The sequence below is a fragment of the Planktothrix sp. PLAVEN19ND genome (assembly GCF_057220675.1).
The window spans coordinates 1,519,096-1,737,500 of sequence record NZ_CM170132.1 but is presented as its reverse complement, the minus strand read 5'-3'; the positions used below and the strand labels follow the sequence as shown (position 1 = coordinate 1,737,500).

181 protein-coding genes, 2 tRNA genes, 2 rRNA genes and 3 pseudogenes (2 of these 188 only partly in view) are annotated in these 218,405 nt (G+C 39.6%); 89 read left to right on the top strand and 99 right to left on the bottom strand.

The window, feature by feature from the left end; all coding sequences use genetic code 11:
* The 7 genes from AC2D3N_RS07410 to AC2D3N_RS07380 all read right to left on the bottom strand — a co-directional run.
* Nucleotides 1–934, bottom strand: a 23S ribosomal RNA gene (locus tag AC2D3N_RS07410) (it extends 1,953 nt beyond the left edge of the window).
* A gap of 210 nt (nucleotides 935–1,144) precedes the next feature.
* A tRNA-Ala gene (locus AC2D3N_RS07405) sits at nucleotides 1,145–1,217 on the bottom strand.
* A gap of 13 nt (nucleotides 1,218–1,230) precedes the next feature.
* Nucleotides 1,231–1,304, bottom strand: a tRNA-Ile gene (locus tag AC2D3N_RS07400).
* A gap of 118 nt (nucleotides 1,305–1,422) precedes the next feature.
* Nucleotides 1,423–2,913: ribosomal RNA gene (locus tag AC2D3N_RS07395) — 16S ribosomal RNA — on the bottom strand.
* Together the 16S and 23S rRNA genes with 2 tRNA genes alongside form the textbook arrangement of a ribosomal RNA operon.
* Before the next feature lie 341 nt (nucleotides 2,914–3,254).
* Complete coding sequence (locus AC2D3N_RS07390; protein ID WP_484693229.1) at nucleotides 3,255–3,941, bottom strand: GvpL/GvpF family gas vesicle protein; 687 nt, start codon at nucleotides 3,939–3,941, stop codon at nucleotides 3,255–3,257.
* Nucleotides 3,942–4,033: 92 nt separating this feature from the next.
* A complete protein-coding gene (locus tag AC2D3N_RS07385; RefSeq protein WP_484693228.1) occupies nucleotides 4,034–5,764 on the bottom strand; it encodes a hypothetical protein in 1,731 nt (576 codons plus the stop codon).
* On the bottom strand, nucleotides 5,761–7,698 hold the full coding sequence (locus AC2D3N_RS07380) for a serine/threonine-protein kinase (RefSeq protein ID WP_079679033.1): 1,938 nt from the start codon (nucleotides 7,696–7,698) through the stop codon (nucleotides 5,761–5,763). The genes AC2D3N_RS07385 and AC2D3N_RS07380 overlap by 4 nt, the downstream gene beginning before the upstream one ends.
* Nucleotides 7,699–7,805: 107 nt before the next feature.
* On the opposite strand from AC2D3N_RS07380, the gene AC2D3N_RS07375 reads away from it, so the two are divergent.
* The 3 genes from AC2D3N_RS07375 to AC2D3N_RS07365 all read left to right on the top strand — a co-directional run bounded on the left by AC2D3N_RS07375 (nucleotide 7,806) and on the right by AC2D3N_RS07365 (nucleotide 9,430).
* Nucleotides 7,806–8,111, top strand: coding sequence for a hypothetical protein (locus AC2D3N_RS07375; RefSeq protein ID WP_079679035.1), 306 nt, complete (start codon nucleotides 7,806–7,808; stop codon nucleotides 8,109–8,111).
* Nucleotides 8,112–8,294: 183 nt separating this feature from the next.
* Complete coding sequence (locus AC2D3N_RS07370; RefSeq protein ID WP_079679037.1) at nucleotides 8,295–8,786, top strand: 2Fe-2S iron-sulfur cluster-binding protein; 492 nt, start codon at nucleotides 8,295–8,297, stop codon at nucleotides 8,784–8,786.
* 161 nt (nucleotides 8,787–8,947) lie between these two features.
* A complete protein-coding gene (locus AC2D3N_RS07365; protein WP_079679038.1) occupies nucleotides 8,948–9,430 on the top strand; it encodes a globin family protein in 483 nt (160 codons plus the stop codon).
* 15 nt (nucleotides 9,431–9,445) lie between these two features.
* Here the strand turns inward: AC2D3N_RS07365 and AC2D3N_RS07360 are convergent, their stop codons facing one another.
* From AC2D3N_RS07360 to tyrS, 8 genes are all read right to left on the bottom strand, one after another.
* A complete protein-coding gene (locus tag AC2D3N_RS07360) occupies nucleotides 9,446–10,606 on the bottom strand; it encodes a pentapeptide repeat-containing protein (RefSeq protein ID WP_484693227.1) in 1,161 nt (386 codons plus the stop codon).
* Between the two features lie 183 nt (nucleotides 10,607–10,789).
* A complete protein-coding gene (locus AC2D3N_RS07355; protein WP_079679040.1) occupies nucleotides 10,790–11,443 on the bottom strand; it encodes a V4R domain-containing protein in 654 nt (217 codons plus the stop codon).
* Nucleotides 11,444–11,562: 119 nt separating this feature from the next.
* Nucleotides 11,563–12,024, bottom strand: a complete 462-nt coding sequence (locus AC2D3N_RS07350; protein ID WP_484693226.1) for a globin family protein — start codon at nucleotides 12,022–12,024, stop codon at nucleotides 11,563–11,565.
* Nucleotides 12,025–12,157: 133 nt separating this feature from the next.
* Nucleotides 12,158–12,334: a hypothetical protein gene (locus AC2D3N_RS07345; protein WP_484693225.1), complete on the bottom strand. Its 177-nt coding sequence runs from the start codon at nucleotides 12,332–12,334 to the stop codon at nucleotides 12,158–12,160.
* A gap of 104 nt (nucleotides 12,335–12,438) precedes the next feature.
* The gene (locus tag AC2D3N_RS07340) at nucleotides 12,439–13,452 is read right to left on the bottom strand and encodes an IS701 family transposase (RefSeq protein WP_484691139.1); all 1,014 of its coding nucleotides are present in this window, start codon (nucleotides 13,450–13,452) and stop codon (nucleotides 12,439–12,441) included.
* Between the two features lie 279 nt (nucleotides 13,453–13,731).
* On the bottom strand, nucleotides 13,732–14,433 hold the full coding sequence (locus tag AC2D3N_RS07335) for a V4R domain-containing protein (protein WP_079679044.1): 702 nt from the start codon (nucleotides 14,431–14,433) through the stop codon (nucleotides 13,732–13,734).
* A 415-nt stretch (nucleotides 14,434–14,848) separates the two neighbouring features.
* Nucleotides 14,849–15,136 (bottom strand): hypothetical protein, encoded by a 288-nt coding sequence (locus AC2D3N_RS07330; RefSeq protein ID WP_484693224.1) that lies wholly within the window; start codon nucleotides 15,134–15,136, stop codon nucleotides 14,849–14,851.
* A gap of 376 nt (nucleotides 15,137–15,512) precedes the next feature.
* Nucleotides 15,513–16,763: a tyrosine--tRNA ligase gene (gene tyrS / locus AC2D3N_RS07325; RefSeq protein WP_484693223.1), complete on the bottom strand. Its 1,251-nt coding sequence runs from the start codon at nucleotides 16,761–16,763 to the stop codon at nucleotides 15,513–15,515.
* Nucleotides 16,764–17,034: 271 nt separating this feature from the next.
* On the opposite strand from tyrS, the gene AC2D3N_RS07320 reads away from it, so the two are divergent.
* The 6 genes and pseudogenes from AC2D3N_RS07320 to AC2D3N_RS07295 all read left to right on the top strand — a co-directional run bounded on the left by AC2D3N_RS07320 (nucleotide 17,035) and on the right by AC2D3N_RS07295 (nucleotide 24,193).
* Nucleotides 17,035–18,963, top strand: coding sequence for a transglycosylase domain-containing protein (locus AC2D3N_RS07320; RefSeq protein ID WP_079679048.1), 1,929 nt, complete (start codon nucleotides 17,035–17,037; stop codon nucleotides 18,961–18,963).
* A 344-nt stretch (nucleotides 18,964–19,307) separates the two neighbouring features.
* A complete protein-coding gene (locus AC2D3N_RS07315) occupies nucleotides 19,308–19,535 on the top strand; it encodes a type II toxin-antitoxin system CcdA family antitoxin (RefSeq protein ID WP_026788050.1) in 228 nt (75 codons plus the stop codon).
* Nucleotides 19,536–19,758: 223 nt separating this feature from the next.
* Nucleotides 19,759–20,931, top strand: coding sequence for an RNA-guided endonuclease InsQ/TnpB family protein (locus tag AC2D3N_RS07310; protein WP_079679049.1), 1,173 nt, complete (start codon nucleotides 19,759–19,761; stop codon nucleotides 20,929–20,931).
* Between the two features lie 76 nt (nucleotides 20,932–21,007).
* The gene (locus AC2D3N_RS07305) at nucleotides 21,008–22,771 is read left to right on the top strand and encodes a sensor histidine kinase (RefSeq protein WP_079679051.1); all 1,764 of its coding nucleotides are present in this window, start codon (nucleotides 21,008–21,010) and stop codon (nucleotides 22,769–22,771) included.
* 330 nt (nucleotides 22,772–23,101) lie between these two features.
* Nucleotides 23,102–23,606: pseudogene (locus AC2D3N_RS07300) on the top strand (DNA recombination-mediator protein A).
* Nucleotides 23,607–23,701: 95 nt separating this feature from the next.
* A complete protein-coding gene (locus AC2D3N_RS07295; protein WP_484693222.1) occupies nucleotides 23,702–24,193 on the top strand; it encodes a YajQ family cyclic di-GMP-binding protein in 492 nt (163 codons plus the stop codon).
* Nucleotides 24,194–24,269: 76 nt separating this feature from the next.
* On the opposite strand, the gene AC2D3N_RS07290 is transcribed toward AC2D3N_RS07295, so the two are convergent.
* Entirely contained in the window at nucleotides 24,270–24,671 is a 402-nt protein-coding gene (locus tag AC2D3N_RS07290) for a DUF4915 domain-containing protein (RefSeq protein ID WP_484693221.1), read from the bottom strand.
* Here AC2D3N_RS07290 and AC2D3N_RS07285 point away from each other — a divergent pair.
* Nucleotides 24,642–24,725 carry a hypothetical protein gene (locus tag AC2D3N_RS07285; protein WP_144017763.1) on the top strand — a complete coding sequence of 28 codons (84 nt, stop codon included), beginning with the start codon at nucleotides 24,642–24,644 and terminating at the stop codon, nucleotides 24,723–24,725. The two genes, AC2D3N_RS07290 and AC2D3N_RS07285, sit on opposite strands and share 30 nt — an antisense overlap.
* A gap of 145 nt (nucleotides 24,726–24,870) precedes the next feature.
* Here the strand turns inward: AC2D3N_RS07285 and AC2D3N_RS07280 are convergent, their stop codons facing one another.
* Together AC2D3N_RS07280 and dapF are read right to left on the bottom strand one after the other, a co-directional pair.
* Nucleotides 24,871–26,037, bottom strand: coding sequence for a hypothetical protein (locus AC2D3N_RS07280; protein ID WP_079679056.1), 1,167 nt, complete (start codon nucleotides 26,035–26,037; stop codon nucleotides 24,871–24,873).
* A 43-nt stretch (nucleotides 26,038–26,080) separates the two neighbouring features.
* Nucleotides 26,081–26,929, bottom strand: a complete 849-nt coding sequence (gene dapF, locus AC2D3N_RS07275) for a diaminopimelate epimerase (RefSeq protein ID WP_079679057.1) — start codon at nucleotides 26,927–26,929, stop codon at nucleotides 26,081–26,083.
* 122 nt (nucleotides 26,930–27,051) lie between these two features.
* Here dapF and AC2D3N_RS07270 point away from each other — a divergent pair, with 122 nt between their 5' ends.
* From AC2D3N_RS07270 to AC2D3N_RS07245, 6 genes are all read left to right on the top strand, one after another.
* A complete protein-coding gene (locus tag AC2D3N_RS07270) occupies nucleotides 27,052–27,261 on the top strand; it encodes an Hfq-related RNA-binding protein (protein WP_484693220.1) in 210 nt (69 codons plus the stop codon).
* A gap of 443 nt (nucleotides 27,262–27,704) precedes the next feature.
* A complete protein-coding gene (locus AC2D3N_RS07265) occupies nucleotides 27,705–28,478 on the top strand; it encodes an exosortase-dependent surface protein XDP2 (RefSeq protein WP_484693219.1) in 774 nt (257 codons plus the stop codon).
* A gap of 487 nt (nucleotides 28,479–28,965) precedes the next feature.
* Nucleotides 28,966–29,739 carry an exosortase-dependent surface protein XDP2 gene (locus AC2D3N_RS07260; RefSeq protein ID WP_484693218.1) on the top strand — a complete coding sequence of 258 codons (774 nt, stop codon included), beginning with the start codon at nucleotides 28,966–28,968 and terminating at the stop codon, nucleotides 29,737–29,739.
* A 271-nt stretch (nucleotides 29,740–30,010) separates the two neighbouring features.
* Nucleotides 30,011–31,444 (top strand): circularly permuted type 2 ATP-grasp protein, encoded by a 1,434-nt coding sequence (locus tag AC2D3N_RS07255; protein WP_484693217.1) that lies wholly within the window; start codon nucleotides 30,011–30,013, stop codon nucleotides 31,442–31,444.
* A gap of 258 nt (nucleotides 31,445–31,702) precedes the next feature.
* Nucleotides 31,703–32,710, top strand: coding sequence for an alpha-E domain-containing protein (locus AC2D3N_RS07250; RefSeq protein ID WP_079679067.1), 1,008 nt, complete (start codon nucleotides 31,703–31,705; stop codon nucleotides 32,708–32,710).
* A 208-nt stretch (nucleotides 32,711–32,918) separates the two neighbouring features.
* The gene (locus AC2D3N_RS07245; protein ID WP_079679068.1) at nucleotides 32,919–33,056 is read left to right on the top strand and encodes a photosystem II reaction center protein K; all 138 of its coding nucleotides are present in this window, start codon (nucleotides 32,919–32,921) and stop codon (nucleotides 33,054–33,056) included.
* Between the two features lie 118 nt (nucleotides 33,057–33,174).
* On the opposite strand, the gene AC2D3N_RS07240 is transcribed toward AC2D3N_RS07245, so the two are convergent.
* On the bottom strand, nucleotides 33,175–33,732 hold the full coding sequence (locus tag AC2D3N_RS07240; protein ID WP_484693216.1) for a glutathione S-transferase family protein: 558 nt from the start codon (nucleotides 33,730–33,732) through the stop codon (nucleotides 33,175–33,177).
* A 100-nt stretch (nucleotides 33,733–33,832) separates the two neighbouring features.
* Here AC2D3N_RS07240 and AC2D3N_RS07235 point away from each other — a divergent pair, with 100 nt between their 5' ends.
* Nucleotides 33,833–34,630 (top strand): Rpn family recombination-promoting nuclease/putative transposase, encoded by a 798-nt coding sequence (locus AC2D3N_RS07235; RefSeq protein ID WP_484693215.1) that lies wholly within the window; start codon nucleotides 33,833–33,835, stop codon nucleotides 34,628–34,630.
* Nucleotides 34,631–34,708: 78 nt separating this feature from the next.
* On the opposite strand, the gene AC2D3N_RS07230 is transcribed toward AC2D3N_RS07235, so the two are convergent.
* The gene (locus AC2D3N_RS07230) at nucleotides 34,709–35,173 is read right to left on the bottom strand and encodes a hypothetical protein (RefSeq protein ID WP_484693214.1); all 465 of its coding nucleotides are present in this window, start codon (nucleotides 35,171–35,173) and stop codon (nucleotides 34,709–34,711) included.
* 183 nt (nucleotides 35,174–35,356) lie between these two features.
* Nucleotides 35,357–35,788 carry a cobalamin biosynthesis protein gene (locus AC2D3N_RS07225; RefSeq protein WP_484693213.1) on the bottom strand — a complete coding sequence of 144 codons (432 nt, stop codon included), beginning with the start codon at nucleotides 35,786–35,788 and terminating at the stop codon, nucleotides 35,357–35,359.
* A 190-nt stretch (nucleotides 35,789–35,978) separates the two neighbouring features.
* Here AC2D3N_RS07225 and AC2D3N_RS07220 point away from each other — a divergent pair, with 190 nt between their 5' ends.
* Nucleotides 35,979–36,767: a hypothetical protein gene (locus AC2D3N_RS07220; protein ID WP_079679074.1), complete on the top strand. Its 789-nt coding sequence runs from the start codon at nucleotides 35,979–35,981 to the stop codon at nucleotides 36,765–36,767.
* Nucleotides 36,768–36,794: 27 nt separating this feature from the next.
* A complete protein-coding gene (locus tag AC2D3N_RS07215; protein WP_484693212.1) occupies nucleotides 36,795–37,886 on the top strand; it encodes a saccharopine dehydrogenase family protein in 1,092 nt (363 codons plus the stop codon).
* Nucleotides 37,887–37,898: 12 nt separating this feature from the next.
* Here the strand turns inward: AC2D3N_RS07215 and AC2D3N_RS07210 are convergent, their stop codons facing one another.
* Nucleotides 37,899–38,165, bottom strand: a complete 267-nt coding sequence (locus AC2D3N_RS07210; RefSeq protein WP_079679077.1) for a hypothetical protein — start codon at nucleotides 38,163–38,165, stop codon at nucleotides 37,899–37,901.
* A gap of 74 nt (nucleotides 38,166–38,239) precedes the next feature.
* On the opposite strand from AC2D3N_RS07210, the gene AC2D3N_RS07205 reads away from it, so the two are divergent.
* A complete protein-coding gene (locus AC2D3N_RS07205; protein ID WP_079679079.1) occupies nucleotides 38,240–38,788 on the top strand; it encodes a DUF2854 domain-containing protein in 549 nt (182 codons plus the stop codon).
* Between the two features lie 317 nt (nucleotides 38,789–39,105).
* A complete protein-coding gene (locus tag AC2D3N_RS07200; protein WP_484693211.1) occupies nucleotides 39,106–40,014 on the top strand; it encodes a diguanylate cyclase domain-containing protein in 909 nt (302 codons plus the stop codon).
* Between the two features lie 168 nt (nucleotides 40,015–40,182).
* On the opposite strand, the gene AC2D3N_RS07195 is transcribed toward AC2D3N_RS07200, so the two are convergent.
* Nucleotides 40,183–40,779, bottom strand: a complete 597-nt coding sequence (locus AC2D3N_RS07195) for a VOC family protein (RefSeq protein WP_484693739.1) — start codon at nucleotides 40,777–40,779, stop codon at nucleotides 40,183–40,185.
* Between the two features lie 138 nt (nucleotides 40,780–40,917).
* On the opposite strand from AC2D3N_RS07195, the gene AC2D3N_RS07190 reads away from it, so the two are divergent.
* Nucleotides 40,918–41,325, top strand: a complete 408-nt coding sequence (locus tag AC2D3N_RS07190) for a gamma-glutamylcyclotransferase family protein (protein ID WP_484693210.1) — start codon at nucleotides 40,918–40,920, stop codon at nucleotides 41,323–41,325.
* Between the two features lie 55 nt (nucleotides 41,326–41,380).
* On the opposite strand, the gene AC2D3N_RS07185 is transcribed toward AC2D3N_RS07190, so the two are convergent.
* The 3 genes from AC2D3N_RS07185 to AC2D3N_RS07175 form a co-directional block, all read right to left on the bottom strand.
* Nucleotides 41,381–41,932, bottom strand: a complete 552-nt coding sequence (locus tag AC2D3N_RS07185; protein WP_484693209.1) for an anti-sigma factor family protein — start codon at nucleotides 41,930–41,932, stop codon at nucleotides 41,381–41,383.
* A gap of 113 nt (nucleotides 41,933–42,045) precedes the next feature.
* Nucleotides 42,046–42,702 carry a sigma-70 family RNA polymerase sigma factor gene (locus tag AC2D3N_RS07180; RefSeq protein ID WP_079679083.1) on the bottom strand — a complete coding sequence of 219 codons (657 nt, stop codon included), beginning with the start codon at nucleotides 42,700–42,702 and terminating at the stop codon, nucleotides 42,046–42,048.
* A 461-nt stretch (nucleotides 42,703–43,163) separates the two neighbouring features.
* A complete protein-coding gene (locus AC2D3N_RS07175) occupies nucleotides 43,164–44,534 on the bottom strand; it encodes a helix-turn-helix domain-containing protein (protein ID WP_484693208.1) in 1,371 nt (456 codons plus the stop codon).
* Between the two features lie 240 nt (nucleotides 44,535–44,774).
* Here AC2D3N_RS07175 and AC2D3N_RS07170 point away from each other — a divergent pair, with 240 nt between their 5' ends.
* The 7 genes from AC2D3N_RS07170 (at nucleotide 44,775) to AC2D3N_RS07140 (ending at nucleotide 51,357) form a co-directional block, all read left to right on the top strand.
* Entirely contained in the window at nucleotides 44,775–45,506 is a 732-nt protein-coding gene (locus AC2D3N_RS07170) for a hypothetical protein (RefSeq protein WP_484693207.1), read from the top strand.
* 45 nt (nucleotides 45,507–45,551) lie between these two features.
* Complete coding sequence (locus AC2D3N_RS07165; protein ID WP_484693206.1) at nucleotides 45,552–46,961, top strand: hypothetical protein; 1,410 nt, start codon at nucleotides 45,552–45,554, stop codon at nucleotides 46,959–46,961.
* A 3-nt stretch (nucleotides 46,962–46,964) separates the two neighbouring features.
* Entirely contained in the window at nucleotides 46,965–48,089 is a 1,125-nt protein-coding gene (locus tag AC2D3N_RS07160) for a hypothetical protein (RefSeq protein ID WP_484693205.1), read from the top strand.
* Nucleotides 48,090–48,131: 42 nt separating this feature from the next.
* Complete coding sequence (locus AC2D3N_RS07155) at nucleotides 48,132–49,250, top strand: hypothetical protein (protein WP_484693204.1); 1,119 nt, start codon at nucleotides 48,132–48,134, stop codon at nucleotides 49,248–49,250.
* 28 nt (nucleotides 49,251–49,278) lie between these two features.
* A complete protein-coding gene (locus tag AC2D3N_RS07150) occupies nucleotides 49,279–49,674 on the top strand; it encodes a hypothetical protein (protein ID WP_484693203.1) in 396 nt (131 codons plus the stop codon).
* Nucleotides 49,646–50,995, top strand: coding sequence for a hypothetical protein (locus AC2D3N_RS07145; RefSeq protein ID WP_484693202.1), 1,350 nt, complete (start codon nucleotides 49,646–49,648; stop codon nucleotides 50,993–50,995). The genes AC2D3N_RS07150 and AC2D3N_RS07145 overlap by 29 nt, the downstream gene beginning before the upstream one ends.
* A gap of 101 nt (nucleotides 50,996–51,096) precedes the next feature.
* On the top strand, nucleotides 51,097–51,357 hold the full coding sequence (locus AC2D3N_RS07140) for a hypothetical protein (RefSeq protein ID WP_042155248.1): 261 nt from the start codon (nucleotides 51,097–51,099) through the stop codon (nucleotides 51,355–51,357).
* A gap of 162 nt (nucleotides 51,358–51,519) precedes the next feature.
* Here the strand turns inward: AC2D3N_RS07140 and AC2D3N_RS07135 are convergent, their stop codons facing one another.
* Entirely contained in the window at nucleotides 51,520–55,830 is a 4,311-nt protein-coding gene (locus AC2D3N_RS07135) for an ATP-binding protein (protein WP_484693201.1), read from the bottom strand.
* Between the two features lie 183 nt (nucleotides 55,831–56,013).
* Between AC2D3N_RS07135 and miaA the strand changes: the two genes are divergently transcribed.
* Nucleotides 56,014–56,931 (top strand): tRNA (adenosine(37)-N6)-dimethylallyltransferase MiaA, encoded by a 918-nt coding sequence (gene miaA / locus AC2D3N_RS07130; RefSeq protein WP_234996677.1) that lies wholly within the window; start codon nucleotides 56,014–56,016, stop codon nucleotides 56,929–56,931.
* 254 nt (nucleotides 56,932–57,185) lie between these two features.
* Nucleotides 57,186–57,464 (top strand): hypothetical protein, encoded by a 279-nt coding sequence (locus AC2D3N_RS07125; protein ID WP_484693200.1) that lies wholly within the window; start codon nucleotides 57,186–57,188, stop codon nucleotides 57,462–57,464.
* Here the strand turns inward: AC2D3N_RS07125 and AC2D3N_RS07120 are convergent.
* Together AC2D3N_RS07120 and AC2D3N_RS07115 are read right to left on the bottom strand one after the other, a co-directional pair.
* The gene (locus AC2D3N_RS07120; protein WP_079679100.1) at nucleotides 57,423–58,904 is read right to left on the bottom strand and encodes a M16 family metallopeptidase; all 1,482 of its coding nucleotides are present in this window, start codon (nucleotides 58,902–58,904) and stop codon (nucleotides 57,423–57,425) included. The two genes, AC2D3N_RS07125 and AC2D3N_RS07120, sit on opposite strands and share 42 nt — an antisense overlap.
* Nucleotides 58,905–58,965: 61 nt before the next feature.
* Nucleotides 58,966–60,441 (bottom strand): M16 family metallopeptidase, encoded by a 1,476-nt coding sequence (locus AC2D3N_RS07115; protein ID WP_484693738.1) that lies wholly within the window; start codon nucleotides 60,439–60,441, stop codon nucleotides 58,966–58,968.
* A 290-nt stretch (nucleotides 60,442–60,731) separates the two neighbouring features.
* Here AC2D3N_RS07115 and AC2D3N_RS07110 point away from each other — a divergent pair, with 290 nt between their 5' ends.
* Nucleotides 60,732–61,340: a TetR/AcrR family transcriptional regulator gene (locus AC2D3N_RS07110; protein ID WP_079679103.1), complete on the top strand. Its 609-nt coding sequence runs from the start codon at nucleotides 60,732–60,734 to the stop codon at nucleotides 61,338–61,340.
* Between the two features lie 7 nt (nucleotides 61,341–61,347).
* On the opposite strand, the gene AC2D3N_RS07105 is transcribed toward AC2D3N_RS07110, so the two are convergent.
* Complete coding sequence (locus AC2D3N_RS07105) at nucleotides 61,348–61,782, bottom strand: DUF4332 domain-containing protein (RefSeq protein ID WP_079679105.1); 435 nt, start codon at nucleotides 61,780–61,782, stop codon at nucleotides 61,348–61,350.
* Nucleotides 61,783–61,968: 186 nt separating this feature from the next.
* Between AC2D3N_RS07105 and AC2D3N_RS07100 the strand changes: the two genes are divergently transcribed.
* Both AC2D3N_RS07100 and AC2D3N_RS07095 read left to right on the top strand, forming a co-directional pair.
* Nucleotides 61,969–63,348 (top strand): aminopeptidase P family protein, encoded by a 1,380-nt coding sequence (locus AC2D3N_RS07100; RefSeq protein ID WP_484693199.1) that lies wholly within the window; start codon nucleotides 61,969–61,971, stop codon nucleotides 63,346–63,348.
* A gap of 12 nt (nucleotides 63,349–63,360) precedes the next feature.
* Nucleotides 63,361–65,028, top strand: coding sequence for a glycosyl hydrolase family 28-related protein (locus tag AC2D3N_RS07095; protein WP_484693198.1), 1,668 nt, complete (start codon nucleotides 63,361–63,363; stop codon nucleotides 65,026–65,028).
* Nucleotide 65,029: 1 nt separating this feature from the next.
* Here the strand turns inward: AC2D3N_RS07095 and AC2D3N_RS07090 are convergent, their stop codons facing one another.
* The 4 genes from AC2D3N_RS07090 to AC2D3N_RS07075 form a co-directional block, all read right to left on the bottom strand.
* Nucleotides 65,030–65,887 carry a DUF72 domain-containing protein gene (locus AC2D3N_RS07090; protein WP_484693197.1) on the bottom strand — a complete coding sequence of 286 codons (858 nt, stop codon included), beginning with the start codon at nucleotides 65,885–65,887 and terminating at the stop codon, nucleotides 65,030–65,032.
* A 7-nt stretch (nucleotides 65,888–65,894) separates the two neighbouring features.
* A complete protein-coding gene (locus AC2D3N_RS07085) occupies nucleotides 65,895–67,130 on the bottom strand; it encodes an ABC transporter substrate-binding protein (protein ID WP_484693196.1) in 1,236 nt (411 codons plus the stop codon).
* Between the two features lie 139 nt (nucleotides 67,131–67,269).
* On the bottom strand, nucleotides 67,270–67,719 hold the full coding sequence (locus AC2D3N_RS07080; protein WP_079679585.1) for a DUF29 domain-containing protein: 450 nt from the start codon (nucleotides 67,717–67,719) through the stop codon (nucleotides 67,270–67,272).
* A 117-nt stretch (nucleotides 67,720–67,836) separates the two neighbouring features.
* Nucleotides 67,837–68,283, bottom strand: a complete 447-nt coding sequence (locus AC2D3N_RS07075; protein WP_079679113.1) for a DUF29 domain-containing protein — start codon at nucleotides 68,281–68,283, stop codon at nucleotides 67,837–67,839.
* Nucleotides 68,284–68,557: 274 nt separating this feature from the next.
* On the opposite strand from AC2D3N_RS07075, the pseudogene bchB reads away from it, so the two are divergent.
* Both bchB and AC2D3N_RS07065 read left to right on the top strand, forming a co-directional pair.
* Nucleotides 68,558–70,085, top strand: a pseudogene (gene bchB / locus AC2D3N_RS07070) (ferredoxin:protochlorophyllide reductase (ATP-dependent) subunit B).
* Nucleotides 70,086–70,208: 123 nt separating this feature from the next.
* Complete coding sequence (locus AC2D3N_RS07065; RefSeq protein ID WP_484693195.1) at nucleotides 70,209–70,448, top strand: hypothetical protein; 240 nt, start codon at nucleotides 70,209–70,211, stop codon at nucleotides 70,446–70,448.
* A gap of 268 nt (nucleotides 70,449–70,716) precedes the next feature.
* On the opposite strand, the gene AC2D3N_RS07060 is transcribed toward AC2D3N_RS07065, so the two are convergent.
* From AC2D3N_RS07060 to AC2D3N_RS07045, 4 genes are all read right to left on the bottom strand, one after another.
* The gene (locus AC2D3N_RS07060) at nucleotides 70,717–71,043 is read right to left on the bottom strand and encodes a type II toxin-antitoxin system RelE/ParE family toxin (protein WP_484693194.1); all 327 of its coding nucleotides are present in this window, start codon (nucleotides 71,041–71,043) and stop codon (nucleotides 70,717–70,719) included.
* Complete coding sequence (locus AC2D3N_RS07055) at nucleotides 71,027–71,317, bottom strand: type II toxin-antitoxin system Phd/YefM family antitoxin (protein WP_079679120.1); 291 nt, start codon at nucleotides 71,315–71,317, stop codon at nucleotides 71,027–71,029. The genes AC2D3N_RS07060 and AC2D3N_RS07055 overlap by 17 nt, the downstream gene beginning before the upstream one ends.
* A 102-nt stretch (nucleotides 71,318–71,419) precedes the next feature.
* Nucleotides 71,420–71,857 (bottom strand): type II toxin-antitoxin system VapC family toxin, encoded by a 438-nt coding sequence (locus tag AC2D3N_RS07050; protein WP_484693193.1) that lies wholly within the window; start codon nucleotides 71,855–71,857, stop codon nucleotides 71,420–71,422.
* Nucleotides 71,851–72,108 (bottom strand): AbrB/MazE/SpoVT family DNA-binding domain-containing protein, encoded by a 258-nt coding sequence (locus AC2D3N_RS07045; protein ID WP_484693192.1) that lies wholly within the window; start codon nucleotides 72,106–72,108, stop codon nucleotides 71,851–71,853. The genes AC2D3N_RS07050 and AC2D3N_RS07045 overlap by 7 nt, the downstream gene beginning before the upstream one ends.
* A gap of 150 nt (nucleotides 72,109–72,258) precedes the next feature.
* On the opposite strand from AC2D3N_RS07045, the gene AC2D3N_RS07040 reads away from it, so the two are divergent.
* Together AC2D3N_RS07040 and AC2D3N_RS07035 are read left to right on the top strand one after the other, a co-directional pair.
* Entirely contained in the window at nucleotides 72,259–72,483 is a 225-nt protein-coding gene (locus AC2D3N_RS07040; RefSeq protein ID WP_484693191.1) for an antitoxin family protein, read from the top strand.
* Complete coding sequence (locus AC2D3N_RS07035) at nucleotides 72,470–72,913, top strand: PIN domain-containing protein (protein WP_484693190.1); 444 nt, start codon at nucleotides 72,470–72,472, stop codon at nucleotides 72,911–72,913. The genes AC2D3N_RS07040 and AC2D3N_RS07035 overlap by 14 nt, the downstream gene beginning before the upstream one ends.
* Before the next feature lie 94 nt (nucleotides 72,914–73,007).
* On the opposite strand, the gene AC2D3N_RS07030 is transcribed toward AC2D3N_RS07035, so the two are convergent.
* The gene (locus AC2D3N_RS07030; RefSeq protein WP_484693189.1) at nucleotides 73,008–74,591 is read right to left on the bottom strand and encodes a DNA methyltransferase; all 1,584 of its coding nucleotides are present in this window, start codon (nucleotides 74,589–74,591) and stop codon (nucleotides 73,008–73,010) included.
* A gap of 197 nt (nucleotides 74,592–74,788) precedes the next feature.
* Here AC2D3N_RS07030 and AC2D3N_RS07025 point away from each other — a divergent pair, with 197 nt between their 5' ends.
* The 4 genes from AC2D3N_RS07025 to AC2D3N_RS07010 all read left to right on the top strand — a co-directional run bounded on the left by AC2D3N_RS07025 (nucleotide 74,789) and on the right by AC2D3N_RS07010 (nucleotide 81,045).
* A complete protein-coding gene (locus tag AC2D3N_RS07025; protein WP_484693188.1) occupies nucleotides 74,789–76,171 on the top strand; it encodes a helix-turn-helix domain-containing protein in 1,383 nt (460 codons plus the stop codon).
* Nucleotides 76,172–76,770: 599 nt separating this feature from the next.
* On the top strand, nucleotides 76,771–77,691 hold the full coding sequence (locus tag AC2D3N_RS07020; RefSeq protein WP_484693187.1) for a ribbon-helix-helix domain-containing protein: 921 nt from the start codon (nucleotides 76,771–76,773) through the stop codon (nucleotides 77,689–77,691).
* 291 nt (nucleotides 77,692–77,982) lie between these two features.
* Entirely contained in the window at nucleotides 77,983–80,385 is a 2,403-nt protein-coding gene (locus AC2D3N_RS07015) for a DUF1565 domain-containing protein (RefSeq protein WP_484693186.1), read from the top strand.
* Nucleotides 80,386–80,469: 84 nt separating this feature from the next.
* Nucleotides 80,470–81,045 carry a Uma2 family endonuclease gene (locus tag AC2D3N_RS07010; RefSeq protein ID WP_079679133.1) on the top strand — a complete coding sequence of 192 codons (576 nt, stop codon included), beginning with the start codon at nucleotides 80,470–80,472 and terminating at the stop codon, nucleotides 81,043–81,045.
* Between the two features lie 28 nt (nucleotides 81,046–81,073).
* On the opposite strand, the gene AC2D3N_RS07005 is transcribed toward AC2D3N_RS07010, so the two are convergent.
* Nucleotides 81,074–81,619: a helix-turn-helix transcriptional regulator gene (locus AC2D3N_RS07005; protein ID WP_484693185.1), complete on the bottom strand. Its 546-nt coding sequence runs from the start codon at nucleotides 81,617–81,619 to the stop codon at nucleotides 81,074–81,076.
* Between the two features lie 4 nt (nucleotides 81,620–81,623).
* Entirely contained in the window at nucleotides 81,624–81,890 is a 267-nt protein-coding gene (locus tag AC2D3N_RS07000; RefSeq protein WP_227350647.1) for a hypothetical protein, read from the bottom strand.
* Nucleotides 81,891–82,144: 254 nt separating this feature from the next.
* Between AC2D3N_RS07000 and AC2D3N_RS06995 the strand changes: the two genes are divergently transcribed.
* The 4 genes from AC2D3N_RS06995 to AC2D3N_RS06980 all read left to right on the top strand — a co-directional run bounded on the left by AC2D3N_RS06995 (nucleotide 82,145) and on the right by AC2D3N_RS06980 (nucleotide 84,526).
* On the top strand, nucleotides 82,145–82,720 hold the full coding sequence (locus tag AC2D3N_RS06995; RefSeq protein WP_484693184.1) for a Uma2 family endonuclease: 576 nt from the start codon (nucleotides 82,145–82,147) through the stop codon (nucleotides 82,718–82,720).
* An 82-nt stretch (nucleotides 82,721–82,802) separates the two neighbouring features.
* A complete protein-coding gene (locus tag AC2D3N_RS06990) occupies nucleotides 82,803–83,081 on the top strand; it encodes a hypothetical protein (protein WP_484693183.1) in 279 nt (92 codons plus the stop codon).
* A gap of 21 nt (nucleotides 83,082–83,102) precedes the next feature.
* A complete protein-coding gene (locus AC2D3N_RS06985) occupies nucleotides 83,103–83,498 on the top strand; it encodes a type II toxin-antitoxin system VapC family toxin (protein ID WP_484693182.1) in 396 nt (131 codons plus the stop codon).
* Between the two features lie 44 nt (nucleotides 83,499–83,542).
* Nucleotides 83,543–84,526 (top strand): carbohydrate kinase family protein, encoded by a 984-nt coding sequence (locus tag AC2D3N_RS06980; protein WP_484693181.1) that lies wholly within the window; start codon nucleotides 83,543–83,545, stop codon nucleotides 84,524–84,526.
* Between the two features lie 254 nt (nucleotides 84,527–84,780).
* Here the strand turns inward: AC2D3N_RS06980 and AC2D3N_RS06975 are convergent, their stop codons facing one another.
* The 6 genes from AC2D3N_RS06975 to AC2D3N_RS06950 form a co-directional block, all read right to left on the bottom strand.
* A complete protein-coding gene (locus AC2D3N_RS06975; protein ID WP_079679145.1) occupies nucleotides 84,781–86,253 on the bottom strand; it encodes a GAF domain-containing SpoIIE family protein phosphatase in 1,473 nt (490 codons plus the stop codon).
* A gap of 420 nt (nucleotides 86,254–86,673) precedes the next feature.
* The gene (gene ftsY / locus AC2D3N_RS06970) at nucleotides 86,674–88,365 is read right to left on the bottom strand and encodes a signal recognition particle-docking protein FtsY (RefSeq protein ID WP_484693180.1); all 1,692 of its coding nucleotides are present in this window, start codon (nucleotides 88,363–88,365) and stop codon (nucleotides 86,674–86,676) included.
* Nucleotides 88,366–88,455: 90 nt separating this feature from the next.
* Nucleotides 88,456–89,115 carry a transcription antitermination factor NusB gene (gene nusB / locus AC2D3N_RS06965; RefSeq protein WP_079679147.1) on the bottom strand — a complete coding sequence of 220 codons (660 nt, stop codon included), beginning with the start codon at nucleotides 89,113–89,115 and terminating at the stop codon, nucleotides 88,456–88,458.
* A gap of 33 nt (nucleotides 89,116–89,148) precedes the next feature.
* Nucleotides 89,149–89,898 carry a DUF502 domain-containing protein gene (locus AC2D3N_RS06960; RefSeq protein ID WP_079679149.1) on the bottom strand — a complete coding sequence of 250 codons (750 nt, stop codon included), beginning with the start codon at nucleotides 89,896–89,898 and terminating at the stop codon, nucleotides 89,149–89,151.
* 100 nt (nucleotides 89,899–89,998) lie between these two features.
* Nucleotides 89,999–95,215 (bottom strand): PAS domain S-box protein, encoded by a 5,217-nt coding sequence (locus AC2D3N_RS06955; RefSeq protein ID WP_484693179.1) that lies wholly within the window; start codon nucleotides 95,213–95,215, stop codon nucleotides 89,999–90,001.
* Between the two features lie 63 nt (nucleotides 95,216–95,278).
* Nucleotides 95,279–96,790 carry a GGDEF domain-containing response regulator gene (locus AC2D3N_RS06950; RefSeq protein ID WP_079679153.1) on the bottom strand — a complete coding sequence of 504 codons (1,512 nt, stop codon included), beginning with the start codon at nucleotides 96,788–96,790 and terminating at the stop codon, nucleotides 95,279–95,281.
* A 660-nt stretch (nucleotides 96,791–97,450) separates the two neighbouring features.
* Between AC2D3N_RS06950 and AC2D3N_RS06945 the strand changes: the two genes are divergently transcribed.
* Both AC2D3N_RS06945 and AC2D3N_RS06940 read left to right on the top strand, forming a co-directional pair.
* Entirely contained in the window at nucleotides 97,451–99,721 is a 2,271-nt protein-coding gene (locus tag AC2D3N_RS06945) for a pentapeptide repeat-containing protein (RefSeq protein ID WP_484693178.1), read from the top strand.
* Between the two features lie 184 nt (nucleotides 99,722–99,905).
* Nucleotides 99,906–100,769: an ISAs1 family transposase gene (locus AC2D3N_RS06940; protein ID WP_484693177.1), complete on the top strand. Its 864-nt coding sequence runs from the start codon at nucleotides 99,906–99,908 to the stop codon at nucleotides 100,767–100,769.
* A 354-nt stretch (nucleotides 100,770–101,123) separates the two neighbouring features.
* Here AC2D3N_RS06940 and argF read toward each other — a convergent pair whose 3' ends face one another.
* Nucleotides 101,124–102,047 (bottom strand): ornithine carbamoyltransferase, encoded by a 924-nt coding sequence (gene argF / locus AC2D3N_RS06935; RefSeq protein WP_079679352.1) that lies wholly within the window; start codon nucleotides 102,045–102,047, stop codon nucleotides 101,124–101,126.
* A gap of 197 nt (nucleotides 102,048–102,244) precedes the next feature.
* Nucleotides 102,245–103,270 carry a tRNA dihydrouridine synthase DusB gene (gene dusB, locus AC2D3N_RS06930; protein ID WP_079679353.1) on the bottom strand — a complete coding sequence of 342 codons (1,026 nt, stop codon included), beginning with the start codon at nucleotides 103,268–103,270 and terminating at the stop codon, nucleotides 102,245–102,247.
* An 82-nt stretch (nucleotides 103,271–103,352) separates the two neighbouring features.
* Here dusB and AC2D3N_RS06925 point away from each other — a divergent pair, with 82 nt between their 5' ends.
* A complete protein-coding gene (locus AC2D3N_RS06925) occupies nucleotides 103,353–103,637 on the top strand; it encodes a hypothetical protein (protein WP_484693176.1) in 285 nt (94 codons plus the stop codon).
* A 56-nt stretch (nucleotides 103,638–103,693) separates the two neighbouring features.
* On the opposite strand, the gene AC2D3N_RS06920 is transcribed toward AC2D3N_RS06925, so the two are convergent.
* Nucleotides 103,694–105,064, bottom strand: a complete 1,371-nt coding sequence (locus AC2D3N_RS06920; RefSeq protein ID WP_079679355.1) for an ion transporter — start codon at nucleotides 105,062–105,064, stop codon at nucleotides 103,694–103,696.
* 95 nt (nucleotides 105,065–105,159) lie between these two features.
* On the opposite strand from AC2D3N_RS06920, the gene arsS reads away from it, so the two are divergent.
* Nucleotides 105,160–106,146, top strand: a complete 987-nt coding sequence (gene arsS / locus AC2D3N_RS06915; RefSeq protein WP_079679356.1) for an arsenosugar biosynthesis radical SAM (seleno)protein ArsS — start codon at nucleotides 105,160–105,162, stop codon at nucleotides 106,144–106,146.
* Nucleotides 106,147–106,257: 111 nt separating this feature from the next.
* On the top strand, nucleotides 106,258–106,875 hold the full coding sequence (locus tag AC2D3N_RS06910) for a TVP38/TMEM64 family protein (RefSeq protein WP_079679357.1): 618 nt from the start codon (nucleotides 106,258–106,260) through the stop codon (nucleotides 106,873–106,875).
* 33 nt (nucleotides 106,876–106,908) lie between these two features.
* On the opposite strand, the gene AC2D3N_RS06905 is transcribed toward AC2D3N_RS06910, so the two are convergent.
* Nucleotides 106,909–107,460 (bottom strand): DUF1269 domain-containing protein, encoded by a 552-nt coding sequence (locus tag AC2D3N_RS06905; RefSeq protein ID WP_079679358.1) that lies wholly within the window; start codon nucleotides 107,458–107,460, stop codon nucleotides 106,909–106,911.
* A gap of 185 nt (nucleotides 107,461–107,645) precedes the next feature.
* On the opposite strand from AC2D3N_RS06905, the gene AC2D3N_RS06900 reads away from it, so the two are divergent.
* From AC2D3N_RS06900 to AC2D3N_RS06875, 6 genes are all read left to right on the top strand, one after another.
* A complete protein-coding gene (locus AC2D3N_RS06900) occupies nucleotides 107,646–108,740 on the top strand; it encodes a calcium/sodium antiporter (RefSeq protein ID WP_484693175.1) in 1,095 nt (364 codons plus the stop codon).
* Nucleotides 108,741–108,829: 89 nt separating this feature from the next.
* Nucleotides 108,830–110,086 carry a competence/damage-inducible protein A gene (locus tag AC2D3N_RS06895; RefSeq protein WP_484693174.1) on the top strand — a complete coding sequence of 419 codons (1,257 nt, stop codon included), beginning with the start codon at nucleotides 108,830–108,832 and terminating at the stop codon, nucleotides 110,084–110,086.
* 508 nt (nucleotides 110,087–110,594) lie between these two features.
* Nucleotides 110,595–110,732, top strand: coding sequence for a hypothetical protein (locus tag AC2D3N_RS06890; RefSeq protein ID WP_197046423.1), 138 nt, complete (start codon nucleotides 110,595–110,597; stop codon nucleotides 110,730–110,732).
* 30 nt (nucleotides 110,733–110,762) lie between these two features.
* Complete coding sequence (gene aroQ / locus AC2D3N_RS06885; protein WP_079679362.1) at nucleotides 110,763–111,224, top strand: type II 3-dehydroquinate dehydratase; 462 nt, start codon at nucleotides 110,763–110,765, stop codon at nucleotides 111,222–111,224.
* Nucleotides 111,221–112,204 carry an ADP-ribosylglycohydrolase family protein gene (locus AC2D3N_RS06880; RefSeq protein ID WP_484693173.1) on the top strand — a complete coding sequence of 328 codons (984 nt, stop codon included), beginning with the start codon at nucleotides 111,221–111,223 and terminating at the stop codon, nucleotides 112,202–112,204. The genes aroQ and AC2D3N_RS06880 overlap by 4 nt, the downstream gene beginning before the upstream one ends.
* A gap of 69 nt (nucleotides 112,205–112,273) precedes the next feature.
* Entirely contained in the window at nucleotides 112,274–114,748 is a 2,475-nt protein-coding gene (locus tag AC2D3N_RS06875) for an HD family phosphohydrolase (protein ID WP_484693172.1), read from the top strand.
* A gap of 38 nt (nucleotides 114,749–114,786) precedes the next feature.
* Here AC2D3N_RS06875 and AC2D3N_RS06870 read toward each other — a convergent pair whose 3' ends face one another.
* The 3 genes from AC2D3N_RS06870 to rsmA form a co-directional block, all read right to left on the bottom strand.
* Entirely contained in the window at nucleotides 114,787–115,122 is a 336-nt protein-coding gene (locus AC2D3N_RS06870; RefSeq protein WP_079679368.1) for a DUF3082 domain-containing protein, read from the bottom strand.
* 3 nt (nucleotides 115,123–115,125) lie between these two features.
* Entirely contained in the window at nucleotides 115,126–116,073 is a 948-nt protein-coding gene (gene ispE, locus AC2D3N_RS06865) for a 4-(cytidine 5'-diphospho)-2-C-methyl-D-erythritol kinase (protein ID WP_484693171.1), read from the bottom strand.
* Between the two features lie 75 nt (nucleotides 116,074–116,148).
* Entirely contained in the window at nucleotides 116,149–116,985 is an 837-nt protein-coding gene (gene rsmA, locus AC2D3N_RS06860) for a 16S rRNA (adenine(1518)-N(6)/adenine(1519)-N(6))-dimethyltransferase RsmA (protein ID WP_079679372.1), read from the bottom strand.
* A 161-nt stretch (nucleotides 116,986–117,146) separates the two neighbouring features.
* Here rsmA and AC2D3N_RS06855 point away from each other — a divergent pair, with 161 nt between their 5' ends.
* From AC2D3N_RS06855 to AC2D3N_RS06845, 3 genes are all read left to right on the top strand, one after another.
* Nucleotides 117,147–118,253 carry a tetratricopeptide repeat protein gene (locus tag AC2D3N_RS06855; protein ID WP_144017751.1) on the top strand — a complete coding sequence of 369 codons (1,107 nt, stop codon included), beginning with the start codon at nucleotides 117,147–117,149 and terminating at the stop codon, nucleotides 118,251–118,253.
* A 125-nt stretch (nucleotides 118,254–118,378) separates the two neighbouring features.
* The gene (locus tag AC2D3N_RS06850) at nucleotides 118,379–118,999 is read left to right on the top strand and encodes a L,D-transpeptidase (RefSeq protein WP_079679375.1); all 621 of its coding nucleotides are present in this window, start codon (nucleotides 118,379–118,381) and stop codon (nucleotides 118,997–118,999) included.
* Nucleotides 119,000–119,130: 131 nt separating this feature from the next.
* Complete coding sequence (locus AC2D3N_RS06845) at nucleotides 119,131–119,688, top strand: hypothetical protein (RefSeq protein ID WP_484693170.1); 558 nt, start codon at nucleotides 119,131–119,133, stop codon at nucleotides 119,686–119,688.
* Nucleotides 119,689–119,776: 88 nt separating this feature from the next.
* On the opposite strand, the gene AC2D3N_RS06840 is transcribed toward AC2D3N_RS06845, so the two are convergent.
* Both AC2D3N_RS06840 and AC2D3N_RS06835 read right to left on the bottom strand, forming a co-directional pair.
* Nucleotides 119,777–120,898, bottom strand: a complete 1,122-nt coding sequence (locus tag AC2D3N_RS06840) for a site-2 protease family protein (protein ID WP_484693169.1) — start codon at nucleotides 120,896–120,898, stop codon at nucleotides 119,777–119,779.
* A gap of 196 nt (nucleotides 120,899–121,094) precedes the next feature.
* Nucleotides 121,095–122,081 carry an NAD-dependent epimerase gene (locus tag AC2D3N_RS06835; protein WP_484693168.1) on the bottom strand — a complete coding sequence of 329 codons (987 nt, stop codon included), beginning with the start codon at nucleotides 122,079–122,081 and terminating at the stop codon, nucleotides 121,095–121,097.
* Nucleotides 122,082–122,192: 111 nt separating this feature from the next.
* Between AC2D3N_RS06835 and AC2D3N_RS06830 the strand changes: the two genes are divergently transcribed.
* The 3 genes from AC2D3N_RS06830 to AC2D3N_RS06820 all read left to right on the top strand — a co-directional run bounded on the left by AC2D3N_RS06830 (nucleotide 122,193) and on the right by AC2D3N_RS06820 (nucleotide 127,687).
* Nucleotides 122,193–124,739: a CHAT domain-containing protein gene (locus AC2D3N_RS06830; protein WP_484693167.1), complete on the top strand. Its 2,547-nt coding sequence runs from the start codon at nucleotides 122,193–122,195 to the stop codon at nucleotides 124,737–124,739.
* A 142-nt stretch (nucleotides 124,740–124,881) separates the two neighbouring features.
* Nucleotides 124,882–125,712 (top strand): DUF928 domain-containing protein, encoded by an 831-nt coding sequence (locus AC2D3N_RS06825; RefSeq protein WP_234996691.1) that lies wholly within the window; start codon nucleotides 124,882–124,884, stop codon nucleotides 125,710–125,712.
* Nucleotides 125,713–125,728: 16 nt separating this feature from the next.
* The gene (locus AC2D3N_RS06820; RefSeq protein WP_484693166.1) at nucleotides 125,729–127,687 is read left to right on the top strand and encodes a CHASE2 domain-containing protein; all 1,959 of its coding nucleotides are present in this window, start codon (nucleotides 125,729–125,731) and stop codon (nucleotides 127,685–127,687) included.
* A 133-nt stretch (nucleotides 127,688–127,820) separates the two neighbouring features.
* On the opposite strand, the gene AC2D3N_RS06815 is transcribed toward AC2D3N_RS06820, so the two are convergent.
* On the bottom strand, nucleotides 127,821–128,789 hold the full coding sequence (locus AC2D3N_RS06815) for a metal ABC transporter solute-binding protein, Zn/Mn family (RefSeq protein ID WP_079679607.1): 969 nt from the start codon (nucleotides 128,787–128,789) through the stop codon (nucleotides 127,821–127,823).
* A gap of 91 nt (nucleotides 128,790–128,880) precedes the next feature.
* Between AC2D3N_RS06815 and AC2D3N_RS06810 the strand changes: the two genes are divergently transcribed.
* Nucleotides 128,881–129,642 carry a metal ABC transporter ATP-binding protein gene (locus tag AC2D3N_RS06810; RefSeq protein ID WP_079679392.1) on the top strand — a complete coding sequence of 254 codons (762 nt, stop codon included), beginning with the start codon at nucleotides 128,881–128,883 and terminating at the stop codon, nucleotides 129,640–129,642.
* Between the two features lie 74 nt (nucleotides 129,643–129,716).
* Here the strand turns inward: AC2D3N_RS06810 and sds are convergent, their stop codons facing one another.
* Both sds and murI read right to left on the bottom strand, forming a co-directional pair.
* On the bottom strand, nucleotides 129,717–130,688 hold the full coding sequence (sds, locus tag AC2D3N_RS06805) for a solanesyl diphosphate synthase (RefSeq protein ID WP_079679393.1): 972 nt from the start codon (nucleotides 130,686–130,688) through the stop codon (nucleotides 129,717–129,719).
* Between the two features lie 913 nt (nucleotides 130,689–131,601).
* Entirely contained in the window at nucleotides 131,602–132,432 is an 831-nt protein-coding gene (gene murI / locus AC2D3N_RS06800; RefSeq protein ID WP_079679395.1) for a glutamate racemase, read from the bottom strand.
* Between the two features lie 234 nt (nucleotides 132,433–132,666).
* On the opposite strand from murI, the gene AC2D3N_RS06795 reads away from it, so the two are divergent.
* The 4 genes from AC2D3N_RS06795 to AC2D3N_RS06780 all read left to right on the top strand — a co-directional run bounded on the left by AC2D3N_RS06795 (nucleotide 132,667) and on the right by AC2D3N_RS06780 (nucleotide 134,641).
* A complete protein-coding gene (locus AC2D3N_RS06795; protein ID WP_079679397.1) occupies nucleotides 132,667–132,927 on the top strand; it encodes a ParB N-terminal domain-containing protein in 261 nt (86 codons plus the stop codon).
* Between the two features lie 105 nt (nucleotides 132,928–133,032).
* Complete coding sequence (dps, locus tag AC2D3N_RS06790; RefSeq protein ID WP_079679399.1) at nucleotides 133,033–133,539, top strand: DNA starvation/stationary phase protection protein Dps; 507 nt, start codon at nucleotides 133,033–133,035, stop codon at nucleotides 133,537–133,539.
* A gap of 41 nt (nucleotides 133,540–133,580) precedes the next feature.
* Complete coding sequence (locus tag AC2D3N_RS06785) at nucleotides 133,581–134,219, top strand: helix-turn-helix domain-containing protein (protein WP_079679400.1); 639 nt, start codon at nucleotides 133,581–133,583, stop codon at nucleotides 134,217–134,219.
* Nucleotides 134,220–134,320: 101 nt separating this feature from the next.
* Complete coding sequence (locus AC2D3N_RS06780; RefSeq protein ID WP_079679402.1) at nucleotides 134,321–134,641, top strand: STAS domain-containing protein; 321 nt, start codon at nucleotides 134,321–134,323, stop codon at nucleotides 134,639–134,641.
* Between the two features lie 106 nt (nucleotides 134,642–134,747).
* Here the strand turns inward: AC2D3N_RS06780 and AC2D3N_RS06775 are convergent, their stop codons facing one another.
* The gene (locus AC2D3N_RS06775) at nucleotides 134,748–135,887 is read right to left on the bottom strand and encodes a PP2C family protein-serine/threonine phosphatase (protein ID WP_079679404.1); all 1,140 of its coding nucleotides are present in this window, start codon (nucleotides 135,885–135,887) and stop codon (nucleotides 134,748–134,750) included.
* Nucleotides 135,888–136,449: 562 nt separating this feature from the next.
* Here AC2D3N_RS06775 and AC2D3N_RS06770 point away from each other — a divergent pair.
* The gene (locus AC2D3N_RS06770) at nucleotides 136,450–136,896 is read left to right on the top strand and encodes an ATP-binding protein (protein ID WP_144017753.1); all 447 of its coding nucleotides are present in this window, start codon (nucleotides 136,450–136,452) and stop codon (nucleotides 136,894–136,896) included.
* 19 nt (nucleotides 136,897–136,915) lie between these two features.
* Here the strand turns inward: AC2D3N_RS06770 and AC2D3N_RS06765 are convergent, their stop codons facing one another.
* Nucleotides 136,916–137,950, bottom strand: a complete 1,035-nt coding sequence (locus tag AC2D3N_RS06765; protein ID WP_079679608.1) for an amidohydrolase family protein — start codon at nucleotides 137,948–137,950, stop codon at nucleotides 136,916–136,918.
* Between the two features lie 127 nt (nucleotides 137,951–138,077).
* On the opposite strand from AC2D3N_RS06765, the gene AC2D3N_RS06760 reads away from it, so the two are divergent.
* From AC2D3N_RS06760 to hypD, 3 genes are all read left to right on the top strand, one after another.
* Nucleotides 138,078–139,418, top strand: coding sequence for an adenylosuccinate synthase (locus tag AC2D3N_RS06760; protein ID WP_079679609.1), 1,341 nt, complete (start codon nucleotides 138,078–138,080; stop codon nucleotides 139,416–139,418).
* Nucleotides 139,419–139,864: 446 nt separating this feature from the next.
* Nucleotides 139,865–140,221, top strand: a complete 357-nt coding sequence (locus tag AC2D3N_RS06755) for a hypothetical protein (protein ID WP_484693165.1) — start codon at nucleotides 139,865–139,867, stop codon at nucleotides 140,219–140,221.
* Nucleotides 140,222–140,295: 74 nt separating this feature from the next.
* Complete coding sequence (gene hypD / locus AC2D3N_RS06750) at nucleotides 140,296–141,411, top strand: hydrogenase formation protein HypD (protein WP_484693164.1); 1,116 nt, start codon at nucleotides 140,296–140,298, stop codon at nucleotides 141,409–141,411.
* 36 nt (nucleotides 141,412–141,447) lie between these two features.
* Here the strand turns inward: hypD and AC2D3N_RS06745 are convergent, their stop codons facing one another.
* From AC2D3N_RS06745 to AC2D3N_RS06705, 9 genes are all read right to left on the bottom strand, one after another.
* A complete protein-coding gene (locus tag AC2D3N_RS06745) occupies nucleotides 141,448–142,293 on the bottom strand; it encodes a M56 family metallopeptidase (protein ID WP_484693163.1) in 846 nt (281 codons plus the stop codon).
* Nucleotides 142,293–142,715, bottom strand: a complete 423-nt coding sequence (locus tag AC2D3N_RS06740) for a BlaI/MecI/CopY family transcriptional regulator (protein ID WP_079679410.1) — start codon at nucleotides 142,713–142,715, stop codon at nucleotides 142,293–142,295. Before AC2D3N_RS06740 ends, AC2D3N_RS06745 begins: the two co-directional genes overlap by 1 nt.
* Before the next feature lie 170 nt (nucleotides 142,716–142,885).
* The gene (gene petJ / locus AC2D3N_RS06735; protein ID WP_079679412.1) at nucleotides 142,886–143,221 is read right to left on the bottom strand and encodes a cytochrome c6 PetJ; all 336 of its coding nucleotides are present in this window, start codon (nucleotides 143,219–143,221) and stop codon (nucleotides 142,886–142,888) included.
* A gap of 202 nt (nucleotides 143,222–143,423) precedes the next feature.
* Complete coding sequence (locus AC2D3N_RS06730) at nucleotides 143,424–145,325, bottom strand: hypothetical protein (protein ID WP_079679414.1); 1,902 nt, start codon at nucleotides 145,323–145,325, stop codon at nucleotides 143,424–143,426.
* A gap of 31 nt (nucleotides 145,326–145,356) precedes the next feature.
* Entirely contained in the window at nucleotides 145,357–146,310 is a 954-nt protein-coding gene (locus AC2D3N_RS06725) for a lysylphosphatidylglycerol synthase domain-containing protein (protein WP_200816767.1), read from the bottom strand.
* Nucleotides 146,310–146,720, bottom strand: coding sequence for a lysozyme inhibitor LprI family protein (locus AC2D3N_RS06720; RefSeq protein ID WP_484693162.1), 411 nt, complete (start codon nucleotides 146,718–146,720; stop codon nucleotides 146,310–146,312). The genes AC2D3N_RS06725 and AC2D3N_RS06720 overlap by 1 nt, the downstream gene beginning before the upstream one ends.
* Before the next feature lie 80 nt (nucleotides 146,721–146,800).
* Nucleotides 146,801–148,054 carry a rod shape-determining protein RodA gene (gene rodA / locus AC2D3N_RS06715; protein ID WP_079679418.1) on the bottom strand — a complete coding sequence of 418 codons (1,254 nt, stop codon included), beginning with the start codon at nucleotides 148,052–148,054 and terminating at the stop codon, nucleotides 146,801–146,803.
* Between the two features lie 24 nt (nucleotides 148,055–148,078).
* Nucleotides 148,079–148,429, bottom strand: a complete 351-nt coding sequence (locus tag AC2D3N_RS06710) for a VOC family protein (RefSeq protein WP_484693161.1) — start codon at nucleotides 148,427–148,429, stop codon at nucleotides 148,079–148,081.
* An 80-nt stretch (nucleotides 148,430–148,509) separates the two neighbouring features.
* Nucleotides 148,510–149,418 carry a tetratricopeptide repeat protein gene (locus tag AC2D3N_RS06705; protein WP_079679422.1) on the bottom strand — a complete coding sequence of 303 codons (909 nt, stop codon included), beginning with the start codon at nucleotides 149,416–149,418 and terminating at the stop codon, nucleotides 148,510–148,512.
* A 311-nt stretch (nucleotides 149,419–149,729) separates the two neighbouring features.
* On the opposite strand from AC2D3N_RS06705, the gene AC2D3N_RS06700 reads away from it, so the two are divergent.
* Nucleotides 149,730–150,782 carry a hypothetical protein gene (locus tag AC2D3N_RS06700; protein ID WP_484693160.1) on the top strand — a complete coding sequence of 351 codons (1,053 nt, stop codon included), beginning with the start codon at nucleotides 149,730–149,732 and terminating at the stop codon, nucleotides 150,780–150,782.
* A 119-nt stretch (nucleotides 150,783–150,901) separates the two neighbouring features.
* On the opposite strand, the gene AC2D3N_RS06695 is transcribed toward AC2D3N_RS06700, so the two are convergent.
* The 3 genes from AC2D3N_RS06695 to pds form a co-directional block, all read right to left on the bottom strand.
* Nucleotides 150,902–152,077 carry a homocysteine biosynthesis protein gene (locus AC2D3N_RS06695; protein ID WP_484693159.1) on the bottom strand — a complete coding sequence of 392 codons (1,176 nt, stop codon included), beginning with the start codon at nucleotides 152,075–152,077 and terminating at the stop codon, nucleotides 150,902–150,904.
* A gap of 273 nt (nucleotides 152,078–152,350) precedes the next feature.
* Nucleotides 152,351–153,277 (bottom strand): 15-cis-phytoene synthase CrtB, encoded by a 927-nt coding sequence (gene crtB, locus AC2D3N_RS06690; RefSeq protein ID WP_079679427.1) that lies wholly within the window; start codon nucleotides 153,275–153,277, stop codon nucleotides 152,351–152,353.
* A gap of 30 nt (nucleotides 153,278–153,307) precedes the next feature.
* A complete protein-coding gene (gene pds / locus AC2D3N_RS06685; protein WP_484693158.1) occupies nucleotides 153,308–154,744 on the bottom strand; it encodes a 15-cis-phytoene desaturase in 1,437 nt (478 codons plus the stop codon).
* Nucleotides 154,745–155,016: 272 nt separating this feature from the next.
* On the opposite strand from pds, the gene AC2D3N_RS06680 reads away from it, so the two are divergent.
* Nucleotides 155,017–157,650 (top strand): cation-translocating P-type ATPase, encoded by a 2,634-nt coding sequence (locus tag AC2D3N_RS06680; protein ID WP_484693157.1) that lies wholly within the window; start codon nucleotides 155,017–155,019, stop codon nucleotides 157,648–157,650.
* Nucleotides 157,651–157,726: 76 nt separating this feature from the next.
* Complete coding sequence (mgtA, locus tag AC2D3N_RS06675; RefSeq protein ID WP_484693156.1) at nucleotides 157,727–160,273, top strand: magnesium-translocating P-type ATPase; 2,547 nt, start codon at nucleotides 157,727–157,729, stop codon at nucleotides 160,271–160,273.
* Nucleotides 160,274–160,459: 186 nt separating this feature from the next.
* Here the strand turns inward: mgtA and AC2D3N_RS06670 are convergent, their stop codons facing one another.
* Nucleotides 160,460–162,433, bottom strand: a complete 1,974-nt coding sequence (locus tag AC2D3N_RS06670) for a serine/threonine-protein kinase (protein WP_079679436.1) — start codon at nucleotides 162,431–162,433, stop codon at nucleotides 160,460–160,462.
* 125 nt (nucleotides 162,434–162,558) lie between these two features.
* Here AC2D3N_RS06670 and msrP point away from each other — a divergent pair, with 125 nt between their 5' ends.
* Nucleotides 162,559–163,530 carry a protein-methionine-sulfoxide reductase catalytic subunit MsrP gene (msrP, locus tag AC2D3N_RS06665; protein ID WP_079679438.1) on the top strand — a complete coding sequence of 324 codons (972 nt, stop codon included), beginning with the start codon at nucleotides 162,559–162,561 and terminating at the stop codon, nucleotides 163,528–163,530.
* Between the two features lie 2 nt (nucleotides 163,531–163,532).
* Here the strand turns inward: msrP and AC2D3N_RS06660 are convergent, their stop codons facing one another.
* The 4 genes from AC2D3N_RS06660 to AC2D3N_RS06645 form a co-directional block, all read right to left on the bottom strand.
* Entirely contained in the window at nucleotides 163,533–164,315 is a 783-nt protein-coding gene (locus AC2D3N_RS06660) for an ABC transporter permease (RefSeq protein ID WP_484693155.1), read from the bottom strand.
* Between the two features lie 97 nt (nucleotides 164,316–164,412).
* Nucleotides 164,413–165,543: a histidinol-phosphate transaminase gene (locus tag AC2D3N_RS06655; protein WP_484693154.1), complete on the bottom strand. Its 1,131-nt coding sequence runs from the start codon at nucleotides 165,541–165,543 to the stop codon at nucleotides 164,413–164,415.
* A gap of 320 nt (nucleotides 165,544–165,863) precedes the next feature.
* A complete protein-coding gene (locus AC2D3N_RS06650; RefSeq protein ID WP_079679444.1) occupies nucleotides 165,864–166,700 on the bottom strand; it encodes an Rpn family recombination-promoting nuclease/putative transposase in 837 nt (278 codons plus the stop codon).
* A gap of 700 nt (nucleotides 166,701–167,400) precedes the next feature.
* The gene (locus AC2D3N_RS06645; protein ID WP_484693153.1) at nucleotides 167,401–168,243 is read right to left on the bottom strand and encodes a Tab2 family RNA-binding protein; all 843 of its coding nucleotides are present in this window, start codon (nucleotides 168,241–168,243) and stop codon (nucleotides 167,401–167,403) included.
* A 202-nt stretch (nucleotides 168,244–168,445) separates the two neighbouring features.
* Here AC2D3N_RS06645 and AC2D3N_RS06640 point away from each other — a divergent pair.
* From AC2D3N_RS06640 to AC2D3N_RS06630, 3 genes and pseudogenes are all read left to right on the top strand, one after another.
* A pseudogene (locus AC2D3N_RS06640) lies at nucleotides 168,446–169,730 on the top strand (valine--pyruvate transaminase).
* Nucleotides 169,731–169,820: 90 nt separating this feature from the next.
* Complete coding sequence (locus AC2D3N_RS06635) at nucleotides 169,821–170,288, top strand: hypothetical protein (protein ID WP_484693152.1); 468 nt, start codon at nucleotides 169,821–169,823, stop codon at nucleotides 170,286–170,288.
* Entirely contained in the window at nucleotides 170,285–173,047 is a 2,763-nt protein-coding gene (locus AC2D3N_RS06630) for a ParA family protein (RefSeq protein WP_484693151.1), read from the top strand. The genes AC2D3N_RS06635 and AC2D3N_RS06630 overlap by 4 nt, the downstream gene beginning before the upstream one ends.
* A 44-nt stretch (nucleotides 173,048–173,091) precedes the next feature.
* Here the strand turns inward: AC2D3N_RS06630 and AC2D3N_RS06625 are convergent, their stop codons facing one another.
* Both AC2D3N_RS06625 and sat read right to left on the bottom strand, forming a co-directional pair.
* The gene (locus AC2D3N_RS06625) at nucleotides 173,092–175,377 is read right to left on the bottom strand and encodes a caspase family protein (RefSeq protein ID WP_484693150.1); all 2,286 of its coding nucleotides are present in this window, start codon (nucleotides 175,375–175,377) and stop codon (nucleotides 173,092–173,094) included.
* A 165-nt stretch (nucleotides 175,378–175,542) separates the two neighbouring features.
* Complete coding sequence (gene sat / locus AC2D3N_RS06620; protein WP_484693149.1) at nucleotides 175,543–176,718, bottom strand: sulfate adenylyltransferase; 1,176 nt, start codon at nucleotides 176,716–176,718, stop codon at nucleotides 175,543–175,545.
* A 565-nt stretch (nucleotides 176,719–177,283) separates the two neighbouring features.
* Here sat and AC2D3N_RS06615 point away from each other — a divergent pair.
* Together AC2D3N_RS06615 and AC2D3N_RS06610 are read left to right on the top strand one after the other, a co-directional pair.
* On the top strand, nucleotides 177,284–180,451 hold the full coding sequence (locus tag AC2D3N_RS06615; RefSeq protein ID WP_484693148.1) for a DEAD/DEAH box helicase: 3,168 nt from the start codon (nucleotides 177,284–177,286) through the stop codon (nucleotides 180,449–180,451).
* A gap of 36 nt (nucleotides 180,452–180,487) precedes the next feature.
* Complete coding sequence (locus AC2D3N_RS06610; protein ID WP_484693147.1) at nucleotides 180,488–181,327, top strand: SWIM zinc finger family protein; 840 nt, start codon at nucleotides 180,488–180,490, stop codon at nucleotides 181,325–181,327.
* A gap of 18 nt (nucleotides 181,328–181,345) precedes the next feature.
* Here AC2D3N_RS06610 and AC2D3N_RS06605 read toward each other — a convergent pair whose 3' ends face one another.
* Together AC2D3N_RS06605 and AC2D3N_RS06600 are read right to left on the bottom strand one after the other, a co-directional pair.
* Nucleotides 181,346–181,474 (bottom strand): element excision factor XisI family protein, encoded by a 129-nt coding sequence (locus AC2D3N_RS06605; protein ID WP_484693737.1) that lies wholly within the window; start codon nucleotides 181,472–181,474, stop codon nucleotides 181,346–181,348.
* Nucleotides 181,475–181,506: 32 nt separating this feature from the next.
* Nucleotides 181,507–181,689 (bottom strand): element excision factor XisI family protein, encoded by a 183-nt coding sequence (locus AC2D3N_RS06600; RefSeq protein WP_484693146.1) that lies wholly within the window; start codon nucleotides 181,687–181,689, stop codon nucleotides 181,507–181,509.
* Nucleotides 181,690–182,238: 549 nt separating this feature from the next.
* Between AC2D3N_RS06600 and AC2D3N_RS06595 the strand changes: the two genes are divergently transcribed.
* Both AC2D3N_RS06595 and AC2D3N_RS06590 read left to right on the top strand, forming a co-directional pair.
* A complete protein-coding gene (locus AC2D3N_RS06595; protein WP_484693145.1) occupies nucleotides 182,239–182,439 on the top strand; it encodes a hypothetical protein in 201 nt (66 codons plus the stop codon).
* Entirely contained in the window at nucleotides 182,439–182,699 is a 261-nt protein-coding gene (locus tag AC2D3N_RS06590; protein ID WP_484693144.1) for a ParE family toxin-like protein, read from the top strand. Before AC2D3N_RS06595 ends, AC2D3N_RS06590 begins: the two co-directional genes overlap by 1 nt.
* A 95-nt stretch (nucleotides 182,700–182,794) precedes the next feature.
* On the opposite strand, the gene AC2D3N_RS06585 is transcribed toward AC2D3N_RS06590, so the two are convergent.
* The 3 genes from AC2D3N_RS06585 to AC2D3N_RS06575 form a co-directional block, all read right to left on the bottom strand.
* Nucleotides 182,795–184,768 (bottom strand): protein kinase domain-containing protein, encoded by a 1,974-nt coding sequence (locus AC2D3N_RS06585; protein WP_484693143.1) that lies wholly within the window; start codon nucleotides 184,766–184,768, stop codon nucleotides 182,795–182,797.
* Nucleotides 184,759–186,000: an RNA-guided endonuclease InsQ/TnpB family protein gene (locus AC2D3N_RS06580; RefSeq protein ID WP_079679464.1), complete on the bottom strand. Its 1,242-nt coding sequence runs from the start codon at nucleotides 185,998–186,000 to the stop codon at nucleotides 184,759–184,761. The genes AC2D3N_RS06585 and AC2D3N_RS06580 overlap by 10 nt, the downstream gene beginning before the upstream one ends.
* A 375-nt stretch (nucleotides 186,001–186,375) precedes the next feature.
* Nucleotides 186,376–186,777, bottom strand: coding sequence for an AbrB family transcriptional regulator (locus tag AC2D3N_RS06575; protein ID WP_079679465.1), 402 nt, complete (start codon nucleotides 186,775–186,777; stop codon nucleotides 186,376–186,378).
* Nucleotides 186,778–187,245: 468 nt separating this feature from the next.
* Here AC2D3N_RS06575 and AC2D3N_RS06570 point away from each other — a divergent pair, with 468 nt between their 5' ends.
* The 3 genes from AC2D3N_RS06570 (at nucleotide 187,246) to pyrR (ending at nucleotide 189,338) form a co-directional block, all read left to right on the top strand.
* Nucleotides 187,246–187,689, top strand: coding sequence for an Rrf2 family transcriptional regulator (locus tag AC2D3N_RS06570; RefSeq protein WP_079679466.1), 444 nt, complete (start codon nucleotides 187,246–187,248; stop codon nucleotides 187,687–187,689).
* Between the two features lie 63 nt (nucleotides 187,690–187,752).
* Entirely contained in the window at nucleotides 187,753–188,751 is a 999-nt protein-coding gene (gene cbiB, locus AC2D3N_RS06565) for an adenosylcobinamide-phosphate synthase CbiB (protein ID WP_079679468.1), read from the top strand.
* A 47-nt stretch (nucleotides 188,752–188,798) separates the two neighbouring features.
* Nucleotides 188,799–189,338: a bifunctional pyr operon transcriptional regulator/uracil phosphoribosyltransferase PyrR gene (gene pyrR, locus AC2D3N_RS06560; RefSeq protein ID WP_079679470.1), complete on the top strand. Its 540-nt coding sequence runs from the start codon at nucleotides 188,799–188,801 to the stop codon at nucleotides 189,336–189,338.
* A gap of 84 nt (nucleotides 189,339–189,422) precedes the next feature.
* On the opposite strand, the gene AC2D3N_RS06555 is transcribed toward pyrR, so the two are convergent.
* Complete coding sequence (locus AC2D3N_RS06555) at nucleotides 189,423–190,751, bottom strand: adenylate/guanylate cyclase domain-containing protein (RefSeq protein WP_079679472.1); 1,329 nt, start codon at nucleotides 190,749–190,751, stop codon at nucleotides 189,423–189,425.
* 89 nt (nucleotides 190,752–190,840) lie between these two features.
* Here AC2D3N_RS06555 and AC2D3N_RS06550 point away from each other — a divergent pair, with 89 nt between their 5' ends.
* Complete coding sequence (locus AC2D3N_RS06550; protein WP_079679474.1) at nucleotides 190,841–192,217, top strand: 16S rRNA (cytosine(967)-C(5))-methyltransferase; 1,377 nt, start codon at nucleotides 190,841–190,843, stop codon at nucleotides 192,215–192,217.
* A 14-nt stretch (nucleotides 192,218–192,231) separates the two neighbouring features.
* The gene (locus AC2D3N_RS06545; protein WP_484693142.1) at nucleotides 192,232–194,982 is read left to right on the top strand and encodes a CBS domain-containing protein; all 2,751 of its coding nucleotides are present in this window, start codon (nucleotides 192,232–192,234) and stop codon (nucleotides 194,980–194,982) included.
* A gap of 134 nt (nucleotides 194,983–195,116) precedes the next feature.
* Here AC2D3N_RS06545 and AC2D3N_RS06540 read toward each other — a convergent pair whose 3' ends face one another.
* From AC2D3N_RS06540 to smpB, 4 genes are all read right to left on the bottom strand, one after another.
* Complete coding sequence (locus AC2D3N_RS06540; RefSeq protein ID WP_079679478.1) at nucleotides 195,117–197,141, bottom strand: SpoIIE family protein phosphatase; 2,025 nt, start codon at nucleotides 197,139–197,141, stop codon at nucleotides 195,117–195,119.
* Nucleotides 197,142–197,156: 15 nt separating this feature from the next.
* Nucleotides 197,157–198,806 carry an AAA-like domain-containing protein gene (locus AC2D3N_RS06535; protein WP_144017754.1) on the bottom strand — a complete coding sequence of 550 codons (1,650 nt, stop codon included), beginning with the start codon at nucleotides 198,804–198,806 and terminating at the stop codon, nucleotides 197,157–197,159.
* Nucleotides 198,807–199,084: 278 nt separating this feature from the next.
* Nucleotides 199,085–200,488, bottom strand: coding sequence for a class II fumarate hydratase (gene fumC, locus AC2D3N_RS06530; RefSeq protein WP_484693141.1), 1,404 nt, complete (start codon nucleotides 200,486–200,488; stop codon nucleotides 199,085–199,087).
* 189 nt (nucleotides 200,489–200,677) lie between these two features.
* Entirely contained in the window at nucleotides 200,678–201,145 is a 468-nt protein-coding gene (gene smpB / locus AC2D3N_RS06525) for an SsrA-binding protein SmpB (RefSeq protein WP_079679482.1), read from the bottom strand.
* A gap of 216 nt (nucleotides 201,146–201,361) precedes the next feature.
* Here smpB and AC2D3N_RS06520 point away from each other — a divergent pair, with 216 nt between their 5' ends.
* Complete coding sequence (locus AC2D3N_RS06520; protein WP_484693140.1) at nucleotides 201,362–201,841, top strand: DUF6658 family protein; 480 nt, start codon at nucleotides 201,362–201,364, stop codon at nucleotides 201,839–201,841.
* Nucleotides 201,842–202,044: 203 nt separating this feature from the next.
* On the opposite strand, the gene AC2D3N_RS06515 is transcribed toward AC2D3N_RS06520, so the two are convergent.
* The 9 genes from AC2D3N_RS06515 to AC2D3N_RS06475 all read right to left on the bottom strand — a co-directional run.
* Nucleotides 202,045–204,324, bottom strand: coding sequence for a GAF domain-containing sensor histidine kinase (locus AC2D3N_RS06515; protein ID WP_484693139.1), 2,280 nt, complete (start codon nucleotides 204,322–204,324; stop codon nucleotides 202,045–202,047).
* A 100-nt stretch (nucleotides 204,325–204,424) separates the two neighbouring features.
* Nucleotides 204,425–207,445: an ATP-binding protein gene (locus AC2D3N_RS06510; protein ID WP_484693138.1), complete on the bottom strand. Its 3,021-nt coding sequence runs from the start codon at nucleotides 207,443–207,445 to the stop codon at nucleotides 204,425–204,427.
* 288 nt (nucleotides 207,446–207,733) lie between these two features.
* Nucleotides 207,734–208,519: a COG4705 family protein gene (locus AC2D3N_RS06505; RefSeq protein WP_234996695.1), complete on the bottom strand. Its 786-nt coding sequence runs from the start codon at nucleotides 208,517–208,519 to the stop codon at nucleotides 207,734–207,736.
* A 314-nt stretch (nucleotides 208,520–208,833) separates the two neighbouring features.
* Nucleotides 208,834–211,617 carry a preprotein translocase subunit SecA gene (secA, locus tag AC2D3N_RS06500; RefSeq protein ID WP_079679486.1) on the bottom strand — a complete coding sequence of 928 codons (2,784 nt, stop codon included), beginning with the start codon at nucleotides 211,615–211,617 and terminating at the stop codon, nucleotides 208,834–208,836.
* Nucleotides 211,618–211,718: 101 nt separating this feature from the next.
* A complete protein-coding gene (locus AC2D3N_RS06495) occupies nucleotides 211,719–213,479 on the bottom strand; it encodes an ABC transporter ATP-binding protein (RefSeq protein WP_234996701.1) in 1,761 nt (586 codons plus the stop codon).
* Nucleotides 213,480–213,575: 96 nt separating this feature from the next.
* Entirely contained in the window at nucleotides 213,576–215,015 is a 1,440-nt protein-coding gene (locus AC2D3N_RS06490; protein WP_079679490.1) for a diguanylate cyclase domain-containing protein, read from the bottom strand.
* Nucleotides 215,005–216,942 carry a response regulator gene (locus AC2D3N_RS06485; RefSeq protein ID WP_484693137.1) on the bottom strand — a complete coding sequence of 646 codons (1,938 nt, stop codon included), beginning with the start codon at nucleotides 216,940–216,942 and terminating at the stop codon, nucleotides 215,005–215,007. The genes AC2D3N_RS06490 and AC2D3N_RS06485 overlap by 11 nt, the downstream gene beginning before the upstream one ends.
* A 47-nt stretch (nucleotides 216,943–216,989) precedes the next feature.
* Nucleotides 216,990–217,379: a response regulator gene (locus AC2D3N_RS06480; protein ID WP_484693136.1), complete on the bottom strand. Its 390-nt coding sequence runs from the start codon at nucleotides 217,377–217,379 to the stop codon at nucleotides 216,990–216,992.
* Between the two features lie 75 nt (nucleotides 217,380–217,454).
* On the bottom strand, nucleotides 217,455–218,405 hold the 3' end of the coding sequence (locus AC2D3N_RS06475) for an ATP-binding protein (protein ID WP_484693135.1). It continues 1,800 nt past the right edge of the window; 951 of the gene's 2,751 nt are visible here — the last part of the coding sequence; its start codon lies off the right edge, out of view; it ends in the stop codon at nucleotides 217,455–217,457.

Genomic DNA, 218,405 nt, shown 5'->3' with positions numbered 1-218,405 from the left:
TTTGTCTCGATTTGGTACCGCTCTCGCAGCCCGCACCGAAACAGTGCTTTACCCCCCAGATTTTTCCACAACCGCTGTGCCTCAACACATTTCGGGGAGAACCAGCTAGCTCCGGGTTCGATTGGCATTTCACCCCTAACCACACCTCATCCGCCGATTTTTCAACATCGGTCGGTTCGGACCTTCAATTGGTTTTACCCAAGCTTCATCCTGGACATGGTTAGATCACCCGGGTTCGGGTCTAAAAACAATGACTTCTTCGCCCTCTTCAGACTCGCTTTCGCTTGGGCTGCGACATTTTCTGTCTTAACCTGCCATTGCCTTTAACTCGCCGGCTCATGCTTCAACAGGCACGCGGTCATCCGTTGAATCGGACTCCCACTGCTTGTAAGCTGACGGTTTCAGGTTCTATTTCACTCCCCTTCCGGGGTTCTTTTCACCTTTCCCTCACGGTACTGTTTCTCTATCGGTCACACAGGAGTATTTAGCCTTACCTCGTGGTCGAGGCGGATTCACACGGACTTTCACGGGCTCCGTGCTACTCGGGATTCAGCTAGGCTCTTTGAGTTTTCGACTACGGGACTTTCACCCTCTCTGGTGCAGGTTTCATCTGCTTTGTCTAACTCTCTAAGTCCAGTGTCGCTGTCCCACTACCCCAACAGGTAAACCTGTTGGTTTAGGCTGTTTCCCTTTCGCTCACCACTACTCGGGAAATCGCTTTTGCTTTCTTTTCCTCGGGCTACTAAGATGTTTCAGTTCGCCCGGTTCGCTCATGCCCACTTATTTGATTCGGTGGGCTGTTTTTGGGTTGCCCCATTCGGACACCTCCGGCTCATTGCTCGCTTCCAGCTCCCCGGAGTTTATCGTCGGTCGCCACGTCCTTCTTCGCCTCTGTGTGCCAAGGTTTCCACCGTCAGCCCTTTCTATCTTGACCACTTTCTCTTTTTCAGAGATTTTCTGTTCGTTTCCGAACTCCTGAACACCAGAACTTTTCCGGGTTTCTTATTCCCGGTTCTGGTTTCATTAATTTGATCCCTTTTGATTCTTCTATGCAGTTTTCAAGGTTCTGGCTGGAACTTTTCCCAGCATTTACTCTTTCTTGTCGGAAAGCTGTAGTGCTGATTTGTTCTAGGAATATTTTCAGTGGAGGTAAGCGGACTCGAACCGCTGACATCTGCCTTGCAAAGGCAGCGCTCTACCAACTGAGCTATACCCCCACATTGGTTTAGGTGGGCCATCCTGGACTTGAACCAGGGACCTCACCCTTATCAGGGGTGCGCTCTAACCACCTGAGCTAATAGCCCTTTTTCCGAACTTTAAAATACGTTTGAAAGTCTCTTTTTTCCTAGTACGACCTGGGATGACTTTTGAGGGTGCTATATTTGTTGGATTCAACACTCAACTCAAAAGTAGGTCTCCCTAAAAGGAGGTGATCCAGCCACACCTTCCGGTACGGCTACCTTGTTACGACTTCACCCCAGTCATCAACCCCGCCTTCGGCACCCTCCCCCCTTACGGGTTAGAGTAATGACTTCGGGCGTGGCTCACTTCCATGGTGTGACGGGCGGTGTGTACAAGGCCCGGGAACGGATTCACCGCAGTATGCTGACCTGCGATTACTAGCGATTCCTCCTTCATGCAGGCGAGTTGCAGCCTGCAATCTGAACTGTGCCAGGGTTTAAGAGGTTCGCTCTCCCTCGCGGGTTGGCTGCTCTCTGTCCCTCGCATTGTAGTACGTGTGTCGCCCAGGACGTAAGGGCCATGCTGACTTGACGTCATCCTCACCTTCCTCCGGTTTGTCACCGGCAGTCTCGCTAGAGTTCCCAACTTAATGATGGCAACTAACGACGAGGGTTGCGCTCGTTGCGGGACTTAACCCAACATCTCACGACACGAGCTGACGACAGCCATGCAGCACCTGTCTTCTGGTTCCTTTCGGCACTCCCACCTTTCAGCAGGATTCCAGAGATGTCAAGTCCTGGTAAGGTTCTTCGCGTTGCATCGAATTAAACCACATACTCCACCGCTTGTGCGGGCCCCCGTCAATTCCTTTGAGTTTCACACTTGCGTGCGTACTCCCCAGGCGGGAAACTTAACGCGTTAGCTTCGGCACGGCCCGGGTCGATACAGGCCACACCTAGTTTCCATCGTTTACCGCTAGGACTACTGGGGTATCTAATCCCATTCGCTCCCCTAGCTTTCGTCCCTCAGTGTCAGTTATAGCCCAGCAGAGCGCCTTCGCCACCGGTGTTCTTCCTGATCTCTACGCATTTCACCGCTACACCAGGAATTCCCTCTGCCCCTACTACACTCTAGTCTTACAGTTTCCACTGCCTTTACGAAGTTAAGCCTCGCTCTTTAACAGCAGACTTGATTGACTACCTACGGACTCTTTACGCCCAATCATTCCGGATAACGCTTGCATCCCCCGTATTACCGCGGCTGCTGGCACGGAGTTAGCCGATGCTTTTTCCTCAGGTACCGTCATTGAGTTCTTCCCTGAGAAAAGGGGTTGACAATCCAAGAACCTTCCTCCCCCACGCGGTCTTGCTCCGTCAGGCTTTCGCCCATTGCGGAAAATTCCCCACTGCTGCCTCCCGTAGGAGTCTGGGCCGTGTCTCAGTCCCAGTGTGGCTGATCATCCTCTCAGACCAGCTACTGATCGTCGCCTTGGTAAGCCTTTACCTTACCAACTAGCTAATCAGACGCAAGCCCCTCTCTAGGCGATAAATCTTTTACCTTTCGGCTCATCCGGGTTTAGCAGTCGTTTCCAACTGTTGTCCCCGTCCTAGAGGCAGGTTCTTACGTGTTACTCACCCGTCCGCCACTAAATCCCGAGGGATTCCGTTCGACTTGCATGTGTTAAGCAGACCGCCAGCGTTCATCCTGAGCCAGGATCAAACTCTCCATTTTGAAGAATCTGTTAGCTCTTATCTTGACTAATTTAATTAGTCATGTTATTTTTGATTCACCAACTTTACAGTTGACTCCTCTGTTAGTTTTTTTGACTAGGAGTTTGTAAATTCGACTTTCAAACGTATTCTTTTTTCTAGGTTCGGTGCGCCCTCGTCGCTTTCGTTTCTCGAGCGCATTTACCAATATATCTAACCTCCTAGGGTTTGTCAACCCTTTTTTCCATCTTTTTTTCCTTGTGTGGGAATCCCTTCTATAATCAGCCTTTTAGACGACTCACCCTTTAACAATGTAGATGGCAGGGACGAATATTGTTCCAGGTAAGCCATTCAAAGTTGTGTTTATAGAAAATGATAGGGGGGTATGGCATCCCCAAGGGTTAATTGCCAATGGGGGGATTGATTTTGCCATTGTTCGAGTTTCTCTTGAAGTTGGGGCGATTGGGTTCGGTGAGTCAATATATATATGCGTTCTCGGTTGGGTTGACTCTGGGCGAAATGGATTTCTGTGTAGGTTTGGCTAATGGTGTTAACTAGCTGTTGCCATTCCTGGGCTTGCTGCTGCTGATGGTCGATTTGAAGCTGATGGAGTTGTTTTTTGGCTAAAAAGTATTCTCGTCCTCCCTGGGAGAATGAGTTTATGGGGTTGGGGGGAGTACGAACTGGAGTGGGTTCGAGGGGAATGCCTTGTAAACAATACTCGGTCTTCCCTTGGAATTGCTCTAGTTTTTGTAAATAGTCCTGTTGATGCCGGGCTAAATGCTCGGAAAGTGCGATGGTAGAACGAAAACAAATTCCGAAGCGTAGCGGTAAGAGGGTGATTTGTTCAAAAACAGAACGGATAATTTGATCATGAATTAAAACGGCTTGTATTAATTGTTCATCGGTATCTGGAAGGTCTTGAGCTTTTAATTCAGGTTCTACTAAGGCGGATAATCCTTGAAAACTGATAATTTCTAAACAACCCCTAATCCCAGAAGGTAGTTTAAGGGGTGATGTGGGTGTTTTGAAAAAAGCATAGGTATACATTTAGGTTATCAGTGTGTAAGAGTTTAATTTGAAAGTTAATGATTATAAATTAAGTCTTAATTGTTTCAGAATCATTGTTGATCAGAAACGACTTAAAACTGATTTTTTACTGATAACTGATCGGGAATCCATTCAAAATCAAAGCTAAGTTGAGCAAATCCAGATTTCCAAGGAATAGATAGTTTTAAATTTTCAGGGGAATTATCCCAATCTATTTTGACTCCTTTGATCCAACTTTTAAGTTCAGGGGTAGTTTCTAATAAATTAATGATTTGCAGTTTTAAAAATTCTATTAATTGAGGAAATCGACACCATTCATGGCTATCTGACTGGATAATCGAGTTAGGGATAAGGAGATTTACGTCAAATTTGAGCGGTTGGCTACTGGCAATATCTACTTCCCAAGAATCGTTGGGAAATTCTGCATTTAAAACTGCTAATAATCTCAGGTGTCCGGTTTGCCAAACTAATCCAGGTTGTAGGACTTTGACTTTAATTCCACTAATAAGTTGCATAATATTATAATTGCTTTTAACCATCTGCCATAGTAATCTTAGGGATAATTCTATTAGTGGCATTTCAGGTTGAAGACGCATCAAACTGGAAGGAGATTGGGGACTATAAATAATATCAACTAATTCATCTGCAATTTGAATTAAGTCGATTAAAGAGGACTGTTTGGCTTGAAGATCGGGGGTTGAGATGGTTTCGGCGGAAAGGTTCAGATTATGGGATTGTTTTTGTTGTTTAAGCCAGTGTAAACCATAATTTTGAATTTGGTTCTGAATATAAGGTTGAATGATGCCTGGGTCAGTGAGTCGAATTTGTGTTTTTAATAAAGACGCTTGAGAAACGGAAGCTAAGATCGAATATTCAACATCTTGAATCGGTGTAGGGATAAAAAATTCTTCGTCTTTTTGGTCATTTTTTTGGTCATTTTCTAACGAATAACAAAAGGGACTAACTTCTGATGTTTCAGGATCAGAAATGAATTGAAATCCCATTTTTATATGGATTTGACTTGGTTCCCATTGACTTTTAGGATAAATAATTTCAGTATTTACGGGATCAGTCAAAAAATCAATCTGATTAAAATTATCTTGAATATGATGGGTAATTTGTGTTAACAAAGATTGAACTTCTAAAGGATGCTGACATAGGGAACATTCATTAGATTGAACATAGGCTTCAGTCGGAATAAAAGGAGGAGGGAAAAAACTGGTTGCCAGATCGATTGAATTCTGTAGATCCTCTGTTTTAATGATTAAACTGGCAACTAATCTTAATTTTCCGGGTGTCCAATCTTGATTAGGTAATAAAATTTCAGCATTAATTCCAGTCAATAGTCGCATAAATTGATAGGAAGTCTGTGATAAATTCCATAATAATTGAGGAACTAATGTACTAAGAAATAAAATAACTGGGGGTTGAATATTTGAGTCTTTCTGATCTGATGAATTAGGAAAAATCTCCGATGTAGAAACAGAGTGAGCTTGATAAGCTGTTAAAACTTCAGAAACTTCTTCTATAACATAAGGAATTAGGTTTTCAGGGGTTGGGGGTAAATTGCTTGGCCAGGCTCCATTAGGCGATCGCAAATGGGCAATAATTTGAATCAATTCTTGCATGGCTTGGACTAAATTAGCGGGAATTTCAGGAGAGTGAGAGATAGAATTAAAGGAAACTGAATCAATAAATTTAATTAGGGTTTGATCGAGAAAATCATCTAAGTTTTGAGGTTGAGTTGTCGATGATTTTTCGATAGTATTTATTGTCGTAACTTCTATGGAATCAATTGATCCTATTAATGGATTGTTATTCATAGGTCTTGCTCAAGATTAATAGATTTTACAAAATGTAGGTAACTCTGGGGTTCGGAAGCGGTAAGAATTGCTAAACCTGTTTTTCCCCAGGAAGTTATGGCTTGAGAATTAACTGGGCCAAGGTAATCTCCTAAAAATTTTCCTTCTAAATTCAAGAAGGTGTATTTTCCCTGTTGATCCGCTATAACATATCCCCAAGAGGTAGCGCAAGCGATTATGGGTGGAGAGCTTAAAGAGATGCGAATAATACTTAAGGGCTTTAAGTGTAAAAGAATAAGCTGAGGTTGATCATCGCATCCAATACCCAATACAGTATAGGGTTGAGGAGTGGGAATAATTTGTTTTAAAGGAATGAATAATTTAAGGTTGCCAATAGGGGTTCCGCGGCGGGTATAAACCCTGAGCATATTGCAGTTTTTTTGTTTGAAGTTTAGCCAAACTCCGAGTAAATATCTCCGGTCTAAAAATATAAGTTCTGGAATTTGAGGAACAGAAAGAGATAATTTTTTAATCAGTTTTAAAGCGGGAGAACCCTGTTTATCGGTGAGGGAATAAAATCGCAATTGTCCCGAAAAGGCTAAAGCCATATAACCACCCTTTGGTTCAATGGCAACTCTGTATAACAAATCTTTATATGAGGCTAGATTTAAAGGAGTTAAAGGATTGTTTTTTTCCGCTTTAACTTGATCAGAGTTTTGTGATTCCTGATGATTAGATGTACGAGATTGAATCCCACTTAAATTCAATAAAGATTGAGGATTGTCTTGAAAATTAGTTGCATAATAAATTTTATTTTTGGTCATTACACAACACCCATTTCCCATCATTTGCATTGCTAAAATCGGTTCGGGAAAATGAATTGGAGCTTGAGCAATAACCTGAGTTTCTTCAAGCGACGGAGAAGAATTATTGGGGGGAGACCAAATTTTTAATGTTTGACCAAACCCTGTGTAAAGATAGGGAAAATTAGTAATACAATTTAAGGGGAATTTGGAATTTCCCACCGCAGGTAACGGAATAGAATGATCAACTGATAGAGTCAAATTAGAAACCCGAACTTTGGAGAATTGTTCGTCTTCGGGGACATCGGGAAGTTTTCCCAAAATAATAGAGTCAGCCAGACTTTGAATTTGAGGATTAACTATGGCTTTTCGCAATGCTTCTACCATCTCTGCTGCGGTTTTGTAGCGACGGGCTGGGAGTTTTTCTAGGGCTTTTTGAATGATTGTTTTTAGGGCTTCAGGAATTTCTGTCGGGATCTGCAACCGTTGATTTAAGTGGGCTGACATCAACTCACCGGGTAAGCCATGAAAGGGGCGATCCCCTACTAATAGTTCAAATAAGACAACCCCCACCGCATAAATATCTGATCTAGGGGAATAAATGCCATAAAATCGTTCTGGAGCCATGTAAGCAGGAGATCCTCCGGTAAAAGTGGAGGGCCTTTCTGAAGGGGACAGTTTTCCAGCCAGGGGAAGACGGCGAGCAATGCCAAAGTCTGATAATTTTGGCTGCCACCCTTGGGATTTGAGGGTGAGTAGGATATTTTCAGGTTTAATATCACAGTGAATAATACCCCGTTGATGGGCGTAGTCTAAACCCTCTAAAACGCCGATGATCAGGTCTAATGCTTCTTGTAGACGTAGGGAGTTTTGTTGTTCGACAAGATGACGTAGTGTTCCTCCTTCACAATACTCCATGACTAAATAGCGTCCGGTCTGGATATGTTCAAGACCTAAACAAGCAGCGATATTAGGATGTTGTAAACTGATAATAAACCATAGTTCTTGCAAAAATTGGTGAGTAGGGGCGTTTTGATGACTAAGTTCTTTGAGCGCGACCAGTTGTCCCGTACGGCGATCGCTAGCACAGTAAACTTTACCAAACTGGCCTTGTCCTACTAACCCTAAAATTCGGTATCGAGAAGCCTGCATGGTGTATTTTAGACCACCTCGTTAATGCTATTGCCGATAGTATTGAAGTATACCTAAAATATGGGCATTACTGACAAATTAACCTTATCCAGCGACCAGGGGTGTTTATGTTTTCGACCGTTGAATCAGACTCTACAACACCAGTTACAGGGCCAGCCCCAACTAAAATCATTCAATCTCAAAACCAATATCGCACTTGTCGGATCAAGGTGCCGGATTTGGATCAACCTATTGCTGCGGTTTGTGTTGATCAGGAATACTACAGTTTTTTTAAGGCGGTAGAGGATGCTGAGAAAACGTTAGAAATCGTTGCTAAACTGGGAAAGGTCGGAGACAGCACCGTCATTACCAAAACTCCAAAAGGTTATGCAATTTGGGTGCAAGAGCCTAATGCTCAACTTCATCGTTCTTGAGGCCTAAATTTGTTATGAAAATAACAGGGGAGATAGAAAATAGGCGTGTCTAAGGATACTGAAAGTGTCAATGTGCCGCAATAATGGGATGTTAATGTCCCTGAAATCTTGAATCTAACTGCTAACTTGTGCAATCTACATTGTTTGCGATCTATTGATTATCTAATCTAATTTTTACTACAAATGGCTAAAATACTTCGACTAGAACCGATTGCGGAAGAAATGGCAGTTAAGACTAATTCTAACTTGCTTTCGGCATTAATGACTAAGGAACTTCACGTCCTAAAAGAATGCGGGGGGCGGGGAATGTGTGCCACCTGCCATGTTTTTATTAAGGATGGCATGGATGGTTTATCTAAAGTCAGCCGTCGTGAACAAAGAACTTTGGAAGTGATCACAACGGCTAAACCCAATTCCCGTTTGGCGTGTCAAGCTCATGTTCTTGGGGAGGGTATTGTTGTCGAATTACCCTCTGGGATGTATATTGATGCCATCGAAGATATAGAATCATTAGTCGGGCGACGAGCCGAACAAGAACTTCTGCATCCGATTACTGGGCAAGTTGTGGTTGAAACTGGAAAACTAATCACTCGATCAATTCTGAATCAATTGAAAGAAACTCGTTTACAAGTGGGCGAATATTTAGCTCGAACTCGGAATGCTAAAGATGAATAATAAACAGTTATCAGTTATCAGTTATCAGTTATCAGTCAACCGTTATCAGTATAAGAGTTGAAAGTTAATAGCTTGTTTCAATCCTTAGCTGTTCACTGACATAGACAGTGATGTCTTTTTCTCCCTGTTGCCTATTGCTTATTCCCTACTATAACTGATTTATGTTTACTAATTTAGAACGTTTGAGTGTGGAAGTTGATGGTCGTTATGCAACATCAGAAGAACTGGATTTTTTAAAATCCTATTTTGGCACGTTTAAATATCGGATCAGTGCCTATCAAAAAATCAAAAATAATGAATCGGCGATCATGAATCAAATTCAAGAGAATTTGGAAAAAATGAACCCGGATATCTTTATACAAGGTTCAGTTAATTTAAAATCAAAATGGCATTTAGATACACTCAGAGTTTTAAGATATTCAGCCATGGCGTTATTAATCGATGATCCCGAATATTTGCAACAACGCCTATTAATTTGGTTTTCAACAATTTTACAAGCCTTTAAAGTTCAAGCTCTAACTCAATTAACTTATAAAACCATGACCGATGTGATTATAAGCTATTTAACCCCAGAAGAAAACCATCTATTTTTACCTCTGATTGAACTGACTTCCAATACTTTATGTAAAAAAAGACCTTTATAAAATCCCTTTTTTTAATTAATTATAAATTTTTCCATTCGGTAATGTAGCTCCATGTAACTTTGCACCCTTAATTTCGGCATTGGCTAGAATTGCCCCTTTTAAAGTTGCCCCTCTTAAATCAGCCCCACTCAAATTAGCCCCCATTAAATTTGCATCGGCTAAGTTAGCATTGCCCAGATGAGTATTTCTTAAATCGGCATTAATTAAACAAGATTTACTCAAGTTAGCAGAACTTAAATTACTGGCATTTAAGTTAGCATCCATTAATAAAGCTCCCTCCAAGTTGGCTTCACTTAAATATGCCCCTGCTAAATTAATTCCCGTTAATAATTTTTGTCTTAAATCAATGCCACCCAAATCAGCCCCACTTAAATTAATTCCACTTAAATGGGCACCATTTAAACAGACATTTCTCAGATAGGTTTTGCTCAAATTGGCTTTACTCAGATTAGCACGAGTTAAGTTAGCTTCATTCAGATCGGCTTCTAATAAAGTTGCAGAATTAAGAAAAGCATCGGTTAAATCAGCGTGTCTTAAATTAGTTTTTAACATTTGGGCTTTGGTTAAATCAGCCCCGGTGCAATTAGCTCCACTTAAATTAGCTCGGACAATAGTAGCTTGAGTTAAATTTGCACCGGATAGGTCTACATCTTTCAAATTAGCCTGGGTTAAATCCGTATTTTTCAAGATAGCTTGGCGAAGATTTGCCTTAATTAAATAGGCCTTAACTAAGGAAGCTTGAGTCAAAATCGCCTCTATGAGAATTGCAGAACTAAAATCAGCACTTTTGAGATTGCAATGATTCAGATCCGCCTCTTGTAAATTTGCCCAATTCAGGTGGGCACCTTCAAGGTTAACCCGACTCAGGTTAGCTCCGGTTAAAATCGTGCCACTGAGACTAGCTCCACTGAGATTAGCCCCGGTTAAATTGGCTCCAGTCAAATTAGCCTTACTGAGATTAACTAAACTGAGATGGGCCTCGCTTAAGTCAGCATGACTTAAATCGACACCAATTAAATGCGGTCGATTTTGGGGTTCTCGAATATTAGCTAAACCCATAGTTGGTATGGTATTGGGTCGATAAGAGTTGGTACTCAGAATCATACCTCGCAGACTCACGCCCTTAAAATCCCGTTCTCCATCTCCATATCGACTCAATAGTTCAATCGCATCCATGGGTTAAACCTAAGTTGAGAGTCTCCAATGAGCCCAAACAATCTCCTTTGAATATTTTTATAACTGGCTTTAATCAGTAATCAGTTATCAGTGTGGAGACTTACCAAAGGCGCAAGGGATATTATGATCAGGCGATTGGTGAGTCTATGTGAGTTATTAGTTTACCGATAACTAATTAACATTTCATACCAGTGCTTTCAGAATAGTGTCATGATCTTTCCCTTGATCTACTAAAGCTTCGACTGATTGTAAACGATTACTCAAACCTAGAATAAATTGGTTAGAATCTGCACCCATTGACTCACAGGTTGTTTGAATACAATGGAGATCTCGTCCGGTTAATTGACTAAAAAAGGAGCTAAAAATTCCAGCTTCCAAAAAACAAACGGGTCGGTTCCAGTCTTTAGCAATACTAGCAAAAGGTGAATTTTTGGTAATCAGGATCAAAAATCCCGTGTTAGTATATTGAGCATCTAAATCAAATGTTCCCCAACCATGGGTTTTCCAACATTGTTGTAAACATTGAATGAATTCGATCATTTCCATTTGCGCCACAGTTTTGTCATAATATTCGCTGATTTCTTCACAAAAACGGACATAAAAATTTTTTCCCCACCAGCGACCACAATTGAATAAGACTAAGCGGGCAGCTTGACCTGTTTCTTGTTCCAATCCGGTATAAATTGCTTCAAGGAAGGTTAAGGGAAGACCCAGTAGACGACCTCCGAGGCGATTTTCTAGTAACCCTAATTCCAGATCCCCTTTCACATAGGCATCATAAGCAAAATAGTTGCCTGGAAGTTGAGGTTTAATGAGTAAATTGTTGATTTCAATCATGATTTAAACAGGTGATATTGACGGTTGATGGTTAACCGAATCGCGGTTGTGATGAACAGATATTTTTTTACAAGGGTTTCTATAAAAGTGCTAATCAGAATTGATTAACTCTTTTTGATTCAAGGTTTTAGCAAGTAACTTTTAACTTGTTCCAGGAAGGGTTGGATAAAAACCATTGCCTTTGCTGAGAGTAATTCATTTAAACGGGTATTAAGCAACTGGTAGACTTGAGTATCAATAGCTTGACTATTATGGGCTTGAACTATACCTGATAACCAATCAATCACTCGTCGCTGAAGGTATTCTGAATCATTTAATAACATCGCCATCGCACTATGGCGCAAAATCAGAATCCATTGTTGTAAAATCTGTTCTAAACGTTCTTGTTTTTCCTGGGGAAATATAACTGAAATTTGATCGGCAATGGGCTGAAAAATAACCACTTCTCGATCGCGAAGAAATTCGTAAATTTTTAATCGTTGGGCTAAAGTTTCTGAATAGCTCTTAAAACCCAACAATTCTTCGGTTTGAAGATAGCGATTTTCCGCTTTGACTAATAATTCATTTAATTCAGCTTGCATGGTAATTAGTAATCAGTAATCAGTTATTAGTCATCAGTCATCAGTTACTAGTCATCAGTCATCAGTTGAGGAGTTAATAAATTAACTGTAAACTTCTTAACTGATAACTGTTGACTGTTAACTGATGACTGATTTAAAATAAACCCATTAAATCGTCGATGGTGACATCAAGTTGATCCGGGGTATTAGAAGCCGAAGCAGGTACAATCGGCATAACTCCGACCTGGGGAACTCCTTCCCAATCAATCCGTTGAAAAAAATCAGCGACGGATAGGGTTAAATTGGACTGTGATGAACAGGACTTACGCAAGCACGCTATATATAGAGTGTCAAAAGTAGGCGATCGCATACCAATGATAATAGCAATCGTCCCAAAAAGTCCTGATTATTTATTTAAAAATAAACCCAAAACAATCAAACAAGTTCCATTTTTATCGAAGGAAAATTCAATTCTTTGATTAAATAACTTGACAAAGATTCAGCTTTTAACTGATAGACTGTTTTCTGAGTCAGATGAGCTAATCTTTTCAATTGATTCCAAACTAAAATGGCACAAGCAATATGATTTCTTTGAATACTAGCTTTACGACACTGGCAAGATTCAATCCCTGTTAACTGCTTAATTTCTCGATGAAATTCCTCTATTTTCCAGCGAATAGCACAGGTTTTTTTCGTATCCAATGTGGATGCTTGAGTTAAGTCATTAGTTGCTACATATTCCGTTCTGTTGGTAGAAACAATAACCCGAAATAGCTTGACTTTATGAGATTTAGGGAAATTTTTGATTTTGATTAACTTCCCTGATTTTTCTTCAGTATTAGACCAGTTTAACTTTTCAATTGATTGGTATTTTTCTTTTCCTCCTGTGTCATCTACTAAACGATTCTTTTTCAATGGGCAATAATAAATTTTTCCTAATTCGTCAATCATTGCCATTAGTTTTTGTGACCCATACCAACTATCCATCAGGACTTTTGCGAAGGGGAGTTGTTTTTCTGTCACCAGATTATTCAACATATCAGCTACATGATCTAGTTTGGTTTTATCATCATACTCTGGCTGATATATGCGATAATCAATTACCCAAAATAAACCTAGTTCTGGATTAACATAAACACAGTTAACCAGCCCAATACCTGACAGTACACGATGTTCTGTTCCGCTATATTGACGACGGACTAATTCAATCTTTTCCCCAAACCTTTTATCCAGCACTGTATCATCAAAAATGATCGCACTATTTTCACTTATTTGGATATCTTTTTTGACATTTTGCCACAAAGATTCCGAGGTAAAATTTTCTTTGGTTAAGTAACGGTTTATGGTATCATGGCTAACGTTTTCTAAGTGGTTGGCTAAGTTATTTAAAGTATAATTGTTTGGACTGCTTAATAGATACTGGCAGTAATCTAATTGGCTAAACGACATATTTTTCACCCCAAGTTAACTTAATCAGTTTAGCATAAATATTGACTGTTAAATATCTGTCAATCAGTATGATTTTTGTGTCTAAATTTTATATTGCTGGCGCAAATACTTGAATAATTGGCAGCGTTCGCTGGCTTACCGCACACCATATATAGTGTGCTTGCGTAAGTCCTGATGAAGCAGTTGCATGACTCTTTTCCTCCCTGATGGGTGTGCCTAACCAGTTTAAGTTACTGAAAAAGTCTTGAACAGAATTACTGAGCCAACCCGGGGGATTGTTCATCGCAACACCACTCCATCCTGTAATTTTCGCTGAATATCTCTGGCCGTGGCTCCTTCATTCAGCCAAAAACCCGCAGCATCTATCCGGTCTGGGTTTCCCAAAAGAAACTTACAATAGGTTTCTCCCATGGAATAACATTGCAGTTCGATACAACTTAGGCTTTTCTTAACCAAATTGCTAAAAAATCCGGCAAATAATCCGGCGTAAATATGACAAACGGGTTTTCCCACATCCCCTAACGTCCGGGCAACAGCTGAGTCAAATAGGTTAATAAAGATACAGCCATGTTTGCGATCGCTCATATCTACTTCCCAGCGTCCCCAACCTTGGGCAGTGAAAGGCCACCACCAAGTTTCCAGGAGAAACATCAGGTTAGACTGTCGAATACTTTGACCAAATTCGGCTTCATACCACTGCTGGAAAAAGGCAGCATCCTTAACGCCCCATTCCTTGCCAATGGTATACATGATCACCGAGGAGGCACTACCGACTTCTTCCTCTAATCCTTCGACCAAACCGATGATAAAATCTTCACTGGTAAAGATATTTCGCATTTGATTCCAGTCCGTGACCGTACCCATAGACGGATCAAAGCTGAAGAAATCTTGAAATCGATAATGATTATGGGCTTTAGGATTACTTATTTTGAGTTTGGACTGATGCTCAACAGGATGTTGAGGGGCGGCGCTTGAAGCCATTAGCTGCATACTCCTTTTTAATCTACAGGGTTCAAAATTGGGGTCAAATTTCTCAACCTAGGACTGACAAACAGTAGGGAACACCGGAATAGGGAACAGGGGTATACCTCTTGCCTCTTGCCCCTTTCTTTGGTGGATTCAAGTTATAGGGGATTAATTCTCCTGGCGGATGTTCTGAGTCAGTTTGATTAATGCACCTGTTGTATCTAATTTAACTCGATTCTTTGCCATGAAGCACTACATTTTTTAGGAGTCACTGACAGATGGGGAAATCAACACCGCTGTTGAGGGGAGTGGGTATCAGATTTTGGAATTAATTTTTGTTTAAGTCGCCATAGGTTCAAAAATTAAATCAAGAGGAAGTTGGCGATCGCTCACCCACTTCCTCTGATCAATTAAACAAGAAATCCGATATCTACTGTCGTGCCATCATCATCCGCATCTCGGCTTCGCTATCCTGAATTAGATCTCCACTCACATCCACGATCACGCTGTGAAGTTTGCCCGTAAACTTGAAAGGCGGTTGATAGTCCGGTGTCACAGGCGCACCAGGAGCAATCCCACAGGTCACGCCACTGGTTAAACCGAGGGCTAAGGGAGTCGTCACTGGGACATCAACTTGCCCGACCAATTTGCCATCAATATAAAGCTGGGCGCGACCCGGTGTTCCTTTTCCCTTGGCTAAATCGGGTTGACCTGTCACTTCAAACTCAAAGCGTAACTGGTTACACCAGGGAAAGTAGTTCCGGGTTTGTATTCACGCAGAGACATAGATTTAACCTTTGATCGGGATTTTATAAGCTTGTTGTTAATTTTTTGTTGAAACTGAAAAAATCTGCTTCTATTCTCGCCTCATACTAACAAAAATCCAGCCTCTTTTTTCCTCTACGCCCATGAGTTCGGGGTGTATCTTCTCCCGCGTCGAGACTTGTATATCTTAACATATAAGGCTTACAGATTTTCGTAAAGATTGATGACATCGACTGAATCTAAGGGCGGGTTCGCCGGAATTTTCGTTAATTATCATTAACAAAAATCAACCCGCCCTCTCTTGCACTACAACAAATAATATTGATATCCTACTGAACTAAACGGATAAATTTCTTTTTGCCAACTTGCAGAACTTTACCCTTTAATTCATCACTAGAATTAAATATTAAATCAATTTCAGAAATGCGATCGCCATCTAATTTAACCGCCCCGCCTTGAATTTCTCGCCGCGCTTCACTGCTGGTTTTACACAACTTACTCGCACTAAGAATATAGAATAACTTAGCGGGAAATTGAATCTCAGCCAGGGAAAACTCCGGGACTGCTTCTGCGGTTTTAGCATCCCCTTGAACTAAGGTTAAAGACGCTTTTTGAGCCTCTAATGCGGCTTCTTTTCCATGAAATTGAGACGCGATTTCCAACCCTAATAACTTTTGTTTTTCCCGAGGATTCTCCGGTAATTCATCCAAAGGAAGATTAGTGAGCAGTTCAAAATATTGGTTTAATAGATTATCCTGAACCTTCTCTAATTTAGAATACATGGCTAAGGGATCTTCCGATAACGCCACATAATTTCCTAGGGACTTCGACATTTTTTGTACCCCATCTGTCCCAATCAAAATTGGCATTAATAAACCAAATTGAGGTTTTTGTCCGAAATGCCTTTGTAAATCTCGTCCCACGGCTAAATTAAACTTTTGATCCGTGCCGCCGATTTCAATATCCGCCTCCACCGCCACGGAATCATAACCCTGCATTAACGGATAGAGAAATTCATGCAAATAGATCGGATTTTCCTGTTCAAACCGCAAGGAAAAACCCTCTTTTGCTAACATTTGTCCGACGGTCATGGTTGCCAATAATTCTAATATTTTAGGCAAATCTAATTTTGATAACCATTCCGAATTGTAGCGAATTTCCAAGCGTCCAGGGGTATCAAAATCTAAAATCGGACGCAGTTGTTCTAAATAAGTTTGAGCATTTTTCTGTACATCTTCCGAGGTTAATTGGCGGCGGACTTCGGATTTTCCCGTGGGGTCACCAATTCTAGCGGTAAAATCCCCAATAATTAATACGGCGATATGACCCGCATCTTGAAAAGCGCGTAACTTGCGAATCGGAATGCTATGTCCCAAATGAATATCCGATGCCGTGGGGTCAATGCCAAATTTAACTCTGAGGGGTCGATTGGTGGTTAATAATCGTTGACCTAAATTTTCATCTGGGTTCCCAGAGTTGATAATTTCAGGGAAAATTTCAGTCACGCCGCGGCGAAGGGAGGGAGAATCCTGTAGAGATAGCGCCGATTCCAGGGGTACAGAAGGTTGACTCAATGCCATGATCTTAAAAATTTTTTGCCAATTAGGGTAAAATCCGTTAACCTTGATCCCGGACTAGAAATTTTGATCTTCCGGCTAGGATTCTTATGATTTCCTACGGTCGTAGAGACCAAATCCGATCCATCCACAACTTGCACAAAATGTGCATTTAGGGTTTAACCGCATAATGTTAATGTTATATGCTATCACTGTCAGCTAAAAAAAGTTATATTTCTGTCTGCAAGCCCTAAATGTTGTGTAGCCCTGTTTTCATTGAGGGAGTAAATTAAACGTGTCATCAACTAATGCAATCCCACGCGATGTTAGGGTCAACAACCCTTCAACGTTGTTTGACTTTGTGCAGTCGGTCAGCAAAGTAACGGCCGGAACCTTGCTCGGCGTTACGATGTTAACCAGTTCGGTCGTGGCTGGAGGGTTAGTCGGTTTAGCGGTCAGTTTCCGTAACCTTCCCGATGTGCGGGTATTACAGAACTATGTGCCTACGGAAACCACCCATATCTACGATATTAAGGGGGTTCCTTTGGCCAGCCTCCATGATGAGGCCAATCGTGAAGTAGTCTCCCTCAACGAGATATCTCCCCATCTGAAACGGGCTGTAATCGCGATTGAAGATAGCAATTTCTTCTATCACAAGGGAATTAACCCGACGGGGATTGTACGGGCGTTTATCGCTAACTTTGAACGGGGTTCCACCGTGGAGGGGGGTTCTACCCTGACCATGCAGTTGGTGAAAAACCTATTTTTATCCCCGAATCGTACCATGAGCCGGAAAGCCGCGGAAGCGGTGATGGCGATTCGTTTAGAGCAGATTTTATCAAAAGACGAAATTTTAGAACTGTATCTAAATCAGGTCTATTGGGGTCATAACCTTTATGGGGTGGAAACCGCAGCCCGTAGTTATTTTAATAAATCGGCGAAGGACTTAACCCTGGCGGAATCAGCAATGATGGCGGGTCTGATTCCAGCGCCGGAGGATTATAGTCCCTTTGTGGATTACAAGAAAGCCAAACAGAGACAGTTAACGGTTTTGAAGCGGATGCGAGAACTTCAATGGATTACCCCCCAAGAAGAAGCCGAAGCCAAAAAACAAACCCTACTGGTGGGCAAAATTACCTCCTTTAGCAGCAGCCGTCTTCCCTATGTGACGGAGGCAGTTGTCCAGGAGCTTTCCGAACGCTTTGGTCGGGAGGCCGTTCTCAAGGGCGGAATGCGGATTCAAACCACCATTGATATGAATTTTCAACGGATGGCAGAGAAAACCGTCAGTGAGTGGCATGAGAACTTGTACTATCAAGGGGTTTATAACAGTTTACAAAATGGTCAAATTGCCCTGGTAGCCATTGACCCCCGCACCCATTTTGTCAAGGCAATGGTGGGGGGGGCCGATTATAAAACCAGTCAGTATAATCGGGCGATTCAAGCCCTCCGTCAACCCGGCTCTGCCTTCAAACCCTTTGTTTATTATGCAGCCTTTGCCACTGGCAAATATGGGCCAGATTCCACAGTTTATGATAGCCCGGTGAGTTATCCCGATGGCTATGGCTATTATTCTCCGCAAAACTACGGAGGCGGTTTCTCCGGGGCGGTGAGTATTCGCACGGCTTTGGAACATTCCTTAAATGTTCCGGCGGTCAAACTGGGTCAGGAGGTGGGACTAAATCAGGTGATTGAGGTTTGTCGAGTCCTGGGGATTAAGAGTCCAATTGAACCGGTTATCTCCCTACCTTTGGGGTCGGTGGATTTAACCCCGATGGAAATGGCCGGAGCCTATGCCACCTTTGCCAATGATGGCTGGCACTCTGAACCCACGTTTATTGTCCAGGTTACCGATAGTCAGGGCAACATTCTACTGGATAATACCCCGAAACCTCGATTAGTCTTGGATCAATGGGCTGTGGCATCCCTAAATAGTGTGTTACAAGGAGTGATTAGTCGGGGGACAGCAACCCGAGCCCAAATTGGACGTCCGGCGGCGGGAAAAACCGGAACCACTTCTTCTGAACGGGATATCTGGTTTGCCGGATATACTCCCGATTTAGCCACGGCCGTTTGGGTGGGAAATGATGATTATACTCCCCTAACCTATGGAGCAACCGGAGGAACCATTGTGGCTCCCATCTGGCGTGACTTTATGTCACAAGCCTTAGATGGAAAACCGGTAACTTCTTTTAAACCGCCTTCGGCCTATACCAAACCTTAATTCTGAATGGGGTTTTGACCCAGGTCAATAATTTTTCCCTGGAGGAGAGTAGAATGAAGGCAGCACTACTCGCTAAGTATGCCTGTGTCTGGCTCTGTGGGAATGGGCTGAAAAGTTATTCCTTTAATTTTTGATATAGCAGTCGCGCCCAACGGTTAGGACAAAGATTGACCCAGCAAATCTGACGGCGAAGTCTTTCCCCCCTGTTGTCGTTCGACTAACGCTCACGGCGCTGCCTGTTGCGGTGTTCCCTATTGCCTGCTATATAAGTGTCTGGGAATTGGCTTTAGTCACTATTCCCTACTTGTTGGAAATTTTTTTTATACGTTAGGATCTAATTTGTTATGGAAAAGAATACATTTTCTTCGCCAAATGTGACTCAGAAAGTGGAAGTTTCAATTCACATTGATTCTGAGTTACTCGATCAAATCAAACATCTCACCAATGACCCTAGCAAGGTGATTGAAACAGCCCTGCGCCAATGGCTTAGAGGAGAGCGTCCAGAGGATGAACTAGCTTTGACACTCCAACGAAACCCTCCGGTTCCGCCTCGAGGGGAATGGAACGATTAAATCAGTTATCAATGTAGAGACGTGCCATGGCGCGTCTCTAGCAGTTATCAGTCAAGAAGTGAATAGTTGATTAACTATTTATCGGAAGCATCTGAGAGATTGAAAACTCAGTGTCTTCAGACTTGAGAGGAAAAGCGATTCAAGGGGTTAAAACCCCCGTGAATATTTCATTAATTCATGTTAGTATATCAGTGGGTCGAAAAATAAACAGAAGGAAATCCGAATGATAGTTCTGGAATACAAAATTAAAGGTAAAATAGATCAATACAAAGCGATTGATCAAGCCATTTGCACCACCCAATTTATTCGCAACAAAGCGATTAGATATTGGATGGATGCACCCAGAGAGGAAAAAATTGATAAATTTGCCTTAAATAAATATTCTACGACTCTCAGAAAAGAATTTCCCTTTGTTGCCGACCTAAATTCAATGGCAGTCCAATCCGCCGCCGAGCGAGGATGGTCTGCCATTAGTCGTTTTTACGATAACTGCAAGAAACAAATTTCTGGCAAAAAAGGATATCCCCGATTCCAGAAAGATTGTCGTTCCGTTGAATATAAAACATCGGGATGGAAACTACACTCAACTAAAAGACAGATTACCTTTACCGACAAAAACGGAATTGGCAAACTCAAGTTATTGGGGAAGTGGGATATCCAAACTTATAATGTTAAAGACATAAAACGGCTGCGTTTAATTCGTCGTGCCGATGGATATTACGCACAGTTTTGTCTGAATATTAATGTCACTGATATTCAACCGAAAACTGGAAGGGAAATTGGTCTTGATGTTGGTATTGAGTCGTTTTACACAGACTCTAACGGCTATCAAGAACCCAATCCCAAGTTTTTGAGAAAAGCTGAACAATCAATTAAGCAATCTCAGAGACAAATTTACAAAAAGGTTAAGGGTTCATCGGGGCGACGGAAAACGAGAAAAGTTTATGCTAAAAAACACTTAAAAGTAAGTAGACAACGGAATGAACACGCAAAGAGAGTAGCGCGTAACGTATGCACATCTAACGATGTAGTCGTCTACGAAGATTTAAGTGTTAGGAATCTGGTTAAAAACCATTGTTTGGCTAAATCAATTAGCGACGCAAGTTGGTATTTATTTCGACAATGGATAGAATATTTTGCGACTAAATTTGATAAATTAGCAATTCCTGTTACACCTCATTACACTTCGCAAAAATGTAGTAATTGTGGGGTAATAGTAAAAAAATCTCTATCAACGCGCACCCATGTTTGTAGTTGTGGATGTGAGTTACATAGAGATACAAATGCCGCTATTAATATTCTGAATCTTGGTCAACAAGCTAGGAGAGGGCATCTCCGAAGTAACGCTAATGGACTAGAAACCTCTGCTCTGCTTGATGAAAGTCTGGTTGAGTAAGTATCTAGGTTGAAGTTAGAATCTCAGTGTCTTCAGACCTGAGAGTGTCAAGTTCACTATGTAGTCGCTAATCCGAATGAACTTAGACGAGAACTCTCATTTTGCAAGTTCGACTTCGGCTGACCCGATCTGGCAGAACTTGGGTGCTGATCTGGTTTTTATTCAAAATGCCACGGGTGATTATTTATCATTTCATTGGCAACGAGATGATCGCTATTCTTTACCTGTGGATACCATTGTCGGATCGTCTATGGGAGAATACTTTAAACCTGTTATCCTTTCTCCCTATCAGGAGCGAATCACCCGGGTGTTAACCAGTTTAATTCCTGAGAGATTTATTTATTCATTTGCTTATGAAGATCAATATATTCCATTAGAACTGACAATGACTCCCGTTTTAGTCTCTAATGGAAAACCAGATAGAGTATTGGTTATGGGCTGTGTTCTGGAACAACCCGAAGAAAATTTAGACCTGAGTATGTCGGAGATTGTTGCCTATCGTTCCCTTCCTTCCAATTTGGAAATCCCCCAAAAAATGCTGATCCAAATTGCTGGAACGATGTGTCGCGCAGTTTCTCCCAGTTCCCATATTTATCAAAGGTTATTAAGTCAAATTGCCCAAAAAATTCGTCGAACCTTAGATTTAAAGCAAATTTGGCAACAAACGGTTAATAGTTTAGGGCAGGTTTTAGGGGTAAGTCGTTGTATTTTATGTCCCTATCGAGTTGAAAAAGAGGATAATTGGAGTTTAAAACAAACCCAGGTGGTGGCTGAATATCGCCGATCAGAATTTCCCATGATGTTGGGTTTGGATTTAGCCATTGCCAATGAGTTGGGTTGGACGCAGGCTTTAGCGACCTTAGAACCAGTGGTGGTCGAACGCACCTCCCCGGATCAAGACCCCTATAAACGCTATTCTATTTTAGTCATCGCCACGTCCTATCAAGATCAGCCCAATGGGATTATTAGTTTGCAACAGTGCGATCGCTTTCGACAATGGATATCGGCTGAAGTGGAATTTATTCGAGAATTAGCTACCCATGTCGGAACTGCTATTGCCCATGCTACCCTCTATCAAGAACTAGAAGAAGCCCGCATGGAGGCGGTGGCTCTTTCTCGGTTAAAAAGTGAATTTCTGGCGAATACGTCCCATGAATTACGCACGCCTTTAAATGGAATTATTGGGTTTTTAAAGTTAGTTTTAGATGGGATGGTGGATGATCCCGAAGAAGAAGAAGAATTTATTCAAGAAGCCCATCGAGCCGCTTTACACTTACTAAACTTGATTAATGATGTTTTAGATATTGCTAAAATTGAAGCTGGGAGAATGGAGATTGACTTAGCTTTAATTAAGGTAAATGAACTTTTAGATGAAGTTGAACATTTTACCCGCGCGCAAATTCAAGAAAAAGGATTGACTTTTACCATCCAAAAAGCAGCTTATGACGATGAAGTCATTGTCTATGGAAATTATCAACGGTTACTACAGGTAATGTTGAATTTAGTTGGAAATGCAATTAAATTTACCCATGAAGGGGGAATTAATATTAGTTTGGGAATTCTTAAACAAACTTTTGTATTTCAAAATCAAGAGTTTCCAGGAGTGGTGGAATTTCGGGTGGCGGATACCGGAATTGGGGTTCCGATTGAAAAACAAGATCGACTATTTAAAGCCTTTTCTCAGGTGGACGGGGGCTATACTCGTCAATATGGGGGAACGGGTTTAGGATTAGTAATTTCCCAAAAATTAGTCCAAACCATGGGAGGAACGATTAAGTTTTATAGCCTTGGGGAAGGATTAGGATCAACGGTTACATTTACAGTTCCTTTGTATCAATAACCCCCGTATCATAGCATTTAAACCACGATAATATGGACAAATATAGACATTTGCGCTATAATTATCAAGCCCCATCTCCGTAGTTCCGGGCCATTCAGATCCAGAGATTCCCTTAAACGGGGGGATTTGTCCAAACAAAATCGATCAGGGTATGGGAGAATTCTGTGCCAGGGGTTGTAAACTGTTTCCCCCAGGTCGGTTGGGCGGTTGTTGCTCTCATAACAATCACAGTCAATCAAATTAGATAAAAACTTTAGTTGCACCCCGAATAATTGTCGCCGAATTTGCTAGAATCTACAGGATTGTCCTGATTATATTTTGTAATTATCCTTGAACCAATCTATCAATCTGCCGAAAGTAGATGACTTTTTAGAAGAATTGGCAGCCATTCAACAAACTGGCTCCAAGCGTGTTGCCTTGTTGGGTTTCCCGCCATATTCCCCTAACCCATCAAAACTTGATTGAGATGATGAGTTATGCCTTGGTTTTAGAAGGGAATCATTTGATTACATCGGGTTCAACGGGAACGAACGCGGCGGCCATTCGAGGTGCAATGCGGGCTAACCCCAACTTGTTGACGGTGATTTTGCCCCAAAGCATGAAACGTCAGCCCAGGGAATCTCGCCAGCAGTTGGAACAGGTGATTCATGTTGTAGAAAATGCCAAGGGCGATGATTTATCCCTAGCCGAAGCCAGTGGGTTGTGCAACCAAGAGATTATTTCTCGGTGCCAACAGTTAATCTGTTTTGCCTACCATGATAGTGTCACCCTCCTAAGTACCTGCGAGGAAGCTGAAAATCAGCGCAAAATTGTGACTCTATTCTATTTGGATTAGCCGTTAATACCCATGTTGAATCGGTCACTCGTACAGACGCGCTCTTGGCACGTCTCTACGCTGATAGATTTTTTATTAAATAATTGCAATTGACTATGGCTTCTACTTATTCATTTGATATTGTTAGTGATTTTGACCGACAGGAATTAGTCAATGCTGTTGATCAAACCGAACGGGAAATTAAAAGCCGTTATGATTTGAAAGATACTAAGACTACCTTGGAATTAGGGGAAACGGCGATTATTGTTAATACCGATAGCGAGTTTACCCTAGATGCCATTCATACGATTTTGCAAACTAAATCGGCTAAACGTAATCTTTCTTTAAAGATTTTTGATTATGGGAAAGTGGAATCTGCTAGTGGTAGTCGAGTTAGACAGGAAATTAAGCTCAGAAAGGGTTTAACTCAAGAAGTATCAAAACAAATCACTAAATTGATTAAGGATGAATTTAAAAAATTACAAGCCTCTATTCAGGGAGATTCGGTTAGGATTTCAGCTAAATCTAAAGATGATTTACAATTAGTAATTCAACGTCTGAAAGAAGAAGATTATCCGGCTGCATTGCAGTTTACAAACTATAGGTAACACAAAAGCCACTCTCCCTTAAATCAAAATCAACACTCATCCGCATTTATCTGCGGATATTCGCCCCCATCATTGGTTACAATTCCAAAGTAATTAATTGGGCAATTTCTTCGGTTTGAAAACCTAAAGCCGTTGGTTTTTGTGCTTCGGGAATTATCTGCACATCATAGAGTTCTGTGACTATTCCTTCTAAACGCAACCAGTGAACAATTGCCCCAGTATTAAGATCAATTGCCATCATACCACAACGCGGTTCGGCATCTTTTTTGGTGAGTAATTCATCTAATTCTAAACCTCCAAATGTTTTGTCATTTCCTCTGGGTTTGGAAAGTCCGACTATGGCCCAATTTTGCCAAAATGCTAGTCCTCGTAAATAGCCTGGACAAAAGGCGATCGCTTCAAATTTCCCTGTGTCTAAATCCACATATCCTAATTCTCCCCGCCCCGAATAGATAATGACACTCTCTATGGCGGTCAAGCCAATGACCTTGTAGATGGAAATGAGGGCAATGATAAGCTGTCACGCACTTAATTTTTTTGCCCACAAGCCTTGCTAGAAGGACTCTAGGCTACAAAATATTCAATTTTGTTTTCGGATAACAGTCATTAATGTAGAGACGTGCCACGGCGCGTCTCTCTAACTCTCGATAATTTTCGGCCTTGGTGGGTTTACTCCTTCAGGCTTTAATAATCGAAATCACCCAATCAAAGGTTTTTAGGACTTGTTGTAATACGGTTTGATCTTCTAAATTAGATAACTGTAATGTTGGCTCTCGATATTCCGTAGGTTCTAAAGGGAGAGATAAACCAATCGCACTCAATTTATTTCGGAGTTCTAACCATTTTTCCCGTTGGTCAAAAGGAGGTTGAGAACCATATTTATTAGAAGAAATTTCTAAACGTCCTGAAATATCAACGGTAAATAACTTTAACTGTTTTCGACCTTTTTCTTTCTGTTGTAATAAAGCCGTAAACCCACCATAAACATCTCCCGTTCCCCACTGTATAATAACCTCTGGTTCCTGAAGTTTTACCCAGTTATGGATTTCTTGAGCTATTTGTGTTTCATCCTCTCCCCGACGCAGTTGGAGTTCTTCAAAAAAGGAAACTTCATCCCAACGACGGCGTTCTCCCGTCGCACTAGATTTTTTTTGTTGGGCTTCCGCCGTCTGACCAATTAACCGAGGAACTAAGGTTTTTAAGCCATCTTGACTGACATATTGTTTAATTTCTAAAGCCAAAACCTCGACTAAATCCGTTTGTTTATTCAGAAATTCTACCACCCGTCTTAAGGAACTATTAATATCATCTGCAACAAAGACTAAACGCAGTTTTCCCGCTTGCAGATTAGTTTTAACTTTTTGCCAAAATCCATCTTCACTCAGATCCGAGCCCAGAAATTCTTCAAACACTTGTTCAGGATCTCGACCTTGATCTCGACAATTGGCTTCAAATTGAGAAATAATTGATTCCATCGGCCAATATAATCCTAAATTTGCCGCATTATCTAACATCTGACCAATCATTTTTTGTCGAGTTTCCACATTGCGGCTGCGTTTAACTGTGACCAGTGTAGGAATAGAATTTTGATCCAAAAATAAATGATCGATTGACCAGCGACTCCCATTATCTTCCTCAGCTGGAAGGGTTACGTCCCGGGAAATTAATAACCACCGTCGTGCAGACGTACCATGGCGCGTATGTACTTGCTCCATTCCATCCCCGGCTAAAAGATTGGGATAAGTCTCTAATAATTCCTGTATTTGGTCTTCAGAATCGTAGGGCTGTTCCATCATTTCAACTAGCCGATCATCATCCTGAATGAGATAAATCCCTCCACCCATATTATTTACCTGTTTAATTCCTAGATTCGGTGATTTCTAATGGTTATTGATAATTTCCCGTAAACACCCGTTCTGCTGGCCCGGTCATATACAAATGTTGATCTTGATTCGACCATTCAATCTCCAGACAACCTCCGGGTAGTTCCACTGTAACAACAAAATCGCAATTTCCCGTTAAAATTCCGGCAACCACAGAAGCACAAGCTCCAGTTCCACAGGCTAGAGTTGCACCAGCACCCCGTTCCCATACCCGCATTTTGAGATAATTGCGGTTAATCACTTGAATAAATTCCGTATTGGTGCGTTCAGGGAAAACGGCATGATGCTCAAATAAGGGGCCGATTTCTGCGAGTTTAATTTCCTCAACATCCTCTACAAAGGTAATACAATGGGGGTTTCCCATACTCACACAGGTGACATTCCAAGATTGTCCGGCCACCAATAGGGGAACATCAACCACTTTCTCATCGGTGGCGGCGAGGGTGGTAGGAATTTCCTGGGCTAAAAGTCGCGGAACTCCCATATCCACTTTAACTTGGCCGTTGGCTTGTAATACCGGAGTAATCACACCCGCTAAGGTATGGATTTTGTAGCTTACGGGGGATGTAATTTGATCGCGGTTTTCCAGTTCAGCGATAAATTTAGCCAGACAGCGAATTCCGTTTCCACACATCTGAGGTTCCGAACCATCGGAGTTGAAAATTCGCATGGTATAGTCAGTGTTGGAGGTTCCTCCGTTCGCGAATATCACGCCGTCAGCACCAATGCCAAAATTGCGATCGCACATTTCTATGGCCTGTTCTGGGGTGATTAGGGGTTCTGACTGATGACGATTATCAATCAGAATGAAATCATTCCCTAAACCGTGATATTTCGTAAATGCAATGGTCATGAATTCCTCCACTTTTATCGTTAGGGTGATTTGGGCGTTTGGGCGAGAGTGAATCAAAAAGTTGAAAATCCCTCACACCTTATCTATTATCGTTTTAATGTTGAATTAAAAACAACTCTATTATGTCTGAATTTAATACCGATTTACCCAGTATTCGCAAAGTTCAAGGGTATACCAAGGATAAAAACTTAGTGGAAGTTAAACTGCTAACGAATGATCTTCTCGCAGGAACGATTATCTGGCAAGATCCCAACTGTATTTGTTTACAAGACCCAAACAACCTACAAATATTGGTTTGGCGACATTCGATTGCTTTTATCCGTCCCAAATAGGAGACCTGTTCAGCATAACCGTTATACAACGACGGTTTTAGCCAATCCTCCTTCCTGATTGGAGATGCCCCGGTGCTAAATTGTGGCGTAATTTTCAAAACCCCGTGATCTTACGGAGATTCAAACTCGATAATATTAACAACATCATTCCCCAACTCTGCCCAGATTTCCTATAATTTATATATAGGTTTATCCCTCTCTCTATAGGGAATTGGGTCAATGCTTTAAATAAAGACTGATCTCTATAAAGGTTCTGTAAAACTTCCAGGATTTTTTATAAAGAGGCGTGACAAACCAATAAAGTTTGCTATTGTAGTTATTAACAGCTTGTATGTAATCACTCTGGTTGCTGAGATGTCCCACTCTAAGGAGACAGACAGGGAAACAGAGTTACGAGTTCAGGGTCACAGTAACCAGTAGGATATTCACACACAGGAGTTCCAATGAAAACTACATTCTTCACAACCTTAATCTCAACCCTAGCTTTAACCGGGATTTGCGCGACCTCGGCCCAAGCGTTTACCTTCACAACCAACTACACCACATCGGATACAAGTCAGTGGAAAAGCGACATCTGGTTAAATTCAGTTAAAATTGAGAATAAAACCTACAGCAATTTCTCCCTGGTCAAAGGTGTTAATATTGTCCAAAACGATCTCTGGACAGGTGGCAATACGGGCGCAGCCAGTAGCGATAGAGGGGATAATGCTTCAGGGGTTAAGGCAGAAAATCCAACGGCAAGTAATTTAGCAGCCTCTCTGGGCAATTTAAACCTCAGCAATATTATTGATACCGAAGACAGTGGCAAGTTTACCCTAGACTTGTTCTTTGGTAAACCTGTGGATAATTTCCTGTTTTTTGAACGGGGCAAGAACAGTCAACTCAGAGTTCAGGCCTTTGATAAAAGTGGTAAGTTGATTGGAGGAGACTCCATTAAACTATATTCATCAGAATGGCAGGGAGCGGGTTATCGCCTTGATACCACAGAAATCGATGGATCTCAAATAGTAGGTTCTTTAGGAGTCAGTTTGTTTGATTTAGGAGTGACCGATGCCAAATCTTTTGGTGGTCTACGGTTAATCAGCAAATCTAGTTATGTGGGCCCTGATTTTAAAGTGGTGGGTCTAAATGTGGCCGTTCCTGAACCCACGACTGTTTTGGGATTAGGTTTAGTCGGTGCTGCTTTAGCTATGTCTCGTCGCAAAAAAGCTCAATAAGGCATATCCATTGAAGAAACCAACATTAGACATCTTTAATTAACTACCGCCCCAGGAAACAAAAGTAGGATGGGGCGGGTTAGATTTTGTAAAATTTGCCGAGAAAACCCTATCTCCTTGTGGATGGGGCGGTCGGTAGATTATGGGAAGGAATATCAGAACAGGACTATTTAGCTATTCACTCCAACTCCCCTAAATCAACCCGAATTCCATATAATATACATATAAGAGACCAACCCTATTTTTTTATAGGGATTTCATCAATTCTTTAAATAAAAGCTGATCTGTATAAAAGTTCTGTAAAACTTTTAGAAATTTTGATCAATACCGATGACGTATCCTACCCATATTGTTATTGTGTTATCAACGACTTGTATGTAATAACTCTGGTTGCTAAGATGTCCCTTGCTAAAGAGACACTCAGGAAAACAGAGTCACGAGTTCGGGGTCAAAGTGACCAGTAGGATATTCACACACAGGAGTTCCAATGAAAACCACATTCCTCACAACCTTAATCTCAACCCTAGCTTTAACCGGGATTTGCGCGACCTCGGCCCAAGCGTTTACCTTCACAACCAACTACACCACATCGGATACAAGTCAGTGGAAAAGTGACATCTGGTTAAATTCAGTTAAAATTGAGAATAAAACCTACAGCAATTTCTCCCTGGTCAAAGATGTTAACATCATCCAAAACGATCTCTGGACAGGTGACAATACAGGCGCAGCCAGTAGCGATAGAGGGGATAATGCTTCAGGGGTTAAGGCAGAAAATCCAACGGCAAGTAATTTAGCAGCCTCTCTGGGCAATTTAAACCTCAGCAATATTATTGATACCGAAGACAGTGGCAAGTTTACCCTAGACTTGTTCTTTGGTAAACCTGTGGATAATTTCCTGTTTTTTGAACGGGGCAAGAACAGTCAACTCAGAGTTCAGGCCTTTGATAAAAGTGGTAAGTTGATTGGTGGAGACTCCATTAAACTATATTCATCAGAATGGCAGGGAGCGGGTTATAGCCTTGATACCACAGAAATCGATGAAGCTCAAATAGTAGGTTCTTTAGGAGTCAGTTTGTTTGATTTAGGAGTGACCGATGCCAAATCTTTTGGTGGTCTACGGTTAATCAGCAAATCTAGTTATGTTGGCCCTGATTTTAAAGTGGTGGGTCTAAATACGGCCGTTCCTGAACCCACGACTGTTTTGGGATTAGGTTTAGTGGGTGCTGCTTTAGCTATGTCTCGTCGCAAAAAAGCTCAATAAGACCTATCTTTTGAATTAGTTAATATTAGACATCTCTAAATCAACCGCCGCCCCAGGAAATGAAAACATGATGGGGCGGTTTAATTTTATGGGTATAGCGGTCGCACGACTCATGGTATTTGACTCATACTCATCCAGAAAACCCGGCGGTGAAGTCTTTGCGACGGTGAGTTAAAATGAAGGCTGATAAATTAGTATCAAAAGTTACAGTTAACCGTTCTCTAAAAATCTTATATCTCAATTACCTTAAAAAAAATAGGGGCAAAAGGCTGTGCGATTTCAATCTTACGATCCAGGTGAATTCTACGATGAACTGTTTGTGGCGAAAGGACAACCTCGTCCCTACGCAGCCCAATTAATTGATCGAATTAATTCTTTATCCCCAGGAGATTTAGAAATTCGACAGGAAGCGGCTAAAACAGCAATGATGAAATTGGGAGCAACTTTTAACGTTTATAATGATAGTCAAGGCACGGAAAGAATATTACCTTTTGACTTAATTCCTAGAATTGTTTCTGCTTCAGAATGGGCTCATTTAGAACGAGGATTAAAGCAACGTATTCATGTATTAAATCTATTTATTGATGATATTTATGGGGAGCAAAAAATTGTTAAAGATGGAATTATTCCCGAAGAATTAATTTTATCTTCTAAAGGATTTCTTAAACCTTGTATGGGGTTAAAGCCACCTCAAGGAATTTGGTGTCATATTACAGGGACAGATTTAGTTAGAGATCAAGGGGGAAAATGGTATGTTCTCGAAGATAATTTGCGCTGTCCATCGGGGGTTTCCTATGTTTTGGAAAATCGCCGGGTGATGAAAAGCACATTTCCCCAACTTTTTGCAAAATTAGGGATTCAACCCGTTGATGAATACCCCAGTCATTTATTAGATACCTTGCTTAATTTAGTCGGGGATCATATTAGTAATCCGACGGTAGTGGTTTTAACTCCGGGGATGTACAATTCTGCTTACTTTGAACATTCCTTTTTAGCCCAACAAATGGGGGTAGAATTGGTCGAAGGACGGGATTTAGTGGTGAGTGATGGCTATGTGCAAATGCGCACCACTAAGGGATTAAAACGGGTGGATGTGATTTATCGCAGAATTGACGATACTTTTATTGATCCATTAGTTTTCAATCCCGAATCAATGTTAGGAGTTCCTGGGTTAACGGAAGTCTATCGCAATGGTCGAGTTGCTCTGGCGAATGCCTTGGGAACTGGAATTGCAGATGATAAAGTGATTTATGCTTATGTTCCCCAAATGACTCAATATTATTTAGGAGAAGAACAAATTTTATCCAATGTTCCCACCTATTTATGTTGGGAACCTAAACAACTAGAATATGTGCTAAGTAATCTGGATCAATTAGTCGTTAAAGCCGCCAATGAAGCGGGGGGATATGGGATGTTAGTCGGAACCCAATCTACCGAAATAGAACGTCAAGAATTTGCTGAAAAAATTAAGGCGAATCCCCGAAATTATATTGCACAACCGACATTATCTTTATCCCGAGTTCCCACCTTACTCGGAGATACTTTTGAGGGGTGTCACGTTGATTTAAGACCCTATATTTTATATGGTGAAGATATCTATGTTCATCCGGGGGGATTAACCCGAGTGGCGATGAAAAAAGGGTCATTAGTGGTTAATTCTTCACAAGGAGGCGGGAGTAAGGATACTTGGGTTTTATGTGAATAAATCTGGATCACGGATTTAAGAGGATTTCACGGATTTTAATCTGTGTTATAGCAGGGAACAGGGAACACCGCAGGAAAAGATGGGTGTACGGCGCACGGTTTTAGCATCAGTCTATGTCCTAACACCCCAGGCGCGACTGATATAATCTGTGTTAATCTGCGTAATCCTCTTAAATCTGTGATCGGATTTCACGGATTTCACGGATTTTTTTGGGGCGGGTTCATCATATTCAACGGTAAACCGTTAACAATTTTTAATATGTTAAGTCGTGTTGCAGATTCTATTTATTGGTTAAATCGTTATGTAGAACGGGCGGAAAATATTGCGCGTTTTATTGACGTTAATCAAAATTTATTATTAGATTCTCCCTCCGGTGTTCAACAACAGTGGAAACCAATTGTTGTTACGACAGGAGACTTAGAAATCTTTAAAGAACGCTATGGAGAAGCGACCGCAGAAAACGTCATCCGGTTTTTGACCTTTGATAGTAATTATCCCAGTTCTATTTTATCTTGTCTGCGAGCCGCCCGGGAAAATGCTCGTTCAGTTCGAGAAATTATTTCCTCGGAAATGTGGGAACAGGTGAATGAATTTTATATGATGGTGAGAGATGCGGCTTTAGGAGATAGTTCCTATCAACTCGCGGATTTCTTCTATCAAGTGAAAATGCGCGGACACCTGTTTGCGGGGGTGATGGATGCTACGATGTCCCATAATGAAGGGTGGCATTTTGGCAATATGGGGAGATTATTAGAACGGGCGGATAAAACCTCTCGAATTTTAGACGTCAAGTATTATATTCTGTTACCTTCAGTACAGGATGTGGGAACAACAATTGATGAAATTCAGTGGATTGCCTTGTTAAAATCTGCCAGTGCTTATGAAATGTATCGGAAACGCAAACAACACCGAATTACCCCCTCTCGGGTGGTGGAATTTTTAATCTTAGATCGGGAGTTTCCCCGTTCAATTGAATATTGTTTATTACAGGCGGAGCGATCGCTTCAATGTATTACCGGAACCAGCCCCGGAACCTGGCAAAACCCTGCCGAACGGGAGTTAGGACGGCTACGTTCTGAACTCGATTATCTGACTATTGAAGAAATTATGCAAAGGGGAATTCATGAATTTTTAGATGATTTACAAAATCGGATGAATCATGTTGGTGAGCAAATTTATGAAGATTTTTTTGCCCTGAAACCGGTGGTTAGTCCCTTTGTCCAGACTCAGACTCAAGGGAGTTCGGTGATCCATCCCCTTCGGTGATTTGGCTCGGGTGCAACCCTCAAAACTTTCAAACCCTCGGTTTCAATAGCCACCGCCATTCCGGGCCGATCCGATCTGAAATTGACCGTGGCGATCGCCAAAATTAGGCCTGAGCGACAACTTTTAAAATTCGTGAGTTGCCATGACCGGGCGTGGTAAAATGTGTAAAAATTCGCCCACATAATTTTTCCCCGAGGTATATTAATTCATGGAAGCAATACTGCTGTTAGCAAAGTTACCCGAAGCTTACTCTATTTTTAGCCCGGTTGTTGACATTCTGCCCGTGATCCCCGTATTTTTCCTGCTGTTGGCTTTCGTTTGGCAAGCCTCCGTGGGATTCAAATAAGAAAACAAGTTTAAGCTATCAGCGTCCAGTTAGAAACCTGTGGGGTTTTCTTAACCCGATCTAGGGTTTAACCTCCCCATCTTTTTAACTTCACGCTGATAGCCTGCTCCCGTTAATATTACTTTCTTCCCCCAATTGTTTTTTGGAAAGCGGGTCTTTCGTTTAAGCGTTGAATATAGTCTAAAACCGCCGGATAGGGGCTTAAATCCAACTGCAACATCAGGGGAATATAAGCCAAAATCGAACCTACAGCAATATCAGCCACGTTCAATTCATCACCCATTAAAAAGGGTTGTTGACTCAAAATTTTATTTAAAGGATTGAGTAAACGAGGGGTTTCTTTTTCCCGATTCGCTTCTATAAAAATCCCCGTTCCCAAGGTAGCATTTCCAAATAATACCCATTGTGTAACTGTGGCTCTTTCTTCAACAGAATTGGGCAATTTACCATGTTTTTCGGCTAAATATAATAAAATTGCGCCCGACTCCCACAGTTGAAAATCATCTTCCACAATAGCCGGAACTTTACCAATCGGATTAATCGATAAAAATTCAGGTTGTAGGTGTTCTCCCGCCACCATATCTAATAAAATAAACTCGTAGGGAACCCCAATTTCTTCTAAATACCATTGAACAATTGAAGCCCGACTGCGAGCACCACCATACAGTTTTAACATGAATCTTTATCCTTTTTTAAGATGAGAACTTTCTAAAAAAGTTTATCATAAAAGTAGAAAGACAAAACAGAATTAATATCCAGACCCAGGAAAAAGAAACGTGTTTGATAATATCTGCAAATTTCTAGCGGAGAATTTTTCCGAGGATTTAGCCAGTTGGTTATTAGGTTTTCCGATTCAGTTAGCACAACTGAGCCCAACAGAGTTATCCTTAGAACCGATTCGCGCAGATTCCTTAATTTTACTCCAATCTGATGAGTTGGTATTGCATACGGAATTCCAAACCCAACCGGATGTAATGATGCCCTTTCGGATGTTAGATTATCGAGTGAGGGTATATCGACGGTTTCCGCAAAAGTCAATGCGTCAGGTGGTGATTTATTTACAGCCAACAAAATCCCCTTTAGTTCAACAAAATACCTTTAGATTAGACAAAACCTCCCATGAATTTGAGGTCATTCGTCTTTGGGAACAGCCCACAGAGGAGTTTTTGAGAATCCCTGGGTTATTACCTTTTGCGGTATTAAGCCAGACTAATGATCCCGCCCTGGTCTTAACTCAAATCTCCCAAATAACTCAACAAATTGCAGATCGGCGAGTTCAAAGTAATTTAATGGCTGCATCTGCAATTCTCGCCGGATTAGTGTTAGAACCAGAAGTCATTCAACGGATTATCAGGAGTGATATTATGCAAGAATCTACCATGTATCAAGAAATTTTACGACAAGGGAAAGAACAGGGTCGTGTTGAGGGTCGCGCGGACGCCTTAAAACAAGTGGCAATTCTATTACTCAAAATGGGCATGGGTTTAGAACAAATTGCTGAAACAACACAATTAACTGTTCCTCAAATTCAAGAGTTACAACAAACCCAAGAACAGGACAATCAAAATAATTAAACAAAAATGGGAGGCAATTTCTTGAAAATCAAGCTAACATTAAGGGATTTTGCCCCCATGAAAATCCCTTAAATAGAATTACAGAACTTGGTGGGTATAAGCGTGTTGTTTGACATTATCTTCCGTCCGAATCATGCGCTCGGAATTTAAAACCCGTTTTCGTTCTAAGGAGTAATTAAATTCTTTAAAACTGGTTCCTAAAGGAATATGAAGTTTAGCTTGGGGTCGATTCTTGTAAGTGCGAGTAGCGGCGATCGCGCGATCGCTAAAATTCTCACAAAAATGGGCATCTGTTGTTAATTCTGCGGGAATTTTAGCCTCTGTGTTCATCAAAATAGAACCTAATGTCACCGCTAAAGCCACTTCATAGGAAGTCGGAACTCCTTTGAGAATTGCTTCTAAAGCCGCTGAGGGAATGGGTTCAACCACTTTTACTTGATGAACTTCCCCATCTTCTTTCACAAAACAGGTCGCTAAACCAATGACGACATAATCATCAGTCGAGAGATCAGGGGCGTTAGGATAAGCTGTTGCAGTTGTCATAAAAATTAAAAGGTTCAGAATTCCAAGAATCATTCGCTGGTTGCATTGTACCAAGTTCCGATCTTCCCCACCCAAACCGAATTAAACCCTGAAAGGGTCTAAACCCTTACCTGACTTTAACAATAGGGATATTGTGAAACTCGTTAAGCTTCACATTTTGCTAAAATATTTAACCAAACTTTATCAAAATACCCCTGGGGTTTTCGGTTGGGCTTGAGCAATGGCCACTGTTGACCCCCGATAAATTTGCTTAGAAACCAGTAAGGTTTTGACTCCGGCGGCTTGTAAGGCGGCGGCTTCGGCTACACTCGGTGTTCCGACTGCTGTTCCCACCCGAGCAGAAGGGTTAGGAACCTCCACAGACCGCAATAACTCCGACGAGAAGGTGCGTAAGGGCCAATTTTTGGCTTCGCACAATTCTACTAACCCGGGTTCATTCCCTTTGCTATCTAAAGTGGCAATGCCGGCGATCGCATTTTCCCCTAAATTATACTGTTGTAAAACCTGCTGAATGGCTGTTTCAATCAGACTTCTAGGGGTTAACCGTCCACAACCGACACCGACCCACAACAGCTTGGGAAACCACGGATTTTTAGGAGTATCAAATCTTACCATCTTCTGCCACTGGGAAAAACTCATTAGGTAACAGTAATCGATTAAGATAGAGAAATTGTTTCTTTGATGATCATTAATGGAAAAAACTCCTATTTATACAATTATCGGGTATGGGGGCATCCTTAAACAGACCCAAAATTTTGAGCCAGTTGTCAATTTTTATTTTAGGTAAAAAGGCGGAGCATCTATAATGGATCAGAGAACAGAACTATTATTAAAACTCGATATTCTTAAAGAATTTTATACAGAAGAAATCGAAACCATTAGCGAATATTTTTCGATTCATAAGTTCTTTGATTTACAGGTGATTATGCCCCAAACAGGTCAGGATTCCTCCTTTGGGATTATTTTATCTGGGGAAGTCAGCATCAGTGATGACAAAATAGAAAATTCCAGTCGGACTAAAGGGGATATCTTAGGGGAAATGGCATTTATTCATGGCTTTCGATCGGATTTTATTGCGGCGAGTGATGGGGCGATCGCGATTATGACCTTTGATGATATTGAAAAGCTCAAACTCAAACACCCTTATTTAGCAGTTAAATTAGTTGATTTTGTTACCCATAATCTGGTTAATAATTTACGCAAAAATGACAAAAAAGACAATACAGAAATCCTAGTATTATTAGCCGATGATCATTTATTTTCAGACTTGATTAATTTAATCAAAGATCATCTTCATATTATCAATAAATTTTCCATCTTCACCTCCGAAAAATTAAAAATAATCTTAGAAAAAAACACAAATTTAACCATTAGTCAAGTCATTGAACCCCAGAGTTTGATTTTGGGTGAAACAGCTATTGGTCATCAAATTCTGTTAGATCAAGTTAAAGCCATTATGTACCTCCGAGATCCGGTAAAAGTCGAATCTAACCCCGCATCCGTTGAAGCCTTATCTCGATTATGTGACTTACAACAGGTTTTATTTGCAACTAATTTATTAACGGCAAATGCCATTTTTCAGTATTTAGAATAAAATTGATTAAGCACAGGAGATCATCCCATGAGTCAACGAGTTTTAATCCTAGGAGGCCGAGGAAGAATTGGCAATAGTGTTGCCGAAGATCTAGCCCAACATACCGCCGCCGAGATTACCATTACCGGACGGAATCTGACAGAAAATATAGGAATTAATCCCCGATTTCAACAGTTAGAATTAGATCTCAATGATCAAGCTAAATTAGAAACAGCGATCGCTAATTCCGATTTAGTCATCCACTGTGCCGGGCCGTTTCAATCTCGAGATTTAGGAGTTTTAAAAACCTGTATTCAACATCACGTTAACTATATTGATGTCAGTGATAATCGAGACTTTACCCGCCGGATTTTAGACCATTCTGAAGCCGCTAAAAAAGCTGGAGTTACCGCTATTATTAATACGGGTATTTTCCCGGGTATTTCTAATAGCATGGTGCGTCAAGGTGTAGAACAATTTGATCAGGTGGAAAAAATCCACTTAAGTTATGTAGTTGGCGGGTCTGGAGGGGCGGGAATCACCGTCATGAGAACCACCTTTCTCGGGTTACAATCTCCGTTTCCAGTGTGGATAAACGGACAATGGCAAACGATTAAACCCTATAGCGAACGAGAAACCATTGAATTTCCTCCTCCCTACGGAAAAACCGGGGTTTATTGGTTTGATATGCCAGAATGTTTCACCTTAGTAGACTCTTTTCCCGTTAAAACTGTGATTACCAAATTTGGCACTATTCCCGATTTTTATAATTATTTAACTTGGAGTGTCGCCCATTGGTGGCCAGAAAGTTGGCTAAAAAATCCCGCCGTGATTGAGTTCTTATCCCAGGTCAGTTATCGGATGACCAATGTAACCGATATTTGGAGTGGTATCGGGGTAGCAGTGCGTTCCTGTGTGACCGGAATTAAACAGGGAAAAACCGTTGATTTTTGTTCTACCATTGTTCATGAAAATACCGCTAAAATTGCCGGAATTGGCACCGGAACAATTGCGAAACTTTGCTTAAAGGGTGAACTACAAAAGCCCGGAGTTTGGCCAGTAGAACAGGTACTTTCGACTCCCTTATTTGAAGCTGGCTTGAATCAACGGGGCGTTAATATTCAAACCCATTTTAATTAGAAATTAAACAGACTAACGCAAAAACGGAGGGCGTTTAGTATCCGTGTCGGTTTTATTTTTAGCCGACTCAGCTAGGAAACGTTTTAAGGCTTTTTCACGGTTTTTCATAAACGCCCCCCAAAACCCGGGTTGAAACTCATCCATCGTTTTCGCTAAAGCCCAAACATCAATGGCTAGGATGTTGTACATTCGTTCATCTTCGCACTTGAGAGTATTAATCTGTTCTAGGAGCTTGCGTTTTATACTAGAAATCGATTGATCTTCATCGTTGGTGGTCATATTGAACGTTTAATAAAATGGCGTAGCAGTTTAGAATCAACAGAGTGAGTTCTAGCAGAATACTTTTGATTAATATGTTACGTCAAACTTCTTTGGGCGCCCTAGGTTTAGTGGTGGGTGGAATCTTAACTGTAGTGGGTTTTGCTGCCTATTTTGCGGATAATGCCACCTTAAACTTAGCTGGATTTTTCTATGGAATTCCCGTATTATTAGGAGGGTTAGCCCTAAAAGCGGCAGAACTCAAACCCATCCCATTTACTCAAGCGACATCCTCTGAGGTCTTAGCCCGCCGAGAACAACAGGCTACAGACACCCAAAATCAAGTCCGCAAGGATGTCACCCGGTATCGCTATGGCCAAGAAGCCCATTTATCCGATGTCCTAGAACGTCTGGGACTTAGCCCCAATCGTGAAGAACGTCCCCTCCTCCAGGGTATTCGAGAAACCCTGATTAATGATTCCTATTCTTTGATTTTAGAGTTTGATTCTCCCTTTATGTCTTTGGAAAATTGGCAAAAAAAACAAGATAAAATAGCTAAGTTTTTTGGCCCTAATTTACAGGTTCAAATTACCCAACCCCGAGAAGAACAGATTGATGTTGCTTTAATTTCAGATCAAACTTAGTTTGGTTCTTTAGTAGATAGTATGCTGAAGTAATGCAAAACCCCATAACCCTAGTTTTCAAGGTGCGCTGTCCCTCGATGACTGGGTTTTATGGTGTAGCACTGCGCGCTAGGGAACAGGGAATACCGGAACAGGCCGCGTCATGAACCCCCATTCTACAAACTCATGACAGGCTTCGACTCCGCTCAGGAGAACCCTGTCGAACGGGAATGGGCAACAGAGCAGGTTACAAGGTTTAGTATTGTCAAACACCTTAGTTGGTAGTGCTATAGTTCACCTCCTCCTATCTAATTACAAATATTTCAATTTATACTAAAATGAACAAAGGTTTTAGACACATCAAAAAGTTCAATATTTGGGGAAAAAGAAACTTTTATAAAACCAGACTCCTTTCCATCGGAATTTTGGCTGTTAACCTTCCCCTAATCTTTTATATACTTTATCTAATTTTTTATGCTCATTCCTTTTTAAGTGGGGATATTTTTACTATTATTTTTATCGGTACAATCGCAGGTGTTTTTTTATTATACCGACATATTGACTCGGTTAAACAGTCTATATTGTTAGTAACAAAATCCTTGAATGTGTATTTTAATCAAGGAGAAATTCCAGAATTTACTCCGAGCCATTATCAGGAAATTAATCAACTCTACAAAGCGATTAAATTTGCCATTCAAAGTAATGAACAAAAGATTTTAGATCTCGAAAATATTATTCTATCCCATCGAGAAGAATCCCTGCAAATTGTTCTGGAACGAGAAACCGCAGAAATTCATCTTCGCCAATGTTTAAGTATAGCCAACCGTCATCATTTACCCCTATGCGTTGCTCTAATTAGTGTCGAAGACAGCACGTTAACTGAAAACTCAGATTTTTTAGCAACTCCATCCTCCCAAATTATTCATCTAATGCAGGAATTAAAACAAATTTTGCGAGAAAGTGATTGGGTCGCCCATTGGGAAAAGGATGAATTTCTATTAGCTATTTTCTCGGAATTGCCCGGAACAAAAATAGCACTCAACCGAATTTTAGATCGTTTGGTTAATCAAGAAGAATCCCTTGAAAATAACTGTTCTACTCAGTGTTCTATCTATATTGGATATACAAAAGCTCAACCCAATGAACACTATCGCGCCTGCATTGACCGAATAAATCAAGCCCTACAACAAGCTAAAATTACAGGAGAACGTTGTGTTTTTTTTGAGGGAATAGGGAATAGGCAATAGGGAATAGGCAATAGGCAATAGGGAATGGGTTATGGGTAATAGAAAGACTTTACCTCCCCTGCTCCCCCTGCTCCCCCTGCTCCCCTGCTCCCCCTGCTCCCCCTGCTCCCCCTGCTCCCCCTGCTCCCCCTGCTCCCCCTGCTCCCCCTACTCCCCTGCTCCCCCCTGTTAACTCTTAACTTCCGTCATTTCAATAACACGGTCATCTAAATCTTTCACTAAAAAATTTAACGGTCTTTCGCTGCGAATTTTATGTTTTACACCGCGCAATTGTACCCGCATTAAAATTTGTTCTAAACAATCTTTATCAAAACAAACATGACGTTCTTGATCTTTAGATCCATAACTTGCCCCGCTAATAATATGTAACTGAGTGTTTTTCATCAGTTGATACCATAACCCCTCCGTACCCTGCATTTTAGACGTTGCCGTAGGCCCTACAGGAGCAGAAAGATAAAGGGGATCAATTCCAGCCCCTAATGTTTGTTCATAGTTATAGTAATAATGTAAAGGCACATCTGCCACAGCTAGTCCTAATAAACCTTCATAAAAATCCCGGGCTACATTCAAATCAGAAACCATAATTGTATGTACTTTCGGCGCGCTGGTGAGAAACATCCACATCGCCACCGCATAAGCAGCCAGTAACATCACCATCACTCCCTGAGTGGAAAAAATCCCGTCAAAAACCGGAAATTCAGGGAAAAATGCACTTAACGGTAAAAAATGAAATGAAAAATTCATAAAATTAACGGCTATCAGCATGAATAGATTCAGAAGTAGGGAACCAATAATCGCTGCCATCCCAAAGACTGAGACGATCTGCTAGTGATCATGTTAACAAAAAGTTTCAGCAACTCCTGTACAATCATATTTTTTGAGTCCAGACATTGCCTTTGAACCATGAGTCATCAGATTGATGTGTTTGTATACGGTACGCTCAAACCAGGGGAATGTAACTATCAACGTTATTGTCGGGGGCGAGTCCTAGCCCAGCGTCCGGCTCTGGCCCTGGGAAAACTCTATGCCCTATCTTTAGGTTATCCGGGGATGGTAGCTGGGGATGGTATCGTGCAGGGGGTGATTTTATCCTTTGCAGACCCTAGTATTTTTTTGGACTTAGATCAACTGGAAGATTATCAACCCCATCGCCCGGCTGAAGAAAATGAATATCAGCGACAACAAATTCCGGTTTTTGATCTTAACCATCAACCTTTAGGCTTAGTTTGGGTTTATTTGATGGATATTAAAACCGTTGAGTTTTATTCCGGGGTTTTAATTCCTGATGGCTGTTGGACAAATCAATATTGACCTTTAAATAAACCCCAAGGACATTGAAATACAATGTTCTTGAGGTTAGATTTTTTTAATTTATGGGTCTGGAAACTGGAGCTTTAGGAATCGGAATAATCGGTTGATCCACGCTAATACTAACCGCATTCGGAGTAATAATCGGGATCAGCGGTTCATTCAAGGCAATTTGTAAAGGTTCCGAATTGTTCAGGGTTTCAGACTGGGCAAACATCGGAAAACGCCCGGAATTGCCGGGAATTGTGCTAGAAAAGGTCATGACTAATAAAGCCGCGATCGCAGTTCCTCCCCAAGTTGCTATTACACGAGTTCTCTGATTTAACTTTTGGAAAACGCGGGTGGCCAGTTGTTGCACCGAGATACTAGAAGCAGGGACAGGAGTATTTTGCAGACCCGAACGCAGGTGCAGGAGTTGTAGATAAGTGGCTTTAATCTGGGGATCGGTATCCAGCCACAACTGAACTTGACGACGCTCTGCAACCGTCGCTTCATTGTCCAGGTAAGCACTGAGTAATTGAATTTTAGGGTCAAGATCCGAGGGTTCCTCAGATAGATGTCCCCCGATGGTTGAGTAAGTTTGTAGTTCTGGATCAGAATTGTGCTTCATCGGAACACCCCCGTTGACCAAACATCAAATCAGACATGAGAAATTGGGGTTTAACCTATATAACTATTGTATGGGTATTAACCGGAATTGCACCCGCAAAAGCTGGCAATTATTTAGGGATTGAGATACACTTGCAGATCGGTTTGCAAGCGTTGACGCGCTCTGGCGATTCTCGATTTCACGGTTCCCAGGGAAACCCCGGTAATTTCGGCAATTTCTTCATAAGCTAATCCTTCAATTTCCCGCAGAACAATTGTGGTGCGGAACGCTTCGGGTAAATCGGCGATCGCTTCATGAAGATGACTATAAAATTCACGGGTTGCCATATCCTCATCGGGGCCTGGGCCATCGGCGGCGATTTCCCAATCCATTTCCCCATCTTCTATATTGCGAGGGGCATCTAAAGACAGGGGGGGTTTGACCCGTTTGCGCTTGCGGAGTTCATCGTAAAATAAATTAGTGGCAATTCGACTTAACCACCCCCGAAATTTGACGGGTTCCTGTAGGCGTTTAATATTGCGATAGACCCGAATCCAGATTTCTTGGGCGAGGTCGGCTCGATCCTGCCAGTCTGGAGCCAGGTGATAGAGAATCTTATCAACATGGGACTGATACCGACGCAGCAGTTCTGTAAAGGCCGCCTTATCTGGACAAACCCCCTCTTGACACCGCAAGACTAAATCGGTATTGGGGAGTTGTTCAAGGGGAAGTTGCTCTAGGGGGATAGAGACTTCAGCATTAGACCAGGAGATGGGGATAGATTGGCTCATGGGTGGAACTTGGTTGATGAAAGATTCCGTTAGGGGTTGACGCGACCCGGATTGATAGTGTTCCTGGGTTCAAACTTGTTAGTTAGGATACCAGGGCTAGAGATGAGCTTTTTCACCTAACGGGTGTTTTTCCCTTATATTAGTGGAAGTTTTGCCCTTTGTCATGAAAAATTTCTCATCAAATCCGGGTCATCGTTGTATTAAAGGATACGTTCGCTAGGATTGAATTTCGGGAAAATTGGCGGGTTAATAAAATTTATCTCTGGGAAACAGAAGTTATCAGGACTTACGCAAAACAACCATATCCAGTAGGGGCGAACGGCCGTTCGCCCCTACTGATGGTGTATAATTAGTTATTCTGCGTAAGTCCTAGTTATTTTAAAATTCGCCCCTAAATGAATCTTGTCTCATTAATCCTAGGAGGTATTTAAACCTGGGTATTTTTCTAATTTTCATCTTTTTTATAGGAGTAAATACTGCTTAATTAGAGGTGATAACCAGAAACTATTCTCGATTTTTTCTACTAAACAACGCCGTTGTAAAGATTGTAAGACATTAACTAATTCTAAGTCTAAATTGGGTTGTTTGTCTATTAATTTTGCCAGTTTTAGGGGTTGAGTTTCCCTAGCCAGTATGGACAATATTTGTTTTTCTCTATCGGACAGGCGATCGCACTGTTGCCGTAAAATATCTTTAACATCTTCGGGTAATAAGATGGTATCATTTTGTAATAAATCCGTAACATTGACTCCTAATTCTTGAATCAGAGTTGCGACACTTTTTAACCATAAAGGGTTGCCATGGTAACGGTGAATCAGTATTGAGTAGTCGATTTCTGCTAACCCGTAATCTCTGAGTATTTCCACGGCGGCTGCGATATCTAAACCATTGATTTGTAAGGTACGAATAGGATTATTTTGGCTTTCGATTTGAGAGATTTCTCTGGGTTGTTCCCAACCGATTAAAAGAAAGCAACTTTGATGGGATAATTTTTCTATCTGTTTAAAAAAATGGCGATATTCTTCATATTCTGGTTTATACTTTCCTGCCAATTCGCCACTACTGAAAAAATTGTGAACATCATCTAATATGATTAAACAGCGATGCTTTTGTAAATACTTAATTAGGGATAATGGTTTCGGTTTAGTTGTAGGGGAGTCTAGTTTTTCTGACTGGGAGAAAAGCTGAATTAGTTCCTGTTGAAATTCGTCTAGGGTGTGGGATACGTTTATAGTGCGCCAAATTATGTAATCAAATTGATTTTTTATTTGTTGTACGAGTTGTACTGCTAGGGATGTTTTCCCAATACCGCTCATACCCGTAATAGCAATCAGGCGACATTGTTCTTGTAAAATCCAGGTGGTCAGGGTTTTTAGTTCAGAAGTGCGATCGTAGAAGGTGCCTAATTCTGGCATCTCGCTTAAATCTTGATGTGGAGTTTCAGGTTGTTTTGTGTTAGGTGTTTCTTGATTTTGTGGGTGTGAGTTTGGTGTTTCTGGGGGGTGTCTTCCTTCTCCACAGAAGTTAAAACTACCGCTCATTACAACGTCTTGTGCAAAGTTTAAAACACCAGAGTTTTGTAACCTCTCCATTGCCGATCTAAAATTCTTTTTATTGATATTTTCCCCTAATTCTTCTGAAAGTAATTGCCATAATTCCGATCCAATTTCTCTGATGCGACTTTCAGAACATTCAAAGTCTTTCGCTATTTCTTTGTATGTCTCGCGTTGTAGAGTTCCTCGCAGTACCGCTGCTTGTAAATCGTCAAGATGTTGGCCTGTTTTCTCGAAAACTATGCGATCAGCGAGGTTTAACATTTCTTTAAGATTCATCTGGTTTGGTAGATGCGAGATTTTTTGTATTGTAGCTCACATCTGCCAACATTTTCGTACAATTTCGTACATTTTTGTAGAAAATTAGATTAAAGAGAGTGAAAGTGGGGAAAAAGTGGCGGCAAAATAGAACATTTTTGGGCTAGACAAAAGCTGGGATTGGCTGACATAATTAACAAAGATAAATTAATTAGCTAAATAAATTATACTAATTAAACTCAAACTAAGGAGAGTATAGAGTTGAATTACAAATTTAATCACCTTCGTTTTTCTAGAAGTTTAGTGAATTTATCAGCTATAGCTACTTTATTGCTATTTACTTCTTTTTCATGTTCAAAGGAAGTGGAACCACAACCCTACACTATATTTATAGTTCTAGCACCCATTGGTAATGTCAAACAGATAGATTTAGCAGACAAGTTTTTGACTTATGCAGAAAATGATCTCCTATTTCCTGGTTTCAATTATGAAATTCAAGGTATATGCCAAAATAGTTTAGAGAGTATTTCCTCACCTCAATATCTCCAGCGTGGTTCAAAAGATGCAATTATTACGCAACAAACGAAAGACTGGATTGCACAATCTTTCGACAAAAGCAGTAATCCGATTAAACTTAAATGCACGGAACGAGTGGAGAGCTTATCAAAATTCATCAATATTCTAAACGATTACCTCCGACAAAATCCTAACCGCCAAATATTTGTCTTTGGACAAATCCCTTGGGATGAAATTAGTGACAAAACCTATACACAACTAGAAAATGAAGTTAAAAAAATAGAAAAGAAGGAACAAATAAAAAAAATATACCTTTTTGGTAGATCAAAAACAGCCGGATTTAAAATTGTAGATATTTTCAAACCGTTTGGAGCAACGGTGGTTAAGTCGGAAAGTGATGGAACAACAGAGGTAGAAAATATGGTCAGCAATGCGAAAAAAGAAATAGAAGACACTGTAAAACAAACAAAAAAATGATTTAACGGTTTAAGTAAGTTATTCAATAGAGTTAATGCCATAATTATGAACGATAAAAATAATCAGCAAACCCCTGAAAAAACCCCTATAACCCTGAACTACCAAGCAATTGAAAAGAAGGCTGAGGAGAATACTAATGAGAAGATCAAAGCAATGTTTCATAGTAGCGATCTAAAGGGATGGTTTAAAGGTAGTAACGCTAGTTTATTTGCACGCATTATTTTAGAACTAGAACTAGCCACAGAAAGAATGCTTAGAAGTGAATATTTAATAGCAGGATTTAAGGCAAAAGAAAACTGGCTAAAAGAGGAGCAGGTTAAAATTAAGCAAGATATTGGTAAATATAAGGCTGGTTTAAAGCTATCAGAAGGAGGTGATTTTAATCCTTTTATTATATTAGAGTGGATTTTAAAAATTGGTTTAGCTTTTGTTCCCATTATTGCTTTAATCAAAATTATATACCCTGAAGCTCTAGAAGATAATAATATAGAAATAGATTGGCAAACTTGGCAGATTTGGTTGGCTATATTTGCAGGAATTGCTTTAGTTCAGCTAACATCTGAATCTATTTACAATTGGTTTATCAGTTCATCTAACTCTCAAGAAAAAAAAGAATATAAAAATCATTTTACTACCTTAAGTTTAGCATTAACAAAAAGGTTGTATAGACAACCAAATAAATCTAGTAATCAGGTTGGTAACTCTTCCAATAAAAGTACAATAACTGAACCTAATTATGAAAAAGCCAGCGATCCAAATATTATAAAAGATAATAATGATAAATTAGAGGGTAAGGTTAACTTGAACAATGCTCAAAAACGAAGCCAAATTCGGAGTTCTCATTTTTTTGGAATCGATCAATTTAGTTTATTATTAATTTTAATCTGGCTCTCGGAAGCACTAATTGGAGTAGCAGTTATTTTTCCTTTTATAAAAGCTAAAATTTATGCTGAATTAACGAAAGGTAGATCAGTATTCGATGTATCACCACTTCCACCACCACCATCTACAGTACATTGGTTGGACATATTTTTAGGAGTTTCTATATTTGCTCTGATTAACTTAATTTTTTCAGTTTCAAAAGCAAAGAGACACAATCATACGCTCAGACAAAAACAAGTTTTAAAATCAGCAATAGAATACGAAAAGAATATAAAAATTGACTTAGCACATTGTGAAAAACGCATAAAAGAAGCTCAAAAAGATTTCGGGATATATCGTAAAGAATACAACGAGTTACTGAGAGAAGATGGAGGTATTTTAAATCGACTCAGTGTTTTGTCAAATATGGCTTACACAGAGATGCCAAAACCGATGCAGCATTGGGAGCCAAATACAAAAACTCCTAATTCAGAGGTATTGTCAGAAGTACCTAACCAAACGAATAACAACCACAAAGAAAATCAATCTAGCAATCCAACCGTAGAATCTAGTAATGTTAACAACGAGGAATAACCTATGGCGAACAATAACTCTGGCAATAAAAAAAGTAAGCTAGACCAGTACCTTCATAGGCATTACTGGAGTGATGGTACTGTCGAAAAAAGCTATTCTTCCAATGATGAAGAGATAGAGACAAAAGTGAAAAATATCTTTGATGAAGGACTAAGTTCCGAAAAAACTGATTATTCAGTTAGTAATACTGATGGTCAAGAACTGCGAGAATTTCGTGCTTCCTTGTCCAGTCGTGGGAATTTTGGAAAAAAATCGGAAACATTAGGAAAATCAGGTCTTTCAGAAATATTAGGTGAAGACTTTGGTTATCGTTATGTAAAAGACGAGCTTCGATACGAAGATATTTTACATCCTGATGAAAAATCTATCAGTCAAGGTTACGATCACTTATGCTACGACCCTGAAAATGAGGATTTAGTGGTAGTTGAATACAAAGGGCAAGGTAGCGACAAAACGAAAGCTCAAAAAAGAGTAGATTGGACAGCTACGACTGCTGAGAAAATAATCAAAGCAGAATATCCTTATAACGAAGTTTCTGAATATGAACGGGAATTTGCTCAAAAAATGCTTGAAGGCCTGGAGAGAGGTGAGAGAGTTCGCTATGAAGTTATTCGTAGCTATGTTGATGAAAAAACAGGTGAGTTCTGGACTCAATTAGAGGAAAGTAAATTTCTGGAGAAAGAGTTCAATATTGATGGTGCAGAAGAAACAATAAATGCTTGGGATTATTTGCATCCAAAGAGACTTGAGAATTTAGATGATAAAAATGAAGTTGAAGAATCATCAGATGAAAAAGTAAATATTTGGGAGCTTCACTATCCTGAATATGTTGATGATTCAGATGAGGAAAGTGAACAAGATGAATTAAATGATGATAATGAAGAAAGTTATGATGATAAAAATGAAGTTGAAGAATCATCAAATGAAAAAGTAAATATTTGGGAGCTTCACTATCCCGAATATGTTGATGATTCAGATAAGGAAAGTGAACAAGATGAACAAGATGAAAATTTCTTTGAACGATCAGAGGATAATGATCGCACTGGTGATGATAAAGATATTGATAATGATGAAGCTGATGAATCAGCCGAAAAGGATGAGTCATCTACCAGTGAGAAGAAAGAATAAAATTTTCCAATAAATCTTTATATAAACAACTAGGAGCCAACCATGAAAAATTCATTTATACCCAATCCATTTCTACCTAAAAGAAGAGGAAATAAAGCTATTCTCCCAATGGATTTTGTTAAACAGATACAAAAAGCCGGTCATTTTCCTTCTTTGAGAACAGTGATTGATCAATGTAAGGATATAGAGACAAATGTAAAAGCTTCGTTTTGGTTTAATTTGATTTTTTATCCAGGTTATCGGGTATTTATTGGAAAAATTCGTGAAGTTGTCAGCAGCTATGAGTATGAAGAGATGAAAGCACTTATGCAAATGCTATTATACGACCCTGGAGAAATTAATGCGTCTACAATATTATGGATGCTATCTCTAGCGACTTTCTCATTTTTTCTTTTTTCCTTACTTTCTATTTGGCTAAAATTCGGGAATTTGCAAGTAACAGGAATCATGTTTTTGTTATTTTTGGTATTTTTTGGATTTCACTTCGCTATTTACATGAAGATCGATCAAGAGACAAAATTCACTGACACTTTTAAAGAGCTTAAGGAAAATATGGATGAATGCAATAAAGAGTTTGAGAGATATTTCAAAAAGGTAGTAGCTTTTGAAAATCAAATAGACGAAATAAAAATTGACTCTAAACTTAGTGAAGAGGTAAAAAGAAATGAACTTGAAGTTAAGCGCAACTTATTAGCATTAAACTATGAAATCATTGATTTTGAGTTTGATAAAGGCGGAAAATACAAACAAGAAACAGCAATATTAGATAACCAAATACAAGAACTCAAGAATAATACAGAAATTAAGCGCTTGAGGGAAGAGTTAGATGCGAGGGGGCTGACAGGAAAAGACCAGAGATTTATGGCTTATATGGAGACTATTAAATCCGTTTTAGTAGAGCAAGCCAAAGCGGTTACTACTAATATTAATGAAAAGAGAGACTTGTTAACTAAAATACAATTGATTGCCAATGCAGAAAGCCTAATAGAACAAGATGGTGTAGAGGGTTTGGGAAAAATAGATGTCAAAGATATGATAGAAAATTTGATGGGTACTGGCGAAGTACAGAGTGGGAATACTGTAAATACCACTGCTACAACTGTAGAGGAAGAAGCAGAAGAACTGGATGTTAATGATGACTGGGATCAATCAGTGGCCTAGTTTACAACTATTTCAATAAGGAATATTTATGCAATCTGGAAAAAGAGTTTTGAGTGCAAGTCGTGGAAAAAAAGTTAAACTGATTCTCAGGAGTAGTAAGTCAGTCAAATTTTACAAGAGATCCCTGTATGAACCCACATTTCGGAGTCGAGAAATATCCCGACGTTTTGACCTTAAACGTTTAGATTTGCCAACAAAGGTAGAATCCATATTACCACCAAAAAAGGAAGAGAAAAAAATATTTCTCGGTTTTGGCGGTAATCCCAATATGAAAATCCAGTATCCAATCTGGATGCCTTCACAAATATTTAACAGTAATATTTTTATTGGTGGTGCATCTGGTGGTGGTAAAACCTCGCTGATGTGCCGATTAGTAGCTGGTGCATTAAACACCTATGGAAACCGTTGTGCTAGGGGAGGCTAAAGGCGGTGAAGAGGGTTATAGTGACGGTGCTGCTTTTACAGAATTATCTGCGTATTTAAGTCATAGAATATTGGGCAATAAAAATACTTACCGATGGCCAAGGGGTAACTGCTGGTTTAATCCCCTATTAGAACTGGAGAATAAGACTCGGAAAGATGAGCGTGAGAATCTTTCTATCACCCGAACTAATATCAAAAATTTTGTTAATAGCTTATATGCCAATGTAAGTACCACAGATGCTCAGTATGGTGCAGCGATAGATAGGGTCAAAACTATCATCGGAACCTTAATAGAATACATGATTTATTTTCCACCTGAGAAACCTTCAGAAAACAGGTGTACACTAGAGACATTAGTAGCCTTTATCAACGACCCTAAACAATGGAAGAAAGCTAACACAAAATGTAAAAAATTTAGCAAAGATGATAAATTAGCGAGAAAGCAGCAAGTAGAGATTGTTACAGCTTTAACAAAAAACCGTTTCTTTCTGATTGCAGAGAAGCCGGATGATTTTGCAGCTGGTGTAACCGCAGGAGAACTTAATAGAATTTTAAACTTATTTAATCAACCCGATCTACTAAAATACACACAACCTGTCAAAGATGACAATGGAAATGCTCTACCACAATTAAAAATTAGCGATATTTTCGATCAGCGATCTTTAGTAGTTATTAGTCAGCCATTAAGTGATGACAGCGCCGGAATTACAGGTGCTATATTTTGGGATGCTATGTTAGTTTACGCTGTTAAGAAAGGCCCTAAACGTCAAGGTGAAAATGTCGTAGTTTTTTTAGATGAGACCTACAGATTACCAACTTCGAGACTGGGCGACGCGGCGGGAGAAACTAGACAATATCGTATTGGTCTTGTAGAAGTTACGCCAAAACTACCTGATGATACTAAATGGACAAACGAAAGCATCGTTTATCGAACTATTATTTCGGTATCTCCAGGCATTCAAAAGGTAGTTGAAGAAATATATACTAGGCTATTACCACGTCAAAAAAAGTTAATGAATATAACTATCACAACAAAGGACGGGAAACCTGATGTTGATGTAGAACAGAACAATAATCGTAACAGCGATCAAGCACAATCTGATAAAGGGGTTTCAGTTGCCTCTCTAGGTGATACAGGTGGAAAAACAGCAATTTTTCACTCTAATAATGACTTTATAGGAAGTCAACATCTTTTCTGGCTCGATCTTTACAATCCTTTATTTGAAGAAGAAATTTTCACAGAGCTTTTGCAGAATGCCTTACATAGTAAAATAGCTAGGCACGTAGCTGACTATATTTTAGGTTTAATTGACCCCCCGTGATTTTTTGTCAATAGCGATCGCGTCACCAAAACAAAGCGCGATCGCCGTTAAAACACAATTTTAAAGGCTAAAATAAATGTATATAATCTTAAACAAGCGATATGCCTCTCAGCGAACTTTTACCCACAGTTAATCAATTATCTCATCAAGATAAACTGCGACTCATTCACTTTCTCCTACTTGCAGTTGCCAAGGAACAAGGATGCAGCCTAGAACCTGCTGAAGATACTAATTCAGAAAATATACTTTTGAATCAACTAGCATCAACGAGTGCAGTTGTATGGTCTCCACAGGCAGATCAGGAATCAATTCAAGCATTATCAGAACTTCTAGCTACCGCCCAACAATCAGCCCATGCTTAATAGTCAGCGATTTCCATTTATAGAGCGAATTGAAACAAGATGATTTGTAGTGCGATCGCTCCTCCAAAAGAAAGCGCGATCGCAAATGCCTTGAAGATTAAAAACCCGATAACTTTCACGAAATCGGGTTTTTAGATCATACCTCAAGCAATCCCAAACCCCTTAGATGTCTAAATCAGTTAAATTTAAGCGAGGGGCGTGGGTTTCGATGAACTCCCGACGGGGGGCAACCCGATCGCCCATTAATATAGTGAAAATCCGATCAGCTTCGGCAGCATCTTCCACTTCCACCCGTTTAATCATCCGAGTTTCTGGGTTCATAGTAGTTGTCCAAAGTTGTTCGGGCATCATTTCCCCTAACCCTTTAAACCGTTGAATATTGTAGTTAGCATTGGCGGGTAAACTTCTCAAATGCTCCTGCAATTCTTGCTCATTGTAACAGTATTGATGGTTCCGTCCCCGTTCCACTTTGTACAGGGGAGGACAGGCAATATAAATATAGCCTTGATCGACTAATTCCCGTTGATAACGATAGAAAAAGGTCAGTAATAAAGTCCGAATATGGGCTCCATCAACGTCCGCGTCGGTATTATGACAGCAGAGTCCTCCGGTTCCACAAACAAAGTTTTCATCCCCATCAACGGAGAAGTCATAAACATACTCTCCGACTAATTCAATTTCCTCCGCCTTGACAACTTTTAATCCCATTAAATCTTCACTAATGGGTAAATAATCCATCGGTTTTTGAGTCGGAAGTTGTAGATAGGTGTTAAGTTTTTCTGCCCCTAAATGACGTTGCCAAATTAAACGACAACTTTCGAGTTGTTGTTTGCCACAAAGGGTCAGGGTATAGTAGGGATAACGGGTTTGAATTGGGGCTGTGTGATTCAATTGAGGTTGATGTTCACTGGTACTGCCAATTAATCCCAATTGTCCGAATAAATAGAGTAATCCATTCTTAATTGAATTGGAGTTAGTTGTCCAAGAAATATTCGCCCCACTGGTTGTACCATCCCCTAAGAAATACCCCTCTAAAAAGGCAAGTTGTAAAGGTTCAGTCACCGAGAAAACTAGATCGGGAATTTGTTTTTCATGGGATTTTTTTCCTAATCCCCAAGCCTGTAACAGTCGGGCAGCGACTACACTATTAAAGTAGAGTTTAATCCCCTGACTTTCGGGATCATTATAGCTGCGTGGTGTTTCCCCAAATACCTCTTGAATGGCTGCAATTAACTCAGGAATAAATCGCTCATCTTTTGTGCCTAAATTCAGGCTGACTTGATGTTTTGATAGGCTTCCTTCCGCCACATACCAACCCAAAAACCACATCAATTCTGAAGTAATGGGTAAATAGCGATCGAAGGCTTTATTCTGGTGGGCTTGAGGAACAATTTTTAGGTTATCCCCCAACTGAATTAACTCGCTGGGTGTGAAATATTCAATGGGTTTGTAATGACTCACTTCTCGCCAACGGGCGTTTTTACTGCTGTCATCTTGAGTCAGGAGTTGATCAATTTTAGAGGGTAGGGTTTGATAAACAATATTTTCGTTGCCTCCAATGGTCTCTAAATAATCTAAGAAATTAGACAAAATGGGTCGATTAATTCCCCGTTCCCAGTGACTAATCGTAATCGGTTGTTTGACTCCAATGGCAGTTGCCAATTGTTTTTGAGTCATGCCTAATGCTTGACGTTGGGCAATTAATTGTTGCCATCCTTCGGCATCTAATTCAACCCGAGTTTCACTGAATAATTCCGGTTTGTCAACCTTGGCTAAAATCCGCCGACTGGCAATTTTACGAACATCTTCTCCTTGTAAATATAAGGATTGAGTAACACCCGCTTCATAGAAGGTTCGGAGTAAATCAATCCGGGTTTGAGGTTCCGTTGAACGCGGCAAACGACGACTGGCAACTAACCAATCTCCGGGTTTAATTTCATTGCCTTTTTTGAGTTTAACTTCCCCATTTTCATACACAAAAACACTATGGGAAGATGTGACCTTAATTTGACGATTATAGCGAGTCGTCAGTTGATACATGGGTTCTTCATGCCCGTGACGAATTACGGCTTTAATCGGACGAAAACGGGTGGCATGGGTTACGGGATCAAAAGCAACCACTTGATAGCGTTCTGGGGTGCGTTTCCCTTCGATACACTCATCAATAAACTTGCCAATTTCTACAAATTCAGTTTTTCCGGTATCTTCCATTACTAGCGTGGGTTCATCACCCGCAACGCTCATAATTATGACTTTATGATACCGCAATTGAGAAGCATCAAATTCTTCTCCTTTTATCCCTAATCCTAGCGCTGTAATTAAGGATTGAATTTCATTATTTTTGTAGATTTTGGCATCATCGGTTTTCTCAATATTCAGGATTTTTCCGCGTAAAGGAAGAATGGCTTGGGTACGGCGATCGCGTCCTTGTTTCGCGCTATTATGCACAAATATACCCGCCGATAATGCGAAGTTATGACTATGGGGAACTTCAATATCATAAACATCATGACGTTCTTCTAACCATTCGATAGAAACGACCCGATGATTGTAGTTCCGAATAGCAGTTCTGGTGGCGACTTCATCTCCTTGAAAATAGCAATCGCAAAAGGTTTTAAAGGTCGGATCTTTTTGCGGTTTAAGAGAGTTTGAAGGGTTATATATTTGATAAAGTGAGGCTAGGGTTCGAGCATAATCGCTTTGATTTGATGCTTGATACTGAGATTCTAAACGCTCTTGATCTTCCCGTTGTTTTAATTGATAGGTATTAGCTAATACATGGGTATCAATCCATTGATCAGAACCTGGATTCCAAACCTTTTGATTTCCCTTTAATTCCCCATTATTTTCTAAGTAATGAAACGGCATTAAGGAATCTTCTGGGGTTAATTCTGCGGCTGCTTTATAAGTACGATCACGCAACATAAACGGGTGATCGGGAGTACAAATCAGGGTTTCTCCATTATCTAAAGTTAATTTCACGACTTGGGCATTTTTCTTCGTGAGTCGTGCATTGGTGATGTGTTCAATGGCGATATTGCCACTTTGATTAATGGTGTAGCAAAAATGCTCTTTCCCCTCAGCCTGCTCATCAACAATTTCTTTGATAGTTTTTTCTGATCCATCAGCAAGAGATATATAAGTAAAACTAAACAAACAACCGCCGGCGCTGTCCCCTTCGACTAAGAAAATCTCCGATTCATGGGGATCTCGGGTACTACAATCGGCTAATTTACCTGGCAATGGAGAGGATTCTAAGACCGATTTCCGACGGACTAAATCCCGTGCTCGTCGAGCGGCTTCTGCGGCTTTAAAGGCTTGAATGGCTTTCTCAATGATCGCATCGGCAACCCCGGGATTAAATTCTAAATATTCGGTTAAGGCTTCCCCCACCAAGGAGTCAACAATTCCCCGAACTTCTGGATTTCCTAATCGGGTTTTGGTTTGTCCTTCAAATTCAGGGTCGGGAACTTTGGCAGAAATAACGGCGGTTAGACCTTCTCTAATATTTTCCCCGCCTAAATTTGCCTCGCCTTCTTTGAGTTTATTCCGTTTACGGGCGATCGCATTTAAAGTTCGAGTCAAAACGGTTTTTAACCCTTCTAAATGGGTTCCCCCATCGATGGTTCTAATATTATTCGCAAAACCTAAAACCGTATCACTATAGGCATCGGTACACCACTGCAAAGCCACTTCTATTTGAACATTACTCCGTTCTCCACAAGTATAAATAATATCTTCATGGAGGGGTTGTTTATCGTTGTTCATGTAGGCGATATACTCCCGAATTCCGCCTTCATAACGGTAGGTTTCTATCCGGGGATTTTCGCGATTTAAGAGTTCTAAACGACTATCTGTCAGAGTAATTTTAACTCCCGCATTCAAATAGGCGAGTTCGCGTAAACGGGAGGCAATCGTATCACAATCAAACTCAATTCCGGTGGTAAAAATTGAAGTATCGGGTAAAAAGGAAACGGAAGTTCCGGTGCGGGCTTCTTTAATCGGTTTTGAGGTGAGTTCCGTGGCGGGAGTCCCCCGTTCAAAGCGTTGGGAATATTCTTTTTTATCCCGAAAAACCGTAACTTCTAACCATTCTGATAAAGCGTTAACAACAGAAACCCCGACCCCATGTAAACCCCCCGAAACTTTATAACCGCCACCCCCAAATTTACCCCCGGCGTGGAGAACGGTTAAAACCGTTTCTAAAGCGGACTTTCCGGTTTTAGAATGGGTATCGACGGGGATACCGCGACCATCATCGGTGACGGTGACGGAACCATTGGCGTTGAAATCGATTTCGATGTGGGTGCAATAGCCAGCCAGCGCCTCATCGATCGCGTTATCTACAACCTCGTATACTAAATGGTGGAGTCCTCTTGGCCCTGTGGAACCAATGTACATTCCGGGGCGTTTGCGAACGGCTTCCAAACCTTCAAGGACTTGAATTTGGTCGGCGCTGTAATTGCTGGTCATTTGATCACGACTCCAGTATTGGTTGAGTAAAAACGTCCCTTATGACGTTCTTACAGTAAAATGATAAAACTTTCAAAAATTGTAGCACAAATAGGTTAGAGAGGATCGTAGGGCATTCTCAAATCAAATTTGGACAGGGTTGATATATCCGGTTATTGGTGATGGGCACAAGGAGAAGGAAAGTTGACTATTTGTACAATACCACAGTCACCCCAGTTAATCGTCATCTGTGGTGCGACGGCTACGGGGAAATCGGGTTTGGCGATTCAGTTAGCGGAGCGTTTGGGGTCGGTGGTTTTGAGTGCGGACTCCCGTTTGGTCTATCGAGGGTTTGATATTGGGACGGCTAAACCTACCCTGGAAGAACGTCGGGGGGTTCCCCATTATTTGATTGATATTTGTGAACCAACGGAGACTTTAACCGTAGCAGATTATCAGGATCAAGCGCGAGAATTGATTAATCATACTTCTAATTCTGCTCCTATATTATTAGTTGGGGGGACGGGATTATATATTAAATCCATTGTGCGGGGAATGAAAATTCCTCGGGTTGCTCCTAATCCAGAATTGCGATCGCAACTTGAAGGTTTAGGGCAAGTACAATGTTATCAGATGTTGAAACAAATCGATGCGATCGCGGCACAGAAAATTCATGCCAATGATCAGTTTAGAACTCTACGAGCCTTAGAGGTTTATTATATCACCGGTCGTCCGATTTCTGAACAGCAAGGAGAAAATCCTCCCGATTATCCGATTTTACAAATTGGTTTAAATTGTGAACCAGAAGCATTAATTCATCGGATTAAAAAGCGGACAGAAAACATGATGGAAAGGGGATTTGTGCAGGAAGTTGAACAGTTATGTCAGAAATATGGCACTGATTTATCGTTATTAGAAACTTTAGGATATCAGGAAATTAAACAATATTTAGCGGGAGATATTTCTTTAGAAACAGCCCAGGAATTAATCGTATTACATACCCGACAATTTGCCAAACGCCAAAGAACTTGGTTTCGGGCTGTTTCTGAAATTCAATGGTTTGATGCTGATAGTTCTAATTTATTAGATCAGGTTTGGCAAGCTATTCTTGAGGATGGGTGAAATAATCTTGAAAATTTGCTTTATTTTCCCAAGGTGACAGAAAAATGCTATGATTGAACTAAAAAATATTCAATAAAAATGCTATGAATCTTAATCTTTCCTCTCTGAAATTATCTCCGTCGCTTCCTGTGAAATTTCATATTTTGCTTGATCGTTCAAATGCAACGCAAATACGCGCATCTTTTATAGAACTTCCTAACTAGCAGGTTGAAGCTTCAACACAGGAAGAAGCCCTAGAAAATTTAAAAACGTTGTTGTATACTTATTCTGATAAACTAGAAATTATTCCTTTTGAAATTGAAGAAGTATCTACTCAACAATTGGAAAACCCTTGGTTGAAATTTGCGGGTGTTTTTCAGGATGATTCTGACTTTGCTGAAATTGCTAAAAGTCTTATAATTGAACGATATGATGATGATGTTGAGATTAAAGAAAGTTTAGATTTTGACTTATACGAGATTAAGGTGGGTTTTACCCACCTTATATTAACATTAACTACCCGGAATTGTCACATCAATTGTAGTGACTTTTGATTGATTATCTAAACTACTTAAATCTGGACTAATCAACGCTTTATTTCCGACAACTAAAATCACCAACTTGTCGAAATTAAGATATTGTTGAGCGACTCGTTGAACATCTTCGATGGTTGTTGCTTGGACTTGACGTTGATAATCAAAGATAAAATCTTTGGGATAGCCATAATATTCATACTGCATTAAACGGGATAAAGTTTGAGCCGGATCTTCAAACTTGAAAATAAAAGAATTCAAGGTAGATTCTTTTGCATAGGTTAATTCTTCCAACTTAATTGGTTCTTTTTTTAACCGTTCAATTTCAGTTTTAACCCCTTGAATGAATGGAACTGTTGCTTCAGAACGGGTTTGTCCTCCGGCATTAAAAACCCCGGGATAATCATAACTTGCACCCCAATATCCATAAACAGAATAGGCTAACCCTTGGCGCGATCGCAGATTATTAAATAACCGTCCACCGAACCCGTTTAACACCCCATTCATAACCGCCAATTTGGGATAATCGGGATCATTTAATAACCCGCCTAAATGACCCATTTCCACATAACTTTGATTAAGTTGCGGTTGATCAACAAAGAAAATACCGCCCAAATTAGCTTGAGAAACCGCAGGAAGGGGAGGGATAACGGCTTTTTGACTCGGTTTCCAAGTTCCTAATTTTTCATCAATTAACGCCTTCATTTTTGCTCGATCAAAATCCCCTACAATTCCCAAAATCATAGTTTCAGGATGAAAATATTTTTCATAAAAATCAACTAAACTCTCACGCTTAATATTATTCAAGGTGGCATATTCTGCGATGCGGGCGTAGGGACTATCTGCACCATAAATCACCTTAACAAACTCCCGTGAAGCAATGTCTCCTGGGTTATCATTCCGACGGGCAATTCCGCCTTTAGCTTGAGTTTTTGCTAAGTCTAATTGATCCTGCGGAAACAGGGGATTGCGAATAACATCCGTAAACAATCCAAACACCAAGTCTAAATCTTCTGTTAATCCTGAAAATCCAACACTACCAGAAGTTGTAGAAATTCCGGCTTCAACGGAGGCGGCTTTTTGTTCTAATAATTGATTCAATTGATCGCCGGAATGTTGACGAGTTCCTCCATTTCGCATCACCTCGGCGGTAATACTTGCTAAACCCACCTTATCCGCAGGTTCAAATCGATCTCCGGTGTGAAATAACGCACTTCCTCCTACTAAGGGAAGTTCATGATCTTCGACTAAATAAACTGTAATTCCATTGTCTAATTGATAGCGTTCATAATCAGGAAGTTTAAGGGTTGGTAAGGGAGAAAAAGTTAAATCGGTGTAATGTTTGGGCGTAGAAGCAATTGCCGGAATATGGCTAAACGCGGTAAAAAAGAAGGTCGTTAGCAATAATCCAGCCAAAAAAAGTGTGGATTTTTTCAAGTTTAGGGTTTTCAAAGTCAACATAGTGAATGGAAAGGTTAATCAAGATAGAATGAGTCAGGATAAAATTAGGTGATGTTAAAGTTTATTCCTCGGATAATAGGCGGCCAATGGTGCGTTTTTGCGGAATAAATACGTCTTGAGCCACCCGTTGAATATCTTGGGGAGTAATGGCATCAATTTTTTCTAATTCCTCAAATAAGTTGATCCAAGATCCAGTTTTGACTTCATATCCCACTAAAGCAAATGCCATTCCCATATTAGAATCTAAGGATCTTAACAAACTGGCTTTAGCTTGAGTTTTAACCCTGTCTAATTCGGTTTCAGACACCAATTCTGTTTTCAGTCGTTCAATTTCTTTGCGGAGGGAAATTGCCACTTCATCAACGGTATGACCGGGTGCGGGCATGGCATAAAATAACATTAAATTGGTGTATTTATTACCCGGATATCCACTTGATCCTTGGGCGGTTAAAGCAATTTGTTGTTCTTCAACTAAGGATTTATACAAACGAGAAGTTCGACCATCACTCAGAAGACTGGAAATCATATCATAAATCACAGAATCAGGATGATTAGCCGCCGGACTGGGATACCCTTCCAAATACCAAGGTTGAGTTTTTAAGGTTAAAGTCACTTCCCTAGTTTCGGTTTGAGGTGGCTCAACAATATTCAATTCAGGGGGTTTCGGTCTGGCGGGATAGCGACCAAAATAAATTTCTGCTAAACGTTTGACTTCCGTGGGGTTAACATCCCCAACAATTGCTACGGTTAAATTATTAGGAACATAGTAGGTTTCAAAGAAATTTTTAACATTTTCACGAGTTAAATTTTCTAAGTCTTGTACATAGCCAATCACAGGACGACGGTAGGGATGAGCTTTGAATGCTGTGGCGGAAAATGCCTCGATCATTTGACCAATGGGAGAATTTTCTGTTCGCAAGCGACGTTCTTCTAAAATGACCTGTTTTTCTTTGTAAAATTCCCGAAATACGGGTTCTAAAAATCGCTCAGATTCTAGGGACATCCACAGTTCTAATTTGTTAGCAGGAAGGCTATAAAAATAAGAGGTAGCATCGGCGGAGGTTGTGGCATTGAGTCCTACACCTCCAGCTTGTTCTACAATTCTACCAAACTCATTTTGCTTGACATATTGATTGGCTTCGCGACTTACTGTTTCTAAATCAATGATTAATTGTTTTAATTTTTCCTGGTTTCCTTCGGCTTTAGCTTGTTTAATTTGTGCAAAAATCTGATCTTGCTTTTCTAAAAGAGGTTGTTCGGCTTGATAATTGGTTGTACCAATATGTTGAGTTCCTTTAAAAGCTAAATGTTCTAAATAATGGGCGACTCCCGTTTGTCCGTCGGGTTCATTGGCTCCTCCAACATCGGCATAAATTAAGAAAGAAATAACCGGTGCTCGATGTCTTTCTAAGACAATAAATCTCATGCCATTATCAAGAGTAAATTCGGTAATTTCTCGCTGCACTCGTTTTAAATACGGTTGAATTGAAGAATTTGCAGGGGCAATTTCATCTCCCCAAACAGCTTGAAATCCCATTACCCAAAATAAACATAGACTTAACAGCACAACGGACAAACGTTTCCCCGCAGGGGATAGTTTGTGAGTTCTTTGTTTCCCTCGGAAAAAATAATCCCAAAACATAGGTTTTTAGCGGTATAACTTGACAAAAATGCGAGAACAACTAAGGTCTAATCTATCTTAAAATATCACAAAATCAGAATTTTAACCGTAAAAAATATCAAAGCATTAAGAGTTATATCGTTTCCGATCGGTCTTCCCAGATGAATGATAGGCTCAAATTAGAGCCACATAAGATAAATAAAGTTATGTCGCATCTCCATTCCTCTACAGCATCGGAATTAGAAAACCAGATTCTACTGGCAGCCCGGGGGTTATTTGCCCAGAAAGGCTATGATAGTACCACTACTCGTGATTTAGCGACGGCCGCCGGGGTCGCCGAAGCTACTTTGTTTCGACATTTTGCTAATAAAAAAGCGATTTTGACTGCCATTGTGATTGAGGGATGGGTGGAAATTTTAACGGATTTACTAACAGAATTGAGTGAGATGAGTAACTATAAAGCCGTGGCACAATTGTTACATCGACGTCTAATTAATCTACAGAAAAATGCAGATATCATGCGAATTTGTTTTTTAGAAGCTCAGTTTCATCCAGAATTACGCGATCGCCTTCAATCAGAAATTATTAATAAAATGATCGATGTAACCGAGGCTTTTTTTGAAACGGCAATCCAAAAAGGAGTTTATCGTCCGATGAATCCTAAAATTGTTGCCCAAGTTTTTTTAGGAATGTTTGCGATCGCAGGATTTAGTTATAATACTCTCCTTGAACCCAATGCTTCCCCCCAAGAAATGAAAGAAATGGCTGAAGGATTAGCCGATATTTTCTTGAATGGAGTGTTAGCAAAAGAATAAAAACAGATTACAAAAATTTTGCTTGTTGTACCCATTCTTGAATTTTATTAACAGATGGACATAGATCTCGACGCTGTAAATTAACGACATAAAAGCGTAATATTTGTTGATGTAAACGATGAATTGGTAATTTGGTTAAATGGTTGACTGAACTCACCCCCGCATGAAGCAAAAGTCCACAATATTGACAACCGACGCCAGGAATTCTAGCTAAGTCCGCCATTGCTATCCATTTGTTAATATCTCTAATATTAATCTGGAGCAAATTGGCTAAAATCATTTTTTCGGCTGGAGTTTTGCCTTGTTTTAACAGTTGACTGGTGGTTTTAATGCCATAATTGTTTAATTGGGTTTGATTGTCCGAATTCAAGCCCGGCAGTTGAGAAATCGGCCAATCAACCCCTTGAATAGAGTTATGGGAGTTGGGTTTAAAAGATGTCATCGTTTTGCTATTGTTAGTTTCAGGTTGAGGCGGTCTAATCCTCCTCAATTTGTGCTGTTTGATTCTAACCTATTTTTTTCTAAAATTCAGGGTAGGCTGTTAAGGATTTAAACCCTATACTTGAGATAACGATGATACTAGCACTACCATCGCTTAAATTAAAATCACCCAAATTTCGATTTAATCATGTTATTTAATTATTCCGAATTTCTGATTGATACCCTTCGCCAACGACGCCAAAAACTCAGCTATTTAATTGATTTTCCGGCAATTTTGTGGTCGGGTCGTGAATATTCTCGCAATTTTCCCGCTAATATTTATCCCTTTCGTGCCAGTAGTCATTTTCTTTATTTTGCCGGATTTCCACTAGAAAATGCAGCGATTCGTTTATATGAAGGTCGCTTAGAATTATTTATGGATGATTCCCCCCAAGGTAGCGCCCTTTGGCATATCGAAATTCCCCACAGAGATCGAATTGCAGAACTCATCGGTGCAGATATTTCCTATCCCTTATCAGAATTATCTAATCATCTTGAAGATGCGGCGACTATTGTGGTACAAAATCCCATTACTGCCAACGAACAACGTCAATTTTTGAATTGTCCTTTGAGATCAGCACAAGAGCCCGAAGGAATTGATTTAGAATTAACACAGGCAATTATTTATTTGCGTCTAACCCATGATGATTTGGCGTTACAGGAGTTACGCCAAGCCACAAAAGTTAGTATTAAAGCCCATAAAAGGGGGATGCAAGTAACAAAAACAGCCCGGTTAGAAGCGGAGGTTCGCGGGGCGATGGAAGGGGTAATTATTAGTCATAATATGACCTGTTCCTATAATAGTATTGTGACAATACAGGGAGAAGTTTTACATAATCAACATTATCATAATCCCTTACGACCAGGGGATTTACTATTAGCTGATGTGGGGGCAGAAACGGCGATGGGATGGGCGGCGGATATTACCCGAACTTGGCCGGTTTCGGGAATATTTTCCCCGACACAACGAGATATTTATCAAGTAGTTTTAAAAGCTCATGATACCTGTATTAATTCTATCAAACCAGGGATAGAATATCAAGAGATTCATCGAATTGCCGCAACAATAATTGCCGAAGGATTAGTAGATTTAGGAATATTAAGAGGGAATCCCGAGGATTTAGTAGAACAGGATGCCCATGCCTTATTTTTTCCTCACGGAATCGGGCATTTATTAGGGTTAGATGTGCATGACATGGAGGATTTGGGAGATTTAGCTGGATATGAACTGGGACGGGTGAGAAGTCAACGGTTTGGCTGGTGTTTTCTGCGGTTAAATCGTCCCTTAAAACCCAGAATGTTAGTAACAATAGAACCAGGTTTTTATCAAGTTCCGGCTATTTTAAATGATCCTAAAAATCGAGAACAATATCAAAATATTGTTAATTGGGAACGTTTAGAACAGTTTGCCGATGTTCGAGGAATTAGAATAGAAGATGATGTCTTAGTCACGGAAACAGGAACAGAAATTTTAACCAAAAGTTTACCCACATCTATTCAGGAGATAGAAGATTTAGTTAAAAATTAATGGAGTGAATTTATGCTGAGTCAACAACGAATTAAACGGTTTATTATTTTTTTCCTAGGAACTCTAATTGTCATGGGATTAACCGTAGCTGGTTATGCCTTTACAACCCTATTTTTATCTAATACTCCTACAACAGAATCCCCAATTAGTTTGGCTGAATGTGGGAGTCCCAAGGGAGGAGAAACAGATAATGCGATTGCAACTTTTTATAGCAACAGTGGGCGAGGAAATCTCGCCCCTACCTGGACAAATAAAATCCAGTGGAATTGTGTGTATAATATTAAAGATTTCTCCGGTTCAAATTTAGTAGAACAGTTCAATGTCGCCCGAGATGCTGCCTTTAATCATGGTGGAGGAGTAGTTTATTTTCCATCAGGAACCTATATTTTTAATGATAGCATAAAACTTAGGTCTGGTGTAGTCATTCGAGGAGAAACTCCTGCTATTAAATCTGCAAAAGTCAATAATTATCATCCCCCCTCAAAATTAGTTTTTCCTAAATATGAACCCCAACTTTCAGGAGACGGAACCCCGAATGAAACCGCCTTTAAAAGTATTCAAACCCTGACACCCGACCAAGATAGTAATATTGGAATTATTAACCTAGAGATTAATCGGGCTGCAATTAATATTGTGGGAAATATAGATACCCATAAAAATAGTAATATTATTATTTTTGGAGTTCGCAGTAATAACGTAGCAAAACCCGACCCCCAAGTGCCCAAACTCGAATTTCAGAACCCTTGGCAACGCTATAGTCATCGCTTTGCTTCTAATATTGAACTTACTGGGTATGAAAATATTTTAGTTGCTAATAATCGAATTAATGATAATATTACTGATAATTATGAACAACCTGGATACAAGTTACAGTCCAAAGATAAAAAGACAATTTTAACCTATCAAGAGGGTAGTAAAGTTCCCTTTAATTATAGCAATCATTATGGAATTGTTGTTAATAGAGGTGGGAAACAAGGCGGGTTTAAATTAGCTGGGACTCCCACCACTGAACCCGGACTTTTTAGAAAAGGCATTGTGATTCGAGATAATTGGGTTTACCATACCATGCGAGTGGGAATTCATGCGGCGGGAGATAGTTTAATTATCCAAAATAATGATATTCAAGACCAACCCAATAAAAAATGGTGGACAGACCCCACGGGTACTCGAGAAGCAACGGGGGCAGTTACCTTAGAAAATAGAGGAATTGACTTTTCAGGATGGAATGTTTTAGTTGAGGGGAATAATTATCAAGTTTATCGACATCAAATTGGAGATACAAAATATTTAAGTGTGGATGGAGAAGGAATTTTAATTCAAGAATGTTGTGGGGGAACAACGGTTAAAAATGTTATGATTAAAAACAATCAGGGAAATGCTTATATTGGACTCTATAAAGTTCAAGAAATTAATCATGCAACTATTGAAAATAATCAAGTCCTGAATTCTGATATTTTTGTTATGGCAGATACAAATAATCAACCCTATGGAATGAATCAGGTTAAAATTATTAATAATCAAGTTTCTGGAAATATTCTGGTGAAAGCCAGTTTAGGCGGTCAGGGGAATGAAATTTCAGGAAACAGAGGAAACCAAAGCGGAAAACTAGAGTATTCTTGTTCTATTGAAGTGAATAATAACTCAGGATTTAATACTCAACCCTGTTTTCCGTTACGCTAATTTACCATAATGTTAATTGGGTGGGGACGGGTTCCAACTGATTCCAGGGTAGGGGAGAAATGGGCAGATGATGGGATTCTAACAATTGTTGCACATATTTTGCCGTAGAAGGCGATCGCTCCTCCAAAGGACAATGCACAAAGAAATAAACATCTTTGCCCTGATTTAACCAATGATGAATCGGTGTAATCCAATCTTCTAAAAAGGGTTGGTTCCTCGATAATTGAGGATGGGAAATAAACCGAATTAAAGCAAAGGAAGCTGTGACACTAAATTCTACCGGAACTTGCGGTTTTTTTCGTTCTGAATATAGTTGCGGGTCATCCTCACCGCTATAAATAGGACGGGAATCTAAAATCACTCGTCCAACATTAAAGGATTCTAAAAGCTGTTTTAACCGCTTAAAATTATCTGGCTGAAACCAATCGGGATGACGCACTTCTACTGCTAAAGGCACGATTTGATGCGGCCAAACTTGAAGAAAATCTTGCAAATCTTCTAATAAATGGGGAGAATAACTCGGCGGTAATTGAGCAAAAATAGGGCCGAAACGAGTTCCTAAACACTGCATTTGTTCAACAAACTTTAACGCCCCTGGAATAGCCAGGTTTAGTGACCCTTGATGGGTTAATTCCTGGGGTAATTTTAAACAAAATTTAAAATCCGATGGTGTTTGTTGTATCCAACGAGTTACCGTTTCTGCATTAGGAATGGCATAAAATGTAGTATTTCCTTCTACTGCGGTAAAGCGACGACTATAGAGGGAGAGAAAATCCGCCGGACGACTTCCTAAAGGATATAATTCTCCCACCCAATTTTTATACGACCAAACCGCACAGCCTAAATAAAAGTGACCCATTTTTTTTCTATTTTAAATAGGTGAACTTACCATTTTTTCCCGTTTCATCCATTTTAATTTGGGCAACATAAAACTTTTCTTGCACCACTTCACCTTCGGGAGTAAAAGCAATATTGCCTAAAACCGTTTCATATTTTCCCGATAAAATCGCTTGATTTAATTGTTCTCTTAGCTGTTCTAAGGATAAACTATCGAGTTTATTTTTCTGGTCAACCGCTTTTAAAGCATCCACAAAGACCTGAATTCCGGCGAAGGCTTGGGCGGTAAATTGCGGGGGTTCTTTTTGATTCTGGGCTGCGTAGGTTTCTCGAAAGGTTTTATTAATCGGATTATCAATTTCAGGACTATAGGCTTGGGCAATAATTACCCCATCACATTCTTTTTGACAAACGGAAAAAATATTAGAGGTATTTAAACCATTTCCTCCAATAATTAATCCTTGATAGCCCAATTGTCGTAACTGTTTGATTAAATTTCCTCCATCCGCAGCCAGTCCCGAAATAATAATTAAATCTGGGTTTAAGTTAATCGTAGCGGTGGCTTGATTTTGAAAATCGGTGTCGGTGGTTTGGAACTTTTGAACTGTCACCAAATCTAGGTTTAAATCTTTAACTGTTTGTTGAAAAGTCTCGGTTTCTGATTTACTAAAGGCATCATTTTGAGCGTAGAAAACCGCTACTTTTTTAATATCAGGATTGATTTTTAATGCCGCTTTTACAGCATTCGGGGCGACAACTGCAACCGGGGCAGAAACCCGGGCAATATAATCACCAATTTGAGGCACTCCCTTCGCGGTATTAGAAGGGCCCAAAACCGGAACTTTTGCCCGCTCTGCAATGGGGTCAGCGGCAAAGGCTTGTTGAGATAAAGAAGGGCCTAAAATGCCGACAACTTTCTGTTGAGTAATTAGGGTATTAAAGGCATTAATTGCACTTTGTTCATCGCCTCCCCCATCTTGAAGGGCTAATTTAATTGGGGTTCCATTCACGCCTCCTTGTTGATTAAAATATTGTTCAGCCATTTTGGCGCCAATCACCTGTTCTTGTCCTAATAAGGCGGCATTACTGGTTTGGGCGAGAACAACTCCAATCGGAATTCCTTTAGAATTTTCAACGGTATTTGTCGTGGAATTAGGATTGGAAGCGGTGTTATTTCCCGAAGGTTGAGAGGGACTACAGGCTAATACTAAAGCCCCGGTTATTCCTGATAAGAATAGAGGGATAAATTGTTTTCTTTTAATCATGGCAGTAAAATTATATAAAAATAGTGAGGTTTTTTCAAATCAAGAGATAATCTGAATTATACAACTATTTTTAATTATAGACAAGTGGATATTTAGAGCAGGGTTGTAAAATCAGTAAGCGATGACGCTCGCACTACATTTAATTATAATCATCAAATAAAGTGTATTTTTCTTCAAATACTTCTTGCCAAGATAAAGATATTAATGAGATTTTTTTTCCCATTTCATCCTCAGCATCCTTGACAGCCCGTTGAAAACATTGTTCCCAAATTGAATCAATAAAATTTTGGTTTAAACTGGGAACTTCTTCTTGAATATCAGCAATTTCTTGACGCGCTGAACGAATACTAATAGACCAACTACCACTCCGTTTTTTCGGTTGACATTTCCATTTAATAATGTGCATCATTAACCGGGTTAACTGACTTTTTAAAGCTAATTTCTTGGATTTTCCCATAGATTCAATTAAAACCGCTAACCCAGATCCGGCTTCCATAAATTTTTGCTCCTCTAATAACTCTTGAATTGCGATCGCGGCTAAATATTCAGAACTCGCCGCCAACCATTCCCAATCTTTTCCAGTTTCCATAATAACTTCTATAGCAGTCGCCACATCTATTAGGACATTCTTAAAAGCTAAAAGCTGCTCACAGTAAGTATTTACCTATTGCCCATTGCCTATTCCCTATTGCCTCTTGCTATAAGTTTAATTATAATCAAATAAAGTATATTCTTCCTCAAATACCTCCTGCCAAGATAAGGCAGTTAATTGACATTTCTTTCCCATTTCACTTTCCGCTTGTCTGATGGCTTTTTTAAAAGAAGTTTCCCAAATTGATTCGAGGTAATTTCGATTTAAACTGGGAACTTCTTCTTGAATATCAGCAATTTCATCCCTGGTGGAAATAATCGTAGTTTCCCAACTGGAAGTCCGTTTTTCCGGTTGACATTTCCATTTAATAATGTGCATCATTAACCGGGTTAATTGACTTTTTAAAGCTAATTTCTTTGATTTTCCCATGGATTCAATTAAAACCGCTAACCCTTCTCCGGCTTCCATTAATTTTTGCTCCTCTAATAACTCTTGAACGGCCACCGCGGCTAAATATTCAGAACTCGCCGCCAACCATTCCCAATCTTCTGATGTTCTCATTTTTACCTCAACAAAAAATAACTGAGATCATACTTTTAATTTTATGTCAAGTTTTGGGAACTTAACTTAACATTTCTATTTAATTTAACAAAATATTGCTTAAAATTTAAGAATCATTACAGTTAAACAATGTTATTATTGTTTTAGTGTCAAAATGAATTCTTTAATAGAGATTAAATTGCGATCGCTATGTATAAATACTCCTAGCGATTGGCACAATTTCTGAGAACATAAAACAAGCTGTCCTCATCACCTATCAACGGAGAAACACGCTATGAAATTGGCTTATTGGATGTATGCTGGCCCCGCCCATATTGGTACCCTGAGAATTGCCAGTTCCTTCAAAAACGTTCACGCCATCATGCACGCCCCTTTAGGAGATGACTACTTCAACGTCATGCGGTCTATGTTAGAAAGGGAACGAGACTATACACCTGTGACCGCTAGTGTCGTAGACCGGAACGTTTTAGCCCGGGGTTCCCAAGAAAAAGTGGTTGACAATATTGTTAGAAAAGATCGAGAAGAACATCCCGATTTAATTTTATTAACTCCTACCTGTACTTCCAGTATTTTACAAGAAGATTTACACAATTTTGTGGAACGCGCCCAACTCGATGCTAAAGGCGATGTCATGTTAGCGGACGTTAATCATTATCGCTTTAATGAATTGCAAGCGGCTGACCGGACATTACAACAAGTGGTTCAGTTTTATCTGGAAAAAGCCAAGAAAAAAGGCGATATTCCTGAAGGCAAAACCGCAAAACCTTCCGTTAATATTATTGGAATCTCTACCCTCGGTTTCCATCACCATCATGACTGCACCGAATTAAAACGGCTAATGGTAGATTTAGGAATTGAAGTTAATGAAGTGATTCCCGAAGGGGCATCGGTTCACAACTTAAAAAACCTGCCTCGCGCTTGGTTTAACCTGGTTCCCTATCGAGAATTAGGGTTAATGGCAGCAAAGTATTTAGAAGAAGAATTTGGCACTCCTTGTGTTGATATTACGCCGATGGGAGTGGTGGAAACCGCCCGTTGTATTCGCAAAATTCAACAAGTAATTAATGCTCAAGGGGCGAATGTTGATTATAGTGAATATATTGATAATCAAACCCTGTATGTGTCTCAAGCCGCTTGGTTTTCCCGTTCCATTGACTGTCAGAATTTAACCGGAAAAAAAGCCGTTGTCTTTGGGGATAATACCCACGCCGCCGCGATGACAAAAATTCTGGCGCGAGAAATGGGAATTCATGTCGTTTGTGCCGGAACCTATTGCAAATATGATGGTGATTGGTTCAAGGAACAAGTCAGTGAATATTGCGATGAAGTTCTGATTAGTGAAGATAACGGTCAAATTGGAGATATGATTGCCCGGATTGAACCTTCTGCTATTTTTGGAACCCAAATGGAACGCCACGTTGGGAAACGTTTAGATATTCCCTGTGGTGTGATTGCTTCCCCGATTCATATTCAGAATTTCCCTATTGGTTATAAACCATTTTTAGGCTATGAAGGAACCAATCAAATTACCGATTTAATCTATAATTCCTTTACCTTGGGAATGGAAGATCACCTCTTGGAAATCTTTGGTGGACATGATACCAAAGAAGTGATTACCAAAGGAATTTCGGCGGGTTTCTGATTTGAATTGGACAAGAGAAGCTCAAACCGAACTGAATAAAATTCCTGGGTTTGTGCGCGGTAAAGTTAAACGCAATACCGAAAAATTTGCCCGTGAACGAGGTTTAAACGAAATTTCCTTAGAAGTGATGTATGCGGCCAAAGAAGCCGTAGGAGCTTAATTTTAGGGTGGGCTATGCCCACCTTTTTTGTTACAATCTAAATTAAAGCAACCCCGAATTTTTGTACTCAGCCAGTTTGGGTTAACTTAGTGTTGTTTCGACATAATTTATAAGAGGTAATGTATGTCAAATATTCGGAAAATTTTAGGGAATCCAGGGGACACTTGGGATGATTTAAGTTGGACAGATCTGAACAACGATGAGCAAGCGTTGTGGACTACTTTAGGCTGGAATCAAGCCAGTTGGGAAGAAGACTCTGACGCTCCCGATTCTAATGAGAAATATTGGGAGGAATTAACCGAAAAGGAACGTGATGCAGCAACAAAACTCGGTTATAACCAATCTTATTGGGATGAGGATTAAGGACAAAAGAAAGTTCCCATCCATATTATTGCTCCCATAATTTATAGGGTGCGTAAGGCGTAATTAATTTATTGGGAAATCCAATAATTAACAATTTGCCCCACGCACCATTTTTTGTTCATCAACACGACTGACAGTGATTGATTGAGAGTTGAATGATTAAATTTATAGAATTGGGTAGAGTTATAAGTTTAAGTTTTGTTGGAGGTGTTATATAGTGATCGCACCCTAAACAACCCTAAAATAAAAAGCGATCACATTAATAATTTTACTCCAGATCAAGGGGATTAAAAGTAATTGAAGATTGTGCGCTATGACGAAGATAAAGAATATAAACTATATCCTCTCGAATGGTGAAAATAATCCGGTATTTATTCCTTGATTTCCCATAAATAATTTGTCTGATTTCTTCAGGAAAATCATCGTTTTCTCTAGCTAAAGCAAAACGTTTTGGCTTATCTTGCAAAGTAGCAATAGTATTCATTAAATCTCTAAACCATTGATCAGCATAATTATGGTTAAGATTTTTTAACCAAAGATAAGCAGATTCTATTTCTAGTTTAGCATTCTGGGTTAATTTAACTTGAAATTCCATGTTTATGCTGCATTTCTTCGATGAATTGATTTAGGGGTTGTGTGTCACCTGTTGCTATATCTTCTAATCCTTTTTTAATCCCAATAATAGTTTCTAATTTCTCGATAAAATCTAGTAATTTTTGATAAGATCCAGCATCTTGTACTACTAATTCGGCTTTCCCATTAATAGTTAAAACGATAGGATTACCTGTTTCTTTCATCTGGGTAATCATTTCATTGGTATTCCGTTTAAAGGTTGAGAGGGATTGAATATCTCGATTTAGATTAATCATGGTTGGGGACTTAGCACTAAATTTGCATTAAATTTAATGTTAGCACAAAATAGCAAAAGCGATCGCACTCCTAACTCCCTTACACCCCAAGAAGCGATCGCGCTATGAAGGAACTTCTACTAATTCAGCAATGTGATCGCCCAGACGAATAAAATGTTTAGGATTAAGGGTTAATATTTTATCAATTTCCTTTTTCATGGCTGCATGAGCGATTAAATTATCATAAATTGCTCCACCACTAAACCCTAAACTCACCATATTTTCTATAATTTCATAATAATCATCTTCTGTTAGAGAAATAATCTGAAATTCTTTGAGATTCTCTTTAATAAGTCGTTGAGTTACTTGAGGGGAAAAACGAGGTTGGGAGGGAAAAGAAGATATAACCGAGAATAATTCGGCTAGGGTATGAGTGACAATAAATCCCTCTATTTTTTCGGTTTTAACCTGTTCTAACCATGACCAACAAGAAAAATGCTGAGGATGTTTAACTAATATAGAAGCGACTAAAACAGAAGTATCAAATAATATTTTTACCATGACATTAATTGATTTGTTCTTTCATTTCTAAGTTCTTCAATTATTGTATTAGCATCGGTTAATAGTTCTGCATCAGAAACTAATACATGACCTTCATAGTAAAGTAATGGTTCTTCTTTAATCGGGTTTAAGATTATTTTTCCATCTTGAATTTCTAAAGATAGTTTTGATTCCTGATCTAAACCTAATTGTTGTCTAATAATTTCGGGAATTTCAATAAATCCTGACTGATTTAAGGTGACTAAGTTCATAATATTTTCCTAACCTAAAGTTACCTGTGTATATTATAGCAGCGATCGCACTCCTAACTCCCTTACACTCCAAGAAGCGATCGCACCCTCAACAACCCTACAATAAAATAGGTTACAATAGAAAGGAGTTAAATCATCACCTAATTAATTATGCAACAACAAAGTTTTGATGCAATTTTTGAAAACGGGGTTTTTCGCCCCTTAGCTGATTTCCAATTAACAGAAGGTCAAACCGTAAAACTGATTATAGAATCGGAATCTATCAAAAAAAAAGGCTTTCCTACAACGGGAATTATTGCTCAACTAACAGCAAATCCTATTGTGATTCCTAACTTTCATTCCTTGACACGAGAGGAAGCGAATGAGCGTTGGTAAACCGCAACGTTTTTTTGTTGATTCTAATATTTGGCTCTATCGTTTTATCGTTAATCCTAATGATTCAGATGCTAGAGAAAAACAACAAATAGCTATAAGTATTACCAGTCAAGAAAACCTAGTTATTAGCACGCAGGTTGTCAATGAAGTCTGCTCAAATTTAATTCGCAAAGCCAAATTTGATAATTCACAGATTCACAGTCTAATTGAGGATTTGGGAGCGGGCTGTGAAATTTTACCTGTTTCCTTTGCAACAATTCAGTATGCTGTAAAATTGCGGGATTGCTATTTATTTTCTTTTTGGGATAGTATAATCATTGCTAGTGCAATTTTAGGCGATATAACTGTTCTATATTCAGAAGATATGCAAGATAGTTTAATCATCGAAGATAGTTTACAGATTATCAATCCATTCAGAGATTTAAAATGAGCGATCGCACTCCTAACTCCCTTACACCCCAAGAAGCGATCGCACCCTCAATTATCCTAGAATAAAAAGTGATCGCACCTTCAACACTCCTACACTAATTATCAAATAACTCCATCTGATTAACTTTCACTTCTTTTTGTTTCTCAGCACTTTTAACAACTTCAAAACTCAAACGAATATTTAATTTTTTTTGATTTTCAATAATATCTTGTACTGTAACAATTTGAATCTTATCACAACTTTGACTCATAAATTTACTCTGATAAAAACCAGCAGATTTTGCCGTTTTGATCATATCTTTAGTGGGATTTTCTAAAGTTATAAATATGGCTATACTGGCATTTTCTAGGGTCATTGTTCCTATTAAATCTCGGATATCTCCTGATTTTACTTTTCCTGATTTTACTTGAAAAATTATCTTTTCTGGTTCGTTTTGATCACCTTGAAAGTAAGCAATTCCGTCTACACCTTGATCTGAACCCTTTTTAGTGTTAATGATTCCTTTGTTATCAGTATAAGTTAAGATTGCCCATTTTTCAAATTCTTTTCGAGTGCGATCGTCTGCTTTATTTGCTAATGCTGTTGCACTTTCTATATCTCTAGGAATACCATGGAGTTTAATGGTTTGTAAAACCTCTTTTCCAAAGCTATCTTCTAATCTTTTTAAAATTAAACTAATACTTTGATAAGTAATATCAATTCCTATCCATTTTCGGTCTAATTTTTGGGAAACTGCAACGCTTGTACCACAACCACAATAAGCATCTAATATTATATCATTTTCATTAGAACTGGCTTTAATTATTCTTTCTAATAATGATTCTGGTTTTTGTGTGGGATAACCTAATCTTTCATTTGATTGAGAATTTATCATATCAATATCCATCCACAAATTTGTAATAGGAATACCTTTTAATTCATGCAAATATTGTTTAAATTCGGGGTTTTTGGCAGTGGGTGAAAATCTAACTTTGTTTGCCTTTTTAAGTTGTTCTAATCTTTCTTGAGAATAAGTAGCCATGACTTGCCAACGATATCTACCATATTCATCCTGATATTTAAACCTTTTAAGATATTCACTAGGATAATCTTCATACTGAATATCAAAGTAATATTGTTTTGCTGACTTAACATAAAAATAAATAATGTCATTTAATGTTGAAAAAGATTTAGTAATTGCTTTAATAGTATTTGTGCGTCTTTTCCAAATAATTTCATTTTTATAATCTCCACCCTGAGAACAAAAAACAGCATCTAATACTAATTTTAAATAATGACTTGCATTGGGATCACAATGTAAATAAAAACTACCTGTAGGTTTTAAAACCCGATAAATTTCTGTTATCCTTAAAGTCATACTCACTAAATAAGCAAGTAAACTTCCTGTTCCTAAAACATTCCTTAAACCTATAATTAAATCAATACATTGCTGGGTAAATAAACCATGATAATTAGTAGTAATTTCCTCTATTCCATGAATAGCGTGATCATCCCATTCCCAAGTATCAATAAATGCTTGTGCTTGAGCTTTATCATCGCCACCAATATTATTATAGATTTGATTGTAATTGCGTTTAGAATTAAAAGGAGGATCAATATAACATAAGTCAACTGATTCATCTTTAATGTAACGTCTTAAAACTTCTAAATTATCGCCATAATAAAGTTGATTAACCATTATTTTTAGCAAATTATTTTGCTTGAGTTAAACTTGATTAATCATTTTTATACTAAATTGATTTTTTGTCATGGCGGATAATATCTGATATTACCTGATATTTTATTAAGAAGTATTAATACAATATCTGAAAAAACCTGATAATCTGGAATAAAATTGAGTTATAATGACGAAAAGTGTTACCTCGTCTAACTTTTATGACTGTTACAGAAATTTTACAATTTGTAGATAGCTTAGTATTTACTGAGACAGAAAAGCATTTAGATGATTTGCAAAAAAAGATTGTTGAAGAAGTATTTAAAGGTAAAACTTATAAGCAAATTGCAGACATTTATGATTATGATGAGGGTTATATTGGTGATGAATGTAGGAAGTTATTTAAAATTTTATCTGAACAGTTAGGTGAAAATATTAATAAATCTAATTTTTGTTGGACTATAGAAAGATTTACAAATTCTAGCATTGCTAAAATAGTTAATTTTGAAAATAATTTTAAAAACAATAATATCAACTGGTGTCCCAACTACGCATCATCAAATCAGCCAGAACATCAACAAAGCACTAATATTGATAACTTCAAAAAACCTGAATATGATTTAACCCTAGCTCCTCAAATTATAAATTTTTATAACCGAGAAACAGAACTTAACACCCTTTCTAATTGGATATTAAAGCAAAATACTCGTTTAATCTCAATATTAGGATTATCGGGAATGGGTAAAACCGCTATTGTTAAAAGATTTATTGATTTAAACTTAGATCAATTTGAAGTAATTATCTGGAGAAGTTTAAAATATCCTAAACCTTTAGATTTGCTGGTTAAGGATTTATTGAATATTATTAAACCAGAAGACAAACAAACTATAGATGATCAAGTCAAACAATTATTAGATATACTCATTAATAAAAAATGTTTAATTATCCTTGATGATGTGCAGAATATCTTTACTCCGGGTCAATTTGCGGGACAATATCAACCGGAATATCAAAGTTATCAAAACTTTTTTACCATGGTAACAGAAGTTGAACATCAGAGTAGTTTAATTTTAATTAGTCAAGAAAAATGTCCAGAAATGCAAGGTTGGGAAAACGAATTATATCCGATTAATTGCTTAGAATTATCAGGTTTATATGATCTGGAAATTCTGAATAATAAAGGATTAAAAAATGACGAATCTTGGTTGAATTTAATTAATTTATATGAAGGTAATCCCGTTTATTTAAAAAGTATTGCTATTTTAATTAACAATATATTTGATGGTGATGTTGCTGAGTTTTTAGATGAGAATGAATTAGTGATTACTCAGGAAATGCGATCGCACTTTAACCAGCTATTTCACAGACTTTCACCTATTGAACAACAAATCGTTTTAAAATTAAGTCAATTTGAGCAACCCTTATCCAGAGAAACATTGCGAGAAAGTGTAGAGTTATCATCAACGGATTTAATTAATGGGTTACAATCTTTACAACAACGGTATTTAGTGACTAAAATAAAACAGGATCAAATCATGTTTAAATTGTCTTCTATTTTTGGGAAATATGTAATATTAAATCTAATTATAAACGAACCACGATGATCCCCCCTAACCCCCCTTAATAAGGGGGGAACCGGACTCATAAGTCCCCCTTTTTAAGGGGGATTTAGGGGGATCTAGTCCAGGATAAAAACCGGGGTTTTAGGCTTAAGTTGACATCAATGCGTAGCACTTCCCCCCTTTTTTCCCCACGGCAAGCGACGACACCCGCTCCACAGACCGCCTTCTTCATTCTTTACAAAATTTACAATTTTTTGTGTTTGCACCAACCTATACTGCTAAATGTAGGCTATTGCAGGATAATGTTGAACAGGAATTCAAAGCGTGAACGTTTTGAACCAGCAGGCAAACGGATACTGTAACATCCCGCCACAACCCAATCTAACCTAACCCTCGGTATTAACTGGGTATTCACCCGTTAAAAACTTTAGAGGGTTAAATTTGGTAGCAGATTAAAGCTGAAACCCTTAGAAACATCTATCCTCCCCAAAAGTGAGCCAGACCCCCTCATGATGGAAAGTCTACAACCCTCAAATTAATCAATTTAGGATAAATGATTTTAAATTTCGGGTTTAGTTCATAGAACATCCCCAATCCTAAATCCTTACATTCTCAGTGAAATTTATAAGGAATATATTCTCATGGCCACTAATAGAAAAAAACGCACGACTCCTGCTACCCGTCCCGCTTCTGCCATTAGTGACAAAGTAAAAGTTACGGTTTCTTTAACGGCTGATGTTGCTCAACAGGTGGAAGCACTCGCTAAGGAATTAGGAGTATCAAAATCAGAATTATTTGAACGTTTGGCAGCATCCCAGTTAAATCAGCCAACCCAGGGGGAAAAAACGTCCTCGGAAACTCCAGCCGCCGATGATACAGCCTTAAAACAGCAAATTGAAGCCCAAGCCAATACAATTCAAGAGTTAAAACAGCAACTCGCCCAAACCCATGAAGCCTTAAAACAAGAAGCAGAACAAAAGGTAACACAAACTATTGATCCTAAAACGTATCAGGCTTTACAAGAAACCTCGAAACAACAAGAATCAACAATTGCTCAATTACAGACTCAATTAAATCGAATTCCTGAGTTAGAGCAACAATTAACAGCAACTATTTCCGCAGAAACCCACCAAGCCTTACAAAGCCAGTTAGAACAGGAACAAAAAACCATAGCCCAACTCAATCAGCGCATTGAAACCCTGGAAAAAGAAGTGGAAAAAGGCAATAGTGCTCTAGTTCAAATGCAAGTTAAACAAGAGAGAATTGCCGAATTAGAAGTAAAATTAGCTAACGGGATTTCAGAAGAAAATTATCATAACTTAGAATATCTCTGTGCGGCTCAAAAGACACAAATGGCAACTCTCGAACAAAAATTAGCAAGTTTAATTTCCACTAAAACTCAACATCAAGAAACGGCGAATTATGATGCCCTCAAAAACTATTTGCAAGAACAGGATGATTTAATTAACGTTTTGCAAAAACGGGTTTCAGAACTGCAAGGGTTAGCTTCCTTTGGAGAATCTCAACTCTCCAAATGGCGAAATCGTACCTTCAACGGTTAAAATCAAAGCCAACAATTTAGGATGGGCTATGCCCATCTTGACCCCAAAACCCCCCAAGGGTTTCACCCTCTAAAGACAGAACTCCCAAACTAATAAGTGCTTGTGCAAAATAAATTACCGAGTTAAAAAAGGGAACAGGGAACAGGGAATTAGAAATATGTAAATAATTATGTTTGGGTGCTTATTATTAAAATAAATTAAAATTTTCCGGTTTTCCGACCGAATCCCTAACCCGGGAGGTGTAACTAAAGACTAGAATAAAGCGCAGATGGTTTCATCACAAACAAAATTATGGTAGCTCTTTACGTCAACCCCGCCACTGGCAATGATTTTAGTTCCGGGGAGTCGAATAAACCCTTTAAAACCCTAAAAAAAGCCCTTTCCCAAGCTCAGTCGGGAACCACAATTTATCTCGAACCCGGAACTTATAGTAGTTTAAGTGGTGAAGTGTTTCCCCTGACTGTCGCTTCTGGAGTCATCGTCATTGGCAATGAGTCCGGTAAAGGGAGTGGCATTTTAATCGAAGGCAATGGACTCCATAGCAGTAGTAGTGCGGGGAGTCAAAATATCACGATTTTGATGGAAAATAACGCCCAACTGCGAGGCGTCACCGTTACCAATATCCAAACCCGAGGGACGGGAGTTTGGATTGAATCCCAATCTCCAATCATTGCTAATTCTACCTTTACCCGATGCAAACGAGAAGGGATTTATGCCGTAGGTTCGGGAAATCCTCAAATTCTCAATAGTATTTTTGTGCAAAATGAAGGCTATGGAGTTTCCATTGAAGGGGATATCAAAGGAGAAATCGGAGGAAATACCTTTGAAAATACCGGATATGGGATTTCCCTGAAAAATCAGGCCGCTCCGTTAATTCGGGATAATGCCATTGTCGAAAACCGTTCCGGGATATTAATTGCCGGGGACTCCCAACCGATTCTGCGTCAAAACTTAATCGAACGCAATAGCGGGGATGGGGTGGTAATTATGAATCAAGCCACACCGGATTTAGGAACCGCCCAAACCCCCGGGGGAAATACGATTCGCAATAATGGCGGTTTTGATGTCCAGAATGCCGGAACAGCCAGCCTAACCTCCTTTGGAAATCTTCTTAGTCCTACTCGCGTTAAAGGAACTCTACAAGTCGTGACTCAAAGCGTACCAACCGCCGCATCTGCAACCTTATTTGTTAATTCCGCCACAGGGAATGATTCGGCCTCCGGCGGTCAATCTACCCCCCTAAAAACCATTGCTAAGGCTATTAGTCAAGCCCAATCGGGAACCCTAATTCAAGTCGCTCCAGGAACCTATAACGTCACTACTGGAGAAGTGTTTCCCCTAATTGTGCGCTCAGGAGTAACCATTGTGGGGAATGAGACGACCAAGGGCAAAGATGTCGTGATTCTGGGGAGTGGTCGCTTCAGTAGTCCCAGTTCGGCGGCTCAGAATGTGACGATTTTGATGGAAAATAACTCAACGGTTAAGGGGTTAAGCGTTACCAATGACCAAACCCGAGGCACTGGAATTTGGGTCGAATCGGTTTACTGTAATATCGGTAGTTGTACCCTGACCAAATCCAAACGGGAAGGGGTTTTTGCCACCGGAACGGCCATTGCTGCGGTGACGAATAGTGATTTTATCGAAAATGTGGGTAATGGTATTGCTTTGGGGGGGAATGCTAAGGGGGAAATTCGGGGGAATAAATTCCAAAATACCGGATATGCGATTTCTGTACAAGCCCAAGCTTCGCCCTTAATTATTGAAAACGAAATTCTGGAAAATCGGTCTGGGATTGTGTTATCAGGACAGTCTAAACCGGTATTACGAAAAAATCAAATTAAGAAAAATCTTCAAGATGGTTTAACTGTAATTGCTGATTCTGCCCCCGATATGGGTAGCCCTCAAGATAATGGGGGGAATGTATTTGTTGATAATGGCAAATATGATGTGCAAAATGCTAGTAAATTCACCTTAATTTCCGTGGGAAATCAAATTAACCCGACCCGAACTTTGGGAAGTATTGAGTTTACCGCCAATCAAACTCCGACTCCTGGCCCTAGTCCCACTCCGACCCCGACTCCTGGCGGCTCTACTCCCACTCCAACTCCGGTTCCTGGAGGAGCAAAATTCACCGATATTGGCTCCCATTGGGCGAGAACTTTTATTGAAAGGTTAGCGGATATGGGGATTATTAGCGGTTTCCCCGATGGTTCGTTTAAACCCGATGCCACCTTAACCCGCGCCCAACACGCGGCGATGTTAAAGTCGGCGTTTGAATTAACACCCATTCGCGAAGGAATTGTGTTTACTGATGTGGCGGCGGATTTTTGGGGAAAAGAGGCGATTGACAAAGCAAATCGGGCAGGGTTCCTATCAGGTTATCCCGATAAAACCTTCCGACCCAATCAAAATTTAACTCGGTCTCAAGCGGTTGTTTCTTTAATTAATGGGTTGAAATTAACCGGGGGAACATCTAATAGTTTGGGCGTTTATACTGACCGTGCTCAAATTCCGGCTTTTGCGACTAATGCAGTAATTACGGCGACGGAATTAAATATAGTGGTTAATTACCCGAAAAAAGAGGTTTTTAACCCGTTAAAAGATGTCACCCGTGGGGAAATTGCAGCGATTTTCTATCAAACTTTGGTAGCAGTTAATCGGGCGCAAGCTGTGGATTCTCCTTATATTGTTTAATTCCTAGAAACTGGGTTTCTAACAGAAACCCAGTTTCTAACACAACTGTGTAGATAAATAAGGTTAAATCAAGGAGATAAAAATATGGCAGCACTAATTTTAAATAATCCAGAAACTGCCCCGATTACCGATGAGCAATTTTATCAAATTTGTGTTGCCAACCGCGAATTAAAATTAGAACGAACCGCCAAAGGAGACTTAATTATTATGCCACCCACCGGAGGGGGAACTGGAAAACGAAACTCAGATATTAACCTAGATTTGGGTTTGTGGAATCGACAAACTCAATTAGGAATTGTCTTTGATTCTTCTACTTGTTTTAAACTTCCTCATGGTGGAGATCGTTCTCCAGATGCAGCTTGGATACCTCTAGCAAAATGGGAATCTCTCACCCCCGAACAGCAAGAGAAATTTCTGCCCATTTGCCCCGATTTTGTCATAGAATTGCGATCGCCTAGTGATTCTTTAAAGCCCCTACAAGATAAAATGCAGGAATATATTGATAATGGTTCTCGTTTAGGTTGGTTAATTAACCGCCAAAACCGTCAAGTCGAAATTTATCATCAAGGCAGAGAAAAAGAAATTTTAGAAAATCCAACCACATTATCAGGAGAAGATATTTTACCGGGATTTGTTTTAAATCTTTCATTAATTTGGTAAACGGAAACTGGGCTGACCATCAGCAAAATTAAGCACAAGTTTCCGCCAATAATAATTGAATTTTTTCCTTTTCTTCAGAATCAACGGTTGCCCACTGCCTAACAATATTAAAATCCTTACTAACCTTAGATAACTCTAATAAAGTCGGATCAATTCTATTTCTATATTTTTTTTCCTCATATAACCAGTTCAATATATCCGACAAGTGCCAGATAGAAGGAGTCCCACTATAGATAGGTTTTGGAGATTTTAGTTCATCCTTGACCAACAAATTGCGAATATTTTGCCGTGTACATCCGAGCAATTTAGCAACCTCGGTTAAACTAACAAAATCCGGGCTAACTTCAGTCAAAACTGCCTGGGGAATAGCCCGTTTAACATCCTGAATTGCGCTATAAACTGCTTTTCTAGCGGATGAAGATTCACGGATAAAATTGAGGGCAATTTTCCCCTTTTTACCGATTCCAATTAAGGCATCATCACAGCCTTCTGTTGCCAAACTCTCTAGGTAATTATCGGGATTGACTTTAGTATCTGGGAGATTAAAGTTTAAAATAAAATTATATTCTGACATCTTTTTAGTTCTCCTCTTTCTCTTTTGTTTGATTATGAATAGTGCAGTTATCAATAACACGACGGATTAGTTTAGCATGATTGCCTGGATTTTTAGGGGTACTCCAAACACTGGCAATACAAAATTCTCCGCAGCGACAATCATTGTTATTATAAGGGCAGTAAATCTTTCCCCACGCATGAGAGCCACCCTCTACAATACGCCATCCATTTTGTTCAGCATACTTCAAGGCTGCTTCAATTTCTGGCTTAGGATGTTTTTTCCTAGACATAAAATTTTGAGCTTGTATAAACTATAGTTTATTGTACTCAAATTGTCAAGTGACAACTTATTATAACCTGGATGGAGTGAATAATTTTGCCTTCCAGGTTCTACCAGAGAACCCTGTTCAGGAGGCTCCGCCACCGATGAAAGCACTTTTCCGTTGGTAATATTCTTCGGTTTCGCAGTTTAATCTACTTTTAGGGTAAAATCGGGAAAAAGATCGAGGAATATTAACGTGAGTTAAATTAAGGAGATAAAAATATGACGGCATTAATTTTAAATAATCCAGAAACCGCCCCGATTACCGATGAACAATTTTATCAAATTTGTGTCGCCAACCGCGAATTAAAATTAGAAAGAACCGCCAAAGGAGATTTAATTATTATGCCACCCACCGGAGGAGGAACTGGAAAACGTAACTCAGATATTAACCTAGATTTGGGTTTGTGGAACCGACAAACTCAATTAGGAATTGTCTTTGATTCTTCTACTTGTTTTAAACTTCCTCATGGTGGAGATCGTTCTCCCGATGCCGCTTGGATACCTCTGGCAAAATGGGAATCTCTCACCCCCGAACAGCAAGAGAAATTTCTGCCAATTTGCCCTGATTTTATCATAGAATTGCGCTCCCCTAGTGATTCTTTAAAACCCTTACAAGATAAAATGCAGGAGTATATTGATAATGGTTCTCGTTTAGGTTGGTTAATTAACCGCCAAAACCGTCAAGTTGAAATTTATCGTCAGGGGAGAGAAAAAGAAATTTTAGAAAACCCAACCACATTATCGGGAGAAGATGTTTTACCTGGATTTGTTTTAAATCTTTCATTAATTTGGTAAATAGATCATCTTCATACTCCCTACATCCGTCATAATTTATATCAAAAGTTTAAACCCATCCAAATTTAAAAGACAATTTAACATGATCTCACCACAATTATTAGAAATAGAAAAATCAATCAATAATTTATCCTTAGTTGAAAAACTATGGTTATTAGAAAATATTGCTCGAAAAATACGAGAAGGAGATTCCGAGATTAATCAACAAGAATCTATTCAAGAAATTACCCTAGAGGATAAGCTAAATCAGATGAAAGAATTTTTAGCTACTCCTTGGGAGGGAAAAGAGGAGTTTTTAGAAATTATGACAGAAGTTGATCAAGAACGTCATTGTTATTTGGGTCGTGAAATCGAATTATAATCACTATAGGATTGTGTTATTATGTATTTACTAGATACTAATATTTGTATAGCAATTAATAACCTTAATTCTAAAATCGTAACAATATTTTATCAAAAATATTCTCAATGCTATGTTCCTACTATTGTAATTGCAGAACTCTATAAAGGTGCTTACTGTTCTCAGAAAATAGAACAAAATCTTACTAGGATCAACCATTTTTTAAATTTGATTCCAATGATTGTTGACTTTGATCAACAAGCAGCAGTTGAATTTGGGAAAATTCAAGGAGAACTCAGAAAACAAGGGAAACCTACGGGAGAAATTGACGCTATAATTGCAGCGATCGCTCGTTCACGAGGAGATATTATTGTTACAAACAATACTCGCCATTTTATTGAAATCTCAAAGTTACAGATCGAAAATTGGCTAGATTAATAATTCAAGACTTAAGTTTAGAATGTCTATTATTGTGAAAAATCATGACTCATCCTCAAGTTATTTGTATTGGTGAAATATTGTTTGATCGGTTATCAAATGAATTAGGAAAACCCTTAGAAACCGTTAAATATTGGACAGATTACCCCGGAGGTGCTCCGGCTAATACGGCTTGTGGATTAGTGAAATTAGGGACTCCTACGGCTTTTATCGGCTGTATTGGGGAGGATAAATCGGGAGATCAATTGGTAGAATTATTAACTCAAACTGGGGTTAATATTGTCGGAGTTCAACGCCATTATAGCGCGCCGACTCGGATTGTTTATGTGGTTAGAGATGAAAAGGGCGATCGCAGTTTTGCAGGATTTGGAGCGCGAAAAACCACAGAATTTGCTGATACTTATTTACAATTAGAACAACTTCCAAGAGACTTATTTAAAACTGCACAATTTCTGGTTTTAGGGACATTAGAATTAGCCTATCAACACAGTCAAGAGGCTATATTAACAGCCCTTGAATTAGCTAAAAATTATAACGTTAAATTATTTATTGATATTAACTGGCGACCGATGTTTTGGCAAGATTGCGATCAAGCAATAGAACTCATTTTAAACTTTGTTCAAAATGCCGATTTTTTGAAATTAACCGGCGAAGAAGCAGAACTATTATTTAATACCATAGATCCAGTAGCGATCGCTAAACAGTTACAAATTCAAGGAGTATTTGTCACCGCCGGAGAAAGGGGTTGTACCTATTATTTAGCGGGAAATTATGGGAAAATACCCGCATTTTCTGTTAATGTGGTCGATACAACCGGAGCCGGAGATGGTTTTACCGCCGGAATTCTTCATCAATTCTGTAAATTAGGAATAGAATCAATTAATCATGCCAAAATAGCTGAACAAATAGTTAGGTTTGCTAGTGCCGTAGGAGCATTAACCACAACAAAACCAGGTGCTATTTCAGCCCAACCCAACTTAACAGAAGTTGAAACTTTTTTAGATCGATTCTGGGATAATCTGAATTAATCCCCTTAAAACATAGAGATTTTGAGATTATTCAAAGGTTATTAGCTAGGTTTCTTAACCCGATAGTTCAGGGTAACAAACTTCTAATTCCCCATCCCGCAAAAACACCGGCAAAAAATGCCCAAATTTGCCCGCTTTTAACGATATGGTTCCAGGTTCTGACGAAATCGCCAATAATATCCACATTCACTTGTTGAGCTAAAATTGTTCCGTGGGCGAACAAATTTAAACCGTGATCAAGAAAATGAAACCCGTCAAGAGGATTCAGTATTAGAACAATCATCATTATCGCCGACCTTGCTAGATTTTACTTGCAATACCACGAGGGTCATATCATCCCCATTTCGGTTTTCTGCACCAATAAATTGTTGAACTTGTTCAAATAAATAATCCAAAATCGCCTGGGGATTTCTACAATTCTGACACGCCCAATGAAATGCTTGACTAAGATTTTCCTCATCGAAGCGATCGCCCCGTTGATTCATCGCATCCGTAAATCCATCGGTATAATAAATAATTGTATCCCCGGGATAAAGTTGGATTTTATCTTCATAGTAGCGACTATCCGCATCTAACCCAATCAACATTCCCAATGTATCCAACCTTCTAATCGTATTCGTTGCCCTGTGCCATAATAACGGGGGATGGTGGGCTGCGTTGCTATAGGACAACATTCGAGTTGCCGGATCATATTCCGAATAAAATAACGTCACAAAGCGGTTAGAATTTTCCAAATCCGCATACATAACCTGATTCAAATGTCCCAAAATCAAGGAGGGAGAATGGCGGTTTAACACCTCTGCCCTTAACATTCCCCTGGTCATGGTCATAATCAAACCCGCCGGAACGCCTTTACCCATGACATCGCCAATCACAATACTCCAGCGTTCATCGGTATAGACAGAAAGATGATCACTACGTTTGTCAAAATTAGAGGGAATAAAATCATAATAATCCCCGCCCACTCGGTTCGCGGTTTGACATTTGGCGGCAATATCTAAACCTGGAATGGTGGGGCATTTTCGAGGAAATAATTGTAACTGAATTTCCGCCCCAATTTCTAATTCCCGATCTAACCGTTCTTTTTCCCGTAGGGAAGTTGCTAACTCATCATTGGCAATGGCAACAGCCGTTTGATCCGCCACCAACCGGATTAATTTTTGTCGGGTCGGTGTCCAAACATAATTGACATCATGACTAAAAACATATAACCGTCCCCGCTCGATATTATTCACCAAAATCGGTGTCCCGAATAACTGGACATCGGGGCCAAGATAGCGACTAACTTGATAATCTAAATTTGCCGTATAGGTTTGTAATGCCGATTCCGATAGGTCTTCTAACCTGCCTGTGGTGGAGAAGGCGGTAATTTGTCGGGTTACGGCTTCGATCGCTTGCCGAATATCCTGACATTGGCGTCCTTCCTGACAATGGAGCCGTTGAAACCGGACTTGTCCGTTAGGTTTAAATAATACCAAAGCCCCCCCATCGGAATCCGTCACCCGACTGGCAACTAGGGGAGTTAACTCCAAAAATTGATTCAGGTTGTTGAAGCTACGCAGGGCATACCCCAAGGAACTTAACAACTCGTTCACATTTTGCTGTTCTCGATGCAAACGCGCCACCATTTCCTTGAGGGCAAAAACTGGCGTCGTTTCTGGTGTTGCAGAACCCGTAATCGAGTCAGCAAATTGATCAGAGCGTCTAGGGAGGGGCAAGGCTGTCATCTAAAACCTCACGGGGGAAAGGAAGGGGAGCAGGGGGGGCAGGGGAGGCAGGGGAGGCAGGGGAAGCAGGGAAGGCAGGGGGGGCAGGGGAGGCAGGGGAGGCAGGGGAGGCAGGGGAGGCAGGGGAGGCAGGGGAGGCAGGGGAGGCAGGGGAGGCAGGGGAGGCAGGGGAGGCAGGGGAGGCAGGGGAGGCAGGGGAGGCAGGGGAGGCAAACGATTCCCGATTCCCGATTCCCGATTCCCGATTCCCGATTCCCGATTCCCGATTCCCGATTCCCTGTTCCCTGTTCCCTATTCCCTATTCCCTATTCCCTATTCCCTATTCCCTATTCCCTATTCCCTATTCCCTATTCCCTATTCCCTATTCCCTATTCCCTATTCCGGTGTTCGGATAAATAAAGGACGGGGGGTGTTTGTGATTTAGCCACTGAGGAGGGCTTCGATAAACTCGTAGCTGGAAAAGGGACGTAAATCTTCGATACTTTCCCCAACTCCGATAAACCGAATCGGTAAGCCGAGTTGCTGGACAATCGCTAGGGCAACACCACCTTTAGCAGTTCCATCGAGTTTTGTCAAGACTACCCCACTTAATTGAGCCACTTCTGAAAAAACTTCGGCTTGGCGTAAACCATTTTGACCCAGGGTAGAATCCAATACTAACAAAGATTGGATTTTGGCGGATGGAGCGCGCTTATCAATGACTCGACGAATTTTATTGAGTTCCTCCATTAAATTCTTTTTATTTTGCAAGCGCCCGGCTGTATCAATAATTAACAATTCCGTATTGCGAGAGCGGGCCGCTTCGATCGCATCATAAACCACCGCCGCCGGGTCGGTATTTTTTCCCGGGTTCGCCACGACTTCTACACCCGTGCGTTCTCCCCAGACCTTCACCTGATCAACGGCCGCCGCCCGAAAAGTATCCCCGGCGGCGATTAAACAACGATAACCGGATTTTTGGGCTAAATGTGCGATTTTGCCAATTGTAGTGGTTTTACCCGCCCCATTGACTCCAGTAATTAACCAAATATTTAAGGTATCTTTTTCCGGTGCGAAGCTGATAGGATAGCCCTGGGAAAAGGGTTCTTCTAAAATTCCTCTTAATATTTGTTTCAGATAGGCGATCGCCTGTTCTGGGGGCAGGGCTTCTTGACGGAGTTTATTTTGTAGGGCTTCAATGACGCGATCAGTTGCTGCCACCCCGACATCGGCCTGTAAGAGCATGGATTCAATTTCATCAACGGCCTGTTGATTTAATGGCCCCTGACCGACAATGGCTTTTAATTGGTTGAGTAAGTTGCGCCGTGTCCGTCCTAGGGCTTTCCAGAGTTTTTGTAACCAGGTAATTTCTTCTAGGGCCACTTGATCGGGACGCCGACCTTGATCAGCTAAGACCTGAGCCGACCACATAAAGATCTCATCAAACACCATTCCCGCTTCCCCAGAGGCTGTTTCGCTGGTTTCGGGTTCCGGTTCAATGGCGGTTTCTTTCAGTCGTTCTAGGCGGGTTTGACGTTCCGTGGTGGATGCAGCCCAGAAGGGAGCAGGGGGAGTAGGAGGAGTAGGAGGAGCAGGGGAGGTAGGGGGGGCAGGGGAGGCAGGGGGGGCAGGGGAGGCAGGGGGAGCAGGGGGAGCAGGGGAGGCAGGGGGAGCAGGGGAGGCAGGGGAGGCAGGGGAGGCAGGGGGAGCAGGGGGAGCAGGGGAGGCAGGGGGAGCAGGGGAGGCAGGGGAGGCAGGGGAGGCAGGGGGAGCAGGGGGAGTAGGGGGAATAGACTGTAAAACAGCTTCGGGTTCTGGTTCTGTCTCCTCGACTGCAATGGCTTCTACAGGGGTTTCTACAGCCGTTTCCACCTCTGGAGTTTCATCGGTTAAAACCGTCTGTTCAACTTCGGGTTCAACTTCGGGTTCCAGTTGTTGTTGTTTTTGAATATTTTTATAAGCTGCTTTTGCCCACTGTAAATAATCCTCAGAAATTTGAGGTTTTTCTTCAGAAATATCAGCAATTTCCGCCGGTTGATCTACCTTGACGGGTTCAGATTGAACCTCCTTTTCCGGTTCTTGATTCTGATCGTTTTTTTCATTAAATTGACGACGAAACCAATTGAATACCATAGTTTTTTTAAATATTAGTTATTAAGGAGCACCGGGAGCACAGGGAGGCAGGGGAGGTAAACTCTTTCTAAACCCATTACCCATTACTTATTACCCATTACCTATTACCTGTTCCCTGTTCCCTGTTCCCTGTTCCTCGGCTTTTAATTTATCGACAAATCGACGGAGAACGCCATTAACAAAGCGATAACTTTCTTCATCGCTGTAGCGTTTTGCCAGTTCAATAGCTTCATTAATTGCCACTTGTTCTTTTAAATCTAAATACATTAATTCGGCAACAGCGATGCGGAGAATATCGCGATCTATTCGGGGGAGTCGGTTGAGTTGCCAATCTACCAAGACATCGGTTAATAACTGATCAATTTCAGCTTTATGGGTATTAACTTGAATCAGAATATCAAGGGCATAATTACAGACTTCTTGTTGATTGGCTAATTGTACCAATTCCGGTAATTCAATGGCGGTACTTAAACGATTAATTGCCCCTTGAACTAATTCAATGGCTTCATAAACCATTGTTCTGGCACTTTGTAAATCATTGGCTCGAATTTGGCTACTTAAAAGGCGATCGCTACTCCGTTGTAGTTCAGAAACCGCCGTTTCTAAAGACTCCTGACCTTCAGCCGTTAACGTCCTGACGGCGGCAATTAAAACATCATGTAATTCTTGAGTTTCTAGGCGCTCTGAAGTCGCAGGAAGTTGGCTAATTCCAAGTAAAGCGAGTTCACGAGCAGTACGACGGGCTTGCATAAGTTTAAGAATTTAAGAATAAAGATTGTCCGTTTAATTTTCGCTGACCCCAATGCCCTCATCTTCCAGGACAATAACTGGAATTTTATTTTCGCCGTTAACCATCGATTCTAATGGGAGTTCAGATTTAGGGCTAAGGGCTTTCACCGTCGTTGAAGACGTTGTATTGACAATTCCACCCGATACGATAATTTTAAACGCATCTTCTACCGAGAGGGTCAGGTTGATGATCTCGCGCTGTGGAACAATAGCATACCATCCACTGGTGGGGTTCGGGGTCGTGGGAATAAACACACTAACCACTTCCTCAGACAATTTAGACCGCATATCATCGCTCACCGACCCGGTAACAAAAGCCAGTGACCAAAGACCTCGACGGGGATATTCTACTAAGACAACACGACTGAATTTATCATTAGAATCTCGTAAAAGGGTTTCTAAAAGTTGTTTCAGGGTTTTGTAAACCGAACCCGCTAGGGGAATGGCTTGTAAGATTTTTTCACCAAAGCCCAAAAGCCATTGTCCCGCGATATTCCGGGCCATCAAACCAATAAATAAAATCCCCGATAGGGGTACAGCTAACCCGACCAAAACATTTAGTAGGTTAACTAAAATCGGATGCAAACCATCAAAGGGATTAATTTGCTTAGGAATACGGGTCAGAAACTCAATTACGGAACTGGAGATGGTGATGGTTAACCAAATCGTGGTTGCTAGGGGAATCACGACCAACAGACCTGCAATTAAGTCATTTTTTAAGTCCTGCTTCAAGCGTTGGAACACAGAGCGTCCAGTCTCCTTTTTTTCTTGGGTGTTTCTTTTTCCTATTATTAACGATTATCGGTCTTTTGGGTCTTTGCCGCGATCTATCTTGATGGGGAGATCAATGACCAAAGGTCAACTGTCGAATCTGTTGAAATTGAAAATCCCGGGCTAAAGTCCTCAGACTGGTGGCTAAGGCTTGATGTTCGGAGGGAATTTGTTGGACTAAATGCAGAACTTCTTCTTCATCACAGAGGAGACAGGCTTCCTGTAGGGCGATAATCCATTCCTTCGACATCACTAACAGACTTTCAGGGGTTAAGGGCTGGTTAACCGAAGATGAAAGAATAGAGGAACCGGGAGCAGAAGTGGTGGAGTCTGCATAGACATATTTTAATTTCAAATATTCAGCCATTGTACTGAATAGTTCATCTTCTTGGAAAGGTTTACTCAAGTAGTCATTACATCCCGCCGATAAAGCTAAGTTGCGATCAGTTTTGGAAGCATAGGCGGTTAAGGCAATAATCACAGTATTTTCACCCTTTACACTGGCACGAATTCGTTGAGTCGCCTCATAACCATTCATAATCGGCATTCTAATATCCATCCAAATCAAATGGGGCTGCCATTCTTGCCATAAATGCAGAGCTTCTTGTCCATTTTCAGCCTCTTTAACCTGTAGACCGATTTGAGTTAATAATTTGATCATCAGTTGGCGATTTTCGGGTTGATCATCCACCACTAAAATTTTATATTCTGGTTGACCTGGAGCTAAACTTAAGACCTGGCGACTAATTTCTGGGGATTGAATTTGGCTTCTCTGGGTCACTAAGATGGGAATTTCAAACCAAAATATACTCCCGACCCCCTGGGTACTTTTCACCCCCAAATTTCCCCCGATTAACTCAACGAATTTCCGCGTAATTGTTAATCCTAAACCTGTCCCTTCTAGGGCTTTCTTACCCGATTGACTTTGAATAAAAGCATCAAAAATATGATTCAATTCCGCTTCAGCAATTCCCACTCCCGTATCCTCAATTTCAAATCTAAGAATTAGGTTTTGACCTTGACCGTTGAGGAGTGAGGGTTGGCTATTTACTATTGACCTTTGAACTCTAGCGATTGAAGATTGATATCCCCCTGCCTTCCCTACTCCCCCTGCTCCCCTGCCCCCCCTTCTCCCCTGCTCCCCTACTCCCCCCTGAACCCAAGATACAGTTAAATTCACACTACCTTTCTGGGTAAATTTAATCGCATTTCCTAAAATATTAATTAAAATTTGGCGAAGTTTATTGGGATCTGTGATGATATATTGAGGAACATTCGGTTGAATATTCAGACAAAATTTTAATCCTTTGGTTTCTACTCGTAAACGGAACATCTCCCAAATGGATAAAATTAAATAATTCAGATCAAAGGTACTTTCGTCGAAGGTCATCCGCCCAGCTTCTATTTTGGATAAATCTAAAACATTATTGATTAAATGGAGCAGATAATCACCACTGCGACGAATAATTTCTAAATTTTCTTGTTGATAGGTAGGAAGGGCGGAATCATGGCTCATTAGTTGAGCAAATCCCAAAATTGCATTTAAAGGAGTTCTTAACTCATGACTCATATTGGCAATAAAAATACTTTTAGTTTTATTCGCAACTTCGGCGGATTCCTTGGCTTTTTGTAGTTCTAATTCTACTTGTTTGCGATCGCTAATATCTAAAACCGTACCAAACAGTTGTACAATATTTCCTTGCTCATCTCTGACTCCTTCTCCCCGAACTTCCAAATATCGAATTGAACCATCGGTGCGAATAATACGATAATCGAGTTCATAGGAAATTCCCGATTGAATGGCTTGTTTAACATGATGTTCAATATTCCGAAGATCTTCAGGATGAACATACTGTAAATACTCCACATAACTCGATTCAGTCTGGGATTTTTCCAATCCGAAAATCCTTAACATTTCCTCTGACCAACTCATTTTCTGAGTGGCGACATCAAATTTCCAATTGCCAATATGAGCAATGCGTTGAGCTTCCACTAATGCTTCCTCACTTTGTCGCAATTTTTCTTCAGCAATTTTTAGTTCTGTTAAATTTCTAATACTAATCACAACTCCAGAAATATTCTGATTTAATTCATAATAAGGTGCGTAAGTAATACTCAAAAATTGATGTTTTAGACAGGGTAAATCTGACCAACAATGGTAGTGAATCACTTCTCCTTCTAAACACTTTTCTAAGTTGGGTTTCATAATCTGTTCAAATTGGTCTTGACCGACAAAATCCATCACTGGACGACCCATTAATGCTTCTAAAACTTGATGATAAAGATTCAAATAAGCCGGGTTTGCTAACTGATAGCTATAATTCCGATCAATTAAACAAATTTGATCCGTTGTTGCCGCCACAATTCTCTCATAACGGCGTAAGGCTTCCTCCGTCCGTTTGCGTTCACTAATATCTTCACAAATTCCCATAGCGGCAATAATTTGACCTTGGGAATTCCTCACTAAAGCGGTCGATAAACTAATATCAATTAAAGATCCATCTTTGCGTAGACGTTTGGTTTCCACTTGGCTTAAAGTATTAGTTAAAAAAGTATTTTCCACTATTTGTTGAAATTCTTCTTGAGAATCCATCGGAATCATCGGTAATTTTTTGCCCATTACTTCCTGAACATTCCAACCAAAAATCTTTTCCGCCGCCGGATTCCAGACTAATATATTACCATTATGATCAATGACATCAATCGCAACGGGAGCCGCTTGAATGGTTGCTTGTAATAAGTCATTAATCGCTTGTAAAGTGGCTTCAGTTTGTTTACGTTCCGTAATATCTTGATAAACTGTTAAAAATAGTTCTCCCCATTCATCTTCTAATAATACTGTTGAAATCAACAGGGTTTTGGTTTCTCCTAGTTTAGTAATAATCGTGGTTTCAATATTATGTAAATTCCCTTGATGAATCACCTGTTGTAACCGTTCCCCCGCCCGTTGATAAGCTAGATTATTAGGATAAAGTAACCGCATAAAATCGGGATGACTTTCCGTGTCTTCTAAACCATATCCAGTGATTATTTCCATTTGAGAATTAAAGATTAAAAATTCTCCTTTAGAATTACTTAATGTAATCCCGTTGCCAATAGTTTCAATTACCGTTTGTAAGCGTCTTTGGGTAATTTGAAGTTCAGATTGGGCTTTTTTGCGATCATTAATATCAACCCAATATCCCACAATTTCTAAGGGTTGACCTTTTTTATCTCTAACTAATCGCATTTGCATATCTAACCAATGATAGGTATGATCTGCGTGTAGAAATCGATATTCATAATTAAAGACATCCCGCTTTAAAATATGCTCTAATCCTGAACGTAAAAGTTTGATATCATCAGGATGGACATGGTGTAACCAAAAACCAGGATTTCTGATAAATTCATGGGCGTAATAACCCAATAAACGATGGACATTATCACCGATAAAAGTAATTTGATACTCTCCCTCTTGTTGACAACTAAAAATCACAGCCGGACTAACGGTAAGTAAATATTGTAACCGCTCACTTACAGACCGTAATTCCAATTCCACTCGTTTCCGTTCAGTAATATCTAATAACACTCCACCAACACCAGAAGCACTACTATTAATATTAGTAGATAGGGGAAAAAATGAAGCCATCCAATAACTACGAACCCCGGAATAAGTATATTCACCACTAATTTCTAAATCTAAAATTGGCTCTCCTTTACTTAATACTTCATCACAGACAAATTCTAAAATTGTGGTATATTCAGAAAATACATCTTGAATCGATTGACCAATATGAGTATGAGCCGGAATTCGGTGCATTTTGGCGATTGAATCATTAACTTTAATAAACTTTTTTTGATCATCTAAAATTAATAATCCGGCGGGAGCGCAAGCAAAAAAAGCATCCAACCAGGATTCTCGTTGAGCTAATTCTTGTTCTAGGATTTGGCGTTCCGTAATATCTCGTGCTTCGGCAATTAAAAGTTTAATATTTCCGGCTCCATCTAATAAGGGACGGAGGGAAAAATCAATGGTTGTAATTTGATTTCCTTGACCTAAAATATCAATTTCATAGCGAATAAATTCTCCCCTAGCAGCCCGAACAATTGTGTCTTGGAGTTGGGTTTGAACATCGGGGGAAATTGTCCACCAGTGTTCTTCCCAAAAGGGTCGATTTACGACCTCTTGCAGTTGTAAACCGGAAAAGTCTAAAGCAGTTTGATTAAGTTCTAAAATCACGCCTTCACAGGTTAATAGTCCCATGAATTGGAAGGTTTGATTAAAAATCCCTCGAAAACGGGTTTCACTGTCTCTGAGGGCTGCTTCTGCCTGTTTGCGGTCAGTAATTTCAGCCACCACTACTCCTAGAGCCATGGGTTTTTGAGAGTGTGAATTGATCGGAAAATAGGAGACTAACCAGGTGCGATTAATCCCGGGTTGTTTGGGGGTTTCTCCGGTGATTTCAACGGACAAAATTGTTTTCCCGGTATTCAAAACTTCTTGGAATATCTTTTCTTGTTGAATGGCGATTTGAGGTATGATATCTAAGGGGGTTTTACCAATATGATCTGCCACACAAACCCCGTTAATATCTGCCAGGGCTTGATTAATAAAAGTAAACTTGAGTTCCGTATCCAGAATGGTCATTCCTACGGGTGCGCTGGTAATAAAAGCATCTAATAATTGTTGTTTTTGGAGTAATTCTTCTTCCAGTTTTTTACGGTGAGTGATATCTTGAATTTGGGTAATAAAATATAAGGGATTTGCTTGATGATCTCGAACAATAGTAGCATTAAGTAAAGTCCAAATAATCTGTCCTTGTTTATGAATATATCGTTTCTCAATCTGATAGGTTTGGATTTGATTATTTAATAGGCTATGAAGATACTGGGTATTTGTCACTAAATCATCGGGATGGGTAACGGTTTGAAAACTTAAATTTAGTAATTCTGATTGAGTATAGCCGACAATTTCACATAGGGCTTGATTAACCCGTAACCACTGACCATTTAGACCCAAAATTGCCATACCAATTGAGGCACTTTCAAAGGTACTTCTAAATTGTTCTTCACTTTGGCGCAGATGGGTTTCTCGTTTATAGATGAATAAAATTAAGCCACTCAAAATTAAAATAATAATGTTATAAATCAGATAAACTAGAATATAATCGGTAAAAATAAATTGACTAATACCACTGGCAAAGACCATAAATCCTAAACAAAAAATTAATACATTAATCGGGATATGAAAAACTTTTAGATCTGCTAAAAACTGAGTAGGATTTGATGAAAATGATCGTTTATTACTCATCAGAACACCTGCCATTTTTGGTGATTATGGTTAGAATTATCTGAGTGAAAAAATCCGTTAAAATTAAAAATAACAGACAATATTTTTACCTTTATTTTTGGCTTGATATAGGGCTTGATCTGCCTTTTTAATTAATATTTGTGGCGCTTCAGCCTCCAGAGGAATTAAACTACTAACCCCTAAACTTAGGGTAATTACACCCTGTCCAGGGGATGTTTCATGGCATAATTGCAAATTATAAACGGAGTCTCGAATGGTTTCTGCCACTTGTATCGCCCCGGTTAGGGAGGTATTCGGAAGAATCACGGCAAATTCTTCCCCCCCATAACGGGCTACTAAATCCGCAGGACGTTTGAGAGTTTGATGAAGGGCACGGGCAACTTGTTTTAAACAATCATCCCCGGCTAAATGACCATAGGTATCGTTATATAATTTGAAATAGTCAATATCAGCTAAAATCAGAGAGAGGGGCAGTTTTTCCCGTCGAAGTCTTAGCCATTCTTGTTCTAAAACTTGATCAAATCTTCGCCGATTTGCTACTTGAGTTAAACCGTCTAAATTAGCTAGATTTTCTAATTCTTGATTAACTTGGTGTAGTTGTTGATAGAGTTGGGATTGTTCGATCGCGATCGCTAATTGATCCGTGACCACTACAGCTAATTCTACATCGGTTTCTGACCAGGGAATAGAGTAATGTCGAACAATACTTAAACTTCCCCAAGCATCTCCATCAGAATAGACAGGAATTGGCAACCAAATCCTGGAATATTGTTCTATTAAATCCTGATTAAAGGGATCAATAACTGTTTCTGGATCTTTAACACAAAAGGTTTGTAATAATTGTAGACGTTCTGTTAATAAACAACTAGAATTAGATAATTTATTATTGATTAATTTAGCCAGATCAGAATTGGGGGAATATTCAACAACGGGTTGCCAGCTATTGGATTGAGATAAATATTGAACAATCGCCACCCAGTCGGCTTGTAACAGTTGACCAATTTCGGTGACCGCCGTGGAAAATACGGTTGATATTTCGAGGGAATTACGAATCGCCCGAATGACTCGATTCAAGGCTTGTTCCCGTTGATATTGTAACCTTAAAGCCTCTTGAGCCTGTTCCCGTTCTAAAATTTCTAGCTCCAGTTGTTTTTTGTGCCATTGAATGGTGAGTTGATTTTTTACCCGAGCCAACACTTCTTCAACCTGAAAAGGTTTAGTAATATAATCTGAACCTCCTACACTAAATGCTTTGACTTTATCTAAGCCATCACTCAAAGCACTGAGAAAGATAATCGGAATATCCCGAGTTATAATATCCTCCTTTAAGATTTGACACACTTGATAACCCGACAAATCGGGCATAAGAATATCTAGTAAAATCAAGTCGGGAGGACTCTTTTGAATGGTCTCCAGAGCCTCGTAACCATTACTAACGGCTCGAACTTTATAGCCATTTTCTCGAAGGAGATTGACTAACAGCCTCAAATTCGCTAGTGTATCATCAATAACTAGCAAATCTGCCCTAGGTGTAAAATTATAAGATACATACATTCGCGCTAGTTCAGCTAACATAATAAACCTCAGATTAAACTGTCATTAATCCGCTGGTCTGAGATTACTCTCTATTATACCCAGATTAGAGACCCTGGTTTTATTTATTCTATCTCAATCTGTTCTGAACACAAGCAAAGTTAATCATTCTCCAAGATTAAACCGGAGTAGATTTTTCAAGCAAATTTATTTAGTTTAAACCGAAAAATTGTCAATAAAAACTCGGGAAGCCAATAAAAGTTTGAATTTCTTAATGATTTGTTATATTTTGGCGGGAATAGATGTAGCTAAAATATGATAGCTCCCGGGGAGATAATTCAGATATACAGGTTTAAATTATTAATAATATCTACAATCTTAGGAATCATCTGGAATTTATTTTTAGACTCGTTTTTTAATGCTTACTGTTCCGGCGTTCCGATATTTTAGTGTTTTAAGAGTGCGTAGCACTATAGTAGGGAGAGGCGGTACAGGAGGAGATTATTAAATTAAAGAGGAAAATTTCTTGCTAATATTTGATGATCTTCACAAATCTAGTGTTTATATAAAGGGGCTGTTATGTAATTGTAAAATTAACGTAAAGCAATGATCAAATATTGCCAATTATCTGAAATAAAGCTATAATCGAGCCAGGAGTGTTATTACTCAGGGCATCTAACAGTTTATTGGGTCAGGAAAAAATTGATTAGCAAATCTTATCACACTTCCGACCTTTCCACGGGTCACTCCTTTTCTGCTTCTTTGGGAGTGACAGCAGAAGTGATCTATGAGTTTTTCCTACATGGGGTACAAACCTCCAGTCCAGAAGCTGTTTTAGATAGCTTTGAACAACTATTCTTTTACCTGCTGTGTCCAAGCCAGCCCAAAGTGCAAAGGGCTTTAGAGACTATTCTGAGTGTGGAAACCGGGGAATCTTGCTTTCACTCGACAATTCAAAGATGTTGCTATATTCTAATTAATAATTGGCTACTGAGACGTCAACAAAAGTTAATTAAAAACCTGATTCAAAGATTATCAAACCCTCCCAATGTTGATCAAACTTGTTTATCCATTCAAGAAAGCCGACTAATTCTATGGGTGAACCAATTTTTAAATAGTGAAGATTATCAAAATTTACTCCAATGTGCGAATTTTGATCGCAATAATTGGAGTAGCCGTTATCAATCCTATTTATTAGTTCCTCAATATCTTAATCCTCGCAGTTCCAGGGAACAAAAAGAAGTCGCTCGCAATTTAGCAAAACAGCTTAAAGATAAATATAAATTTGATTTGGCGATGTATATTACCCGTTTAGACTCTCCCACGGGTAAAAATCGTAAACTGAATAATCCCACCCAACTCGGGGATGAAGTGATCAATTTAATTAAACAAACGATTTCTACTCAGCGTGTGTTTAATTATGGTACTCAGGCTAACTTGTTTTTACAAAATACTCAAGATTTTAATTATCAAAAATTCAAACAATGTTTGCCACAATATTTGATGTTTAATCTAAGTCAGCAATATCCGGCAAATATTCTGAGGGAAAAAATCGAAGAAAAATTGCAATTTCTGTACCGTCTCCATGATGAGAAAACTGTTAATAAGGCTCTAATTATTAGAACCTGTAACCGACTGCTAGAGTTTTTACTGATTGAACATGGGAAAGCCCCCTCATTTTTATTTAATTTAATGATTCGTCAGGGAAGTCAACTAACTTTAGTGATTTTACTGCTGAAATTGGTATTATTGGGGAGTCCCTGTCGAACCTATTTAGAGATTTGTATTTCCAATTTGGTTCAATTCTATCAAGACCATGCGGAATTCCGATGTCAGGGCTTAATTCAATTTTTAGAAATCTTTAATTTGGTCTTTACCTTATTTACAGAAAATGTCCAATATTTTTTAGTCAAAACTAAAGATTTAGACCCCGGAACTCGGTCGGACACAGAATTAGACACCTATCGTTTATTTTGTCAATTTAAGGGGCCAGATTTACGCCATACCAATCTCAAAGAAATTGAGTTAAAAGGTCGGGATTTACGCGGTGCAGATTTGCGCGATATGGATTTGAAATCTATTAAACTCATTCGAGTAGATTTGAGTCTGGCTAAACTCAGCCATGCAGATTTAAGTCGAGGAATTTTTACAGAAACTAAATTCTTTATTTCTAATCTTAATTATACGAATCTCACGGATGCTAATTTAATTAAAACAGATTTTCGTCGGGCTGAATTGAAGCACGCTAATTTAACCGCTACGAATTTGCAAAACGCTAATTTTAATCGTGCTGATTTAAGGGGAGCAATTATCACAAAAGCGAATTTACAAGAAGCGAATTTAGAAAATACTGATTTAACTGAGGTAGATTTATCGGCATCAAATTTACAATGGGCTAACCTGAATAGAGCTAATTTAAAAGGAGCTAATTTAAAAGGAGCTAATTTAAAAGGAGCTAATTTAAAAGGAGCGAATCTCGAAGAAGTCAATCTGGCAGGGGCTAATCTGGAAGGGGCGAATCTGGGAGGGGCGAATCTGGAAGGGGCGAATCTGGAAGGAGCTAATTTAGAGCGAGCAATTTTATCTCAAGCTAACTTGCAATCCACGAATTTATCTAATGTAAATCTCATGGGTGCAATGGTTAATCAAGCCAATTTAAATCAAGCGATTTTAATTAATGCCCAACTGAGAGATACCAATTTAGCTCAAAGTAATTTGAGTTATGCTGATTTAACTAAAGTAGATTTAACTCGGGCTAATTTAATGCAGGTTGACTTCACTTATGCGTCTTTAAGAGATGCAATTGTTCGTCATACTAATCTCAAAGATGCTATTTTATTATATGCAGATTTACAGGGTGCTAATCTATTTCGCAGTGGGATTTCCCAGGCACAAATTGTAGGGGTTAAATTAGGGAACAATGCGGGATTATCGGATCAAACTCGAATTTTCTTGAAGGGGGAGGAGATTTAATTAAACAACGTAGTGAGCCCTTTACGCCGATAAGATGTGCTTAAGCGCAACAACGTAGTGAGCCATTCACCGGCTCTCATTAAGAGCAGGGCGTTTTCATTGTCGGGTGTAAAAAAGAAAATAAAAGTGATCTTCTTTCGGTAAAATTAAAAATAGATCACTTTTATTTAATTTTAAAAAAGTCATGTTAAACAGTATAATTGAACAACTGAAGTTAGTCAAGGATTTTCGGAAAAATCGGGGTAAAAGACATGAATTATGGGTGGTGTTGACTATTATTGTTTTGGCACTGCTAACTGGCAATGTTACTTATAAGCAAATAGATAATTTTAGAAAAAATCAAGAAAATAAGCTAATTAAATTATTAGAAATAAAGTTGGTAATTAAATCGGAAAGTTTTGAAAGTAAACAGAGTTCTGAAAACGCCAAAGTTCTCTCTATGATAGAGGAATGTGGGTTATTAAATAAAGTATTTACTCTCGATGCTCTCCATTGTAGTAAGGGAACAACTCAGGCAATAATTGAGAGCAAAAATGATTATTTAATTACGGTAAAAGGCAATCAAATGAAATTGCACAAGCAGATCAAAAAATTAGCAAAAGTTGAAAAGCCTTTAACAGTATATGAAGAAAAAGATTTTAGTCATGGACGAAATATTAGCAGAAAAGTATCGGTATTTGATAGCCAAAATGTGAATCATAAAAATTATCCTCATCTTCAAAGTTTTATTGAGGTAGAAAGAACAGGTTTTCGGGGTAATCAAGAATATAATCAAACCTTATATTATATTAGTAGTCAGAAATTAAGTGCGAAAACATTTGCAGAAAAAATTAAAGCACATTGGTTAATTGAAAATCAAGTACATTGGGTCAAAGATGTAAATTTTAATGAAGATAAATCAGGAATAAAAGGGATAGACGTAGCGGGGAAATTCTCGTTATTAGTAACATTAGTTTTGAATATATACAGAAGTTTGGGTTTTAGTTCAATAAAAGAGGGACAGTCATGGTTGGGAAATAATTGGGAAAAGATTTTAGCGATCGCTTAAATTAATTGAGTTTTTAAAACTATTTTCTTAAAAAAAATCAAAAACATTTAATAATAAATAGCCATAAAGTCTTATCAATCAAGACAATGGCTATTTTTTGCTGTCAATAAATATCAAAATTGTTCATTCTTAATATTTCTAACTTATCTGATTAAAATTAGAGGTAATTTGACCGGAAAACTTGATGATTTTTTTTGAAGATAGCGATCGCATTTTGGAAAATGAAAACGCCCCCCTTTTTAATGGGCTAGGGGGGATATTTTTCGGGTAATAAGGGTGGAGATCCCCCCAACCCCCGATTGAGAAGGGGGGATTGAAGAAGTAAGCGATCGCTTATTTCTTAGGATCTAAAGGTTAATCATCCCCTAATAATACGGCTAATAATGCCTTTTGAACGTGCATTCTGTTTTCCGCTTCATCCCAAACTTTTGAACGAGATCCCTCAATAACTTCATCGGTAATTTCTTCATCCCGATGGGCGGGTAAACAATGTAAAACAATCGAATTATCGGCGGTTTTTTCCATTAATTTAGTATTCACTTGATAGGGTTGAAACAGAGGAATTCTAGCTCGGGCTTCTTCTTCCTGTCCCATACTTGCCCAAACATCGGTATAAACAACATTTGCATCTTTTGCCGCTTTAATAGGATCTTCGGTAACAATTACCTCGGTTTTTCCCTGAGCAATATCTTTAGCTTGTTCAACAATATCTGCATTGGGTAAATAGTTAGCCGGGGTAGCAATTCTAACGTTCATTCCCACCATGGCACAGCCTAACAATAAAGAATGCGCCATATTATTAGCCCCATCGCCAAAATAACTTAAAGTCAAACCTTCTAAGGTGCCAAAACATTCTTTAACTGTCATTAAATCCGCTAATACTTGACAGGGATGTTCCCAATCTGTTAACGCATTAATTACCGGAATTTCGGCATAATTAGCAAAGGTTTCTAAATCCTTTTGTTCAAAGGTACGAATAGCCGTAATATCTAAATATCGATCTAATACCCTAGCCGTATCTATTAATGGTTCTCCGCGACTTACCTGGGTAACATTCGGGTTTAAATCAATCACTTGACCCCCCAATTGATACATAGCAACGGTAAAACTAACCCGGGTTCGGGTTGAAGCCTTAGAAAATATTAATCCTAAGACTTTATTACGACGCAATTTAACCATTCCTGATTTTAATTTGGTCGCCAAATCTAATAAAAAATAGAGTTCCTCAATACTAACATCCGCCAAACTTAAAAAATCCCGTCCTTTTAATGTTTCCATGATTCTTCCTAAGTTACTAACAATTATGTTGATCTCCCCTAACCCCCCTTAGAAAAGGGGGAACCGGAGTTAAAAGTTATCCTTTTTTAAGGAGGGAAACCGGACTTCAAAGTCCCCCTTTTTAGGGGGATTTAGGGGGATTTCAAACCCAAGTCAAAGATTGAAAGAGATCAACGCTGTTCTAATTCTAAAGTTTTCTAAGCCACAAAACTGTTCCGGGATAACTGATTTATGGCATCATCTAATAATTCCCATCCCTGAGCAACGGTTTCAATTCTGGCCAAATGATCCCGCAATTCATGGGCCCCAGGAAACCCTTTGGCATACCAGGTTAAATGTTTTCGAGATTGATAAATCCCCCGTTCACCCTTATATTCCCACAACGCTTGTAGGTGTTCTTTTGCACATTGCAACCGTTCAATTACGGAGGGAAGGGTTTTAAATTCTCCCGTTTTCAAAAAATAGTCAATTTCTCCCACTAAAAACGGATAACCCAGAGTTCCCCTGGAACACATCACCCCATCAGCCCCGGTTTCTTGTAAACATTGAATCGCCGTTTCTACAGAAAAAATATCGCCATTGGCAATCACGGGAATCCTTAACTGTTCCTTAACCTGTCGAATCCAATCCCATTTTGCCTGACCGTGATAACCCTGGGCGCGGGTGCGGGCGTGAATAGTAATCATTTTTGCTCCCGCATCCTGAATTCTACGGGCAAAATCTAAAATTGTGATTTCTTCATCACTCCAACCAATCCGTGTTTTTACGGTGACAGGCACATCCACCGCCGCCACCACTGACCGAATAATAGTTTCCGCCATTTCCGGTTGTCGCAATAACGAAGACCCGCCGCCATTTTTAGTAATTTTATTAACAGGACAACCCATATTAATATCAATAGTATCGGCTCCTTCCTGGACGGCTTTTTGGGCAGCTTCGGCTAAAAAATCGGGGCGACAATCGAATAATTGAATACTAATCGGGCGTTCGTTGGGGTCAACTTCCATGATTTTGGGAAGTCCCCGCACATGACAAACTTCGCTGGCATGAACCATTTCAGTGTACATCATGGAATCAGGGGCGTAGCGACGCACTAAGCGCCGAAATACTAAATCTGTAACACCGGATAGGGGGGATTGGAGGACACGACTGTTGACTTCTACAGTGCCAATTTTTAGGGGTGTGGATAAACGGTGTTTTAGTTCGGCGGAAAGAACAGTCATGGTTACAAGGGAACAAATTCTGCAAGTTCGAGTATCTCTATAATAGAATGAGTTAACGGTTTAAATCATTTTGGATTCGATTATGAATTTTCCTTCCAATAATCCCGACCCGTTTCATCAAAATGGCAACGCCAATAAACTGCACTTTCCCCAACCCGAACCCAGTGAAGTTTCTGAAGAAATCGAAGATGTTAAAGGGATAAAACATGACCCTAGAACCGTAGAAATTATTCAACGTTCGTTTATTATTTTAACGGTAATTGGGTTGGTTTTTGGGGTGTTTATGGCGGTGGGGGTTTTGTATTTAATGCAGAGATTTAATATTACCGGACATCCAGCACAATTGGAACAGCCAATCAATCGATAAATGATCAGTGATTAGCATTTTTTATCTCATTGATGGGGCTAATCACTGGATCAAAATTATTCCCGGGACTGATACCGTTTTTGGGCAATTTGTTTAACTTTTTCTGAGAATTTTGGATAATTTTCTAGGACTTTATCGAAATCTTCCTTGTACAAAACAAATAACTCACAGTAAGTTAAGGTTTTTACTGAAGCAGTACGAGGACTATTATAAAGTAAGGCAATTTCACCAAAAAATGAACCCGCCACCATAATGGTATAAACTTTTCCGGTTTTTTCAGAAAAGGCTTGTAATTTTCCCCGTTTGACAAAGTACATTTCATGACCCATTTGTTCTTCCCGAATTACATAGTCATTAGGGGGGAGAATTCTGGGTTTTAATTTAATTACTAAGTCTTCAATAAAACCGGGTTCAGCATTTTGAAATAGGGGAACTTTTTCTAAAAGTTCTTGATAGAGATAACAATACATTTGGGTTTTAATAGAGTGAGGAAGTTCGTCCAATAAATCAAAATCTATGGAAACATCCCGATTATATTCCCACATATATTGGTAATAATCTAAAACATTTTTTTGTAAAGAGCGGGGGATTTTTCTTTCCCACATATAGGATTGAATTTGACCTAATTTATCTCGAAATCGGTTTTTACTAGCATCTAAATTAGCAATTATTGCCGCTACATTCCCGATAATAAAGGCATACAATGATACACCCAAAAACATCACTGTAAATGTAAAGATAAGTTCGACATTATTTTGAGGCGTAATATCACCATAACCTACCGTTGTTAAAGTTGTGATTGACCAATATAAGGAATGCAAATATTGTGTTGTTGTATTTTCTAAATATAAATCATTAATTTGTAGCCAAGATTCTCCCGATTGTCCAGTTATATTTCCAATAAGAAACCACAGACAAGCTATCCAATGATCAATTAAAAACACAACAATTAATAACTCAAACATTCGGACAATAGCCGAATTAAAATAAACATTATTATCCCATTTTCTAAATATCAAAAGACATTGAGAAAACCTTAAAAGCCTAGGTATTCTACATAATCCAATAAAAAACAAAGAAGTATTAGGTAAAAATAAATGAACAAATATATTGATCGGTAAACTCGCTAATAGATTAGATTTAAAGTCTGTATTGCGATAATAATAGCTAATTTTTTGTTTATCTTTAACGACTTCTCCCTCATCAATATAGCCAATATGAAATCTTAAAAAAATATCTGAAATCAAAATAAAATCTGCCAGACAATCTATCAGAAACCAAAAATCAAAAATTATGGCATTAAACGCCATCCGAAAGGGAATAATAAAACAGTTATATAGGGTAACAAAAACCAGTAATGATTCCCAGATTGTTAAGAATTTTGATTCTGGATGTAAAGACGGGATACGAGTGAGGAAAGGTAACATTGAAATGAAAAATTGAGTCTTCAATCAGATTGTATCGCTATTCTTATGCTAAAATTAGCACAAGCTAAATATTACAGTTAATCCCCACTTAACTTATGATTCAAACAACGTTGACCCCGTTTTCACAAAAACTCGGTTTTCCCCTCACAAAACAACCGATTACAATATTACAAATTAATTTAGGAAAACGGTGTAATTTAGCGTGTCACCATTGTCATGTCGAAGCTGGGCCAAAACGTACCGAAGAACTAGACCTAGAGATTAGTTTACAATTGATTGAATTAATTAATCGTTTTCCCCAAATTCAAACGGTGGATTTAACCGGAGGGGCTCCAGAAATGAATTATGGATTTAAACCTTTAGTCGAAGCAGCCAGAAACCTTGAAAAACAAGTAATTGTTAGGTCTAATTTAACCCTTTATTTTGTCCCTGGTTATGAAGATATACCCGAATATTGTGCCAATCATCAGTTAAGAATTATTGCATCTTTGCCCTGTTATTTAGAAAATAATGTGGATAAAATGCGAGGAAATGGTGTCTATCAGGATTCCATTCAAGCCATCCAAGGGTTAAACCATTTGGGCTATGGTAAAATACCGGAATTAATCTTGGATTTGGTTTATAACCCCGCCTTACCAACGACTGAAAAATTTACCTTACCCCCTGAACAATCTCAACTTGAAAAAACCTATAAAGATTATTTAAAACAACAGTTTGATATTCATTTTAATCAGCTATTAACGATTACCAATTTACCCATCGGACGCACAAAATCTTATTTACAGCAGAAAAAATTAGAATCTTCCTATTTGGAGTTTTTAGAATCTAACTATAATCCTAAAACAGTATCTAATTTAATGTGTCGAAATCAATTATCAATTGATTATCAAGGCTATATTTATGATTGTGACTTTAACCAAATGGAAAATATTCCAGCCCGGAATGCTTCGGGACAATTATTAACCGTTAGTGATTTATTAGATGCTAATAATTTAGATTTAATTGACACCGTAAAAACAGCACCCTATTGTTATGGATGTACCGCCGGATGTGGTTCTAGTTGTGGGGGATCTTTAGTTTGAAATTATAGTTGATCTTAACAAGGGTAAAGCCAAATTTAACCACAAAGACACAAAGAAGTTTTCAAGACCAACCTGCTCCGGGATATACTTTTAAAGACTTGGGAGAATAAAATGGGCGTTCAAGACTTATTAAAAAATCTCTTAGATTGGGTTGCTAATTTGGGATTTTGGGGGCCAGTTGCTTTTATTATTATCTACAATTTAGCCACAATATTATTTGTTCCAGGTTCTTTATTAACCTTGGGCGCTGGCGTTATTTTTGGGATAGTTTGGGGTTCAATTTATGTTTCTATTGGTTCGGTGATTGGGGCTACTTTTGCCTTTTTAATTGGACGATATTTTGCCAGGAATTGGGTTGCTAAAAAACTAGAAAATCATGAACAGTTTAAAGCCATTGATCAAGCGGTAAGTCAAGAGGGATGGAAAATAGTGGGTCTAACTCGTCTTTCCCCAATTTTTCCGTTTAATTTACTTAATTATGCTTTTGGACTGACGAATATTTCCTTAAAAGATTATTTTCTAGCCTCTTGGATTGGGATGTTACCAGGTACAATTTTATATGTTTATGTGGGATCTTTAATCGGAAGTTTAGCTCAGTTAGGAATGGGAGGGCGATCGCGTACCACGGTAGAATGGTTATTCTATGGAATAGGGTTAATCATAACGGTAATTGTTACAATTTATATCACAAAAATTTCCCAGAATGCTCTGAATCAAAAAATTAAATAGGTGGAGAGTTCCACCTATTTTTATTGAGATTAATTAGGCTTCCGGGGGCGTAGATTCAGCCTCAGCACTGATGGTTTTTGCCGTTGTTTCTAGTTGAGACGCAATATCCGATTTAATCGAACGTTTATACAATTTTCCGGCATACTCCTCTAAAGTTTCCGTTAATTTATCGACCCAAGTATGCTCAACTAAGGCAATAATCGCCGAACTTCCCGGGGTTAAAGATTCCGACAGTTCTTTAAGATCTTCCTGGGGAAATCCTAAATCCATAAAATGAGTAATTAAAGCTCCAACTCCTGCCCCACCTGCGGTTAAAGCAATGACTCCCAAAGCTCCAATCGGGTTAAACAGGGCAATTAATCCCGCCGTAATCCCGCCAATAATTGCCCCCCCTTTCGCGTCCGTATCTCCAGTTTCACTAATAGCAACTTTGCCTTTTTCATTCTTAACCATGACCGCAGCATTCACAATCGAAATAATCCCTTGTGTTTGCAATTCCTTGAGTTCTTTTAAAACTTCTTTAGCTTTTTCTTGTTCCGGGTAAGCGACAACAACCAACGTTGTTAAATCTTCTGAATAAGTCATGTTTTATTCCTCAAAATTTATGGTTTAAACAAATTAGGTTTATAGGGGCCGAAATCCCAACCCCTCCATTTTACCACACCCCCAATAACAAAGTCGATTAAAACCATGATAAATTGACAAAAGGGGTTGTGATATTTCATTCTAAACAAAGAATCCCAGTCTTAACGGTTAAGGATTTTTATTGTATGAGCTTGAGCGTGATTTTGTTGCTGATAGCGGGTTTAGTCTTGCTGGTTTTGGGAGCAGAACTATTAGTTCGTGGTGCTTCAACCATTGCTTCAATTTTGGGAATTCCTTCCTTACTTGTGGGGCTAACAATTGTTGCTTATGGAACCAGTTCTCCAGAAATGTCCGTCAGTATTCAATCAAGTTTAGTTGGTCAAGCGGATATCGCCTTGGGAAATGTAGTTGGAAGTAATATTTTTAATGTGTTAATCATATTAGGGATTTCGGCTTTAATTGCTCCTTTAATGGTAGCCAATCAGTTAATTCGGTTAGATGTTCCGATTATGATTGGCGTATCTGTTTTAACCTTAATGTTTGGCAGTGATGGCAAAATTAGTCGGGTTGATGGCACGATTTTATTTATTGGAGCAATTGTTTATACTCTGTTTTTAATTTATGAAGCCAAGAAACAAAAAAATGAGGAATCCGAGGAAGATGAATCCCAGACTGTAGTTGAAAATACCCCGAAAAACTGGATTATTAATATCGGTTTTATTGCGCTTGGATTGGTATTATTAGTTCAAGGGTCTAATTGGTTAGTTGAAAGTGCAATTTCCATCGCTAGAGCCATTGGAGTCAGCGAATTAGTCATCGGATTAACTATTGTAGCCGCAGGAACTTCCCTGCCAGAATTAGCCAGTTCTGTTGTGGCTACAATTAAAGGAGAACGGGATATTGCCGTTGGGAATGTCATTGGAAGCAATATTTTTAATATCCTGGCGGTGTTAGGACTATCCTCTGCTATTTCCCCAGAAGGAATTAATGTTTCCCCGGCAGCTTTAAATTTTGATATTCCGGTGATGATTGCAGTGGCGATATCCTGTTTCCCGATATTTTATACGGGCAAATCTATTGACCGTTGGGAAGGTGTACTTTTTTTAGCATATTATTTTGCCTATGCCATCTATTTAATCCTCGATTCTTCCAAACATTCTGAGCTTCCTCTGTTTAATTTTGTGATGATCGGTTTTGTAATTCCCATTACCATTATCACCTTAATTGTCACCACAGTTCGCAGCTATAAAGCCAAACGCAAACGTTTAAATCCTGAATAATTCAGGGTTTATCAGGGCGAGGTTTTCTCACCCCTAGCTTTAGATTAAATCCAAACTAACCTTTGAATCCTACAATTTTTAGAGAAAATATGGTTGCTGAAATTATTTGTGTCGGTACGGAACTGCTTCTGGGTGATATTCTCAATAGCAATGCTCAGTTTTTAGGGCAACAATTGGCTCAATTAGGCATTCCCCATTATTATCAAAGTGTCGTCGGAGATAATCGAGAACGCCTAAAAAAAGTAATTGCGATCGCCTCTGAACGCTCTCAATTATTGATTTTTACCGGAGGTTTGGGGCCGACTCCTGATGATTTAACCGTTGAAACCATCGCTGATTTTTTTGGATTTCCCCTGATAGAAAGACCGGAAATTATTGCAGATATCACTCAAAAATTTAATCAACGGGGACGGGTAATGTCGGCGAGTAATCGCAAACAAGCCCTAATTCCTCAAGGGGCAGAAATTCTGGCTAACTTAACTGGAACTGCACCGGGAATTATCTGGAAACCCAGGGGAGATGGGCTGACAATTTTAACCTTTCCAGGGGTTCCCGCCGAACTCTATCAAATGTGGTCAGATGTGGCAATTCCCTATCTGAAAAATCAGGGTTGGTGTCAAGGAATTATTCAAAGTTGTACCCTAAAATTTTGGGGCATAGCCGAATCCACTTTGGCCGAAAAAGCCGCTGATTTCCTAGATCTAAAAAATCCCACCGTTGCCCCCTATGCTAATCATGGAGAGGTGAAATTAAGAATTTCTGCCCGGGCCGACTCTCCAGAAATTGCTCAACAATTAATTACCCCCATTGAAACCCAACTCCGAGAAATTTCTGGACTCGATTGTTATGGGGCAAATGATCAAACCCTAGCCTCGGTGGTGGGGGAATTATTGCAACAACATCAAGCCACCTTGAGTGTGGCAGAATCCTGTACTGGAGGAGGTTTAGGACACATCCTGACCCAAATTCCCGGCAGTTCTGAATATTTTCTAGGCGGTGTAATTGCCTATAATAATCGGGTGAAGGCTGCTGTCCTCCAGGTCAACCCCGATGATTTAGCCGAACACGGGGCCGTGAGTGCGGTCGTCGCCGAACAAATGGCCATCGGTGTAAAAAATCTCCTACAAACCACTTGGGGTTTAAGTATTACCGGGATTGCCGGGCCAGGGGGAGGGACAGCGACCAAACCCGTCGGACTGGTTTACATTGGTTTAGCGACGCCCCAGGGCCAGGTAGAGAGTCTGGAATGTCGTTTTGGGGAAAAACGGAGTCGGGACTGGATACGGCGGGTCAGTAGCAGTACGGCTCTCGACCTTCTGCGTCGTCATCTGATCGGTAAGGGTTAATGAATGGTTGGGGGAAACAAGAAATTGTCAAGCTATTGCCTAAATTTGTAAAGATTCGTTATGCTGGAGGTGGTATTGTTCAATATCATGCCTAATCATAATTGCCAAAATTGTTAAGATGAAGCTAGTACAGTGTCTCTCTAGGTTTATTTGAGTTAGGCAGTTGCGGATTAGCGACCCTGATCAAACCAATTTTTAATTAATCCTAAATGCCCTGGCTCTAGGAGATGGTTGGGGCTGTAAAAATCCCCTAAATTAAAGAGATTATTCTAGGATGTTCTATTACCAAATGCTTAAAATTTTAGAAACTTTTATAGAATTTTAAGCCAGAATCGGAGTAATATAATAGAATAGGAAATATAGAGGAGATATCTGTTAAGGATAAAACTTGCTAACCCATAGCAAGCCTTGGTTTTCAGCTTTATGCGGTGATTGGGCTAACCATTCGGTTGACCTTAACCCCCAGTCCAGTTGCGTAGCTAGTTTACAGCGAGGAGCTTTTTGTTCAATGGAATACATTGATAGAATACTGGAAAAGTTAAAAGAATGGGCGCGGGAGCTTATTGATGCCCTATTGGGCCCGGCGACTCAACCCGAAGCAGAGCCAATTCCTGTACCCGTGGATGAGCCCCGCCGTCGGAGGTAGTTAATTTAACATTTGATTAAGGTTACTCCGTTGCTAAGTCTTTTAGTATTGCATGGCCCCAATCTGAATCTCTTGGGTCAGCGAGAACCCGAAATTTACGGGAAAACAACGTTAGAAGGAATTAATCGATTGTTGGAACAGGAAGCTCAGTTACTCCTGGTTAAACTCTCGATCATCCAGTCTAACCACGAAGGGGTTTTGGTGGATGCAATACACTCCGCATTCGGGCAACACCAGGGCTTGTTAATTAATGCCGGAGCCTATACTCACACCAGTATTGCCCTGCGAGATGCTATCTCAGGAGTCGGAATTCCGACCGTTGAAGTACATCTAAGCAATATTTACCGTCGAGAAGCGTTCCGGCATCATTCTTTCATTGCAGCAGTGGCGATTGGACAAATTAGTGGATTTGGAGCAGAAAGTTACCGCTTGGGACTACAGGCTTTGGTTCATCATTTGCAGGGGCAAAAACCTTTAGAATCCTCTCCATGAAACCCTATTCACTATCTGGCCAATTTCAAGGGTCTTTTCTAGGAATAGTCCTTGGTTATCGGTTGGGTCAACTGATGAAACTCGGGTCTGAAACCCGATCTCCCGGTTCGTCCCTAAATGGGGGGGGACTGATTCCCGGACTCGCTCAAAGCTTAATTCAACATCAGGGATTTCATCCCCTTGATTACTGGTCGTTAGTAACGAACCAGAGGGAAGAACCTCGAAAATTGGAAATATCTCAAAAACCCGCGATCGCATTGCCCCAGGGGTTAAATTCAGGCAGTGAGGTGGCTGTTGTTGGCTTTCCACTGGCTTTATTTTTTCACGATAATTTGAGTTGCTTACAAAAGTTAAGATCGAATAGCCCGGAACAGTTTGCCAGTGTCTGGGATGGGGTTTTGGTCATGGCGGTTGCGATCGCACAGACCCTAACTCAAAATCCAGAACTCCCCCAACTCATTCCCAATTTGTTAAAGCTGTTACCTACCGAATCCGCTTTAACGGCTCAATTAGACCAAGTTCAAACCCTCCTACAGCAAAAAGCCAGCTTGGAAACGGCCGTTCGTCAACTGACCCAGACCCCAAAACTGAGTCGTTCTCCTCAACCGACTATTCCGACCGATTTTGATCCACAGAATTGGACGGCCTTAGCCCTGGGCTTCTATTGTTTCCTCAGCACCCCAGAAGACTATTCTTTAACGGTTTTGAGATCGCTACAAACCAGATACCACCCTGAAATCACCGCAGCCATTAGTGGGGCTTTATCCGGTGCCTATCAGGGCTTAATCGCAATTCCAGTCAAATGGCGTTTGGAGTTTCAAGACCACTCTATTTGGCCTTCAACTGCTCCAGAAACCGAAAATAATCCTGTAAAACTCAACCCCACCCAGGAAGAACTGCTACAGTTGGCTCAGAATCTGTTTGCCCTTTGGTCAGGGATATATCGCCCTTTCAAACCAATGGTCACTGGCTTTCCTTAAAAACTCAAAGCAATACTATACAATTAAATTCAAACGGCTGCTAAACCCCTTGATCTAGTTTCCAAGCAGATGAATACGCTCCATAGTCTGACGCAACAGATTGAACGGCTTTGTCGCCGCGCCCATTTCGCCTCGCCTCCTACACAGCCTTCACCCACGAAGCTATCTGGTTCCAACCCTTCATTGTTAAATCGTCAACCCCGAAAAGTCAAAAAAAAATTTAGTTCCCTCACCAGTCCAAGCTTTTTCCTGGTGAGTGTGGTTTCCCTAACCAGCGTTATCGGCGTTCGATTTTACAACCAACCCAAATTAGATGTCGGTCGCATTGCCGAGGAAACCATTAACGCCCCCTGGGATGCCAGTGTTCCTGACCTGAAAACCACCGATGAAAAACGCAAAGCCTCTGAAATTGGTGCCATTCCCGTTTTAGTGATTGACGGTGCCGTTAATCAAGATATTGAGCAAACCATTCAAAAGGTATTAGCCCAGGGGACATCTATCCGCAATATCGCCGAACCTTTTCCATTTGTGAATACGGGAATTTTATCCACGGAAGTTCAGCATTACTTGCGCGGGGTTCCAGAACGAGAATGGCAAGATTTAATCGCCCAAGTTGAACAGGTGAGTGTACAAATTCCCTCAACTACCCCACCAAAAACTCCAAATAAAAAAAACCCGACAAAATTTACCGATTGGCAAGAAGCCAATTTAGTCGAAATTCGCCAACACACCCTCACACAATTACAGGCTTACCGTCAGGGAACCACCCCGGTTGAATTTTCACAATTATTATCCGATGTGACCCAAGCCCGTTGGCAATATGCCGCATCATTAAATGCCTTTTCTCAGGAATCCTCTATTGATCAAACAGTCTTTTATAGCGAGTCCATCTTTAGCTGGTCTGAGCAAATTTGGTTACAAACCCAACAAGGAATTGCTCAAATTACCGAGGAGATGTTAGCCCAGGGGATTGCTCCTGGCGTACCCGATGAAATTCTGAAAAAAGCCATTGAAGTCCATGTTAAATATACGATTCCTTTAGAAACTCAATTATTTGCGACTAATTTGTTAGATCAAGTTTTGAAAGCAAATTTAGTTAAAGATCCCGAAGCCACCCGTCGTCGAGCAGAGTTGGTTGCACAAAAAATTGAACCTGTTTTAGTCAATATTAATAAGGGAGAAGTTATTGTTAACAAAGGACAAAAAATTACTCAACGGGATTTTGTCTTACTGGATTATTTTGGTTTGAGTGAACGGGGAATTAATTCAAAAGGATTAATTAAGTTAGTGGGGTTAGTTAGTGCCGGAGTTGGAATTGTTTTATTGGTTGAGTGGAGATTTCATCGGGGCTTACGTCGTCGAGATCGGCTTTTATTATTACTGCTAACCCTGAGTACGCCGATTATTATTTTGTTGAAATTACCTCTGATTAATTTACCTGCGGTGGGGTTATTGGTGGGCAGTTTTTATGGCTCGGCTGTGGGGGTAACGGTTGTGGGTTTACTTTCAATTTTATTGCCGATTGGGATGGAAATTGATAGCTTTCATTTGTTAGCAAGTGTTGTAGGGGGATTAGTCGGAAGTCTTTTGGCGGGACAATCTCGGAGTCGAGAAGAATTAGCGTTACTAGGATTAGAGGTGGGAATTGCTCAAGGTGCTGTTTACTTAATTTTTAATTTGATGGCGAGTGCCACGGCCGGATCAATTTGGTATATCATGCTCAAGATTGTGGGATTACAAGTATTAGAAGGAGTGGCTTGGAGTATTGTTGCCTTGGGGTTAAGTCCCTATTTAGAACATCTGTTTGATTTAATTACCCCGATTCGATTAGCGGAGTTAGCAAATCCCAATCGACCGTTATTAAAAAAATTAGCGACCGTAGCGCCTGGAACGTTTCAACATACAATGTTTGTGGCAACTTTAGCCGAAGCCGCCGCTCAAGAATTGGGCTGTAATGTGGAATTAGTCAGAACGGGAACTTTATATCATGATATTGGAAAAATGCACGACCCTTTAGGATTTATTGAAAATCAAATGGGGGGAACGAATAAACATGATACGATTGATGACCCTTGGGAAAGTGCCAAAATTATTAAAAAGCACGTTAGTGAGGGGTTAGTAATGGCGAAAAAATATCGTTTACCCAAAGCAATTCAAGCGTTTATTCCTGAACATCAAGGCAGTATGCAGATTGCCTATTTCTATTATCACGCCCAACAACTGGCTAAAGAAAATCCTGAATTGGAAGTCCGGGAAGATGATTTTCGCTATGATGGGCCGATTCCCCAATCGAAAGAAACGGGTATTGTCATGTTAGCAGATTCCTGTGAGGCGGCATTGCGATCGCTCAAAGATGCCACCCACGAAGAAGCATTAAATATGGTGAATAAAATATTAAAGGCTAGATGGCAAGATAATCAATTAATTGATTCGGGTTTAACCCGGGCAGAAATGGCAAAAATTGCTGAAATCTTTGTGCGGGTTTGGGAACAAGTTAATCATAAACGGATTGCTTATCCAAAAGCCGCACTCAGTTGTCGATAATCTTATTCCCTATTCCCTGTTCCCTTCTATACTATTTTTCAACCATTAGAGGAAGGAATCTTAGGTTTAATTAATCGTTGAATACTAACATAAAAAGCTAATCCGATTAATCCTACAGCCAGGAAAGAAAATAAAACCGTTCCCATCGTCAATACACCAACCACCAGAGTCCGAACGGCTGCTGACATTTGAATCACGGTAAAATTCTCAGAATGGATAGGTTTGGCTGCAAACTTTCCAGAAATATTATGGGTTAAATTATAAAGACCGAAGGCAATGGCGGCATAAATCCCCGCATTACTAATACAACGGAATAAATTAACTGAATCCGTTTTTGAGGAAATTTCGGAGGTTTTAGGAGTATTTTGAGTCATGGTTTATAATTGGGCTAAACGAATACCAGTGGAGACAAATTTTGCAGTCCAAAACTCTAATTCCGGGTTAGCTATTTGGGTTTTAACTGCTTCTAAAACCCGTAATGCTTCGGCTTCAGATTCGGTTAAGGCGAAAACCGTTGGCCCGGAACCGGACATCATGGTTCCCAGAACCCCCTGGGACTCAAAGGCTTGTCGCAGTTCCAGGACTTGGGGATGTTCGGGTAAGGCAACTTTCTCTAAATCATTGTGCAGTAATTTACCAATTTCCGCGCCCTTTCCGTGCATAATGGCAGAAACCATTGGCCCCGAATGGACTCGGTGTTGACGAGTTTCTAAATCTTCAGCTTGGGAAATATAGGTCTGGCTAAACTGTTGACGATAGGTTTTATAGGCCCAAATCGTAGAAATTCCCAAGTTCCGATATTTGGCTAAAACCACATACAAATGATCTAAATTTTTCAGGGGAGAAAGTTCTTCCCCCCGTCCGGTAGCTAAGGCTGTTCCTCCTTGAATACAAAAGGGAACATCGGAACCAATTTGAGCCCCTAATACTTCTAATTCGCTTTGAGTTAAGCCCAATTGCCACATCAGATCTAAACCTACTAAAACCGCCGCTGCATCGGTGGAACCTCCGGCTAACCCTGCGGCAATGGGAATATTTTTTTTAATGTTAATTTCTACTCCCCCAAATTGTGCCATGGCCTCGGGGAATTGTTTAGCTAATAACGCCGCCGCTCGATAGGCTAAATTGGTGTGATCATTAGGAACTTCTGCATGATCACAACGGACACTAATGGTGTCAATTCCAATCGATTGAATATCAATTTGATCAGCTAAACTGATACTTTGTAACACCATCGCCAGTTCGTGATATCCGTCGGGGCGATCGCCTATAATCTCTAAGTAAAGGTTGATTTTTGCCGGAGCAATTAAAGAATAGGAACGCATTTTTATTCGGAATTAGGATAGATAGACGCGCCGTGGCACGTCTCTACAGGGGGGAAGGAAATAGATAGACTGTTTTTAATCAGTGACTAAATCCGTTATTTCCATCAAGTTAGCTAAATTAACCCATTGTTCAACGCTGAGGTCTTCGGCGCGAACTTGGGGGTTAATCTCTAATTGTTCCAGTAATTGGGTTAATTGATCTCGACTGATCACACTTTGTAAATTATTTCTTAACATTTTTCGTTTACTGGAAAATCCTAATTTGAGTAAGGTTTCCAAATATTGGGGGTTGGTGGCGGGATGGGCAATGGCACGGGGACTTAAACGCAACACCGCAGAATCGACTTTTGGGGCTGGATAAAAGGCCTTGGCGGGGACATCACAGATATATTCACAGTTAGCCAAATATTGGACTCGCACCGACAACGCCCCAAAGGTTTTAGACCCAGCATTGGCCGTGATTCGTTGGGCGACTTCTTTTTGAACTAACAGGACAATTAATTCATAAGGGTGAGGATTAGGCTCAGAAATCGTTCCTAACAATTGTTCAACAATCGGCCCAGTAATATTATAGGGAATATTGGCAACGACTTTATTCGGATTTTGAAACTTAGGAAAACCCTGGAGTTGACCCTGAATATCTAAGGTCAAAATATCCCCTTCTAGTAATAAAAAATTATCCCGATTACCGAATCTTTTAACTAGATTTTGAGATAAATCCCGATCAATTTCCACCGCCACAACCGACCGAGCTACCGATAATAATTGCGTGGTTAAAATCCCAGTTCCTGGGCCAATTTCCAAGAGACAATCCGATGGGGATAATAGGGCAGATTTAACAATTTTACTCAGGGCTTTTTCACTGCGTAACCAATGTTGAGCGAATTGTTTGCGGGGTTGGGGCGATCGCATATAAATAATTAAATAAAAGGAATTACGAATTACGAATGGGGAAATCCGATCAACCGGATAGCTTCACAAATGGCCCGAAGTATGTCAGTATCAATTTCACCCCTAACCATCGGTTAGGAACTCCTGTGACAACTCGCTCAACTTCTCACACAAAATAGGCCGTGTCAAATCGAACTCAATTATTAATCAGTAGTGTATTTATGGCTGTGATTGCCATAAGTACACCCCAAATTGCTCAAGCTACGGAAATTGTAGCTCAAGCCAACCCCCAAGCTAACAAACAGCTTAATGATTTGTTAGAACAGGGTCGGAAGTTGGTGGATTCGGGAGATGTGGAAAATGCCATTAGCATCTATACCCAGGCCGTTACTTTAGATCCTAGAAACCCGAAAATTTATTCTGGGATTGCCTACCTAGAAGCATTACGCGGTAACTTCCAAGTAGCAGCCCAATATTATCAAAACGCCTTAATCCTAGAACCCAATAATGCTGATTTTCAGTACGGTTTAGGGTTTACCCTCGCCAATTTACAACAATATGATGCGGCGGCGGACGCCTATCGTCGAGCCACAATGCTCAAACGAGACAATATCCAAGCTCACCAGGGATTAGCAGCCACCCTATTTCGCAAAGGGGACTATGCCGGGGCAATCCGAGCCTATCAAACCCTCCTGACCGTTGATCCGAGGAATTGGCAAGCCTATTCCGCCATGGGCATGGCGTTTCTGAAGCAAGAGAATGTAATGAAGGCTTTAGAAGTGCTACAACAGGCGGAGATGTTAGCCCCGAATGAAGCCAGTATCCAGATTAAATTGGGTGCTGCTTTACTCAAATATGGTGATCGCAATGGTGGAATTGCAGCCTTTGAAAAAGCCGCCCAACTCGCCCCCCGGGATGGCGATGTGCAATTCCAAATCGGTGAAATTTTCAAGGTGGAACAGAACTTTGAAGCCGCCAGCCAAGCCTATGAACGGGCTTTAGCCTTAAAACCGACCCTGATGGCAGCCAATGCAGCGTTAGGGGAAATTCAACTGGCGAAAGAAGATTATGTCGGGGCAATTATTAGTTATCGTCGGGTGATTGAAAATAATCCCGAGGATGCCGGAGCCCACTTTAATATGGGAATGGCCCTCAAAGGTCGGGGAAGTCGGGAGTCACAGGCGATCACATTTTTCCAAAAAGCCCTGGAACTTTATCAACAACAAGGAAATACTGAAGGGGTGCAAAAAGCCCAAGCTGCCTTAAAGGAATTGCAAAAGAAAAAGTAAATAGAAAACCGGGGCAGTAACTCGCTGCTGCCCTGCTATGATACTTTTCAATTAAGGAACAGTTTGATTTTTACCCAGTCGTATTTTGTAAATACTAAATATTATTTCTAAGTGAGGAGTCAAATATGACCATCAAAGTCAGCGCTCAAAGTTTATCTCAATATTTGATTAGCGCTGGTATCGCAATAGCCACGTTATTTTTAGGGGGACAGCAACCCGGTACCGCCCAAACCGCCCCTGCCACGGAAACCCTGAGTGCGGCTTCCTCTACCCCCATGCCGATTATTCCGAGTCAGTCCCTCAACCCCATGGTTCCCCCCTTGGATAACCCGGGCTTGTTTTTGCCCTCCTTAGAACAGCCCAAGCGTGTAATTTTACGGTTAGGTCAGCGCCGGGTTTATCTCTATCAAGGAGAACAGGTGATTGCCAGTTATCCGGTGGCAGTGGGGAAAGAGGGATGGGAAACCCCAACCGGGAATTTTAAAGTCATGCAAAAAATTGAAAACCCGGTTTGGCAAGATCCCTGGACGGGAGAAGTCCGTTCTCCCGGGCCAAATACAGCCTTGGGATTGCGTTGGATTGGCTTCTGGACAGATGGAAAAGATTCGATTGGATTCCATGGCACCCCCACGGTAAACTCCATCGGACAGGCGGCTTCCCATGGCTGTGTGCGGATGCGAAATGAGGATGTTGTTGCCTTATTTGAACAGGTTGATGTCGGAACTCCGGTTATTGTTGAACCTTAATCTAGTTTAGATATTATTGAGATTTTGGGGAATCAGGGAATGTTAAAGTCTCTCCTGATTCCTTTTTTTATTGTCTCTCAAGGGCAGATTAGGGTTATGATTTGGAAATCAATACTCATTCAAGGGGAAGAATGATGGTGCGGAAACGTCTTTCCGATATGGTACGCCAGGAAACGGAAAAAAGTTCAACGGCTGAAGTGGAAATTGTCCCGAATGAAAGTGTGGTGGTGACTGAATCAACCGCCTCACCTACAACATCGGTGATACAACCGGACTTAGAGGAGAAAATTGTTGAGTTGAAATCGGCTTTAGAAACGGTTCAAAATCAAGAGCGATCGCTTCAAGAAAAAGTATTACAATTACAAGCGGAATTAAACGACAGAAATCAATTTATTGCTCGGATGAAAACTGAAATTCAAGAAGCGGATTTAAAAGGAAAATTACAAAAAGCTCAAGATGCAGCCTTACAATTATCTGAGGTGAATTCTAAATTAATTGCGGAATTAAAAACCCTAAAACAAGAAAATGAATCGTTGAAAACAGCCTTGGAACCTAAAGCTCAACCTTTACCTTTGCCCCCGAAAGCGATCGAAAAACCCAAAGCCCATCCATTAGCCCGTCGTCCCTATTCTTCCACATCTCAACCCGTTTCCGGTGAGGATTTTTCTGATAGCACTTGGTTACTTTAGATCCCTATAGCAATCCTAAATGATTGGTGATAAATATAAGGGCGAGAAAACCTCGCCCCTACAATGACGATGATAAATCGGTTAATATCTAAGCGGGATTAGCTTGCAAAGATTCATCTAACAGACGACGAATTGATGCTTTTTCAATAAACCCCACTAACACCCCATTCCGAACAACTGGGACTTCATTTAACTGTTGTTGTTCCAGTAAATTCACGACTTCTAATAGGGATTGTTTAGCATCAATGATTGTTGTGAATTCAACGGGTTTCATGACTGTTTCAATATGAGTTAACGGCCATTGCGCGGTGGGAATAAGTTTAAGGTCATCTCCGCTAATTTGACCGACTAATTTGCCTACTTCATTGATGACTAAAAATTGTTGAATTGCAGGTTTCCCAATAATATAATCATTGACAAAGTTTCTTAATGAAATGTCTTGAGAAACCACGGAATTTTGATTCACTAAAGCATCCTCGGCGGTAAAACCCGATAATTTATTCCGCAGCTTGGCATCTTTGGCTAAAATCCCGGCATTACTAAATACAAACCACCCAATCAAAATTGTCCAGAAATTAGGAGACCCACCGGAGGTTAACAGAGGTAAAAATCCCAAGGAAATTCCGATTAAACCTAATCCTTGACCCGCCCGACTGGCAAAGATAGTCCCCTGATATTGATTCCCGGTAATTTTCCAAACCAACGCCTTGAGAATATTCCCACCATCAAGGGGTAAACCAGGAATTAAATTAAAGACCGCTAAGGCTAAATTAACATAAGCTAAAAGATTTACTAAAGCCGATAAAGCACCCGTTACTATCAAATAGGAGCCAATAAAATGCAACCCCAAAAATAATAATAAACTGACTAAAGGCCCGGCAATGGCAATCCAAAAAGCCCCGGCGGGTGTTTTCGCTTCTTGGTCTAACCCGGCTAATCCCCCAAATAAAAATAACGTAATAGATTTAACCTGAATTCCTTGTTTGATTGCTACAAAACTATGTCCTAATTCATGGGCTAAAACCGAAGCAAATAGGAGTAATGCGGCAATTAATCCGAGAAATAATGACAGTCCTAAACCTAATTGGGGAAATTGAGACCCCAAATTCCCCCCATAACTGAGGGTCATTAATCCCAGAATCAGAAACCAAGAAAGGTTAATATAAAATGGGATACCGAATAAATTACCGACGCGAATAGAGCCATTCATGTTGGCTACCTCTTATTAATTATCCAGAAGTAGATTCAACCTCTGGTCTTTTATAAACCTATTGTAACGAATTGTAAACAAACTTGGCAATCTCCTCTAGGTTGTATATACCAACCTATCAAGTACGGTTTTCCTCTATCAGTAACCCAAAGAAATAGTTTCCGTGATTCCCTATTTTACCCTAAAAATGCTATTTTCAAACCTGATAATAGGAGCGATACCATTCTACAAAGCGTTGGACTCCGACTTCTATAGAAGTATTGGGTTGAAAGTTGATATCTTGAATTAAAGCATCGACATCCGCATAGGTTATCGGGACATCTCCAGGTTGAATGGGCATGAAATTTTTGATTGCGGGTTTACCCAATGCCGTTTCTAAGACTTCAATCAAATGTAATAATTCAATCGGTTGATTATTCCCAATATTATAAAGTTTATAGGGTGCGTTTGTATGTGGGTTTTCACCGGATTGGGGAATTCTATCTAATGTTCTAATTACTCCTTCTACGATATCGTCAATATAGGTAAAATCCCGCTGCATTTTGCCATAGTTAAACACATCAATGGGTTTTTCTTCGAGAATGGCTTTGGTGAAAATAAACATCGCCATATCAGGACGATACCAAGGCCCATAAACAGTGAAAAATCGTAATCCTGTCATCGGAATATGATATAAATGACTGTAGCTGTGGGCGATTAATTCATTAGATTTTTTGGTTGCTGCATATAAACTAATCGGATAATCTACATTATCTTCTACTGAAAACGGTATTTTTTTATTTGCCCCATAAACGGAACTGGAAGACGCATAAACTAAATGTTTAATTGGGGAATAGCGACACCCTTCTAAAATATTAAGAAATCCCACTAGGTTACTATTAATATAAGCATAGGGATTTTTTAAAGAATATCTTACCCCGGCTTGGGCAGCAAGATGGGCAACTTGTTCAAAATTTCCCTGAACAAATAACTGATTGATTCCCTCTCTATCCGCTAAATCTAGTTTTTGAAAGGAAAATCCTGTTCGGTTTTTTAACTGTTCTAAACGGGCTTGTTTCAGAGAAACATCATAATAATCACTGAGATTATCAATTCCGATGATGGTGTCCCCTCGGTCTAACAAACGTTGACACAGGTGAAATCCAATAAATCCCGCCACCCCGGTCACTAATAAGTTAGCCATTTTTCCCCATATAAACTTCAATAACGAAAAGAAAAACAATAACTGATCCTGTTAGAATCAATTCATTATTGTAGTATAGCAGAGAACGGGAAATAGAGAAAGAGGTTAATTATGTTAAATAAAGGTTTAATGAGTTTAGGAATTTTACCCATTGTATTATTCAATAATTTTACCCTGAATTTGGGCAATTTTCAACCGCCAACAAATAACACTATTGTTCAAAATAATACCCAGGATACAACGGCTTTATTTCAACAGGGAAAACAATATTACAATCAGGGACAATATATTGACGCGGCTGAAATTTTACAACGGGCAATTTTAGGTTTTTCTCAACAGGGAGATCGGGTGAATCAAGCGATCGCTTTAAGTAACCTCTCTTTGGTCTTTCAGCAATTAGGACAATGGCAGAAAGCTGAAAAAACCCTGGAAGAAAGTTTGGGATTGATTCAGGATTCATCTTTTTCTAAACAACCTTTAATTCTAGCTCAAATCTTAGATATTCAAGGTCAATTACAACTAACAACAGGACAGCCTGAACAAGCTATTAAAACCTGGAAACAAGCCTTTAAACTCTATGCTGAAGCAGGAAATTGGTTAGGAAAAATTACCAATCAAATTAATCAATCAATTGCTTTACAAAGTTTAGGACTTTATCGACAATCTTTAAAAACCTTAACAGAAGTCAACGAAAATCTAAAATTGCAACCGGATTCTTTAATTAAAGCAACGGCTTTATTGAGTTTGGGAAATACCTTAAAACAGGTGGGAGATTTAACAACTTCTGAAAAGGTTTTAAAACAAAGTTTAGAATTAGCTAAAACCTTAAATAACTGGCAGTTATTAAGTCAAGTTTATTTGAGTTTAGCCAATCTTAATCGCAGTCAAAATAATTTGGATCTGGCTTTAAACTATTATCAAAATGCCACCAAAATTGCTCCCGATGCCTCGGGAAAAATCCAAGCCCTAATTAATCAATATAGTTTACTGATTGACTTAAACAAACAAACGGAAGCTGAAACTTTGTCAAATCAAATTCAATCTTTTCTGCCACAAGTTCCCGTCAGTCGGAGTTCAATTTATGCTAAAGTTAATTTTAGTAATTATTTAATCAAAGCTGAAAAAAAATCAGAGGGTAATTTTTCTGAAGTGATTGCCCTGATTAATACGGCAATTCAAGATGCTAAAAATCTACAGGATTTGCGAGCAGAATCCTACGCATTAGGAAGTTTGGGCAAGTTTTATGAACAAAATCAACAACCCTTAAAAGCCCAAGAGTTAACGGAAAAAGCATTGCTAATTGCCCAATCTATTAATGCCTCCGATATTGCCTATCAATGGCAATGGCAGTTAGGAAGACTGCTCAAACAACAAAATCACAAAAACGAAGCGATCACCGCCTATACAGAAGCCGTTAATAACCTAAAATCCCTGAGAAAAGACCTAGTATCCATTGACCAAAATGTGCAGTTTTCCTTTCGGGAAAGTGTGGAACCTGTCTATCGAGAATTAGTCGATTTAATTTTACAATCTCCCACCCAGGAAAACCTGAAAATCGCCCGGGAACTGATAGAATCCCTACAGGTCGCAGAACTCGATAACTTTTTCCAAGAAGCCTGTTTAGATCAAAAAATTAAACCCCAACAAATTGATCAAATCGATTCCCAAGCCGCCGTAATTTATCCGATTATTTTAGCGAATCGATTAGAAGTAATTATCTCAATTCCTGGTAAACCCTTACAACAGTATTCCACCACAATTCCTCAAGAACAAGTTGAAAATATCCTGCGGAAATTACGACTATCTTTCCAACCGATTTTTTCCACAAAAGAGCGGATAGAATTATCTCAACAGGTTTATGAATGGCTGATTCGTTCAGCCGAACAGGATCTCAAAAATAATTCGATTAAAACCTTGGTTTTTGTCTTAGATGGTTCCCTGCGGAATATCCCCATGGCTGCCCTATATGATGGTAAAAAATATCTCGTTGAAAACTATAATCTAGCCCTAACCCCCGGTTTACAACTCCTGGCTTCTCGCTCCCTAAAACCGAATCAACTACAAACCTTAACCGTCGGATTAAGTGAAGCTCGCCAAGGATTTTCCGCCTTACCTGCGGTTGCCTCGGAAATTCAACAAATTCAGGAAAATATTCCCACAAAAGTTTTATTGAATCAACAATTTACCCGGGATGCCGTTGAACAACAAATTCAAAAAAACGCCTTTCCTATCGTACATTTAGCCACCCATGGACAATTTAGTTCTAAAGCCGAAGATACATTTTTATTAACTTGGGAAAGTCGAATTAATGTTAAAGATTTAGATTATCTGCTTCGTAGTCGCCAACCCGGAGAACAAAACCCTGTGGAATTACTGGTTTTGAGTGCCTGCGAAACCGCCACCGGAGATCAACGAGCCGCTTTAGGGTTAGCGGGGGTAGCCGTGCGTTCGGGGGCGCGGAGTACCTTGGCGACCTTATGGCAAGTTAATGATACCTCCACCGCCTCCTTGATGGCACAATTCTATCAAGAATTAATACGGCCCCAAGTCACTAAATCCCAAGCCCTGCGCCAAGCCCAGTTAAAACTGTTACAGCAGCCTGAATATCAAGATCCCTATTATTGGGCTCCCTTTGTTTTAGTAGGAAATTGGCAGTGAATTTGTGACTCTGACCGTAGGTTATTAAAGATTTAATTGCGTTTGCTATCCTGGTTTTTAGATAGGTTTTTGATAAAATTAAAATATTAGTGCATCACCCGGGACAAATTCATCTCAGACCAGTCCCGTTGAATCTGATTCCATGATTTATTGGTATTCTTTGGAGACTTATACTTTTATGCCTCGGAAACATTTGCACCAACATTGGATTAGCCTGTCTCTCCTTACCCTTGTGGGAGGAGCTTTTGTTCCCCAACTGTCTGTTATCGCCCAGCCTAACAGTGCTGAGGGCATCCGAATCAGTATGGCTTTTGAACCCCCAGCCGGGGAAGGAATGCCCAGCCGCACCGCCGGGGGAGGTTCTCGCGGTCAATGCCCTAATGTTGCCCAGGGAATCAACCCCCCCTTAATGGCTTTAGTTCCGGCTTTTTCGACTCAGCCGAATAGCAAACAAACGGATATTAAAGGGTTGACGGTGGCAGCAACTCCGACCTTCTTTTTTTATGTTCCCCCAATTCCGGCAACCAAAGCCGCTTTTAGTCTGAAAGATCAAAACAACAACGACATTTACCAAACCAATGTGGCGATTTCTGATCAACAGGGAATTGTTAGTATTGAAATTCCCAAAGACACCCCGCCCTTAAAAGTTGGTCAAACCTATCGTTGGTCATTTGGGGTAATTTGTAGTGCGGAAAATACCACCGAACCTAAAGTTGTGTTTGTGACTGGGGAAATCAAAAGAACCGAACCCGATGCCAGCTTAAAGGCAAAATTGCAACAAGCTAAACCCTTGGAACAGGCTAAAATTTATGCTGAAAATGGGATTTGGTTTGAGAGTTTAACCACCTTAGCCAAATTGCGTCAAACTCAACCAACCGATAGCAATTTAACTCAAGAATGGAAACAACTTTTGGAATCCGTTGGTTTAGAAACGATTGCCAATCAACCATTTGTAAATACCCTTGATCATTAATTAAGGTTAAACTCCCATGCAGTATGAAGTTATGAAATCAAAAAAAACCGCCTTCAGACTTCATACTTTAAGAATGCGAGTTTCTTGGCAAGGGCTGAAGTTATTCCGTTATTTATGGTTAAGTCCATTGATAACCGCTTCAGTCATTGCCTTGCAAAGTACAGGTTTTTTACAACTTTTAGATTGGGCAACTTTTGATCAATTTGTCCGTTGGCGACCCCTGGAAGCTCCCGACCCTCGAATCGTTATTGTTACGATTGATGAACCGGATTTAAAAAAGCTCGGACAATGGCCAATTCCTGATGCTATTTTAGCAAAATTAATTAAGAAAATCAAGCAACAACACCCCGTTGCCATTGGCTTAGATATTTATAGAAACTTACCCGTTGAACCAGGGAATAAGGACTTAGTTACTGTTTTTAAAACTACTCCCAATTTAATTGGTGTAGAAAAAGTTGTTGAGGATCAAAATCGAGCTTCTATTGAACCCCCACCCATCTTAAAAGAGAAAGATCAAGTGGGGGCTGCGGATTTAATTTTAGATGCCGATGGCAAAATTCGTCGGGCATTATTATCCATAAAACCCCCGAATAGTCCTACAATTCTTAATTTGGGGGCGCGGGTTGCTCTGATGTATTTAGAAGCTCAAGGAGTGACACCGGAAATGACGGCAAATCATCAGGTGAAATTAGGAAAAGCCGAATTCATTAGATTTACTAAAAATGATGGGGGGTATATTCGTGCTGATGATAAGGGGTATCAAATCCTATTAAATTATCGAGGATCGCAGGATAATTTTAATAAAATTTCGATAACGGAGGTTTTAAATAATCAAATTCCTCCAGATTTTTTTAAAAATAAAATTGTATTAATTGGCCCCTTTGCTCAAAGTTTAAATGATTTATTTTTTACTCCCTATACCAGTAATTTATTTAGTATCAGCGATCGAACTCCTGGGGTGATTATTCATGCCAATATTGCCAGTAAAATCATTAGTAGCGCCTTAGATGGACGGCCTTTAATTTATGTTTGGTCAGATCGAATGGAGTGGTTTTGGGTATTTGTTTGGTCAACTTTAGGAAGTAGCTTAGGCTGGGTTTATGGGGGAACCCGTTGGACTGCCTATTGTTTGATTTTAGCGACCGGGAGTTTAATTCTGATTTCCTACTGGGCTTTTTTAAGTGGATGGTGGCTCCCCTTAATTTCTCCTCTATTAGCATTAGTTAGTTCGGGAATGGTGGTCACAGCTTATATTGCTAATGTTGAACGTCAAGACCGGAAAATGGTAATGACTTTATTTCAACGTTATGTGACTCCTAAAATTGCCGAAACAATTTGGCAAAATCGAGAGGATTTATTAGAAAAAGGTCAAATCATGGGACAGAAAATGATTGCTACTGTCCTATTTACTGATATTAGAGGATTTAGTACCATTGCTGAACAAATGGAACCAGCTATGTTAATGGGTTGGTTAAATGAATATATGAATGCTATGGCTAATACTGTGTTTGAACATGATGGAGTTGTGGATAAATTTATGGGGGATGCTGTGATGGCGGTTTTTGGAGTTCCTATTCCTAGAAATTCCGATCAAGAAATTGCTCAAGATGCCACATCGGCGGTATCCTGTGCTTTAGCAATGGGGGAAAAATTGCGCTCTCTAAATCAACATTGGAAACAACAAAATCAACCCATAATTTCTATGAGAATTGGGATTGCGACCGGAATTGTCGTAACCGGAAGTTTAGGAAGTTCTCAACGAATGGAATACACAACTTTAGGGGATAGTGTTAATATTGCGGCTCGCTTAGAAAGTTATGATAAATCGTTTTATAATCAAGGAATCTGTCGGATATTAATTAATGAAGAAACCCATAAACAAATTGATAGTAGGTTTCCTACCTGTTATGTTGGTCGGGTTCAATTACATGGACGTCAACAGTTAATTAATATTTATCAAGTCCTGAATGATTAAAATTATGGCGTTGTTGCCCGTTGTTGCGCTTCAGCGCACTCTTGATCAGAGTGTTCATCCCAACAACCAAAAACATTTGTTGTTGTGCTTCAGTGCCCTCATAAAGATTGCGCTGAAGCGCAACAACAAACTTTTAATTAGGATTAAAAGGAGTATATTTTCCCCCCAATGCTTCCACAATAGTTTTAGTATTTTTAACCAACATTTTAATATAGGTTTCTCCCGCACTTCCTGGAATTCCAATCGAATCAGAATATAACTGCTCTGGAGCTAATTTAACTCCCGATTCTTCCGCAACCGTTGTAATTAATTGCGGGTTAATAGTGGTTTCCGCAAAAATAGCTGGAACTCCCGCTTGTTGAATCGAACTCGCTAAAGTTTTAACAGTTTTTGCACTCGGTTGTTCTTCCGTACTAATCCCAATTAATGTACCAATAACCTCTAATTTATAGTCATGGGCATAATATTGAAACGCATCATGGGTTGTCACTAACTTTCTATTTTTAGGGGGAATAGTTGCGATTTGTTCTTGAATCCAAGTATCTAATTGAGTTAACTCCCGTGTCAATTTTGCTGCATTTTTATTGAAAATCTCCCGATCTTCAGGAGATAAAATAATCAACTCATCCCTAATTTTATTCGCCATTAAAATAGCATTTTTAGCCGTTCCCCAAACATGAGGATCGGGTTGTTTTTGTCCTTTATATTGAAAATCCAAAGGTTTAACTACCTCCCCCACAGCCACTTTTTTTCCTTGAGTTCCCGCCGCCCTAATTAACTTAATTAATCCCGGTTCTAAATTATAACCATTATAAAAAATTAAATCCGCCTTTTCTAAAGCAATACTATCTTGAGGAACAGGTTCATAAACATGGGGATCTGTACCCGGCTTTAAAATTCCTAGATGTTCAATTTCATCCCCAGCAATTTGTTCAGTTAAATCAGCAATAATTGTACTGGTTGATACTACTTTTGGTTGATTGCTATTAACAGAAAGGTCGGTTTTCCCTTGAGTACAACTACTTAATCCCGTTAACAGAATCCCGAAAAAAATACCCCTAAACCTTATAGAAAAGGACTTTTGAGCAATTATTGGCAACATCATTTTATGATTTTCATAATCTTTTCATTTTCATGATAGACTAGAAACATCATCCTCCCCCAAAAGGGAATAAAAAACACAGCAAACGCCGATGAACATTATAGACTTCCCCCATCCTAACCCAGCCTTAACTATCGACCACCTTAGCGTCAACTATCGCGGGGTAGAAGCATTGCGAGATATCTGTTTAAACATCCAACCCAGACGACTAACCGGGATTATTGGGCCGAATGGGGCGGGGAAAAGTACCTTAATGAAGGCGATGTTGGGGTTAATTCCAATGGGTAAGGGTGCGGTGGTCTATGACGGAAAACCCCTAATTCAGCAACGTCAACGGGTCGCCTATGTTCCTCAGCGATCGCAAATTGACTGGAACTATCCAGCAACAGTTTGGGATATTGTGATGATGGGGAGAGTGCGGAAAACCGGGTGGTTGCGTCCTTTTTCTGGAGTCAGTCGTCGCATCGCCACCCAAGCGTTAGAAAGGGTAGGAATGGTTGAATATAAACATCGCCCCATTGGTCAACTGTCGGGCGGTCAACAACAGCGTGTATTTTTAGCCCGATCTTTAGCCCAGGAAGCGGAGATTTTTTGTTTTGATGAACCCTTTGTCGGGATTGATCAAAAAACCGAAGCGGTGATTTTTAGTTTATTTCGAGAGTTAGCCGAATCGGGTAAAATTGTAATTGTGATTAACCATGATTTGGGGGAATCCATTGTTAATTTTGATGATTTGGTTCTTCTCAATCAAGAAGTCATTGCTATGGGCAATCGTCAACAAGTTTTGAAAGAAGATTATCTACAACAAGCCTATGGCGGAAAGGTATTTTTCTTTTCTGAAAATGTAGCTTAATTGATTTCGGGATGCAAACAATAACTGCCTTGTTAGTTAACAGTTAACTGTCATCAGTCAACTGTCAACTCCTTTTAATACAGCCGACTTAAAACATAATCTGCTAAACCAATTAACGCCTGTCGAGATTCACAAGTTTGAAAAGATTCCAAATACTTGACCGCTTGTTGGGCATGATAAGAGGCTAATTCCCTAGAGCGTTGAATCCCGGAGCTATCTTTAATTAAGGTCAAAGCCTGTTCTAAATCTCCATCAGCAGTAAATTCCCGCTCAATTAAAGTTTCCAGGTAGGGTTTTTCTTCTAAAGCATAAAGGGTGGGTGCAGTTAAATTTCCACTTTTGAGATCAGACGCTGCGGGTTTCCCTAATTCCTCGGTTAAACCCGTAAAATCCAAAATATCATCAACAATTTGAAAGGCTAAACCTAGATAACGACCATAGTTATATAAATCTTCGGTTTGTTGCGGAGAAACTTCACTCAAAACACCTGCGGCTTTAGAACTATTGGCAATCAAAGAAGCCGTTTTATAATAACTTTTTTCTAGGTAGGCTTCAATGGATAACCCTGTATCAAACCGATTCAGACCCTGTTGAATTTCTCCTTCTGCTAAATTCATAATCACCTGGGACAACAATTTCACCACTTCCAGGTTATCCAAATTGGCTAAATACCAAGAAGATTGGGCAAAGAGAAAGTCTCCTGCTAATACCGCAACTCGGTTATTAAACAAACTATGAACCGTTGGAACTCCCCGACGCATTTCAGAATCGTCCACGACATCATCATGGACAAGACTGGCGGTATGGATCATTTCCGTGATTTCTGCTAACCTCCGGTGCTTGAGGGTAATATTTTGATCGGGCATTGTCATTCGGGAAATTAACAGGACAATCGCAGGACGTACCCGTTTCCCTTTGACACTAAACAGGTGTTCTGCGGCGGCATACAAAATCGGATGTCGTGCACCGACAAGCTGTTTTAAGTTATCGGTTAACTGCCGCAGGTCTGCTTCAACTGGCGAAAATAAAAAAGTTTGCGATGTCATGGATTAGCCAACTCAGGCATTGAGTTAACAAAATTTTACATATTATAGTCTGATTCTAAGCTGTTTCGGCTCAGGGGATCGCATTTTTGCTAAAATATTGTATCGAGAACTCTCCGTAGCCGGAAGCAGTCCTCAAAAATTTAAACACCGTTAACCCTTTAAAAAGGTCGCTTCTGGTGCTTTTGCGCCCCCTTTCCCCTACTCTATTTTTTAGGCTCGGTGGGCGGATTAAATACTGAAAAAAATTTCCGTGAATAGCCTCCATTCTCTAATTTTTATGTTATCTTGGAAGCAGGAGTTTAAGGAATTCTATACATTAGGGACAACAGGTCTAGCGACTGGGTTCAGGAGAATCTATCGCCACCTAATTAATCTATTGGCTTAAGGATAGCCGTTAGGACTTCTCGACGAGCTTCTAACTTCATTCTGGTCATTAGGCTGTCCACAATATCGGTGAGGGGAGTCTCTATTTAGGGTTTGATGAGAGAATCCTGGGTTTTAAAGTAGGGAATCCTCTGCTGAGTTTCGGTATAAGCAATATTTCGGGGAAATGAGAATTTCCCTCGGAGATTTTCTATTTGTGGGTCATCAAGAGCGCAGGCGTTAGCGATCGCGTGTTGACCTGATGTAGCGGGTCTTAAACTTCTGTGATGCTCCTCCTCCTATTTCTTCGGGCTGACTCATGATGTTCTATAACGATATGCCTTTAACCATCCCGCTCCTGGCCGCGGGTTATGTTTTAATGATTTATTTACTCTTAGCCCTTGCTAAGTATACGACAAACATCTCCTGATCGTAGGGGCGAGGTCTCCTCGCCCATTACGGTGTCAGTGTAATTTGTTGACATCCTCACCGCCCTAGAAGTGCGGTGATTCCTCGCCGCGCCACCGTTTTCCGGATGGTCGATAACTGATTACTGATTACTGACGGTTACGGGTTCCATCGTGGGTAAGGTGGTGGCTTCTACTGCGGGAGTAAATCCCAACCACTGCACCGAAAGATCGGCAAACTGTTGAGGGCAGCCACTCACACAAAACCGCGTCGGTTTAGGAGACTGGGTGTTCTGCATTCCTAATAGTTCTAATTCCTTAGCAGTAGCTTTAACTAAAGAAACCGCCGGGTCAACCAACCGAACCTGAGCCGGAAGGATTGAGCGCAACACCGGGGCTAAATGAGGATAATGGGTACAGCCATAAATCAGAGTATCAATTTGCTGCTGAATTAACGGAGTTAAATATTCCCGTGCCACTTGATAGGTATAAGGATCATGAATTCGGTTTTGTTCAATGAGGGGAACAAATTCTGGACACCCCACTTGCCAAACCTGAACCGACGGATCGGTTTCTTGAATCGCATGGCGGTAGGCATTACTGGCGGCCGTGGCGGGGGTGGCAATTACTCCAATCCGTTTTCCTTGTCGAACTGCTGCTTGAGCACCCGGAAGAATAAGTCCTAGTATGGGGATATCAAATTCATCTTGAACTGTTTCTAAGGCCAGGGCGGAACTGGTATTACAGGCCATGAGAATCATTTTGGCGTCCTGTTGCATCGCCCAAAGAATAATCGGACGGACAAACTGCAAGATTTCCTCTCGTGAACGGGTTCCATAGGGCAAGTGCGCCGTATCTCCAAAGTAAAGAACGGATTCATTCGGAAGTTGGCGGTACAGTTCCCTTAAAACCGTTAATCCCCCCACACCACTATCAAATATTGCGATTCTTTTTTGTCGATTGTCCGTTGTCATGGGTTAAAAATCTGTCTTTGATTGTCTTTTATCGAGGGTGGATAGCTCAGTTGTCAAGTCTATCGACGGTTTAAAGCCAAGTATCCTTGCCCCGACCTACCCTACTGCATTACTTCTCGCGATTCAATCACCGATGCCGGAAACCCAACGGCTCAATTTTTGAGATCCATGGGTTGTAAGTCGAAGTCATTACGAGTATGATCTAAAAAGACAAGAACAAGGAGAATAGACTCCATGCAGGTTAAAGAAATTCCTCTCCGGCAGATTCGTCGTCCCCTGCCCCGGCAGACTGATCAAGCTAAAGTAGAACTATTAATGCAATCGATTCAAGAAATTGGGTTGCAAGAACCGATTGATGTTTTAGAAGTCGAGGGGGAATATTATGGATTTTCTGGCTGTCATCGCTATGAAGCCTGTACAAAATTAGGATTAGAAACCATTCGCTGTAATGTGCGAAAAGCGCCCCGTTCTATTCTGCAAAAACATCTGGCTTGAGGTAGATTTAGAAAGGTTTAAAATCCGATATAGTACCCCTAGTTTCCTGTCTGTTTTGAAATTTTCTATTCATCCAATAAAACCTTTAAAGGAGCTTTTTTAATCATGGTAACAACAAATCGTAAACAACGTCTTTATGCAACTCGAATTGATTTACCCGAAGCCACCCGCGCCAAAATTATTGAGATTCTTAATTACAGTTTAGCGACAACATTAGACTTAAAAACCCAAGTCAAACAAGCCCACTGGAATGTCAAAGGGATTAATTTCTATCAGTTGCATTTGCTGTTTGATGAAATGGCAACGGAATTAGAAGGATATGTGGATTTAATTGCGGAACGAGCGACGGCTTTGGGAGGGACAGCCATGGGAACGGCTCGGATGGCGGTTGCCGATACAATTTTACCTGAATTTCCCTTGGATCTCGCTAATGATAAAGATTATGTAGTGGCTTTAGCCGATCGCTATGCTCCTTATGGCAAAATAGTTCGAGAAGCCATTGATAAAACAAGCGCATTGGGCGACGCGGATACCACCGATTTGTATACTGGAATTTCCCGCGCCATTGATCAGCGCTTGTGGTTCTTAGAATCCCATTTACAAGGCAATTAAAGAGCCGTCAATGGCAGATAACTCGTGAACTAAAAATTAAAATGAGTGAATCTGCGTTGCCTGATTGTACTTCCCAATTGCAGGAATTAATGCAACGGGCGGGGGTTTCTAGCTTAGAAGAACTCAGTCAAAATGCTGGGGTTTCCCCGTTACAGATTATTCGACTGCGACGGGGACTGGCGCTGCAAACCCCTGTGGGTATTTTGCTGAAAATTAGCCAGGGTTTAAAGATTTCCCTGACCGAACTCCTATCGGTGTTTGCTGCGGGTGCTGTCCCAGATGAAGAAAAAGCCTCTCCAGGGAATTTGGCACAGGAATATCAACACTTACAAACCCAGATGGAACAGCAACGTTCTGTATTGCTGGAGGAATGGAAACGGGAAAGTCTGCACACCTTGGAGTCTTGGCTCTTACAATGGCCAACGGTGGTCTATCGAGTTCAAGAAAATCCCCAACTCCCGGCGGTCAAATTATTACGCTTTGTAAGTCCGGTGGAACAGCTTATGGGAGAATGGGGAGTAGAAGCGATCGCACCTGTTGGGGCAGAAGTTGCTTATGATCCCCATCTTCACCAGCTTTTGGAGGGAACGGCTCAACCCGGAGAACCGGTGATTGTGCGATATACTGGATACCGACAGGGAAGTAAACTGCTCTATCGCGCTAAGGTCAGTCCAGTATAGGCCTGTTCAAGTTAAATGGATAGATTTGGCATGGAGTTCAACTCAAAGCTATACTAACGGAGTCGAGCGAGTCTTATGGAGGGTTCAACCCCTAAAAAACTATGAGTTCTGATGTTAAAATTCTTAAACCTAACGGGATTTTGGATGGCACTAAAGCGAGTCAATTTCGGCAGGATATTGTTGCTTTAGTTGAGAAAGGAGCCAAGACCATATTAATTGACTTCCAAGATGTCACGTTTATGGATAGTTCTGGTTTGGGTGCATTAGTATTAGCTTTGAAAGCAGTCAGAGCGGCTGGAAGTCGATTATTTGTTTGTTCTATTAATGAGCAAATTAGGATTTTGTTTGAACTTACCAGCATGGATCGGGTGTTCGAGATTTTTGAAAGCCAAGAGAAATTTTTGGAATTTGTTGAAAGCTAACCTGGTGCTATTGGGTCACTAAGACGGGGTGAAAACGGGGGTTGATCTGAATTTATGCAGATTGGTGTTTCCCAATTTCACCCTCAATTCTATTCTTGATCAAAAGTTAATCAAAACTTACTTTTAGGAGTGAGAAATCATCATCAAAGGGATTGTTGGAATTATATTTTTTAACCGTATTTAATACCAATTCTAAAGTATCTGATTGTAAATGATTATATTCTGTTAAAATAGAGATAAATCCATCTAAACCCAACATCGTATTATTCTCTGGTGGTTGGATTTCATAAACTCCGTCACTAAAAATATAAAGATTACTGAATTCTGCAATATCGTGGGTTGCATCTATATATTCAGCGTCTAAAAACATTCCGACGGGCATTCCTCGGGTTTTTAACATTTCAATTTTGAGATTTTTTGGATCTTTGCCAGTTAACAAAATAGCGGGGGGATGACCGGCGCTAGAATACAATAATTTTCGAGTGGAAAAATCATAAACCCCATACCAAATCGTAAAATATTTATCGTTTTGGTAGGTCATTTGAAAGGTAGTATTTAAGGCTTTTAAAACGTTACTGGGTTGATAATAATTAATATTAGGAATTGCCCTAGATCGGAGTAAATTCAGCACGGAAACCGAAGGGAGAGCCGCTTTTAAACCATGTCCTGATGTATCTAATAAATAAATTGATAAATGGTCAGAATCTAGCCAAAAATAGTCAAAGGAGTCACCGCCTAATTGACGAGAAGGAATGAATTTAGTATCAATTCTGATCGGTTCCATTAAGGGTTCGGGAAGGAGCGATCGCACATACTCAGCGGCTTCGGCTAGTTCGGCTTCAATTAGTTGTTTTTGGGTTTGTAAATCTTGACTAAGTTGATGTAATCTTAATCCAGCCCGAACTCTAGCATAGAGTTCATTCATTTCAATGGGTTTAGAAATAAAATCATCAGCCCCCGCATCCAGCCCCGTAACCCGATCAGAAACCGAACCCAAGGAAGTTAATAGGAAAAACTGTGTGGTTGATAATTCCGGGGTAGCCTTAACTTGACGACAGACCTCAATCCCCGTTAGCCTGGGCATGATCCAATCACAAATAATTAATGCCGGACATAGCTGTTTAGCCTGTTCTATGCCTTCTTCACCATTAGTTGCCACACTGACATCATAACCCTGTTTCTTCAGCGTTCTTTTAAGAAGTTCTAAAATGGCAACATCATCATCAATAACCAGAATTTTAAACATGAGTGTTGAGGTACGTTGGTACACCAGATGAGGGTAATCAAGGCTAAGTTAAGACTTTTCTATGAATGCTCTTTGAGTATAGTCTAATTGGAGGGTTGACTGAATTTAAGATTGAAGGAATTTAGGATGATGTTCAGTTAATATTGAAGATTCATACAGTTTGTCCCATAAAAGTTCTGATTAATCCTCTGGAATTTTAGAGCAATAATTTTGTGCAATATTAATGTTCATCCATAGAAGGTCAGTTTAATTTCCAAGGAAGGTGTTTTAACTCCTAAATAGGTTGATTTTGCTTAAAGGTTACAACAAGTCGGGGGCGATCTCTCGCGGTGGAAAGAAGTATTTTACTTGATTTGGCACAACTACGGTTCAATCCAACTGCAAAACTTTCTAAAAATGCAGTAAAGTATAGGGAGACTCAACGAGCGATTACTGATTTCAGTCGGAATAATCAGATCGTTAGTCCCAAGCTGTCTCAGAGGTTCAACCGAGATCACTGGAGCTTGAACTTTCATTTTATGATCATAAACTTATTGTGATTGAATAAGAGGGTTTAAAACCATTGCCATTACCCCAAATTACCCAACTGCAAGTTCCCTCTAGCCTAGACAGTCTAGCTAAGGTCTTGTCCTGGTTTGATCAACTGTATCAGTCCTTTATTCCTAAATCCGTTTGGTTACGCTGTCAGTTAGCTTTAGCCGAGGGGTTTACTAATGCAGTTCGTCACGCCCACCAAGGACTTTCTTCTGATTTATATATTGATTTAGAAGTTACTATTTTAGATCGGCAAATTGAAATTCGGATCTGGGATTTTGGCGTACCTTTTGATTTAATGAAGAAAATCAAGGATATAACGAAAGAAATCAAGGATACTCCAACGGATAGTGATCCTCCTTTAGGTGGGGGTGGCACAAGAGGCTTACTATTAATGCGCGATATTGCGGACTATTTAAGTTATGAACACGGTGAAGATGGACGCAATTGTCTATTAATTATTAAGCAATTTTAAACTGATAACTGATTACTGATTACTGATAACTGATTATTGGTTCGGGTTTTAATAAACCATGAAGAATTTGTGTAGGCGGGTTTTGATGGGGCCAGGCAAAGGCATGGCGAAAGGCGGCTTGTTGACAGGCTTCTAATTGTTCAAACTCGATAATATCGAGGGTTAATAAATTCTCGTATTCAAAAGGTAAACGAACATTATGTAACCCCGCATTATCGGTACAAATCGCAATATCAACCCCGGCCTCAAAACAGCGTTCAAAGACAATTTTTAACTGCTGAATATCCTTGAGGGTTCCCGTTTTAATATAGGTGGTGGGACAAACTTCTAAACATTGATTATTTCTGGCTAATTCCGGTAATAATTCTGGATGTAATAACGGAATTTGGATGCCATGGCCAATTCGCATTAAATAGGGTAATAATTCAGGATAACAACCTTCCGGGGTTTCATATAAATGTCCGGTGGTTTTCAAGCCCAAGGATAGGGCATATTTGTACAAATTGATAAATTCATCCAACCGTTGAGCATAATGATTATCCCCTCCGGCGATATCAACTGCACAGACATATTGGGGCATTTGGGCAGCCAAATTAATAATCGCTTGATTGACTTCAAACGGAAGTCGGGTGTGCATACACAAAATTTGGCTGGTGATAATGGGGGTATCACTCAGTTGACTGGCTTTTCCCACCACCTCCACAATTTCAGCCATACAGTCAATTCTTTGGGACTGACTCAGATGTTCTGGGGTGCGTAAATAGGGTGTATAACGTAATTCTAAATAAGCTAAATTTTCAAAAGTATAAGCGCCGCGCATCAACCGATAAATAAAATAGGGGAGGGTTTCAACGGTCTGCACACTTTCCACCATGGTATGCAGTTCTAAATATTCATCTAAGGTATTGCGGGGTTTGGTATAAAAATCTTCAAACCGTTCATATTCTGCAAAACCTTGGGTAAACTGAGGGTTATGACGTTGGAAATACCGCCACAGAATGCGCGGTACAACTGAACCCCCTAAATGGCGATGTAACTCGGCGTGTAACGGCATAATAGAATGATGATGATATTGACCATTAACCATAGCATAGCCCTATATTTCACAAAACTTAATTTGACAGAGTGCCTGTAATCACAGATAATCAGGATTTGTGTAAACTGTCGGAGTGAAAACTCTCTTGGCTAACGTAGTTGTTATCGGTGCCCAGTGGGGCGATGAAGGAAAAGGCAAAATAACCGATCTGCTCAGTGGTTCAGCAGATGTGGTTGTCCGCTACCAAGGTGGCGTAAATGCAGGTCACACAGTTGTTGTGGACAATCAAACCTTCAAACTGCACTTGATTCCTTCAGGCATCTTATATCCCGATACCGAGTGCATTATCGGTTCAGGAACCGTCATTGATCCCAAAATTTTAATTGAAGAACTGGATCAACTGGAGTCTCTGAAGATTTCCACCAAAAATTTGATGATTTCCCAGACAGCCCATGTGACGATGCCCTACCATCGCCTCCTGGATCAAGCATCGGAAGAACAACGGGGATCTCAAAAGATTGGGACAACGGGCCGGGGAATTGGCCCGACCTACGCCGATAAGTCTGAACGCACGGGTATTCGGATCATTGATTTGATGGAAACCGAGAGTTTACCCGATCAGTTGCGCTGGACGATTAGCAATAAAAACGTTATTCTCGAAAAACTCTATAATCTCCCGCCCCTCGACCCGGAAGCGGTGATTGCGGAGTATTTGCGCTATGCAGAACGCTTGCGTCCCCATGTTGTTGATGCGTCACTAAAAATCTACGCGGCGGTGCAGGATCGACGGAATATTTTATTTGAAGGGGCACAAGGAACCCTGTTAGATTTAGATCATGGGACGTACCCCTATGTCACATCTTCTAACCCGGTTGCAGGTGGCGCCTGTGTGGGTACGGGAGTTGGCCCGACAATGATTGACCGGGTGATTGGGGTGGCGAAAGCCTATACTACCCGGGTCGGAGAGGGGCCATTCCCGACGGAAATGGTGGATGGAATTGGCCAGGTCTTGTGCGATCGCGGTGCAGAATTTGGAACCACCACCGGACGTCAACGCCGTTGCGGTTGGTTTGATGCGGTGATTGGCCGTTATGCTGTCAGAATTAATGGTTTAGACTGTTTAGCCATTACTAAATTAGATGTTTTGGATGGCTTGGATGAAATTAAAGTTTGCATCGCCTATGATATTGATGGAAAACGGTGTGAACATTTCCCCAGTAGTGCGCGAACCTTTGCCCGGTGCGAACCCATTTATGAAACGGTTCCAGGTTGGAAAGAATCCACCGCAGACTGTCGGAAATTAGAAGATTTACCTCCAGCCGCACTCAGTTATTTGAAATTTTTGGCGGAATTAATGAAAGTTCCGATCGCGATTGTTTCTTTAGGTGCGAGTCGAGATCAAACTATTATTGTGGAAGATCCGATTCACGGCCCGAAACGGGCGCTATTAGACGCAGATGGACAACCCATCACCGTTGGCGGTTAATATCTTTTTTTGTGATTCCCTGGTTTCGGCCGGGGAATACTTTTTTCAGGTTAGAGCTACATCTAAAACTGCTTTTGTCCATATTTAATCGAAAATTCGACCGTCTTTAAAATTTAGATAAAACACTAAAGGGGGTCTTAAATGTCTAATTTCATGTCCGATGAAGATAGAATGATAGAAATATATATTAAACATAGAAATTTAAAGAGATTTGTTATAAAAAAGTTAAAAGAACAAGGAATAAGTAGGTAGGCGAGAATATCCCACCATCCCAGTGTGGCTGAAAGGTATTTACAGCAAGGGTTTTCCCTATCTAAATAGTTAGGTTTAATTACGCCTACCTACTTAAATTGTCAAGAAACAACTAAAAATGAATTGCCTATGCAGAAATCCCTGAAAGCGAGTTCATGGAATCTGAAGTAGAGGAGGAAGGATAATGTTAGATATTGTGTTTCTATCCTGCTAATGGTGAGTTATCTTATTCTGTTGATGTTTCAGAAGAAATTTATCAATGGTTAGCGAAATCCGAATTCTCTAAAATTGGGAAGTCGGTATTGCGAAAAATGGAGATTGATGGAGAAACAGAAAAACTATTTTTGGTTAAGTTAGGGAAAGACACTCGCAAAAAGTTCAAGAATTTTTTTCGAGATGTGATCACCCAAGAAAGTGATCAAGTGCTAACTCAACTTGGCGATTCTCCCTCGAAACAGGAGTATCAACAGGCGACATACCGCTTAAAAATCCTGCAAGAACTCCGCAAGTACATCGAAAATCAGGATTATCTGTATTTGCAAAGATGTTAGCTTTCATTCCGTGGCAGAGCCAGGGAACAAGTGTTAATATAACGATAATTGATTGATTAGTTATAAAAAATATTATGAAATTTGTTGACGAATACCGGGATGGAAAACTCGCTCAGGATTATGCCAAAGCGATCGCATCAATCACCACAAAACCCTGGAAAATTATGGAGATTTGTGGAGGCCAAACCCATTCTATTGTTAAATATGGAATTGATGAACTTCTCCCCTCAGAAATTACCTTAATTCATGGCCCTGGTTGCCCCGTTTGTGTCACCGATATTAATATTATTGATCAAGCTATTGCCCTCGCCTCTTTACCTAATATTATTTTTTGTTCCTTTGGAGATATGTTAAGGGTTCCGGGGAGTGAAAAAGACCTATTAAGTGTTAAAGCTACCGGGGGAGATATCCGAATTATTTATAATCCCTTAGACTGTTTAAAAATTGCCCAACAAAATCCCACAAAACAGGTGATTTTCTTTGCCGTTGGCTTTGAAACCACTGCCCCAATCACCGCCATGGCAGTCTATCAAGCCCAGCAACAAAATATTAATAACTTCTCCCTTTTAGTCTCCCATGTTCTGGTGCCTCCGGCGATGGAAGCCCTCTTATCGAGTCCGAATTGTCAGGTGCAAGGGTTTTTAGCCGCGGGTCATGTTTGTACCGTCATGGGATATAAGGAATATGAACCGATTGTTGATAAATATAAGATTCCAATTGTGGTGACAGGGTTTGAACCCATTGATATTTTACAAGGAATTTATTTATGTATTCAACAACTGGAAAAAGGAGAATATAAATTAGAAAATCAATATAATCGTTCCGTGCGTCGAGGGGGAAATGAAACCGCTCAAACGATTATTCAAGAAGTATTTGAAATTGTCCCCAGGGAATGGCGAGGACTGGGAGAAATTCCCCAAAGTGGGTTAGGAATTAAACAAAAATATATTAATTTTGATGCTCAAAAACGGTTTAATTCTCAACAGTTAATTCCCGTTTCTTCCCCCTGCCAAGATTGTATTAGTGGTGAAATTCTCCAAGGGATTAAAAAACCCCAGGAATGTCCGGTTTTTGCAACCCGTTGTACTCCCGAACATCCTTTAGGGGCGCCAATGGTTTCCTCTGAAGGCGCTTGTGCCGCCTATTATCGCTATCGTCAACAAACTAAAATCCCTGTCCTCCAAGGTTAAAGGAGGAGGTTCAGGGTATTCAAATAATTGGTGTAATTAGGAATAATGGAAGGGGACGGTAATCCAAGGTAAACAGACCCAAAATAGTAATATCCAGACCCACCATCCCCAGGTTAAAGGAACAGAATCTTCCGTTAAAATTGCATCTATTCTTTCCTCTAAACGACTACTCCGAATCGAACAACTAAAGGATAAATTGCCATAATCCGGGGATTTAAACGGAGCTTTGGCGAGATATAATAGGGATTCTGCTAATACTAATGGGTCAACTTGTTGGGTTGCATAACGATCAGCCCGCATTTCCCTTAATAATAGTAACTCTTGCCAGAGTTGGTTGGTATTAGGAAGCCAACAGGTTAAAGTTTGTAGCCAACCCAAGGTAAAAAACCAAAAAGTATCTCGATAGTTTAAATGGGCTTGTTCATGGGCAATCACTGCTTCTAAATGAGTCTCATCTAAGAGGTTTAATAATCCTTGGCTGACTACCAATTCCGGTTGCCAAAATCCAATTTGAGCACTATAGGGAAAATCATCTTCTAAAATTCTCGCTGTTTTTCCCATAACAACCTGTTGAGATAAGCGATGAATTCGGCATTGAGATTGCCACAATTGACCGATTAACTGAATAACCGTTAATATTCCCCAACCGACAAATCCCAAAGCCAAAAAATAACTAAACCAACTGGCTTCAAGTCCCAACATTTCCCCCTTTGTTCCCATCGATAATACCGCCAAGGCTGTCATTAACAAAACCAAAGGCGGACAGACAAACAAAAATAGAGATTTTTGCCAGCGTTGCTGCCAACTTCCCCCTTGAGGTAAGGGGATAAGTCGCAAACCAACCGCGCATCCTAGGGCGAATAAAATAATCATTAAGTGCATTATTGTTGTCCCTCCCGTTGGCGACGAATAGCATCAAGGCGTGAGGCAATGGCATCAATTTGATCTAAACTTGCGGTATCCAAACTATCAGCAAAAGAAGCAACTATATCGGGATTACCTATGGCTAAAAATCGATTTAAACGATCATAAGCTAAAATAGCCTGGGCTTGTTCACGGGTGACTAAAGCTTGCCAATAAAAAGCCCGTTCCTGTTTATTGCAAACTAACCAACCCTTATCTGTTAAACGACGCAATACGGTGGTTACTGAAGTATAGGCTAATTCTCGGTTCGGGTCAGATAAAATCCGTTCATGGACATCTTTCACCGTGGTTATACCCAATTCCCAGACTATTTCTAGGATTTCGGTTTCTAAAGGGCCGAGGGAAAGTTGCCGAGGACGATAATTAGGCAGAGGAGCCATAGAGAATCCATAAAAATACTATTATTGAATTAGTGTAATAGATGATTTGAATAAAAATCAAGTTGTTCTGATTTCTCCACTCAATATCTAAAAACAGAAAACCCCCCAAACTCTAATTAATTATAGAGAGTAAGAGGTTTAACTGTATTAAAATTCAGGGTTAATTTATATTACTTTTTCCATTCTTTATCCGCTTGAGCTAATACATAAGCTGCAACATCAGCAATTTGATCGTCTTTTAAACGACCTTTGAAACTGGGCATTGCAGCTTTACCATTTGTCACTTGGGTTTTGATTTTCTCGACATCATACATCCCATATTTTTCGAGATCGGCTTTTTTCAAACTTTTCGCAGCATTGATCAGGTTTTTACCCCCAGCATGACAAGAAGCGCAATTTGCTGAAAATACTTTAGCCCCACTTGCTAAATCGGCGGCGAAGGCATTAGGAACAAAACTTAAAACAGTTACAGCAATGATTAACAAGGCTGAGATTAACTTTTTCATCAATATTCTCCTGTGAGGAAATTTAATCAATTATTCTATGGTGCAAAAGGGTTTTCCCCTTGTCAAAAGACAGGCCGTCAAACTTGTCCAGCTTTAAAATTTAACTTCATATTAATTAATGAAAATCAAACAAAAAAAGTAGTATGGTGAGTGCGCTTCCCTTTCGCAACTCCGATCAATTAAAAATCATTAATATAATCCTTCAATCTGGACTAGGAGAAATCTGTTGAATTTCTTCAATATTAGCCGTTTTAATAATTTGTTTTGCTGCTAAATCTTTAACGCGATTAGATTTTAAACCTTCTAACCACTTAACTAAAATTAGTTCGGCATCATCAACAATTTGTTCTTTTTGTAATTCCATTCTTAATGTATCTACAAACTGTCGTGTTAAGCGTTTTTGTAACTGCATAGCGATAAAATCAGGGGGTTTATTTTTCCCGGCTTCCAGAGATTTTTTAGGACTTTCTGAAATGGTAATTGCAATCTTTTTCACAACACTATCAGCAACTTGTTGAGGCAAATGTCCGATCAAAGGAATTTTATTTAATCCTTTATAAATCAGAGACTGTTGAATAGAGTTAGTGACTTGATAGTGTAGGTAAGCCTCTAATTCAGGACGAATGGTGGGTAAAACTTTAGAAATTGTAATCTCAACAATTTGGTTGGAAATTCCGGGGGGAGACTGGGATTCAAGTTCAATAGCTTCTAAGGAAATCGATTGATAGGAGGAAGGCGGATTAACTAACTTTTTCAGGCTTCCTTGTTTAACAAAATTTTGAATTTTATCAACCCCTTGATTGACTAAAACTTGAACTAATTCCTGAGCAAAACTATAGATTATTTTTAATTTTAGGTAATCAATCGTCGGTTGTAAACTCGGAAAATTGGCTCGATTTAAGTGATAAATGGCTGAAATAAAACGCAAAAATAATAATTTAGGAATTAACAAAAATACATAATACCATAATTTTAAAATTGCCTCCCTTAGTGTTAGTTGAGGTTGGCGAGACCGGAGGACATATATTTCCATTAAAAATATTAAGAAAAACAGGTTGATCCAAGGTAAATCAATCAACCAAAATCGATTCACAAATTGACCATTTAAACTCAATTGTCGAAAATAGAATGACTCCATTAAATCTTGAATGTCATTTTCAAAAAATTCGAGTTCTTTTTCCCATCCTTGTTTTTCTAAATTTTCCACACTCCAAAAGACATAAAAAGCCTGTCTGGAGGATCGATCTGACCAAATTAACTCAGGGGCTAAAAAATTTAACAGTTTAATTTTATATAAAAATTTTAGAGTCGGTGTTAGCCGGGTTGTTACTTTGGGATCTCGGCTATAGATATGATCAATCATGCGATATTTCGCTGCGGTTAATGGCCCCAAATTATGTTCTAATTGTAAGAAATAACTGCGGTCAATAATCTTAGCACTTGATTCTCGAAGTTCTTTAAGTAAAGCCTGGGATTTAGGTGTATCCAAACCATTGTATTTTAAATAAACTTTTAATTCTGAAACTTTAACTAAATAACTTTGAGTTAATCGATCGGGTTCAATCCCTTTAATGATATCATAGGTTAAACTGGGTTCATTAAATAAAATTAAAAACCTGATATTTTTATTAAAAAAATCTAACTCTTTTTGCCATTGTTTTTGATTGAAAAAACTGGGACTCCAGAATTTTTCTAACGCTTGCTGAAAATTATTAATTTTGACATGATTCTGAAAGCGATTTTGAATTTCTGCTAAAGTTCCATAGGAATTGAGAACCCGAAACGGGGGATTTTCTATCAATAATTCTAAACTAGACTCACGAATATCGGTTAATGCTAACTTAACTTCTTCAGACTCAATTCCAAACTGATTAATGGTTTTTTCCAGTTGATCAACTTGCTGCAAATATTGATTTTTAGGTGTATTTTCAGATTGGGTTTGATGTTGACTCCATTGTAAATAAAATCGACGAAGTTTAATATAACTTAAATCAAAAACAACTAAACAAAAATTAGCTGTAACAATCAGAGCTAAAATTCTAGCGACGAGGAGAGATAAACCTGTGCGTTGAGTAGAAATTGGGGGTTCAAATTTCGTCGTCATAGTCACCTGTAGCGAGTAAATTTTAAACGGCTTAGTGATGCTTTTTTAGTTCATTAATTCCTAGTAACACAGTTGCTACAATCATGGGAAGTAGATAATAAATAGCGCGATAGGCTAATAAAGATCCTAAAACATTAGCTGGATTTACTTCTGAAGAAACCAAGGTTAAAACAACGGTTTCAAAAACCCCTAAACCTCCGGGAATATTACTAACCATACTAGCCGTCATTGCTAATAAATAAATGCTAAAACAACTCAGATAAGAAGCGGTGCTACCTTCGGGTAATAATACATATAAAACCCCGGCAGCAGCCCCCCAATCTACGGAGGCAAAAGCAATTAAAGCCAGTGAAACACTCACGGTAGGAAAGTTTAATTCTAATTGTCCAAATTTGATAGGTTTATGATTAAAACTCGCCCATAATAGATAGACTCCAATAATTAGGAGAAAGATGATTCCCACAGGACGAACTGATACAAATGGTAAATCTAAAATACTGGGAACTTTTAAGGGGGTTAATAGAAAAACTAATCCACAGACTCCCAATAATCCCAACCAAAATGTTAAGTTAGTAAAAGCAATTACCTGGGCAATTACACCTGGAGGAACACGCCACCTTGAATATAAGCGATAACGAACAGCACTCCCTGTTAATAGGGCAAACCCCACATTATTACTAATGGCATAACTGATAAATGCACCGATGCCGATCTTAACGTAATTCAGTGAAAAACCGATATAAATAAACGCTAAAATATCATAGGCTGTGGTCATCAAATAACTGAGTATCATCAGGGCAATTGCGCCTAACCTATTAATTTTAGGAAGATTAGATAGACTAATCAAAACATCATCTATAGAATATTTTTCCAGCTTTTGGCTAATGGCCCAAATCGAGAGACAAAATAGAAAAAAGCCGAGAATAGAAGGCACAATCTTACGCATTCGATTCATCTCGGAATTTAACCAGGAACTGGTGGACATTACTTAATTTCAGCTAAATAGTTTTGTAAATCTTGAACTCTTTGCTGAGTCACTTTTGCTAAACATTGGGTTAAAAATAAAGGTTCTGCCGTACCTCCTAACACTTGACTCGATTCAAAACTACAGGTTTTGTCTCGAAAGGAAATCCAAGCCTTTTGCGCTTCAATTAAACGTTTTTTCCGTTCTGGGGATAATTGACCGATAAGTTTTTGGTAAGTTTGATTCAGCTTTTGATCCGCTATTTGATATTGATCAGAGGCACATTTTCGCATTTCTAAAGTATTGCCATCGGGCCGACACTGAACAGTTTGGGCAATTAATATTTCAGGTGCAGCTAAACTCGGATATACAAAAACCGTAAAGTTAGCAATTATAAACAATAGAAAATAAACTTGTAATATTTTTCTCATAGGGTTAAAAAAAATGTTGTTTAAACAAAAAAGTATTAAATTAAGACAATAATTCCTATAGGTGTCAAAGGTAAAATTGCTTAAAACTTAATCCTTTGTCGATAGTTGGCGACCGATTGTACAATTCCAATGGCTATCCAATTACTCAATAATGAAGATCGACCATAACTTAAGAAAGGCAAAGGAATTCCGGTAACAGGTGCTATACCAATATTCATCCCAATGTTAACAAATACCTGAAATAATAACATACAAAGGACTCCAATAGCAATCAAAGACCCAAAAGAATCCTTAGCAGTTTGGGCAATAATCACTAAGCGTAAACAGATAAACCAAAAAATAGCTAATACTGCAATGCAACCGATCAAGCCCAACTCCTCACCCACGGCGGAAAAGATAAAATCCGTATGTTGTTCAGGAATAAAATTCAATTGAGTTTGAGTCCCATGATTAAGTCCCCGTCCATATAATTGTCCGGCACCAATCGCAATTCGAGACTGAATTAAATGATAACCACTCCCCAAAGGATCTTGCTCAGGATTCAAAAACCCAATCAGTCGCATTTTTTGATAATCTTGCAACACATTCCAGAGGATATGGCTTAACTCCCCGGCTGCTAAATTCACTAATAGGGCTAAGGGGCCAGTGAGCCATCGCCAGGGAAGACTCCACCAACCGACAAAACCCATTAATATAGCCCAGACAATTCCCGCTGGAAAATAGATATTAAAAACAACTGCCGTGATTACCGGAGAAAGCAGCAAAATTAGCCAACCCGGATGAATATTACCCCAATACATCATCCCCAAAGTAATCGCACCAAACACCAAAGAAGTTCCCAAGTTAGGTTCAATAAAAACCAGCCCCCAAGGAACAGCAGCGATCGCTAAAATCCGAATCATATCCCTCAAATTTGGAGTTTTTAACTCTTGAAGTAAAGCCGCTAAAGTAATAATAATTCCCACTTTAGCAAACTCCGAGGGTTGGACATGAAAACCCGCAATATTAATCCATCGTTGCGCCCCTAATGCCGTTGTCCCAATAATTTGTACCGCAATCAACAACAAATTTGTGATTCCATAAATCACCCATTTCCACTGAATTAGACGTTCATAACGACAACGGGAAAAAATTAAAGCTAAAGTAAAACCAATCGCTCCCGTCACCCAATGTTGCCACCAATCAGTTAAACCTTGGTTTAACTCCACACTGCGGATCATAATTCCCGCAAATACGGTAAGGAGAAGACAGGCTCCCATCAGCCACAAATCCGCCTCCGCCCAGGCATAAAACATTGAACTCCGGCGACTTCCCCATCGAATTTTTTGAAACATAGTTTTTACTTAAAACACTATTACTTATTTAATGGGTTCATACAGGTATTCAAAGCCATTTCCGTCAAGATCTCGCCCATAAAAGGAGGCCGTACCATCCCGATGTTCATGAATCGTTGTAACGGGAATCCCTTGGGCCTTTAGGCTGTGATAGGCACTTTCCATTTCAGTGCGATCACTAAATACAAAACCAAAGTGAGGGCCAGCCTGGTCATAACCCGGACTCAGTAAAGCTAATCCGTCCTCACCCGCTTTTAAATAAGCCCAGTCTGCATCCTTCCAAACCAAATCCATCCCTAATTTTTGATAAAATGCCACGGACAAGTCAATATCATTTACACAAATGGCAACATGGCCTAGACGTTTCAAGTTCATGATTAGATTGAAAAAATTAATGTTTCCCTAACTCTATTCTAGGGAATTAGAACTAGATTTTGGAGGAGAAAGCCACCAGTTTACTCCGCCGGTTTTTTAGGTGCGGAATTAGCTTCCGGTTTAGTTTCTAAAGCATTAGGAGAAACCGGTTCAACCGACTTAGCTGGAGCTATACCAATACCAGCTTGTTTTTGAATTTGATCTTTATAAACTGCTGGGGCTAAATCCACCGCCTTAGCGAATAAAGGTTCCGCTTCTCCCGAATTTCCCTGTTCTTTTAAAACTAGAGCTTTAGCAAAAACTGGACGAAAATCTTTTTCATCATTTTTGATCGCTTCATCATAAATAGCGATCGCCTCATCATAGCGTTTATCTTCAGCATAAACCTGTCCCAAAATTAACTGCACCGACATTTCATCAATCGTATTAGGTACAGTTTGATTCGCATTCGCCGCCGCTTTGAGGGTATCCTGTAATAATCCAATCGCCGCTTCTGGACGTTTTTGTTGTAAGAATAAATTTGCTAAACCTTGCAAAGCTTGAATATCTCCAGGTTGACTGGCTAAAACCGTGCGATAGGTTTGAGCCGCTCCTTCTTGATCTCCGGTATAGGCTTTCGCCTGTGCCAATAAAATACTGTAGCGTGTATCTTCAGGATGTTTTTTCGCCAGTTTCTCTAAAGGTTCAATCACATCCTTCATTTCGGCCTGCTTAAACCGAATCAGTTCTAACCTCGCTTGTAATAAACCCTTCAAAGCCGTTTCGTTATCGGGTTCTCGCTGCAATACTAACTCATAACCCCGGGCTTGTGCTTGTAAATCCGATTGTTTACCCGCTTGAGCCGATTGTGTGGGAGTGGGAGTCGGTTGTTGTTTCGACTGATTGTTCTGGACAATCCCACTAATCAGTGGCCCCATAGAAAATCCCACAAAGGCAATCACCGCTAAAACCAAGACCACACTAATTAACCCACGACGTTTATCTACCATGAAACTCAATCCTGTACCTATGAGGCCAACTTCCTTGCAGCTAATATGTTAACAGAAACAGTTCCTGTAGAAAGTCCTGGGTTTATCCAATCCGCATGGGGATTCAGTACAATAAGCAAGTTAACCCGTATCAATTTTGATTGCAACGGCCGCCTCCTGCTCAAGCAGGGGTGCAAATGTTGAAATGTCCTGATAGTGTTGATCCTTGATTTAAGTTTAGTATAAAGCCCCGGATCAATTTTTAAAGAAAAAGGGTTTTTACTCGCCGTGTCCTTGCTCCCATAAGGGATATGTCTCCGCTAAGAGGTGTTATGAGTCCTTCTCCGAATCGTTCCTCTCGATCCAAACGTTCTTCAAGCTCAACTCCAGCCAGTGAGCCCGCCGTGAATATGTCTCAAGATGTCTCCATTGATACACCGAACGAAAGTGAAAGTGTAATTGTAGAAACGCCAGAAACGCCAGAAGATCTGTCCCAGACGAGCCTTGGCACGTCTGAGCCGGATCAAATCGATGAAACCGCAGAATCAGAGCCAGATGCTCTCGACTCGATCGAGCGACTCTGGCAACATCCGATTCCGCCCCCCAGCGAAGCCCGTCAATATCGAGCCATTGGATTAGTTCATGGCCGATATATTGCTTCTGCGGATCAGTTTACCCAGGGAACTTTACTCACCAGTGAGGGGAAACTACTCGATGCCGTGTTATTGGGTCGGGTCATGAGTTTAGTGAAAAAACATATTGACTTAGATCAAGATCATCTTTGGGTGGTTTATCCCCGTACCCGCCAAGAAGAAGATAATCTGCACGTTCAAATTATGGGGGTTTGGGAACCCCAAACCCTGAGATCCGATGAATCACCCGAGGATTCCACCGCCGTTACTTCTGAAACTCAATTAGCAGCATCAGAGGAGAAAACGGGAGCTTTGGCGAATGTTCAGCCGGGCTATTTTTCCATTCGGGGTGAAGTGGTTTATCAGTCTCAAGAAGTTGAGAAGTATGTGATTGTTAAAATTCGCCAAGCTCCCCGCAAAGATAATGATAAACCTAAGTTTTTTAAGCTGAAACTCCTAGGGATTGCTGGGATGAGAGCCGTTGGTCATTTCTGGGATTTACACGTTCAGTTACAAGAAGATTATTTAGTCATCCAAGAAAGCCATGATATCGGCATGATTCCGACTAAAAAACGCCGACCTCCGTTTCAAAAAGGAGGCCCGAGAAGACCATCCGGTCAAGGTCAGTTTAACGCTGGATCTTCTCATCCTCCCTATAAACCCAAATTCCCATCGGATGATGCTCCGCCCCCGGCGCGTCGAGAACCAATTCCTAAACCGTTAAAACGCAAATCTTCCCCGGAAGAAAGCTAAAATCAGTGATCAGTCATCAGTTATCAGTTATCAGTTATCAGTTGTAGGGGCGGGTTCATCAAAAGGCGCGGTAATTAACAAAAATCTAACAGAACCCGCCCTTACCCGTTATCAGTAATTCACTCTAAACTAATTTGAGAACCCCAAGTATTTTGGGGAATAAAGGAACGATTGTCAGAGATGGGAGCCACGGGTTCTGTGAGGGTAAAATTGCCGGATTCAATCCATTTTTTTAACTCTTGGGCAACTTCACGGGAACGGGAAATACTGGCGAGGGGGGCGGTTTTGATGGTTTTGCCTTCTAGGTCAATTCTGCCTTTTTTCAGTTGGCTATAAGTCACTAAACCAAAGGTAGGACGCACCCGCCGAGGAATCGCAAAATCAATCACAGGTGCCACAATATCTTGATCGGAAACGGCACAACGAACAATCACCTCTTGATTCAAAACTGGTAACGGAATTCCCACCCCTAACATTAATGAAGGGCCGTAGTTTTTGAAATAACAACCCCGTACCCAATAGGGATTCATTTGTTTTGCATCTCCAATTAATGCTAGGGTCGCCGCTGGGCCGATGGGAGTCCGATTTTCTAAGCGTTTTTGTAGGGGAAAATGTTGGGTTCCTTCCCAAGTAATATAGCCAATTCCTCCTCCGATAAAAATTTTAGTTCCAATGCCAATTAGTTGTAAATCAGGATCGTTGAGCAGGGGGTTTAAGGCGCCAGGATTAGAATAAACCGCATTTCCTAAATAGGGTTGTAGGGGGCCGAGATAAGTATATAGAGGGCGATCGCCTCCATTCACCCCCACAATAAAATTTTGATAGAGATTGCGGGGATTAAATAGGTAAAACTGGTTAATTGTATCTCGGGTGATTGTGGTTTCAAAGGAGTTACGAGGATAACAGTCAGAAACCACCCCAGAGGCTTTCAGATGAATCGATTTTCCCGCAATTAAATCTTCAATCACATGACCTCCACCGCGTTCTCGGGTCTCCTCCGAGTCTTCGATCATTTGCGCCGCACCCAAATATAAATCTACCGCTCCAAAACCACTATAGGCTGGAACTCCATCTAACCAACAGGTTTTAATATTAATTGGGGGGTCGGTATGACCTAAGTTAATCACAGCACCGGAGCCTTCCATCGGTTCAAAGGTTCCAGTAGTAATCACATCAACCTGTTCAGCAATTTGGGCTATATTGTCCGGGGTAACTCGGGCTTTGAGTTCTTCTACCGTCCAAACAACGGCACGATTTTGAATAATTTTATCATTAATTTCAGCAATAGTTTTCATTAGTTTTGGGTTCGAGAGTTAAGAATATCTTGAATTAATATTTCTGGCTCTTAGGTACTGAGTATGCTAGATTAGTTTTTGAAGGGAGCAGACAACCTTTGTTGACTTTTTCAGAGTACAAAACCGTGGGTTGTGTTCGGCATCGCGCACGCAGCAGAACGCCCAAAATAACAATAATTCTACACCTTAATATCCCCCTATACTATAAGGAGGATGTCTAATCGTCAGAATCCCGATTTAGTCCAGGATCGAACCTAAGCAGTAAAAAGTAACTTATAACACCTTGGCTCTTAATAACGCAATGGGTAGTGAGATCATTTTACGAACTTTAGGAACATAAGCCCGTTTACTAAATACATCATAGTGATTGCGTTCAATCGCATCTAAAATTTGTCGATATAAAATTAACGCCGTCCAAACTGGCCAGCGAATATCCTGATTTAAAACACTAATTCCTCGTTCGGCTTCCGCATAGAATTTCCGCGCCCTCTGAATTTCAAAGCGCATTAATCCCTGCCAACGCTCATCCACAATCCCCTTTAATAAATCCGCTTCTGTATAATTAAATAACGCTAAATCATCTAAGGGTAAATAAATTCGGCCCCGTCGCGCATCTTCCCCCACATCCCGCAGAATATTGGTGAGTTGATTGGCAATTCCTAAAGCAATCGCTTCTTGATTCGGAATTATAATTTCTGGGTTAGGATTCCAAGGAGTCGCCAGAGGAGGTTCTATACCCATCACCGCCGTTGACATTAACCCCACCGTCCCCGCCACCCGATAACAATAGAGTTCCAACTCCTGAAACGTCTGATAACGGTTGCGGTATAAATCCATCCGTTGACCCGCAATCATATCTCTAAAGGGTTGAATATCCAAAGGAAAACGATGGAGGGTATCCACCAAAGCCACATCCACATCATCCTTTGGATGTCCAGCAAATACTGCTTCTAGGTGTTCTTCCCAACGATCTAAGGTTTCCTCCGTCGTTGTCGCTGCCATTGGCCCATCGACTAACTCATCAGTTCGACGACACCAAACATAGATGGCCCAGATAGCCCGACGCTTGGCCTCTGGCATCAATTGAGTTCCTAAATAAAACGTTTTGGCATACTCCGCAGTAACCTGACGGCAGAGTTCATAGGAGTCTTCCAAAGATGCCAGAGTTCTCATGCACGGAGTTTTAGAAAGTTGTAGCATTCGTTGTTCTGCTGACCGACAGTGGATAAGCTAGGAAGGGATAGGAGTTGGGGAAGCAACATCAGCCTCGGGGGTCGCTAAAGCCGGAAAACGATCAGAAGTGAGATCTTCTTGAATCGCCTGTGCAGTTAGCTTACCAGAAAGCACAGCCCCTTCCATACTGGCGAGATAACGCTGCATCGTGTAATCTCCACTCAAATAGAAATTAGGGATTGGCGTTCTTTGGGAGGGACGATGGGCTTGCCGTCCCGGGGTGGCTTTATAAACCGAACGGGGGGTTTTCACAACGTGGGATTTCAGCAATTTGGCTTTGTGGGGAATTTCCTCGGGAAAGAGTGTTTCCAACTCCGCCATCGTCGCGGCCACGATTTCCTGATCCGATTTACTAATCCAATCCTTTGCCGGAGCCAATACCAATTCCAACATAGAACGGTCAGGATGGGAATACTCTTTACAGGTATTACTCATATCCGCATAGACGCTGAGTAGGGGAGAACGGGAAAACAGCAAATGGTCAACATTTGTTAACTTCCGATCAAACCACAAATGCACGTTAATCACCGGAACCCCTTCTAAGCCCTCTAGCTGTTTAAAATAGTCCATTTGTTGCCAAGGCTGGGGTAACATCACCTTCAGGGGGTCAACGGGCATGGCGCAAACGTAGAGATCGGCCGTTAATACCTCGTCGGCGGTATCCTCTAACCCGCGAATTAAGAACCCGGCAACAGTTCCATCTGGGTTGAGTAAAAATTCCTTGATCGGAGCATTCAAACGCACTTCTCCCCCTCGCTCGGTGATGTAATCAACTAAAGGTTGACACAGACGTTCCGTAGGAGAGCCATCTAAAAATGCCATTTTAGAGCCGTTTTTTTCTTGGAGAAAACGGTTTAAGGCGGTTAAAATTACCGTTGAGGAGATTTCATCAGGATTGATAAAATTCAGGGCTTTGGACATGGCAATAAACACTTCTTTCTCAACCCTGGGCGGAACATTCTGGAGTTTCAGCCATTCGGAAAAAGAATATTTATCCATTTCTTCGACATATTTTTGACCCTGGAGCATGGCGGGAATTAATCCCAAACCAAACCGGATTTTCTCCGGCCAGGTCAACATATCATTATTACGAAGAATAGCAACCATCCCGTTAATCGGGGCGGGAAGATCAGGAAAATCAAACCGAGAATAAGTTCCGGGTTTCTCCGGTTGGTTGAAGATCATGGAATGTTCTTTCCATTGCAGCCGATCTTCGATGTCCAATTCTTTGAATAACTGCAACATATTCGGATAGGCGCCGAAGAAAATATGTAATCCGGTTTCGTACCAGTCGCCGTCTTTGTCTTTCCAGGCTGCAACTTTCCCCCCCAAAACGTCCCGTCGTTCTAACACGATGGGAGTGTGACCAAGATCGGTGAGATACTTGGCACAAGCCAGTCCCGCTAAACCTGCTCCAGCGATCGCAACTCGCATCAATAACCCTTGGTAAATGTTTTCTTAATGTTTTTTCTGATTATACGTTACATCTTGTTACATTCAAAGGAAACCAAGTCAAAAATTCCGACCGGAGGTGTTGGAGGTGGACGGTTGACTGTGGGGGTCGATTCTCAAGAAACGGTGTTTGGGGCAATTTCAAAATTTAAACAGAATAAACATTTATATCACCTCACGAATTCCTCAAATTTGGCATTTAACATCAACTGGAATTGGTCTGTTTTTTAGATTTAATGGGAAAAAACGGGATTATGATTTCACCATTTGATATTAATACCGTTACTGGCCTATCTGAACAAGATGCGATCGCGCGGCTGAAAGAGGAGGGCTACAATGAACTCCCCTCGGCGGGATCTCGTAATCTTTTCTCGATCGCTTGGGAAATTATCCAAGATCCGATCTTCCTATTGCTAGTGGGAGGCGGAGTCATTTATTGGGTTTTAGGTGACCTACAGGAAGCTCTGATTTTATTAGGTTTTGTCTTTTTTATCACCGGAATTAGTCTCTACCAAGAAGGTAAAACCGAACACGCCTTAGAAGCCTTACGGGATCTTTCCAGTCCTCGCGCCTTGGTAATTCGAGATGGGGAGCGAAAACGGATTGCCGGGCGAGAAGTGGTTCGGGGAGATACTTTAGTCTTAGCAGAAGGCGATCGCGTACCTGCGGATGCGATTGTGCTTTCTTGCTCAAACCTCTCCACCGATGAGTCATTATTAACTGGGGAATCCCTACCTGTACGCAAAGTTGCCGCCGTGGGTAACGTGGAGATGGCGCGTCCGGGGGGAGATGAGTTACCCTTTGTATATTCTGGCACGTTGGTAGTTCAGGGACAGGGAATTATTCAAGTCCAAGCCATCGGCGCTCAAACGGAGATGGGCAAGATTGGCAAGGCTTTACAAACCGTCAAGCCAGAAGCGACCCCCTTGCAACGGGAAATGAATCAGTTAGTCAGCCGTTTGTTTGGTATCGCTTTATCCCTGTGTGTGGTGATTGTAGTAATTTATGGACTGACGCGAGGAGATTGGCTGAAAGGATTTCTGGCAGGAATTACCTTAGCCATGGCAATTTTGCCGAATGAATTTCCGGTTGTTGTCACCATCTTTTTGGCATTAGGAGCTTGGCGAATTTCTCAAAATCAGGTCTTAGCCCGTCGCACTTCGGCGGTGGAAACCTTGGGTTCCGCAACGGTTTTATGTGTAGATAAAACTGGGACGCTGACTCAGAATATTATGGCTGTACAACAACTATTTGCCTATAACCAAAAAGAAGATCCTCAGCCCTATAATTTAGAATTAGATTCAAAAAAACCGCTTCCAGAATCGGTACATGAATTAGTAGAATTTTCTATTTTAGCAAGTCAAAGAGATCCCTTTGATCCGATGGAAAAAGCCTTTAAACAATTGGGCGAGCGCTCTCTCGCAGATACCGAACATTTACATAACGATTGGAAACTGTTGCGAGAATATCCCCTCTCACCGGATCTATTAGCAATGTCTCATGTTTGGCAATCAGCCGATGGTAAACAATATGAAATTGCTGCCAAAGGAGCACCAGAAGCGATCGCCGATCTCTGTCATTTTACCCCCGAACAACAGCAAATTCTGGTAGGGCAAATTACTAAAATGGCAGAGCAAGGATTGCGGGTATTAGGTGTTGCCGCATCATCTTTACTTGATGCGCCACCCCCATTTTTACCTCCCCATCCTCCGGTGAGTCCCGATCATTTACCCGATCAGCAACATGACTTTCCCTTTCAATTTCTAGGATTAGTGGGACTGTCCGACCCAGTGCGTCCAACCGTGGCGGCGGCGATTCAAGAATGTTATACCGCCGGGATTCGAGTCGTGATGATTACCGGGGATTATCCGGCCACGGCTCAAACCATTGCCCGTCAGATTGGATTGATGCAAATGGGGGCGATTTTGACTGGGGCGGAATTGGATGGGATGAGTGACGCTGAACTTCAGGAGCGGATTCAAAGTACGAATATCTTTGCTAGGGCAATTCCCGAACAAAAATTACGGATAGTTAATGCTTTAAAATCCAAAGGAGAAGTCGTTGCCATGACCGGGGATGGCGTCAATGATGCCCCGGCTTTAAAATCAGCCCAAATCGGGATTGCCATGGGTGAAAGAGGCACGGATGTGGCTAGGGAATCGGCGGCGTTAGTGTTATTGGATGATGATTTTTCGTCAATTGTGCAAGCGGTTAAACTGGGGCGGCGAATTTTTGATAATCTTCGCAAGGCTATGGCTTATCTTTTAGCAATTCATATTCCGATTGCGGGGATGTCTTTAATTCCAGTATTGTTTAAGTTGCCATTAGTATTACTTCCGGTTCACGTTGCCTTTTTACATTTAATTATTGATCCAGCTTGTTCAATTGTGTTAGAAGCTGAACCCGCAGAAGAAAACGTAATGAAGCGTCCTCCTCGCAATTCTAAAGATCCTTTATTTGGTAGGAAAACTGTGGGTTTGGCGATGTTACAAGGGGGAGCAATTTTAACGATTGTTCTCGTAATTTTTGTGATTTCGCTATATCGCGGACAAGGGGAACTTGATGCCCGGGCGTTAACGTTTACGGCATTAATTTTGGCAAATTTAGGACTAATTTTGAGTGAAAGTTCTTCGCTGCCCCTGAGCTTAAAAATACTGAAATCCCCTAATACTGCCCTTTGGTGGGTTATGGGTGGAGGAATATTTTTTCTGGCGATGGTGCTTTATGTTCCCTTCTTGCGTCAATTGTTTAGCTTCTCTTTTCTGCATCCAATTGATATTGCTATTTGTCTACTGGGTGGCGGGATTAGTTTAGTCTGGTTTGAACAGTTAAAGTTACTTAATCAACCCCAAGGAGTTATTAAATCTAAACCAGGAAGACCTGTCTAAGAAAATCTATAGGGATGCTGGAGATCCAGCAATAAAGACTACTTTATTTGTTCTATTAAAAATAACGGAAAAAATAATGAATCCACAGCCCACATTTTGGAACTTATCTACAGATCAAGTTCTTCAGCAGACGCATTCTACAACCGCAGGGTTAAGCGGTCAAGATGCGAAACAACGCCTGAGCCAGTACGGCGCAAACAGCCTCAAAAAAACACAAAAAACCAGCGCATTGATGCTGTTGTTCAATCAGTTCAAGAGTCCGATTATCTTGATTCTGATTTTTGCCGCGATCCTATCAATTTTTGTTCAAGATGCGACAGATGCCATTATCATTTTGATGATCGTCCTCATCAGTGGGCTATTAGGATTTTGGCAAGAGCGAGGCGCCTCGAACGCGGTCGAAAAATTATTGGCATTAGTGCAAGTTAAAGCAACTGTTTTGAGAGATGGTCAATCTCAAGAAATCTCCAATAAGGAAATAGTGCCGGGTGATATTGTCTTGCTTTGTGCAGGTAAAAATATTCCGGGCGACTGTCTTGTTTTAGAGTCGCAAGATTTATCGGTGGATGAAGCTGCACTGACAGGAGAAACTTATCCTGTTGATAAATTCAGTGGTGTATTACCTGCTGAAACTGGACTCAGCCAACGCACTAATGCTCTCTATATGGGAACTAATGTTATTAGTGGAACGGCGAAAGCAATAGTCGTTCATACCGGAAAAGAAACTGAATTTGGCAAAGTATCGGAACGCTTGAAACTCAGACCTCCCGAAACGGAATTTGAACATGGACTCAGCAAGTTTGGCTACTTTCTGATGGAAGTAACGCTAATTTTGGTAGTTCTAATTTTTGTCGCCAACGTCTACCTCCATCGTCCAGTGCTGGAATCTTTTATGTTTTCTTTGGCGCTCGCGGTTGGTTTAACTCCCCAATTGTTACCTGCAATTGTTAGTGTTAACCTGGCTCGTGGGGCCAAGAAAATGGCTCAAAAGCAGGTGATTGTGAAGCGTTTACCCGCGATCGAAAACTTTGGCAGTATGAATGTGTTTTGCACCGATAAGACGGGTACGCTGACGGAAGGAGAGGTAAAAATTCACTCTGGGGTTGATGGGTCGGGTCAAGAAAGCGATCGCGATCACGAATCCTCGACGCAGGCGAATCGCGTTCTCCTTTACGCGTATTTGAATGCCGCATCTGAGTCGGGTTATGTAAATCCGATCGATAAAGCGATTCGTGAATACAAAACTTTCGACATTTCTAGCTATCAAAAGCTGGATGAAGTGCCTTATGATTTTAACCGCAAACGTCTTAGCATTCTGTTTAAAAAAGAGAATACACATCTGATTGTTACTAAAGGCGCACTGAAAAATATTCTCGATGTTTGCTCAAGTGTTGAAACTGCTGACGGTAAAAAGATAGACATTGTAGACCAGCAAAAAAAACTCCACCAAGAGGCGGTGGACTTGGGTAGTAAAGGATTTAGAGTTTTAGGTGTGGCTTATCGTGATTTTAATCAAGATTCCTTCAGCAAAGATGATGAAACCGACATGACATTTCTGGGCTATCTTGCGCTGTTTGATCCCCCCAAAGCTGGCATCGCAGACACCCTTAAAGAGTTGGAACAGTTGGGAGTCACTACCAAGATGATTACCGGAGACAGCCAGGCAGTTGCTATTAGTATTATTCAGCAGATAGGACTACCTGAACCCAAAATTTTGACAGGCTCCGAACTAGATAAGCTCAGTGATGAAGCTTTGCTCCATCGAGTACAATATACTAATGTTTTTGCTGAGGTAGAGCCAAACCAAAAAGAGCGCATTATTATTGCTCTCAAAAAAGCGGGGAATGTAGTTGGATATCTGGGAGATGGCATTAATGATGCCTCTGCGCTTCATGCGGCTGATGTTGGTATCTCAGTTGAGAGTGCTGTTGATGTTGCCAAGGAAGCCGCGGACATTGTGTTGATGGCAAAGGATTTGAATGTTCTTGTCCAAGGCGTAAAGGAAGGACGGGTGACATTTGCTAATACTTTAAAGTATGTCTTTATGGCAACTAGCGCCAATTTTGGCAATATGTTTAGCATGGCGGGAATTTCTTTGTTTTTGCCCTTTTTGCCTCTGCTACCCAGTCAGATTTTGCTGACGAACCTATTAACTGATTTCCCCGAATTGACGATCGCGACTGATCGCGTAGACCGAGAGTTAGTCAGCAAACCCCGTCGGATGGATATTCAGTTTATCCGCAACTTCATGATCGTGTTTGGTTTACTGAGTTCCATATTTGATTACCTGACTTTTGGAGCACTTTTGTTGCTACTGCACGCTCAACCAGAACAGTTTAGAACAGGGTGGTTTTTGGAGTCTGTAATCTCAGCTTCGATGGTTGTGTTAGTCGTTCGTACCAGGCAATCTATTCTCAATAGTAAGCCAGGAAAATACTTATTGATGGCAACGCTGGCAACTATGGGAGTGACAATGATTATTCCCTGGACACCTTTGGGAACCCTGCTCGGATTTCAAGCGTTGCCGTTGAGTTTTATGCTGGTTCTGGTGGCGATCGTGGTGTTCTATATCATCGCTGCTGAGAATGTGAAACGAGTGTTTTACAGCTACGTAAATTTTTAGTATTCAAGACTCAGCCCTAAAAAGGAGCTAATTCATCCGGGACAGATTGCAAATTGGTGCATCTATAGCAATCCTATTTGAGTTGTGTTCAAAATTCCTGATCAAAAGGGAACACCGCAACAGGGATAATACTTCTGACTGTTTCCCACACCATATTTGGGCAGGTTTTCAAAGCTGTTTCCTGTCCTAATGGCTGGGTAACAACTGCCAAACCTTCAGCGTATCATCAAAACTTCCACTCACTAAAGTATGATTTTGAGGGTTGAATGCCACATTTACCCAAGCTCGATGTCCTTTGAAGGTTCCAAATAATTCTCCATTATCTACTTGCCAGAGTTTCACCGTCCCCGCAAAATCCCCACTGGCAAGGGTTTGGCTATCGGGACTAAAGGCAACGGACTGCACCTTATCTCCATGACCCAGAAGAATTTGCGCCGGGGTATTACTAAAATATTGAGACTCTAATTCTTTTAAATCCCATAACTTAATCGAATGATCCCAACTACCCGTAGCCAAAGTTTGACCATCAGGACTGATCGCCACCGACCAAATCGCCTCAGAATGGGCCTTAAATGTCCGCAATAACTGTCCCGTGTGCCAGTTCCAAAGATCCACAATCCCGTTACTTCCGCCACTAACCAAGGTTTGATTATCCTGACTAAAAGCCAGGGACTCTACCTCTGTGCCATACCCTGGTAAGGTTTTTAGGGTTTGTCCGGTGGATATATCCCATAGCCGAATGGTTTGGTCACGCCCGGCACTGGCCACCTGCTTGCCATCGGGACTGATGGCAACGGCATAGACCCATCCTTGATGACCGTAGAGCATTTTTTTCTGACGGCCAGTCCACAAATCCCAAACTAAAATCGTTTTATCACCACTTCCACTCACTAAAGTCCGACCATCACCACTGATAGCCAAGGTTCCCACGGGTTGAGAATGTCCCAACAGCGTGTTAATTAATCCGCCAGTTTCCGCATCGATAATCCGAATTGACCCATCGGTATTCCCATAGACCACAAATTGACCATCGGGACTGACGGCCATCGACCACACTGGGCCAATGTTCTGTACCAATGTCCGCATCGCTGGGCTGGGTTTGGGGAGAATGGGGGTAAAAGTCTCCGGGGGGGAAACCGAAATCTCAGGAATCTGATAAATGGGTTCTACGGGTTCCATGGGCTCAAAGTGCGATTGAGGAATTCGTGAACTCAGGAATAGGGATAACATTGCCAAAGCTGCACCCCCCAAAGCGGTTAACGTCCATGGATGTTGACTAACCCGAGGGAGTTTAATTGGAATCGGCCCGGATTTTAAGTCTCGGATTACCTCGACCGCCGAAGTATAGCGTTGAGCCGGGTCACGTTCAATTAATCGATTCAAAATTCGGGTTAGGCGATGACTAATGGGGGTTTTGAGATAATCCTTCCAGACCCAAGCATTGGTTTTAATATTCCATAAATCAAAGGGGCTCATTTGAGTCAGTAGATGCAAACAAGTCACCCCTAAACTATAGAGATCATTTTTGGGACTAATTTCTCCTTGCAGTTGTTCGGGGGAAACATATTCGGCTGCACCTTGTAGGGGGTTTACTCCAGCAAAATCAACTAAAACCAGTTGTTTTTTGATCGGAGAATTCGGATGGGAAACGGGACGACGAATAATATTTTCCGGTTTAATATCCCCATGAACTCTATTTTTATGGTGAATGGATTCCAGAATCGGTAGAATTGCACTCAATAAATCCCAAATTTGCAATTCTGAAAACACACCCTCTTGTTCTAGTTCTTCGGCTAAATTGCGTCCGGGAATATAATCTTGTACGAGATAACTATAGCTATTTTCTTCAAAGCAGGCTAATAATTCAGGCAGGGCCGGATGCTGACTAATCTGGTCTAGGGTTTGGCTATACAGACGAAATTCTACCCGGGCTTCGGGAGTAGATAGGGGAGAATCAAGAGATTGTTTAATTACACAGCGCGGTTTGGCGGGTTTATCTTCATCAATTGCCAAAAATGTTCGGTTACAATGGTTTTGGCCCAAAACTCGAATCATACTATAGCGATTTTTGAGGCGCAGTTCTGATCCACAACTCTGGCAGGAAATGGCGTGAGTCGGGTTCTGGGGGTTCTGACATTGGGGGTTGATGCAGTAACTCATAACCAGAATTTTTTAGTATATTTTTATATGATAAGTCTTTCTGAAACTTTAGGTTAATTCAGGGAAGGCGATCGCCTATTATCTTATATATTGCCCATTGCCCATTCTCCTATTATTTTTAACCTATGGCTTTAATTCGTATTGTTCCCTCCTGGGAAATTTCGGAACATCAGATTACACCGGAATCTGTTTTTCTCAATCGTCGTCGGTTCATGAAGAGTTTAATTGGGGCAGGATTAACTGCATCGGCTTTATCTTTAGTGGGTTGTCAAGCAACTTCAAAAACACAAAATAATTCAGTACAGGGGATTTCCGATTTCAAAACCAATCCCAATTTTGCCACGGTTAATCGTCCCGTTACGGCGGAAGATTTAGCGACAAAATATAATAATTTTTATGAATATGGCGGAACCAAGTCTATTTGGCAAGCCGCCCAAGCCTTACCGTTAGAAGATTGGAAAGTTGAGGTTTCAGGATTAGTGAAAAATCCGAAAACCTATGATTTAGAGGATCTTCAGAAAAAATTCCCCTTAGAAGAACGAATTTATCGGTTTCGTTGTGTGGAAGCCTGGGCGATGGTTGTGCCTTGGTTGGGGTTTCCGATGCGGGCATTAATGGCGGCGGTTGAACCTAATTCCGAGGCTAAATTTGTCCGGTTTACCTCTTTTTATGATCCTAAAATTACCACCGGGCCAGGATTTTGGGCTAATGGTTATCCTTGGCCTTATACAGAAGGATTACGAATTGAGGAAATGGCAAATGATTTAGCCTTTTTTGCCGTAGGAATGTATGGAAAAACCCTCCCGAAACAAAACGGCGCTCCTTTACGGATGGTACTCCCTTGGAAATATGGATTTAAAGGAGCAAAATCCATTGTTAAAATTGAATTTTTAAATCAAAAACCCGCGACGTTTTGGAATACTTTGGGCCCGGATGAATATGGTTTCGAGGCGAATGTTAATCCCAACAAACCCCATCCCCGTTGGTCACAAGCCACGGAAAGAATTGTTAGCAGTAAGCCTAGTTTTTCTTGGGAAAAACAGCCAACTTTACCCTATAACGGTTATGGTGAATATGTTGCTAGTCTTTATTCTTAATATTAACTTGATGCACTGGTATAAAATTTTAAGGCAAATTGCCAAAATCTAGCCGAAATAAATAATAATCCCAGGGCTAAAAATCCTGATCCCATCACCCAGGATATGTCAGTTTTTCCTAGGATTGATTCTGCTGGAATTGTTGTTAAAAAAGCGACGGGAACAATAAAGGTAAAAAAGAAACGATAAGCCATAGGATAAGCCACCATTGGATATCTTCCGGCTTCTAATAATCCCTGCAATACTTCCGTCACATTATAAATTTTTACAAACCAAATACTGGTCGCTCCCAGGATAAACCAGATACTATATAAACTGATCATTCCAAAGGAAAGAGGTAATAAACTGGCTAAATAATCTCTCCAGGTTAAGCCCAGTTTACTACCTTGATAAGCGACAATTGAACACCCAAAAATTAAATCGGGCATTCCCCAAGGGGAAACCATACGAGTCGATAACCAAAATTGACTACTGAGGGGTTTAAGCAATACAAAATCTAAGGTTCCTTCTTGAACATGAGTCACAATTCTGTTTAAATTGGGAACTAATATTGTTGTGGAAAATCCTTGTAATATTGTAAATATTCCCAAAACAACTAAGACTTCTTCCCAACTCCATCCTTCAAAACTGTAACCCGTTCGATAAAATAAAAATAGGCTAAAAATACTGCCAATTAAACTTCCTAAACTGGTGATGGCAGAAATCAGAAAGTTAATCCGATATTCGAGTTCTGCTGCGATCGCAGTTTCCCAAAATAAGATTAAAATCTTAAAATAGCGTTGCATAATTCATACAAAATTAACAACAAATCCATTGTAGGGGCGGGTTCACCCAAATGTTAAACTTCTATATAAACCCGCCCAAACCTGTTTTTTTACTTTACTATAGAACAGAAAATAATCGTTCAATCGTGCGTTCATTTTCGTCAGGACGACCAATGGTAATTCGCAGTCCTCCTCCAGTATAACGCACTAATGTTCCTTTGGTTTTTAATTGTTGCATAATCTGGTTTAAGGCTTGATCGGAATTTTGTTTGTCAGCGAGTCTAATATAAATAAAATTAGCATCACTTCGCCAAATTTTTAACTGTTTATTTTCAGTTAAAGCATTAATTAAACGAGTCCGTTCTCCTAAAATTTCAGGAATTACAGCGAGTAAATCTTGACGATTATTTAAGGCTAATAAAGCTGCGGTTTGTGTGAAACTGGGAAGATTATAGGGAAGCCGAACTTTTTCTAAAGCGGTGATTAATTCGGGATGGGCGATCGCATATCCAGCGCGTAAGGAAGCTAAACGAAATGCTTTAGAAAATGTTCGTAAAATCACCCAATTGGGATGCTGTTTTAACTCCTCGATAACGCTGGTTTGACTAAATTCAAAATAGGCTTCATCAATTACCACTAAAATCTGTTCCGGTAAACCACGCAGCCAGTTTAATTCATCTTCTGTTAACGCATTGGCTGTGGGGGAATTGGGATGAACTACAAATACAACTCGAATAGGAGGATTTTGTGTTGTTTCAATCGCAGTTTTAGCCGCCTTTAAATCCATCTCAAAGGTGTCTTGATGCCTTTCTATACTAACAACGGTCATCCCTAAAGTTTGAGCAATAATTCCATACATTGAAAAGGTGGGATTAGCCACTAAAATTGAGCCTTCTCCCCCTAAACAAGTCGCAATTAAGATAGATCTAATTAACTCATCCGACCCATTGCCAACGGAAATATTCTCAGGATTGACAAAGGCTTCATAATTAGAAATAATCTCGTTAATATAACTAGCGATCGCAATTTTTAACGGAAAATGACTGCCATCAGGATAACGATTCGTTTCAATTTCATGTTGATACGTCCACGCCAGCTTTTGTTTTAATTCTTCAGGTAAATCATAGGGACATTCATTAGTATCTAAACGATCTAATATTTGAGTCTCGATAGGACTGCCAGAATTGCCTCCCGGGTGAGGAGCATAGGCGTGAAGTTGGTTGAGGTCGTTGCGAAGAAAAGACAGCATGGCGTTGAGGTAATTGTAATTTTTTATTGAGTTTAGACAAGATCTATTATCTCTTAATTTAGACTAAAATAACATCCCAAAAGCAATATAGCAATCCTCAATGATTGGTGATCAAAACCTGTAGGGGTTGGGTCTCCCAATCCAGGCGCAAAGTGGGTTGGGAGACCCAACCCCTACGATAAAATATTACAATCCCTACACGGATTGCTATATTTTTTACCTCCTAATTTTTGTGGAGCTATTTATTATCCTGATTCAATAGAATAAATTTGCATCTTGTTAACCTCCCTTCATTAATCCTTAATGCTGCAAAAGCTAATTTACAAAGATGGAATTTCTTCAACACTTAATCCAGTTGCCTGAACAACTTGCTCTAAACTAAAACCCATTCGTAATAAATTTAAAGCAACTTCTTCCTTTCCTTCCAGTTTTCCTTCCAGTTTTCCTTCCAGTTTTCCTTCCAATTTTCCTTCCAATTTTCCTTCCAATTTTCCTTCCAGTTTCCCCTCCAGTTTCCCCTCCAGTTTCCCTTCTTGTAGAATTTCTTGATAAATGACTGAATTTCGCATAAGATCACTCCTTAAAAGTCTTTTCACTATATCTTTATTTAAAACCAAACCCGCCAAAATTGCCGAAGCAGCAACGAGATTACTTTGAACCTGTTGATCGGTAATTCCCTCAATTACTTCAGCTACTTGACTTAATATCATGGTCGGATCATCGGTCTGACTCAGTACCGCAAAGGGTAACAATCCTGTTACATTTAAAAACCGTTCCGGCGGTTGTTCCCAAAGACGAATCACCTCAAACTGATGAAAGGTATTCTCCAGACGAAAATTATTTTCTTGGACTAAAGGAGAATTAGTTTGACCCAGATAAATCACCACCTGACGCATGACTTTGTTGGGAAAACGACGATAGACCCTTACCCGATAATCTAACATCCGAAAGGGGATTTTAACATCGGGTTCGGTTTGAAATTCTGTGTGCAAAACCAGATCATCCGATTGCAGTAAGATCAGAGAATCAGCCCGAATTGGTTCCAATGATAACTCTTGGGGACTCAACTCAGTTAATGCAACGGGAGAACCCAACAACCAACTCGCCAAATCTTCAGAAAAATTTTCTGCCAGAAACTTGCAAATACTGTCAAACACCCCGGATTATTCCTCCCCAATCATCTGACCTATTCATTTTACAATAAACAATTTATAATATAAACGGAAAAGTGTTTTTTCTAATTAAATTTATCTATAGTAATCCTATTTGAGTTGTGTTCAAAATTCCTGATCAAAAGGGAACAGGGAACGCCGGATCTGGGAACAGGGGTAATAATTCTGACTGTTTCATATCAGTATTGAAATGTTACAACCTATTTGGGATTGCTATAGAAATTATCAAGACTATTTAGTTGAATCTCTCAAAGATCCATCTGAAGCCGCATTAAGTACCTAAACAAAATTAATTACAAATCCTCTAACCTGTTCCCTATCCCAACTAGGTAATTTATTTTGCACAAGCACTTATATCTTTGGGCAATTTTATAAGAAAAAGATCCTGAACCTGAATTATTATTATCTGCCCTTCAAGATGTTGCAATGGCACTAGGACAAGAAAAAATGTCTCCAGAACAACTTCAAGAACATTTATTGCGTTTGAATCAATTTCTCGACTAACCAGGAAGCCAAGCAATTTATTGTTTATCCAGTTGGCTACAATCTTTAGGACTAACTTTAACTGTTATAGTTAATTCCGAACCGAATTCCACACTAGAATCTGTTGCTGAAACTGTAGAATTTAGACTATAGAATTTCAGAAATCGAGTTTATTCAAGAAACCCGATTTCTACTATTGATTTTAGTTTTTTATTTCCCCTTTTAATAGCCAAAATCCACTAAAAGTCATCCCGGAATCATCCGGTTGTACTAATAGAAAATGTAATCCTTTTGCTAACTGTTTTCTGACTTCAAAAGTTTTGGCAGCATCCATAACTTCCTCATCTTCAAAGGTTGCCATCACCCAACGCTCAACTAAACCTGATTCTAAGATCAATCCATTAGGAGAACCAGGAATATAATTGAAAGCAAAGGGTCGAATTTCCTCTAACCATCTAGCTAAAAGCATAGATTTTTTGCCCCCATTAATAATAATTCCAGGAATCGCTACTACCGACGCTAAACCTATATTTATAGGTAAAAAATTATCTGGTATTTGTAGAATTGGAATCGGACGGTCAGCAAAAAAATCTTGTAAATTTCCGGCAGAAATACTAGCAAATTGCCAGTTATCGCCCCATAATTTATCGGGTAATGGTAAAGGTGGCAGTTGATCTAATTTCACGGGATTATATGGTTCTCCCGTATAATATTCTGACTGAGAATATTGTGTTGAACGTTCAGTTAACCATTGTTTTAAGGTCTCGGTATTTCGATCTGGTTCCACAACAATTCCTAATACTTTTCCTGCTTTTTCTAATAAACTTAAAGACTGCGGACGAAACACTTTAATTTTATCGGGTTTTTCAGTAACAATTATTTGCTGCAACTGTTCAATTAACCAAGTTGAATTTGCTTGCGACTGAGGACACATCGCCATAAACTCAACCTTGCGAGTCTGGTCACAGACTAACAACTCCCACAGGGGTTGTCCGCTTGCATCCTTGAGGGGACGAGAATAAAAATCAGCTTGCCAAATTACCATAAACACAAAAAATCCTAATATTCTGGTTGAAAACTGTTCTATATGTTCAATTCTAAGGTTAAGATTGATCAAATGATGATGAACAGATGTCGGATTCCATCGCTCCCGGTTGTGGGTATCGGATTTCTGGTTATGATTCTAGCTCCTACCTACTACCTCCTAATTATAGGGGGATGATGTTAATTAATTGGGTTATAAAACTATGAATCCTGCTTTGACACAATTTGGCGAACGGATGTCTCATTTAACGGGAGTTCGTGCTATTATGAAAGATATTATTGAAACTTTAAGATTAGGAAAAGGCAAGGATTTTATTAACTTAAGTGCAGGAAATCCGGTAATTTTGCCTGAAGTTGAACAATTGTGGCGAGATTGTACCGCACAATTACTATCGAGTCCTGAATATGGGGAAGTTGTTTGTCGGTATGGTTTCTAGTCAGGGATATAAACCTTTTATTGATGTCATTGTTGAGGATTTTAATTCTCGTTATGGGTTAAATTTAACCGACCGAAATGTATTAATTACACCTGGTAGTCAATCAATTTATTTCTATGCTACCAATGCTTTTGGCGGATATACCACCGATGGTAAACTGAAAAAAATTGTTCTTCCTTTGAGTCCTGATTATACCGGATATGGAGGTGTGAGTTTAATTCCTGAAGCCGTTTTTGCTTATCAACCCACCCTAGATATTGATGAAGTCAATCATTATTTTAAATATCGTCCTGATTTTAGTCAATTAATTATTGATGAAACCACCGGATGTGTCATTTTCTCCCGTCCCTGTAACCCCAGTGGAAATGTTTTAACAGAAGAAGAAGTTAAAAAAATTGCCAATTTAGCTGTTGATTTTAACGTTCCCGTATTTATTGATTCTGCCTATGCTCCCCCATTTCCTGCCTTGAATTTTACAGAAATGAAACCCGTTTTTGGTGATAATATTATTCATTGTATTAGTTTATCAAAAGCTGGTTTACCTGGGGAACGATTAGGAATTGCCATAGGAAATGAAAGCACAATTCAAGTATTAGAAGCATTTCAAACTAATATGTGTATTCATTCCCCCCGTTATGGACAGGCAATTGCGGCGCGGGCCATCGGTTCTGGAGCGTTATCAGAAATTGCGACTGAGGTAATTCGTCCCTATTATCAACAGAAATTCACCGTTGTTGAAACCGCATTAAATCAAGCCATGCCTAACAATTTACCTTGGTTTTTACATCGGGGTGAAGGAGCAATTTTTGCCTGGATGTGGTTTAAAGATTTACCGATAACCGACTGGGAATTGTATCAACAGTTAAAAGAAGTGGGTTTGATTGTAGTTCCCGGCAGTTCATTTTTCCCTGGTTTACAAGGAGAATGGAATCATAAAAACCAATGTATTCGGATTAGTTTAACAGCTACGAACGAGGAGATTACAGAAGGAATGAAACGGTTGGCAACGGTGATTGAACAGGTTTATAATCATTCTATTGTTGGTATTTAGATTATTCAATCTCCCCTGTTAATCAGGGGGGATTATCTATATCAATCTCAGTTAATTAATTTCTATAATCTAGGGGGTAATAACAGGTTAATGGCTATAGCATTTACCGATAGAGAAATGCAGAGAGCATGGAGAGAAAATAGGTCAGCTTATGGTTATGAAAATCCTAAAACTAATGCTCATAGGTTACTCTTATTTTACGCTGTTGAATGTGGTTTGAAAGCAATGTATATGAAAAGAACAAAAAAACATCGTAGTGATTATTGCTACGATCAAAGGTTCAAGCAGGCACAGCATGATATAAATAAGCTGTTAGATTTATTAGCTGCTGGTAATTTAAAGTTACCTAAATTTATATTTATATCAGAGATAAAAGATGATAAAAATAGATCTGAGAAAAGACAATTAAATCCAGGTCAAATTAATCAAATGTGGCGTTATGGTGGTAAACTAGAAAAGTGGGGTAATGAAAGCCAACAACAAAATTCAACAGATGAAGATTTAGAAGCAAAGTTGTTAAACATCTGTGAATTTATTGAACAGGAGCTTAACCGATGAAATTTATGAGATTATTGACTTGGTTTGATGTGCAAAGGGTGATTCGTCGAGAAACAAGTTACGGGAGTCAATTACCTAATGGAGTAGTCAGAATTAATTGTTTTTCAGATGCTTTAGAGATTGGTATTATTAATCTTGAATATCAACCTCAAATTAATACTATTTTAAAAGAATGGTTTGGGGATTGGTATCAAGAGGAACAATTTATTATTCAGCTTGATATAGGTGATTCTACATTACCTGTAGAATTTAGTGTAGAAGATAATTTTTATCAAAAAAATATTGTTGTTCGTCCCTTTTGGGAAGAAATTGCTTATCTTGAAAGTGACGCCGAAGTAATAGCAGAAAGATCAAAATCAGTTCATCTTCCCGAACACTATAAAACACCTCCCAGTTTAATTGCATTCTATTCTTTCAAAGGTGGAGTTGGAAGAACTCTACACTTAGCTGCCCATCTTTTTGCCTTGTTAGAAAGAGCTAAAGAAATAGATAAAGCAATTACGATATTAGTCATTGATGCCGATTTAGAAGCTCCGGGTTTAACCTATTGGAATCGTGCCCAAAAACAACAACCTACTCTTTCATTTATTGATTTTTTAGAATCCTATCATTATTCTCCAATTGACCGAGAACAAACCCTTTCATTTTTAGCAAAAGAAATCAAAAAATCCTCTAAATCCGAAGGAAAGTCAACGGTATATTTCTTACCTGCTTGTCTCAATGATCATCAACTTTTAGATACACCCATTCTTCCTGAACAATTAGTCAGAACTTTGGATGGAACTTGGGAATGTGGAAATGCGCTGCATGGTTTAGGTGATGCTGTTGGTGCAGATTATATTTTTATTGATCTCAGAGCAGGTTTGAGTGAAATATCGAGTCCGATTATTTTTGATCCCAGAATTCAGCGTTTTATTATAACAACAATTACAGAACAATCAATAAGCGGTACAAGTTTAGTGCTTGAACAAATTGGTCGCGTAGCACCGCCAGAAAATAGTATAAATGATCAACAATATTATGATCCATCTTTAATCCTTACTATGCTGACGCCCGAACTCAAACAATTACCAGCTTTTGAGGATGCTTTGGTGAGATTTCAGTCTGCTTATATACAATCCGAAGAAGATAATTTGTATTCAACAAGACTACAAATCAAAGAAACTTATTTTGCCCAGGAATTACTTTATATTAATAATTGGGAAGAAGCACGAGCAAAACTCAGCCCTACTTCAGTTATGAAAATGGCTTTTGAGTGGGCTAACGAACAGTTATATGAGCAGGAAAATCAGGACTTAAATGCAGAAATTACTAATCAATCTGATCCCCTATCAGAAGTTCAGAAACTTATGCAAATCTGCGAGAAGTACGAATATGCTGAACAGGGTGAAGGGGAAGATTTATTAGTGACAGCACCCTTAAAAAATTTAGCAACTCAGTTTCAGGATGACTTACCCCGTGTTGTATCAATTGGTGCTAAAGGGGCGGGTAAAACCTTTAATTATATTCAGTTATCTCGCTTTAAATATTGGGAGAATTTTTTACAAAAGATTGATCCTTCCCAACCATTAGGAACTTCAAAAACCTATATTTTCCCTCTGCTAGAATCAAGAAAACTGAGTGATCAGGCAAAAAAGATTATCAATGAAGCTAGAAATGAAGTTCAAATGGTGATTGGTGACGAGCCGAGTTTTAAATCTTCAGATTGTGTAGATAGAATCAAAACAGCAATTTCCCAGAACTCAGGTTGGAGTGAACGAGAATGGACAGAATTTTGGATTCAAGAGATGGCAAGAGTGATCGGGATTGATGTTGATCAAACCAGTTCTCTTAGTCTTTCTACAATCAATAATGAATTGAAAGATAAATCATTAAAAATCATTTTTCTATTTGATGGATTAGAAGATATTTTTTCTGATATTGCCTCTAATTCTCAACAGAAAATCGCGTTAAAATCTTTGATTGAAGATTTACCTAATAAGCTGTCTGAAATTCGACAATCTAATTTAGGCGTGATCATTTTCTTACGACGAGATTTCCTCCGTTATACGATTACTCAAAATTTAGGACAGTTTGAAAATCTTTACCGTTCTTATGATTTATATTGGAATCAAGATTCTTTTCTAAAGTTAGTTTTTTGGCTTTGCGCTCAATCTAAAATAATTGGTGCAGAGCGAATTAATATAGAAAGTTTTAGCCAACAAGAGTTGATAGAAAAACTACAAGATTTATGGGGTAAAAGGTTGGGTTCTGATCACTCTAAAGAAGCCTATTCCTATTCTTGGATATTTGCTGCTTTAACTGATTTTAATGGCAGATTGCAAGCTAGAGATATTGTCAGATTTTTGTATAATGCGGCAAAAATTACAGTGGAACAATCCAACAATATTCAATTTGAAAAATGGTCTACTAGCAGACTTTTACCGCCCCAATCAATCCGTAAAGCTTTAAAACCTTGTAGTGAAAAGAAAGTAGATGAAGCAAAAGAAGAATATCCAGAGTTTAAAGAATGGGTTGAGACACTAGGACAATATGAAGCACGGATTATTCCTTTTTCTGTAGAACAGTTTCGTATGGAACCAAAAACCGTTAGAATATTAGAGGACATGGGAGTGATTTATGAAGATAAAGAAAAAGAAGATATAGCTCGTTTTTATATGCCAGAAATATTTCGAGAAGGGTTGGGTTTTTCCGGCACAGGAGCGCGTCCCCGTGTGTTAGCATTAAAGAGAAAAGTATTAGGACGAGGTATTATATAAAGATGGATAATTTCAACGCTAATTCACATAATTTTTTGTTAATTCTATCCCACAACTCGATAAACAAAATTAAACGTCGCCCAACTATTAATATCGAGGGCTAAATCATCAGTGATAATCCCCATTTTTTCTAAGGTTGGTTGACTACCTCTATTCAAATCTTGTAAAATTGCATCCGCAATATTCAAAGGATTAGAAACTCGATTAAATTTTAAAATACCTTCATTCTTATTAACATTTCTATCTGAAATTTCTAATGTTTCTAAGAAGGGATTATGACTTAAAATAACGTGGGTTTCTACTAATCCGGTTGACCCTTTGACCATTTCTCCTATCATTTCTGTAGAAGAATTTCCACTATAAATGTTAGCGGTCGGTAAACTCAAGGATTTGCCGGGTGCAATTTGTTGTTGTTGGGGGTCAAAACCTGAATTAAAAATATAAGTTTCTCCTTCACTATTCATAGAAAATACTAGGAAATAAACGGGAAATTCCCCTTGATTTTGGAGTTGATATTGTAAACGACTTCCTAGAGTTAAGGTGACAATGCCGATATTTTCTGAAGCGGTAATCGTGGGTTTATTTAAACTAGACTGAGAATTAATATTATTAGTATTTTCTCGATTGATAGTATTAAAAACTCCTGTGGTTTTTCGTTTAATTAAAACTTGAGATTGGGGGGCTAATAAATTTAAAGACGCTCTCACTTTTAAAGATGAGGAACGTTCATTTTCTGTTGATCTTAATAACTTAATTGCTAAACGGGTTTTCAGTTGAGAAATTAACCTATTCACCGCCACTTTTACCGCTTCTCCTCCTTCGCCAACGGTATCGGGAAGTAAGACTAAACCCTTAGAAAATAACCCATATCTGCCCTGAAATAAAGGTGATAAAGGTGGGTTCAATGCTTGAGCAATAGTGGTATCGGTAACGCGACTAAGGACATAATCCGCAGGTTGATCACCTGCTACAATAGTCATCCGAGGAGAATCGGAAAACGCGCTGGTTGCATCGACCCGTTCAATGCGAGATAATTTCGGATCTAAGGCGATTTTTAAATCAATTTTTCGAGGTAAAATCCGAATTGATTCTTGCACTTTTTGTCCAATTCCTAACCCCGAAAATGACGTTAAATTATTGTTTTTTATTTGGGTTTTGGCATTTAATCCTGTACGAGAACGCAGTTGTAAATAGATAGGATTTTCTAAAGAATCAGACTCTGGTATAATCGTTAATACACTATTTAAACTATAGGAATCTAACACAAAAGCTGGCAGACCAGTTAATAAAATTTTGGCTATTTTGCCGTTATCTTCAACTCCGGTAATTACACCATCAACCGGAGGATAATTAACTAATAAATTCCCTAAAGAAAATTCTGATTCAGTTTTAGGATTAGACCCGGTTAATGTGCGGCGTAGTTGGGGTTGTTGACATGATCCCACAATTTGTTCTACTTCTCCCGCCACTCGACGGATTTGAGCAGATAAATTCCGGGGTGAACTTGCCCCCCAGAGGGTTTGGGTTAAGATGTAAGTGAATAATCCCGCATTAAAGCCGTCCCATCGACCTTCTGTAGAGATTTGGGAAGGTTTGGATGCGGATAAAACTATCCCTGGTAAACCAGGTTTTCGTTTTTCTAATTCTTGACGGGAAATACCTAAACTAGATAATAGTTGATTTTGTAAATCTAATTCTGCGGGATTAATTTCCACAGTTGTGGGACTGGGAATAGCGCGAATTTTTAGAGTCCCTTGTTGATGATATCCTGGATAAATAAAGCTTGTATCTAAAATATTAATTATATTAGAAGTTTTTAGCGATCGCAATAACAACCACAAGGTATCCTCTAAAATATCATTAATAGCTTCCGGTTCTGATAATGCCACATCAACAGGAAGGTAAGAATATTTAATTTGAGATTGATGATCAACCGAATTATCCCAGGGAATACAACTGCCATAACCACTAAAGTGAAACAGCACTAAATCCTCGGTTTTAGCCTGTTCAATTAAATGGGAAATAAATCCCGATTCAATTTGATTTCTAGTAGCTGTTTCGTTGGTTAAAGTTAAAATATCATCGGGTTGAAAACCGAATTTATAAATTAACAAATTCCGTTGTAATTCCACATCCGTTAAACAGCCTTGCAACGGTTCTTCAATGCGATTTGCAGTTGGATATTGATTAATTCCAACTAATAGGGCTAACTTCCGTCGGGTTGGCTGTGCCAAGGCTTGATAAGAACGATAATACAGTCTTTCATTAATCCCCAGCGCCGCCAGAAGTAAGCCAGCCCGTTGTAAAAATTCCCGTCGTTTTAGTCCCATTACCAAAAATCAGTGATCAGTGATCAGTTATCAGTTATCAGTGGTTAGACTTGCCACGGCTCGTCTATAACCCTTATCAGTGATCAGGTTAGAATTGAAAAACAGCTAATAAACTATTAACTATTATATTAACTCTGACACTGATAACTGATTACCAATAACTGATTACTGATTATTCGTTTTCATGGCTTTAATCAATTCGTTAGCAACTTCCGGGCGGGAAAATTCCGGGGGTGGAAGTTCTCCCCTGCGGAGTAATTCTCTTACCTTAGTTCCCGATAAATGAACTCGCTGTTCTGGTGAACTGGGACTGGTTTTGCTGGTTGCCATTCCTTCGGTCACCTTACAGTAAAAAGCGTGTTCAAACATCATCGGAGTAATACCTAATTCCCCTGGTTCAAACTCATCGAAAATATATTGAGCATCGTAGGTGCCATAATAATCACCTACCCCGGCATGATCTCGACCCACAATAAAATGAGTACAGCCATAATTTTTCCGCACCAGCGCATGAAAAATTGCTTCCCGGGGGCCAGCATAACGCATGGCGGCGGGATTAATTGCTAAAATCACCCGTTGTTTAGGATAGTAATGATCAATCAAAATTTCATAGCAGCGCATCCGCACATCCGCCGGAATATCATCGGATTTTGTTGCTCCAACTAAGGGATGCAAAAACAAGCCATCAACGGTTTCTAAAGCACATTTTTGAATATACTCATGGGCGCGATGGATGGGATTTCGGGTTTGAAATCCGACAATAGTTTTCCAGCCTTTTTCTCGAAACATCGCCCGTGATTCTGCGGGGTCAATTTGATATTTCGGGAAGTAGGGATGGGACTGACGCTCTAATAACCACACCGGGCCAGCGAGATTAATTCCCCCTTGATCATAAACCACCTTCACCCCAGGATGTTTTTCGTCCGTGGTGCGATAAACCTTCAGGGCTTCAGTTTCCTTGTCGTAGGAATATTTTTCGGTCAGTTCCAAAACCCCAACAAACTCACCCGTGGGGGAATCTAAACGCACCAAACCCCCTTCTTTCAGGGTTGAGGCGACTTCCTCCGATACGGACAAAGTAATCGGAATTGACCAAGGTAAACCATTGCTCAGGTGCATTTGGTCAACAACGGTTTTATAGTCCGCCTGTTCCATAAACCCAGTTAGGGGACTAAAACCCCCAATGGCGATTAATTCTAAATCAGAAAGCGATCGCTCATCCAACTGAACTCGGGGTAAATATTCCCCTTTGCCCAAAAATTCCTGCCGTTGGTCAGGAGTTGCGATACGATTAATCAGATGTCCACCGTGGGGAGCAATGGCGTCTAGTGATTGACTCAAGGATACCTCTCTGCTGCTAACTACAAAAATAACAATTATTTAATCTTCTGAATTTTTCTATCCTACTAGGATTTGTGCACAAAAAACCTAGGGGTTTAGTCTCCAGACCCAACCGAAACAAGAACAGCCACCCTCAAGCTAGGTCACGGGTATAGTAGGGAATCGGCAACCTTGGATCGGGCAACACCAGAAACAAGAGTTCACTCTCTAGGTTTGAGTGTAGGATTGTTGTAATACGAAATCCCCCAAAAATACCACAGCAATAGTTCAGGACTTACGCACCCAACCAAAGAAACCGGGTTTTTTACAGTTTAAATGCACAACATATAACGCTAAACCTGGTTCTAAACTAGCCGTAATACTTTAAAACATTTGTAATGTCTACGGTGTTTACATTGAGATTTGACTTTCATCTATTGAAGACTGATTTAAATCATTTGTAGCTACATATTCCGTTCTGTTGGCAGAAACAGTCACCCGAAATAGTTTGACCTTTAACAAGTTCGGTGTACCGTAGTTCACCAACCCGATATAAAATATAAGCAAATTAAAATAACATCCCCCTATGAAAATCCTGCACGGAACCTGGATTCCTGAAACCACAGGTGATTTCATCGAACAAGGTGCATTTTACCTTTGGGTTGAAACTTCGACCCGCAAAACAAAGTCAAACCTGGACACACTCCATCCCCAACATCTGAAAGCATCGAGTTTAGAAGCATTTGTGCAAAATGAAATAGGGATTTCTGAAGCTTATTCGCGTTTAATCTCGAATCGGATTTCCCTCAAATACTTTGCCCTGCCAACTTTTAATCAGCAACCGCTTCCTTCCCCAGAATTAGCAAAATACTTAGAAACTGACCTGAGCTTAGAATTTGAAGAATTTGCTACATGGGAAATTACAACTTATCAATTGGCATCTAGTCGGAATACATTTAATTCCCTCAACACAATTATAAAACTTCTTAAAGAGATTCACTTCTTCGCTCAACAAAAACCCTCAGAAATGAGCCTCGGTTCTGACCTGTTTTTTTGGTATCACTATACCCAATTATTTAAACAAATTCTTTACAAAGATCAATATATACCCGCTCTTAAATATCGTCAGCTTGCTGCTGCTAAAACCAAAGGCAAACGTGCAACTCAAACTCCGTTATTTGAAATTTATTCCGGCTGGGAAATTATATCAGAACAATATCAATCCTTAATCACTCAATCTATCAACTCAATGCCTTTAGCCTGTGTATCGGGTTCTCTGGTTTCTCAAAATCCGATTAAATTTTATAACCCAGAAACCTTACTGCGACACTTTTCTGAATCCTTACTGCATCAAATTGTCACCCATACTCCTTTAACAGCTAAGTTTAATCAACAAATTGCTGATACATTAGTGCATCATTGTATTCATCCAAATCCCCAAAATCCCAGAACCAGTCCGGCAGATTTGAAAGAATATCAACAATGGTTAGTGTGGAAAGAAAAACTCACCCACAGCCAAACCGCAGCCGCCTTTGACCTGTGCTTTCAACTCCAAGAAGCCACTCACGAACAAGATAATTGGCTGATTCATTTTTCAGTTTCCTCGAAACAAGACCCGTCCTTTAAGCTGTTGTTAAAAGATTACTGGCAACAAACTCAAAAAAAGAAAAAAGAACTGTATAATTATTTAGGAAAGGATTTTGAGAAATACCTGTTACTTAATTTAGGATATGCCGCCAGAATGTATCCTAAACTTTGGCAGGGATTAGAAACAGATCAACCAGTTGGATTAGAATTAAATCTGATTGAAGTCTTTGAATTTCTCAAAGAAAGTGCCTGGATACTAGAAGATTCAGGATATAAAGTCATCATTCCCGCTTGGTGGACACCCCAAGGTCGTCAGCGCGCTAAAATTCGTTTAAAAACGTCCTCTCGTTCTTCAGGACAAGCCTCGGCGAGTCAAGGATTTTTTAATTTAGATACATTAATTCAATATCAATATTCCCTATCCATTGGCGGTGAAGTTGTTACACCCAAAGAATGGGAACAACTCGTTAATGCTAAAACACCTCTGATTCAATTTCGGGGTCAGTGGATGGAATTAGACCAACAGAAAATGCAGCAAATGTTGGAATTTTGGCAAAAACACACAGAAGAACAACCGGAAATCAAGCTGTTAGATTTCGTGAAAATGTCGGCTTCCTTAGAAGATGAATTAGAAATCGAACATGACTCAGTAATATCTGATTTGATGGGGAAATTGCAAGATAAAAGTCAACTTACGATGGTGGGTGATATTCCCCAATTGCAAGGAACGTTAAGGGATTATCAAAAACGGGGAGTATCCTGGTTACAATACTTAGAAAATTTAGGGTTGAATGGCTGTTTAGCGGATGATATGGGATTAGGAAAATCCGTTCAGGTGATTGCTCGATTAGTTCAGGAAAAAGAAACAATAGATTCTACTTTACCCACGTTATTAATTGCCCCGACTTCAGTGATTGGCAATTGGCAAAAAGAGATTGAAAAGTTTGCACCCCATTTGCAAGCCATTATACATCATGGTAGCGGTCGAATTCAAGAGCTAGAAGCCTTTAAATCGACTTGTCTTAACTGTGATGTTGTGATCACGTCTTTTACCTTAGTTCGTCAAGATGAAAAATTATTCAATCATTTTGAATGGCGACGAATTGTTGTTGATGAAGCTCAAAATATTAAAAATCCCAAAACTGCCCAAACTCGTGCAATATTAAAACTTTCGGCTCAATATCGATTAGCTTTAACGGGAACTCCCGTTGAAAATCGTCTCCTAGATCTATGGTCAATCTTTAATTTTTTGAATCCCGGTTATTTGGGAAAAGAAGCTCAATTTCGCAAATCCTTTGAAATTCCTATTCAAAAGGATAATGACCGGATGAAATCTGCAACTTTAAAGAAATTGGTAGAGCCGTTAATTTTGAGACGAGTTAAGACTGATCCGTTAATTATTAATGATTTACCCGATAAAGTTGAGCAAAAAGTGTATTGTAACTTAACCAAAGAACAAGCGTCTCTGTATGAAGCGTTAGTAAAAGATGTGGCTGAAAAAATTAATGAAGTTGAAGGGATTAAGCGAAGAGGATTAATTTTATCAACACTAATGAAATTAAAACAAATTTGTAACCATCCGGCTCAATTTTTACAGGATGGAAGTGAATTTTCGGCGGCGCGATCGCAGAAATTACAACGATTAGCAGATATGGCAGAAGAAGCTATTTCAGAAGGAGAAAGTTTATTAGTCTTTAGCCAGTTTAAAGACGTTTGTGATGGTTTAGAACGACATTTTAAACATCATTATCATTATAATACCTATTATATTCATGGGGGTACAAATCGCACGAAACGCGAACAAATGATTACTCAATTCCAAAACCCCGAAACAGAACCTTCTGTCTTTATTCTGTCTTTGAAAGCGGGAGGTGTGGGAATTACTTTAACCAAAGCCAATCATGTATTTCACTTTGATCGCTGGTGGAATCCGGCGGTGGAAGATCAAGCAACGGATCGAGCTTTTCGGATTGGTCAAACAAAAAATGTATTTGTTCATAAATTTGTGGCTTTGGGAACTTTAGAAGAAAAAATTGACCAGATGATAGAAGATAAGAAAAAACTGTCTTCTCAAGTGGTTGGGAGTGATGAATCCTGGTTAACGGAATTAGATAATGAAGCGTTTAAACAGCTTATTCAATTGAATAAGGTCGCTTTATTGGAGTAGTTAATTTTGTCGTATTTAAAAGGAGTATGATCTATTATGGCTCAATTTAGTCGGACTTGGTGGGGAAAACAATTTATTGAAGCGTTAGAAGCGTTTAGTGACCCGGCACGTTTGGGTCGAGGACGTTCTTATGCAAGGAATGGTAAGATTCTTAAGTCGAGTATTGATCAGAATCGAATTACGGCAACGGTTAAAGGTTCAATTAATCCCTACTTTGGGGTTTATAAGGAACCTCGATATGATACGACTATTGAAATTACACCGATTAGTTCTAGTGATTGGTCGAAAGCGATTCAACATTTGTCTTCAAAAGCAAGTTTTGTATCTAAGTTATTAATGAATGAAGTTCCTGATAATATTGAGGATGTGTTTTCAGAGTTAGGTTTACATTTACTTCCCCAAAGCGAAAAAGATTTTAAAACGACTTGTTCTTGTCCAGATTGGTCAAATCCTTGTAAACATATTGCGGGGGTTTATTATTTAGTAGCATCCCAATTAGATGATGATCCTTTTTTGCTTTTTCAATTGAGGGGTTTATCTAAAGATGTCCTCAAAGCGGAGTTATCTCAATCTCCTTTAGGGAAGATTTTATCTCAAGAATTAACAACCCAGGAAATTTCTGTACAACCCTCAATATCTTTCTATACAACTATCGAAACAGAAGGCGTACCAGAGAAAATGAGTGCGCGAGAGTTTTGGTTAGGAAGCCATCGACTTCCTCAAGTTGTTGAAGAACCCTCTTCTGTGAGTTTACCTGCTATTTTAATTAAAAAACAAGGAGATTTTCCGGCTTTTTGGAAGAAAGAACATTCTTTTATTCAGGTTATGGAGGAGTTTTATGAACGAGTTAAAACTAAAAATAAGAACTTGATTTAGCTTAGAAACGAAAAACTTTTAGCCCACAGCATAGTCGCTCATTTCCCGCATGAAAGGAGGATAAAAACCTAACACAATATCTTGTTTTGGTACGCCCAAATCGACTAAATCTGCCGCAATATCATGTTCCGTTGAATTGTAAAAAATCCAGATTTTTTCATTGCGAATATTCAGATGTATTATACAATCTTCCAGCGTTTATGCTGCCAACCTAGATGCACAATTTGATAATGATTTCGCTGCGTATCAAAAATAGTCTCCACCTCAAAATCCCCATAAGCGGGCTTAAATTCTGCGTAACCCATCAACAATTGCTGCACAATTTGCTGATAATTCGTTAATTTATCCGTTACTCCTTCCATCGTGAAATTTGCTCCAATTCAATATCGTAAACCATTATTTTTACGGAATTTTCTTGCAGCATTGAGGCGGGAAAATCAAGTTGAAAGAAGCTGTTATAGACAGGACTCATTAGTACGCTATATGTAGCGTACTAATGATTTAGCGATGCCGACAGGCGGCGGTACTGCCATCGCCACAGCATTTGGTATTTTAAATTTAATTATGACCACCTACTTAGGACATTCTTGAAAGCTAAAAGCTGCTCACAGTAAGTATTTACCTATTGCCCATTGCCTATTCCCTATTGCCTCTTGCTATATTATCATTGGTATGCGATCGCCTACTTTTGACACGCTATATATAGCCTGCTTGCGTAAGTTCTGTATAGTGAGCTTGCTAAATCCTCCGTGAGGACACTACCCTAAAATTCTATGTGGGATAATGGAAAAAGATGTCCTAAAATTAACGCGGAGAAAGTATTCAATGAAGATCCTTTTGAAAAACTTCCACCTGGTCTTCAGTTCAGGTGAAGCTATAATTTTCTTAAGGGCACAGAGGTACAATTGGCTATGTCAAATCTTGAGCAAATTGAAACAGCAATTCTTTCATTGCCATCCAGTGAGTTTGAGCAGTTAAGGTTGTGGTTCCTTGATTTAGACTACGAACGCTGGGATAAACAGATAGAGCAAGATATTGAAGACGGTAAATTAGAGACACTTGCTCAGGAAGCGCTCGCTGAGTTTGAGGCGGGTCATTGCCGAGAAATTTGATGCACTATACAACCCGGAAGTTTTGGCAATACTACGACACATTATCTGAAAGTGTTCAACGAACGGCAGATGAGTGTTACGAGTTGCTTAAAGTTGACCCCGCCCATCCATCTTTGCATTTCAAGAAGTTGGGCAAGAAGTATTGGTCAGTTCGGGCAGGGTTAAGTTATCGAGCTTTGGGTGTTGAAGTCGAGAATGGTATTTCTTGGTTCTGGATTGGAACCCATGCAGAATATGACAAGTTGATTGGCAAGTTATAGCATGGCATAACTATTCAAATGCGGCGGACAGCCCAACAATAAGTTAGTTATTAAGGACAATTGCCATACCCTAGTAGTGAGCCCTTCACGCCTCTTTAGGATGCGCTTAAGCGCAACAACGGACGCCATATTTTAATTGTTCCATCTTGACTCCCGCTAACTATTGTTTGATTATCGGGACTAATGGCAATGGAATAAATAATACCCCTATGTCCGGTTAATGTACAAATTTCTTCTCCTGTTTCTATTTCCCATAGTTTAATGGTTTGGTCTTCACTTCCACTGACTAATATTTTATTATCTGAAGTAATAGCAACAGAATGTACACTTCCTGTATGTCCTTCTAATGTTTTAATTAGATTTCCCGTTGCAGGCTGCCAAATTTTAATCGTATTATCTTCACTTCCACTTGCTAATATTTGATTATCGGGACTAAAGGCAAGAGAGAAAAAATTATAAGAACTTTCAGGAATTTCAAGCTCACGAAGGGTTTTACCCGTATCTATATAAGCAATCATAATACTGCCTTTCGGGTTTTCATAGGCAAAGCAAGGACTACCAGAGGCAAAAGTTATTGCATTAATTTTTACGTTGCTTGGATTATTGTGTTGTGGAGTCTCGATACATTGATTAGTATCTATATTATCAAGTATAACCGAAATATCAGTTGTATTTCTAGTATAAATTAAAGGACTAGCAACAATATTTTTGTTTGGATGAATAGCTATACAATTAACCCCATACTTCAAGGTTCTAATAATAGATATTTGTTCTCCTGTTTCTAAATTCCATAATCGTACTGTTTTATCAGAACTTGCACTAACTATGATTTGACCATCATAACTAATTCCAATTCCTCTAACGGAGTCTCTATGCCCTATTAACGTTTTTTCTAATTCTCCTATTTCCAAATTCCAAATTTTAATGGTTTGGTCTTCGCTACAACTCACGATATTTTTACCATCAGGAGTAATAGCAACCCCATAAATTACCCAAGTATGACCAATTAATGTTTGAACACATTCCCACTTTTGAGCTTGATTTTTCAAAGGTAGTGCAAGCGTCTCGCTTGCTAATATTCCCAAATTATTATTGTCTAATATATCTAAATTATCACCTGCTAATACTTCCCCAAAATTAGATAAAGAATTGTTTAAATCCGTTAAAATATCCCTCGCTGACTGATAGCGTCGTTTAATGGCACTTTCAATCATTTTATCCAAAATCAACCCTAATTCCTCACTGACTGGATGTTTTAAATGTTCTCGCCAAACCCAAATACCCTCCTCATCATCAAATAAATCTATCGGTTCCACTTGGGTTAATAAATGCAGACAAGTCACCCCTAAACTATAAATATCACTGGCAAAAATACCCTTTCCCTTCGCCTGTTCGGGGGCAATATAATCAGAAGTGCCGATAATTGTTCCGGTGACGGTAAATGCGGTTTTTTGGGCAAATTTAGCCGAACCAAAATCCACTAAAACAAACTTTCCATTAGGGCGACGAATAATATTAGCGGGTTTAATATCTCTGTGAATTACATTTTTATCATGGATAAAATCTAATAGAGGAAGTAAACAGATTAAAAGATATTGAATCTGAGTTTGATTAAATCCTCCTTCCTGAACTAAAATTTTTGCTAAATTTTCCCCTTCGATGAATTCTTGGATTAAATATTGTTGTTGATTAATCGTAATATAAGCTAAAAGCTCAGGAATGTGAGGGTGTTTCCCTAATTCATCTAACCTAATAGCCTCCTGTGCAAATAATTCCGATGCTTTTTGCCAGGTATCAGCATCTTGAGATTGGGGAAAAAATTGTTTGATGACACAGCGCGGTTTAGACGGTTTATCCTCATCCACGGCTAAAAATGTTTTACCAAATCCCCCTTGTCCAATGATATCTATAGCTTGATATCGGTCTTTTAACCACAGTTGATTCCCACAGGTTAAACAAAATTGACTTTGAGCGGGATTATAGGGTTTAGCACATTGGGGATTCAAACAATAGGCCTTGACACTCTCACCGTTAGGCGGCTGTAACGGGAGATTCTTGCTTAATGACACTTAACTAGCTCAAACAGTGTTAACTGTTCAAACCCCGCCAGTACGTCTGACCCGATTAAGGGTACTTCACAAGCATTTTCACTCACGGTATGTCCTACCGCAATTAAGCCTCTATTTCTAATTACTTTGGCACTAGCTATGTCTCTTTGTTCTGTATGACCACAATACTGACAATTATGCACTCTTTCACTTAACTGCTTTTTGCCAGTATGTTTTCCACAATTAGGACATTCTTGAGATGTACCATTTTTATCTACTTTTAGATAAAATCCATCTCTTTTCCAGCAGACATAAGGTAACACCTGATTCATAAATCCACCTATCCCTGAGTCTAAAGATGGCTTTCTCACAATCCCACGACTCCAAGATGTGTAATTGATGTCCTCTATGAATATATTTTCTCCTAAGTCACACAGATTATGGGCTAGTTTAAAGTGCCAATTTTTCCTTGTATTAGATACTTTTTCATGTAATCTTCCGATTTTGTTTTGCAATTTTAACCAATTGTTTGACCCCTTATTTTTATGTTTTAAGCGTCTTTGTAGCGATTTCAGCTGACTCTGTGCCTTTAACAAAAACTTCGGTGCTTTGATTAATTCGCCTGTACTTGTTGCCAGAAATGATTCAATACCCGCATCTAGTCCTAAACTGGTCTTGCCTATTGGTATATCAGGACATACCTCTTGTGACTGAAACACAATTAGTAAATAATATCCACTCGCTTTTTTTACAATCCGAGCTTGCTTCGGCACAAAACCCGTGGGATATTCCCTTGATTGTCTAATCTTTAACCAGCCTAATTGGGGTAGTTTTACCTTGCCTATTGCTAAACAATTTTTTAACATAGCCGGAAAAACAAAACTACGCATTTTCTTTTTATATCGTGGAAAACCACGACCTTGAGATTTCATATCAGTAAAGGCTTTATCTAATGTTTTCAACGTTTGTTGTAACACTTGAGCATTAACTGACTTTAAATCCTGATTTTTTTGTTTGGCTATGGTTAAATTCTTGGCTTGTACATTGTAATTGGGGTAAGGCTGGTCAGCTGGTATAATGAACTCTGACACAAGCGAACAACTATTAATAGGTGATTTTCTACTGCGTAACCAGTGCTTACGTTCAGCCAAGGCGTAGTTATAAACAGATCGGCAGACATCTAAGATATGCTCTATCTCTAACTCTTGCCGTCTGTTTAAATCTAACCTGAACTGATAAGTAAGATTAATCACTGGCTTTCATGGATTTTTTTGTGACATTTATGTATTTATAATAAACTTACTAATTAATCATGTCAAGTAATTATCATAAAAATTGACTCAATATCAAGCTAATATGGTTTTGTTAGTATTAAGTATTCATCTTAACTACAACTTAAACGCTATGTGTAAAACTACTACTCTCCTAAAGAATAAGGTATGGCTTCGCCATGTTTCTATCTGTAATCGCCCCTTGATTATCTTTCTCTCTTTCTTTGTGTCTTAGTACCTTTGTGGTTATTTTAACACAACAATAGCTGGCAGTGACTCAAAAATAGCCATTGCCAGTCTAAAGTGTGTACATTCAAATTTAGTCTCAGGATTTAGTTAAAAACAATATCCCTGGGATTATTCTTCGTCGTCTCCAGCTTCAACTTGTTTGAGGTGAATATGCTTACGTCCGAGGGAAATTTCAAACTCATCACCAGCCGTTAAATCCATTTGTTTTGTATAGGCTGCACCAATCAACAAGTTTCCATTTGATTGCACACTAATTCTATAACTAGCGGAGCGTCCACCCCGGCCATTTCCTTGTTGTTTGCCATCTAACTCAATTCCCTCAGCATCAATTAGAGCATTGAGGAACTTCATCATATTGACGCGCTCAACACCATTCTTCGTCAGGGTGTAGTAACCACATTCTCTAGCCTTTTCTTCTTTGCTCAGATGTTCAAGTCCTTTGACTTTATCGAGTAAGGCTTCTCCGGTTAGAGGCTGAGGTTGGGGATCAGAACTTTTCTTTTTAACCATTAACTGTGCCTGTAAATGTTTTACAAAAGGTCTTGACTTTTATCGTGGGTGGGTGATAGATCACCCAGATTGTTTAGCTAGATCCTTGCTTGAGAAACTATATTACACTAATTAAGGAAATTATTCACCTATTTTTTAAATTTTTTATTAGATCTAATTCCGGTCAAGGAGTTGAGTGGAAGGGTGGGACATCCAACAACTCAGGATCGGGTTCAGCTATCAGCTTTTTAGCAATAGTATCAATCCCCATCCCATCAACTCTAACCACCTTTAAACCCAAAACTCACCTGTCCAGACTGATGAGAAGTTATCAACTCCAGACTAAACTCTTGAGGGGAGGATATTGCCGTGGTATGGGTGAGAGTTGTAGCGAATTCCGTTTAAGTATGCTCAACTTGGTAGAATTACCTCAAGACCATCTTTGTCCTTTGAAACTCCATTGCCAAGTTATCTATTTTATTACCCAGAATGAAGTTAACTACACGGGGACACTATAGCGTTAAAGCCTTGCTTGATCTATCCTTACAACGGGGGATAGGGCCGACTTCTGTGCAGGCGATCGCACGGCGCCAAAATATTCCTGCACCCTATCTGGAAAAACTCCTGATCGAGATGCGACGATCGGGGTTAGTTGAATCAGTTCGGGGTGCTCAAGGAGGCTATCAATTAGCCAAATCTCCAGCCCAAATCTCCCTGGGACAAATATTAGAAGCAGTGGGAGAAACTATTGAACCTTTACCCCGCCATCAAGCGGATATTGAACAAGCAGAAGACTGGGTAACTTTTACCCTATGGAATCGGTTACATCAAAAGCTGAAAGAAGCACTCTATGGGATTTCCCTCGAAGATCTCTATTATGATGCTCGCAGTTGGCAAGCCGCCCAGGGGGAAGAAACAAGTTTTGTGGTTTAGGGAATTTTGCACCACGGAAGTTGAGTTCAGGATTGATTGTCCTTTTCTATTTATCGATTTTCCATGACGGATTTTAATTCCCTGATCATTTTATTGATTGCTGCTGTCGGTGATTATCTGATTGGAGATCCCAAAAGTTGGTTACATCCGGTACAGGTGATGGGGTGGGTAATTACTTACTATACTCAAATTTTCTTTAAATACTTGAATCAACCGAGAATTTTGCGGGTGGCGGGGGTATTTCTGACCCTAATTGTGGTATTGGGGAGTGCCTTGACAGTGACGTTAATTAGAGATGGGGTACAGGTGCTAGTTGTCAAATTTTCGGGGCCTGAAATTTTGAGCATTGCAGTAGAAAGTATTCTCTTGGCCAGTTGTTTTGCGGGTCGCAGTTTAAGGGATTCCGCCGAGGATGTTCTCTATTGGATTGATCAAGGAGATTTAGTCACGGCTCGTCAACGATTAAGTCGTTATGTAGGTCGAGATACCGAAACCCTATCGGAGTCAGAAATCCTTAGAGCGGTTTTAGAAACCGTGACAGAAAATGCTACTGATGGTGTGATGGCTCCTTTATTTTATGCCTTAATTGGTGCGGTATTGCCGGGGGTCGGTAGTGTCCCTCTGACTTTTGCCTACAAAGCCGCTAGTACCCTCGATTCTATGGTGGGTTATCGAGAAGCACCTTATGGGGATATCGGATGGTTTAGTGCCAAATTAGAGGATATTTTAACCTGGCTTCCCTGTCGATTAACGGTGAGCATGATTGCCATATTATCAGGAAAACCTAGTTATGTTTTCAGCATTTGTCAACGGGATGCTGTTTTTGATCCGAGTCCCAATGCCGGATGGAGTGAATGTGCTTATGCTGCCGCTTTGGGGGTACAACTGGGGGGAGAAAATTCCTATCGGGGGGTGATTAAACAGAAACCTTTCTTGGGAGATCCCCAACAACCGATTACATCTACTACCATTAAAAAAGCATTGCAACTGACTCGATACAGTTTTTTAATTACGTTAGGATTATTTACAGGGGGATTTATCCTTTTGAACGGTGCGAACTAATCCCGAATATCTTAAAAAAACTCAAGATTGTTAATTTTTAATCTAAAATGACAAAAATTGTTGAAATTCTGTCTGCGGCTGAAATCCGGCGAACGCTCACCCGGATGGCTTCCCAAATTGTGGAAAAACATGGGGATTTAGATAATTTAGTCTTACTCGGAATCTACACCAGGGGGGTGCTGTTAGCGGAACTTTTGGCTCATCAAATTGAAGTCTTGGAACAGGTACGGGTTCCAGTGGGGGCGTTAGATATTACGTTTTATCGGGATGATTTAGACCAAGTGGGAATGCGAACCCCAGAAAAAACTAAAATTCCCTTTGACTTGACGGGGAAAACGGTGGTTGTGGTGGATGATGTGATTTATAAAGGTAGAACGATTCGGGCGGCTCTGAATGCGGTAATCGATTATGGACGTCCTGAAACTATTGGGTTAGCGGTTCTGGTGGATCGAGGTCATCGTCAACTGCCGATTCATCCTGATTTTACGGGTAAAAAACTCCCCACCGCCAAGGAAGAACAGGTGAAGGTCTATTTAGAAGATCTGGATGGACGGGATGCAGTCGAATTATTATCTCCGATTTCTTAGAAAAAATCTTTGAAAAAACCGTTGTTGCGCTTCAGCACTCTTAGTCAGGGCTTGAGCCGCAACAACAAACTTTTTTCAGGATGCTTAGGTTTGTTTTCCCTTTAATAAATAGGTGGTCATTTGTCCTTTACCTTTAACGTCAATGATTCCTCGCTTTTCAAGTCGATAGTTTTGTTTTAATACTAAGTAGGTGGTTTCTGTAACTTGAATTTCATCGGCAATTCCATGGGACTCCATTCGACTGGCAATATTAACCGTATCTCCCCATAAATCATAAATAAATTTCTTAATTCCAATGACTCCAGCCACAACTGGGCCAGTGGCAATCCCAATTCTAATATGAAAATTTTGTTGGGTTTTGAGATTGAATTCTCTCAAGGTTTTTTGCATATCTAATGCCATATTGGCGATCGCTTCTGCATAATCATCGTGGGGAATGGGTAAACCCGAAACCACCATATAAGAATCGCCGATAGTTTTAATTTTTTCTAACCCATGGAGTTCGGCTAAATGATCAAATTCAGAAAAGATTTGATTCAGTAAATCAACTAATTGCGGCGGATCAAAACGTCCTGAAAGTTCAGTAAAACCGACAATATCACCAAATAAAACCCCGGCATCGGTGAAACTATCAGCAATGGTACTGGGTTGCAGTTTTAACCGTTGGGCAATGGAATGGGGTAGAATATTTAGGAGTAAACTTTCTGAGCGTTCCTGTTCTTCTTTGACTTGAGTATAGGCTCGTTCTAGGGCTTTACGAGAATTAAATTCCGATCGAGCTAAACGGTCATACAAATACACCGAAAAATTACAAATTAAACAAATCCAAAACAGATAAAGAAATAGGAAATCGGCTGTCATCCAATCGGCGGGAAGCTCAACTTTTAGATTGAGTAAAATTTGACTTCCCTGATAATAAACAAACACCCCTAATTGCGAAATTAAATGCAACGGCCAATACACCGGAATTAAGGTGGCTTGGGAAAAAAACATCAGGGGCCATTCAATGATTGAAGCCCGGGCGACTCCACTTAAGGTTTCTCGAATTTGGGGGGTAATGGTCACCAACCAAGAAAATAGCAGAAACATTGAGGCTGGATGTTGATGACCCAGGGGAGTTCTCAGAATCAATAAACCGATAATTAAACCGCCCTCGACGACAATTTGTGTCGCTAACCAAGAGGGTTGAAAATGCTCAGGATTAAAGAAAAAGTTGTTGATTTCTGAAACACTAAAGGTAAAATAGGAAACCAGGGCTAGGCTAAACCCTAAATTTAAGCGTTTTTGAATGAAATGCTTTCGCCAACTATCATAAGTCGGAGCCTGAGATAAAACAAAACCGGAAGAAAAGATCTTCAATTTTGTGCGAATAAATGCACCAAGTTCTGATAGTCTTGATTCAGTTGTAGTCATGGGTTACTTTGGTTTCCTGAAGGGGGTTCATACAATCTTATGAGGATCAATTATTTTCCAATTACCTGGAATTGAATTTGATAATAACTGTGAATAATAATCCACGCCAAGTTGCATTTTTAGCACTCCGAGACATTAACCGACGGGGGGGACTCGCAGATGTGGTTTTAGACCAATGGCTTCGTGAATCTGAGCTATCAGAGATTAACCGACGCTTAACCACAGAATTAGTCTATGGTTGTGTGCGTAGACGGCGATCGCTTGATAGTTTAATCGATTACTTAGCCCCGAAAAAATCCCATCAACAGCACCCGGATATTCGTACTATACTACATCTCGGTTTTTATCAAATTTGCTATCTGAATCAAGTTCCCAATTCGGCGGCGGTCGATACGAGCGTTGAATTAGTTAAACACAATAAATTAACCCATTTTAGTGGATTTGTCAATGGTATCTTGAGACAATATATTCGAGAATCGGAAAAATGTCCGGTAGAAACTGCTAATTCTTTTAACTCTGTTTTTACGCCCTTTAAATTACCCAAAAATCCCATAGAAAGATTGGGAATTATCTATAGCTTTCCTGACTGGCTAATTCAATTTTGGTTAGATACTTTAGGATTAGCAGAAACCGAACAGCTTTGCACTTGGTTTAATCAATCTCCCGCCATTGATTTAAGAATTAATCCCTTACAAACAACTTTAGAAACCGTAGAATTAGAATTTCAATCTCGGGGAATTTCCGTGAGTCGAATTGCGGGTTTACCTCTAGGATTAAGATTAACTGGTAGTATCGGATCAATTAAAGATTTACCCGGTTATAATCAAGGTTGGTGGTCAATTCAAGATAGTAGTGCCCAATGGGTTAGCTATTTATTAGATCCCCAACCCGGAGAAACTATTATTGATGCCTGTGCCGCCCCCGGGGGAAAAACCACCCATATTGCCGAATTAATGCAAGATCAAGGTCAAGTTTTAGCCTTTGATTCTATGAAATCCCGACTCAAGAAAATCAAGCAAAATTTAACTCGATTACAACTTAATTCGATTCAAATTAAAGCGGGCGACGCTCGGAAATTAGAGGGCTATTTCGAGAGCGCAGATCGACTATTATTAGATGCTCCTTGTTCGGGTTTGGGAACCTTACATCGACGGGCGGATGGACGATGGCGACATGATCCTAAAAATATCCAAGACCTGTCTCAATTGCAATTAGAACTCTTAGAAACCACTCAAAATTGGGTTAAACCGGGTGGCTGTTTAGTCTATGCTACCTGCACTCTCCATCCTCAAGAAAATGAAACCATAATTCAAAAGTTTTTAAGTCAACATTCTAACTGGAAAATTCAAACTCCGCCGGAAAGTTTGGGTTTAACTCCTGAATCTGAAGGCTGGATTAAAATTTGGCCCCATAGACAGAATATGGATGGATTTTTTATGGTAAAATTAATTAAAAATCAAACTTAATTATTATTAACTTTATGCACCTAATTTTATGCCATACAACTGTTGATTTTGATGCCTTGGGGGCGGCGGTGGGATTAACTCGAATTTACCCAGGAAGTCGGATTGTATTGGCGGGGGGAAGTCATCCAGCGGTGAGAGATTTTTTAGCCTTATATCGAGATGAATTTGCTTTAATTGAACGCCGATCTGTCAATCCCAATAAAATTCATTCCATTAGTGTGGTTGATACCCAAAGTTGCGATCGCTTAGGAAAAAGTGCCGAATGGTTGAAGTTAGCCAATTTATCCGCTATTAGAATATACGATCATCATCCTGATATCATATCTGATATTCCCGCCACAGAAACCTATATTGAAGAAGTGGGGGCAACTACTACATTAATTGTAGAACTGTTAAGAAATCAACGCCAAAAAACGGTTTTAACCACCGCAGAAGCAACGGTGATGGCATTAGGAATCCATTTAGATACGGGTTCCTTAACCTTTCCCCATTCCACCGCTAGAGATGCCATAGCCCTCGCTTGGTTAATGGAACAAGGCGCTAATTTACCCGTGATTGCCGAGTATGTAGAACCCGGTTTACCCCAAAAATTACAAGAGTTATTAAGTTTAGCATTAGAACAGTTACAAAAATCAACAATTAGAGGTTATACCGTCGCTTGGATTATATTTAAAACCGATGAATATGTGCCGGGGTTATCAACTTTGGCATCGGAATTAATTGATTTAACCGAAAGTGATGCTTTACTCTTAGCTAATCAATATGGCCGGGGAGAAGGAGATCGGTTAAGTATTATTGGACGATCTCGAATTGAAAAAACCAACTTAAATGAACTATTTAAACCCTATGGGGGTGGGGGTCATACCCGGGCGGCTTCCGTGGTTTTAAAAGAAGGCAATTTTATCGAGATTTTGGAACAGTTAGTTGAACAATTAAAAGCACAAATTCCCCACCCACCAACAGCCCTAGAATTGATGTCTTCTCCCGTGAGAACCATTCGCCCCGATACCTCCGTAGAAGAAGCCCATCGGATTTTATTACGTTATGATCATTCCGGTCTTTCGGTAGTAGATGAACAGGATCAATTAGTGGGAATTATTTCCCGTCGAGACTTAGATATTGCCCTGCACCATGGCTTTAGTCACGCCCCGGTTAAGGGCTACATGACCCCCCAATTAAAAACCATTACTCCCGAAACCACTTTACCCGAAATTGAAGCCTTGATGGTTACCTATGATATTGGTAGATTACCCGTTTTACAAGATAAAAATTTAGTCGGAATTGTGACCCGAACCGATGTTTTAAGGTTACTCCATCAACAACAACGGCCTCAAAAATCAGTGTTTAAAGGATGTATTCCTGGGTTGACTTGTACCAGTGTGGAAGAATTATTAGAAGAAAAATTAGCCACCTCCCTATTAGCCTTACTGAATCGTCTATCATTGTTGGCAGAAAAACGGGGCTGGCAAGTCTATTTAGTCGGGGGTGCAGTGCGAGATTTATTGTTAGCAGAATCGGAAACAACGGTATTACTTAATGATATTGATATTGTGGTGGATGGATGTTATAAAAATGCCAATTTTAACCCAGATATTTTATCACCTGTTTCTCCGGCGGTGGAATTAGCACAGGATTTACAAAAACATTATCCCGCAGCAAGATTAGATGTTCATGGGCAATTTCAAACCGCCGCTTTATTATGGCATAATGACCCAATTTTAGATTCTCTTTGGATTGATATTGCCACAGCGAGAACGGAATTTTATCCCTATCCGGCGGCAAATCCTCAAGTAGAAGCGAGTTCCATTCGTCAGGATTTATATAGACGGGATTTTACGATTAATGCCTTAGCATTACGGTTAACTTCTCCCAAGGTAGGGGAATTATTGGACTTTTTTGGGGGAGTATCGGATTTAGAATCTGGAAAAATTCGGGTTTTACACCCCAATAGTTTTATTGAAGATCCGACTCGAATTTATCGGGCGGTGCGGTTTGCAGTGCGTTTAGGATTTGAAATTGAAGCTCAAACACAAGAGTATATTGGTTATGCGATTAGTAGTGGAATTTATGAGAAACAACGGGAAGAAAGTAATAAATCCTTTGACCAAAATCGTCGGGTTCCTGCTTTAGAAACACGGTTAAAAAGTGAGTTAAAATATATTTTACAATCTCCCTATTGGAAACGGTCACTGCAACTTTTAGGGGAGTTAAAAGCATTGCGGTGTATTCATCCTACTTTAGAGTTAAGTCCGCATTTATGGCGACAAATTCGATCTGTAGATCGCTGTTTACAACGCTTCGATCCCCAAAGAACTTTAAACCATTGGGAGGTTCGTTTGGAGGTATTAGTAGCCTATTTATCCCCAGAATATCGGGAAAAAGTTGCCCAGAATCTTCAGCTACAGGCGGAAACGATTGAACGGTTAAAAAGTTTAGAATCCGCTAAAAATCAGATGATTGAAACAGTCTCTAAATCAGAGAAAAATAGTCAGTTTTTTTGGTTATTTAAACCTTATAGTTTATCAATTTTAATTTTAATCGCGGTGCAATCTCCTCGGGAAGTCAGAAAGCGAATTTGGCAATATTTAACCCAATGGCTAGAGGTTAAACCCCCCTTAAATGGTCATGATTTAAAAGCCATGGGATATAAACCTAGTCATCAATTTAAGCAAATTTTGGATGATTTATTAACGCTGACGTTAGATGGTGAAATTGGCGATCGCGCTTCTGCGGAAGCATTTTTACAAGGGAATTATCCGCTATAATAAAAACTTCATATAACTAAAAAATAATTGCGGTTTAATTCTCGTTTTCTTGGGCTTTAATTTTTTCATAAAGACTATCAAAGGAATGCACAAATAAAATTTTATTAGTTTAAAGGGGCAAGACATGATCTGACTTATCTTTGTTTTAAAACAATTAAAGTAATATCATCATAAACCTTATGTTTACCAATATGCGATCGCACATCATCAATCACGGCTTTCCGAATTTCTCCGGCTGTTAAATGCCAATGTTTTTTCACAATTTCACAGAGTCTTTCTAAAGAATAAAATTTACCTTGATTATTTTCAGCTTCCGTAATGCCATCAGTATATAAAACAACACCATCCCTGGGATTTAATTTAATATTAATAGAACCAATAAAATCTGTAATATCCGCTTCTAAACCAATAGGAAATCCTAAATCTATGGTATCAATGGTTTCCACTAGGGGATAACATTCTGGATCGAACTTTGGATCACAGTCTAATGGCGATCGCACTAAAATCATTTCCTCATGTTGACCACAAATACTTAGAAATCCATTATAATAATCTATCAAAGAAAATGTCAAATTTTTATCGGATTTCATCCGTTGAACATTATCATAAATCACTCGATTTAGGGTGGTTAAAAAAATAATTGGATCTGTTTCATTACAGGTAATTAAAGTTCTGACTGCCGTTTGTACCATTAACATTAAAACCCCCGATTCTAACCCATGTCCGGTCACATCTCCAATGCCAATTTTTACCATGCCATTACTATGTTGTAAAACATCATAATAATCTCCTCCAACTTCATCCGCAGGTTCCATATAACCCGCAATATCTAAATGAACAATTTCTGAAAGTTCTCCTTCATTGGGTAAAATCATTGTTTGTAACTGACGAGTCACTTGTAACTCCGCACTCATCCGAATATTTTCTGAGGTTAATTGTTGGTTGAGGGAGGTAATTTCCTGATTAGCTTTCACCAAAGCAAAAGCCATATTATTAAAGGATTTAGCGACTTCTGCTAGTTCATCTTGATTGTCCAGATGTAGGGTTTCATTCATTTCTCCCGCGATCATTTTTTGAGAAGCAATACTCAAACTATTAACCGTTTGCATCACGGATCGATAAAATCCAATAAAGATATAAATTACCATTAATAATGAAATCAGAACTAGGATAGATAAAAAGATTTGTTTGTGCAGAAATCCGTTAATTCGGTGCTGTAATAAAACATCTAATTCATCAATGGTTTTATCCCATAAAATCCAACTTTGTTCTATATTAGCTTCCGCTTCTGTGAAATATTGTTTCATGGGGCGGGTGTCTCCAGTTCTAATTACATCACTCAGTCCATCAGTGAGATTTTTAAGATTATCAGTGAGCAAATTCAAGTCCTGGGTTAATTTGGGTCGAAGATTACCCCCAGAGTCATGATTAAAAGAGACTTCAAATGTTCGTTTGAGTTTTTCATTATAGTCATTTAAAAGTCCTGAAATAGTTGTGATTTCCCAATATTCTTTTTGAGTTAGCTCCTGTTGTTGACGTTGACTAATATCTTGACTAATTAACCGAATATCTGCTAAAATCTTATTGATTTCTGGTAATTTCAAAAGAGTGGCATCCATTAAATAATAAGTATCTAAATCCGGGTCAAGAATTAAGTTGGATTCGTCACCTACTTGAAATCTAAGTTGATTGATTTGCTCTAAAATAACATAATAATAAACTTTTTGAGTCTGTAAACTCCAGATATTATGATTGTCTTGTAACGTTCTCCAACTATCTTTAATTTCTTGAAAAAGTTCTGTTGTTGATAATATTTCTCCTGTTTTTTGATCAATTTCGTCTAAAATTTTAATCTGCTCTTGAATCTCTACTTTAATTTTTTCTAACTGAGTTTTATCTTCAGGACTCAAATTAAGATTAGCCATTAACAATTGAGCTTGATAAACTTTAGGATAGAGTTGGCGCAGGGGACGGAGATAGATATTCCCTAACTTTTCCTGAGCAGCAAAATCAATCAGACTTTGGACTTCCGAAACCAGAAGATATATCATCAAACTCAAAGGAATGATAAAAATACAACTAATTAAAAGAAATTTTTGGGGATATTTGAGTTTGTTAATGAGGGAAATAGCGGGTTGAAAAAAGCTGATTATTTTCATGAATCTTAGATTAAATTAATATTGAAATCGTAGAAATGAACTCAATTTAACTTGATCTTTACCATTTTTTTTCGCTTCATATAGAGCTTCATCAGTTGCTGAAAATAAAGTTTTAATATCCATCGCATCTACACCAGGAATCGCAGTAGCAACTCCTAAACTAATGGTAATAATTGGTACCCGACGGTTTGGCAATTGATCAGTGTTAAAAGGTAGAGCTAAGGTCTTGATATTCTTACGAACAGATTCCGCAATGTACATTGCACCTTTAGCATCGGTTTGAGGGAGAACAATCACAAATTCTTCACCCCCATAACGGGCAACTAAATCAGCCGGACGTTGAACTCCATCACGAATAGCCTGCGCTACGGCCCGTAAACATTGATCTCCGGCTTGATGACCATAGGTGTCATTATAAATTTTAAAATGATCAATATCACATAAAATCAAAGACAATGGGGCAATTTCCCGCATCATTCGTTTCCACTCAATGTCTACGGAGCGATCAAATTGTCTGCGGTTAAAAACTTGTGTCAGGGTGTCAATATAAACTAGGGATTTTAAGAGTCTATTTTCTTCCTGTAGCTGTTTTAAATTAATCGGAGCATTAGGGTTTTCACTAAGAATTTGGGTGCTAAAATAGAGATGATAGAGTTCACAGGATAGTGTACAGTAGTTTTCCTTCAAATTAACAATGCCTAAACTATATAATTGATAGGCAATAATTGGTTCCAGTTGTATACCTATTTTAGAGGTAGCAACCCGTTGCATGGCGATCACAAGTTCGGGTTTGTTATGTAGAAACAGCCAAAGAGATTGTAGGTGTTCTTTGTAAATTCCCTCTAGGGTCGGAGCTTTTTTTAATAAGTCTTCTAGGCTGATTAAATTATTGGCTAGATGATAAATAGCAAGATGCACTAAATAGGGATGTCCCCCGACTAAACAGGTTAATTTTTGAATTTGAGTATCGCTTAAACTTAGGTGATAACGTTCAGCTAGATTTTGAACTTGAGTAACTGTAAATGGGGGAAGTTCAATGGATAATCCAATATTAAAAGGAGATTGATGAATATTTAAAGATATATAAACTTCTGTCGATTGAACCAAAAATAAGTGTAGATTTTTCCAGGCTAGGTTATGTCGGGATTGTTCATACCAAAATCGAATTAAAGGCAGAAAATTTTGACTAATATTTGTATATTCAAATACAATATTTAACTCATTAAAGACTAGGAATAGTGGGCAATTAATTTGTGGGAAAATATAGATTTCAAAATAGAGCGTACAACTCACTTTACTTCCCATATCTTCATCCCAATAATCGTCTAATTTGGGATCAATTTCTAATTTTCGAGCCACATTAATACACAGCCACCGAAGAAATTTATCCGTATTTTTAAAAATTTCTTGATCAACTTGCAAGAAATCAATCAAAACGGTACGGTATCCCAAGGTTTCTGCATAATCTATTAACCTTAACATTAAGGAACTTTTTCCCATTTTTCTAGCGGCTTTGACTCGCAATAAGCTCCCAGATTTTTCAAGTTCCGTATAGGCTAATTCTTCGCTAGGAGAGCGATTAATATAGAAGGGAGAATTTAAGGCGAGAGGGCGGTCAGGAAATATTAATGTATTTTTTGGTAACATTTTGTTTTGTAAAGGCATAAACTATTAGATGAGTTGAGATTAAATCTGGAAATCAAATTAGGTTTAAAAAAAGGATGCTAATTAAAATATAGACTTTAATTAGTATAGATCCTTAATTCTTGAAATTCAATAGATTTCCCCAAATACCAAGCAATAGAAAGCCCACCCGCCGATGATAGGCTAAATCAAAACTAATGTTACAAAAAATACAATTTCTACACATTACCCCCTGTAGAGACGTTGCATGCAACGTCTCTACAGGGGGTAGAGGGATAATAATCAGCTAAAATCACAACTTAGACATCAGGATAAGCCATCTTATAGGGATTGACAATCTGGTCAAATTCTTCACTGGAAATATACCCTAATTCCAAACAAACTTCCTTTAAAGTTAGATCTTTTTCCAGGGCAATATGAGCAACTTGGGCGGCATGATCATAGCCAATTCTCGGGGCTAAAGCAGTAACCAACATTAAGGATTGTTCAACATAGCTGTTAATTTTATTTCGATTAACTTTTAATCCAGTTAATAAGAAATCTGTAAAATTATGACAACTATCAGATAAAATAGCTACCGATTGAATGAAGTTAAAAATGATCATCGGTTTGAACACATTTAACTCAAAATGCCCTTGGGAACCAGCAATAGTAATAGCAGTATCATAACCTATTACCTGGGCGGCTACCATGGTCATCGCTTCGCATTGGGTTGGGTTAACTTTCCCGGGCATAATTGATGAACCGGGTTCATTTTCAGGTAAGATTAATTCCCCTAAACCACAACGGGGGCCACTGCCTAAAAATCGAATATCATTGGCAATTTTCATCAACGAACAGGCTAGGGTTTTTAACGCACCACTGGCCATAACTAGACCATCATGGGCGGCCATGGCTGCGAATTTATTCGGAGCAGAAATAAAGGGTAATCCGGTTAATTGACTAATCTGATTGGAGACTTTTTCTGCAAATCCTTTCGGGGTATTTAATCCCGTTCCCACGGCGGTTCCGCCAATGGCTAATTCATATAAATCGGGTAAAATAAGTTCAAGACGCTTTAAATCTGCATCGAGTTGAGCCACATAACCGGAAAATTCTTGACCTAAAGTTAAGGGTACGGCATCTTGTAAATGGGTTCTACCAATTTTAACAATATCGGCAAATTCATCGACTTTTTTTTGTAACTCATCTCGCATTTTTTTGACACTGGGAATTAACCGTTGGGTCACCGCCATCGCCGCCGCAATGTGCATTGCCGTCGGAAAAGTATCATTAGAAGATTGGGACATATTAACATGATCATTGGGATGAATCGGGGTTTTACTCCCTAAAATTCCGCCGAAAATTTCAATCCCTCGATTAGCAATCACCTCATTAATATTCATATTAGACTGGGTGCCACTTCCGGTCATCCAAACCTTTAAAGGAAAGTGATCATCCAGTTTGCCATCAATCACTTCATCGGCGGCTTGAACGATTAATTGAGCCTTGTCTGCGGGGAGTTTTCCTAATTCTTGATTGGTGATAGCCGCGGCTTTTTTCAGAATGCCAAAGGCGGTGATCACTTCTTTGGGCATTAAGTCATTGCCTATATTAAAATAATAGATAGAACGTTGAGTTTGAGCCCCCCAATAGCGATCGCTTTTCACCTCAATTTCTCCCATACTATCGCGTTCTTTGCGGGTCGGTTGTTCTGTTGTCATGTTCAGAGTTCTCCCAATTCTAGGCAATTCACTATATTACTCGATTATAAATCTTAAAACCGACTCCCCCAACCTCTTTTCAATGTGAGGGACGGGGGAGAATTTAAGATTAACAATTTCTCTTTCCTAAACCTGGGGTAGAGAGATTACCTGTTTTTCACCTAAGACCAAAACTGCCTAAAACCCAATTTAATACCGTTTCATTGCCCTTTCCATCGCCCGTTTATCATCTTTTTGACGAATATCATCCCGTTTATCATGGAGTTTTTTGCCTCGGCCAACGGCAATATCAACTTTCACCCGTCCTCCCTTGAGGTACATTTTTAGGGGAACTAATGTTAACCCCTTTTGTTCGACCTGTCCCAATAGTTTATTAATTTGTTCTTTATGCAGCAATAATTTGCGGGTGCGCCGAGGATCATGGTTAAAATAAACACTGGCCTTCTCAAAGGGTGAGATATGGGCATTTAATAGCCAGGCTTCACCCCCCCGAATTAAGGCATAGGCATCTTGCAGGTTGACTTTACCCGCCCGAATCGATTTGACTTCCGTTCCCTCAAGGGCGATGCCCGCCTGATAGGTCTCTAAAATCTCGTAAAGATAGCGGGCTTTGCGGTTGTCGCTGACAATTTTATATCCTTCGCTGTTTTTAGTCATGTTTTCAATTTAGCAAATTATTGGGTTGAACATCTAAGGGTTATGATTAATTATAGCAATTTGCGACTTTTTTTAACCGAAATGAATAGAAAATAAGTTAATTAAATCAACTAATATATTCCTTGCGCTAGAGGGTAAAATAATTGATTTCTTTTAAACTGAGTGAGCAATAAAGGCAAATTCAATTAATTTAATCAAAGTTTAGGAATCATCAAAATGCAGAAATTAATTCAAGCTCTAAGGTCTATATCCTTCAAAAATATTTTAGGTGTTTTTTTTGCCGGATTATTAATGTTGATCAGTACCGCTTGTAGTAATAATCCTCCCACGGCTGAGTCATCGGCAGAGGGCAGTCCCAATCAAGCTAAGGGATTAACCAGTGAACTTCCTAGCCCCGTTAAATCTAAGCAAAAAGCGGATATGTACGCCTATAACAACACTGACCAAGATATCGTGGAACGGGTCAAAGATGTATCGGAAAAAGTTAGTAACTCTGCCAGTGAAATGGCAGGGGATTTGATGAAAGGAAGCCAAAAGAACATTCAGAAGGCCGAAGATAACACCAAACAAGCCCTAAATCAAGTCCAGAAGGCGGCGGAAAAAACCTCAACGGATATTAAACGCCAGGCTTCTAAAGGCGCTGGAGAAGTCAAAGATAAAGCCGGAGATTTTCAACGGCAGATCCAAAAATCCTGATCAATTGGCTAAATTATCGACTTAGTTGCCATATCTATCTAAAGGCAGATGTGTCCACAAATCCCATAGAGTTAGATTGTAACAACTATCGCACGTTCTCAATTCGCGCTTTCCCCAGTCAACCAAAAGCTGGGGATTTTTCATCACTTTTTCTCGTTTCCTATTCCCTATTCCCCCTTCCCTGCTATAGTTGTTTGAAGCGTTCAGTCCCCCAAATTTTGATTAATTGGGATTAGGATAGTGAATTCTGCTCCTTCTCCGGGTTTAGAATTGCAACTCATCTGACCCTGATGACGTTCAACAACAATTGAGTAACTAATCGATAGACCCAAACCCGTCCCACTACCGACGGGTTTTGTGGTGAAAAAGGGATCAAAAATTCGTTGTAGCACTTCTGAATTCATTCCTAAACCATTATCTGCAATCGAAATTTTAACCTGATTATCTTGTGTTTTATGGGTGGAAATGGTAATCATGGGGGGATAATCAGCCTGATTCATCAGATGGCGACGATGTTCTAAGGCATCAATAGCATTACTAATAATATTCATAAAAACTTGATTCAGTTGCGAAACATAACAGTTCACTTTTGGCAGTTGACCATAGTTTTTAATCACTTCAATTTCCGTACTGTGGGTAGAGCCTCGGAATCTAGTTTGTAAAATCATTAAGGTGCTATCAATCCCTTCATGAATATCAACAGGTTTCATTTCGGCTTCATCCAAACGGGAGAAGTTTCGCAAACTCAAAACAATATTCCGAATTCGTTCGGCTCCGACTTTCATTGAAACTAATAGTTTTTGTAAATCTGTGACCAAAAAGTCTAAATCAATCTCGGAAATGGTTTCTGTAATTAAAGGTTGAGGTTGAGGATATTCCTGTTGATAGACTTGAATCAGTCGGAGTAAATCTCGAACATATTCACTGGCGGGGGTAAGATTTCCATAAATAAAACTCACGGGATTATTAATTTCATGGGCGACTCCGGCTACCATTTGTCCTAGAGAGGACATTTTTTCGCTTTGAATTAATTGGGCTTGGGTATGTTTTAGTTGGTTTAAAGTTTGTTCTAAACGTAAATTTTTCTCGTTGAGTTGTTGGGTACGTTCTTGAACTTTATTTTCCACGGAGGCATATAACAGGGCATTTTCTAAAGATACCGCCGCTTGGGAAGATAGTAGACTTAAAACTTCAATTCGTTCTGAAGTAAAGGCTCCGGCTGTTAGGTTGTTTTCTAAATATAAAATTCCTAAAATTTTGCCCTGGCTAATAATCGGAGTACATAAAATAGATTTAATTTTATGCTTATTAATATAGGGATCATGAGTAAATTGCCCTTCTAAAGTAGCATTCATTAAAACCACATCTTGACCCGTTCTTTCCACATAATAAATAACAGTTAAAGGTAAATTAGAGCCATTTTCAACATTGATTTTAGGATGAACAATAACTTCTTCGTTATCCGTTGAAGCCTCCGCTTCAATTACTAATTTATCATCGTTGTATAAAATTAAAAATCCTTTTTGCGCCCCGGCATTTTCAATCACAATTTTCATTAAGTTGGCTAATAATTTCTCTAAAACAATTTCTCGCGAGATGGCTTGAGAAGCCTTAATGACCGTGCTTAAATCTAACAGTGCTAAACTACTACCATGGGAGGTACTCAGGGTAACTGATTCCACTTCAAATAAAGCTGGTTTAAGGGTGGCTAAATATTTGAGTTGAGGATATTGGGTTTCTAACTGTTCGACTTTACGAACTGCACCCCAGCGTTGATAGCTATAATAGGCTTCTCGCAGGTGAATATTGGCATATTTGGGTTTATGATGATTCATCCAAAATTTAGCCGTGAGTTCGTGACTGAGGGCAACATTTTGAATAAATCCGGCTTCCTGTGTCGTTGATATTGCTTGTTCATATAAATCAATAGCTTCAAAGGAACGTTGAGAAATCCGAGCCAATTCTGCTTCGACTAAAAGATATTTAGATAGGAAATTGCTGGGACAGTTATCTGACCAAGTTTTAATTTTTTCCTGATTATTTTTAATCTTTTCTAAAAACTGCTGTTGTTGCGATTCTGAAACTCTTTCTAAATTTGCAATTAAAATTAAAGAGGAATAAAAATAATATTCTGTGACGGGAATTAACCCTAGAATAAATTGGAGTAATTCTTCGACTTCTAAGGTAAGTTTTAAGGCTGATTCTACCTCACCATATAGGTATAGAACTTGCAGTTTATAAATTTTGTAAAGACATAGAGAATAGAATTTCTGATTTTGTTGGCTACTCTCCAGATAATCAGCTTCTGTGATTTCTGGAGCGTCAAAAGATAAGAAATCCGGGGTTTCACCGATTAAATTCAGCAGAATTCCTCGGAGTCCTGTTAAGGTATCAATCACTAGATGATTGTCAGTTTTATAGGCGAATTTTAAATAGTTTTTAACTTCAATTAAAAACTTAGGCAAGTTTACACCCTGCGCCATTAAATTTAGAGATTGATTATTTAATAAATAACCAGCATATTGCAAATCTCCTGAGTCTAAAGCGGATTGATAACCTTCATGACCTAAAGCATTTGAATTCTTAATCGGTTTCTAACCAATAGTTGAGACAACTAATTAAGGATGCAGATACTTTATAGACGGGATAATTCCACTTTTTATTCAGTTTTAAAGCCAATTGACCTAACTCATAGGCGGTTTGATATTGATTAAAAATGGTAGCAACTAGAATCCCATAGGTCGCATAGAAAAATCCAGATTCTGGAGAATATCCCGATTTGATCGCAACTTTTACACCCTTGAGAATCACCACTGTCCATAAACTAGGATTACTGACATAGGCGGAGGGGGCTAAATTATGGAGAATTTTTAAGGTGATTTTTTTCTCGGGTTCAACAATTGGGTTTTGCTCCAAGAACGTCGATAGATTATTAATATTGATCAATTTTTGTAGGGACTCTAATTCCTGGGGAATGACCGTTTGTAGATTTTCCGTGGGTAAATCCAAGCCAAATAAAGCTAAGGCTTTAATGCCAGCACTGATAGAGGCTTCATATTTTAATTGTAAGGTATATTGAATTAAAAGTAGATTATAAACTTCGGCTTTTTCTAAAGTAGACTGAGACTGTTTTAAAATTAATTGAATTAGGGTTTCACTTTCGGCAAAATTTCCATTCAGATATTCTATCTCGGCTAGTTCTCGATACAATCCAAAGGTTAAAGAATAATGTTCACCCCAACTATTATCGGGTAGAACTCCAATTCCGGCGATTAAATATTCCCGGGCAGCACCATAGGCGGTGGCATCCTTAGCTTTTTTTCCCGCTTCTAAGTTTAAACTGGCTAATTGTAGTTGTTCTTGTTCATCGGTAATTAAAGATCGACCCACATTCAGGTGATCGACTAAATCAAATACTTTTTCTAACCAATATTGGGGCGGTGTATTAGCTAATAGTAACCGACCGATAGTTAGGTGAACCGATTGTTTTTGAGAGTCTGCAATTAAGGAATAAGCAGCTTGTTGAACGCGGTCATGGAGAAATCGATAATTCAGAACTAGATAGGGATTAATTTGTTCCGGTTCCAAATTATCGGCATCTAGTAGGGGTTTAATTAAACCTTCTTTTAAAGCGGGTAATAAATCTTGGAAGGTATCAACGGATTCCTTACTATAAATTAAGGATAAGGTATTTAAGTCAAATTGATTCCCCACACAGGCAACTAATTGTAAAACCTGTTGAGTTTTCTGGGGGAGTTTTTGGAGCTTACCAATCATCAATTCAACGACATTATCCGTGATATCTAAGGCTTTAATTTCGGCAACATTCCATTGCCAAGCAATTTTTTCCGAGTTAAAATTTAGGAGTTTTTCTTGATATAAAGTTTTGAGAAATTCATTCACAAAAAATGGATTTCCCTCCGTTTTTTTGATCACTAATTCGGCTAAAGGGAGAACGGTATGGCGATCGCTATGAAGGGTATCTGCCACAAGTTCTGTCACCTGTGCCAAATTTAAGGCGGTGAGATGAATTTCATGAATTAATCCTTCCGAACCCGCTTCTGGGGTAAAAGATTCGGATTTTAACCCTTCTAACATCATCATTAAAGGATGGGTGGGACTGACTTCGTTATCCCGATAGGCTCCAATTAAAAATAAATATTGGGTAGCATCATCCGTTAACATTAATTTGATTAATTTCAGGGTGGCAGAGTCAGCCCACTGTAAATCATCAAGAAAAATAACTAAGGGATGTTCTGGTTGACAAAACAGACGAATAAAGTTCTGAAAGACCAAATTAAACCGATTTTGAGATTCGGCTGCACCCAATTCTAATACCGCCGGTTGCGGGCCGATAATTAGTTCAATTTCGGGAATTACATCAATAATAATTTGTCCATTCGGCCCCAAAACTCTTAATAATTTTTCTCGCCATTGATCTAACTTCTCTTGACTTTCACTCAAGAGTAATCTGGCTAATTCAGACAAGGCATTTACCAAAGCAGAATAGGGAATACCGCGTTGAAATTGGTCAAATTTCCCGCTAATAAAATAACCTTTTTTTTCAACAATTGATTTACAAATTTCTTGGACTAATACGGATTTTCCAATCCCCGAATATCCGGCAATTAGCATAATTTCGGTTTTGCCTTGACTCACCCGGTCAAAGGCTTGAATTAGGGTATCAATCTCATTTTCTCGGCCATAGAGCTTTTGGGGAATCTTAAACTGATCGGAAATATCCTGCATTCCCAAGGCAAATTCGCTAACAGTTCCTGTGGCTTGAACTTGTTTAAAACTATCTTCTAAATCAGCTATTAATCCCCAGGCACTCTGATAGCGTTCTTCGGGGGTTTTAGATAGTAATTTCAGGACAATTCGAGAAATAATTGGGGGAATTTCTGGGTTGATTTCATGGGGAGGAATCGGTTGTTTTGCCAGGTGGGCGTGAACTAACTCCATCGGATCGGTGGTGGGAAACGGAACCTGTTGGGTTAATAATTCATAGAACGTTGCTCCCAAGGAATAAAAATCCGTTCGATAGTCTACTGACCGATTCATTCTTCCGGTTTGTTCGGGAGAAATATAGGGGAGGGTTCCTTCTAAATTTTGCGGGGGATGGAGCCGTAAAGATTCCTGAGTTAATCCACTAGAAATACTAAAATCAATTAATTTAACCTGTCCGGTGGCGGGATTAAAAACAATATTAGACGGGTTAATATCTTTGTGAATGAGGTTAGCTGCATGAATTTCTCGTAATCCTTGGGCAATTTTAATCCCGAGGGTTAAAAATCCTAATAGAGTAAATTTCTGAGTAGCTAACAAGATTTTTAACGATTCTCCGCCAAAATCTTCTAAGGTCATGACTAAAGTATTTTGGTAGGTTTGAAGTTCATAAACTTTAATCACACTGTTCAAATTAAAGTTGCGCAGGATTTTATATTCTCGCTCATATTTTTGAATATCAGATTGGGGCGGAAATTCCCCCTGTAGCACTTTTAAAATCACGGGAGAACGATCCTGTTCCCGGATGGCTCGGTAAACAACGGAGTTAACACTTTCGTAGATTTGTGCTAAGATCTGATATCCTGGCAAGGCAATCATGTTTGTTTCCTTCTGCACTGATTTAGGCTGAGTTGGTTAAGCTTTGGTGATCAATCAGAATGTTAATATACCTAAAAAATAATTATTGATACAACCTGAAAATATAGATTTCGTTATTAATTTAAGGTACTGAACCCAGATCAGTCTGATCGGTTAACGGTTGCTCTCAGAGAGAACTAGAAATATAGGATAACACGGCAAGGGGAAAACGAGTATGGCTTTCCTTTGCCGTGTAAAAACAGCCTTTCTTGATATTAGGACTTACCCAAGGACAAAATAATTGTATTGTTACTCATTATTAGATAGCTTCGCCCAGGTTATTCCTCTATGCTTGAGGGTTGTGTACAGAATACAGGCTGCCAGTATTGATAAAAGAACGATGGATGAGCCGATGGTTCCATAACCGAGGCCACCTTTTTCGTGAGATTTGGTCAGAAAATCTCCCAAGGTTGCACCAAAGGGTCGGGTGAGAACAAAGGCAATCCAAAACAACGCAACTTTGGAGATGTCGGTAAAATAATTCGCTGCTAACACCAAGCCAATCAAACTACCAATTAAGAGTGCCCCTCCGGCAAAGCCGAGACCGGAACTATCGGCAAGAAAATCCCCCAAAGCCGTACCTAAAGTATTTGAAATGAGAATAGCAGTCCAATACAATATTTCAACTTTAAGGGTATTGATATTGTTAACGGATAGAGTGCCAAAACTAAATTTCCAGAACGCAAAAATAGCTAAGAGAATGGTAATTAAAATTAGAGATCCCGTGGCGTAGCCGAGCCCTAACGTCCGATCCATGTAATCTGATATCGTTGTACCAGCGGTGCTAGTTGAAAGGATGACCGTCCAATACAATAATGGGTTATAGCTTTTCGATACTAATTGAATCACAAGAGTGACTAAAAATATCCCAATCAAGATCAAAGAACTAGCCGCATAGCCCACATTAAGTGTCATGGATAAAAGATCACCTGCTGTTTCTCCCAAAGTCGTTGCACATATTTTCATAATCCAAAAGAGTGCAGTGATATGGGGGATTTTACCCATGCCTGTCCCGACTTGCTGTTGAGCAACCATACTATTAATAAATAATCTCAATTGTTAATCTTATTATTCTGTCATATTCATTGTGAAGCGGGCTGTTTTCTAAGTAAACTCTTACCTGAATTGTTTCCGACTTAATCCGGGATTAAAATTATCTAATTTGGATCACTTTTCCCTTAATTCTAAATAGAAAAAACACCTGGGAGTCTGGCCGAGTTTCGACCCCAAGTGCTTTTTCTTTATTAATCTCACTCCTCACACTCCTCAAATATACACGATTATTTGGGGATGTCAAGGAAAAACTGAAAAATAAAATTTCCAGCCAGGATCAAAAACACTTCAAATCCTTAGACAACAGACGGTTGAGGCTGGAATTGGAACATGGAATAGATGACGTTTCGGCGAATATCGGTCATCATATCTAAGAACAATTCATATCCCTCGCTCTTATATTCAATTAAGGGATCTTTTTGTCCATAACTCCGTAAACCGACGGACTCCCGCAGCGCGTCCATTTGTTGTAAATGTTCCCGCCATAAGGTATCAATTTGTTGGAGAATGAAGAAGCGCTCCGCTTCGCGCATTAACCCGGCTCGAATTTGATTGACTTGGTTTTCCTTGAGATCATAGGCATTGCGTAACTGTTCATGCAGGAAGGTTTTAATTTCATCTACGGATAAATCCATCAATTGTTCGGCGGTCAAATCCGCTAAAAGATAAACAAATTCCTTGGCTTTCACCACCAAATTTTCTAAATCCCATTCTTCCGAAGGTAAGTCAGGATTAATATAGGCTTCCACGATATCATCCATGGTTTGTTCGCCGTATTTAATCACTTGTTCTTTCAAATCTTGCCCTTCCAAAACCCGTCGCCGTTCAGCATAAATTGCCCGCCGTTGGTTGTTCATTACCTCGTCATATTCAAATACCTGTTTACGGATATCGTAATAGTAGGTTTCAACTTTTCGTTGGGCATTTTCCAGCGATCGGGTTAATAATTTAGACTCAATGGGCATATCTTCATCCACATTAAAAGCATCCATTAATCCGGCAACTCGATCGCCCCCAAAAATCCGTAATAAATTATCCTGTAAACTCAGGAAAAACCGCGTGGAACCCGGATCACCCTGTCGTCCAGCCCGTCCTCGCAATTGATTATCAATCCGGCGGGACTCATGGCGTTCGGTTCCGATCACATGGAGTCCACCATATTCCACCACCTCGTTATGTTCCCGTTTAGTGAAGTTTTCGTACTCATGAACGATCAAGTTATAGACCTCGCGCAATTTTTGAATCACCGGGTCAGTGGTGGGAGCTTTTTCCGAAGCCACCGCTAATAAATCCTCCGCCTGTAACTCGGGTAAACTGCGTTCTCCATGAACTCCCACGGCAAAATCAACCGCATCTTTTAGTTTTTGTTCGGTGGATTTGGATAATTCGGTAGGGAATAATTGGGTCGAAACTTTCCAGGTTTTGGATTTTTTACTCTGATCAAATCCCTGGGCGGCGGGGCGACGGCTACCCGATACTCCAGCAATTACTAATTCCCTTTCATCATCGGGTTTAACAATTTTCGGCATCAAATACTCGCGCATTTTTAGCCGTCCCATAAATTCCGCATTTCCCCCCAAAATAATATCTGTTCCCCGTCCGGCCATATTCGTAGAAATGGTCACAGCCCCTTTGCGTCCGGCTTGAGCAATAATTTCCGATTCCCGTTCTACGTTTTCCGGTTTAGCATTTAATAAATTATGGGGAATTTTGCGTTGTTGTAATAAATTCGAGAGAATTTCTGATTTTTCGACGCTCGTTGTTCCGACTAAAACCGGGCGCCCTTCTTTATGTAAATCCGCACATTCTTCAGCAATGGAAGTCCATTTTCCTTCTTCAGTTTTATACACCACATCGGGTAAATCTTCCCGTCCGGTAATGCGGTTGGTGGGAATAATCGTAACTTGCAGCTTATAGATGCGCTCAAATTCGGCTTCTTCGGTTTTGGCGGTTCCGGTCATCCCCGATAATTTCGGATATAACAGGAAGAAATTCTGATAGGTAATGGTGGCTAAAGTTTGGGTTTCCGGTTGAATATCCACCCGTTCTTTAGCTTCAATGGCTTGGTGTAACCCGTCACTCCAACGACGTCCGGGCATCACCCGTCCGGTAAATTCATCCACGATAATGACTTCCCCATTACCGATAATATAGTTGACGTCTTTAATAAATAATTCTTTGGCTTTTAAGGCATTAAAAACAAAGTGCGCCCAAGGATCATTCGGGTCATATAAATCTTGAACTCCAAATAGTTCTTCCGCCCGGGCAAACCCTTCATCGGTCATCAAAACATTACGGCCTTTTTCATCGACTTCATAATGTTCTTCTTTTTGCATCATTTGGGCAACTTCTGCCGCCCGCATATATTTTTGGCTGGGACGTTCCACCTGACCAGAAATAATTAAAGGAGTGCGGGCTTCATCGACTAACACCGAGTCCACTTCGTCAATAATGCAATAGTTAAACACCCGTTGCACCACTTCATCCATGGAGGTCGCCATGTTGTCCCGCAGGTAGTCAAACCCCATTTCACTGTTTGTCCCGTAGGTAATATCACAGTTATAGTTTTTCTGCCGTTGGTCGGGACTCATTTCTTGCTGAATCAGCCCCACACTCAGCCCCAGGAAGCGATGGATTTGTCCCATCCATTCCGCATCCCGTCGGGCGAGATAATCGTTAACGGTGATGACGTGAACCCCCTTTCCAGCCAAGGCGTTTAGGTAGGCCGGAAGGGTGGAAACTAGGGTTTTTCCCTCCCCGGTTTTCATCTCGGCAATTTGCCCTGTATGGAGAATAATCCCCCCTAGGAGTTGGACGTCAAAGTGTCGCATCCCCAAAACTCTCTTTCCGGCTTCCCTGACAACGGCAAACGCTTCTGGGAGAATTTCATCCAGGATTAGGTTTTCCTCGTCTCGGTTTTTGGCTTTGGCTAATTTTTCTTTAAATTCTCCTGTCTTGGCCCGCAATTGTTCATCCGAGAGGCTTTGAATTTCTTCCTCTAAAATGTTGATATCCGTGACAAGAGGCTGATATTTTTTAAGTTTACGCGCATTCGGATCACCTAACAGAGCTTTTAACATGGCAAGAGCAGGATATGGTTACGAAAATTTATAGTTTTGAATAAATCATTGTTGATTCTAGCATTTCCTGGCTGCATCTGGTTCACCTGACACTGAAGGCCCTAATTTAAGCCGGACTGTACCCGCCATAAACCCGCATAAATACCCGGTGCTTCTAAGAGGTTTTCATGGGTTCCTGACTCAACTAATTTTCCCTGTTCCATTACATAAATACAGTCGGCATTTCTAACCGTTGAAAGCCGATGGGCGATCGCAATTGTTGTTCGATTTTTGGTAATCTTTTCTAAGGAGCGTTGAATGGCGGCTTCGGTTTCATTATCTACGGCCGATGTGGCTTCATCTAAGATTAAGATGGGAGGGTTTTTTAAGACAGCCCGGGCTATAGCAATTCTTTGTCGCTGTCCCCCGGATAGTTTCTGACCTCGTTCTCCGACAATGGTCTCATATCTATTGGGTAAATCCCGAATAAATTCATCGGCTTCGGCGATTTTTGCCGCTTCAATAATATCAGTTAAGGACGCATCAAAACTGCCATAGGCAATATTTTCGGCAACGGTTCCATGAAACAGAAAAACATCCTGACTGACTAACCCAATAGCTTTGCGTAAATCCTCTAATTTTAAACGGTTTAATTCGATGCCATCTATCGTAATTACCCCAGCATTAATTTCATATAACCGCAATAATAATTTCACCAAGGTACTTTTTCCCGACCCCGTAGCACCCACAATCGCAATGGTTTTTCCGGCGGGAATTTTCAGGGATAAATCTTGAATAATCTGATTGCGATTTTGATAGGAAAAATATACGTTTTTAAATTCTATTTCTCCTCTAACTGAAACCACAGGTAGGGCAATATCCCCCGGATGAATTTCTATCGGAGTATCCAATAAATTCATCACCCGGTTAATAGAAGCCATCGCCCGTTGATATTGATCAAAGGTATCTCCGAGGCGGGTTAAAGGCCATAATAACCGTTGGGTAATAAACACTAAAACGCTATAGGTTCCGACGGCTAAAGCCCCAGAAGTGACCTGTAAACCGCCTAATAGTAAAGTGGCAATAAATCCAAATAAAATTAAACTTCTAATTACCGGAACATAGGCAGAAGATAGGGTAATTGCTCGGCGATTACTTTGGCGATAGGCTTCACTATGTTCGGTAATTCTTTGGATTTCATACTGTTCGGCGGTAAAACTTTTAATAGTCGTAATACCACCCAAATTATTTGCCAGTTGTCCATTCAGTAACCCAACTTTTTCCCGGACATCGGCATAACGGGGGGCGAGTAATTTCTGGAACCAAACCGAACCCCAAACAATAAACGGCATCGGTAACATTGCCCACCAAGCCACAGTTGGTGCTAAAATAAAGAAGGCTGCTCCAATTACAATTACCGTGGTAATGACTTGGATAATTTCATTCGCCCCCATATCTAAAAACCGTTCTAACTGGTTAATGTCATCATTTAAAATTGACATTAAACCGCCACTACTGCGTTCTTCAAAATAGGCTAATTCTAAGTTTTGTAAATGTCCATAGGCATCTAATCTGAGATTATGTTGTAAGGTTTGGGCTAAATTTCGCCACAATACTTTATAGGCATATTCAAAAACCGATTCTAAACTCCAGATAATTAAGCTCAAAAACGATAACATTAACAATTGATTAAACGCCCCTTGAATCCCCCACTGGGACAGGAAGGAAACCTGGGGGTTAATTACCACATCAACGGCCCATCCAATTAATACCGGAGGGGCTAAATCAAAGACTTTATTTAAAACCGAATAAACCGTTGCTAACCCAATCGTTTTTTGATAGGGACGAGCATAAACTAGAAACCGTTTTAAGGGATGATTCAGTTGAGACAAGGGACAATCCTAAAATTACGACATCTCTATTCTATAGTAATCGGTAATCAATTTATTCCCTATTGCTTATTCGTAATTCTTAATTCCTTAAATCGATTGAGTCACAATCCGATTTCTCCCTTGTTGTTTGGCTTGATATAAGGCATCATCTGCCAATTTAATTAATAATTGTGAGGAGTTTTTTTCCGTTGGAACTAAAGTTGATATTCCTAAACTAAGGGTGAGAAATTCACTAACTTGGGATTGGGAGTGGGGAATATTTAACTCCCGAATGGCGTTCTGAATTTTTGTGGCTATTTGTAAGGCTTCGACTAAACGGCTTCGGGTCATAATCACCACAAATTCTTCTCCCCCATAACGGGCGAGTAGATTTCCGTGGGATTGAATCACTTGGTTAATAGCTTTAGCGACTTTTTTAAGACAATCATCTCCTTCTAAATGACCATAGGTATCATTGTAGGCTTTGAAATAATCCACATCAGATAAAATTAAGGAAATTGGTTGCTTATCCTGTTTATTTCTCAGCCATTCTTGATTTAAAAACTGCTCAAAACAATGACGGTTAGCAATTTGAGTTAACCCATCTAATCTAGCTAAACGAGATAGGTCTATTTCCATCTGTTTTCGTTCGGTGATATCTCGAATCGCAATAGAAAATCCATCCCCAAGTTTTACGGCAATAAAATGATACCAACCTTGATTATTTTTGCCTTTATAAAAAATATCCTCAATCAGAGGGACTCCAGTTTCTACTAAATTAACAAATTTTTGAAATAGATTAATATCTATTTGTTTTAACATTTTTTTTAAAATAATTTTACCCTGTAAATTATATCGTTCTCTGCTCAAAAGTTGGCTAATAACCGGATTAATGACTAAACACCGAAAATCCATAATTTCTCCATTTGTGGGTTCTCTCACCGACTGAAAGGCTGCAATTCCATCCATGGAAGTATTTAAAACACTTTGAATTAAAGCGCGAGATTGATATAAAATTTCCTCGGTTTCTTTGCGTCGGATAATTTCTGCTTGTAATTCTTGTTCTTTAACTAAACGTTGTTGAATTTCGATTTTTAAGCGATGTTCCTGGGCTTGACGGTATCTAATTTCGGCTTGTAACTGTTGTTTTTGTCTTTGAATGGTAAACTGAGTTTCAATCCGGGCAATAACTTCTTCGACTTGAAAGGGTTTACTAATATAATCAACCCCCCCTACTTCAAAGGCTTTGACTTTATCCCAGACTTCGTTTAAACCACTAATAAAAATAATTGGAATTTCCTCAGTCTGAGGATCACTTTTGAGTTTGTGACACACTTCATACCCATCCATATCCGGCATTTTAATATCTAATAAAATTAAATCCGGTGGTGAAGATTGTATGGCTCTTAAGGCTGACGTTCCATTAATCGCTTGACGAATTTTATAGCCTTGGTGTTTAAGAATTTCTGATAAAACTCTTAAATTTTCAAGTTTATCGTCTATAATTAAGATTCCACCGTGATATTTTTTTTGGTCTCTAATATTCATTAGCTTTGATTTTTTGAATAAGATTAAAAATTTGGTCAATCCTATAATTACAGACTAAATCTGTTAAAGCCTGGGATAGACCTGCCTGTTCCGAAGGGATTTCTTGAATTAAATCTAAAACTAAATCATAATCTAAATCAATACTCGCTTGATACAGTTCCTCAACCCAAACGGAGGGCATTTTGTTAAAGCTCTCATGGGTGAGAATAGAATTGGGGGGTTTGAACAGGTTTGGGGCGGGTTCACCTGTATAAATGTACTCAAGACCTAGATATTTTTCCATCATCTCAAAAATATGAAATTCCCGAAAGGGTTTTCTGATAAAATCATCACAACCCATCGCAAGAACCTGGGCTGTTTGTTCTTCTAAAACACTCGCCGTAACCGCAATAATCACCGTGGAACTGCCCTGGGAATCACTTTTAATCTGTTTTGTAGCTTCTGAACCACTCATAATCGGCATAATCATATCCATAAAAATTAAATTCGGTTTCCACCCTTGAAAAATTTCTACAGCTTCCTTTCCATTGGCAGCTTCTTTTAATTGAAATCCCAAGGGTTGAAGCAATTGGATTAATAATTTACGGTTAGAAATTTTATCATCAACAATTAATATTTTATAGACGGGTTGATCGGCAACTAAACCGATGACTTGCTTGGGATAAAGTTGATGGGATAAATCAATATTTTCAATGGATTTAGCTTGAATATCAAAGGTAAAGGTTGTCCCAATACCAACTTTAGAATTAACTTGAATTTCTCCCCCCATCAGTTGGACAAATTTCTGAGTAATTGATAGACCTAATCCGGTTCCTTCATCGGCTTTTTTTCCCGTTTTGGTCTGTGTAAAGGCTTGAAAAAGCTGATTCATTTCTTCGGGTTCAATTCCAACTCCCGTATCTTTGACGACAAAAATAAGTCGAATTTGTGGGGATGCAATTGGCTCACAAGCAACACTTAAATCTATGCCACCTTTTGAGGTGAATTTGAGAGCATTATTGAGTAAATTAATTAAAATCTGACGCAGTTTGATTTGATCCGTACAGATATATTCAGGGACGGTTTCGGCACAGGTGAATTTTAAAAATAAGTTCTCATTTTCCGCTTTCAGGGAAAACATATCCTCTAAATCTTGAAACAAATGATACAAATTAAAGTTAGTCTCATTTAAGGTTATTTTGCCCGCTTCAATTTTAGCTAAATCTAATAGTTGGTTAATTAAATTTAATAAGTGTTCACCACTTTGTAAAATGATCTTCACTTGTTCTTGATGTTCGGGAGAAAGGGTTGTGCTTCGATTCATTAATTGAGCAAAGCCTAAAATCGCATTCAGGGGCGATCGCAATTCATGACTCATATTTGCTAAAAAGGTACTTTTAGACTGGTTTGCAACTTCAGCAGCCTGTTTTGCCTGTTCTAATTCTGCGGTTCGTTCAGTAACTTTGTGTTCTAGGGAGATATTTAATTGTTGTAATTCTATATTTAATTCTTGTAATTTTTGATTTTGTTCTAAAAGTTGTTCTTCTTGAGTATAGCGTCTTAATGCTTCTTGAACCGTTAAAATTAGGTCGGTTTCATCCCAAGGTTTGCTAATATAACGATACAAACTTGCTTGATTTACCACATTACCAACGGATTGAATATCCGCTTGTCCAGTTAACATTATTTTTAACATTTGAGGATAGTTTTGATGCAATTCAATTAATAACTCATCTCCCTGCAATCCTGACATAATTTGATCGGAAATGACTAATGCGACTTCCAACCCTTCCTGGTATAATTCGGCAATCACTTCTAAGGCTTCTTCGCCACTTTCTGCCGATTCTAATTCATAATTTTGAGGTAAATGCCGTTTGAGTTGTTCTTTGAGACTTTCTAAAATAACGGGTTCGTCATCTACACATAAAATTGCCAGTTGTTTATTCATAAAAAGGGAAATGAGAATTACGAATTACTAATGGGTAATAACCTGAATTATCCCAATGCTGATGCAATGGTTTGGGCTAATTCTTCTTCTGTCCAAGGTTTATAAATACAGCGATATAAATTAGCGTATTTTTGAGCCCGTTTGATGGCTTCTTCATCCGCTTGTCCAGTTAACATCACTTTGATAATTTTAGGAAAGCGACGATGAACTTCAATTAAAAATTCATCGCCTCGCATTTCTGGCATTAACCAATCAGAAACAATAATTAAGACTTCAATGGCTTCTTGTTGTAAATCTTCTATAATATCTAAGGCTTCCGGGGCACTTTCTGCCCCTTCATAGATATACTCATTACCAAATTTACGTTTGAGTTGTTCTAGGATACTTTCTAAAATAAACCCTTCATCATCCACACAAATAATTGCTTTTTCTGCCATTTTTTGATATCCTTGATTTTAATTAAAAGTTCTGGTATTAATTCCAAAATGGGCACGGGTTGATTTTAACATAAATTATGAAATTAGGCTGTGATCAGCCTCAGATCGAGGCAAACAGAGGGTAAAAGTTGTAGTTCCAGGTTGGCTTTCAACGGCGATCTCTCCTTGATGTTTACTAATAATTTTTTTAACAATATCTAATCCTAAACCGCTCCCTTCTCCTAGGGGTTTAGTGGTAAAAAAGGGTTGAAAAATTCGCCCTTGAATTTCAGAGGGAATCCCACAACCAGAATCCGTAATTTTAATTATAAACTCGGTTTCTTTTTCCTCAACTAAAATTTTCAGGGTTCCCTGACCATTCATGGCTTGAATACTATTATGAATTAAATTTGTCCAAACCTGCATTAATTCATCGGGATAACAGTTAAAGGGATGGTTAATTTGATAGATTCGAGTTACTTCTATTCCTCGTTTAAGCTGATTATGATAAAGTTCTAAAACCGTATCAATACCTTCCGTAATTAATACGGATTGTTTTTTCCCACTATTATCATGACGAGCATAATTTTTGAGAGCAAAAACAACTTTAGAAGCTCGTTCTATAGCCATAATCATCGTTTGATTATTCCGTTGAAGTCGCGCTAAATTATAGGCTAAAGTTAATATCCATTCTTGTTCAGGATGTTGCAAAATAGGTAAAATAAATTCTAAATTTTCATAAATGCCAATATCAACTAAAAGATCGGCTATTTTTCGAGAAGATTCTATTTGATAATCTTTTAATATTTGACTCAGTTGACGTTTATATTCACGCTGTTCTCTCGTGGAAAGTTGTTGTGGATTGGTACGCGATCGCTCTAACATACTAAAAAACAGAAGTTGTAGGTCAGGATTGAGTTTTTGAGAGAGTTTAGGTAGTTCAACTAAAGATTCAATTAGAGCTTGATTATTATTATTGATAGAGGCTTGAATTGCCCCTAATGGCGTATTAATTTCATGGGCGATGCCTGCTACTAATTGTCCTAA

Excerpts from the sequence above, each read along its gene's own strand:
- AC2D3N_RS07390 (WP_484693229.1), bottom strand. The coding sequence starts at position 3,941 with ATGTATACCTATGCTTTTTTCAAAACACCCACATCACCCCTTAAACTA.
- AC2D3N_RS07385 (WP_484693228.1), bottom strand. The coding sequence starts at position 5,764 with ATGAATAACAATCCATTAATAGGATCAATTGATTCCATAGAAGTTACG.
- AC2D3N_RS07380 (WP_079679033.1), bottom strand. The coding sequence starts at position 7,698 with ATGCAGGCTTCTCGATACCGAATTTTAGGGTTAGTAGGACAAGGCCAG.
- AC2D3N_RS07375 (WP_079679035.1), top strand. The coding sequence starts at position 7,806 with ATGTTTTCGACCGTTGAATCAGACTCTACAACACCAGTTACAGGGCCA.
- AC2D3N_RS07370 (WP_079679037.1), top strand. The coding sequence starts at position 8,295 with ATGGCTAAAATACTTCGACTAGAACCGATTGCGGAAGAAATGGCAGTT.
- AC2D3N_RS07365 (WP_079679038.1), top strand. The coding sequence starts at position 8,948 with ATGTTTACTAATTTAGAACGTTTGAGTGTGGAAGTTGATGGTCGTTAT.
- AC2D3N_RS07360 (WP_484693227.1), bottom strand. The coding sequence starts at position 10,606 with ATGGATGCGATTGAACTATTGAGTCGATATGGAGATGGAGAACGGGAT.
- AC2D3N_RS07355 (WP_079679040.1), bottom strand. The coding sequence starts at position 11,443 with ATGATTGAAATCAACAATTTACTCATTAAACCTCAACTTCCAGGCAAC.
- AC2D3N_RS07350 (WP_484693226.1), bottom strand. The coding sequence starts at position 12,024 with ATGCAAGCTGAATTAAATGAATTATTAGTCAAAGCGGAAAATCGCTAT.
- AC2D3N_RS07340 (WP_484691139.1), bottom strand. The coding sequence starts at position 13,452 with ATGTCGTTTAGCCAATTAGATTACTGCCAGTATCTATTAAGCAGTCCA.
- AC2D3N_RS07335 (WP_079679044.1), bottom strand. The coding sequence starts at position 14,433 with ATGGCTTCAAGCGCCGCCCCTCAACATCCTGTTGAGCATCAGTCCAAA.
- tyrS (WP_484693223.1), bottom strand. The coding sequence starts at position 16,763 with ATGGCATTGAGTCAACCTTCTGTACCCCTGGAATCGGCGCTATCTCTA.
- AC2D3N_RS07315 (WP_026788050.1), top strand. The coding sequence starts at position 19,308 with ATGGAAAAGAATACATTTTCTTCGCCAAATGTGACTCAGAAAGTGGAA.
- AC2D3N_RS07310 (WP_079679049.1), top strand. The coding sequence starts at position 19,759 with ATGATAGTTCTGGAATACAAAATTAAAGGTAAAATAGATCAATACAAA.
- AC2D3N_RS07305 (WP_079679051.1), top strand. The coding sequence starts at position 21,008 with ATGAACTTAGACGAGAACTCTCATTTTGCAAGTTCGACTTCGGCTGAC.
- AC2D3N_RS07295 (WP_484693222.1), top strand. The coding sequence starts at position 23,702 with ATGGCTTCTACTTATTCATTTGATATTGTTAGTGATTTTGACCGACAG.
- AC2D3N_RS07280 (WP_079679056.1), bottom strand. The coding sequence starts at position 26,037 with ATGGGTGGAGGGATTTATCTCATTCAGGATGATGATCGGCTAGTTGAA.
- dapF (WP_079679057.1), bottom strand. The coding sequence starts at position 26,929 with ATGACCATTGCATTTACGAAATATCACGGTTTAGGGAATGATTTCATT.
- AC2D3N_RS07270 (WP_484693220.1), top strand. The coding sequence starts at position 27,052 with ATGTCTGAATTTAATACCGATTTACCCAGTATTCGCAAAGTTCAAGGG.
- AC2D3N_RS07265 (WP_484693219.1), top strand. The coding sequence starts at position 27,705 with ATGAAAACTACATTCTTCACAACCTTAATCTCAACCCTAGCTTTAACC.
- AC2D3N_RS07260 (WP_484693218.1), top strand. The coding sequence starts at position 28,966 with ATGAAAACCACATTCCTCACAACCTTAATCTCAACCCTAGCTTTAACC.
- AC2D3N_RS07250 (WP_079679067.1), top strand. The coding sequence starts at position 31,703 with ATGTTAAGTCGTGTTGCAGATTCTATTTATTGGTTAAATCGTTATGTA.
- AC2D3N_RS07245 (WP_079679068.1), top strand. The coding sequence starts at position 32,919 with ATGGAAGCAATACTGCTGTTAGCAAAGTTACCCGAAGCTTACTCTATT.
- AC2D3N_RS07240 (WP_484693216.1), bottom strand. The coding sequence starts at position 33,732 with ATGTTAAAACTGTATGGTGGTGCTCGCAGTCGGGCTTCAATTGTTCAA.
- AC2D3N_RS07230 (WP_484693214.1), bottom strand. The coding sequence starts at position 35,173 with ATGACAACTGCAACAGCTTATCCTAACGCCCCTGATCTCTCGACTGAT.
- AC2D3N_RS07225 (WP_484693213.1), bottom strand. The coding sequence starts at position 35,788 with ATGGTAAGATTTGATACTCCTAAAAATCCGTGGTTTCCCAAGCTGTTG.
- AC2D3N_RS07220 (WP_079679074.1), top strand. The coding sequence starts at position 35,979 with ATGGATCAGAGAACAGAACTATTATTAAAACTCGATATTCTTAAAGAA.
- AC2D3N_RS07215 (WP_484693212.1), top strand. The coding sequence starts at position 36,795 with ATGAGTCAACGAGTTTTAATCCTAGGAGGCCGAGGAAGAATTGGCAAT.
- AC2D3N_RS07210 (WP_079679077.1), bottom strand. The coding sequence starts at position 38,165 with ATGACCACCAACGATGAAGATCAATCGATTTCTAGTATAAAACGCAAG.
- AC2D3N_RS07205 (WP_079679079.1), top strand. The coding sequence starts at position 38,240 with ATGTTACGTCAAACTTCTTTGGGCGCCCTAGGTTTAGTGGTGGGTGGA.
- AC2D3N_RS07200 (WP_484693211.1), top strand. The coding sequence starts at position 39,106 with ATGAACAAAGGTTTTAGACACATCAAAAAGTTCAATATTTGGGGAAAA.
- AC2D3N_RS07195 (WP_484693739.1), bottom strand. The coding sequence starts at position 40,779 with ATGCTGATAGCCGTTAATTTTATGAATTTTTCATTTCATTTTTTACCG.
- AC2D3N_RS07190 (WP_484693210.1), top strand. The coding sequence starts at position 40,918 with ATGAGTCATCAGATTGATGTGTTTGTATACGGTACGCTCAAACCAGGG.
- AC2D3N_RS07185 (WP_484693209.1), bottom strand. The coding sequence starts at position 41,932 with ATGAAGCACAATTCTGATCCAGAACTACAAACTTACTCAACCATCGGG.
- AC2D3N_RS07180 (WP_079679083.1), bottom strand. The coding sequence starts at position 42,702 with ATGAGCCAATCTATCCCCATCTCCTGGTCTAATGCTGAAGTCTCTATC.
- AC2D3N_RS07175 (WP_484693208.1), bottom strand. The coding sequence starts at position 44,534 with ATGAATCTTAAAGAAATGTTAAACCTCGCTGATCGCATAGTTTTCGAG.
- AC2D3N_RS07165 (WP_484693206.1), top strand. The coding sequence starts at position 45,552 with ATGAACGATAAAAATAATCAGCAAACCCCTGAAAAAACCCCTATAACC.
- AC2D3N_RS07160 (WP_484693205.1), top strand. The coding sequence starts at position 46,965 with ATGGCGAACAATAACTCTGGCAATAAAAAAAGTAAGCTAGACCAGTAC.
- AC2D3N_RS07155 (WP_484693204.1), top strand. The coding sequence starts at position 48,132 with ATGAAAAATTCATTTATACCCAATCCATTTCTACCTAAAAGAAGAGGA.
- AC2D3N_RS07150 (WP_484693203.1), top strand. The coding sequence starts at position 49,279 with ATGCAATCTGGAAAAAGAGTTTTGAGTGCAAGTCGTGGAAAAAAAGTT.
- AC2D3N_RS07145 (WP_484693202.1), top strand. The coding sequence starts at position 49,646 with ATGGAAACCGTTGTGCTAGGGGAGGCTAAAGGCGGTGAAGAGGGTTAT.
- AC2D3N_RS07140 (WP_042155248.1), top strand. The coding sequence starts at position 51,097 with ATGCCTCTCAGCGAACTTTTACCCACAGTTAATCAATTATCTCATCAA.
- AC2D3N_RS07135 (WP_484693201.1), bottom strand. The coding sequence starts at position 55,830 with ATGACCAGCAATTACAGCGCCGACCAAATTCAAGTCCTTGAAGGTTTG.
- AC2D3N_RS07120 (WP_079679100.1), bottom strand. The coding sequence starts at position 58,904 with ATGTTGACTTTGAAAACCCTAAACTTGAAAAAATCCACACTTTTTTTG.
- AC2D3N_RS07115 (WP_484693738.1), bottom strand. The coding sequence starts at position 60,441 with ATGGGATTTCAAGCTGTTTGGGGAGATGAAATTGCCCCTGCAAATTCT.
- AC2D3N_RS07110 (WP_079679103.1), top strand. The coding sequence starts at position 60,732 with ATGTCGCATCTCCATTCCTCTACAGCATCGGAATTAGAAAACCAGATT.
- AC2D3N_RS07105 (WP_079679105.1), bottom strand. The coding sequence starts at position 61,782 with ATGACATCTTTTAAACCCAACTCCCATAACTCTATTCAAGGGGTTGAT.
- AC2D3N_RS07100 (WP_484693199.1), top strand. The coding sequence starts at position 61,969 with ATGTTATTTAATTATTCCGAATTTCTGATTGATACCCTTCGCCAACGA.
- AC2D3N_RS07095 (WP_484693198.1), top strand. The coding sequence starts at position 63,361 with ATGCTGAGTCAACAACGAATTAAACGGTTTATTATTTTTTTCCTAGGA.
- AC2D3N_RS07090 (WP_484693197.1), bottom strand. The coding sequence starts at position 65,887 with ATGGGTCACTTTTATTTAGGCTGTGCGGTTTGGTCGTATAAAAATTGG.
- AC2D3N_RS07085 (WP_484693196.1), bottom strand. The coding sequence starts at position 67,130 with ATGATTAAAAGAAAACAATTTATCCCTCTATTCTTATCAGGAATAACC.
- AC2D3N_RS07080 (WP_079679585.1), bottom strand. The coding sequence starts at position 67,719 with ATGGAAACTGGAAAAGATTGGGAATGGTTGGCGGCGAGTTCTGAATAT.
- AC2D3N_RS07075 (WP_079679113.1), bottom strand. The coding sequence starts at position 68,283 with ATGAGAACATCAGAAGATTGGGAATGGTTGGCGGCGAGTTCTGAATAT.
- AC2D3N_RS07065 (WP_484693195.1), top strand. The coding sequence starts at position 70,209 with ATGTCAAATATTCGGAAAATTTTAGGGAATCCAGGGGACACTTGGGAT.
- AC2D3N_RS07060 (WP_484693194.1), bottom strand. The coding sequence starts at position 71,043 with ATGGAATTTCAAGTTAAATTAACCCAGAATGCTAAACTAGAAATAGAA.
- AC2D3N_RS07055 (WP_079679120.1), bottom strand. The coding sequence starts at position 71,317 with ATGATTAATCTAAATCGAGATATTCAATCCCTCTCAACCTTTAAACGG.
- AC2D3N_RS07050 (WP_484693193.1), bottom strand. The coding sequence starts at position 71,857 with ATGGTAAAAATATTATTTGATACTTCTGTTTTAGTCGCTTCTATATTA.
- AC2D3N_RS07045 (WP_484693192.1), bottom strand. The coding sequence starts at position 72,108 with ATGAACTTAGTCACCTTAAATCAGTCAGGATTTATTGAAATTCCCGAA.
- AC2D3N_RS07040 (WP_484693191.1), top strand. The coding sequence starts at position 72,259 with ATGCAACAACAAAGTTTTGATGCAATTTTTGAAAACGGGGTTTTTCGC.
- AC2D3N_RS07035 (WP_484693190.1), top strand. The coding sequence starts at position 72,470 with ATGAGCGTTGGTAAACCGCAACGTTTTTTTGTTGATTCTAATATTTGG.
- AC2D3N_RS07030 (WP_484693189.1), bottom strand. The coding sequence starts at position 74,591 with ATGGTTAATCAACTTTATTATGGCGATAATTTAGAAGTTTTAAGACGT.
- AC2D3N_RS07025 (WP_484693188.1), top strand. The coding sequence starts at position 74,789 with ATGACTGTTACAGAAATTTTACAATTTGTAGATAGCTTAGTATTTACT.
- AC2D3N_RS07020 (WP_484693187.1), top strand. The coding sequence starts at position 76,771 with ATGGCCACTAATAGAAAAAAACGCACGACTCCTGCTACCCGTCCCGCT.
- AC2D3N_RS07015 (WP_484693186.1), top strand. The coding sequence starts at position 77,983 with ATGGTAGCTCTTTACGTCAACCCCGCCACTGGCAATGATTTTAGTTCC.
- AC2D3N_RS07010 (WP_079679133.1), top strand. The coding sequence starts at position 80,470 with ATGGCAGCACTAATTTTAAATAATCCAGAAACTGCCCCGATTACCGAT.
- AC2D3N_RS07005 (WP_484693185.1), bottom strand. The coding sequence starts at position 81,619 with ATGTCAGAATATAATTTTATTTTAAACTTTAATCTCCCAGATACTAAA.
- AC2D3N_RS07000 (WP_227350647.1), bottom strand. The coding sequence starts at position 81,890 with ATGTCTAGGAAAAAACATCCTAAGCCAGAAATTGAAGCAGCCTTGAAG.
- AC2D3N_RS06995 (WP_484693184.1), top strand. The coding sequence starts at position 82,145 with ATGACGGCATTAATTTTAAATAATCCAGAAACCGCCCCGATTACCGAT.
- AC2D3N_RS06990 (WP_484693183.1), top strand. The coding sequence starts at position 82,803 with ATGATCTCACCACAATTATTAGAAATAGAAAAATCAATCAATAATTTA.
- AC2D3N_RS06985 (WP_484693182.1), top strand. The coding sequence starts at position 83,103 with ATGTATTTACTAGATACTAATATTTGTATAGCAATTAATAACCTTAAT.
- AC2D3N_RS06980 (WP_484693181.1), top strand. The coding sequence starts at position 83,543 with ATGACTCATCCTCAAGTTATTTGTATTGGTGAAATATTGTTTGATCGG.
- AC2D3N_RS06975 (WP_079679145.1), bottom strand. The coding sequence starts at position 86,253 with ATGACAGCCTTGCCCCTCCCTAGACGCTCTGATCAATTTGCTGACTCG.
- ftsY (WP_484693180.1), bottom strand. The coding sequence starts at position 88,365 with ATGGTATTCAATTGGTTTCGTCGTCAATTTAATGAAAAAAACGATCAG.
- nusB (WP_079679147.1), bottom strand. The coding sequence starts at position 89,115 with ATGCAAGCCCGTCGTACTGCTCGTGAACTCGCTTTACTTGGAATTAGC.
- AC2D3N_RS06955 (WP_484693179.1), bottom strand. The coding sequence starts at position 95,215 with ATGAGTAATAAACGATCATTTTCATCAAATCCTACTCAGTTTTTAGCA.
- AC2D3N_RS06950 (WP_079679153.1), bottom strand. The coding sequence starts at position 96,790 with ATGTTAGCTGAACTAGCGCGAATGTATGTATCTTATAATTTTACACCT.
- AC2D3N_RS06940 (WP_484693177.1), top strand. The coding sequence starts at position 99,906 with ATGTTAAACAGTATAATTGAACAACTGAAGTTAGTCAAGGATTTTCGG.
- argF (WP_079679352.1), bottom strand. The coding sequence starts at position 102,047 with ATGGAAACATTAAAAGGACGGGATTTTTTAAGTTTGGCGGATGTTAGT.
- dusB (WP_079679353.1), bottom strand. The coding sequence starts at position 103,270 with ATGACTGTTCTTTCCGCCGAACTAAAACACCGTTTATCCACACCCCTA.
- AC2D3N_RS06925 (WP_484693176.1), top strand. The coding sequence starts at position 103,353 with ATGAATTTTCCTTCCAATAATCCCGACCCGTTTCATCAAAATGGCAAC.
- AC2D3N_RS06920 (WP_079679355.1), bottom strand. The coding sequence starts at position 105,064 with ATGTTACCTTTCCTCACTCGTATCCCGTCTTTACATCCAGAATCAAAA.
- arsS (WP_079679356.1), top strand. The coding sequence starts at position 105,160 with ATGATTCAAACAACGTTGACCCCGTTTTCACAAAAACTCGGTTTTCCC.
- AC2D3N_RS06910 (WP_079679357.1), top strand. The coding sequence starts at position 106,258 with ATGGGCGTTCAAGACTTATTAAAAAATCTCTTAGATTGGGTTGCTAAT.
- AC2D3N_RS06905 (WP_079679358.1), bottom strand. The coding sequence starts at position 107,460 with ATGACTTATTCAGAAGATTTAACAACGTTGGTTGTTGTCGCTTACCCG.
- AC2D3N_RS06900 (WP_484693175.1), top strand. The coding sequence starts at position 107,646 with ATGAGCTTGAGCGTGATTTTGTTGCTGATAGCGGGTTTAGTCTTGCTG.
- AC2D3N_RS06895 (WP_484693174.1), top strand. The coding sequence starts at position 108,830 with ATGGTTGCTGAAATTATTTGTGTCGGTACGGAACTGCTTCTGGGTGAT.
- AC2D3N_RS06890 (WP_197046423.1), top strand. The coding sequence starts at position 110,595 with ATGGAATACATTGATAGAATACTGGAAAAGTTAAAAGAATGGGCGCGG.
- AC2D3N_RS06880 (WP_484693173.1), top strand. The coding sequence starts at position 111,221 with ATGAAACCCTATTCACTATCTGGCCAATTTCAAGGGTCTTTTCTAGGA.
- AC2D3N_RS06875 (WP_484693172.1), top strand. The coding sequence starts at position 112,274 with ATGAATACGCTCCATAGTCTGACGCAACAGATTGAACGGCTTTGTCGC.
- AC2D3N_RS06870 (WP_079679368.1), bottom strand. The coding sequence starts at position 115,122 with ATGACTCAAAATACTCCTAAAACCTCCGAAATTTCCTCAAAAACGGAT.
- ispE (WP_484693171.1), bottom strand. The coding sequence starts at position 116,073 with ATGCGTTCCTATTCTTTAATTGCTCCGGCAAAAATCAACCTTTACTTA.
- rsmA (WP_079679372.1), bottom strand. The coding sequence starts at position 116,985 with ATGCGATCGCCCCAACCCCGCAAACAATTCGCTCAACATTGGTTACGC.
- AC2D3N_RS06850 (WP_079679375.1), top strand. The coding sequence starts at position 118,379 with ATGACCATCAAAGTCAGCGCTCAAAGTTTATCTCAATATTTGATTAGC.
- AC2D3N_RS06845 (WP_484693170.1), top strand. The coding sequence starts at position 119,131 with ATGATGGTGCGGAAACGTCTTTCCGATATGGTACGCCAGGAAACGGAA.
- AC2D3N_RS06840 (WP_484693169.1), bottom strand. The coding sequence starts at position 120,898 with ATGAATGGCTCTATTCGCGTCGGTAATTTATTCGGTATCCCATTTTAT.
- AC2D3N_RS06835 (WP_484693168.1), bottom strand. The coding sequence starts at position 122,081 with ATGGCTAACTTATTAGTGACCGGGGTGGCGGGATTTATTGGATTTCAC.
- AC2D3N_RS06830 (WP_484693167.1), top strand. The coding sequence starts at position 122,193 with ATGTTAAATAAAGGTTTAATGAGTTTAGGAATTTTACCCATTGTATTA.
- AC2D3N_RS06825 (WP_234996691.1), top strand. The coding sequence starts at position 124,882 with ATGATTTATTGGTATTCTTTGGAGACTTATACTTTTATGCCTCGGAAA.
- AC2D3N_RS06820 (WP_484693166.1), top strand. The coding sequence starts at position 125,729 with ATGCAGTATGAAGTTATGAAATCAAAAAAAACCGCCTTCAGACTTCAT.
- AC2D3N_RS06815 (WP_079679607.1), bottom strand. The coding sequence starts at position 128,789 with ATGTTGCCAATAATTGCTCAAAAGTCCTTTTCTATAAGGTTTAGGGGT.
- AC2D3N_RS06810 (WP_079679392.1), top strand. The coding sequence starts at position 128,881 with ATGAACATTATAGACTTCCCCCATCCTAACCCAGCCTTAACTATCGAC.
- sds (WP_079679393.1), bottom strand. The coding sequence starts at position 130,688 with ATGACATCGCAAACTTTTTTATTTTCGCCAGTTGAAGCAGACCTGCGG.
- murI (WP_079679395.1), bottom strand. The coding sequence starts at position 132,432 with ATGACAACGGACAATCGACAAAAAAGAATCGCAATATTTGATAGTGGT.
- AC2D3N_RS06795 (WP_079679397.1), top strand. The coding sequence starts at position 132,667 with ATGCAGGTTAAAGAAATTCCTCTCCGGCAGATTCGTCGTCCCCTGCCC.
- dps (WP_079679399.1), top strand. The coding sequence starts at position 133,033 with ATGGTAACAACAAATCGTAAACAACGTCTTTATGCAACTCGAATTGAT.
- AC2D3N_RS06785 (WP_079679400.1), top strand. The coding sequence starts at position 133,581 with ATGAGTGAATCTGCGTTGCCTGATTGTACTTCCCAATTGCAGGAATTA.
- AC2D3N_RS06780 (WP_079679402.1), top strand. The coding sequence starts at position 134,321 with ATGAGTTCTGATGTTAAAATTCTTAAACCTAACGGGATTTTGGATGGC.
- AC2D3N_RS06775 (WP_079679404.1), bottom strand. The coding sequence starts at position 135,887 with ATGTTTAAAATTCTGGTTATTGATGATGATGTTGCCATTTTAGAACTT.
- AC2D3N_RS06765 (WP_079679608.1), bottom strand. The coding sequence starts at position 137,950 with ATGCCGTTACACGCCGAGTTACATCGCCATTTAGGGGGTTCAGTTGTA.
- hypD (WP_484693164.1), top strand. The coding sequence starts at position 140,296 with ATGAAATTTGTTGACGAATACCGGGATGGAAAACTCGCTCAGGATTAT.
- AC2D3N_RS06745 (WP_484693163.1), bottom strand. The coding sequence starts at position 142,293 with ATGCACTTAATGATTATTTTATTCGCCCTAGGATGCGCGGTTGGTTTG.
- AC2D3N_RS06740 (WP_079679410.1), bottom strand. The coding sequence starts at position 142,715 with ATGGCTCCTCTGCCTAATTATCGTCCTCGGCAACTTTCCCTCGGCCCT.
- petJ (WP_079679412.1), bottom strand. The coding sequence starts at position 143,221 with ATGAAAAAGTTAATCTCAGCCTTGTTAATCATTGCTGTAACTGTTTTA.
- AC2D3N_RS06730 (WP_079679414.1), bottom strand. The coding sequence starts at position 145,325 with ATGACGACGAAATTTGAACCCCCAATTTCTACTCAACGCACAGGTTTA.
- AC2D3N_RS06725 (WP_200816767.1), bottom strand. The coding sequence starts at position 146,310 with ATGTCCACCAGTTCCTGGTTAAATTCCGAGATGAATCGAATGCGTAAG.
- AC2D3N_RS06720 (WP_484693162.1), bottom strand. The coding sequence starts at position 146,720 with ATGAGAAAAATATTACAAGTTTATTTTCTATTGTTTATAATTGCTAAC.
- rodA (WP_079679418.1), bottom strand. The coding sequence starts at position 148,054 with ATGTTTCAAAAAATTCGATGGGGAAGTCGCCGGAGTTCAATGTTTTAT.
- AC2D3N_RS06710 (WP_484693161.1), bottom strand. The coding sequence starts at position 148,429 with ATGAACTTGAAACGTCTAGGCCATGTTGCCATTTGTGTAAATGATATT.
- AC2D3N_RS06705 (WP_079679422.1), bottom strand. The coding sequence starts at position 149,418 with ATGGTAGATAAACGTCGTGGGTTAATTAGTGTGGTCTTGGTTTTAGCG.
- AC2D3N_RS06700 (WP_484693160.1), top strand. The coding sequence starts at position 149,730 with ATGAGTCCTTCTCCGAATCGTTCCTCTCGATCCAAACGTTCTTCAAGC.
- AC2D3N_RS06695 (WP_484693159.1), bottom strand. The coding sequence starts at position 152,077 with ATGAAAACTATTGCTGAAATTAATGATAAAATTATTCAAAATCGTGCC.
- crtB (WP_079679427.1), bottom strand. The coding sequence starts at position 153,277 with ATGCTACAACTTTCTAAAACTCCGTGCATGAGAACTCTGGCATCTTTG.
- pds (WP_484693158.1), bottom strand. The coding sequence starts at position 154,744 with ATGCGAGTTGCGATCGCTGGAGCAGGTTTAGCGGGACTGGCTTGTGCC.
- AC2D3N_RS06680 (WP_484693157.1), top strand. The coding sequence starts at position 155,017 with ATGATTTCACCATTTGATATTAATACCGTTACTGGCCTATCTGAACAA.
- mgtA (WP_484693156.1), top strand. The coding sequence starts at position 157,727 with ATGAATCCACAGCCCACATTTTGGAACTTATCTACAGATCAAGTTCTT.
- AC2D3N_RS06670 (WP_079679436.1), bottom strand. The coding sequence starts at position 162,433 with ATGAGTTACTGCATCAACCCCCAATGTCAGAACCCCCAGAACCCGACT.
- msrP (WP_079679438.1), top strand. The coding sequence starts at position 162,559 with ATGGCTTTAATTCGTATTGTTCCCTCCTGGGAAATTTCGGAACATCAG.
- AC2D3N_RS06660 (WP_484693155.1), bottom strand. The coding sequence starts at position 164,315 with ATGCAACGCTATTTTAAGATTTTAATCTTATTTTGGGAAACTGCGATC.
- AC2D3N_RS06655 (WP_484693154.1), bottom strand. The coding sequence starts at position 165,543 with ATGCTGTCTTTTCTTCGCAACGACCTCAACCAACTTCACGCCTATGCT.
- AC2D3N_RS06645 (WP_484693153.1), bottom strand. The coding sequence starts at position 168,243 with ATGGTAATTTGGCAAGCTGATTTTTATTCTCGTCCCCTCAAGGATGCA.
- AC2D3N_RS06635 (WP_484693152.1), top strand. The coding sequence starts at position 169,821 with ATGGCTATAGCATTTACCGATAGAGAAATGCAGAGAGCATGGAGAGAA.
- AC2D3N_RS06630 (WP_484693151.1), top strand. The coding sequence starts at position 170,285 with ATGAAATTTATGAGATTATTGACTTGGTTTGATGTGCAAAGGGTGATT.
- AC2D3N_RS06625 (WP_484693150.1), bottom strand. The coding sequence starts at position 175,377 with ATGGGACTAAAACGACGGGAATTTTTACAACGGGCTGGCTTACTTCTG.
- AC2D3N_RS06615 (WP_484693148.1), top strand. The coding sequence starts at position 177,284 with ATGAAAATCCTGCACGGAACCTGGATTCCTGAAACCACAGGTGATTTC.
- AC2D3N_RS06610 (WP_484693147.1), top strand. The coding sequence starts at position 180,488 with ATGGCTCAATTTAGTCGGACTTGGTGGGGAAAACAATTTATTGAAGCG.
- AC2D3N_RS06600 (WP_484693146.1), bottom strand. The coding sequence starts at position 181,689 with ATGGAAGGAGTAACGGATAAATTAACGAATTATCAGCAAATTGTGCAG.
- AC2D3N_RS06595 (WP_484693145.1), top strand. The coding sequence starts at position 182,239 with ATGTCAAATCTTGAGCAAATTGAAACAGCAATTCTTTCATTGCCATCC.
- AC2D3N_RS06590 (WP_484693144.1), top strand. The coding sequence starts at position 182,439 with ATGCACTATACAACCCGGAAGTTTTGGCAATACTACGACACATTATCT.
- AC2D3N_RS06575 (WP_079679465.1), bottom strand. The coding sequence starts at position 186,777 with ATGGTTAAAAAGAAAAGTTCTGATCCCCAACCTCAGCCTCTAACCGGA.
- AC2D3N_RS06570 (WP_079679466.1), top strand. The coding sequence starts at position 187,246 with ATGAAGTTAACTACACGGGGACACTATAGCGTTAAAGCCTTGCTTGAT.
- cbiB (WP_079679468.1), top strand. The coding sequence starts at position 187,753 with ATGACGGATTTTAATTCCCTGATCATTTTATTGATTGCTGCTGTCGGT.
- pyrR (WP_079679470.1), top strand. The coding sequence starts at position 188,799 with ATGACAAAAATTGTTGAAATTCTGTCTGCGGCTGAAATCCGGCGAACG.
- AC2D3N_RS06555 (WP_079679472.1), bottom strand. The coding sequence starts at position 190,751 with ATGACTACAACTGAATCAAGACTATCAGAACTTGGTGCATTTATTCGC.
- AC2D3N_RS06545 (WP_484693142.1), top strand. The coding sequence starts at position 192,232 with ATGCACCTAATTTTATGCCATACAACTGTTGATTTTGATGCCTTGGGG.
- AC2D3N_RS06540 (WP_079679478.1), bottom strand. The coding sequence starts at position 197,141 with ATGAAAATAATCAGCTTTTTTCAACCCGCTATTTCCCTCATTAACAAA.
- AC2D3N_RS06535 (WP_144017754.1), bottom strand. The coding sequence starts at position 198,806 with ATGCCTTTACAAAACAAAATGTTACCAAAAAATACATTAATATTTCCT.
- fumC (WP_484693141.1), bottom strand. The coding sequence starts at position 200,488 with ATGACAACAGAACAACCGACCCGCAAAGAACGCGATAGTATGGGAGAA.
- smpB (WP_079679482.1), bottom strand. The coding sequence starts at position 201,145 with ATGACTAAAAACAGCGAAGGATATAAAATTGTCAGCGACAACCGCAAA.
- AC2D3N_RS06520 (WP_484693140.1), top strand. The coding sequence starts at position 201,362 with ATGCAGAAATTAATTCAAGCTCTAAGGTCTATATCCTTCAAAAATATT.
- AC2D3N_RS06515 (WP_484693139.1), bottom strand. The coding sequence starts at position 204,324 with ATGGCGCAGGGTGTAAACTTGCCTAAGTTTTTAATTGAAGTTAAAAAC.
- AC2D3N_RS06510 (WP_484693138.1), bottom strand. The coding sequence starts at position 207,445 with ATGATTGCCTTGCCAGGATATCAGATCTTAGCACAAATCTACGAAAGT.
- AC2D3N_RS06505 (WP_234996695.1), bottom strand. The coding sequence starts at position 208,519 with ATGGTTGCTCAACAGCAAGTCGGGACAGGCATGGGTAAAATCCCCCAT.
- secA (WP_079679486.1), bottom strand. The coding sequence starts at position 211,617 with ATGTTAAAAGCTCTGTTAGGTGATCCGAATGCGCGTAAACTTAAAAAA.
- AC2D3N_RS06490 (WP_079679490.1), bottom strand. The coding sequence starts at position 215,015 with ATGAATATTAGAGACCAAAAAAAATATCACGGTGGAATCTTAATTATA.
- AC2D3N_RS06485 (WP_484693137.1), bottom strand. The coding sequence starts at position 216,942 with ATGAATAAACAACTGGCAATTTTATGTGTAGATGACGAACCCGTTATT.
- AC2D3N_RS06480 (WP_484693136.1), bottom strand. The coding sequence starts at position 217,379 with ATGGCAGAAAAAGCAATTATTTGTGTGGATGATGAAGGGTTTATTTTA.